The organism is Enterococcus sp. AZ188, assembly GCF_050544075.1.
Classification (GTDB): domain Bacteria; phylum Bacillota; class Bacilli; order Lactobacillales; family Enterococcaceae; genus Enterococcus_D; species Enterococcus_D entomosocium.
The window spans coordinates 903,187-1,072,500 of sequence record NZ_CP172943.1 but is presented as its reverse complement, the minus strand read 5'-3'; the positions used below and the strand labels follow the sequence as shown (position 1 = coordinate 1,072,500).

The window sequence follows — 169,314 nt, the reverse complement described above, 5'->3', positions numbered from 1 at the left end:
CCGAGGCTAGCCCTAAAGCTATTTCGGAGAGAACCAGCTATCTCCAAGTTCGTTTGGAATTTCTCCGCTACCCACACCTCATCCCCGCACTTTTCAACGTACGTGGGTTCGGTCCTCCAGTGCGTTTTACCGCACCTTCAACCTGGACATGGGTAGATCACATGGTTTCGGGTCTACGACAACATACTCATTCGCCCTATTCAGACTCGCTTTCGCTGCGGCTCCGTCTCTTCAACTTAACCTCGCATGCTATCGTAACTCGCCGGTTCATTCTACAAAAGGCACGCTATCACCCATTAACGGGCTCTAACTTGTTGTAGGCACACGGTTTCAGGATCTATTTCACTCCCCTTCCGGGGTGCTTTTCACCTTTCCCTCACGGTACTGGTTCACTATCGGTCACTAGGGAGTATTTAGCCTTGGGAGATGGTCCTCCCGGATTCCGACGGAATTCCTCGTGTTCCGCCGTACTCAGGATCCTCCTAGGTGTTATCCAAATTTCGCCTACGGGGTTTTTACCCTCTTTGACATACTTTTCCAAGTATTTCGACTATCTGAATAGACTACCATATCGGAGTCCTACAACCCCAACAAGCAAGCTTGTTGGTTTGGGCTTTTCCCGTTTCGCTCGCCGCTACTCAGGGAATCGAATTTTCTTTCTCTTCCTGCAGGTACTTAGATGTTTCAGTTCTCTGCGTCTACCTCGACTGCGCTATGTATTCACGCAGACGTAACATCCTATAAAAGATGCTGGGTTTCCCCATTCGGAAATCTCTGGATCATAGCTTACTTACAGCTCCCCAAAGCATATCGGTGTTAGTCCCGTCCTTCATCGGCTCCTAGTGCCAAGGCATCCACCGTGCGCCCTTATTCACTTAACCTTTGACCTTACGGTCGGTTTTGAGTACTTCTTCTAGCGATAGAAGGTTGCTCAAGAAAATAAGCGTTGAACTTATTAAAAAACTCTTTTAACATTTCAACTCGGTGTGTGTTACTTGTTTTGATTTTTTCTTCGATATCCAGTTTTCAATGAACAAAGCATAACGACCATTGTCGTTAATGGAGCCTAGCGGGATCGAACCGCTGACCTCCTGCGTGCAAAGCAGGCGCTCTCCCAGCTGAGCTAAGGCCCCGGGTATTTACTTGAGAGTAGACCTCTCAAAACTGAACAAAGGCAAACGATGTGTAGTCTTCCGAAATATTCCTTAGAAAGGAGGTGATCCAGCCGCACCTTCCGATACGGCTACCTTGTTACGACTTCACCCCAATCATCTATCCCACCTTAGGCGGCTGGCTCCAAAAAGGTTACCTCACCGACTTCGGGTGTTACAAACTCTCGTGGTGTGACGGGCGGTGTGTACAAGGCCCGGGAACGTATTCACCGCGGCGTGCTGATCCGCGATTACTAGCGATTCCGGCTTCATGTAGGCGAGTTGCAGCCTACAATCCGAACTGAGAGAAGCTTTAAGAGATTAGCTTAGCCTCGCGACTTCGCAACTCGTTGTACTTCCCATTGTAGCACGTGTGTAGCCCAGGTCATAAGGGGCATGATGATTTGACGTCATCCCCACCTTCCTCCGGTTTGTCACCGGCAGTCTCGCTAGAGTGCCCAACTAAATGATGGCAACTAACAATAAGGGTTGCGCTCGTTGCGGGACTTAACCCAACATCTCACGACACGAGCTGACGACAACCATGCACCACCTGTCACTTTGCCCCCGAAGGGGAAGCTCTATCTCTAGAGTGGTCAAAGGATGTCAAGACCTGGTAAGGTTCTTCGCGTTGCTTCGAATTAAACCACATGCTCCACCGCTTGTGCGGGCCCCCGTCAATTCCTTTGAGTTTCAACCTTGCGGTCGTACTCCCCAGGCGGAGTGCTTAATGCGTTTGCTGCAGCACTGAAGGGCGGAAACCCTCCAACACTTAGCACTCATCGTTTACGGCGTGGACTACCAGGGTATCTAATCCTGTTCGCTCCCCACGCTTTCGAGCCTCAGCGTCAGTTACAGACCAGAGAGCCGCCTTCGCCACTGGTGTTCCTCCATATATCTACGCATTTCACCGCTACACATGGAATTCCACTCTCCTCTTCTGCACTCAAGTCTCCCAGTTTCCAATGACCCTCCCCGGTTGAGCCGGGGGCTTTCACATCAGACTTAAGAAACCGCCTGCGCTCGCTTTACGCCCAATAAATCCGGACAACGCTTGCCACCTACGTATTACCGCGGCTGCTGGCACGTAGTTAGCCGTGGCTTTCTGGTTAGATACCGTCAAGGGATGAACGTTCTACTCTCATCCTTGTTCTTCTCTAACAACAGAGTTTTACGATCCGAAAACCTTCTTCACTCACGCGGCGTTGCTCGGTCAGACTTTCGTCCATTGCCGAAGATTCCCTACTGCTGCCTCCCGTAGGAGTCTGGGCCGTGTCTCAGTCCCAGTGTGGCCGATCACCCTCTCAGGTCGGCTATGCATCGTTGCCTTGGTGAGCCGTTACCTCACCAACTAGCTAATGCACCGCGGGTCCATCCATCAGTGACGCAAAAGCGCCTTTCAACTTTCTTCCATGCGGAAAATAGTGTTATACGGTATTAGCACCTGTTTCCAAGTGTTATCCCCTTCTGATGGGCAGGTTACCCACGTGTTACTCACCCGTTCGCCACTCTTTTTCTTTCGGTGGAGCAAGCTCCGGTGAAAGAAAAAGCGTTCGACTTGCATGTATTAGGCACGCCGCCAGCGTTCGTCCTGAGCCAGGATCAAACTCTCATAATGATTTGTTTGAATGACCATACGGTCATTAAGCTCATAAAAATTAACTTTGCTAGCTATTGCTTGCATGTATTTGTTTCAATAAATTGAAACGTCCTACACATTGGTTCGTTTGCTTGCTTTGTTCAGTTTTCAAAGGTCTACAGTGCTGTGTTAGCAACTTTTATATCATATCAGAGCGACAGTTGATTGTCAACTCTTTTTTAAAAGTTTTTTTCAAGAAGTTGTTATTTAACTTCTTTCTTAACCTCAGCGACTTTTTCATCTTACCATCTCAACCGTTATATGTCAAACACTTTTTTGAAAAGTTTTTTTGATTTATTAGGTTTTTCAGAGATGATATTTTTTCGACTTTGTTATAATAACACTTGTAAAATGTTTCGTCAACAACTAATTTCAAAAAAGTTCAATCAGTGTTTGTTACAAATGTCTTAACAAGGACAAGTAATAATATAGCAATTCTTAAAGGAAAAATCAACTAAAAAAATAGGCTTTTTGGCAACTATTTTTATAAGCGAATTATTCATTGTCAAACGATTCGAACGTTCGCTTATAAGAAGTATTTCACGGCTAAATCTATCAATAATGGATAAAAAAAGAGAACTTAAGCTTTTCGCCTAACGTTCTCTTTTCGTCCGATCTTCCGTTTGAAGAATCGGTATATAAATTCGAAAGATTGTTCCTTGGCCAATGACACTCTCCGCCGTGATTTTTCCTTTATAGCTTTCCAATAGTTGTTTTGCTATAGATAACCCCAAACCATTGCCACCTTTGGTTCTAGCACGAGCTTTATCTACCCGATAGAAACGATTGAAGATCTTATCGAGGTCTTCTTTGGAGATGCCTTCCCCGAAATCTTGGATGGCAATTTCAAAAGATTGACGATCCAATGAAATGGATAGATGAACTTCTTTTCGATCAGTGGAATACTTTACTGCGTTATCCAAGACAATAATAATGATCTGTTCAAAATGATTGCGATAGATTTTCAGCTTCAACTCATGATACAAATCATCATCCAATGTAAAGACAAAATCCGGATACAGTATTTTAAAGTTATTGAACACTTGATAGACAACTTCTTTTGCATTAGTTGTTTCATTTGCATAATGAACATCCACTTGTTCCGCTCTTGAGAGATCCAACATTTCCTGTACTAGCGTCTTCATTCGACTGATCTCTTGCATACTGGCTGCGAGGGACTCATCCAAGATCTCTGGATCATCTTTCCCCCAACGTTGCAAAAGATTCATGTGTCCTTCAATGATTGCTACGGGTGTCCGTAACTCATGAGAAACATCTTCAACGAATCGCTCTTGCTGCTCAATGTACAGGCGCATGCGATCCAACATCTCATTAAATATATCTGCTAAATCAGACAGTTCATCATTCGTATTTAATTCTGGCATATGCACGGTTGACTGCGGGTTTTTCCGAACAGTTTCCATCGTATCCCGTAGTACCTTTAACGGCTGAAGGAAATATGCTGATAAAAAGAACCCGAGTACACTGCTGAGAATCAGAGAGACGACTTCTAAGATAATCAAAGTCAGCAGCAGTTTGCTGCGTATTTCATAAAAAGAAGTCAACTCATAAAAGGTTTGTGCATAGCCAATCCGCTCTCTGGTGCCTTTTGAATAAATGGGTTGGATCGAGAGAAAGCCTGTGATACCATCCAGCGTTACGATAGTTGGCGCTTTGCGCTGCGTGTCGATCAGTGCTAAATCATTTTCATGGGTTTTAAAAACAAGGTCCTCATTCAAATTATAAACAAACAGGCTCAATGGTGCTTGGCCTAATTCCGAAATAAAGGAGTCGATTTTCATTAAGTTGCCATCGATTGTTGAAGTGCGATCATAAATGCTCGTCGTTCCCGCATCATTTTTGGTTAAATTACGATACGTTCGGACCAATGTTAGTTCTTGATCCGAATTGGCTAAACGAGAAGCAACCTCTGACATCGTCCGCTCCACATTGTTTTCTTCTTTAGCGACGATCAAATTCACCGATGTTTTATAGGTGATCACGGCAAAGATCGTAAATACGACGAATATAAAGAAAGAACTTGCGAAGGCCCACTTTACAGTTAAAGAAGGCCCCTTCAGTTCTTTTAATTTTTTCATTCTTTTTTTAAGGTTCACGACCGCATCACATAACCTGTACCACGAACGGTTTGGATATAGCTTTCCTCCCCTGGTACATCAATTTTATTCCGTAAGTAGCGGATGTAAACATCGACAACGTTGGTTTCAACTTCTGTCTCATAGCCCCAGACTTTGTTTAATAAAACATCTCTGGCCAAAACGACATTAACGTTTTCCATTAAAGTCAACAATAGCTCATATTCGCGTTTCGTTAGTTCAATGACATCTGTTCCGCGACGAACGACACGATTTTCTTTTTCAATCGTTAGGTCTCGGTATGTGATCGTGGTTTGTTTTGCAACGTTTTTGTCCCCTTCGATATCGATACGGCGAAGCAACGCACGTAAGCGTGCCAGCAATTCTTCAATTGCAAAAGGCTTCACAATATAATCATCGGCACCATGATCTAAACCTGATACTCGATCAATCACGGAATCTCGTGCGGTCATCATGATGATCGGGGTGTTCTTCGATTGACGCACGCGGCGGCAAACTTCTAACCCATTTAACTCAGGAAGCATCAGATCCAATAAGATCGCATCCCATTCATTATTCAGCGCCGCATCCAGTCCCGTCCGTCCGTTGTAATGAACTTCAGTATTATACCCTTCATGCTTCAATTCTAATTCCACAAATCGAGCTAAGTTCTTTTCATCTTCAATGATTAGAATATTACTCATTATTGATAGCCCCTTTATTGATTATTCTGCCTTTAAATTAGACATTATCTGTCTTATTTTATCATGTATCTAAAAAATAAAAAAGAGATTGACCGAAAGTTCTCACTTTCGGCCTTTCTCTTTTGGATTCTCTTAAAGCTTACGCTTCGTCATACCATGAATAATGGAAAATTCCCTCTTTATCTGTCCGTTCATACGTATGCGCTCCGAAGTAATCCCGTTGTGCTTGGATCAAGTTCGCTGGCAAACGATCAGAACGATAAGAATCGAAGTACGCGATCGCAGATGAGAACGTCGGCACAGGTACTCCTGCTTGGACAGCTAGTGCAACTACTTCACGTACAGAAGATTGATAACGTTTCGTAATATCTTTGAAGTAGTCATCTAATAGTAAGTTTTCAATGTCGGCATTCTTGTCATAAGCATCCGTGATTTTTTGTAAAAATTGAGCCCGGATGATACAGCCTGCACGCCAAATTTTGGCAATTTCACCAAAAGGAAGATCCCAATCATACTCTTTTGATGCTGTACGTAATTGCGCGAATCCTTGTGCATAGCTCATGATCTTACTGAAGTATAATGCTTCGCGGATCTTATTGATAAACTCTTCTTTGTTTCCTTCAAAAGCAACTGCTTCTGGTTTTGGTAAGACTTTGCTGGCATTGACCCGTTCTTCTTTGTAAGCCGAGATATAACGGGCAAAAACAGATTCAGTGATCAATGGTAGTGGTACGCCTAGGTCTAAGGCACTTTGGCTTGTCCATTTCCCAGTTCCTTTATTACCAGCAGCATCTAAAATCACATCAACGATTGGTTTGCCTGTACCTTGATCGTCTTTGCGAGTCAAAATATCCGCTGTGATCTCAATTAAGTAGCTATCCAATTCGCCTTTGTTCCATTCAGCAAAAATATCAGCCATTTCATCAACAGATAGACCTAATATGTTTTGCATCAAGTCATAAGACTCAGCAATCAGCTGCATGTCCCCATATTCGATCCCGTTATGAACCATTTTTACGTAATGGCCTGCACCGTTTGGTCCAATATAAGTCACACAAGGTGTTCCATCTTCGGCTTTTGCAGAAATTTGTTCCAAGATTGGCGCAACCAATTCATACGCTTCTTTTTGTCCTCCTGGCATGATCGAAGGACCTTTCAAGGCGCCCTCTTCCCCACCAGATACACCTGTACCGATAAAGTTGATTCCTGAGTTTGCCAACTCTTCGTTACGACGAACCGTATCTTTAAAGAAGGTATTTCCGCCATCGATCAAAATATCGCCTTTGTCTAGATGAGGCAATAATTCTTGGATCGTTGCATCTGTCGCAAATCCTGCTTTTACCATTAATAAAATACGACGTGGTTTTTCAATAGATTGAACAAATTCTTCTATCGTATAGGTTGCTTTAAAATTTTTATCTGGATGTTCTTTTACTACTTCTTCTGTCTTTGAACCAGTACGGTTAAATAAGGCAACTGAATAACCGCGGCTTTCGATGTTCAACGCTAAGTTTTTGCCCATAACAGCCATACCGACAACGCCGATTTGTTGTTTTGTCATCTTTCATCCTCCTAAGATTCAATTATCTTTTTCATTATAGCGCAAATGTACCTGCTTTTGAACTATTCTCTTTCGCTGGACAAAAATATTTCTGAAAAGTTCCATATTAGTCAAAAAAACAAAAAAACCTCAGGCTCCATGGTTAGCCTAAGGTTTTAGAATCCTCTTTCTGAAAAAAAGGAATTATGCTTCTTTTGTTGCTACGTCTTTGCCATCGTAATGACCACAGTTTGAGCAGACATGGTGGCTTTTTTTCATTTCACCACAGTTTGCACATTCGTTCAAACCGTTGATTGTCAATTTGTAATGTGTACGACGTTTTGCTTTCTTCGCTTTCGAAGTTTTTCTAGCTGGTACTGCCATTTTGCTACACCTCCTTGTTAATGAACGCAACCTTGAGGCTGCAATTTATTCCAATCCTACGCGTTATCGTCATCTGATTCAGTGAATAATTCGGATAATTTTGCAAGACGAGGATCAACTTGTTGAGCTTGCGCTTCTTTTTGATTTGCAAAGTCTTCTTCTGACAAAACAGCCCAATCGTTGCCAGATGGCATTGCTGAACCTTGTTTTTCTTCTTCTGTCAGGACTTGCAAAGGAATCGCAAGTAATAGGTTATCAGCGACTGATTCATCTAAACTGATGGTTTGACCTTCAATGATCAAAACTTCTTCTTCGACGATCGTTTCATCGCGACGCTGAAATTGCTCTGGTGTCATGAATTGTTCATCCACTGAAAAATCAAAAGGAATCGCTACAGGTGTCAAAGAACGAGTAGATGGCAATGTCATCGTCGTTTCCACTTGATAGTGCAGCAAGTATCCTTGCTTATCAACACTCATCAGCCCTTTTACTTTTACAGGAGACAAATCAATGATCTGTCCATCGCGTTTTATCAGTTGACTTTTTAGGTCAAGTGTTTCTTCAAACATCAGCGGTGTCTCTTGGTATTTTTTTAATTCCAATAAAGACCATTTCATTTTTATCACCCCTAAGCAACAAAAGCAATTATACAGGGCTTCTGAGGCTTTGTCAATGAAATTTTCTTGACACCTTTTTCATTTTTGATCGTGTCATTTTAATGCCTTTTCTCAAGGGATTTCGACACTCTCAAAAAAACAACAGGAAGCGCACAACGTGCACTTGCCTGTTGCTTGATCAATCGTTAAAAATCATTAGATCGCTGTTGTTTCTCCACGATAAACGATACCGCGACGAGAATCAAGAGTAACCAATTCGCCATCTTTGATGGTTGTTGTTGCGTCTTTGGCACCAACGATGACTGGTAGATCTTTCGCGATTCCGACAACTGCTGCATGAGAAGTCAAGCCGCCATCTTCAACAACTAAAGCTGCTGCTTTTTCGATTGCTGGCATATATTCTTTATCTGTTGTTGGTACAACTAAAATCATGCCATCTTTTGCTTTCGCAATTGCTTCTTCGGCACTGTGAGCGATCACGGCATTGGCAACAACTGATTTTTCACCAATCCCTTGTGCTTCAAGCAATTTTGAACCGATCAATTGGATCTTCATGACGTTGGTTGTTCCGCGTTCACCAACAGGAACACCGGCTGTGATCAAGATTAGATCGCCTTCTTTAGCAAAACCTAAATCAACTGCTTGTTTTGCTGCTAATTCAAACATTTCATCAGTTGTTGATGGTTTTTCAGCAACGGTTGGGTAGACACCCCAGTTAAGCATCAAGCCACGTTTTGTCCGTTCGTCAAATGTAACAGCTAAAATGTCAGCATCTGGACGATATTTAGAGATCATTTTTGCAGTGTAGCCAGATTCAGTCGCTGCAACGATTGTTTTTACCCCTAGGTTTTTCGCCGCACGAGCAACAGATAAACCGATTGTTTCTGTTACATCTGTTTTATCGAATTGGTTGATTTGGAATGTGCTGTTTTCTGATAAAGCTTTTTCAGCTTCAATGTCGATCCGTGCCATTGTTGCTACTGCCTCAACAGGGTAGTCACCGTTTGCTGATTCACCAGAAAGCATTGTTGCATCGGTACCATCAAAGACAGCATTGGCAACGTCAGAAGCTTCTGCACGGGTTGGACGTGGGTTTTGTTGCATTGACTCTAACATTTGTGTTGCTGTGATAACTGATTTACCAGCAGCGTTACATTTTTTAATGATGCTCTTTTGAACCATTGGTACTTCTTCAGCAGGGATCTCAACACCCATGTCACCACGGGCAACCATGATACCATCAGAAACTTTGATGATTTCATCGATATTATCGATACCTTCTTGTGATTCGATTTTAGAGAAGATTTGCACATGAGTCATGTCTTTTTCTTCTAAAATTTCACGAATCTCTAAAACGTCTTGCGCTTTACGTACAAATGAAGCGGCAATGAAGTCGATATCGTTATCAAGACCAAAACGGATATCTTCTGCATCTTTTTCAGTAATACCAGGTAAGCTGATTGATACACCAGGAGCGTTGACCCCTTTACGTGATCCTAACATTCCAGCATTTTTAACAACAACCACTAATTCGCGGGTTGCTTCGTCTTTTTCTTTGATTTCCATGTCGATCAAACCATCATCAAACAAGATGTGTCCGCCCACATGAACATCTTCAAATAAACCAGGATAAGTTACAGCAATTTTTTCTTTTGTCCCTTTGTGTTCTGGATCCATTGAAATGCGTGTTTCATCGCCAACGTTAAATTGGATGTATCCAGCACGACCAAAGTCAGCTTCTGTCGTATTTTGTACAGTTGTACGGATTTCAGCACCTTTTGTATCTAAAAGGATACCGACATCTTTACCAGTTTTCTTCACGGCTTCACGAACCATTGTCATACGCGCTAATTGTTCTTCATGATCTCCATGAGAGAAGTTAAAGCGGAAGACATTCGCACCGGCTTCAATCAGTTGAGAAATAATTTCCACACTGTTACTTGCTGGTCCTAATGTACTTACGATCTTTGTTTTTTTCATTACTAAACGCTCCTATTCATTTATTTAAAATAGCTAATAAGCTTTTTTTACAAAATTACTGTTGCGTTGCTCTAAGAAATCTCTTTAGAATGAGATTTCTTTGTTCAAGTTATACAAGCTAAGATCTGGTTTGTGACGATTGTTTTCAAGGGTTTCGATAATATCAGAAGCAATCATTTCATTGTTTTCGATACCGATACATAGACCGCCTTTGCCTTGTTGCAATAATTCAACGGCATATGAACCAAATTTACTTGCTAACACACGGTCACGAGCGCTTGGTGAACCACCACGGACAACGTGTCCTAGAATTGATACACGGGTATGGAAATCGCCGTATTCAGAAAGTTTGTCAGCAAAATCATTTCCGCCCATCACGCCTTCGGCTAAAACGATCAAGCAATGTTTTTTCCCGCGGTCGCGTCCTTCACGGATACGATCAGCAACAACTTGCATGTCAAAATCATGTTCTGGGATGATGATTTCATCCGCACCACCGGCCACACCTGACCATAAAGCGATATCGCCAGCACCACGTCCCATTACTTCGATCACAAATGTGCGGACATGTGATGTCGCTGTATCACGGATACGGTCAATCGATTCTAAGACAGTATTGATCGCTGTATCAAAACCAATCGTGAAATCTGTTCCTGGAATGTCGTTATCGATCGTTCCTGGAATCCCGATTGCTGGGAAACCGTGGCGAGTAAGTGCCATCGCACCATGGTAAGATCCATCTCCACCAATCACGACTAGCCCTTCGATGCCAAATTTCTTTAATTGCTCGATTCCTTTTAATTGCCCTTCTTGTGTCGCAAATTCTGGATAACGTGCTGAATATAAGAATGTTCCACCACGTTGAATTTTGTCACCAACATCAGCAACATCTAAGCGACGAATGTCGCCTGCGACTAGTCCGGCATAGCCATAGTTGATTCCGTATACTTCAAGTCCGTCAAAAATACCCTTTCTGACAACTGCGCGAATCGCTGCGTTCATTCCTGGTGCATCGCCGCCACTGGTTAGAATTCCAATGCGTTTCATTATTCTTTCACCTCATCAAAAGATTTTGTTTAGGGAAGCCCCTGTTTGCTAGTTTTCAAGTAATAACCACGAGACATATTCTACCATTATTCCATGAAAATGTCTTGAAATAGTGGGAAAAAGTTGAAAAAAGTGTAAGTCGAATTATCGTTTTCGGAAAATTACTTGAAAATTACATTTCCATTTCCTAATAATGCCTTCAATTGTGTGACAAAGTTCGGCTCATCCGTTACCCAGTTTTCTTCTGCTAATAACACTTTTTTGCCACTACTTTCATAAAACATCACCACTGGAATATTTCCTTGATGCTGCTTCATTTCCTTCGACAATGCTTGCAGGTGCGACGTTTCGGCTTCAGCAGAAATCTTTAAGTAGCAAGTTTGTGACGCAATTTTATTTTGAACGTTTTCTGCTAAGTCTATTTTATCAGCAATGAGTTGGATTTCACCATTGTAACGACTTACCTCGACCTTTCCTTCAATATAGAGAACAGCATTTTCTTCGATCAAGGAACGCACTTGTCGATAAACGATGGGAAAAATCGTTACTGAAACTTCTTTGCTGGCATCTGTTCCTTCGACAAACGCCATTTGTTCGCCCTTTTTCGTTCGAATCTCTCGAATCTTGCGCACATATAAAAGGATACGCACCCGTTCATTCGGAACCAGATCGGCAATATCAGTGATTTGTTTTAATTGGTGCAATTTTTGAAACTGTTCTACGGGATGGCCAGACAAATAAACACCTAAGTATTCTTCTTCCAAAGCCAGTTTCTCTTCCAGTTTGTAATCGGCAACGGCTTCTTCTTTTAAAGCCATGGTTTCTAAGAGATCCAAACTGCCGCCACTATAAGTAATATTTTGGATTTTCCCTTCTAGTTGGATCAATGCTTGTTTTCGATTAGGCGCAATCACATCGAATACACCGATGCTCAAAAGCGGCAATAAATAGTCCAACTTTAACCACTTGCTGTTCCGCTGATTCAAGCGAAGTAAAAATTGATCCATGGACGTGAAATTGCCATGCTCTTTTCGTTCTGTCAAAATGTCTTGGATCATGTCGCGCCGAATCCCTTTGATACTGCTGAACCCAAAGCGGATTTGTTTCTCATTTTGCAGTTGAAAACTAAACCCACTGGTATTGATCGATGGTGGCAATACTTCTACGCCATAACGTGCGGCTTCATTTAAGTATTCTTTCATTTTGCTTGCAGTATTGCGTACCGAGTGCAAGATCGAAGCAAAAAAAGGTGCCGGATAGTGCACTTTCAAGTACGCCATTTGAAAGCCGATAAAGGAATAGGCAAACGCATGGGAACGGTTAAACCCATAGTTGGCGAAGCGCTCAATATAGTCATAGACCAAATTGGCGGTCTTCTCGTCATAATGATTGGCCAACGCACCTTGCACAAAATGGCGACGTTCTTCATCCAACACGTCTTTTTTCTTTTTACTGATTGCTCGCCGCAAAATATCTGCCTGTCCTAGGCTAAAACCAGCCATTTTGGAAGCTACTTGCATGATCTGTTCTTGATAAACAATGATTCCGTAAGTGTTTTGCAAGATTGGAATCAAGCTGTCATCCGGATAAGAGACCCGCTCTTGTCCTTTTTTCCGCTTGATAAAAGTATCAATATTTTGCATCGGTCCCGGGCGATACAAGGCATTGACTGCAGCAATGTCTTCGATACTTTCTGGCCCTAGCTTGCGCAAGACATTGCGTATTCCCGCTGATTCAAATTGGAAGATCCCTGCCGTCTCCCCTTTTTGAAACAAACGCAATGTTGCTGGATCATCAAGAGGAATCTCTTTTTGGGTTACGATTTGTTGGCTGATTCGTTTGATACCTTTCAAGGTATTATCAATGATCGACAAGTTTCTCAAACCTAAAAAATCCATCTTCAATAGGCCAATGGCTTCCACGTCATTCATGGTAAACTGGGTCAGCCAAATCCCATCGCTGCCTTCTTGCAAAGGCACCAAATCAAGCAGATTCTTGTCACTGATCACCACACCGGCGGCATGGGTCGATACGTGACGGGGCAGTCCTTCTAAGATTTTGGCGACTTGAAACATTACTTGATTCCGCTCATTGAACGAAACCAGCTCTCGCAGCTGATTGGATTGTTCATAAGCAAGATCTAAGGTCATTTTCAAGGCATTGGGGATGGCTTTTGACCAGCGATTAGCTTCACTTTGCGAGAGACCAAAGACCCGAGAAACATCTCGCAAAACCATTTTGGCCGCCATGGTACCAAACGTGGCAATCTGTGCCATATATTCTTGCCCATATTTTTGGCGCACATACTGTAAAATCTCGTCTCTGCGATTGTCAGGAATATCTAAATCAATATCAGGCATCGTGTAACGTTCTGGATTCAAGAATCGTTCAAACAAAAGATCGTATTTGATTGGATCCACGTCGGTGATAGATAAAACATACGCCACCAGTGCTCCGGCAGCGGATCCCCGTCCAGCTCCGGTAACGATTTCTTGTTGGTGGGCAAAGTCCATGACGTCCCAAATAATCAAGAAGTAATCATCAAAGCCCATCTTATGGATGACAGACAACTCATAATCCAAACGCTGTTCGTACGCCGATGTAACGTGAGCAACACGCTGAGGCAGACGTTCAAAACAAATTTTGCGCAAATAGTCCGCAGCATTTTCTTCTGCTGGTAACGGGTAATGAGGCAATAGCCGCTGATGCAGTGGCAGCTCGACGGCGCATTCAGCTGCAATCCGCTGATTATTCATCAATGCCTGCGACGCTTCGCCAAATGACGCAGTCAATTGGTCTGCCGATTGTAAAAAAAGCTGTGTAGTCGCTTGCTCTTTTGCCTGACGAAAGTCTTCAATTTGCGAACCATCTTTGATATGGGTCATCACTTTGACTGCAAAGGCTTCTTCTTGTGCTAAAGCCGCGATGGGTTGATACGCACATGGTGCAATGTTTTGCTCGTTAAACCAAGCGATCGTTTCTGGATCTAGCCCTTTGCTAGTAATCCCTAAAAACAAGCTCTCAGAATCAAATTTATGGCTGATTGCTCGCAGTGCTTCTTGATTGGCTTCTAGATCATCGTGCTGAGAAGGCAGAAACCCCTCGCCTTCAGGCAGCAAACCAAAGAGGTCCTGCAAAGAATCACAAGCAGATAAATTCAACTGCTCGGAGATCATTTTTTCACTTGATAAACGCATCAAGGTTTGATAGCCCTTGAGGTTTTTGGCAAATACGTACAATGGAAAGGACATTGATCCCTCCCCGAAGGTACAGTCGAACAAAGCACCAAAAATCGGCTTGATGCCCTGCGCAAGGCATTCCTGATAAAATTCGACTGCGCCATAGAGAACATTATGATCGGTTAGGCCTAGGGTCTGATAGCCCATCTTTTTGGCTTGCTCTATATAGTGAGGAATTTTGATCGTACTTTGCAGCAACGAATAGGCGCTTAAGGTGGTGAGCTGTGAATACATTGAAATCCCTCCAAAAATGAAAATTCTCTTTCTTTCTGCTAGTAAATAGATTTGAAAAACAAAATGAAAAAGTGAAAATCTTTACAATAAATATTTTTGTGATAAACTAAAGTCGAAATGGAAGATACGCAGAAAAGAGGTGTCGTCATGCGTTACCTAGTCACTTTATTTTGGACTTTTGTATTAGGTCAAGTCGTTGGCTATCTAGGCAGCTCACTTGCTGGAGCAACTTATGATTTTCAATTAACTTCAATCATCTCTTTGGTCACAGGTGTGGTGATCATTCTTGTTGGTATTATCGCACCAGCGCCTGAAAAGACAAGCCATTAAAAAAAAACCAGTTACCTTTATTGTAACTGGTTTTTTTTTCTTTTCAACTATTCACTGATGTCCGTTTTACGTAAGCTTTTACGGAAATTAAATCCTGAGATAAAAATATTGATCAGTACAAACCCGCTCGTCACCCAAAAGACGGCTGGATAGCCAAAACCGGCTGCCACCGTTGAGCCGACCATTGGACCTAACACTTGCCCAAAGTTGGAGAACATTTGGTTGTAGCTATAGATACGGCTGACCCCTTCCATTGGAGTGATCTTGCTGATCAGTGTATTGATGGACGGCATCAAGGCACCGGTAGAAAAACCAAGCAAGAAGCGCAACACGCCTAGTTGAAACGGAGTAGAGACAAAGCCCATCGGAATGAAACAGAAAAATGACAGTACTAAGCCCCCCAACAGCACTTTGTGATTGCCATAACGATCACCGATTTTGCCTAAAAACGGCGAGGAGATAATCGCTGAAACACCGGCAACAGAGACGATCAATCCGCTGACGAACAAAATATTGCCCGTATCCCCGCTTAAATCACGAATATACAATGTGAGGATCGGACTGATGCTCGTTACACCTAGCTGTAAAATCAGGGAAGTAATAAACAAGCCAACAAGCAACTGCATATTTTTGATTTGACCAAAAATTTCTTTAATGGAAAGCAGATCGCCCTTTTCAACTGGCTCAAAATCTTCTTGAACGAGAAAAATCGTAAGCAACAGCGTGATTAGTAGAACAACGCCTGTGATAATAAAGACATTTTTCATGCCAAACCATTGCGCCAACGCCCCACCCATCGAAGGACCAATCAAATTCCCTGCGATGGCTCCTGTAGCCAATGTCCCAAGCGCCCAACCGCTTTTTTCTCGAGGCGCCTGCGAAGCGATCAACGCAGTCGCATTTGGAATATACCCCGATAAAATTCCGGTAAAGAAACGCATGATCAATAACCAATAGACATTCGGTACAAAAGCCAAAGAACCCATCGTCACTGTCATCCCCGCAGCCGCGCGAATCATCATTAAACGACGACCTTTTTGGTCTGCTAGATTTCCCCAAACTGGAGCAATGATAGCCGCCGCAAACGCCGTTACTGAGATTGCTAATCCAGAAAACAACTCAATTTGACTCTCTGGAGCGCCTAACTCTTCTATATATAAGGGAATGAATGGCATGACAAGACTAAAACTGGCACCCGTAAAAAAACAACCTACCCATGAAATCAGTAGATTTCGTTTCCAATCAATCTTCATTTACAAACCTTCTTTCACAAATACTATACCGTATCGTGAGTAATAATCAAATAAAAAATCTTTCTGCATTTAAAATACAGAAAGATTTTCATCATTAAACTTAACTGATCAAAGCCAAAATGACAAAGTTCAGGATAAACAACGCATTGACGACCCAGATGATCGGAGACACTTCGTTGGCTTTTCCTTTCACTACTTTCACTAATGCATAGAAAATGAAACCAACAGCGATCCCATTTGAAATACTGTAAGACAAGCCCATAAAAATGGACGCGAAGAAGGCTGGAACTGCTTCTTCTAGATCAGTCCACTTGATGTCCGCAAAAGAAGCCATCATCATTACCCCAACCAAGATCAATGCCGGTGCTGTCGCTTGTGCGGGAACGATTGAGATCAGTGGAGAAAAGATACTGCTGATCGCAAAGAGTGCTGCCACCACAACGGAAGTCAAGCCCGTGCGTCCACCAGCACCGATGCCAGCTGCTGATTCCACATAAGTCGTTGTATTTGAGGTCCCTACGATGGCCCCTACAGAAGTGGCTACGGCATCTGCAAAAAGAGCCTTATCCATCTTCGTATTCAACCCATTACTGTTTTCAACCGCTTCTTCATCTTTTTTCGAAAAGATCCCTGTACGACGTCCGGTTCCGATAAATGTACCGATCGTATCGAAGACATCTGATAAACTAAACGCTAAAATCGTCATGATTACTTGAGGGATTTTGGCAGAATCACTGAATAGTGAGCCCATTCCTTCAGAGCCAAACGCAGCGCCAAATGTGATTCCTAGTTCGCTGATGGAACTTCCTAATGAATTCCCGTGCCAATCAATGGCACTTAAATCCACCACACCCATCAAAATACCAATGATCGTCGTTCCTAAAATACCAAAAATAATTGCCCCACGAACATTTTTCACCACTAATAAAGTAGTCAATACTAAACCAATCACTGCTAACAAAACAGGTGCATTATTGAAATTCGCCAAAGCTGGGACGATCCCCCCATTAAAATTGGCACTCACAATCGTCTCACCGTCGACAACTGAACCCGTCACTGCGGCAGTGTCTGCACTGAAGTTTAGCAAGTTGGCATTTTTGATCCCTACATAAGCCACAAAGATCCCGATCCCGCCGCCGATTGCATGCTGCATGCTTTCTGGAATCGCATGAATGATCATTTTTCTGATTCGAGTCACCGTGATAAAAATGTTGATCAGGCCGCAGATGAAAACCATCGCTAATGCTTGCTGCCACGTATACCCCAAACCAAAAACAACGGTAAAGGTGAAGAATGCATTAAGTCCCATTCCAGGTGCTTGCGCGTAAGGCACATTTGCAAATAAGCCCATGATCAGGGTACCAATCACTGAAGCGATGATCGTTGCTAAGAAAACAGCTTGAAACGGCATGCCTGCAGCAGATAAAATCGTCGGATTCACAAACAAAATATAACTCATCGCGAAGAAGGTGGTGACCCCAGCCATCACTTCTGTGGAAACCGTCGTTTTATTCTCCTTTAATTTGAAAAACTTTTCCATGTTATGTTTCACTCCTGAACTTTAATCGTTTCTATGAAAAGAAAAAATGAATAATTGCGCTTTTCATCGAACAATTACAAATTATAAGGGAATAATTTTCGCTTTTCAAACCTTTTTCCGAATAAAACGAATCAAAAACGTTTAATGTTCGTGTTTTACTTTGTAACTATTATGAAAACTTATCGAAAACTTACTTGTATTGTGAAATGACAGAAATATGTTACACTTAAGCCACTACCATAAGAGAATGGAGCGAGTCTTTTGAAACCAAAAATCATCGCCATTGATTTAGATGGCACAACCTTAAATACTGAATCCCAACTTTCCCCTCGCACACGTGAGGTACTGGTTCGCGCCACCAAAGCGGGACACTTTGTTACCATCGCTACAGGAAGACCTTTTCGTATGAGTGATCAATTCTATAAAGAATTGGCGCTCACAACACCAATGGTCAATTTTAACGGTGGGTTGGTCCATAAACCTCGACAAGTATGGGCAAATGAAATGGAGCACTCGATCTCTCGAGAAATTGCGTTTGAGCTCATGGCACAAAAAGAGCAATTGGGGCTGACATTTGTCGCAGCAGAAAATCGCGAAACCTTTTTCATTGATGATTTAAGCGGATTTGATCAACACTTTTTCTTTTCGGGTAATGCTTCCGAAAAAAATCTATTAGCAAATTTAAAAACGGATCCCACTTCATTACTGGTGAAAACCGAAAATGAATTAGCAGAATCTGTTTCTTTACGTATCAAGGATCAATTTGACGATGCAGTCGATGTTCGCACGTGGGGCGGGCCTCAAGCCATCTTAGAGATCGTACCAAAAGGGGTCCATAAAGCACTTGGTCTTTCGGTGATCGCGGATTCTTTGTCTTTGGATCGGCAAGATATCATCGCTTTTGGTGATGAACACAATGATTTGGAGATGCTGGATTATGCGGGTTGGGGCGTTGCTATGGCAAATGGCACGCAACAATTAAAATCAATCGCCAATGATGTTACTGACAAAACCAATGCGGAAGATGGCATGGTCGATTACTTGGAAAAATATTTAGGTCTATAAAAAAAGCCGATGCGGGATTGTCCGCATCAGCTTTTTTTTGCTTCCATATTCAAATTAAAGTGTTTCATAAACGATTTCTTTGGCTTCGGGAATCGATTCATCAATAAAGAATACTTTGTACCAGGTCAAGAATGTAAAGATCGTCCAGATTTTTCGCTGAAGATTCGGTTTTCCTTGGCGATGGTCTTCTAGCATTTGCAAAATCGCTGTTTGATCAAAGAAGGTTGCTGCAAAGTCTGACTCAAAAAGGGCTTTAACTGCTTCATACCCTGTTCCTTCTTTCAGCCATGCCTTGATTGGTACAGGAAAGCCTAGCTTTTCACGGTTTGCCCATTCTTTTGGCAAATGACGGTTTGACGCTTGTCGAAACACATCTTTCGTATTGTTTTGATTGATCAAATATTTCGTCGGGATCGTTTGCGCCAGTTTTTGCATCTCGATATCCAGTAACGGAACCCGTAATTCTAAAGAACTCGCCATGGACATTTTGTCTGCTTTTAACAAAATATCCTTCGGCATCCATTGATGAAGATCCAAATATTGCATCTTGTTGACCTCGTCTTTGAGACCATTGACTTTCTCATAATGAGGCGCAACGATTTCAGCAACAGATGGTCCTTTTTGATACGTTGGTTTTAAAAGCTGTAGTGCTTCCTCTTCTTCAAAGACCAGGGCTTGCCCGATAAAGAAGTCTTGGGCAGGTGCCGTTGCTTCATAAAGATGAATTCGACCATGGAAGTTTTTCATTTTGCCGATTTGACGCCCTAAACGAAAGCGGATGTTTTGCGGCAGTTTTTTCAAGCCTTGGGCAAAAACGCGAACCGCTTTAGAGTTTGTGTGGAAGCCATAGGCAGCATAACCGGCAAATAATTCATCTGCCCCTTCCCCAGATTGAACGACCCGTACTTGCTGTGCTGCTAGGTTGGCTAAAAAGTACAAAGGGACACAGCTTGGGTTAGAATCCGGTTCGTCCAAGTGATACTGAATCAGCGGAAATGCCTCAAAGGACATTTCACCATCGATGACCGCTGCTGTGTTGTTCAAGCCGAGCTTTTCCGTCAATTTGCGGGCTTCGATCGCTTCGTTGTAGGTTTTGTCATCAAACCCAATTGAAAATGAGTGATCTGGGCGCAAGACCGAGGCCACGTAACTTGAATCGACACCACTGGATAAAAATGAGCCGACTTCAACATCACTGATTTGATGAGCGGCAATTGATTCTTGGACTGCTTGATCGATTTTATCGACCCATTCTTCTCTTGAATGATTTTCTTTCACTGAAAAATCTGCATCCCAGTACTGCTTGATCGTCAATCCCTGTTCATTAAACAGATAATAATGCCCTTCTTGCAAACGATGAACGCCTTTAAAGAAGGTTTCTCCGTTCAAAGGCGAGTATTGGAACGTCAAATAAGGTTTCAACGCCTCCTGGTTTAATTCTTTCTTAAAATCTGGATGAGGCAAAAAGCTTTTGATTTCAGAGCCAAACATGAAACTGCCGTTCATTTGCGCATAGTAATACGGTTTGATGCCAAAGTGATCCCGCGCGCCGAAAAGCTCTTGTTTTTGAGTATCCCAGATGGCAAAAGCAAACATTCCCCGCAGGCGCTGCAACACATCAATCCCCCACTCTTCATAGCCATGTAAGACTACTTCGGTATCCGCATGGGTAGAAAAGACATGACCTGCTTGGATCAATTCCTCACGCAATACTTGAAAGTTGTAAATTTCACCATTAAAAATGATTACTTTTGTTCGATCCTCATTAAAAATTGGTTGTGAGCCACCTTCTAAGTCGATGATCGATAAACGACGAAACCCTAATGCCACTCGGTCGTCGGTAAATTTCCCTGAACTGTTTGGTCCGCGATGAACGATCCGGTCCATCATGCGTTCAATAATGATTTCTTTTTGGTCTTTTGAATTGACAAAGCCGACAATTCCGCACATATTTTCACATCCGTTTTCATAATCCATTTTCATTTTTCTAAAGTAAATCATACCATAGAATTCAAGAGATACGATCTCTTTTTCAAAAAAATACAATCAATATATTTTTGCACAAAACACAATCTGAAGATAAACCTTATGATATCAAGGTTTCCAATCATCTCATACTCTCAATCTTACAAATTTGTTATCTAAGAAAATAGCTATCCTCAAAATTCTTAAGAAATTTTTTATGAATTCTATTTTTCTGAAAATATACAAAGATACTTTTCCCGAATTTACTGACTCCAGCAAACTTCTTTTGCTTCCATTCTCAGCATTGATTTCCTGAAAATAATCAGTCAGATTTGTTCGTTTGATAGTTTTATTGGACTATTGTGAAAAAAAGTGTTATTCTAACTATGGAATTTCGTTATCAACTAACCGTTGCCTTTCAATGACAAGTTTTAAGAAAGGAGAATGACTATGACATTCTATAACACAGATCTACAATATCGTGTAACTCTGGATACCAAATTGAATTTATTTATCGTTTTCGATAAAAAAGATGCGAATCATTTTGCGACTGGAATTACGATCGAGCAAGCTGTACAAGAATTGAAAAAAACTGCATAAGGAGTTTATCCAAATGAAGGATACCGATTCGTACTGAAAGCACCTCGCTAAGGAAATAATTAGCTAGGTGCTTTCTTGTTTTTTGGCTCGCTTTTGTCTTTTGCAGCATCCACTTCTTGCTTCTGTCCACTTTGCTGTTCATCTAGCTGTAAGATTTCATCAACAGATCCTTGCGTAATAAACTTACTCAATCCCTGTGCCGCAACTTTTGTATAACGCATAAAATAATCTTTTTCTTCAAAATCCATCTTCTTGCCTCCTACTGATAAAACTGTGCTTTTATTAAGTTTACCATCTATTTCACTAGTCATTCTTGAGCGTCATTCCTTTAATACTTATGAATGATCCATTAATAGCATACACGTTACATTTGTCAAATCATCCTTTTCCTCTATTCATGAAAAGACAAATCTGTTTTCTGGTACAGAACATAGTACTATTGTCTTTTCAGGAGACTTTTATTTAGGAGGAATTTTTATGGCTACGTTTTTCGCCATTTTGTTTTTCATTGGATTGTTCTGTTTCGTTTTTGGCATTGTCTTATTTTATATTGGGCTAGTAAAACAAAATGCAAAACGAGATCGAAACGTTTTGATCATTGTCGCTTCCGCTTTTATTGCCTTGTTTTCTTATGGTGGCTTGTCCTTCTACCAAGATGTGACATCTTTCGATAGCATCACTGCGCAATTAAGCCTTTCTTTACGTAACGAATCAAGGCAAAGCGAATCCTTTGGCGATGCCGCTGCTTCCATGGAACAACCACAAGGAGAACAAAAAGCTGGCAACAACGAAGCAAGTAGCGCACAACAAGAAGAACCCGCGAACAACGAGCAACATACACCTGAACTTTCTCGTGAAGAAAGAAATGCACTGAATCGTGCAGAAAGATACTTATCCAGCAATGCGTTTTCTCAGTCGAGCTTAAAACGCCAACTACTCTATGAAGATTTTTCTGAGAGCGCAGCAGACTTTGCCGTAGCCACCGTGGATGCCGATTGGAACGAGCAAGCATTGAAAAAAGCGATTCGCTACTCGCAAAATTTATCCTTATCGGATGAGCGTGTGGCGAGCCAACTTTCCTTTGAAGGCTTTACTTCTGAACAAATTGAATACGCCTTAGCACGTTTGCCCGATTGATTCTTTTCGTTTGTTGCAGGACCACAAGCAAAAAAGATATCGGCAAGTTGACGGAACAATTATGCTGTTTTCTAGACCGAGTGTAGGTTAATCGCTTTTCAGATGGTTATCGATCAACCTCGGCAGTCATTTATATTCTTCTGCCCACAACAAACAAAAAAGCCTATCTCGAAAGATAGGCTAAACGCTCCAAAGCGTTGGTATAAGGAGAGTACAGGATTTGAACCTGCGCGCCGGGATGAACCGGGTCGGCGGATTTCGAGTCCGCTGCATTACCACTCTGCCAACTCTCCATAACAGTTATTTTCGCTAGTTTTACAAAAAATGTCAAGAAAAATCTGCATCCAAAATGGAAATGGATACAGATTTTTTGTTCTTTAATCGAAAATATAGTTTTCTTTCTTTTCGATTACGCCTTCGATCGTCTCGTTGATGATTTTGATGATCTGATCATCGGTGGGTGTGATGATACCCGCCGACATTAAGGAAGCCAAACCAGTCACAACGATCCATGCGCCATTATGTAGTGCATTTATCGCATCTTCGGATAGATCTGCATATTTTTCTTCTGATTTGATCAAGGATTTGAAATAGGTGGATGAAAAATCATGCATCAATTTCCCACCGCCGTAGTCGTCGATAAAAAGGGCGATGTAGAGATTGTGCTGCTCTTGCGCGAAGCGTATATAATTCAGGCCTAAATCAACAAGTTTGTCTCCTGTTCGAACGACTGGAAAAACATTTTCCGATAAATCTTTGAAAACAGCCTCCACCAAGGTATTTTTTAAGTCCTGCATATTTTCGAACTCAAGATAAATTGGTTGAGTAGAAATTCCCATGTGCTTAGCGATATTCCGGGCCGTAAAGTTGCCAAAACCTTCTCTATTGATCAGTTCATAAGCGGCCTTCAAAATGTGTTCTCTTGTATAGACCTTCCTTCGCATCAATAAATCCCCCTTTTTATATTTATTTAATTGTAACCGAGATATTCATTTTTTAAAAATAAAACACTCCTTCCGTTATCTTATTTCTATTCACTTTGTTCACTAAAAACGAATGTTTAGTAATAGGAAATGTTCTGCTTTTTTCATTTATCACAAAAAATCCAACGGATGGCGTTCTAGTTATTTTTCAAATCTACTTTTCTTTCTTGTTGAAAACTCGCTGAAATTGTACACTAGGAGTGTAGCACGCAAATTCGATTGAAAAAGGGGTTTGGAAATGGCTGAATCAAAAGAGCTATTATTGGAGACCTGCTTATTAGCAGGGAAAATCATGATGGAAAACGGCTCGGAAGTGTATCGCGTGGAAGATACGATGAATCGAATTGCGGCAAACGCTGGAGAGCAAGGGAGTATTAGTTATGTAACAGCAACTGGACTTTTTATGGGCTTACGCAGTAGCCACTATGCACAAGTAGAAAATGTTCATGATCGAGTCATCAATCTCGAAAAAATTGTTGCCGTCAATGGGCTCTCTCGCGCCTATGCGGAAAAGAAACTTTCCTTAGCGGAACTGCATGAGGCATTAAAAAAGGTCAATCAGACAACACCAAGTTTTCCTTACTGGCTACAGGTTCTTAGTGCTGGCGTGGTCAGCAGTACCTTAATGATTATTTTTGGCGGTGCTTGGTTTGACTTTCTAGCGACCTTCGTCATTGGCTGCCTTGGCTTTTTGTGTGCGTATTGGGTCAAGAAACTGATCGACATTCGCTTTTTGGATATGTTTTGTGCCTCCTTACTGATCGGTGCTTTGTCTGTCTTAGCGGTCTCTCTTCATATCGCACAAAACGTCGATAATTTGATTATCGGTGCCGTCATGCCCTTAGTCCCTGGTGTAGCAATCACCAATTCCTTTCGAGATATCTTGGCAGGCCATCTCATTAGTGGCACAGCTCGGGGAACAGAGGCCATCTTTACTGCTGCCGCGATCGGTGTCGGCATTGCCACGGTCTTCACCTTATTTGGAGGGATCTCATGACGATTTTTATTCACCTTTCCTTCAGCTTCTTAAGCACTGTAACCTTCGGCATCTTGACCAATATTCCTAAAAAAGCCTTAGTTGCCACAGGCATTGCTGGAACGGTTGGCTGGATGATCTATTGGTCATTGCAAACGATTGGCTACGGTCTAGGCAGTGCCAACTTCTTAGCCGCATTTGCCGTCGGTTGCGTCAGCATCTTTTTTTCCCGCAGAAAAAAAATGCCCATGATCATTTTTAACATTCCCAGCCTCGTTCCCCTCGTACCGGGTGGGCCTGCCTACAAAGCCGTTCGAGAATTCGCTTTGGGCGACAACTTTGTCGGTTTTGAAAATCTGATGATCGTTGTCATCACCGCTGGGGCGATTGCCGGCGGGTTCATGATGACGAGTGTGGTTGAAAAGATCGTCAATCGCTGGCAAGTGAAACGCACAAAAAAACGTCATCCAGATAAAAAAATCTCCTGAAACTATTGGCGCGCAGAAACTATAAATTTTTCTTATTTCAGACTTTAGTACAATGTTTTCTTTTCGGACTTCTTTTATAATAAGAGCATACCTTACAAAACTGTTTGACGTTTGTCATTTGTTTTACTGGATTTTTCTGGTCTCACCCCGTATAGTGAGATTATGAAACATAAAGGAGATGAAGTCCTGTGAGCATAGCAACTTCTCGTCGTATCATTAATACGATTTCTATTATTGGCTTAGGTTTATCGATCGCGTTAACCATCTATTTTATCAATCTAGGTGTTTTCAAAGACATTAATGCACTGCGAGGACTAGTTGGAAATTCCGTTATCTTAGGACCAATCGTCTTTATCCTATTGCAGATCTTGCAAGTAGTAATCCCGATTATTCCCGGTGGTGTCTCCAGCGCTGCAGGTGTCTTGATTTTCGGTCCTTATCTAGGATTCGTTTATAACTATGTAGGAATCAGTATTGGTTCTGTCATTATTTTCCTGCTTGGCCGACGATATGGTAAACCATTCATTTTAAGTATGATCAGTGACAAAACTTACGATAAATATATCGGCTGGTTAGACAACCAAAGCCGATTTGAAAAACTTTTCGCCCTTGCAATCTTTCTACCGGTTGCCCCAGATGATGCCCTTTGTCTAATGGCTGGCTTGACCAACATGACAGTGAAGAAATTTACGTTGATTATTTTGTTGGCAAAACCTGCTTCAATTTTCTTGTACAGTATGGCATTGATTTACGGTGGAACATTCTTAACTGGTTTGTTAGGCGGATAAGAATCATATGTAAGAAAAACGATCAATTCAGCGAGCCGAACGTAAAGAAGCTGCTTTTCAAACAGGGAACTATGCCTGTGGCAAATGTGCTTCTAAAACTGTTCGGCTCTTTTTTACCGCCTTTCTAGAATAAATTGAACCACAATACTTACTTTGTTAGGATGACGACCATGAATTATTTAAAAAACAGCTTAGTCAACACGTGGGATTTTTTGAAAGACAGCAATGCCTACTTCCGTGATGTTTTATTGATGCACGGTGCCTTGTTGTTCTTAGTGATCCCGATATTATCAGCTTCCACCAAGTTCGTCTTAAAGCGCGGCGGCTTGCCTTATCTTTCTTTCGATAATATCGGTAGTATCTTTACAGATCACCCTGTTGTGTTGCTCTCATTAACCCTGATTTTGCTTTTGATCTTATTAGCCGTCTTTTTTGAATTTACTTTCTTACTGCTGAGTGTCTATTTTATCAAAAAGAAGCAGCCCATCAGCTTGCGGCAATTGTTACGAATGACTATTTTGCAATTGCGCAAATTACGGCCGATGACCTTTTTATTTTTCCTTTTTTACTTCTTACTGATTTTACCCATCGGTGGATTGAGTTTTAATTCGGATTTACTCGCAAAAATCAAAATCCCTGCTTTTATCATGGACTTTATTTTTGCCAATCGTGTCTTGATCATTGGGGCAGTGCTTTTGGTTTATGTTTTGTTGATTTACTTGGGGATTCGCGTGATCTTTGCCTTACCGGAAATGATTTTACGTGATCTGCCCTTTCGAAAAGCGATCAAAGAAAGCCTCCAAGTAACAAAACGCCGTTTTTTTGCCATCGTTGGTCAATTTGTCTTTATCGGTGGTAGTATCTTATTGATCACGACTCTGGGCTTCACGCTGCTGATTACCCTTCAAGCGGTGATTGAAGTTGTTACACCGGACTATGCGTTGTATAGTGCTGTTTTTATTATGACTTTCTTGCAGTTTATTTTGTTACTGAATGTCATTTTATCGACCGTGGCTATTTTTTACATCATCGTTGATTTCATGGAGGATGAAGGCTTTTTACCAGAGATCCCTTCGTGGTTCCACCAAGAACCATTGAACCAGCGACATTTTCTAGGACTGAAAAGTTCCTTGTTTACCTTGGTCACGGTACTTTTTGGTGTTGGGGTTAGTCTGTATAATATGAACTATCTGACCTCAGCTGCTTCGATCCATCCGGTAACGATCTCCCATCGAGGGGTAAGCGACGGACAAGGGGTCCAAAATTCCCTTGAAGCGTTACGTTTTACTAGTGAGAAATATCAGCCGGACTACGTGGAAATGGACGTCCAGCAAACAAGTGATGGTCATTTTATTGTCTACCATGATTTTTCTTACCGGCCTTTGACAGGCGGCAAAGGAAAACCCGAGCAATTGCCCTTGAGTTACGCCGAATCACTGACGGTTTCAGAAAACAACCAGACAGCCCGTATTCCAACTTTTGACGAGTACTTGGCGCTTGCCAATCAGTTGGACCAAAAATTACTGGTGGAGATCAAAACCCAACAAAAAGATACTGCGGCACTCGTAGATGCCTTCTTAGAACGATACCAAGAGGATTTAGTTGCAAATGGGCATATTATGCAAAGTCTCTCCTATACAGTTGTTGAAGAATTAAAAGATAAGGCGCCTGAATTGACGTCGGGATACATCATGCCTTTCAATGTCGTAGGGCCGCCACTGACCAGTGCCGACTTTCTGACAATGGAATACAGTACGATCAACCGCAACTTCATCGCTTCTGCCCGGACCGATGGCAAGGAAGTGTTCGTTTGGACCCCCAATGATGCGGATACTATCAGCCGAATGCGTTTTTACGGTGTAGACGGGATCATTACTGACCAAATGGGGATTTTAAATGAAGAGTTGAGTTTGTCGGAAGAAGACATGACTTATTCAGACAAACTATTGAATTTCGTGATTGGCGTTGGCTGATCTCACACAAAGAAAAAGGCTCTTTGTCAATAAGGACTGATGAGTTGTGCAAAATCAAATCTGGGTCAGAATGAACCACATTCTGGCTCAGATTTTTTGTTATCTTACATTGATTAATTGATTGATCAAAAAGATTCTAATTCTCATGTTCTCGAATGATTTAAATCCGTAGGATACTCGTTTCATTGTCTTTATGTGGGTATTCTTCGCTTCTATTTTTCCATTGGAATAAGGATAGATCATTGCGTTGGTGATGCCTTCTTCATAAGTCAGAAGGTTTTGAAGCTTCTCCCGAAAGCCGTCATCTAACGTTTCGGGAAGTTCTGCCAATATGCAGAAAAATAAGTCAGGGTCTTTGTCTCGAAAGGCTTCAACTAATTCATGAAAAAAGGGGTACGCCTCCTTCAGGGGCGTAGAAAACTCAAGCAATCGATCAATCATCATTGCTTCAGTAAGAAATGGGTATTTTGGTGCTCGGAAACTTTTCCATGTTTTGTATTCATAATGGTTGATGTTTGCACGATTTTTTAGCAAAAAGCGCCAGTTCTTTTTCAGTTTTTCTGCCTGGCTTTTCTGTCCCGCTTTACGAAGTTCATTCATTTCACGGATACGCAACTCATTGAACGCTTGATTCATGTGTTTGACAATATGAAACCGATCAATCACTACTTTCGCATTTGGCAGAACACGTTTGGTGAGCTGGAAGTAGGCGGCGTTCATGTCTGTCACCAAGAATTCTACTTCTTCTGGATTGGTACAACCTAAGAAATAGCTTGTTAATCGAGGTAATTTACGCGTAGGCAAAACATCTATTAATTTTCCTGTTTCGCCATCTGCGCAAATAAAGCTCATTTTATCTTCTATGGAAGCATGCGAACGAAATTCATCAACCATCAATACTCTGGGGAGAATCTTCTTAGATTGCTTTGGTAAATAGCTTTTAAACTCTTTCAATGTACGAATAACGGTGGTCAAAGATACCTGACAGCTTTTCGCAATAAAAGATAAAGATACTTTTTCAGTCAGTAAAGAAGCAATTTTATATCTAACATGATTTGCGATTGAATGTCTGGGTTGGACAAAATAACTTTGAGCAGTCCAATGGGTTCGGCAGTTTTTACAGGTATAGCGCTGCTTTTTTAGGCGCATAACCAAAGGCATATGATTGTATTGTTCAAAACGGACAATCGTTTCCTTCTTCCCATTTTTCACTATAATTGCTTTCCCGTTTCCATCTACCACAGTAGAACCACAACTTCTACAAGCACGAGGAGTAGGCGAGAGAACAGCATCGACGACCAACGTCTTTTTCTTCTGAAGGGTCTCGTAAGAGACCTCTATAATCATCAAATCTTTCTCTATTATTCTCAGCATTTTTTTGATAGAATCATTCATATAGCATATCGTCCTCTCAGTTGTTTATTTTGTGGTGATTTAATCATACTAGAGAACGATATGTTTTTTAATACCTAAAATGAAAATGGGACTGAAGAATCAATTCTGATTCATCAGTCCCATAAATTATAGAGCCAAGAAAAATGCTGCTCACGGTGATCCGTTGAGCAGCATTTTTTGCTAGTTGGTTAGGCAACGTTCGTCTGCGTACAAATTTTGTTGAAACTGACGATCATCCGACGATTACAAGCTTCTACTTGTGCTTGATCTTCTTCTTCATAACTTGAAACGACGATCAACGCCGTATGTACGTATAGTTTTTCCACCACACCGATCACAGGCTTGCTCGCCCCGACAGGTTGGCAGACATATTTTTCACCGATCGTAATATTCTCCATATCCTCACCTCAACCGTTTTCTTTCATAAAGATATAATAACAAAAAAGCATCAAATTGAAAACGTTTTATTTCAATTTATCACGCATTTGTCACCAAGAAATGACAGTTTCGTTCGTTCAAACGCACTGGTTTGTTCGTGCCACTTCTTAAAAAGCATTTTATACTAAAGGAAATCAAAAGGAGATGAGTCAAATGCCAATTATTCAAACCTGTATCTTTGGACTATTGTCTGCTGCGTTGCTTTGGGGATTAAAAGAAGACCGCTGATTTTTTGGATCAACTATCGAGTAACACAACAAACGCGAAAATAAAACAACGCCTTGTGCCAATCAGAACTGGCACAAGGCGTTTCTTTGTCGAATTATAGACGTTCGTTCAATTCTTTTGCAAGATCTTCGAAACCTGGTTTGCCAAGTAAGGCGAACATGTTTTTCTTGTACGCTTCAACCCCTGGTTGGTCAAATGGGTTCACACCGTTTAAGTAACCAGAGATACCTACAGCGATCTCAAAGAAGTACATCGTGTAACCTAACGTGTACGCATCCATTGTAGGAATTTTTACTAACAGATTAGGTACATCCCCATCTGTATGGGCAAGTAACGTTCCTTCAAAAGCTTTCGTATTAACAAAATCAACTTCTTTTCCTTCTAAGTAGCCAAGACCATCAAGATCTGCTTCTTGTGTAGGGATCGCAATTGATTTGCGTGGTTTTTCAACTTTTACGACAGTTTCAAAGATATTGCGACGGCCTTCTTGGATGTATTGACCAAGAGAATGCAAATCTGTTGAGAAGTTTGCACTTGAAGGATAGATCCCTTTTTGGTCTTTTCCTTCAGACTCGCCGAATAATTGTTTCCACCATTCTGAGAAGTATTGCATGCCTGGTTCGTAGTTGATCAGCAATTCGGTTACTTTGCCTTTGCGATAAAGGATGTTACGCATTGCTGCATATTGATACGCTTCATTTTTTTCAAGGTCGTCACTTGCGTAAGCATCGCTAGCATCTGCTGCCCCTTGCATCAAGGCATCGATATCTGCTCCGCTGGCAGCGATTGGTAATAAACCAACAGCAGTCAATACAGAGAAACGGCCGCCGACGTCATCTGGAATCACAAAGGTTTCCCAGTTTTCAGCATCTGCTTCAACTTTTACTGCACCTTTCGCTTTATCCGTTGTTGCGTAGATCCGTTTGTTGGCTTCTTCTTTGCCGTATTTTTCAATCAAACGTTCTTTGAAAACACGGAAAGCGATCGCTGGCTCAGTAGTTGTTCCTGATTTTGAGATCACATTCACAGAGAAGTCACGGTCACCGATGATTTCGATCAAATCTGCTAAGTATGTTGAAGAAATCGAATTACCGGCAAAAAAGATTTGAGGTGCTTTGCGTTCTTCATTTGGTAGCAAGTTAAAGAAAGAATGATTTAAGAAATCAATCGCTGCTTTCGCTCCTAAATAAGATCCGCCGATCCCGATCACGACTAGTACTTCAGAATCAGATTGAATTTTTTCAGCCGCTTTTTTGATACGCGCAAATTCATCTTTGTCATAATTTTTAGGAAGGTCGATCCAACCTAAAAAGTCGCTACCAGCACCTGTTCCTTCGCGTAATTGTTTGTCTGCTGCTGTAACTTGACTTTGCATGTAGCTTAATTCGTATTCGTTTACGAATGGTGCTACTTTCGAATAGTCAAACTTGATGTGTGACATGATTTGTCCTCCTTGAAAAAATAGTTTTTCATACACTACCTACTTTACGTTTTTTTCCAACTTTTTTCAAGTAATTCCTGATAGGTAGCCTGTTGGGTGATTTTAGACAAGTCCTTGAGCAAACATTGCTTTAGCAACTTTTTCAAAGCCTGCGACGTTCGCACCTAACATAAAATTATTTTTTTGATCGAAGGTTTCAGCTGTATCACGGCATGCTTCATAGATCGACTTCATAATATCATCCAATTTGGCATCGACTTCGGCTTTTTCCCATTGCAATCGTTGGGAGTTTTGACTCATTTCTAAAGCAGAAACGGCTACGCCGCCGGCATTGGCTGCTTTTCCTGGGCAGTAGAAAATTCCTTCTTCAATAAAATATTCTGCTGCTTCTAATGAGCTAGGCATATTCGCGCCTTCAGAAACGACCCGGACGCCATTGGCTTTTGCACGTTTGGCTTGCGAGAGATCAATCTCGTTTTGGGTCGCACAAGGAAAGGCTAATTCCGCTGGAGTATCAAAATCCCAGACAGTTGCCCCTTCATGATATTCCGCTGTTGGCCGTTCCTTGGCGTAAGCCGTCAAACGTTCGCGTTTCACTTCTTTGATCTCTTTTAATAAGGCCAGATCAATGCCGTCTTTGTCATAAATAAAACCAGAGGAATCAGAACATGTGACAGGGATCGCACCTAATTCTTGCAATTTCTCAATTGCATAGATCGCAACATTGCCGCTTCCAGAAACGATCGCTTTTTTGCCTTCAAATGTTTCATCTAAGTCTGTCAATAAATGCTTAACGAAATAAACAGCGCCATAACCCGTTGCTTCTGTGCGGTTTTTACTGCCCCAGAAGTCTAGTGGCTTACCGGTTAAAATCCCGGCATCGTATTGTTTCAATCGTTTGTAGGCACCAAACAAATAGCCGATTTCCCGACCTCCGACACCAATGTCGCCAGCAGGAACATCTAGGTCAGGTCCGATATGTTTTGACAGCTCCGTCATAAAGCTTTGGCAAAAACGCATCACTTCGGCATCTGATTTGCCTTTTGGATCAAAGTCACTTCCGCCTTTGCCGCCGCCGATCGGCAGACCCGTCAAGCTGTTTTTGAAGATTTGCTCAAACGCCAAAAACTTCAAAATACTCAAGTTTACACTTGGGTGAAAACGCAAGCCGCCTTTGTAAGGCCCCATTGCAGAGTTGAATTGAATCCGATAGCCACGGTTTACTTGCCAGTTGCCTTGATCGTCTTGCCACGGGACTCTGAATTGGATAAAACGTTCTGGTTCAGTTAAGAGTGCAAGGATATTTGATTCAATATATTCTGGATGCTCCTCTAAAAAGGGAACGATCGTAGGCAAAAATTCGTCAATTGCTTGAAGAAATTCCGGTTGGTGTTGGTCTTTCTCGTGAATCTTCGCTTGAATTTCTTTCACGTAAGCTGAAGCTTTGGTCATAGTGCATTACCTCCTTTAAGATATTTTCTATTTTAAAGAAATTTTCTGAAATTGCACGCTTTTTTTTAGAATTGTCAGAATTTTTTATCATTCGAAAAAAATCGCCCTCTCCTTTCAGCAGTCATAGGCGATGTGTTACAATCCCAAAGAGGTGAGAAGAATGGAAAAAACCTATGATGTCATCGTTGTTGGTGCAGGTACGAGCGGTATGATGGCTGCGATCACCGCTGCCAAACAAGGTGCTAGGGTCTTATTAATCGAAAAAAACAAAAAAATCGGCAAGAAACTATTGATGACTGGCGGCGGACGCTGCAATGTAACCAATAATCGGCCGGTAGATGATTTAGTTGCTCATATTCCAGGAAACGGCAAGTTTTTGTATAGTACGTTTTCCCAATTCAATAACTATGATGTAATGGCGTTTTTCGCAGACTTAGGTGTCGTCTTAAAAGAAGAAGACCACGGACGGATGTTCCCTGTGACGAACAAATCAAAAACCATCGTCGAAGCGCTGCTTCAAGCAATCAACGATCATCACGTCACCCTGTTGACGAATACGGTCGTAACCAAGCTGATCCATGATGGCAGCCAAATACGCGGCGTACGAACCGAAACCGATGAGTTCTCTGCCCCAAGCGTGATTTTGACGACGGGTGGCCGCACCTATCCTTCCACGGGCGCGACGGGGGACGGCTATAAGATGGCGAAAAAAGTCGGGCATACCATTACGCCGCTTTATCCAACCGAATCGCCGCTTGTTTCAGAAGAATCTTTTATTCAAGAACGGACCTTGCAGGGCATTTCCTTACAAGACATCACCTTGAGCGTCTTGGATCAAAAAGGAAAGCCCATCGTCGCCCATACCATGGATCTTTTGTTTACCCACTTTGGGTTATCTGGTCCAGCTGCTTTGCGCTGTTCCTCTTTTGTGAACCAAGAATTGAAAAAGCAGCAACCAGTGACGGTTGTTCTGGATTGTCTGCCGACGAAAGCCCAGGAAGCCTTGACCCAAGAATTAATTCAGTCTGCGGCTTCGAAGAAACAATTGCCGAATGCTTTAGCTGGCTTTTTGCCTGAGCGCTTGATGACCTTCTTTTTGCAGCAGCTAGACTTGCATGAGCTGGTTGCTGAAAAAGCCTCACCGGAACAGTTGACGGCGCTCGCTTCCTTGATCAAAGGCTTTTCAATCACCATTGTCCGCACGTTCCCATTAGAAAAGTCCTTCGTGACGGGCGGCGGGGTCCATCTGAAAGAAATCAACCCTAAGACCATGGAAAGTAAGAAAATCAATGGCTTGTATTTTGCCGGTGAATTGCTGGATATCAATGGTTATACAGGTGGTTTCAACATCACCGCTGCGTTTTGCACGGGTCATGTTTCTGGAAAAAACGCAGCAGAAACAGCTAGTTATTTCAATTATTGATCGACGACCCGGGTGTTCGCAGCAATATCCTGGCCTGTAGCTGCGAACACCTGGTTCTCCCCCTCTTTTTGCTTATTAGTTGGGTTTTTCTCAAAGTAGGCGTAGACTAAAGATAGCAAGATCGAGGGAGGTTTTTTTTATGAAACGAATTTCAAGAGGTAAATTTGAACGAATGCAAAAACTTTCAAATGAGGACGGTGTGATTGCCGCACTAGCGATCGACCAACGTGGTTCCATGAAAAAAATGATGAAGGCGGCAACTGGACCGGATGACTTTACGATGGAACACATTTATGAATTCAAACAGTTGGTTTCCCAAGAACTGACCAAATATGTCAGCAGTATTCTGTTAGATGAGGAATATGGCTTCTTAGGGATCGAAGCAAAGAATCCCAATGCTGGCTTGATCCTTTCCTATGAAAAAACAGGCTATGATGTCAACACGCCGGGTCGTTTGCCAGAGATTTTACCCAATGAATCGTTGCAGCGCTTGGTGAAAAAAGGTGCGGATGCTGCAAAAGTCTTGGTTTATTATAATCCAGATGAACCCCAAGAGATTTTAGATACCAAACATGCGTTTTTGGAGCGTTTAGGTACGGAGGCACAGGCGGCCGATATTCCCTTATTTGTGGAACCGATCGTCTATGATGATGAGATCACAGATGACAAATCACCTGCTTTTGCCAAGATCAAACCGAGCAAGGTCATCCGAACCATTCAGGAATTGACGAAAGATCACTACCATATCGATATTTTGAAAGTCGAAGTACCGGTTCAGTTCGACTTAGTGGAAGGCTTCCAAAAAGAAGGCTTAGAGGCCGTCTATACGCAAGAAGAAGCAGCCAATTACTTCAAAGAAGCCAGTGACGCCGCGACTCGGCCATTTATCTATTTGAGTGCGGGAGTTCCAGCGAATGTCTTTCGCGATGAATTGACCTTTGCTGGTCAACACGGTGCTAAATTCTCAGGAATCTTAGGTGGGCGAGCAACTTGGCGCGATAGTGTGGAAATTTATGGGAAACAAGGTGCCAAAGCGTTGTTGGAATGGCTGGACACCCAAGGGAAAGAAAATGTTGAAGAATTAAACGCCATTCTAAAACAATATGCCACTCCATGGTTTGACTTTTATGGTGGTTTAGAAAATATTGAGGTTTTCGATATTGAAGTAATGGAATAAAATAGTACAAAATAATCCCCGTGAACGGCATTTCAAGATGGTTCACGGGGATTTTTTATTCGTGTTCAGGTGCCAACAAATCGGCAAAGATCGCCCTAGTCAATTGTTGTAACGCTTGTGGGGCAAGCCCCATCTGCAACCCGCGCTTTCCTGCAGAAACCACGATTTCTTCCAGTGTCTGCGCCCCACGATCAATATAAGTAGGAAAGAGCTTTTTCATCCCGATCGGCGAACAGCCGCCGCGAATATAGCCAGTCGTTTCTTCTAAATCTCTCAGATGCAGCATCTCTACTTTTTTGTTTCCACTGACTTTGGCTAACTTTTTCAGATCCACTTCTCTGTTTCCAGGAATCACAGCCACTAGCGGACCTGTTTTGTTGCCCACTGCCACCAGCGTTTTGTAGATGGCTTGCGGGCGTGCTAGTTGCACAGCGACGGATTGCGCATCGAGATGGTCTTCCGACCACTCATAGGTGTATTCGTTATAAGCGATTTTCTGTTGTTCTACTTGACGGATCGCATTGGTTTTTTGTTTCTTCTTCGCCATTTTATCCCTCTTTTGTTTTGGTTTCTTTTAAGAGAAGGCCTTGGCTGGTCTTACTCATTGAGTGAAAATTCTTGTAAGTAGTTGGTCATTCGTTCGATCGGTATTTGTCCAGGTGCTGAAGCACCTTGCAACGAAGCAAAAGTAAAGACCGAACCAGTCAATGCCCCACTAACCCGGCTGATTTTCCCCAGCTCCCCCATCGACATGATCGCCAACGGCAGTTGGTTGAAGCCACGCGCTTTAGTAATGATCCCCATCAAACGTAAAACATCTTGGACTTGCTTGGGCATCATCGCTAACTTGCCAACATCGGCACCAAATTGATTCATTACGCCGATCTTTAAAATCAACACAGCATCTTCTGGCGTTTTCTCAAAATCATGATTGCTCAATATCAGCTTTACCTGTGCCTTTTTGATTTCTTGAATAAAGGCTCGACCTAAAAATTCAGCTTTCTCTAATTCGACATCGATCCAATCGATCAAGCCTGAATCAGCAGCAGCTAAACACAATTCTTTGTACTGGGTCAATGTGAACGCCCGCTCGCCCCCTTCTTCCAAGGTTCGAAAAGTGAAGAGCAGCTCTTTGTGCTTTAATGTCGTGCGAATATGTGATAACGCATCTAAGACCGCTTGCTGGTCTTCGACATGTTTGTAATGATCAACACGCCATTCGACGATCTGTGCCTCTGATTCCTCAGCAGCAATGGCTTGTTTCAAGATCTCTTCATTGGTTTTCCCAATCAATGGCACACAAATCAACGGTGTTTTCCCGTCTAACGTTACTGGTTTTGATCGGCTCATCTACTTCACTCCTTTTTCATTTGATAAAAGAATACTTTCAGATAGTTCCCTTCGGAAAAATGCTTATCTACCGCAAAATCAGCTGGTAGACGATAACTTTGAATACATTCATAAGCAACGTGTGCTTTCTCTAAGGATGCTTCGATCATTTCTTGAAACTTCCTCGGTGAAAGATTGGCCGCATTCGTTGAGGCGATCAACAAGCCATCAGGCGCTAAAATCGCCAAACTATCAGTGACTAAGTCGCCATAATTTTTCGCAACCGAGAAGACCTTTTTCTTGTTGCGGGCAAAACTCGGCGGATCTAAAACGATCACATCAAAGCGCAAGTCTTTTTTGCTGGCATAATTGAAGTAATTGAAAACATCCATGACATGGATACGCTGGGTATCTGGATCAATGCCGTTGACTGCAAATTGTTCGCGGGTCTTTTCTAGACTGCGTTTTGCCAAATCGACGCTCGTTGTTTGAGCAGCGCCACCGACAGCAGCAGCGACAGAAAACGCCCCCGTATAACTGAACATATTTAAAACCGTCTTGCCAGCTGCCAAGCCATCAACAAGTTGCCCACGAACTTCTTTTTGATCCAAAAAGATGCCCGTCATTAGTCCTTCGTTCAAATACGTCGCATACGTGACGCCATTTTCCTTCACCAGTAAGGGTTCAGGTGCCGTTTTTCCATAGACCCATGCTGATTCAGGCAGCTCAGACGTAAAGCGGATTTTTTCATAAGCCCCTTTGATCTCGGGAAATATTTGACGAAAAGCCGCCACGATCGCTTTTTTATGTTGATAAAGGGTGGCATTGTACCAAGAAAAAACGACATACTCGCCATACAAATCTACGGTAAGTCCCCCCAATTGATCCCCCTCGCCATTAAACAGACGAAAGGCATCTGTCAGGTCATCTTGATAGTAAGCAATGCGTTTGCCTTTTGCTTTCGCAAAGCGTTGCGCAAAGAATGCTTGGTCGATCACTGTTTCTTCAAAGGATACGACCCATCCGATCCCTTTATTTTGTTCCCCAAGATAGCCGACACCTAAGAAATGGTTGGCCTGATCAATAAAGGTGACCCACTCCTTCGTCTCGATTGCTTGTTGAAGATCTTCTCGTTGGATCAACGGATTCTTTTTGCGAAGCTTCGCTGATCCTTGCTTCGTTAGTTTTATTTTCATGTTCATCTGCTCCATTCATTCTCCTTTTTAGTATAGCAAAAAGCGACAGTATTGTCTGTATCCTTGAAAGTAAAGAAATACTTAATTCCGCGTCATGACAAGGAATTCATTTGACACGTCTTTCACAGCCTAGTAAAATGTACTGTGATGTAAAATCGTAATTTACCGGTTATACTGGAAAAAGAGAGGACGATTCCTTTGAAAAAAAATAAAGTATCCACCTTTGTGAATACAAGAATGGGCTTTTTTTTCCTATTAGCCCTATTATTTTGGCTAAAAAATATCTTTGCCTATATGGTGGACTTCCACCTAGGTATTGAAAGCAGCATTCAGTACTTCATCTTATTCATCAATCCGATCGCAACGACTTTGTTGTTGCTGTCGATCGCATTGTACGTAAGAAGAACCAAAGCAGCTTATATCACGATGCTTGTGATCTATTTCTTGATGACTCTGCTGTTGTTCTCTAATGTTTCGTACTATCGAGAATTCACTGACTTTATCACCATCAACACGATGCTCGGTGTAGGAAAAGTAGCAAGTGGTCTAGGAGAAAGCGCAATTCGCTTGTTCCGTCCCTACGATGTGTTGTACTTCATTGACTTTATCGTGCTGATTGCAGCCTTTTCAATGAAAAAAATCAAAATGGACACTCGTCCTGTGCGGGCACGGATGGCTTTTGCGATCTCAACCTTAGCTGTCATGGTCTTTTCTGCCAATCTTTTCTTAGCAGAAGCGGATCGTCCTGAACTGCTTACTCGAACGTTTTCTCGTGACTATTTAGTGAAATACCTTGGGATCAACGCCTTTACGGTTTATGATGGGGTACAAACTTATCAAGCTTCGCAAGTACGTGCCGAAGCGAGTCCCAACGACATGAACGAAGTAGAGAGCTATGTTAAAGAACATTACGCAGAACCAAATGATGATCTGTTCGGTATCGCAAAAGGCAAGAATGTCATTTATATTCACTTAGAAAGTGTTCAGCAATTCTTGATCGATTATAAATTGAAAGATGAAGATGGCGTGGAACATGAAGTCATGCCGTTTATCAATAGTTTATACCATAGCGATAGTACCTTTAGTTTTGATAATTTCTTCCACCAAGTAAAAGCTGGGAAGACCAGTGATGCCGAAACATTATTCGAAAATTCCCTGTTTGGATTGAATCAAGGAGCGTTATTCACTCAACTGGGTGGGAAAAATACCTTTGAGGCAGCTCCAGATATTTTAGGTCAAACGCAAGGCTATACCAGTGCTGTTTTCCACGGAAATACCGGTACCTTCTGGAACCGAAATGAAACCTACAAACGGTTTGGCTATGATTATTTCTTCGACGCATCTTATTATGATGTCAATGATGAAAATTCATTCCAATACGGTCTACATGACAAACCGTTCTTTGAACAATCCGTACAATACTTAGAACGTCTGCAACAACCGTTCTATTCAAAATTCATTGCGGTTTCTAACCACTACCCATATTCTGAATTTACCAATGAAGAAGGCGGCTTCCCGCTAGCGAACACTTCTGATCAAACGATCAATGGCTATTTCGCAACCGCGAATTATTTGGATAAAGCCGTGGAAGAGTTCTTCAATTACTTGAAAGAAAGTGGCTTATACGAAAACTCAGTCATCGTTTTATATGGTGACCATTACGGAATTTCCAATTCTCGTAACCGTAACTTAGCAGAATTGCTTGGAAAAACAAGTTCTACATGGACAAACTTTGACAATGCCTCGTTACAACGTGTGCCTTATATGATTCATATTCCAGGACAATCAAACGGCGGCATCAATCATACGTATGGTGGCCAAGTCGATGCCTTGCCAACCCTATTGCACTTACTGGGTGTGGATACATCAAACTATATCCAATTAGGACAAGATTTATTCTCTGATCAAAACGAACAACTGGTTGCTTTCCGCGATGGCGACTTTGTGACACCAGACTACACCTACTACAGCAGTACATTGTATGACAATCGTACCGGCATGCCGATCAACGATCCATCCGATGAATTGCAAGCCAAAGTCGATGAATGGAAAGCCAAAGTCGACAAGCAACTTTCGGTTTCTGATCAGATCAATAATGGTGACCTTTTACGATTCTACGCGAAAAGCGGTCTAGAAGAAGTTGATCCTTCGACCTATAACTACAAAGACGCCCTTCAGCAAATGATGGACATTGAAAAGAATCTAGGCAGTGATTCAACTAGTGCCTTTTCTCAAAATGGCAATCAATCGACCGTCGATCTGTATCAAACAAAAACCTTCCAAGAATACCAGCAGATGACGGAACAAGATAGCGGCGAGTAAAGTAAGAACAACCAATAATCAATCCAGTAAGGCACCTGCCTTGCTGGATTTTTTTGCACTATTTGATAGGAAAAAGTCGAACTTTCTTGCCACTTTTTTAGCTTCGATATTTTACTACAAGAACTTCATACTTTATTCAAACTCCCCTTTTATACTATGTACTAGGATGAGGTGACTTAGATGAAAACTATACATTTTGCGATTGCCAGCATTTTTTATCATAAAAAAGCCATGGTGCTTTATACGCTTGTATCCTTCTTTGCCGTGATTGGCTTGATCGTGACGTTTGCCTTGATCTATTCGATGGATCAAGTGATCGCTCAAACAAGAGATCTCTTGGCGACAGAAGATCTGCAAACGAAAGTAGCCGAAGAGATCCAACCAGTCACGACAATCTATCATCAACTGTTCTATTTGATTTTTAGTGCCTTTACACTGGTCTTTATTGGCTTTCAAGTTTACTATCAATTATATAAACGCTCGGAATACACAGCTTGGTTAGCAAGTGGCGCCACCACCAGACAATGGGTAGCGATGCAGATCATTGAAATGCTCTTGCCGCTCTTAGCAGCCGCTGTGATCGCCTTTGTCTTATTGCTACTCTTCCAGCCTTATTTCCAGCGGGAATTACTCAGTGGGCATATCATTGCCCTTGATCGAGAGCGTGCTTCTGATAACTTTTGGGAGGCTGTACAAAGTCTTCCTGGACAAGAATTCGCCATTACGATTCCGCAGAATAGTCAAATTCTGGTCCAAAATGTCGATTTGAACAGCACCACTTGGCTTGCTATTTTATTTGAAAGCACACGCCACACACTTGTCGTCTTACTTGCCGCTGTTACCAGTTTTACTGGTTTGATTGCCAGCGGACATAGTCTGTATTGGAGGAAAAAACAATGGAAAAACCAACTCAGCTAACGAAACCAATTGGTTTCTATTATGTTTCGAAAGACAATGAAACAAAAACTTCTGAATTAAGTTTGCTGCTTTCACAAAAAAAAGCCATCTTGATTCGTGCTCAATGGCCTTCCGTTCCCTTTTTATCCGTCATGGACAATGTATCTCTTGCAAATAAAAAAGGGGGCGATTTAGAGGGTGTTCTGCCTTATGTTCAGCTTCCCTTATCGGCTTTGAAAAAAGAGCGGACAGAATTAGGCCCCTTTGAGGAGATCAAAATTCAGCTGCTCTTAGCGTTACTTTCAGAAAGAGAAACCCTTTTAATCGAAAATGTCTTGAGCACGTTAACAACAGAAGAGGTCCAAATCCTGCTACCTTTGTGCCAAGAAATCGCCGAACAATTTGCTGTTGCCATCTATTTGATCCATGAAGACGAATGCTTTGCCCATACGCCCTATACCACTTATCTATAGTTTACATAGCCCTCATACAAAAAGGCTTGCTTGCAAAAGCAAGTCTTTTTGTATGAGGGCTGCTGCCAATGAACCGCAAAAAAATCGACCGGCTAAGCGAATTGCTGCCGGTCGATTCCTTATTCTTCATTTAAGTCGATATCTGGAAAAGAGATTTTAAAGGTCGTGCCTTTGCCAAGTTCACTTTCTACACTGATCTTTCCTTTGTGCAGGCGTACGAGCTGTTCAACGATTGATAAGCCTAGACCTGATTCGCCAAATTGACGGTTTTTACGGGACGGATCGACTTTGTAGTAACGATCCCAAATATTTTTGACTTGTTCTTCAGACATACCGATCCCCGTATCACTGATTTCGATAATCGTTTCTAAATAGCCTTTTTCTATTCGGACCCGAATTTCTCCATCTTCCGTAAACTGGATCGCATTTTGTAAAATATTGACCATGATCTGGACGAAACGATCATAATCCGCGTAGACATCGATTGGCTCGGTTGTTTCTAAAATCAGCACATCTTTGGCAATTTCTGCCTTGCTCTCCAGTTGCGTCAACAGATTTTTGATGGTTTGCGTCGCATCAAATTTTTTGATGACCATCGAGATTTGATTGGTCCTGATTTTTTCGTAGTCAAGGTTTTCGTTGACTAATCGAATCAAGCGATTGGTTTCATTTTTCATCAAGCGGATCGCATTGTCTTTTTGATTCTCAGGAATTGCGTTGTACTCTAAGCCCTCCAATAAGCCATTGATGGTCGTCAACGGGGTACGCATCTCATGAGAAGCATCCGCCATAAATTGCCGACGACGTTCTTCTTGCCGTTCAATTTCTTCTTGGGATTCTTTTAAGGATTTCGTCATTAAATTAAAATCTTCGGCTAATTCATCAAATTCATCCCGATTATGCACCGGCAAGAAAATATCAAAATTGCCATTAGTAATTTCTTTGGTTGCTCGTTTCATTCGATTGATCCGTCTTACTTGGAACGTAGCGAAAAGGTAACTGATCAATAATGAGACAACGATCGAGATCAAACAAACTTTAAACAAGTTTTGATTAAAAGCACTGACAAGATTCAAAATACTGCTTGCCGATTGCGAAACCACCATTACACCGTAAAAATCCGTGCGATTGACAGAAAAAGGTATCAACACATAGGAAGTCAGTTCTTTTTCCCCGTATAAATTTGTGGCGGAAGTCAGTTGTAGACGCGCCCCATTTTCTAAGGATTGCCAGTCTTTTTCAGAGATCGGAAAATCAACAGCATGAGCGGTATCTAGTGGATAAATAATGTCATCAGGACTTTTAAAGAAAGCAAAGGAGATATCTTGGTTGCTCAAAATATTCTCAGCCAAACGCAAGGAATACTGTAGATAGCCATCCCGGGTCATATTTTGCTGTAAATATTCTGAATCACTGATTTGCGAAATCGTCGCGACCGACGAAGCATACCCCATTAACTGCTCATAATTCCGTTCTTGTAACGTTTGGCGTGTCATTTGAGTAAACGCAATACCAATCGTCATCAAGATCACGAAGATCACCACGAAAAATGCAATCAGCTGTTGATACAGGTAGCGCATTAAGCAGCACCCGCATCATCAAATTTGTACCCAACGCCCCAGACGGTTTGAATGATCTGTGGCCCCACTTTTTCAATTTTTTGTCTTAGTTTTTTGATGTGTGCATCAACGGTCCGTTCATCGCCAAAGTATTGGTAATCCCAAACCAGTTCTAACAGCTGTTCTCTCGAAAACACTTGTCGCGGTTTTTTCGCTAACGTATAAAGCAAATCAAATTCTTTCGGCGTCAACCCATCGATGGGTTTGCCATTTAAATAGGCTTCCCTTGTTTTTGTGTTCATTTTGAAATGATCGGTGACGATATCAAAGGTGGCATCGGAAGCTTCAGGTGTTGTTTTTTCAACCAATTCACTGCGGCGGTGTAATGCCTTGATCCGTGCAATCAAGGTCAATGGACTAAAGGGTTTCGTCACATAGTCGTCCGCCCCCATCTCTAACCCGATGACTTGGTCGCTTTCTGAATCACGGGCCGTCAACATAATAATAGGAACTGTACTAGAGATTTTACGAATTTCGCGCGCCACCATCATGCCGTCCATGGAAGGAAGATTCAAGTCAAGGGTGATCATATCCCACTTGTCTGGTTCAGCAGCAAAGGCCTCTAGTCCTTCTTTGCCATCGTATTTAAATACTGCTTCCCATCCTTCATTCAAGAAAAACATTTGCATCATTTCAGAAACAGATTCATTGTCTTCAATCATTAATATATTCATTTTCTTCACCTCTATGTTCTTTATCAAATCGTTGCAGATTTTCTTCGATCAGGCCAAAGATCGGCACGATGAACCAAGGGATCACGATCATTTCAACTAGAAAAAAATTGGTCCATTCTTGCCATTTCAAGACAAACCCAATGAGCGCCATGATTCCGCCAAAAAGCAGAAAGAATCGGGCAGATAGTTTTTGGGCCTGTCGCCAATTGCGTTCATTTTGTTTTGCTAGATAGGAACGGTATCCATAAATAAGGTTCATTTTTTTTGATGGAAAAAGAAAAAAAGTGAGACCAATCAAGAAAAAAATGCTGCCAATTACTAAAAAAATCATCGTTTCACTCCATTCTTCCTATAGTATACTCGAATTTCTTTCTTCTACCAACAACTTCACCGATTATTCATAAAGGTTTGCCTTTTTTTCAATCTTTGATAAGATTGTGAGTGGACTATGACTATAAACCTTAGGAGTAAGATACATGACCTATAAAGCATTAACTTTTTTTGATCTTGACGGTACACTTTTAGATGCGCACTCGCAAATCACTTCGGAAATTGCTGAGGCGATGGCGAGGTTACGAAAAAACCAAGTACTGCCGATCATTGCAACAGGCAGAACCGAACCTGAAGTTACCGCTATTCGTGAAGCAGCTGGTATTACCTCGAACATCGTCATGAACGGTGCTTTTATCCGCATTGATGGCAAAGAAGTTTTTTCCGATACCCTTGAGCCTGAGCTTTGCGCAAGGATGTACCAAGCCGTCAAAGACAATGGCGATGAGCTGTGTTATTACAATGAGAAAGGCTATTGGGCGACTGGTCACACCGAGGAAATGGTTGGTGCATATAACTACGTCCGTAGCCCTCTACCAGAAATCGATCCTCTGCATTATGAAACTGATCGGACCAATATGTTGTTGGTTTTAGGTGTCGGCAACGATGCTTATTATCATGAGCGTTTTCCCGAACTAACTTTTTATCGTAATACGCCCTTTTCAATCGATGTCGTAAAATCCGGGACTTCTAAAGGGACTGGCGTAAAAACCTTGGTAGAATTATTGGGTCTAGAAGATGTACCTACCTTTGGCTTTGGTGACGGCAGCAACGATTTCGCCCTTTTAGAAGCTTGTGACCACAAGATTGCAATGGGAAATGGGATTCAAGAGTTAAAAGAGCTGGCAGACTTCGTGACCTTGAAAAATACCGAAGGCGGGATCGTACACGCCCTGAAACATTTTGACTTAATCTGATTCTTTGCACATGCACGAAAATATGGTATACTAGTGAATGGTAGCGATACCCCTTTTATCAAGGGGATGTTACGGATTCGACAGGCATAGTTGAGCCTGAATTGCGCTTCGTAGGTTACGTCTACGTTAAAACGTTACAGTTAAATATAACTGCTAAAAACGAAAACTCTTACGCTTTAGCTGCCTAAAAACAGTTAGCGTAGATCCTCTCGGCATCGCCCATGTGCTCGAGTAAGGGTCCTATTCTAAGTGGGATACGTTTTATCTTTCCGTCTGTAAGATAAAAAAGAGATCATCAGACTAGCGATACAGACTGCCTGTCACTCGGCAAGCTGTAAAGCGAATCTACAAATGAGTTGACTATGAGCGTAGATTTTTAGGTAGCAATATGTTTGGACGCGGGTTCGACTCCCGCCATCTCCATTTTAAACTGTCAGTAAGTGACACTAAGAGCCAAAACCTTGATTTTACAGGGTTTTGGCTTTTTACTTGTGCCAGTATGTGACACTATTTGACTACCAATCTAAATAGTTTTTTCAAAAGCACGCAAAAAAAATCCCGCCACTCCGAAAAGTGGTGGGCTAGAAGTGATGCCGTCCGCTGGCGTGCTTCCTAAATCCTTCTGTGTCGCCTTCTCTGATTTCTATAGGATATAAAAACAAAGAGAACCTTAGAATAGTCACGTCGCTACAGTGTGATTACGATATTCTAAGTGTTCTCTTTTTTGCCTTAGCCTACTTTTCAAAAAGTTATTTTTTCGTGAGTCTGATAATTTCTGAAATATCGTCAATTTCTAATGCATTAGCGATTCTTTCAATATGTTGAAGGTAAACTTTCTCTCGTTTTCCATTTGCCAGCTTATTAATAATCGAAGGTTCAATATCCGATAAGCGTGCTAACTCTCTTAGAGAAATTCCTCGGCTTTTTACAAGCTCTTTTAAGCCTATTTCTATTCTTCTGTTCATGTGTTCCCCACCTTTTCTGCAAACAGATGTTGTTCCTAGAGACATCATATAGTAAAATAGGATTAAAAGTGGTGTCTATACAAACATCAATAAAATCAGAATGGAGGCGTTACGTTGAAAGAAATAGAAAAGATGGGTATTAAGACGAGTAATAAGCAGCCGGTAAAAGAAATTAGCTACCAGGACATATATGGTTTAGGAGATACTTTGGAGCAATTGAAATCTTGGCAAGAACCACTCGGTGTATTAGAAAAATTTTTCAGTGACAAAAAAAGACCCGTGAATAAGCAGAAAATCATCCGAGATTATCATGCCTGCTCCTTATTATTCCATGTTTTTCTCACAGACTTAGGTAGCTCCCTCGAAAAACTGGAACTCCAGATTGGTGATTTAAAGACTCGAAGAAAAGTTTAATACCAGAACGATAGGTTGAGCTCCTATCAAGGTATAGACTATCGTTCTCTTTGCTAATTGGTTTGATAATTGAAAATGTTTAACAGCTTATTCCCTTAGTTCTTCCCATTTGATATGATGAAAGCATCAAACGAAGGACGTGATTAGATGAAACTAACCTTACTGGCTCCCTCTTTTTCTGTCATCCAAGTAAAGAGTATTGATCCTTCGATACTGAAGATTGTTCCTCTTTTTTTTGCCCATACGTCAGAAGAACTTTCTTTGGTGTTACCAACTGCAAACGTTCCAGCTGAAACGCTAAACAGAGAAGATGGATGGAAAGCGATGAAAATAATTGGTGTGCTGGATTTTAGCTTGATTGGCATTATTGCAAAAATCTCTTCCCTTCTAGCCGAGGAGTCAATCAGTATTTTTGCTGTTTCTACCTTCAATACTGATTATATTTTAATCAAGGAGCATCAGGTAGAACAAGCTCGTACTGTTTTAACCGCCAATGATTATTCTTTTGTCAATTGAGAAAAAACTTTTTCTTCCTTACTACAAGTTACTCTCGATCGCTTTATGAAATACAAAAGAACGACTGAACCAAAGAAGTTCAGTCGTTCTTTTGTATTTCACTTGTCGTTGAAGAAAGATAAGAGTACTGGGTATCCCAAATAAAAGACTTCCCCAAGCTTTCATTTTCCCCAGTACTCTTCATTGCTCGTTGTTAAGATAATCATAATACAAAAATGATTTTTATTCAATAACTATGCTTTAAAAATAAACAAAATGCTATTTTGTGACAATTTATAGGGGTTTCACTTCATTTCTAGCTAATATTCCCTATATCTGTTTATATTCTAAATCGTTACGTGAAGCATCAGTTGATGAGATGCGATCCCTTCGATAGCGATCCTCCTTCTTTTAAAGTTTTGAATTTGAGGAAATTCAGCCTTGTCAATCTCGCATTCCCATGCTAACATGAATATGCAAACGTTAACATTAAAATGCACACGTGAACATTAGTTTGAGGAGGATTTTTAATGGCAAAAATTACAGATGTACAAACAGCGTATTATCGGATACCTCTTCCGGAAATCATGGAAGATGCGAAGCACGGCTTACACACCCACTTTGAAGTGCCTATCGTCAAGATCGTTACTGATGAGGGACGTGAAGGTGTGGGCTATACGTATACTGGTGGCTTCGGTGGCGAATCGATTGCCAAACTGATCGACAAAGAACTAAAAGCAATCCTCTTAGGGAAAGATCCAGCATGTGTGGAGGCCTTGTGGGATCAGATGAACTGGGGCATTCACTATGTTGCCAGAGGCGGTTTAGCGAGTTTCGCCATTGCGGCTTGTGATATTGCCTTATGGGACTTACGCGCGAAAAAAGCACAAGAACCCCTCTACAAACTTTTAGGCGGCGCAAGTAACAAAGTCAAATGCTATGGTGGTGCGATCGATCTAAACTTTTCTCTTGAAAAACTCTTAGCCAATAATCAAAAATATTTAGACATGGGATTAAAAGCGGTCAAAATCAAATTGGGCCAAAAAACACTTGCCGAAGATATTGCTCGAATAAAAGCGGTCAGAGAATTGATTGGTCCCGATGTTGTCTTTATGGTGGATGCCAACATGAGCTGGTCTGTTGAAAAAGCGATCAAAGCCGCCAAACTGATGGCGCCTTATGACATTTTGTTCCTTGAAGAACCAACAATCCCCGAAGATTACGAAGGCTACGCTCGTATCGCTAAAGAAGGGCAAATTGCAGTCGCAGGCGGGGAAAACTTGCGCACCCCTATTGAGTTTGCTCATATGATCAAATATGGCAATGTCGATTTTCCACAACCCGACGCTTCCAATTGCGGTGGGATCACCGGCTGGTTGAAAATTGCTGCCTTAACACAAACAAGTAACTTATCTGTTTCTACACATGGCATGCAGGAATTACACGTCAGTCTACTGGCGGCGATGCCTAATGCTGGGTATCTTGAAATGCACAGTTTTCCAATCGATCAATACACCACGAGACCATTAGTGATCGATCCATCCGATGGCCGTGCGATTGCACCAGAAGAACCAGGGATTGGTGTCATATTTGACTGGGAGAAACTTGCTCCTCATAAACAACCCTTTTAACTGAAAACCCACGATTATTTCCTTTAGGATTAGGAAATAATCGTGGGTTTTTATTACAGAATCAATGGCTTTTCTTCAAATGGAAGCCACCGTTCATCAATAAGGGAACGATACCAAGCGGCTGATTTTTTTAATGACCGGGTCCGTTCTTCATTTAACTCAATTCGGACGAGACCATAGCGGTTCTTAAATGCATTCATAGGTGAAACACAATCGGTAAATGCCCAAAGCATATAGCCTTCGCAGTTGGCGCCTTCCTCGACGGCTTTTAGCAGCCAGTAAAGATGTTCGGTAATAAACTGAATCCGATAATCATCTTGGACTTGACCTGTGGCATCCATATACTGTTCTTCATTTTCCCGCCCCATACCATTTTCAGTGATCAGCCATGGAATATTGCCATAATTTTCTTTAAGATAATTAGCCATATCGTACATGACCTTCGGATAGATTTCCCAGCCACGGGAGTTATTCATTTGTTTTCCTGGCAAATCAAATGTCTCATAAAACATTTCTGGATGAAATGGTGTATCCGAATGCCATTGATATCGTGGTGCCCGCACGCGTTTCGGGTAGTACTGATTGACACCTAAGAAATCCACCGTATGGGTGCGGATCGTTTCCAAATCTTCTTCTGTCGGATCAAAGTAGATGTCATAGGTTTGGCAAAGTGTGATAAGTTCCTCTGGATAATGACCTTTGACCATTGGATCAAAAAAGATCCGGTTGAAAAAGAGATCATACATTTTTTGCGCTTTTTGATCCTCCGGTGAGGAAGAGCGTGCGTAAACCATTTCTGGATTTAGCACACAACCGATGCGCCCCTCGTAGCCCTTTTCATGATAGACAGCCACCGCTTGGGCGGACGCCAATACTTTGTGATAGTTCCAAAGCATCCATTTTTTTGTGTTTTGCTCATGGGGCCAGCGGATCGCATCGAGATAGCAACGAGTCTGAATAACGATCGGCTCATTGAAGGTAAACCACTGTTTGACTCGATCACCGTAACGCTCGAAGGCGATTTCGGCATAACGGGTATATAGATCGACCACTTTCCGCGAGCTCCAGCCATCATAGGCATCCATCAAACTAGCTGGCAGTTCATAATGTTCCAAACAAAGCATCGGTTCGACGCCAGCCGCAAGCAATTGGTCGATAAGCTGATCGATATGAGCAGCATAGTCTTCGTCAACGATCAGCTGTTCATGGTCGGTAAAGAAGCGCGCCCAGTTGATCGATGTTCGGTAATGGGTCAAATGAACCTCCTGCATCAGTTCAACATCCTCTGAAAACTTTTCCATAAAATTCGTCGCAACAGCCGGCCCGTAGCCATTATGCCAGACAAAGCGTTCTTCTTTGTACCAGCGGTCGAGATACGAATCTTGCCCTTCTTTCTTTCCTTGCCAGCCTTCTGTCTGCCAAGCAGACGAAGCAGCCCCTAAAATAAATGTTTCAGGTATTTTTACCATTTTTTTAAAACTCCTTTATGCAACTTCATTGGTCGTACGATTCATTACCAAAACAAAAGGTAGATAGATCAAAATCGCCACGACAATACAGATCACTTGCGTGATCACAGCCCCGATATCCCCAGCAGTAGCTAGATAAGCATTGACGATCGGTGGCATCGGCCATGGGACCATTACCACCGCTTTAGCGGCAAAGCCTAGACTTGTCGCCACGTACCCAATCGTTCCTGTTACTAACGGTGTCAGGATAAAGGGAATCGCCAAAATGGGATTCAGCATAATTGGCATTCCGAAGATCACTGGCTCATTGATATTGAAAATCCCAGGTGCTAATGACAATTTAGTGATTTGGCGCATGTCCTCCCGTTTACCGACGATCAAAATTGCAATCAGCAAACCAATCGTCACGCCAGAGCCGCCCATACTCATATACATATCCCAAAACGGCATCGTAATGATATTGGGTACTTCTTTCCCAGCTTCAAAAGCTTCCGTGTTGACGGCGATCGCTGCCAGCAACAATGGTTCTCGAATGGGTTTGACCATCTGGTTCCCATGAATCCCGATGACCCAAAAGACTTGTGCGATAAACATCAACAACAAGATGCCTGGTAAGCCTTGGACGATTCCTTCCAGTGGTCGTTGGACGACATTGTAGATGATATCGTAGGCATACATCCCTGTGAGTGCTTTGATAGCAAAACCAGCGGTGGCGATGATGGTCACGGTGAAAATCGTTGGAAACAATGCCGAAAAACTTGCCGAAACATTCCCTGGAACACTATCAGGCATCGTGATCTGCAGCCGTTTTTGTCTTCCTAGCCACGCATAAAGCTCGATGGAAACGATTGCAACGAACATGCCTAAAAATAGACCTTTCGTGTCCGTGTATTGCTTAGCCAGCACGTTTTCGGCAACCACCGTCGCATCTTCGTGCAAAAATTCAAAGATCATTGGATTAACAGAAAGATAAGACATCACGGCGATGATTCCTGGAAAGACCCCAGAAATCTTATTTAGTTTTGCTAGCTCAATCCCAATCAAAAACACTGCATAGATCGTTAAGAAACTCAATGTCACATAACTGACCGCAGATGAGATTGGTTTTAAACTTTCTAAAAAGCGCAGTACCTCGATTTGTGCCAATCCATTTTCAGCATCAAAAACCATTGCTGAAAACAATGTACCAAATGCCCCTGTAATGATTACTGGAATCAAAGCAGCAAAGGCATTTTTAATGACCATGATGTAGCGTAAATTGTTGATCCTGTTGGCAAATTTTCCCAAAACGTCAGCGAGTCGATCCATAAATCCTTGCATAAAACTCCCTCCTATACCTTATTCTTCAATTGATGGAAAACGATTACATTACAAATGTAATTCATTTATTGAAGAATGTAAACGCAGGAAAAGCCTTTAAAACAGGGTATGTAAAGCTCCACGTTTACATACTTCGTTTTATCACTTATTATTATTTTGAGGTGAAGCAAATGGCGAACTACCATGACATCGCTGCCGATTTACGGAGCAAAATCAATCACGGGTTTTACGAAGAAGAGAAAAAATTGCCGAAGCAATCCGAACTGGCTGCGGATTATCAAACGAGCCGCGTGACGATTCAAAAAGCATTGAATATTTTACAAATGGAAGGCATTATTTACGGTAAAAAAGGCACGGGTACGTTTATCAGGGATTCCTATTCAACCTTCGATTACAACGCCAAGATCAATCGCGGGCTGACCAAGCGCCTTGGAGAAACAGGAAAGATCACCAGCAAGATCATTTCTTTTGCCATTCTTTTTCCCGATGAGAAAGAACAAGAAAAACTAAACATTCGCAGTGACCAGCAAATTTATGATATCGTTCGTTTGCGTCTATTTGACGATATACCCGTTGTTTTAGAATATACCATCATGCCGCTTCATGTCATTCCTGGCATTACCGAAGAAGTCTTAGCCTCTTCCGTCTATAGCTACATCACGAACCAACTCCACTCCTCGATTGGAACATCTGTCCGTCGTATCAAAGCGGATCGTGCAGACACCTACGACCAGCAATACTTAGCTTGTGCTGCCACCGATCCCATTTTAGAAGTGGAACAAACGGTTTACCTCGGCGATGGGACGCCTTTTGAATTTTCCCAATCACGGCACCGCTATGATATGGGGGATTTTATTGTTGTAAATAATTAATACGCTGCGTATCGATCCTCACTCAGAGGCACTCGATACGCAGCGTATTTTACTTAAAATACTGCTGATAGACTGTTTGACCAATTTCTCTTAGCCAACTGATCCCTCGGCCACTACCGGCTTTATCATAGGAAAATGCCGCAATGATGATCGTCGTTTCATTGGCTTGTAAATATGCTACATCGTGTTCGATGCGGTCAAGACGACCTGTCTTATTAAAAATGCGGCAAGAAGGCTGCGCAGTTTCAGCAAAATTCCCCGCTAATCCATCTTGAAATTGCTGCTGATTTAAAGGTGAAAATCCTAGTGCAGCTTCTTCTCGTTCCACACACCTTAGTAGCAGTTTGGCAGCCACCGAGGGTGTCAAGCGGTTCTCTTTGTCTTTGATCGGTCGCATCATATACCGTTCAAATTGGATCTCCGGCTCCTGAATCCATGCCTGAAGCGTGGGCAACCCTACTAAGTCCAATAGTACATTGGTCGCAGTATTATCAGATACGGCGATCATTGCCGTGAGAAGTTCACTGATGGTCCAACCTTTCTTCTGAGGAAAAAGACGGATCACCCCAGCACCCCCTGTCAGATCAACAGGGCTCACACAAATTACCTGTTGGGGATCGATCTTTTTTTCGATGATTTGTTCAAGATAATACGCGTACAAAACAAGCTTACTAATACTCGCTGCCGAAAACGACTTTTGACCCTGATAGTCAACAAGACATTCCGTTGGCGTACCGATCCATACCCCCATTTCCAACGTTTCCTGGTAGTTTTTTAGAATAGGATCAATTGCTACACGCAAGTCATCTTTTCCCATCAAATGCCCCTTTCCTTATGATCATGAAAAAAATGTTCATGAGCATTCCTGTGATTCATTCGGTTGGTTCTACCAATAGCGCGCCACAACTGCGAGCTCTGGTTCATAATTAGAGCCAGTAATTTTGGTTTTCATGACCCGTGATCCGGGTGTTCTTGAATGAATCATTTCGTCATCCCCCAAATATAGACCGACATGATGGACTTCGCCTTTTCCTTCTTCATAAGCAAACAGCAGCAGATCCCCCGGTTGTGCCTGACTGTAAGGCACAGTCTTTGCTTGTTGTGCTTGCTCGATCGTATCTCGGGGGATCAAAATACCATGAAGTCGATGCAGCGAATACATGAATCCAGAACAGTCAAAGCCACTGCCGCTAATGCCTGCCCAGACATAGGGCTGGTTTATAAATTGTTCTGCCAAGGCTATTATTTTTTCTGGGAGCTTTGCCCATGTGTCCGATAGGACGTGAGCAAAAGCTTTAGCGATCGTTGCTGGTCCATTAGGCGTAGCCACTTGATAGGAAACTGCGGTTTCCCCAACAAGTGGTAAAACTGTTCCAAAAGAAACAAGTCGTATGGTCGAGTCAAAAACAAGCACGGCTTCTTTTGCAATCACACCAATCCTTCTTTTGGCTGTTGCATAGTCTGGTGACAATGGCTTCAATACCTCGTTCGGCAGATAACCCGGATACCCGAGTGGGTGTTTATTGCTTATTTGATCCAAGACGATCACATGGGACCAACCATCCGTTTGGGCGATGACTTCTACAATCGTCCCATATAATACTTCGGAGTCCACTAAGCTTTCCTGATAAAGCCGCATCGTATCTTCATCAGTCAAAAAAGTGTGCAGTGCTTCTAAAGGAAATGCTTTGATTTTTGCTAGTACTTTGTTTTCTTTGGGTTCCTTCCATAAGAAGGAAGAGCCAGCCTGAACAATTTGTTTCATCTTTGCTCCTCTCATAACTGTTTATTCGTTGATTCCTAGTCCGATGCGTTCGGTGACGCTCAAGCTTCCTGGACGCTGAAGAATCCCTTGCATTTCAGGGGAAGTCGTTTGGGTCTCCCACATAAAAGGAACATCCAGATCATAAAATTGGACATCCGCCATCCCCAAGGCAAAATGGGCGGCTGCAGCCATTCCCCCATACCCTTCAATCATCGAACCGACCATCACCGGCATTTGATGCTCTTTTGCCAATTGATAAATTTTTTGTCCCTCTTTGATCCCGCCGCTTTTCATCAATTTAATGTTCATATAATCGCAGCAGTTTTCAGCAATCAAACGTTTGGCATCCTCATAGGAAAAAAGACTTTCGTCTGCCATGATCGGAATCGTCGTCCGAGCAGTCACATAGCTAAGTCCAGCAAAATCATTGGCTTTGACGGGTTGCTCAACAAACTCGATCGGAATGTCTTGCCATTGGTCTAAAATCTGCACCGCTTCTTCTTTGGTCCAGCCTTGATTGGCATCAATTCGAAAGGGGATCTTTCCTGCCAAACGTTCATTGATGCGGCGAATTTTCGCAACCTCCTCTTCGATCGCGTCTACTCCCAGTTTGATTTTCAAGGAGCGAAATCCCGCCTGGATTTTCGCTTGGGCATCATGCAGCATCTGCTCCTGTGAACCAACACTGATCGTATAGTCGGTTGTCAGTGTATTGGCAGAACCACCTAAATAGCGGTAAAGAGGCAAGTTTGCCGCTTTTGCCAGTGCATCATGCAACGCGATATCAATCGCCGCTTTAGGGCTCGTATGATGCTGGATCAACGCATGAAGCTCATCCATTACCAGCAATTGGGCATCTACCTTTCTTCCTAACAGGAACGGGGTAAAGACAGTTTCGATATCTGTTAAAATACTTTCTTTTGTATCACCGGTGATCACTTCGGTAGGTGCTGCTTCTCCGATGCCAACGATCCCATTGTCAAAAGAAAGCAGCACTCGAATCACTTCGACGGCGTGCACTTCTCTGAGCGCCGTTTTAAACGGTGCATTCAGCTGGATCGGAATTAGCTTCGTTTCAACTGCTGTGATTTTCATTCGTGTTCCTCCCAAAAGGAAAAGCCGTTCTTATCTAGCTGGAATGAATGATTCCTCTTCACTGCTAGATAAAGAACGGCTTTATTCCTTGCTCTAGTTGCTGAACGCTTGGCGTTCCTCTTTTCTGCAGTACTGTTTGACTACGTCAGTCGGTAGATGTATGAAAGAATTGTTTTTTTTTACTTATTCTTCGACAAACACATTTTTATAATCATAGGCAGCACCGACACTATGAACGATGAGGCCTTTGATCTTAGGCGACCGCAGATGTGCTTCTGCACTTTGGAAAAGCGGTATAACGCCCAAATCTTCATTTAAGATTTTTTCTGCTTCCACCATATTTTCCCAACGGGCTTCTGGGTCGTTGGCATTTTCATTGGAGGCTTGTTCGATCAATTGGTCGTAGTCATCATTTAGCCATTTCCCACGATTGTAGGAACTGTCTTTTTTGAACAATTCCAAAAAGTTGATTGGATCTGCATAGTCCCCGATCCAATTGTTCATGACCATCTCAAAATCGCCGCTATTGGAACGATCCAAACGAACAGAAAAAGGAACGTTTGTGACTTCGACAGTCAATCCATCCAGTGTTTGCTGCAAGGTTCCTTGAATGTATTCCGCCATTTTTTTCGATTGGTCGGTATCTGAGGTCAGCAGTTCAAAAGACAATGTATCGATACCCAGTTCTGCCTTGGCCTTTTCCCAATACTCTTGGGCTTTTTCTTCGTCAAAGGCTAACTTGGTTGCCGCATCCTCAACAAAGTCAGCTTTTGTCTCTGGATTGAAGGCTAGGTCAGAAGGAACAAAACCGACAGCCGGTAAGGAGCCGTTGCCTAAAATATTCTCAACGATTTGTTGCCGATTCATGCTATAAGAAATGGCTTGCCGCAAATTTGCATTTCGAAAAGGCGAATCTTCTGGTGCTTGATTCATTTCTAAATACTGAGTGGTTGCACTAGGCTGAACAATGTAATCAGGATGATTCACATTCTGCATCGCCAATTCACCGCTTAAAATAATGTCATCGGCTTGTCCGCTTTCGTACAAGTTATAAGCAGTCGATGAGTCTTTCACGACATCGAAATTAACTGTTTCAAGTTTGACTGAATCGGCATCCCAATAATCCGGATTTTTTTCCAATGACCACTGGATATCGGTGCCTGGGCCAGCATAATTGGTCAATAGGAATGGTCCATTGTACGCCGCGTTTTCACTTGTTAAGGCGTATTGATCACCAAATTCCTCCACGACACGTTCGTTTTGTGGGAAGAAGGTTGGAAAAGCCAGTAAAGATAAAAAGTAAGGTGTTGGTTTTTCTAACGTGATTTTCAACTCATGATCATTGACTGCTTCGATCCCTAACTCGCTTTTATCTAGCGTCCCATCTGAAATAGCGGCAGCGTTTTTAACGGGTGCCAGCATATAGGCATAATTGGAAGCAGTGGCTGGATCAACTGTTCGCTGCCAACTAAAAACATAATCAGCCGCAGTAACTGAATCGCCATTGGACCATTTTGCCTCTTCCCGCAGTGAAATGGTGTAGGTCAGCCCATCTTCACTGACTTCAGCTTCTTCACTTGCCCCGGCAATCACTGGAACATTGTTTTCATCTAAGCGATAAAGACCTTCATAGGCGTTGTTTAACGTGATAAAGCTGTAAGAGTCGGTTGCTAAAGAAATATCTGCACTGCCCATCTCTGCCGAAAATTGCACATTGATCACTTGCTCTGCAGAAGAAGCTGCTGATGAATCCGTCTCGTTTTCTTGATTGCCATTTTGACAAGCTGCTAAAAATAAGCTGCCTAGTAACACAAGCGATACTGCATATTTGCTACGTTTCCCCATTTCTACTCATCCCCTTCTAACATTCAGATAATTCAAAAAATTCTGTTTGTTGTACCGAGTTTACCGCATGTTTATGCAGCCTGTCAATTTAACTCGACCAAAAAATGTAAGAGGTTACATAGTTGTGTCAGAAGCGCTCTTCTGAATGTAAAAATTAGAAAAGAGCGATTTTATGCTAAATATCGTTGAAAGGAGTAGTTCCAAGAAAGCATACAAAAAAGTTCTGATCTCCTAGCGATCAGAACTTTGGCTGCTCTCTTATACATCATTTCGAAGAAAAATGGATAAAAAAACTCACACTATTTTCCTAACATTTCGCAAAAAAAAAGAAGACACAAATTTTGTCTTCATAGTGCTTTCTCAGAACCTTCCCACTTTTTCGGCTTTCACCTCAAGGAACAAAAGAAATCTCCTCAGAAAGTAAAATAAACGTATCTATTTTAAAAAGAGAGTGGTACACTAAACAAACGAAGAGTACTGCACGTGAGAAAAGAAAGACTTCCCCAAGTATCCATTTTCTCCAATACTCTTCGGACTCTTCAGTACGTATATTAATTATACGTACTTTTTTCATTTGTTCAAGGCTTTTGAGGAATTTGATCAAAAAATAACTATCGATAAAAAGATTACAAGATTCCATAGCTAATTGACAACCATTCTCAATTAGCGCTATACTAAACCAAATCGTCCCGAGTCAAAGGAGGAATTTCATGTATATCCGTACCGTTGCGTTTGAAGTCATTCCAGAAGGAAAAGAACTCTTTCTTGCTAAAATGAAAAAAGATACCGCCTCAATGAAAACATTTGCTGGCTGTCACTCTGCTGAAGCATGGTTTTCAGAATCAAAAGACAGCCTCGTTTTCCAGTTGGTGTCAAAATGGACTGAGAAAAAAGCCTTTCAAGCTTGGTTAAAACGTCCCGAACATTTGCAAAAGCACCGAGAGGCGTATCGAGCAGAAAAAGAAGGAACTGCAAAACCGAAACTTGTTTTGTCCAAGACCGGTCAAGAATTTGTCTTGATCGATGAAGAGGCTACTCCTAGTTAAACTATAAGAGCGATCCACCAAAGCAGATTGATTTAGCTATGGTGGATCGCTTTCTTGTTCAGTGCCTCTCTTTTCTACTCCACCGTTCGCTCGTTCAAGGTTCTTCCTTGCTGATCTTTTAATTGTAGCCAACCATTGGTGCCCCCATAGTAAAGAAACATTCCTACCTCGTTGACACTTTTTAATACAACGTCTTCAATCGTGTGTCCCTCTTTGATCGCCGCTTGGTTTTCTTGCCGAATTTTTTCCGCTAAACGAGCAGAAAAACCAACCGAGCCGTCTTTATTCAAAGGAATCTCTTGACTCAAAATTGCGCCTTTTTCAATTCGAACCTCGTTGCGTTTTTGCCAATAGACCCTTGCTTTACTTCCTTGATAGTCAACCATGAAGGGTTCATCTTGTAACTCTTTTGACCATTTGTGTCTCGGTTTGCCCCCTTTTTTTGCCTCTTTTGTCGTCTTTTTGCTCGTAGATCCATAGCCAAGAAAATCGATAAAACGATCAAATGGTTTTGCGCTAGCAGCAATGGTTTGCTGCAACTCTTGTGGGATGCCAATGGATGCTTTGGACCCATTGGTTAACTGATATTGTTCTTGATAATAGGCTACTAAGTAAGGAGCCATGATCTCCCAAGGTGGTGTGAGGATCATCAAGCGGTCGTATTCTAACTGGTCGTCAAAGGTTTTATCGTCTGCTACTGAGAAAATTTGGCCGTCTTTGATAAAAAATAGCACAGTATTTTCTTTGACTTGCGCTAAACTTCCCTTAACAATTTGCAGTTGGCCTGCTTCATTCGGCCATTCAAAAAGCAACTGCTGTTCCTCAACCATCGTCTTTTTTAGTTCCATCCTATTCCCTGCTTTCTGTTGTTTTCTCGCCTATTATAGCACTTCTTTTGCTAGGTACCTGAGTCTAAGAATCAAAAAAGAGACTGCTTCTGAGAAACAGTCTTTTTTTAAGGGAATTGGTTTACATGCATGGTTTCATTTTATTTTGATTGGGTGATTACCAATGGATCAGCTAAAAAAGCATTCAACTAGCGCTGGTTGATAGATCTCATTGTATTTTGCAACTACTCGTCCGCAACGTTCTTCGATATCTTCATGATCGATCCCATCGTAGCGGATCACATTTACTACGACACACCGTTCCATTTTTCTGACCACTTCACCGATCACGCGGCTTTGTAAGCCGACTGGTTTACATTCATATGCTTTACCTAATACAATAGTTTCTGCTTCCATAATTCTCTCCTTAAAAACTCATTTTTCTAATTGTATTATCATTTTATCATCTAATTTTAATTAAATAAAGTAATATGCCCGACATTTTTAAATAATAACTAAAAAAAGCGTTCATTATTCAATGAACGCCCCACTTAAAAACATTATGTTGTTTTATAGTTAAAATTAAAAAACAAGTACTTTATTGACGGCTTGCTACCAATAAAGCAGCAAATTCTTCCAGATATTTCTGATCGATCGCATCATAGCTGTTCGTTTTTCCACTATCGATATCCAGCACTCCAAGCAACTGATCATCAACCACCATGGGAACTACGATTTCAGACATCGCTGCTGAGTCACAAGAAATATAATTTTCATGTTCTTTGACATTGGGTACGATCAATGTGGTTTTTTTCTCTGCTGATTCCCCACAAACCCCTTTGCCTAATGTGATTCTGGTGCAAGAGACTCTTCCTTGGAATGGACCTAAAATCAGTTCGCCTTCTTCAAACAAATAATAGCCGGCAAACACTGTATCTTCCAATGTTTCATTCAGTAAAGCAGAAGAGTTGGCTAGGTTGGCGATCCAATTACTCTCCGCTTCTAGCAACCCTTTTAATTGCAGAAGCATCAATTCATACGCTTCGATTTTTTTATTCATTTTATCACCTCTGTCCTTGATTATAAGCAAAGACAGAGGATTTGTCTTGTCTAAATTATTGGGTATTGGAAACAAAAATTGTGAAAAAAGAAGTTGCCTGAAACAGTCTACTTGCCAACCTATGCAGCTATCGATTCTGATCGATTGGGTCAATCATTTGTTGAACCTACTCTGCATCAATCACAGTAAAACGAGTATTTTCATGTTGCACTGTTTCAATTTCATCAAGAATTGCTTTGGCTAACGTACCGCTGGAAGTTACTGATTTCTTTTGGTCGTTGAAAAGCAAGTGATCTTTGCCTAAAATCGCTGGTTTAGCTGGTCCCTCTTGAAATAGATTCCCTGGAGAAATCCCGACCCAATGAACATTTTTGACGGTTTCTAAAAAGAGATATTCATCTAACTGATTTTCTGGGATCGCGATCCAGCTTTCACTTCCTGGGGCTTTTTTCAATTCGGTAAGATTGCGTTCACCCGCTTCGTTGAACAGGCTGCCAGCTCCTAAAATGAAGAACAAGCGTGTGTTCTTTTCTCGAAACAAATGAACCAATTTTGCTGCCAGATCCACATGCAAGTACGCTTGGTCAGGACTTGTCGCAAACGCATCGACCAACACATCAAATCCGTCGAGGTCTTCTTCTGTTAACGAAAAAGCATCTTTTGTAAGTGTTTTGACTGTATCACCAAATTGTTCTTTGGCTTTAACTTCATTTCTAACAATAGCAGTCACTTCATGTCCTCGCTGTACTGCTTCTTGATAAATAGCTGAACCTGCATTTCCTGTTGCGCCAATAACACCGATTTTCATTATAATCATCCTTCCTCATTTTTTGTTTGACTAAAACAGTTGTTACTAATCAAGTTACAACTAGAGTATAAAAGAAACTTTCTTTCCTGTCAAGAAATTGCTTAGCAGGTGAAAGTTCTTTTTACTGTGTTGTGTCCGTTCAATCTACTTGATCGGCCTCCCCTTGAATGCCTTCAATGATTGATTGCAGCGAGATGGCGCTCATCTCTTGCTCGATTTTCTTTTGCAGCACATCATAGGTTTCTTCTAATACCGCTTGGATATTCCCCCCAATCAAGCAGTTGGGATTGGTTTTTTTGTCTGCATGTAAAAGATGGTGGTCTTTTTCAACACTCGCATAAATGTCCAACAAAGAAATCTCGTTTGGTTCCTTCGTTAGTTTAGGGTTTGGTTTTCCTCTTTGGCTTTCGATCAACCCAGCAACCCGTAGATCACTCATAATCCGACGAACATAAGCCGGATTCGTTTCAACACTCTGGGCGATCCGATCACTTGATAAATCAGTTCCTTTAAAGAGGTGGATATAAGCGAGGATGTGAATGGCGTCGCTGTATTTGGTTGAGTATTTCACTTCGTCTCCACTCCTTTTTCTTGTATCATACCTCTTTTTTAGCATTAAGACAAAGGGGACTGACCAATCTTACAAAACTCGAGGATCCCGTCAAGAAAAAGCAGCCCTCAAAAAGTTAGTACAAAAGCCTAACTTCTTGAGGGAACTGCATCCTGAACCACTTTTTTACTTTTTATTTAAACAATCACTTTGCTAATAGCCATTCATCCATGCAGATTCAAGCTGATTGCCGTCGGGATCAACGATTTCATAGCCGACCATCATATCCTCTGGAATCCCCATATCAACTTGGAACGATTGGCCACCATTTGCTTCTGCAAGCTTTGCAAAATTCTTCGCTTCTTCTGGCGTATCAAAGCTAAACGCGATCAATGCACTACTCGTGTTCTTCGTATCCCCAATACGTCTGCCATTCAGAAACTGTTGATAAAACTCATGTTCTAACAACATTATCCAAATCGATTCACTCCAAACCATTCCGCTGCTAGTCTCGTTTGAGAACTCTTCATTTTTGACAAATCCCAACGCTTCATAAAAGGAGGTTGCACGTTTGATATCAGTGACAGGCAAATTTATAAACACCATTTTATTCGCCATTTTCTTGCCTCTTTTCTTTGATAAGTTGTATTGATGAATCCGCTCTCATTATAGCATCTATCGTTGGATTCACAAAAACATCAGACCTTATCCTACGCCGTTGGTTTCTATCAGCTCATTCAAAACTCGTTTTTCCAAGCAAAAAAACCTTTGCATGAAAGGCCTTTTGCTTTTATCACCTATGGAAAAGTAACCAGATACGCATCGCATAGAAGCCATTTTTTCGCTAATCAATTCAACTGCAAGCTGATCTGTTTTTTTCAATACTTAAAGCTCAAGTCTTGAATCGATCACGGTAGCTTTCCCACGATAAATTTTTCGATACTCTTTTGGCGTATAAGTAGTTGCTTTTTTAAATTTCTTACTAAAATAATTTGGATCATTGAATCCTGCTCTGACAGAGATTTCACTGATTGATCGATCACTTGTTGATAGTTCTTTTTTGGCAACTTCAATACGATAAATCATCAAGTACAATGAAAAGGTCATTCCTAATGTATTCTTGATCAAACGACTGGTGTGATACCGGCTTAAATGCAGGTGATCTGCTAAAGTATCTAACGTAATATGTTCTCTATAATTTTCATGAATATAGCGCAATATCTTATGTCTTAAAGAAAGCGAAGGAGAAGCCTCATTATTTTTCTCGATGTGTAGCAAGGAAATCTGATTGATGGATTGAATTCCCCGATCCAATGCATAAACAAAATCATTTGTGATCGGTTCGACCAAGTAATCAATCAAGCCGTAACGCAACGCTTTTTGAGCGGTAGCAAAACTTTCTACAGCAGAATACAAAATTGCTTTTGCATTAGGGCAAAATGAAAGCAATACTTTATATAATTCAAAAGAGTCCTCTTCGCCATCCGCATTAATCACTGCAATTTCAACCGGCTGCTCAAGACAGGTACGCTGAAGCGCTTTTTTTGAACAAACCGTCGGAAGCAAGATGACATTTGGAAAATGACGATCGATCAAACGAATCATATCGTTAACTGCTCCATGCTCTTTGCTATCAATGATCAATAAGTTACACACGAAATCTTCTCCTTCGTTTAAAATTCACCCGTTGGTTTTTCTATTTATTTCTCTTGAAAATCAATGACCATTCGCCCTTTGATTTTTCCTGAAAGCATTTCATCAAAAATATCATTGATCTCTTCTAACTGACGCATGACAACTTTTGGAACGACTTTTCCTTCGGCTGCGAATTGGAAAGCTTCTGCTAAATCAGTCCGTGTTCCAACAAGGGAACCGACGATTTTAATACCGTCCAATACAAGTCGAGGAATGTTCAAGTCCATGCTTTCTGGTGGAAGACCAACCGCTACAATCGTACCACCCGCACGAACGGCATCGACAGCAGAATTGAAGGCTGCTTTTGAAACAGCTGTTACTACAGCTGCATGTGCGCCGCCGGTTGCTTCTTGAATGATTTTTGCCGCATCTTCTTTCGCAGGATTGATCACAAGGTCAGCGCCATGATCTTTTGCAAAGTCCAATTGTTTGTCGTTGATATCAATCCCAATCACTTTTGCATTAAAGACATTTTTTGCATATTGTAAGGCTAGGTTTCCTAATCCTCCTAAACCATAGATCGCGATCCATTGACCTGGTTTAATGTCAGAAACTTTTACCGCTTTATATGTGGTTACACCTGCACAAGTAATGCTGCTGGCTTCAGCAGAACCTAAGCCCTCTGGTACCTTCACTGCATAGTCAGCTACAACGATACACTCTTCAGCCATACCGCCATCTACAGAATATCCGGCGTTTCTAACGGAACGGCATAATGATTCATTCCCGTTCACACAGTATTCGCATGATCCACAGCTTTCATATAACCAAGCGACACTTGCACGGTCACCGATTGCTAGAGAAGTAACATCATCACCGATCGCGACCACTCTACCGATTCCCTCGTGTCCAAGTACGATTCCAGATGCATCTCCGAAGTCACCATCTTTTACATGCAAGTCCGTATGGCAGACACCACAACACTCCATTTTCAATAATGCTTCATTCGGACGAAGCGCTCTCAATTCTTTTTCCTCAATTTTTACAACCTTATCGTTTGATACTACAGCTGCTTTCATAAAGACACCTCTTTCAATTCATTTAAATAAAGAACTTTCTTTTATTTGTGAAGTAATTAACTAACACGAAGAGGTCAGCAATAGCTAGATAAAAGAAAGTTCCCTATCGAGAAGGTTACCATAGAAACCATCAAAAAAAGGGGAATATATTGCTTTTTTTCTGTAATCATTTATGAGAAAAAAATAATGAAATAATTCAAGTTTTTTTCTTAGATTTCAAATTCCATAAACTACAAGGACTAAAAAAACGAAAAAAAATCATCATATAAATAACAAAAGTTTTAATAAAACCTATCAAGAGGAAATTACATAAACATGTAATCTTGGTCTTCCCCATTATTCTCTAATCCTTTTTTTATCAATTCGGTGATTTACGATTTATTTTCTTTCAGGCACTGAATGTCATATTGGTATTTAACGTGATGTCCCTCATCAGTGTTTTCCTAACAATTTTCACTCCCTTTTTCTCCTTCTCTGCACATAAAAGCAAATAATGCTGAAAGGTGATCGATCAAACAATCGACAACCTGCAATCTGTCACTATCGGATAGCCGATAAATGTCCACAAAAAGTTTCAGTCGATGGCATTGTGTTTCACTCAGACGACTGTTCCCATCAAAATACAAGGGTACCCAGCGGTATGCAGCAATGATCCCCTCCTGTTCTTATAGTCGTTTCATGATTTTATCACAACGAATAGAAAGTTTTTTTCACCTCAGACAAAAGAAAAAAGCCCTTGAAATCAAGGGCTTTTGCTTCATCTGATAATAAATGATTAACGACGAATTTCTTTGATACGAGCTGCTTTTCCGTGTAATGCACGTAAGTAGTACAATTTTGCACGACGTACTTTACCGTAACGAACAACTTCGATTTGTGCAACACGTGGTGTGTGCAATGGGAAGGTACGTTCAACACCTACACCGTTTGATACTTTACGAACTGTATAAGTTTCGCTGATACCAGCACCGCGGCGTTTGATGACAACACCTTCAAATAACTGGATACGTTCGCGAGTTCCTTCGACAACTTTCGCGTGAACGCGAACAGTGTCCCCAGGACGGAAAGCTGGGATGTCAGTACGTAATTGTTCTTGAGTTAGTTCTTGAATCAATGGATTCATGTTTATCATTCTCCTTATTCCCAAACATTCTTAAAGCATGAAAGCTCCAGCGGAACATCGTAATAGTTGAGTTTACACTCACTGAAACATCTTACCACAGTCGACCACAGGCTGTAAAGAGAATTTTCTTGTCATCGCGCAGAATATCAAAAAAACTGGCACTATTTTAGTTGCCAGCTTTCGCTTCTTCTTCAATTTCTTTTAAAAGCTTCTGCATTTCTTCCGTCAACGGATAATTTTCTAGCATATCAGGTCGGCGCTGAAAGGTGCGGCGCAATGATTCTTTTAATTGCCACTGCTCGATCAATTTATGATTGCCATTCATCAAAACTTCTGGTACTTTCATGCCTTTAAACTCTGCTGGGCGTGTATATTGCGGATGTTCTAATAAACCAGTGGAATGAGAATCGGTTTGTGCGGAGGTTTGATTGCCTAAAACTTCTGGTAATAGTCTGACCGTCGCATCGATCATGACCATTGCACCCAATTCGCCGCCAGTCAAGACGTAATCTCCCAGTGACACTTCATCAGTGACCAATGAACGGATTCGTTCATCATATCCTTCATAATGACCACAAATGAAGACGAGGTGCTCTTCGGTAGAAAATTCTTCTGCCATCTTTTGATCAAAAGGTTTCCCCGCTGGGTCTAAAAGGATCACGCGTTTCTTCGTTTCTGGTGCTGCTTCTTCGATCGCTTTGATATTGTCATAGACAGGTTGGACTTTTAATAACATTCCTGCTCCGCCACCATAAGGATAGTCATCCACTGTTTGATGTTTGTTGTCGGAATAGTCACGGAAATTTGAGACGTTGATTTCTAACAGTCCCTTTTCCCTTGCTTTGCCAATGATCGATTCTCCTAGAGGACCTTCGAACATTCGCGGAAATAGTGTCAATACATCAATTCTCATCGTCTAACAACCCCTCTGGGATTTCCACAGTGACCTGACCATTTTCAAGATCGATTGTGTGGACAACCGACTCGATATAAGGAATCAAGGCATCCTTCTTCCCTTTTCGTTGAACGACCCAAACGTCATTGGCACCTGGTGAAAGGATCTCTTTGACTTTACCAATGATTGTGCCATCTTCTTCGACGACTTCCAGACCAATAATTTCATGGTAGTAAAACTCATTTTCTGCTAAATCCACCAAATCATCCTTGGTAACTTTTAAAATGCCGTTACGAAACGGTTCAACATCGTTAATATTGGGATAGCCCTCAAACGTCACTAAATCAAAGTTTTTGTGTTTGCGATGACCTGAAACAATCAATGTTATTGGCTCTTTATTTTCACGAAAAAGTGTCAATTCGGCCCCTTTACGGTAGCGTTCTTCTGGAAAATCCGTTTGTGATATCACACGTACTTCTCCACGGATTCCATGTGTATTGACGATTTTTCCTACGTTTAAATATTCTGTCACGTTCGTTCCCCATTTCTTCTAACTTCTGTTCTATTTTAGCATAGCAAAGTAGCGAATTCTAGCCGTTTCCTAGCGCCCCATGTTTTCCTCAAAATCATCGCGCGAAAAATGCCCCTTCTACGCTTGATCAAAGGGGCATTGTCCTAATATGAACCTTATTGATTCATAGAAACGGCCATTTTCAATGCTGAACGTGCATCTTGATGTTGCACCGTTCGAAGGGTCTTTTCTTGTTGCCAAACCACGGTAGTTGCTGTATGGTCATTTTTTCCCATATCGATAGTGATTTGACCGACCTCAGGCGCTGGGAGCATAGCTTCTTCCAGATACGCTACCACTTCTTTGGCAACCGGAACTGGATCTTGTTCCTCTTGATTGACTGCTCGAACAGTCAATGACCAATTTCCTTCTTGCCAGCTCAAATAACTGGAGCCAGCAGCTCCTTGCATATGCCCAGTAATGCCATATCCGAGATCAACGGCTTGTCCGCCATCATCAGCTGTTACATTGACCGCTGCAGCAGCTTCATCCGCTGATTGATAGTCTTTTGATTGAAAAGCAGCAATCGGTGTTTCCTCGTTCAAAGCCTTGTCATTGAGAGGCAACTGCTGATCAAGTCCATAATAAAGAATCGAAGCATCGGACTGACTGCCAGCTGTGGCCGCATTCAACACTTTACCTGAAGCAAGTGGAATGTCCTTGGGCAAGACAAGATCAGGGAATGCCGCTTGTATTTGAGCGTAGATATCTGCAGTACTATTCGTGTTTGAAGAATCCCTAGAAGCCGCCTGACTAGAAGACGTACTTGATTGACTGGTTTCTGATTGACTACTTGCTTGCGTTTGGGTACTTTCCACCATACTCGTCGCTGTTGTTTCGGCACTACTGGCTTGACTGGTTTCTGGTTCCTGTTGATTATTGCAGCCAGCTAAGGCGCCCATCGTCAGCAGCGTAACGAATAATCCTAGTTCTTTTTTCATGATGTTCCCCTCCTTATACAAAGAATACCCCTCAATAAAAAAAATGACAAACAAGTCAGATTGTCTGTCATTTTTTTGTTGATTTTTTAAAGATTTGTCACCCAATTTTGCAGTGATTGAAAGCCATCCTTGATCCATTGCCAAACTTGATTGGCGATCGTCGATAGGTCGCCCCAACGAAAGTTTTGTGTCCATTGGTTCAATTGCGTCATGATCTCCTCACGATAGACCCAAATTAAAAAGAGCAACAACAAGATCCCTAGCGTTCGCCAAAGAAAAGAACCAATTTTATAAATAAAGACGAGGATCAAAAGAACGACAATCCATGCGATTAGTTGAGACATACAAGCACCTCCTCCTTTTGATTATCTCAAAACCACCTTTTTTTGTCCTCCATCTTAAGCATGAATTTTACAAAAAAAGCATTCCTCAAAGAGAAATGCTTTTCATTCTTGCTTATTTACCATCAATGATATTCAAACGAACTTTTTTTGGTCCATTTGTCCGTACACTGTAAACGATTGTTCGAATTGCTTTGGCAACCCGACCTTGTTTACCGATGATACGACCAATATCCTCTGGTGCCACAGTAAGATTATATTCCAAGAAATCATCTGACTCTACCAGCTCAAGCTTGATATCCTCAGGTTTGGTAACAAGTGGTGAAACGATCGTTAAGACTAATTCTTGCAAATCTTTCATCCAAAGTCACCTTATTTCTTAGTGAATTTTGCTTCGTGGTGTTTTTTCATAACGCCTTCTTTAGAAAGGATGTTACGAACTGTATCTGAAGGTTGCGCACCTTTAGATAACCAATCAAGAACTAAATCTTCTTTGATTGTCACTTCAGCTGGGTCTAGTAAAGGATTGTAAGTACCAACTGTTTCGATGAAACGTCCGTCACGAGGAGAACGTGAATCTGCTACGACGATACGGTAAAAAGGTTTCTTTTTAGAACCCATGCGTTTTAAACGAATTTTTACTGCCATTATTTACACCTCCATTGATTTAATCACAAGAGCTAGTTTAACAGGTTTTTTCGATGGTGTAAAGAGTTTTTTCTTTACAGCTAAAAAAAGTTTCTTCTTTCTTATTTTCTAAGCATGGTTATCTTTTGCCAGAATGAATCAGGACGCGTATCATTAGTAATAGAGAAACTTTTTAAAGTCAAATCGTTTTATTTGCACCATCCACTTACTTTTGGTAAGCTTAATGAGTAGAAAACAACAAGGAGGAAATTTACATGACAAAAAAAATTGGTTTTATCGTCGGCAGTTTACGGGAAGGATCATTTAATAAACTCGTAGCGAAAAAATTCGCATCATTATTACCAGAAGGTTTTGAAGCATCTTTCATCGAAATCGGCAACTTGCCTTTTTACAATGAAGATTTGGAAGTTGAAGGAAAAGTTCCTGCTGAATGGACAGCATTTCGGGAAGCATTAAGCGCCGTTGACGGGGTCTTCTTCTTTACACCAGAATACAATCGTTCTGTTCCTGCAGCATTGAAAAATGCATTAGATGTTGGTTCTCGTCCTTACGGTGCTAGCAGTTGGGGTGGCAAACCAGCTTTGGTTGTCAGCGTTTCTCCAGGAGCGATCGCTGGGTTTGGTGCAAACCATCACCTACGTCAATCATTAGTCTTTTTGGATATGCCTACTCTACAACAACCAGAAGCCTATATCGGTGGAATCACCAACTTGATTGATGAAAACAACGAAATCAACCCAGATACAGTAAGCTTCTTTGAAACGATCATTGCAAAATATATTGAACTCTTTCAACGATTCAACTAATTAAGAATCCAAACAAAAAGACCAAGAAACTCGGCACTGAGTTTCTTGGTCTTTTTACTGTGAAGAATAATCGTTTGCGCTTTTTACTCGCTGCCTGACACAGACTTTCGGACAAAATGAAGTTCTGTCAGTTCCCCCATCTGTTTTGTTTCAACAAACGTCAAGCGTCTCGCATAATCCCCCGGTTCAAACAGTCGCTTGCCCTCTCCTAAAAACACCGGCGCGATTTGAATAAACCATTCATCGATCAAATCAGCTTCCAGCAATGGTTTTAATAAGGAACCCCCACCTACTACCCATACGTTTTCCTCTTGTTTTAATGCTGAAACAAATGCAACTGGATCCGTTGACACTAGGGTTGCATCCGGCAGCGGCTCTTTTCGGGTACGAGAAAAAACATAGTTGGTCTTTTCAGGATATAGCAGTCCATCATCCATCAGTTTTTTTGCTTCTTGATAGGTCTTTCTTCCCATCACGGTCGCGTCGATGGTTGCAAAAAATGCTTCATAGGTCGTTGCAACACCGGTATCAGTTTGAAACAGCCAGTCCAGTTGATCCTCCATACCTGCTAAATAGCCATCGAGGCTGATTGCACCATAAAATACCACTTTTCCCAATTAGGCTCACTCCTTTATTTTTACGATTGCTTCTGACCTTCGACAAACACAAGTGACTAAGTGATCATTAACCATGCCGACCGCTTCCATAAACGCGTAAATAGTTGTCGTTCCGACAAATTTAAAGCCTCGCTTTTTCAAGTCTTTTGCTAGCTGATCGGAGATTTCCGAATGGGTCGGTACATCGGATTGCTGCTGAAATTCATTGATGACTGGCTCATGATTGACATATCGCCACAAGAATGCGGAGAAACTGCCGTATTCTTGCTGGATTTTTAAAACTTCTTGGGCATTGATGATCGCTGCTTCAATCTTTCGTCGATTGCGAATGATTCCTGGATTCATCATCAGTTCTTCCACTTTTTCTTCCGTATAGTTCGCTACTTTTATGATATTAAACTGATCGTATGCTGCATCGAAATTCGCCATCTTGTTTAAAATCGTTTGCCAGCTCAATCCTGCTTGATTCATATCTAACACCAGTTTTCGAAACAACTGCTGATCCTCATACTCAGGTTTTCCCCATACCGTATCATGATACTCCTGCATTGCTGGTGTACTGTTGGCCCATTCACATCGCTCCATTGTCCTCATCAGCTCCTTTTTGTTTATTTTATCATAAATGACTTTACTTCCACCAGTGTACTACGTATACTAGTACACATAAATGAAAGGAGCTGATTTTGTGGTTCGCATTAACAAAGCCAGCAGCAAACCTTACTATGAGCAATTGGTTTTAAGTATCAAAGAAGATATTCTGAACGGTGTTCTAATCGCCGGAGACCAAGTACCTTCGGTTCGTGAAATGGCCAAGCGCCTGTTGATGAATCCAAATACCGTCAGCAAAGCCTACAAAGTATTGGAAAATGAGCAAGTACTTGTCACCATCAAAGGAAAAGGCACCTTTGTGAAAGTTACTGAGGATCTGCCACGCGATGAGATTCGGATCTTACAAGTGAAAGAACGTTTGAAAGAATTGGTGATCGAAGCACGCCATTTACAGATCAGCATGCGTGAGCTGAGCGATTGGATGAATGGCTTTGAACAAGAGTTAGGAGGCGATCCACAGTGAAGATCGAGCATGTGACCAAGAAAATGGAACAAACAATTGTCTTAGAAAACGTGAACTTCTCTTTGGAAAAAGGAGAGCTCGTAGGATTAATCGGCCGCAATGGTTCTGGGAAAACCACGTTGTTTCGGACGATTGCTGGGCATTATTTACTAGATGATGGGGAGATTTCCATCGATAACCAACGCCTGGATCAGCATCCGCAATTAAAAGAACAACTTTTTTATATTGATGAAAAAGAAAACTTTCTTTCGGCCTACTCTTTGAAAAAGCTCAATCAATTTTATCGGCTTGCTTATCCAAATTTCGATCAGAATCTTTACTTAGAATTGATGCAAAGTCACGGTCTTCCTCTGACGCTTTCCTACCGACGGATGTCAAAAGGTATGCAAGGTCTTTATAAAATGATTCTTGCGATCGCCTCAAATGCGACGTTCTTACTGTTAGACGAACCTTTTGATGGGCTTGATGTGATCGTCCGTAAAAAAGTGATTGGATTATTGCTGGAAAGCCTCAGCGAGTCGAATCGTACCGCCTTAATCGCTTCTCATAATCTAAATGAATTAGAACATATTATTGATCGTGCCTTGTTGATCAAAGGGAAAACGATTGAAGGAGACTACCGTTTGGAAACGATTCGCGAACAATCTCGCAAACTCCAACTCGTCTTTCGCAGCAAACAGATTCCTCCCCTTATCAAGCAGCACTCCAAGCTGATTCAAAAACAAGGTCGAGTCTTGACTGCTTTGTTTGACAATTACACAGAGGAGCTGGCGGCTGAGATCCAGCAACTTGATCCTTTGGTTTTCGAAGAATTACCTTTGACTTTGGAAGATCTGTTTGAAGCAAATTTACGACAAGAAGCATTGGTGGAAGGATAGAGGTGGAAAACGATGTTAAGCAATATATTTAAAGAACGCTACGGTAAGCTGTTGATCGGTTTTTGTTTTGTCGTGCTCTTCATGTATCTTAGTGCTGGCTGGCAATCACAAAATTCTTGGCACCAGCAAGAACGTTATTTGGCATCTGAGGAATTTATCAAAGATTTTAACGAAAATCGAGAATACTATGTCAAAAGCTACAACGGTGAAACCCCGGTTTACTTTGATTCGGCAGCAGAGTACCGCGATGCGGTATTGACAATCAACAAAGAGTACTCAGATGATTTTTATTACAATCGCCCGTATATGACCACCATGAATCAATTTGTGATTGTCTTCCTGTTTATTTGGGGCTTTTTGTCCTTTTTTGTCGATGGCCGCACCAATTTCAATCGCTTTTTATTTGCTTTACCCTTTAGCAGAAAGCACGTCTTTCGCAAGAAACTGCTTTTTATCGGCTTACCCTTGACCGCTTGTTTAGTGTTGGGCCTGTTAGGTCATATCCTGATCGAATACACAATGATCCCGGCTCGCTATCTCGCTGTGCCGCTTCAAGACGTGCTGCTTTCCGCCCTTAGTACTTTGGCAACGAATCTACTCGTATTTGCTGTCGGCATCTTGTTGGGCGTTTTACTGGGGAATCTGTTTACTGGCGTGCTGTCGGTGTTCTTCACTCTTTCTCTAGGAACAATGGGGTATAGCTTTTTCCAATGTACCCGCGAGTTTTTTAGTTTTGTATTTCTTGGTCATGGGGATTTTCTGCTTCCTTTTCAAACGTGGATCGATTGGCCGCAAGGATATGTCTATCCTTGGTGGCTACTGCTCCTTTACCTCGGTTTGAGCGGCTTGCTGATTCTTGCTGCCGAAAAAGTGTTCTCGAAAATTTCTTTAGAAAATGACGGTGATTATTTAACGATCCCTAAATTGCGCGCCCCGGTTTATTGGCTGCTTTCTTTGGGAACCTGGTTCTATCTATCCATGATTTCTTATTACCCGCTAGAAATTTTTTACCGTGATCTCTATGAGGGGTATGATGTCAGTCTTTGGAACATCATCCTTCGGCTTGGCTTGTTGCTGGTTGCTTGCTTATTCATCAGTTTATTGCTTGTCTATCCTAAAGCACTGATGAATTGGTGGTACAAACGAAAAAACAAACAGGTCAGCAATATTTAAAAAAGCGTCCCTACAACAAGAAATTGTTGCCGGGACGCTTTTATGTTTAATGTTTAGGTTTGTCGTCGTCTTTTTTGTCAAAGAAGTCATTTACTTTGCGAGAAACATCATCCGCAAAATCTTCAACCTTATCTTTGACTTTCCCATATTTATTTTGGGTTTTCCCTTTTAACTCCTCGGAGTCATCTCCTGTAAGTTTCCCTTTTGTTTCGGTTACTTTTCCTTCAATGCGATCCTTGTTTGTCATCGTAAAAACTCCTTTCATACTTGCTATAAATTAATAGTAGCATCATTTGCCAGAAAGCACGAATGTTCTGCTTCTATCTTATCCTTTGAGTTGTCCGCAACGATAGTTCTTCGCTATTTTTGACTCTTGGACGATTTAGGATATTCAGTAGAAAGCTGGCTTTCTCTATAAAAAGGGATGTTCTTTAGATGTTCTATTTGATGTACTTTGAAGGAGTTCATTTAAAGAGGACACTGTGAACATAAAAAAACCATGACCTGAAAGAAGGCAATCTGAGGAGCTGCAGCTGCTAGAATCAGGAGGTACAGATTCTCGATTTGGTGTCTTTTCAGGTCATGTTTTTTTTAATTGTACCCTAAGAGAAGGTTCGGTTCTTAGTTCCTATCAGTGTTAAACGATTATTTGCGTTTTTTCTTTTTCTTCTTTTGTTTTTTGACCATACGATTCATGGCCATTTTTCCAAGTTTCCCTTTGACACCGCCGCCAAACATTTGATCCATGCCAGGAATGTTCATATTCCCTTTGCTCATTTGCTGCATCATTTTGCGGGATTCTTTAAATTGTTTGATCATGCGGTTGACTTCGACGACACTGTTGCCAGAACCGGCGGCAATCCGGCGACGACGGCTTGGATTTAACAAATCAGGATTTTCACGTTCTGCTGGTGTCATGGAATAAACCATGGCTTTTTGACGGGCAATTTGTTTTGGATCAACTTTGACGTTCTCGATGCCAGGCATTTGGCTCATTCCCGGAATCATTTTCAAAAGATCTTCAATGGGGCCCATGCCCATGACTTGATCGATCTGTTCAACAAAGTCATTGAAGTCGAAGGAGTTTTCCTTCATTTTTTGAGCAAGTTCTTCTGCTTTTTTCTCGTCGTAATCTTGCTGTGCTTTTTCGATCAAAGTCAGCATATCACCCATACCGAGAATCCGACTAGACATCCGATCTGGATGGAATACTTCAAGGTCGGTCAATTTTTCACCGGTACCAGTGAACTTGATTGGAGCGCCTGTAACTTGACGAATTGACAATGCCGCACCGCCACGTGTATCGCCATCTAGTTTGGTGATGACTACCCCTGTGATCCCCAATTGTTGATTGAAGCTTTCCGCCACGTTGACAGCATCTTGTCCTGTCATCGCATCCACTACCAGTAAAATTTCATTTGGCTGTGCCAAGTCCTTGATTTGTTTTAGCTCTTCCATCAAGTTTTCGTCGATATGCAAACGACCCGCCGTATCGATCAAAACGTAGTCATTTTTCTTTTCCCGAGCCAAAGTCAATCCTTGGCGGACGATTTCAACTGGACTGACATCAGTTCCCATATCAAAAACAGGTACATCCAATTGCTGCCCTAATACTTTCAACTGGTCGATCGCAGCTGGTCGGTACACATCACCAGCGATCATTAATGGACGTGCGTTTTCGGTTTTGATCAAATGGTTGGCTAATTTCCCAGCAAAGGTGGTTTTCCCTGCCCCTTGCAAACCAGCCATCATGATGATCGTTGGGATCTTCGGTGATTTTTCGATCCCAACTGTTTCTGATCCTAATGTTTTGGTTAATTCTTCATCAACGATCTTAACGATTTGTTGCGCTGGAGATAGGCTTTCTAATACTTCTACCCCCACTGCCCGTTCACGGACATTTTTGGTAAACTCTTTTACAACTTGCAGATTGACGTCGGCTTCTAATAAAGCTAGACGAATCTCACGCATCATTTCTTTTACATCTGCTTCAGATACTTTTCCTTTTCTGCGCAGTTTGCTCATTGCCTGTTGGAGGCGTTCAGTTAAACTTTCAAATGCCATTTTTTTTCATTCCTTTATTCTTCAATTTCTTGGAGCTGTTGAATAAACCCCTGTAAGGTTTCGTCTTTTGGATAGTGGGTTTTCGTATACTCGCTTAGCTGATCCAGCAAGTCTTCCCGCATGATATAATCCGAAAACATATGTAGTTTTTTTTCATAGTCTTCTAAAATACGTTCGGTGCGTTTGATGTTGTCATAGACTGCTTGACGGCTAACTTGATACTCTTCAGCGATTTCTCCTAGAGAAAAATCATCTGCGTAATACAATTCCATGTAATTCATCTGTTTTTCCGTCAATAACGTGGAATAAAACTCAAACAACGCATTCATGCGATTGGTCTTTTCAATTTCCATTTGCTTCCTCCTGTTTTGCAAGCCATTCGACATCGGACAAAACAGTCATGCCTTGTTGTCGAAAATACGCACAAGCGACACCGATCCCTCTTCTTTTGATTCCAGAAAAATTGCCATCATAAATCATCTGACTGCCACAAGAGGGACTTTTCTCTTTTAGGATCAGTTGGGTGATGCCTTGCTCTTGTAATTTTTGATAAGCAATTTTCGCGCCGGTAGTAAACTGTTCGGTCACGTCTTCCCCTGAGATGGTGACGACCTTCGCTCGTTGCGCCCAAACGTCCACCCCATCGCCACCAACGATTTCGGCCGGTTCCCGTGGGATCGGCAAGCCGCCAAGAACTTCTGGACAAACCATCATTGCTTGACCTGCTCTTACCAGTTCGATCAATGGTGGCACTGCTTGGTGTTTTCCATCATAACGGCAAAGTACACCGCCTAGACACGCACTGATTCCGATCATATAGCACCCTCAGCTTTCCTATGAAATCGTCCTTTATTATAGCATTTATTTAGTGGTTGCAATAGTACCAATTGTCTATTCATGCTAAAATAGGACTTGTTCGTTGAAATTTAATCGTTTCTTGAAAAAAAGAAGCTAAAGGAGTTTGCCATGAAAAAAATACTCGTTGTCGATGATGAACCTTCCATCGTCACACTTTTAACCTTTAATCTAGAAAAAGAGGGCTATCAAGTCGTTTCCGCCTCAGATGGTCAAAAAGCCTACGAATTAGCCTTGTCTAAGCCTTTTGACTTTATCATCTTAGATGTCATGCTGCCGAATATGGACGGCATCGAGATCACGAAGAAATTGCGTCAAGAAAAAATCGAGACCCCGATCCTCGTCTTGACCGCAAAAGATGATCCAATCGATCGGATCTTAGGCTTAGAGATCGGCGCCGATGACTATTTGACGAAGCCTTTCAGTCCTAGAGAGGTATTAGCTAGAATGAAAGCCATCTTCCGTCGTTTAGAACCCCGTCAACAAACACGAGAAGAAGATCAACCTGCAGAGATTCTGCAAGTCGGTGGGATCCAAGCAGACCTGACGAATTTCCAAGTCAGTGTGGATGGTGAGAAAATCTTCCTAACGCCAAAAGAATTCGAGCTGCTAGTTTACTTTATGAAACGAAAAGGCCGCGTAATCGATCGCGATACCTTGCTCAATCGCATTTGGAACTTCGACTTTGATGGACAAAGTCGAATCGTGGATGTTCACATCAGTCATTTAAGAGAAAAATTGGAAGCTGATCCAAAACGGCCGGAATACTTAGTAACGGTTCGGGGATTCGGGTATAAATTTCAGGAGCCAGTCTAATGAAAAAACGCTATGGCTATGGTTTATGGTCGATCGGTCTATTGCTGATTTTTTTCCTGTGCTGGCAAGTTCTAAGCAGTTTTTACCGTCAGCAAGTCATTGCCCAGCAAGTGGCTTTTCTCCAAGAGAAAGCCACCGTATTTTTGAATCTATCAGATAATCAAACCGCCGCCTTAGAACAGTTTGCGGATACCTATGTTGAAGATAGCAATAGTCGCATCACTTTGTTAGATGACCAAGGTCAGATCATTTTCGATACCTATGATCATACACTGCATGAAAACCGCTCCAATCGTCCAGAAGTCCAAGCCGTTTTGCGCGGAAGCTCCGTCGGTCAATCGCTGCGGGAAAGCGACACCTTGCATGAAGAATTGCTTTACGTGGCGATTCCTGTCAAAGAGGATGGAAACTTGACTCAAATCTTGCGAATCGCCGAACCGACCGCGGCTTTTTTTGCAAAAAATGAAGGAATCAAGCAGTCGATCTTGATTGTCTATCTTGTTTTTTGCTTTTTGATCAGCCTATTGATTTTCCATACCTTGCGCCAGCGAAATCGGCCGATCCAAACGATTCTGCCCGTCGTAAAAAAAATGATCACCTCGCCCGATCAACAAGCAATCATTATGCAAGAAACCCCTGAACATGATGAGTTGTATCAACTGATCAATCAGCTGAGCGAGCAAATGAGCCAGACCTATCGTGCCTATGCGGCTTCTGAACAGCAACTGTACGGCTTGCTCAGTGAACTGATGATCGGTGTCTTTATCATCAATGAAGAAAATCAACTGCTGCTGTTGAATCCGACGATGCAAGAACAGCTAGGGATGGAAACCGCACCGATCTTACCGCAACCTTTTACTGAAGTGATCCATGACACACAATTGATCCAGTTGATCTATCAATTTAATGACGAGACCCCTATTTTCCATGCGGAAACCACCCTTAGCGGGGAACGTTCAAAAGTCTTAGATGTTACCTTGCGAAGCTTCCAAGAAAACCAGTTGATTGGTATTTCTTATGACTTGACACGCATCCGACAATTAGAAAAGATGCAAAAAGATTTTGTCGGCAATGTTTCCCATGAATTAAAAACGCCGGTAACTTCCTTGATTGGGTTTACTGAAACACTGCTGGATGGCGCCAAAGAAGACCCTGAAACGTTGCAGACCTTCTTAGAGATCATTCAAAAAGATGCTTATCGCTTGAAAAATCTAATACAAGATATCATCCAATTGTCTCAAGACAGTGATTCTTTCCAGTATGTCGACCAACCGATCAACTTTTCTGAGCTGCTGCAACAAGTCGTTCAAACCTATGGTCCCGCAGCTGTTAAGAAGCAATTGACCTTTCAATTTGAAGGACCCGAACAATTCATTTTATCTACCAAAAAAGAGCTGCTGCAGCCCATCGTAAAAAATCTAGTTGAAAATGCGGTCACCTATTCAAAACCTGGAGGTGTCATCACATTATCCTATTCCGAGCAAGATGACCAGCTGCTTTTTCAAGTGCAGGATCAAGGCATCGGCATCGATGAAGAAGATCAAGAACGGATTTTTGAGCGGTTTTATCGGGTGGACAAAGCCCGTGCTCGCAATTCTGGCGGCACTGGACTTGGGCTGGCTATCGTCAAAGACTATACCAAATTATTAGGCGGCAGCATCAAGGTTGACAGTTTCCCTAAAATTGGTTCTACCTTTACGGTGACTTTGCCGCTTCATGAAAAAAGATGATTATTGATAAAAAACAGCCGATAACAGGTGAATAAAGGTTATCGGCTGTTTTTGTAATCATTTTTAGTTGGTATTCCCCACTAGATGAAGTGCCATCCGATAGTATCTTCTTGATTGTTTAAACAAAAAAAGAAGGAGATTCCTCCTTCTTCGTCCATTCATTTCACTATTCAACATTCGTTACTTCGCCGTCTACACTGCGTTCTACTTTCATATCAGTGATTGGCAAGTATCCTAATTCGATAACGATTCCTTGTTGGACATCGTCTGTCATGATGTAATCAAGAAAGGCTTTGACGTTAGCATCTGGTTCACCATTCGTGTACATATGCTCGTAAGACCAGATTGGCCATTTGTTATCTGCAATATTTTCAGGGGTCGCTTCTACCCCATCAAGAGATAGCGCTTGGATTGAATCATCTAAATAAGATAAAGCAAGGTAGCTGATTGCTCCTGGTGTTTCAGCAACGATTTTACGGACTGTTCCAGAAGAATCTTGCTCTTGTGTTTGGATCGTCTCTGCACCATCTAAGCCCCATTTTTCAAAGGTCGCTCTCGTACCGCTGCCTGACGCACGGTTGATTACAGAGATTTCTTGATCTGCTCCACCGAGTTCAGACCAATTCTTCACTTTGCCTGTAAAGATATCGATTAAATCTTGTTGGCTAAGATCCGTAACGCCTGCGTCTTTATTCACTACTGGTGCCATACCAACTACGGCTACTTTATGGTCAACTAATTTGCTGGCGTCCACACCATCTTTTTCATCCGCAAAAACATCGGAATTGCCGATCGTCACAGCGCCTGTTTCTACTTGACTTAAGCCAGTTCCGCTACCGCCACCTTGAACAGTAATTGTATAATTGGGATTGTCCGCTGAGAAGCTTTCACCTGCTGCTTCAACCAAGGGTTGCAAAGCAGTTGAGCCTACCGCTAAAATTTCTACATTTTCATTTGATGCGGCACCTGATGAAGATCCGCCTGATGCTTGACTGCTATCAGTGCTTGTACCACCGCTCCCACAGCCAGCTAATAATAATCCAGTTGCAAAAAATAAAAGTCCCAATTTTTTCATTTAGTAAATCTCCTTTCGTTATATGCTTAGTTTAGCAAGGCGGTGTAAACCCTTGATGGATTTCATGTAAAGAATCGATAAAGCGATGTAAATCTTTTGTAAAGTTTGTCGATTGCCCAAAAAGCCCCCGCTGAATCCATCAGAGGGGGCTTGCTTTATCTAAAAACGAAAGAAATGTCTGTAGAATCAATTGCTTTGCATATAGCGTGTCAAGCGATCCATCGCTTCCACCAAGTTTTCCATACTTGCCGCATAGCTTAAACGAACATAGCCTTCTGCTTCGGGACCAAAGGCGATACCCGGGATGATTGCTAATTGATTCTTTTCCGCTAAGTCGACACAAAAAGCCATGGAATCTTGGTTGAAACCTGCTGGTATTTTGGCAAAAATGTAGAATGCACCAGAGGGCTTCGCCATGTCAAAACCAAGGGCAGTCATCTTTTCAAACAAGTAATCTCGACGTTCACGGTAATCGGCTTTCATGACTTCTGCATCATTGATGCCTTCGATCAATGCCCGCACAGCTGCTTTTTGAGAAATCGTTGATGCCGCAGTCACTAAGTATTGGTGGACCTTAATGATCTGAGCAGTCAACGCTTTTGGTGCAAAAATGAAGCCGACGCGCCACCCAGTCATCGCGTGAGATTTCGACAAGCCATTGATCACGATCGTTTGATCCCGCAAGTATTCGGCAATGGACACATGGGTTTCATCATAAGTCAACTCACTATAAATTTCATCGCTAATAACAAAAACGGGGTATTTTTCTAAAACCTCCGCCAATGCTTTGACTTGTTCTCGGGTATAAACGACCCCTGTTGGATTGCTAGGATAATTCAAAATGACTGCCTTGACTTGCTCCCCATGCTCTTTTAAGGCTGCTTCCAAAACTTCTGGCGCTAAAACAAAGTCATTGTCCGTCGTATCAAGATAGATCGGTTGGGCATGGGCTAAATGGATGACTGGTTTATAGCCTGGATAAATTGGTGCCGGTAGGAGAACTTTATCGCCAGGTTCCAACGTGGCTAATAAAGAAGCTGAGATTGCTTCCGTTGCACCGATCGTCACTAATACTTCTGATTGAAAGTCGTAATCAAGCTGATATTTATTTTTCAAAAAGAGGCTGGCTGCTTGCCGAACATCTGCTAAGCCGGCCATTCCAGAATAGTGGCTAAAATTTTGTTCGATTGCTTGGACACCCGATTTTTTCACGTGCTCTGGTGTGTTAAAATCCGGCTCGCCTAACGTTAACTTTAAAATATCAGGAATTGAAGAAACCCGTTCATCAAATTTACGAATCAATGAAACAGCTATATTGTACACTTCGTGATTGAAGCGTTGGCTTACGTCTGCCATAGTATCACTCCTTTGAATTAAGCAAATTCATTCGCTATTGTTGTTAATCCTAACACAAAAAGGCGACAATTTTAAGCAACGGATGAAATTAATCTAATAACCACAATTCCGTTTGCTTATTTACAAACAAAAACATTTTATGTTAGTATATAATCAAACAAAAAAGGAGAACCCAAAATGAAACCTTATCAAGAGTTTACCATTTCTGATTATCAGCAAGGATATGTCGAAACAACAACGGATTATTGTTGCGTATTTTGTCAGGAGACCTTCGACAAAGAAGAAATCTATCCCGTTGATGGCGCCTTTTTTACGGCAAAAAAACGAATGATACAACATATCACTGAGCATCACGGAACCGTTTTATCCGCATTATTGGCTTTACCCAAAGAACAAACAGGCTTATCAGAAAGCCAGCAGGAGATTTTACAACTGTTTGCCCAAGATGTTAGCGATACTGTGATTGCCCAGCGCTTAGGTATCTCTTCTTCGACTGTCAGGAATCATCGCTTTAAGCTAAAAGAAAAGCAGCGACAAGCGACTGTTTTTATAAGTATCATGTCCTTGTTGCAAGAAACCCCGTTGCTGCCGCCTCACAAAGGGGCGACGATGCTTGATGATCGCTATGCCATTACGGCTAGTGAAAGAGAAAAGATCATTGCTACTTATTTTGATGAAGCGGGGTTTATCAAACAGTTTCCGAGCAAAGAAAAGCGCAAGATCGTTGTCTTAAGTGTGCTGGCACAAAAATTTGATCCGAAGAAAAATTATTCAGAAGCTGCCGTAAACGATGTATTAAAACAAGCGATCACCGATTATGTCACTGTCCGACGATATTTGATCGAGTATGGATTTATGCAACGGACGAAAGACGGAAAAACTTACTGGCTGACTTAAAACCCAGTCTGTAGTTGGATGGAATTTTTGTTGGTTGGATGGACAGTATCTTTCACAGTTTTGAAAAGTTAACAAGCTCCAGTTTTTTACAAAAAAAGACAAAGTACGAAAACACCCGTACTTTGTCTACTGTCTGAAACGCTGGGACAAGTTCCAGCGTTTATTTTTCTTTTAGAAAGATTTTTTTGATGATTAATTTATCAAATAATTGCGTTTGATTGTCTTGTTCCCCAATGACTTCAGCAGTCACTGATTTGCCGTCTTGTTTTTTGCGCAACTGATAAACAATCTTACCTGTTTCTTTCAATTCGTTCACCATGTCGACGACACCGCCAAAACCTGTTTTACGAGTGATGAAGCCTAACGCCACCATCCGCTCATCTAAATTTTTTGCCGAGATGCTGGCACCGGTGATCAGTGCTTGCCGCATGATTTGTAAGAATTCTTCTAGCCCTGCCACTGGCGGCTGTTCAGGCTCTTCTTCCATCAGCGGTCGCTGACGCAAATAATCTAATTCCTGCAATAACGTTTCGTACTGCTCTTGTGTCAACATGACCCCCGCCACTTTTTCACGATTGAATACATATACTGCTGTTCCTGCTTCTCGCGCTTGATTAAATACATCCATCGGAGATTTTTTTACTTCAGTAATTGAAGTAGTGGGAACATCCAACTTCTTCAGTTCCATAATCAACGTCCTCCTTGTCTCAACGAACACATTATAGCATAAATCCAGAAGCAGATTATAGAGGTATTTCACTGCTCCTAGGAAAAGAAACAAAAAAGCGGCTAATCGCCGCTTTTTTCGATTGATAAGGTCATTGCATTGATGGCAACGATGATCGTACTCATAGACATCAAGACAGCTCCGACTGCTGGGTTCAAAATGATCCCGATTGGTGCGAGCACGCCAGCTGCCAAAGGAATAGCAAAAATATTGTATCCTGCGCCCCACCAGAGATTTTGAATCATCTTGCGCCTTGTTTTTTTCGCCAAAGTCAAGAAGTGCAAGATGTCTTGAGGTTCGCTATTCGTCAAAACGACATCGGCTGAATCGATCGCTACATCGGTTCCAGCTCCGATCGCAATCCCGATCGTCGCTCTTGCAAGACTTGGGGCGTCATTGATCCCATCGCCTACCATTACGACGCGCTTGCCCTCTTTGACATAGTCACTGACTAGACGTTCTTTATCGTCTGGTAACATTGCCGCATGGAAGGCTTCGATTCCTAGGTAATCGGCTACGGTTTGCGCCGCTTCTTGGTTGTCCCCAGTAGCCATAACTGGCGTGATGCCTAAGTCTTTCACTTTTTGAATAAATTGACTCGCTTCTGGTTTCACCTTATCCCCTAATGCGACGATTCCTTCCACTTTGCCGTCATGAACCAAATAACTAATGGTATTGCCCTGCTCTTGATAATTTTTCAAGGATTTCCCTTGATACTGGATGGTAAATTGCTCCAATCCTTTTTGATTGACGATCAACCACTTCTGTCCATCGATTACGCCTTCCAGACCAATACCCGTCCTTGTTTGAACATCAGTCGCCTTTTTGGCTGTGATGTTTTCCTTTTCTGCTTGGGCCAAAATGCCTTCTGCGATCGGATGATTGGCGGTTTTCTCAAGACCTGCTAGGTAAGCTAGTACTTCTGATGCAGAAAGGCTGCCTGTCGCCTCGATGCCAGTTACGGTAAACGTTCCTTCTGTTAACGTACCGGTCTTATCGAGGATCAGATAATCAACATGATGCGCATTCTCCAGTGCGTTGCGATTTTTTAAGAGCAAGCCGTTTTTGGCAGCGATCGATGTTGAACGAGCCACGACGAGGGGAATCGCTAGGCCTAACGCATGGGGACAGGCAATGACGAATACCGTGACCATTCGATCAAGAGCAGTCGGTAGGTCAGCAACAAACAGCCATACAGCAAAGGCCAAAACACCAGCAACTAAGGCGATATAGAACAACCATTTCGCCACTTTGTCCGAAAGTGCTTCTAAGCGGGATTTATCAGCTTGGGCTTTTCGTACCATTTCCATGACTTTTGCCAAATAGCTGTCTTCGCCAGTCCCTGTGACTTCCATCGTAATAGTACCATTGCCGTTGACAGATCCTCCAATGACAGTACTGCCGATGGTTTTAGGTACCCGTCTGGATTCACCGGTAACTGCCGACTCATCGATCGTTGTTTCCCCTTCAAGAATCGTTCCGTCTGTAGGAATCTTATCTCCTGAGCGAACGATCAGCTGTGTTTTGTTGGTCACTTCTTCTAATGGAATCTGTTCTTCTGATCCATCTGCATTTTTCCGAATCACTTCTTTTGGCAACAGTTCTGCTAATTTCTGTAATGCATTGCCGGCATTAGAAACGGCATTCATCTCGATCCAATGCCCCAACAACATGATCACGATCAGAGTCGCTAGTTCCCAGAAGAAATCCATTACATGAGGAACAGCAAGAAAATGATTAGCGATAAACGCGTAAAGACTATAAAAATAAGAAACCGTAATCCCCATAGCAATCAAAGTCATCATGGCTGGGCTTTTTTGTTTCAATTCCATTTTTGCACCACTTAAAAACGGTTGCCCCCCATAGAAAAACAGGATCGTTCCTAAAATCAATACAACCCAATCTGAGCCGGGAAACGTGAACTGAAAGGGCAATTCGATACCCATCATTGGTGATAAAATGACGATTGGAATCGCCAAAACCAAGGATAGCCAAAACTTTTGCTTAAAATTTCCCATATGCATACTATGATCCATACCAGACATCTCATGATCCATATGACTGTGATCCATGCCAGACATCTCATGATCCATGTGGCTATGATCCATGCCAGACATCTCATGATCCATGTGGCTATGGTCCATACTGGAAACCTCATGATCCATGTGAGCATGGTTACTATCGGCGCTTTCATGCTCCTGCAGTTTTGATGTCGCCCCTTGATGATCCACCCCATTCATCTCATGGCTTCGGGGCTCAGGGACTTCCTCCGCCTGTGGGTGTGTGAGTCCTTCTTGCCCTTTATTATCCTGCTCATTCCTAGGTTCATGCCTATGATGGCTTGACGTCTGACGATTGTCTGCAGGTGACGTTTTTTTCTGATTCATCCTAGTAATCCCCTTCCTATTTCACTGAATATCCGTACAGTCTTGCGCCTTCATACAAAAGCTTCAAGCGGCTGGACTTTCTAGATTTTTCTCCTTATCACTTTAGCGTTTGCATCGCTTATTCAAAAACACCTTGATAACCAGCTTCAGTTATTGCACTGATTAAGGCTGTTTCTGTCACTTGCGACTCGTCAAATTTGACCGTCCCACGAGCTTTTTTCAAGTCGACTTTAGCTTTTTTCACACCCGGTACTTCATTTAAGGCTTTTTCAACTTTTGCGGCACAATGGGCGCAATTCATTCCGCTGATTTGCATATTTTTTTTCATTACTATTCCTCATTTCTTTTAACAGTTTGTTGGCTACTTATTTTGTTGCATGGGTTTTGCATTGGCACTGACCAGGAATACAATTACACGAAATCGCTGCTACTGGCACTTTTTGGTCGACTGCTGCTTGGAGCATCGCCAAATCTTCTGCCGTCAATGCTGCTTCTTGGATCATTTCTGCTAATGTTTGTCCGACTTTTTTGGCACAAATATGAGAAAAAAGATTCTCAGCTGCACTGCGAACAGTGGCTTCTTCTGAAACAAGTGGCGAGTAAACAAACTTTTTCCCTTGGCTTTCTGTTTTCAATACGCCTTTTTTAACAAGTCGTCCTAAAAGCGTTTTGACTGTCGCTGCTTTCCAATTTTTATTTTCGCTTAACAAAGCGGTGATCTCTTTCGCATCGGATTGTCCCAATGTCCAAATCACACGCATGACTTCCCATTCAGAATCGCTGATTTTGATTGGTTCGACCACTGATTGCATTTGTCCACTTCCTTTCATAACTGATTCACATTTTTAAGTTTACATCTGTAATCGTATTTTGTCAAAAAAAAGCATCGCCAAACTTTCTGCATTTTGGCAATGCTTTTTTCTATTTCGTTAAAAATGGTTTGGTTCCAACGTTTAAAAGTGGACCTGATACGTCGTCACAGAGTGGAAGGGTTCTTCTGGGCGCAGCACGATCTCACCAAAGTGGGTGAATTTCTCAGAGCCAGGAACACCTTGTGTTTCGATCGCCATCCCGCCATGTTTGGCAAAAGGACCGGTCTTCATTGGGGCCCCAGCTTCTCCCTCACCTGTTGTGTAAATAACAACAGCAGGACGGTCAGTAGTTACAGTCAGCTGCACTTTTTGATCGGGACTGGTTACTTTCAGATCCCACTCTTGCTCATGATCCAATAAGAATGGATCATCCAACATGGTCGTTCCCATTGGGCGTTCTTGTCTAAAATCAAACTTTGTGCCTGCGACAGGCGTTTTTTCACCGGTGGTCGTCACGTCATCGTTCGTTTCAGCCACATGTTCGGCATTGATTTGAACCAAGTGGTCATCGATCGGCTGTTGGGTATCACCTGTCAAATTGAAATAACCGTGGTTCGTTGGGTTAAATAAAGTCGCTTTGTCTGTGTTAGCGTCATATGCAAGCAATAGTTCATTGTCATTAGTCAACGTATAGGTGACTTGATAACGAACATTTCCTGGAAAGCCGCCGTCGCCATCTTGTCGTGAGGTAGTAAAAATCACGCCGGCTCTGTCTGCTTCCTCAAAAGTTTCAGCGATCCAGATATCCGTGTCAAGCCCCTTTGAACCACCATGAAGCGTATTGCCGCCATCATTGTCCTCCGTTTGGTATTCTTGCCCCTCAACCTCAAAGCGGGTACCTGCGATCCTTCCCGCTACTGGACCGATCGTTGCACCATAATAGCGTGCTTGGCGATGTCCTTCGATCGTATCATAACCGACCACAATGTCGCGGCCTTCTTCTACTGGAACGACCCAATCCAATAAGCGTGCGCCTTCGGGACTCAGCCTTACGATGGTACCGCTATCATTGGAAAGCTCATAAATCGTTCCCATTTTTTCTGAGGTCGTTTGTTTCACATTTGGCATTCGTTCATATCCTTCTTTCTTTGTTTAGTCTGCTACTCTTTTTAAGTATAGCCGTTAAGGGCTAGATCCGTCAATTCAAGACGGACGGATTCAGTAGGCATTCATTTTATGCCGGGCCGTTTTCACACAAATAAAAAGCGGCAAGAATGCCCAACTGGTTGATTGAATCATGGTCAGCTGATCGTGAGAGAAAGTACTAGGAGAAGCGCTGGCTGCTCCTGTCTTTTCTTCAATAATCAATCACATTCGCTTCGCCTGTTGGGCTCCTATGCCGCAATTGTATCGTTTATTTTTTGTGTTTTGCTTGGTAATGTTTTCTCTTTCGTCGCTTTTCTTTGATTTGAGAAGCACTGGAAGCCAAATCCAAATCCTCGCTTTCCTCTTCTTGCTTGTCTTGTCTTTTTTCCGCACGTGCCATGAGGACTTTTTGCCTGAATCGACGGTTTCCAAGGAATTTCAGTGCGCACATCAATGGTTGACGATTTTCTCCAACCAAACCAATCAATTCGATAAACAATTCAATGCCGAAGCCTGTACTGATGATCAGTAAAATGATTGCTGTGTTGCTGGCATAATTCATCAATAATGCAATAAATGAAAATACCATTGCCAAGGCATAGATCGTCAAAACTGTTCCTCGATGGGTAAACCCTAAGGAAAGTAAGCGGTGATGCAAGTGCATTTTATCCGCTGATGAGATCTTTTGCTTATTGAATTTTCTACGAATCATGGCATAGACGGTATCAGTGATCGGTACCCCTAAAATCAACATCGGGGTGATCACTGTAATGAAGGTCGCATTTTTTAACCCTTGCAACGATAAGACGGAGATCATAAAACCTAGAAAAAGTGCCCCAGTATCCCCTAAAAAAATCGTAGCTGGATAAAAATTGTAAGGAAAAAAACCAACGATTGCGGCAATTAATGTAAAGATCACCATTGGTACTTCAACTGAATTTGGTAAAAAGAAATAACTGATGATCCCAATGGTCGTCAGACTGATAATGGAGACCCCACTCGCTAGACCGTCCAAACCATCAATCAAGTTGACCGCATTTGTGATCGCCAAAATCCACAAGATCGTCATAGGCAATCCAAGCCAGCCCAAATCAAAAACCCCCAGATAAGGGATCGAAACCGTACTGATTTTGATGCCGGCAACAAAATAGATCTCCAAAGCCGCTAACGTCAAGCCTAGCGTTTTTTGCATAGGAGTCAACTCGAAGATATCATCCAATAATCCAGTAACTACGACGATAGCTGCCCCTAAAAGCATCGGCCAGACGTAGTCAAAGGGAATCATTGCGCGAAATTCCCAAAGCAATGCAAAAGAGAAGGAGAGGAAGATGCTTAATCCCCCTGCGGTCGGCATTGTTTTGGTATTGATTCGGCGATCTCCTGGTCGATCGACTGCGCCGATCTTAAAAGAGATCAATTTAATGATCGGTGTTAGGATTAAAGACACGATCATTGTTATAAATAAGCGCATTACAAATTTGAATGCAAAATCCATCGTTTATTCTCGCTTTCCGTTATTTCTCTTTATTGGTAAATGTATCTTCGATTTTCGAAGAAATCCGCTGAACAGGATCTGTTCGTTCTTTGATCTCTTGTCCTGATACATACTCTTCTACCACTGCGTTGATGATTCCACCCAAGATAATAATCGTCGCAGCAAGATTCAACCAGATCATTAAAACAATAAAACTTCCAATAATTTGATAGCCAATGATTTTCGCAGCAAAGTAACGGGCGTATAAGCCAAACACTTGTGACAGCAACATCCAGCCAATCGTTGCAAAGATCGCCCCCGGCAAAGTCGAACGCAACTTGACCTTTGCATTAGGCACTAACCAATAGATCAGCATCATGATAAACAGCAAAGCAACGATCGTGACTGGCCATTTGACTGTTTGGAACGTATCGATCAGATTGTCTTGAAACTTAAAAATCGGCTGCAAAAAATCAAGAATGATTTTTCCAAGCCCAAATACCATCGTAACCCCAACGATCGCAATCATAAAGAGCAGGATGATCACAAATGATACTGCGCGCACCACGATAAAATTGGAACGCTGGTCCACACCGAAGGCTTTGTTCATCGCAATTTGCAAGGCATTGATACTTTGACTCGCGGACCACAACGCCGCTAAAGCGGAGATCGACAACAATCCACCAGAGCTTGTGGTGAGGAGATTTTCGATCGCTGGGCCGATAAAATCATAGATTTGATTCGGGATCAATTCCTGTACATAAGATAAAACCGTGTTCGGATCAATTGATAAATAAGGCAAAAGATTCCCCAGCGCAATCATTAACGGGAAAAGTGAAAGCAATAAATAGTAGGCCACGACGACCGAAGTGGTCCCCATTTCTGAATCAGTTATTCTATTTTGCGTCGTTTCGATGAAACGCATCAGCTTTTGATTGCTTTTTACTTTATCAACGATTTTCATGTTTCTTCCTCCGCCAGCGAATCATCTGCCTTTTTTTTCTTTGTCATACATAACAATCAGAAGTCTCCTACCACCAAAATTTAGTAGGTTCCTTCTTCTCCTTGAGAAGTTAAAATTCTCGGACCATCTTTGGTGATCGCCAAACTATGTTCATATTGGCAGCTTAAGCCGCCATCTAATGTATAGGCGGTCCAGCCATTAGAATCCATTTTCATTTTCCACGTCCCTGTATTGATCATAGGTTCGATGGTAATAACCATTCCTTCTTTTAAACGTAACCCTTTGCCGGCTTCTCCGTAGTGAGGGATCATCGGACTTTCATGGATCGTTGGGCCAATGCCGTGTCCTACGAAATCACGCACAACCCCGTACCCTTCTTTTTCCGCATAGGTTTGAATGGCATGACCGATGTCACCGATTCGGTTGCCCACTTGCGCTTGTTCGATTCCTAGATACAACGCTTTTTTGGTTACTTCCATTAATCGATCAATCTCAGGCGTCGAGTTCCCTACGACATAACTCCAGCAAGAATCAGAAATGGCACCTTTTAAATCAATACACATATCGACTTTGATCAGATCGCCGTCTTTCAATGGTTTTTTTCGAGGAAATCCGTGACAAATCTCATCATTGATACTGCAGCAAGTGGCATATTTGTAATCTTCAAAACCAATTTGGGCAGCGATGCCGCCGTGGCTTTCAATATAATCTCTGACAAACACTTCGATATCCCAACTCGTGATACCTGGTTTGATGAAACTGCGTAATTGTTTGTGGACATCTGCTAACAGCGCGCCGGATTCGGCCATGCGGTCAATTTCTCTGGCAGATTTTAATGTAATCATGTTCTCGTCTCCCTTAATTAAATTCCTCTTATTTTACCATAGAAATCCCTTATTTTACAAAATTCACAGACATTGTAAAGAGTTTTTCAAGTTTTGTTTTCAAACTTTCGTGCATTTGCTATAATCTGTAAGAGAGTTTTCCTTGAGAATAGGAATGAGATTGGAGGAAAAAGCCCATGGCTTTAGCAAAAATCGTCTATGCAAGCATGACGGGGAATACGGAAGAAATTGCGGATATCGTTTCTGAAGCCCTTGAAAATCTTGACATGGAAGTAGAAATGAATGAGTGTACCCAAGTGGATGCAGATGACTTTGAAGATGCCGATATCTGTATCGTCGCAACGTATACATATGGAGACGGGGAGCTACCGGATGAGATCGTCGATTTTTATGAAGATTTGCAAGAACTTGATTTAAGCGGCAAAATCTTTGGAGTCTGCGGCTCCGGTGATACTTTTTATGATGACTTTTGTAAATCGGTTGACGACTTTGAAGCCGCCTTTAGCAAAACTGGTGCGACAAAAGGAGCTGACAGCGTCAAAGTTGACTTGGCTGCAGAAGAAGACGATATTCAAAACTTAGAAGCCTTTGCCAAAAAACTAGCAGAAGCATTCGCTGAATAAAACAAGAAAACCTCTGACAAAATCACTTGATTCTGCCGGAGGTTTATTGTTTGCTTAATGATAACTGATATCGATGGGTGTTTCTCTTGCTAAAATATTATCGGTGGTTTCCGTCATCAGCTTAGCAATCTGATCTTCTGTCGGATGAATGATTCCCGAAGACATCAATGCCGCTAAGCCAGTAGCGACGATCCAGACACCGGTGTGCAAAGATTGTAATTTTACATCAGATAGATCTTGATATTTTGGTTCTTTTTTCACTGATTTCACAAAAAGGTCAAATGAAAACTGTTGCATGGAATCCCCACCACCATGCTCTTCTAAGTATAGCGCTCGGTATAATCGTTTTTCTTTATTTGCAAAGCCAATATAATTTAGCGTTAAGTCAACGATGACATCTCCCCGTCTTTCAACTGGAAAAACTTCTGTCGCTAAGTAGTCGTAAATCTGATTGATCAATGCATTTTTTAAGTCATCCATATTTTTAAATTCTAAGTAGATCGGTTGCGTTGAACATTTCATCTTCGCTGCGATATTGCGTGCGGTAAAACGTGTAAATCCTTCGGTTGCGACAACTTCATAGGCAGCTTTTAAAATCTGGTCTCTAGTAATAGTTTTCTTTCTTGCCATAATTTTTTAATCTCCTTAATTCTGCTATACATCGCTTTCAGAAATACCTTTTACTTATTGTATCATGTTTTTTTAAGTTTGCAAAAAAACTTTTAAAATTATTGCCCTTAGTGTTTCCAGTTTTTCAATTTGAAGACCACTGTTTTTTTGCTCACTTTTTCGTTTGTTTTCAAAAATACTTAGTGCTATCATGAAGACAGTTATAAATTTAGAATAAATGGAGGAATTTTAATGGTTTTACCAAACTTTAATCAGAACCTTGAAAAATATGCCCAACTGATCACTGAAGTTGGCGTAAATGTCCAAAAAGGGCACACGATCGTCATCCAAATCGCCGTGGACCAAGCACCTTTAGCTCGTCTATTAACGAAAAAAGCGTATGAATTAGGTGCAGACGAAGTAATCGTCCAATGGACCGACGATGAGATCCAAAAAGAATTTCTTACTCATGCGGCCGAAGATCGTTTGTCTACGATTCCTCAGCACAAAATTGATCAAACGGAAGACTGGGTTGAAAAAGGTGCCAGCCGTATCAGTGTCGTTTCCGCGAATCCAGATGCGTTAGCGGGCGTCGACTCAGACCGAGTGGCAACCTTCCAAGCAGCTTCTGGTAAAGCGATGATGAAATTGCGTCAAGCAACACAAGCCAACAAAGTCAGCTGGACTGTGGTTGCGGCGGCTGGTCAAGATTGGGCCCAAAAAGTATTCCCTGATGCTTCCCCTGAAGAAGCACAAGACAAGCTTTGGGATCAAATTTTCAAAACGACGCGTATCTATGAAGAAGATCCTGTCGCAGCTTGGAAAAAACACGATGAAACCTTGCAAGTTAAAGCCGAAGAATTAAACAAAGAACAATTCAGTGCTCTGCACTATACGGCACCTGGTACCGATTTGATCATCGGTTTGCCTAAAAACCACTTGTGGGAAGGTGCTGGCAGTTACAATACCCGCAATGAAAAATTCATGGCGAACATGCCAACAGAAGAAGTCTTTACTGCCCCAGATAATCGTCGCATCGATGGCTATATTTCAAGTACGAAACCATTGAGCTACGCAGGCACCATCATCTCTGGGATGAAGTTCACCTTCAAAGACGGCAAAGTCGTGGACTTTTCTGCGGAACAGGGCGAAGAAGTGTTAGGCAAACTGCTAGCAATCGATGAAGGAGCAAAATCTTTAGGTGAAGTCGCATTAGTTCCTGATCCTTCCCCTATCTCACAATCCGGCATCATCTTCTTCAATACGTTGTTCGATGAAAATGCCTCAAACCACTTGGCTTTAGGATCCGCTTATGCCTTCAGCTTGCAAGGCGGCACTGAGATGAGTGAAGAAGAACTGGCAGCTGCTGGTTTGAACCGCAGCCAAACCCACGTAGATTTCATGGTTGGCTCTGACCAAATGTCCATCGATGGCATCAGAGAAGATGGCACCACGATTCCTGTCTTTCGCAATGGTGACTGGGCTTAATAAAAAAAGGCTGAGGTGGAGTTGCTCCCCTCGGCCTTCTTTTACATAGAATATTGGAAACCGGCGGGTTTTTTCGTAGTAATCAGCCGGCTTTTTTGATAAAATCTACTTTGATAGTCTTTGATAAGAGAGGATGGATCCGATGACACCAAATCGTGAAGATTATTTAAAGCTCATCTTGGAGCTTGGTGGTGACCAAAAGAAAATCAATAACAAACAAATCGTGTCAGGTCTGGACGTCTCAGCAGCTTCAGTAAGTGAAATGATTTCAAAATTATTAAAAGAAGGCTTAGTGGAACATTCACCTTATCAAGGGGTACAGTTGACTGAAACTGGTTTAGCTTCTGCAAGTGCTCTGATCCGCAAGCATCGTTTATGGGAAGTCTTTCTTGTGGAGCACCTGCATTACTCATGGAATGAAGTTCATGATGACGCAGAAGTTTTAGAACACGTCACCTCGGAAACACTGGCGAGCCGCTTAGAAGCCTACCTTGATCATCCTCGGTATTGCCCACATGGCGGCATGATCCCCGAACAAGGAGAACTCATTCACGAAGGCGAAAAAAACACCATGAGTTCCTACCCGGTAGGAACCAAGATTCGTATCGCCCGTGTCCTTGATGAACGAGAACTGCTGGATTACCTTGTTTCGATCCAATTGAATATTCATGAAGAATACGAGATCATCGATGCGGCAGCATACGAGGGTCCGATTACGATCAAAAATGACACAAAAGAAATTGCTGTCAGCTACAAAGCCGCCAGCACGATTTTTGTTGATAAACTGTAAGGAGTGAAGATGATGGAAAAAAAGGTCCTTTTTACGATTTTTGGCGGTACGGGCGACCTTGCCCAACGCAAACTATACCCTTCTTTGTTTCGGTTGTACAAAAAAGGCGATTTGAAAGAAGATTTTGCAGTCATCGGTACTGCTCGCCGTCCTTGGTCGGATGAACACTATCGTGAAGTAGTGATAGGTACGATCAAAGAATTGAGCGACTCACAAGAGCAAGCAGAGACATTCGCTTCTCATTTCTACTACCAATCACATGATGTAACAGATACGAGTCATTATGATTCATTAAAGGATTTGGCGGAAACCTTAGATCAGAAATACCATTTAGAAGGCAATCAGATTTTTTACTTAGCAATGTCCCCTAATTTCTTTGGGACGATCGTTTCTCACTTGAAATCCCAAGGAATGCTGGATACTGACGGCTACCATCGGGTGATCATCGAAAAACCATTTGGAAGCGACTACGACTCAGCAAAAGAATTGAATGAAGAGATCAATCAAGTCTTTACAGAGCAAGAAATCTACCGGATCGATCATTATTTAGGAAAAGAAATGATCCAAAACATTTCTGCGATTCGTTTTGCCAATAACATTTTTGAGTCGATGTGGAACAATCGGTACATTGACAATGTTCAGATCAATATCGCAGAAAACTTAGGTGTTGAAGAACGCGGTGGGTATTATGATAAGAGCGGTGCCTTGAAAGATATGGTCCAAAACCATATTCTGCAGATCCTTTCCTTATTAGCCATGGAACCGCCAGTGGCTTTTTCTGAAAAAGAATTACGGACGGAAAAAATCAAAGCCTTAAATGCGATCCGTATTTACTCCGAAGAAGAAGTGAAACAACACTTCGTTCGTGGTCAATACGCCAAAGGACAATTAGAAGATAAGGAATTTGCTGGCTACCGAGAAGAAGCCAATGTCGATGAAGAATCGGCAACTGAAACCTTCGTTGCTGGAAAATTCTTGATCGACAACTTCCGCTGGTCCGGCGTACCTTTCTATGTACGAACCGGGAAACGCTTGACGGAAAAAGGCACTCGCATCAACATTGTCTTTAAACAAGTCCCTGTCAATGTCTTTAAGCAAGACCTGAATGAACAAAAGCAAAACGAGAGTTTGGCACCGAATGTGCTGACAATCTACATTCAACCGACAGAAGGCTTCTCTCTTTCCTTGAATGGAAAAGAAATTGGCCAAGGGTTTGAGACATTGCCAGTGAAGCTCGATTATCGGAATAGTACTGAAATCGTCGAAAACACCCCTGAAGCCTACGAAAAATTGATTTTAGATGCTTTGAACGGGGATGGCACTAACTTTACCCATTGGGATGAAGTTGCCCAATCTTGGCGCATCGTTGATGTGATCCGTCACGCTTGGGACCAAGAAACGCCTGATTTTCCAAACTATGCCGCAGGAACGATGGGACCCCAAGCTGCCTATGATCTCTTAGCTGCCGATGGTTTTGAATGGATCTGGCGCCCCGATGAATGGTATCGTGAGCGAGATTTACTAAATGAAAAATAAGCAATTGGTCAATTGGATGAGGAAAAAACATCCAATTGGCCGTTTTTCTTTTTTACCAACTGTTTATAATAGAAAGAAATGAGAAACGAAAGGAGCAGCATAGATGAAACAAGTCTTATCGATCGCCGGTCTTGACAGTTTGGCAGGCGGCGGCATGACGGCGGATTTGAAAACATTTGAGGAATTCGGGGTGTTTGGTCATGCCTTATTGACCTGTGTTGTCGCCATTAACGATAATCTTTTGTTCCATGATCTTCCTGAGCCTGTGATCCGAGCACAATTGGATTCGCTGCGTTCGACCGTATCCCTAGATGCAATCAAAATCGGGCTGCTTCATCAAACGGCCATCATTGAATTGCTGCGGGATTTTTTACAAACATTTACCGGACCGATCGTGCTCGATCCAGTTCTTGCCTTTAAAGAAGGAGATACTGCCTTTAACCACTCCTATCAAGCAGGATTGATCTCATTGTTTCCTTACACAGCATTAGTAACACCTAATCTACTCGAAGCTCAGCACCTCTCTGGTCAAACCATTACGACGTTGGCGGAAATGAAAACCGCGGCGAAAAAAATCCATGCATTGGGTGCCCCAAATATCCTGATCAAAGGTGGCAGTCGACTAACTGGAGAAAGAGCCTACGACCTTTTATACCACTCTGGGCAATATACTGTTTTCGAAGCAGAAAAAAGTACCCGAACGACTACCAACGGTGCTGGGTGTACCCTTTCATCGGCGATTGCCGCTTTACTTGCCAAAGGCACTTCATTGGAAACAGCTGTTCAAACTGCAAAAGCATTTGTTTGGGCAGGGATCGAAGACGGTCTGCCTTTAGGAACCTCTGGCAACGTCAATCAGCTCGCCTATTTTAAAAAGGAGGAACACCTATGAAAGTAAGAAACCTAACCATGATCGCTATGCTGACGGCGCTTACCTGTGCACTTTCTTTGACCTTTATCATTCCTGTTCCACAAACGAAGGGCTTTGTGACCTTATGTGAAGCAGGGATCTATATCTCGGCCCTTTTGTTCGGACCTAGCGCCGGGGCCTTCGTCGGTGGAATGAGCGGCGGCATCATTGATTTTCTATCAGGTTACCCTGAATGGGCCTTCTTTTCCATCGTGATTCATGGTGTACAAGGCTGGATCGTAGGCAGAATGAGCCACCGGCCACTAGCAGCCGTCATTGTCGGCAGCTTGATCATGATCGCCGGCTACGCAGCAGCAACAGTTTTACTATTCGGTTTAGGCGCTGGGATCGCCTCGATTCCAAGTAATTTGATCCAAACGGTCTTTGGCAGCATCGTTGCTTTACCGCTGACCCATGCCTTGCGCCGCACGAAAAAGTTTTCTTTAAATGAAAGGTGATTCTTATGACAGATATCAATCAATTAAAAACGGATTTAACTACGATCGTTGAAGAAGTCATTACGACAGCGAACGTTGGTGAAAACGATCTTTTTGTCCTTGGCTGTTCAACAAGTGAAGTCGTGGGCGGCTTGATTGGCAAAAATTCCAGTCAAGAAGTAGGCATGATCATCGTCGAAACACTGCGAGCGATCTTGCGTCCTAAAAATATTCATTTAGCCGTTCAAGGCTGTGAACACCTCAATCGGGCTTTAGCCGTTGAGCGTGAAACGGCTCGACTATATCAATTAGAAGAAGTCGCAGTAGTGCCCCAGCTGCATGCAGGCGGGGCTTGCTCAGTTGCGGCTTTCCAGTTGTTCGATGAGCCTATCGAAGTGGAGCACATTGTGGCCAAAGCGGGTATCGATATCGGCGACACAGCGATCGGTATGCATGTCAAACATGTTCAAATCCCGATCCGTCCCTCTATCAAGACCCTTGGCGCTGCCCATGTCACAGCTCTGGGATCACGGCCCAAATATATCGGTGGTCCTCGTGCTCATTACGCATAATAAGCGAATCGTATAATAAGCGAAAAACCATCTTCAAAAGGAAAAAGCATGCTTCGGCGTGCTTTTTTTGTGTCAACGTTCCTGCTATTGCCTCTCCTTTCCTTCCTTAAAAGTGCTCTCCTTTCACTATTTTCTCCGCTCCATCTTATAGCAGCTTTTTCTACTTCAAATTCTGTTTCCTTTCTTGCGTAAAAAGAGCGGAAGCTGTCGCCTTCCTTTTGTCATAAATTCGTCACAATTTCATCACAAAAAGAAAAGAAAGATACCAGTAAGCCCGTAAATTTCTTTTTTCTTTCCTTGATAGACTGAATGTAGCAAGAATCGAAAAGTGGAAGGAAGAAAAATATGAAAAAAATCGCCATTATTTTTGGAGGCAATTCACCGGAGTACGCCGTTTCTTTAGCCTCAGCAACTAGCGCAATCGAAGCACTCCAATCATCTCCCGATGACTATGACCTCTCTTTGATCGGGATCGCCCCTGATGCTATGGATTGGTATTTGTATACAGGAGAACTGGAAAACATCCGACAAGACACGTGGCTGTTGGATACGAAACATAAACAGAAAATCCAGCCGCTTTTTGAAGGAAACGGCTTTTGGCTAAGTGAAGCGCAGCAAACGTTGGTACCTGATGTTTTATTTCCCATTATGCATGGCAAATACGGGGAAGATGGCAGTATCCAAGGATTGTTTGAATTGATGAAGCTGCCTTATGTAGGCTGCGGGGTGGCAGCCTCTGCCTTATGTATGAACAAATGGCTGCTGCATCAAGCTGCAGCAGCCATTGGCGTACAAAGTGCTCCTACGATTCTCTTGACAAATCAAGCCAACCAGCAAGATCAAATCGAAGCTTTTATCCAGACCCATGGCTTTCCGGTTTTTTTTAAGCCTAATGAAGCGGGCTCCTCAAAAGGGATCACTAAAGTCACCTGCGTTGAAGAAATCGCTTCTGCCTTAAAAGAAGCCTTTACTTATTGTTCAGCAGTGCTCCTACAAAAAAATATTGCCGGTGTTGAGATCGGTTGCGGTATTTTGGGCAACGACTCTTTGACTGTCGGTGCTTGTGACGCTATTTCATTAGTAGACGGCTTTTTCGATTTTGAAGAAAAGTACCAGCTGATCAGCGCCAAGATCACCGTTCCTGCACCATTGCCTGAAACGATTGAAACCAAGGTCAAAGAACAAGCTCAGCTGCTCTATCACAGTCTTGGTCTTAAAGGTCTTGCTCGCATCGACTTTTTTGTCACGGATCAAGGAGAACTATACTTGAATGAAATCAATACTATGCCGGGCTTTACGAGTCACTCCCGCTATCCTGCCATGATGGCAGCGATCGGCTTATCCTATCAAGAACTACTACAAAAACTGCTTGTCTTAGCAAAGGAGGAAGTCAAATGAATCCCTATCTACAGTTAGTTAGCAAAGAGTTTCCATTAGAAAAAAACCAAGAGCCGCCCCACCTCGTCCTTGCTGCTTTTAGTGAAGAAGAAGTTTACTTGCAGCCTGAAGCAGCCAAACAATGGAAACGGCTCGTCAAAGCCTTAAAGCTTGAAGACGAGATCTGCTTATTAGATGGCTACCGAACCGAAAAGCAGCAACGGTATTTATGGGAATATTCCTTGAAAGAAAATGGGCTAGCCTATACGAAACAATTTGTGGCATTGCCCGGTTGCAGTGAACATCAGTTAGGCTTAGCGATCGATGTTGGTTTAAAGGGCAGCCAGGATGATTTGATCTGCCCACGATTTCGTGACAGCGCAGCCGCTGATTTATTTACCCAGGAAATGATGAACTATGGGTTTATTTTACGCTATCCCGCAGACAAACAGGAGATTACAGGGATTGGCTATGAACCATGGCATTTTCGTTATGTCGGTCTGCCTCATAGTCAAATCATCGCCAGTCAACAGTGGACCTTGGAAGAATACTATCAATATCTTGAACAAACTGCGAGGCAGTTCGCATGAAGAAGAATCAAGGAATCGAGCAATTCCGGGTGATTTTGGCGATGATGGTGGTCGCGATCCACTGCCTGCCCCTTCATCGATTGTGGCCCGATGGTGATATCCTGATCACATTGACTCTTTTCAGAATCGCCGTCCCCTTCTTTTTTATGATCAGCGGGTATTATGTGTTCAGTGACTTAGCCACCCAAAACAGCTATCCTGCCAGACAACGTATTTGGTTATTTATCAAAAAACAGCTGCAAGTCTATCTCATTGCCACACTGCTCTTTTTGCCGCTTGCTTGGTACAGCGGCATACTAGGATTGAACATGCCACTAGACACTTTTATTCAAACTTTGCTAGTCAACGGCATTCTTTACCATCTTTGGTATTTTCCTGCGATCATTACCGGCGGTCTACTAGTGATGGGCCTCTTGACACGTCTTTCTTTCAAGCAGGTGTTTTTCATTGCTGTCGGTTTGTATGTGGTTGGTTTAGGTGGGGACAGTTGGTCTGGACTGGCTGCACAAACACCCATCACGCCACTCTATTCACTGATTTTCCAACTATTGGATGGAACTCGCAACGGCATTTTTTTTGCTCCCTTATTTTTGATCTTAGGGGTACTAGCCAGAAGATTTGCCAAAAAACCTGCTTCTCCCCATCGCTATAGTTATCTGATGATTAGTCTTATTTGCTTGCTTCTGGAAAGTTATCTCTTGCATCACTTTACTACACCTAAACATGACAGCATGTATGTCTTTTTGCCCTTCGTTCTCTTGTTTTTATTTCCGATCATTCAGCAATGGCAAGCACCCGTGATCTGGAAACAAGCGGGTCGTCTGTCCCTTTGGCTCTATTTGCTCCATCCTTATACCATTGCAGTAACCCATTTTCTTAGTCAGAAACTGCCCTTGCTTCAAAACAATCTAATCAATTACTTCGTGGTCTTAGGATTGACCATCGGGTTGATTTATGGTCTCTTTGCTTTGCAAAAGCTGTTCCCGTTTCCAAAAAAAACGCCGCTCCACTTGCAGCGGGCAGCCAAAGAATTTTCAGCCCCCGCCCTGTTGCACAACTTGCAGGAAATCAAGCGATTGATCCCCGCAAAAACAAAAGTGATGGCGGTGGTTAAAGCAGATGCCTATGGTTGCGATGCGCAATTGGTCGCTCGTACCTTGGAAAGAGTAGGCGTCGATTTTTTTGCTGTTGCCACCATAGAAGAAGCCATCGAATTACGGCGAGCTGGCATTAAAAGTCGCTTACTGATTTTAGGGTACACTTCTGCCCAACGTGCCAAAGAGCTGAACCGATATTCCTTAATTCAAACTATCGTCAGTGAAGCGCATGGACAAGCGTTAGCCCGAACAGGCCTTCAAATCGAATGCCATTTAGCGGTAGATACCGGCATGCATCGTCTAGGCGTTGCCCCTGACCTTGAAACAGTTAGAAGGCTTTATGCCTTGCCATCCCTCAAGATCACAGGCATTTTTTCCCATCTAGGCTCTTCAGATCAGCTAGATACGGCAAGTATCTTACGGACACAAGCCCAAATCATTTGTTTTGATGATCTATTGGCTGGCTTATCCGCTAGAAATATCGCCTATGGTCTGACGCATCTGCAAAGCAGTTACGGAATATTGAATTATCCAGAGAAACAGTATGATTATGTGCGCCCGGGTATTCTTTTAACTGGTTCCCTGAGTGTCCCGAATGAACCAACAAAACAGAAGATAAACGTACAGCCGATTCTGACCCTAAAAGCCTTACTAGTGGACAAAAAAACAGTCGCCGCTGGTGAAGCGATCGGCTATGGACTAGCCACTGTTTTTGATCGACCTACCACGATTGGGATCGTTAGTATCGGCTACTGTGACGGAGTCCCCCGTGCCCTATCAAATCAAGGATTCCAATTGTCTTATCAAGGGGTTTTACTCCCGCAGGTTGGGTTGATTTGTATGGATATGCTCTTGATCGATTTAACGGACTATCCAGAACTGGCGGTCGAAAGTTGGTTAGAAGCAATCAGCGATTGGACGAATACAGCTGATCAAGCACAAACCATTCCCAATGAATTGATCAGTCGACTAGGTTCCCGCGTCCCTTCAATGTCAAAGTAGAAAACGAATGCATTCGCTTACCGATTACGGTATGATGTGGGTAGAGTAAATGGTAGTTTAAATGAAAAAAGATCGTAGATAGTTGGAGTGAATCAAGGATGGCAGAAAAAATAATTGTTGTTGATGATGAAAAAGAAATCGCCGAGTTAGTCACGACGTTTCTAAGGAATGAAGGCTTTCAAGTGGAACCTTTTTATGATGGAACGAGTGCTTTGGCTTATCTCGAAAAAGAAACAGTCGATGTGGCAGTTTTAGATGTGATGCTGCCGGATATCGACGGCTTTCAGCTGTTACAGACCATTCGCAAAACCCACTTTTTTCCAGTACTGATGCTCACTGCCAAAGGAGAAGATCTGGATAAAATTACCGGTCTAAGTCTAGGTGCAGATGATTATGTGACTAAACCCTTCAATCCATTAGAAGTTGTTGCTCGGGTCAAAACGCAACTACGGCGATACCAACGATACAATCAGTCAGCTGTTCCGCAGAAGATTGAAGAATACGAAAAGAAAGGCTTACTGTTGAAAATCAACAGTCACCAATGTTATCTTTATGGCAAAGAGGTTTTCTTGACCCCCATCGAATTTAAAATCCTGCTTTACTTATTTGAACACCAAGGATCGGTCGTTGCCTCAGAAACTCTTTTTGAAGCAGTCTGGAAAGAAAAATATTTAGACAACAATAACACAGTGATGGCACATATTGCCCGTCTGCGGGAAAAGCTAAACGAACAACCCCGCAAACCGAAATTAATCAAAACTGTATGGGGGGTCGGCTATATCATTGAAAAATAGAAGTCCATTGATCCGGAAACTTTTGACTCAATACTTTATCACCACAGGTGTTTTAATGCTCCTTTTGATTCTGATCCCTTTAACTGTTCGCTTTGTAGCAGGATTGAGGGTTTGGTACGGCTATGAGCCCATTTATCAAATATTACGGCTTTTTGCTGATTATTGGCTCGTCTGTCTAGCTATCGGTGCCTTGCTGATTTGGGTGAGCACAACGATTTATTATATGAGTAAAGCCATCAGCTATTTGAATGAAACGATCCAAGCCACGAATCAATTGATTGCCGAACCCACGAAGCGAATCATTCTCTCCAGCAATCTGATCGATGTGCAAGAAGAAATGAACCAGTTACGGGAAAAAAATCTCCAAGATCAACGAGCAGCCAAAGAAGCAGAGCAGCGGAAAAATGATTTGATCGTCTATCTCGCACACGATTTACGCACGCCTTTGACCAGTGTGATCGGCTACTTGACGCTTTTAGAAGAGGAACCACAGCTTTCTACCGAACTACGGGCACGCTATACCAAGATCGCCTTGCAAAAAGCCCAGCGGCTAGAATTATTGATCAGCGAGTTTTTCGAAATCACCCGTTTTAATCTTACAACGATCGCCTTACAGACCGAAACCACGGATCTGAGCTTGATGCTGGAACAGTTGACGTTTGAATTTTTGCCGCTGTTAGAAGAAAAAAACCTTCATTGGCAACTGCAGCTGCAGAAAAAAGTCTATGCGACTGTCGATACAGAGAAGATGGAACGCGTCTTTGATAACTTGATCCGCAATGCCATCAATTATAGCTATCCTAACTCCCCTTTGCGTTTAGCCATCAGCGAATCTGATGATATCCTGATTCGTTTGACCAATCAAGGAAAAACGATCTCAGCTGAAAAGATCGGCTTGATTTTTGAGCCTTTCTACCGCATGGATGCTTCCCGAGCAACAGCGACGGGTGGGACCGGTCTGGGGCTGCCGATCGCCAAAGAAATCGTTGAAGCATTAGGTGGAAAAATCTGGGCGGAAAGCCGTGACGAAACCATCGTCTTTTCGATTCGTCTACCGAAGGTATCAATGGAAAAAAATGAACAGCGGTCAAAGCCCCATCCATCTGAACCAACTGCTTAACAGGCAAACAACCTGAGCATTTCGCTGTTCCCCTTCTAATTCAGAGGGAGGAAGAGCTGCTCAGGTTGTTTTTTATTGATTGCTTATTGATACACCAATGATCGTAACGCTTGATCGACTTTTTCTGCCGCTAAGCGTCCTTCGCGAATCCCCCAGATGACTAAACTCGGTCCTCTTTTAGCATCTCCTGCGACTAACACTCGTTCATTGTTCGTCGTGTAATCATCGTACACTTCTCGCACACCAAAGGCATCGAAGAGTTGGGTCTCTGCACCAACAAAGCCCATTGCCAACAAAACCAAATCCGCCTTGATCACTTGCTCTGTGCCAGGGATCGGCTGAAACTGTTGATCTACTGAGACCGTTTCGATGGCGATCAACTGGCCGCGTTCGGCGCCGATAAAGGCTGTTGTGGACACCCCATGATACGTCACTTGTGTTTGCAGGACTTCAGCCGCTTCTTCTTGCCCATATCCTGTGCGGGCTGTCATTGGGTATTCAGGCCAAGGATTGCTGTCGGTACGTGTCAATGGCAGTTGGGGCGTGATCTCCAATTGACGCACAGAAGCGGCTCCTTGCCGAATCGCTGAACCAATACAGTCATTTCCAGTGTCGCCGCCGCCAATCACGACGACGTGCTTGCCAGCAAGTTTTTTACTTGTTGCCTCTTTGCCATGCTTTAAGACATCTTTGGTTGCTTCCGTCAGATAATCGACTGCAAATTGCACCCCAGTCAATTCACGACCTGGAATCTTCAAGTCACGAGGAACACTAGCTCCTGTTGCCAAAATGACCCGATCATACTGAGCGGACAATTCTTCTGCTGACAAGTCACGACCGATCTCCGTATTAGCGACAAAGGTCACGCCTAGCTCTGCCATTAGATCAATACGTCGCTGCACGACATCTTTGTCTAATTTCATGTTTGGGATACCATACATTAGCAAACCGCCAAAGCGATCGCTGCGTTCATAGACCGTCACTTGATGTCCTAGTTGATTCAAGCGCCAAGCAGCGGATAAACCAGCCGGTCCACTACCAACAATGGCCACCTTGAAACCAGTCGCATCTTGAGGCAACCCGGAAGCTTTGACCCAATCGTTTTCAAAAGCAGTATCGATAATAAAACGTTCATTGTCATGGATCGTGACACCTGAGCCATTCAGTGCCTCGGTACAGCCTTTTTCACATGGAGCAGGACAGACACGCCCTGTCATTTCTGGTAGTGGATTGGTTTTGGCTAAACGCTCAAAGGCGGCTTGGAAACGCCCTTGATAAACCAGATCATTCCATTCAGGAATCAGGTTGTCATTGGGACAACCTGAAACCGCCCGTTGCCCGCCGTAAAAAGAACCAGTATGACAAAAAGGAATGCCACAATTCATACAGCGCGCCGCTTGCTCTTGACGCTCATTTTCAGGCAATGGCGTCTGTAATTCTTGCCAGTCTTGGATACGTTCTAAAACCGGTCGGGTAGGATTTTCTACTCTTGGGTACTTTAAAAAACCAAATGGATCTGCCATATTAGTCGCGCTCCTTTCCTGGAATAGTCAATTGTGGACCGACGACGGCTTCGAAAGCTTTCGTCACAAGTTCCTCCCCGATAAATCCTTGCTCAGCCAAAGTCTCCGTTGCTTGGATCATCTGATGGTACTCTGTCGGATAGACTTTGATGAAATGTTGCTGCTGATTTTCCCAATCTTCTAGGATCTCAGCCGCCTTCAATGAATCTGTATAGGCAAAATGCTGCTGGATCATCTCCTTCAGCTGATGGTCATCGCCACTTTCGCCAATCCGGTACAAATCAACCATTTCCCGATTGCATTTTTCTGCAAAAGTTTGATCAGGGTCATAGACGTATGCCACGCCACCGGACATTCCGGCACCGAAGTTGCGGCCGGTTTTTCCTAAAATCACCACGACGCCGCCAGTCATGTACTCACAGCCATGGTCCCCAACACCTTCTACAACGACTTTGGCTCCACTATTACGGACGCAAAAGCGTTCGCCAGCAATGCCGCGGAAATAGCCTTCACCACGATTCGCCCCAAAACAAGCAACGTTACCGACAATCGGTGAATGCTCTGCGTCATAAGCGGCATCATCAGGCGGCACAATGATCAAACGGGCACCACTCAGTCCTTTTGCTACATAATCGTTGGCCTCGCCAATCAGTTTCAACTGGATGCCCTGGGTGGCAAACGCCCCAAAACTTTGTCCAGCAATGCCGCGGTACGTAAACTGCAACAAACCTGGCGTTACTTCGTAATTGCCAAAGCGTTCTGCGATCCAGCCCCCTAAACGAGCGCCGACTGAACGTTGAACATTATTGATCGTATGATTCATAACGATTTCTTGATTATTGTCGATAGCTGCTTGGGCAAAAGCGTCTAACTCTGGCCACTGTCGTTTCTCAAGGAATGGGTCCGTCACTTTGCGTTCGATCGGGATCGTCGTTCCAATCATTCTGGAAAAGTCTAATGATTTTGCTTTGCCTTTGGCAACGAAGCGTGGTGTCAACAATTCCGCGTGTCCTACCATCTCATCAATCGTGCGAAACCCTAGCTCGGCCATCGTTTCCCGTAAATCTTCTGCTAAAAAGTACATCGTATTGATGATGTGCTCAGGTTTCCCTGCGAAAAATTTGCGCAACGCTGGGTTCTGTGTAGCAATGCCGACAGGACATGTATTGATACTGCAAACTCGCATCATGACACAACCAATCGCAACTAGCGCTAAAGAGGCAAAGCTATATTCTTCTGCTCCTAAAAGAGCAGCAATGGCGATGTCACGCCCCGTCATCAATTTTCCATCTGTCTCTAAGGTCATTCGCTGCCGCAAATGATTCATAGCTAACGTTTGATGGGCTTCTGCAAGCCCCATCTCCCAAGGCAAGCCAGCATCCCGAATCGAATTTCTCGGAGAAGCACCGGTCCCACCGTCATAGCCTGAGATCACGACTACGTCTGCACCGGCTTTGACGACACCGGTAGCGATCGTACCCACACCTGTACTAGAAACCAATTTGACATTGATGCGGGCATACGGGTTGATTGCTTTTAAGTCATAGATCAGCTGGGCTAGATCTTCAATCGAATAAATGTCGTGATGTGGTGGCGGCGAAATCAGTCGGACACCAGGTGTTGAGCCACGAATCTCCGCTACCCATGGGAAGACTTTGTTGCCTGGCAATTGACCACCTTCACCAGGTTTTGCCCCTTGGGCCATTTTGATTTGGAGTTCGTCCGCACTCATTAAATATTCGGCATTGACACCAAAACGGCCAGAAGCAACTTGTTTGATACGACTGTTATAGTTAATGCCCTTCACTGGTTTGAAACGATTCCGATTTTCTCCACCTTCTCCACTGTTGGATTTTGCACCGATCGCATTCATCCCTTCAGCAATACAGCGATGCGCCTCTTCACTTAGAGAGCCGTAAGACATCGCGCCGACTTTAAACCGTTTGACGATCGTTTCAACAGGTTCCACCTCAGCTAAAGGAATACTGCGTCTCGTGTTCCCAAAAGTCCACATAGAACGGAGGGTCGTTGGATTCTCTAACGCGTCTTGGTTCATCTCCGCCGCATATTCTTTATAAAGCGCATAGCTGCCGGTACGAACAGCTTTTTGAAATCCATAGATTGTTTTTGGATTGAACAGATGATGTTCCCCGTCAGCTTTGTATTGGAAACTACCACCCGAATCAAGATAATCCACGCGTTTCTCGCCATACGCCGCTTCATAACGCGTTAAGTATTCTTGCTCGATTTGCGCTAATGAAAGTCCACCGATACGAGTAACCGTGCCGGTAAAGTATTCGGAGATAACTTTCTCAGAGATACCAACAGCTTCAAACAATTGCGCCCCATGGTAACCGGCAATCGTTGAAATCCCCATCCGTGACATAATTTTGACAATACCTTTCTCACAAGCTTTGCGGTAACTTTCAATCTTTTCTAAAAGCTCAAAATGCGCCAATGTCTGGTAAGCCCCATAAGGGTGGACCCCACTTACTCCGTAGCCGACTAACATGGCATAATGATGGACCTCACAGACTTCCGCAGTATCCGCAACGATTGATGCCAAGGAACGTTTGCCTTTTCGCACCAAGTAATTGTGCAGACCTGATACCGCCAAAAGGATCGGAATCGCCACTTTTCCTTCTTGCGCTTGGATGACTTCCCGATCACTTAAAATGACGATCGTTGCCCCAGAATCGATTTTTTGCTCCGTCTCTTTAAAAAGCGCTTCTAACGCTTGTTGCAAAGCTGCCCCGTTTTCTGGTACATAATCATAAAGAATCGACTGTAAAGCCGCTTTTTGACCATTTTGATCTAACTGTTTGATTTTTTCATATTCACTCGTTTTTAACACCGGACTAGCAATCTTCAGCTTATTACAATTGATTCGAATGTCCTTTGAAACATCCCCATCTCGACCTAAAAACAGCTCGGTACCGATCACTAATTTTTCGCGAATCGCATCAATGGGTGGATTGGTCACTTGGGCGAATTGTTGCTTGAAGTACGTAAACAAGGATTGGGGACGTTCGCTCAAAATAGCTAAGGGTGAATCAAACCCCATGGAGATCACTGGTTCTTCTCCCGTTTGAGCCATTGGTAAAATCAACGTGCGAATGATCTCATCCGTGTAACCATTTCGTTTCCAAAGGATCTGGATCGCATCATCTGCTGTTTCCTCCTGCTTCTCAGTCTCAGGAAGCAGCTCTGGTGTCAATAAGTGATCCGCTAGCCACTCCTGGTAAGGATGGGCATTCGCATAATGCGCTTTGATTTCTTGATTGCGTAAGATCACCCCTTTTTTGGTATCCACCAAAAACATATTTGCTGGTCCAAGCACCCCTTTTTCAATCACTTCCGATGCTGGAAGATCCACAACGCCTGACTCAGAGGCCACGACCACAAAACCAGTTTTCGTGATCGAGTAGCGAGATGGCCGTAACCCATTTCGATCGAGTGCAGCCCCTACCAAATCCCCATCTGTAAAACATAAAGCTGCCGGTCCATCCCAAGGAGCCATAAAGCTTGCGTTGTACTCATTAAAAGCCGTCAGCTCCGGTGACAATCCAGCTTCTTTGGACCACGCTTCTGGCACCATCATCAACAGTGCTTGAGGAATATCTCGCCCTTGACGGTACAAATATTCCATACAATTTTCTAGTTTCGCCGAATCAGAATTTTCATCATCATAGACTTCGATCTGATGTCCATGCATCCAATTTTCTGCCCCGCGTAACGTGTTGATTTCGCCATTATGGGCTAAGAAACGAAAAGGTTGCGCCCGACTCCAACTTGGAAAGGTATTTGTCGAAAAACGAGAATGGGTCAAAGCAATACTCGAAGTCATTTCTGCGCTTTGAAGATCTTTGAAAAATAAGCCAACTTGATAGGCATGCAGCATTCCTTTATAAACAACTGTCTTACTGGACAAGCTGCAGATAGACAACTCATCGGTATGATACGTTTTTTCCAGTTTACGTCGTAGCCGGTAAAGCTGATCTTCAAAGAGACGTCCAGCAGCTACATCGACAGGTTTTTCAATAAAGACTTGCACAAATGAGGGCATGACTTTTTGCGCCCCCGGTCCACACTGATAATAATCATAAGGCACATCCCGTTGCCATAAAACGGTAAAACCCATTTGTTGAATATCTTTGACTACTTCTTCTTGGACCTGTGCTGCTCGGAGCTTTTCTTTCGGTAAAAAAAACATCCCAACAGCATAGGCGCCTTTTTCAGGCAATGAGATTTCGGCCTCTTTTGCTCGCTGTTGAAAAAATGGGTCAGGCATCGCCATCAAAATTCCAGCTCCGTCACCTGTGTCAGGTTCAGCGCCAGTTCCCCCTCGGTGGTTCATCCGTTCTAACATTGTTAAGGCATTTTGCACAAGTTCTCGGGAATAGCGACCATCTTTTTGTGCAATAAACCCCATCCCACAAGCATCTTTTTCAAAAGCGGCATCGTACATCGTTTGGTTCGTTTTCCTCATCATCTCTAAATCACTCATGGAATCACACTTTCTTTCAATATTCTGAATATTCCGATTTTTAACAGTTTACAACCTGTTTTTCTATCTGGCAAGTTTTTTTTACTTGATCCGAGCTCGTTGGTTTCTTCTGTTGACAGTGAAATACTCTATCTCGAACAAACAATTGACTACAGACCTTAAGGAAGAAACTTCGTCTAGTAAGGTTTTTTTATTATACAATAAACTGTCGAAAAATTATTGCAAACAAATGAGAATCGTTATCAATTGCCACCTATTTTCTCATATTCATGTCAGAAACGTGCGTTTTTCTCCCATTCTCAAGGAATAAGAATGAGCAAGCGCAAAAAAAGATGACCCGCAATGGGGTCATCTTTTTTCGTTCTTTTATTTTTCAAAGCCTTCTGCAACTGCTTCGGGATAGTTTTCTTTGACGATGGTTGCACAATGCCCACAAAGTGTTGGCAGTTGCTCTTCTACACCAACATCTACCCGGACTTGGCGACAACGTTCACATACTTCCCCTTCGGCTTTTTCAACTAAGATCGCCACATCCTCAAATTGATATGCCGCTTCAGGAGCTGCTTCACCGGCTTCTTTGATCGTTAAGAAGTCTGGTGAAATGATCAGCAGTTGTGCAATATCTGAATCGATAGCTTTTAGCAATGCCGCAACTGGCTCAGTTGGATAAACAGTGACTTTCGCTTCAAAGGACTTTCCGATCAATTTTGCATTACGCGCTTCTTCTAATGCTTTTAAGACATTGTCACGGAAATCAAGGAAGGCCCGCCAAAGATCGAGCAGTTCTTCTTGGTTAGCAAATGTATCATAGCCAGGGAACTCCGCTAACTGTACGTATTCCTCTTCTTCTTTCAAGTGTGACCAGATTTCTTCTGCGGTATGCGGAATGATCGGTGTCAATAATTTCGTCAATGCAACCGCTGTTTGATAAAAGACGGTTTGCATGGCACGGCGTTGGAAATCATTTTCAGCTTCGATATAAACGACATCTTTTGCAAAATCCAAATAGAAGGAAGACATATCGACTGTCAAGAAGTTGATGACTGTCCGGTAAATATGCAAGAAGTTATATTTTTCATAGCCATCTTCCCGAATCGTTTTGATGGTTTGATTCAAACGAACCATCATGTATTTATCGACAGAACGCAAGTTTTCAAAAGGTACGCTGTCTTTTGCTGGATCAAAATCACTCGTGTTCGCTAATAAGAAACGCATGGTATTGCGAATCTTCCGATAGACTTCTGACACTTGATTCAAGATATCCATAGACACTCGGACATCCGCTTCGTAGTCAACACTGCTGACCCAAAGACGCAAAATATCCGCACCCATTTGATTGATCACTTTTTCTGGTGCAATGGTATTACCAAGAGATTTACTCATCTTGCGACCTTCGCCATCTAAGGTGAAGCCTTGAGACAAGACGGCTTTATATGGTGCGACTTCATTGATCGCAACACTAGTCGTGATACTTGAGTTGAACCACCCACGATATTGGTCAGAACCTTCCAAGTACATGTCAGCTGGGAACGTCAATTCTGGACGTTGACGTAACACGGCTTCGTGAGAAGAACCTGAATCAAACCAAACATCCATGATGTCAGTCTCTTTCGAGAATTTGCCATTTGGTGAGCCCGGATGCGTGAAGCCAGCTGGCAGTAATTCTTCTGCTTCTTTTTCAAACCAAATCGTTGAACCATGTTCAGCAAACAAGTTTGCCACATGCTCGATCGTTTCAGGCGTAATGATGGCTTCGCCGTTTTCTGCATAAAAGATTGGCAACGGAACGCCCCACGCACGTTGACGAGAGATCACCCAGTCGCCGCGGTCGCGAATCATATTGTATAAACGAGTTTTTCCCCATGGAATGATCCAATCTACTTTTTCGATTTCATCCAAAATATTTTGACGGAACTTATCAATAGACGCAAACCATTGTGGTGTTGCCCGATAGATGACTGGTTTTTTCGTCCGCCAATCATGTGGATAGCTGTGAGTAAAGAAGTTTAGTTTTAATAGGGCTCCTTTTTCTTCTAAAAGCTCAGTGATCATTGGATTGGCTTTGTCATAAAAGACCCCTTCAAATCCTGGCGCTTCTTCTGTGAAGACCCCACGGCTATCGACTGGTGATAAGACATCTAGACCATATTTTTTGCTGACGATGTAGTCATCTTCCCCGTGTCCTGGTGCAGTGTGGACCAAACCAGTACCGGCATCCAATGTCACATGGTCCCCTAACATCAATAGAGACGTACGATCATAAAAAGGATGTTTTGCCGTCATTTTTTCCAATTGATCGCCAGCCAATTCTTGTAATACTTCGACAGATTCCCAACCGATCTCATTCGTCACGGTTTCTAATAAATCTTTTGCCACGACGAATTTGCGGCCATCGGCCAAGATTTGAACATAGGCAAAGGTTGGATTCACAGAGATTCCTAGATTCGCTGGTAAGGTCCATGGCGTCGTCGTCCAGATAACAAAAGATGTATCTGAATCAAGCAAATCTTTGCCATCTGCTACTGGGAAAGCCACATAGATCGATGGTGATTTCACATCTTTGTATTCGATCTCAGCTTCTGCTAATGATGATTCACTAGATGGTGACCAGTAAATTGGTTTCAATCCTTTGTAGATGTAGCCTTTTTCTGCCATTTTTCCGAACACGCGGATTTCTGCTGCTTCATAATCTGGTGTCAATGTGATATATGGATGATCCCAGTCACCAGAAACGCCTAAACGTTTGAAATCAGCTCTTTGTGTATCCACTTGTGTCAAAGCATATTCTTCACATTTTTTGCGATATTCTGCCAAGCTCATTTCTTTGCGCTTGATCCCTTTATTGGTCAGTACTTGTTCGATCGGTAAACCATGAGTATCCCAACCAGGTACATAAGGGGAACGGAAACCTGACATCGATTTGGAACGTACGATGATGTCTTTACTGATTTTGTTTAATGAATGTCCGATATGGATATTTCCATTTGCGTAGGGAGGGCCATCGTGTAAGACAAAGGTTGGCTTGCCTTCATTTAATTCTTGACGACGTTGATACAATTGATTTTCTTCCCATTCTTTTTGCCAATCCACTTCGCGGTTCGGCAAGTTGCCTCGCATTGGAAAAGCGGTTTTTCCAAGATGCAGTGTTTCTTTCATTTTCATTCTTGTTTCGCTCCTTTTCGTCTCTCAACGTTTTGGTATAGTTTCAAAATCCATCGACTCGATCAACCGATTGCTTCTATTGAACGTATCAAAATGGATAGGTTGCCATGACTTCCTTGTGTTTAGGTCTCACTGATTTTTAAAAATCAATCCTAGTGATTCCTCGTTTGGTTACTACGATCCCGGCAGTCGCCTAGTACTGTTCATCATCTGCTCTGTTCCGCTTTGCGGACCAATCCTAGTGATTCCTAGTAAGGTTACTACGCTCCCGGCGGTCGCCTAGTACTGTTCATCATCTGCTCTGTTCCGCTTTGCGGACCAATCGCAGTGATTCACAGCAAAAAACACGTCCGTCCCTGGTAAGGGACGAACGTGTTCGTGGTACCACCCAAATTTTATTGTCGGTTGACAATTCTTTGATGATCGGTAACGGGATCAGGCGTCGTTCTCTACTCGAGTCTTTGAAAAGTCAGCTCTTTCAAGAACGCAACTCACAGATGATCTGATTTCTTACAGGGTTTTATTTGGCTTCCACTCTCCCAAACTCGCTTGAAAAATATAAGAAATTTTTCTGTTCTGTGTCTTAGTTGTTATCTGTCTTGTTCAATTCGTCTAATAAGTTTCTCGCATCATCTAATGTTTTCACTTCAGGGCTTTCACTTACATCAACGATTTTTTCATCTGATTCAACAATGTCCACATCAAATGTTTCCACTGCTTCTGAGTTTACTCCAGAACCATTTTCACTGTCAAGTTCTTTTGACAAAACTTCTCTGATCACTTGGTGGGAATCTTGTACATAGCTTGAAAATGGCGCCAAAATTTCTTCCCACTCAGGACTCTTCACTTGTTCTAATTGCGTTTGCAACATAACTAATAAGTTGTTATGGAAGACTCTGGTTTTCTTCTTCAAGTCATTTGTTTCTGTCGCCAATTGACGGGCATTGTCGGTTGCATCCGTCAAAATCTCTTTGGCTTTTTCTTCCGCTGAGGTCATCAAGGCATGCGCATGTTTTTCTGCAGTAGCAACCATTTCATCCGCACGGTTTTGAGCAGAAGTAACGATTACTTCTGATTCTTTGCTTGCGCTTGTTTTTACTTTATCCGCCGTATCTTGAGCCACGATAATGGATTGATTCAAGGCATCTTTCAATTCATTGAAATATTCAAGTTTTTCTTCTGCGTGTTTCAACGATTTTTCTAACTCACGATTGCGTTGAACGGCTTCTTCATAATCACGAACGATCATATCCAAGAAGTCATCGACTTCGTCTTGATTGTAGCCTCTCATTTTTACTGAAAAGTTTTTATTTTGAATGTCTAATGGAGTTAATGCCATATTCTATACACCTCTTTGATTTATTTACGTAATACACCTAATAACAATCTAACTTTTTCTTTTTTCGTGGTTCCTTCTAACCCCTGTATTTGAATCCGACCAAATCCTCTTACTGAAACGATATCCAGTAAATCCAGAACAAAATCTGGTCGTAATGCTTCTGTCCAGTTTACTTTTACTTTTCCTGATTCGATCAACTGTTTCGAACGTTGGCGTGAGATGTTGTACACGGCGGAGATCACTGTATCAAGACGCAATGAACTAACCGTTTCTCTTTCCTCGGTCCAGCCATCTTTAGGCACGATCAAATCGGTATATTTCGTTTCTTCCAAACGTACCGATACGTTGCCGATTTTATCCACTTGTAGTTGAATAAAATGACTGACTTCAGTAGCAACGAATACTTGCCATATTTCACCATCGGAAAGAATGTCTCCAAAGTATTCCCTCTTGACTCCAGTCCCCATTAATGTGCCTAAAACTTTTCCATGACTCAACACCGTAAATTTTTTCGGGTATTGAATCGTAAATAAAGTCATGTCAAACTCATCGGTGGTGGGCTCATAGTAATCGGGATAAATCAAACAACGTCGTCTCTCAGCAGCTTCATATCCACCAAAAAAGCGGAAACTTAAATCCGTTGATTGACGAATCAAGCTTTCTAAGATATACGCTTGTCTCGGATCTAAAAAATCAGTCAAGTAAGGCGCATACTGCATTTGCACTTGTTCGATCCATCCTTGAGCGGAATCAATAAAAGGGCGTTCATCGTTTCGAAAATGTTGATAGACATTTGCGTTCACCGATAACCACCCCTTACGTTAAAATAAAATTGATTGTAGGATCAATATCAATGCTTGTGATGCTAGCTGTAAGACAATAATTGCAAATGCAATCGTAAAATCGATACCAGCAAAACTTAATTTCAATCGATCAAATAAACTCAAATACGGTTCACACACTTTTGCTAAGAAACGGCCAAAAGCGGACTGATACCCTCCTGGAAACCAAGACAAAAGTGCATAGATCACTAATAAAATGGTATACAGATAAACAGCATCACTCAGTAATTTAACGAATCTCAAGAATAAAATTGGCGTTCCTCCTCACTTTAGATATCAAAAAAATTGGTATCTGCTAATGTTTGGGCAGTGCCTTCAATTTCCATACCCTTAGGCGTGCAAAGAAAAATTTCATCGCCAACACGCTTGATATCACCATCTTCAGCGTACACTGTTCCTGTTAAAAAATCAACTATTCGACGAGCTTGGTACTCTTCAATTAAATGAAAATTAACAAGTACAGCATCTCCATTGATGACTTGCTTCGCAATCCCCATAGCTTCTGAATAAACGCGTGGTTCTACGATCGTTATTTTTCCAGCCATTTGTGGAGAAGTTTCTTTTGCTTTTGTGTCTTTGACTCTCGTATTAGTTCTTTGTTGCGCCATTGGAACGACTTTTTCTTCCGTCTTAGGCACCGATCTTACTCGTTCAGCCGCCGCTGAGGATTGTTGATAGGCAGCAGTTTGAGGCTGCTGTCTGTATTGATAGGCTTGATTTTGTGGTTGACTTGTTGTATAAGAAGCCGCTTGGCTAGAAGCACGCGTACTCGCTGTTGTTCTAGGGGCGGTAAAAGCTCCTCCTTGGTTCACAGCTGGTTTCGCTGCCGTGCGTGCCGGTTCTTCAGTGGCAAATGTTTCTTCATAATAATCTTCTTCGTCAGTCAATCCAAAAAAATTGGTCAGTTTCTCTTTGAGCGACATCGGTCAACCTCCTTTTTTATTGAAATAATGCTGTTCCTACACGAATAAATGTTGCGCCTTCTTGAATCGCAATGGGAAAGTCATTACTCATTCCCATACTCGTTTCTAAGCAAGGGGCATGTGTAAGATGCAGGTCAGCGATCTGTTGTTGAATCCTTTTTAATTCTTTGAAAATCTGATGCTGCTCGTCTTTGGAAGCAGTGAGCGGGGCCATCGTCATCAATCCAACAACACGAATTTTGTCGAACGAAGCGAGTGCTTCAATAAAAGCCACCACCTCTTCTACGAAAATCCCTTGTTTCGTTGCTTCCTGCGAAACATTCACTTCCACAAAGCAGTTGATCGGATGCTCTGCTCGTTTTTGAATTTCTTGTGCCAGTTTGATTGAATCCAACGCATGGAAAAAATCAATCTCATTTATAACTGATTTTACCTTTCTGCGCTGTAAATTACCAATAAAATGCCAACGGACATCTGGGTAATCAGTTAATGCTGCCTTTTTTTCAAGTAGCTTTTCTACTCGATTTTCTGCACAATCACGCACACCATTTTCTAGAAGTTCTCTTGTCGTTTCTGTATCGACGGATTTTGTCACAGCTGTCAAACAGACCTCACTGGCATTTCTAGAAACAAGAGCACAGGAGTCCTGTATCTCTTGCTGGATCTTGTGCAAGTTCTCAGAAATCATGTGCTCTGCCCCCTAGCGTTTACGACGGAAAAATGGTGGTGTGCTTAATTCGTCGTCATCATTCGAGCGTACTTCATCACGGCTGAAGGTGTCGAATTCTTTCTTTTCTACATTTTCAAATGTGTTTTCTTCTACTTTAGGTCGTACATTTTGTTCTTTACGGATATCCCAATCACCAAAACCATTGCTTTCTTCTGCTTGTGCAGGACGCGCTTGGTCCATATCTAAGGTTGGTTTTTGTGGGATAGAATGAATTTGGCTTTGACTTTGTCTGCTAGAGCGAGACCCACGTTCTTTTTTAGAAGGGTCAATGCCAGTTGCAATGACAGTCACACGGATTTCATCGCCTAAGTCTTCATTGATTGATGTACCTAAAATAATATTTACATCACCTGTTGCCGCATGAGCGACGATATCAGAAGCATCTTGTGCTTCAAATAAAGTCATGTCCAATCCGCCAGTGATGTTCAATAGCACTTGTTCAGCACCATCGATCGATGTTTCTAGCAATGGTGAAGAGATTGCTTTTTTCGTTGCTTCGATCACGCGTTCTTCGCCGCTAGCAACGCCGATTCCCATCAAAGCGGTGCCTTGATTTTCCATCACTGTTTTCACATCAGCGAAGTCTAAGTTGACATAGCCAGGTGCAGTGATCAAGTCTGAGATCCCTTGAACCCCTTGACGCAAGACATTGTCTGCTTCACGGAATGCTTCAAGCATTGGCGTTTTCTTGTCAACAACTTCTAACAAACGGTTGTTTGAGATGATCAATAAGGTATCGACATTCTCTTTTAATTTAGCGATTCCTTCAGCAGCAAAACGGCCGCGTTTTGGTCCTTCAAATGTAAACGGACGAGTAACGACGCCGACTGTCAATGCGCCGATTTCTTTGGCAATTTTAGCTACGATCGGTGCAGCACCGGTCCCGGTTCCGCCACCCATACCAGCGGTAATGAAAATCATATCCGCGCCTTCTAATGATTCACGAATAGAATCTTCACTTTCTTCTGCTGCTTTTTGACCAACTTCTGGTTGTGAACCAGCACCAAGACCACGGGTATATTTAGGGCCTAATTGAATGACTGTTTCTGCTTTTGAATTTTTTAATGCTTGAACGTCAGTGTTGGCTGCAATAAATTCTACGCCTTTGACATTTTCTTCGATCATACGATTTACTGCGTTGCCGCCACCACCGCCGACTCCGATGACTTTGATCACAGCGCCGTCATTGATGTTATTATCAATTGAAAATTCCATAGTTTATCTTCCTCCTGAGAATCGTTTTAGATTATTCAAAGATATTTGAGAAGAAATCTTTTACTCGGTTTGTGATCGACTCACCTTTTTTCTCTTCTTCTGTTTCTTCATAAGTTTCTTCTGGAGCTTCATATTGTTCGTAATGCACTTCTTGTTGTTGAATGGCAACGGGCTGTTGCGCGACTGTTTTTTCACCAGTGATCGCACTTTTGGCAAGCTGATAGACTTCGCTTAAGTTTGCTGAATAGTCAACGATACTGATTACATTGGTGAATACAGGATTTCTAAGTCCCATATGATTAGGAACGTAAAGCTTAACGTTTGTTTCGAATACTTCTTGAGCCAAATCTACGACACCCGGCAGGCTTGCAGCACCACCAGTCAAAATCACGCCACCTGGCAAATCAAGTCCATCAATTTCATCTAAGACTTCTTTTGATTTGGTAAAGATCTGTTCCATACGTGCTTCGATGATTTCTGACAAATAGCGTTCATCGATCTTCACAGGTTCTGATTTCCCAATCACATCCACTGGAAATTCTTCACTAGCGGATGTCCGTTCAGGATACGCATCCCCATAATTGATTTTTAATGCTTCTGCATTGTTGAAGGAGGTATTTAAAACTGTCGAAATGTCTTTTGTGACAAATTCGCCACCCTCTTGGTTCACATGGGTAAATTTCAATTGCTTGTCGTGCATCGCTGATGTCGTCGTTTGGCCGCCGCCGATGTCGATAACGATCGTACCAAAATCTTTTTCACCATCAGATAAAATCGATTCTGTCAGTGCTAATGGCGTAATGACTACTTCATTAACGATCAGACCAGATTTTTCCACACATTTACGAATGTTGTGAATGATGGTTTTTGGACCTGTATAAACCACACCAAACATCTCTAGGCGAACACCGATCATGCCACGAGGATCTTTGATCCCTTCAAAACCATCCACTGTAAATTCTTGCGGTAAGATAGCAATGATCTGTCTTTCAGGAGGGGTTGAACGTACAAGTGCTGCGGAAGCAACATTGCGGACGTCTTCGTCGGTGATCTCTTTTGATTCACTGTTGACAGCGATCATCCCTTGACAATTTTCCACTTCAAGAAGATTGGCTGGTACACCAACACTTACACTGCGAATTTGAATTCCTGCTTTTTCTTCTGCTTGTCTTACTGCTCTTTGAATGGCTTGTACCGTTTTATCGATATCTACAATGATGCCACGGTTGATTCCTTCTGATTTTGCATTTCCTACACCAATGATATTCATTTGGCTGTCAACGTATTCGGCTACTACAACTTTTACAGATGTCGTACCGATATCAAGGCCAACATACATTCCCGTTTTTGCCATGGATGGGGTTCCCTCCTACTTAAATTGGATATATAGCGAACCATCACAGTCCGTTTTTAGAGTTCATTCGAATAATTTGTTCACTGTTACCAATTCTACCATATAATGGCGCTTTTTAGAAACAAGTTAATGAAAAAAACTCTTGAATTTTTCCTAAGAATCACTATCAGCTGTTTGATTTTCGTCTGCATCGTCTTCTTGTGTATTTGAAATTGGGTAAGTAAAGATCCCAACTTCCATATCCACAATACTGTCCTCGGTCAAATCTTTGGCAATTTGCGGATAATACTGCATTTGACTCACCATATTTGAGATATTGACAATCACTTGATTGCCATCATTCATAAAGAGAGTTAACAGTTCATCATTGCTGTCACGGGGGGTGTATTTGATTTGAGAAATGCCATCTCGAATTTCTGAACTTAATTCTTGATAGGCACTGAGTGTCGCCTTGATTTTGTCTTCAGCCGAAAAATTTTCTAAAACCGGCAATCCTTCCTCTAGCTGCTCACTGATATCATCCAAAACAGCGCCATTTTCCAAAACTGGTGCATAGCCGCCATCTTTGGCTAATAAAGCCACTTCCTGGAATTCAGTGACAGTGATATCAAAACGATTAATACCGGATAAAGAAATAGAAGCATTTTTTATGCGCGGCAATTCTTTTTTGATTGCTGCTACACTCTGATTCCGTTCAAAAAATTGCGGCCACATCTCTTCATTGACGGCTAGGTCAGAATTTTTGAGAATCGCTTCTGCGGATACTTCTTGATTGCCTTTGACCACCACATTAGCCAAACGACTAAGCGGCGAAACAAAATACAAAACAATCAGCAAAGGAATCATCAGTAAACCGATAATCAGCGCTAAACGGCGAATCAATACTTGATTGCGGTACGCCTTTAGATTAGGTAGCCGGTCAGCAAAGGAGCGAGCCTTTTTTTCTGGCTCAGGCAGCTCTTCTTTCCCAGCGTCGGTTTCTTCTATCGCTTGTTCTGCTTCAAAAAGTGCTTCTTCTGCCAACTCCTCTTCATCTTCATGCGCTTCTTTCATGTCTTCTGTTTCTTCAGAAGCGGGTGAAGACCAAGCTGGCTGATTGCCTTTTTCTTGCAAATATTTTAGATTTTCTTTTTGCCAAGGGGTCAACTCTTCCGTTGACGAGGGGGTTTGATCATCATGAGGTGTTTTGTCTTTACTAATGATAATCGCTCCTTTCTATCCCACACATTGTACTATTTGATTACCTCTTGCACAAGTCGAAATAATCGTTCTGAGGCATCGCTGATCCCTTGTTCTTTTGAGGCTTTGGCCATCTTACTACGAAGGGCTTCATCTTGCATGATACTATCTACTGCTTCCACGAGGTTTTGGCTGTTTAGTTCATGATCGGCAATCATTTTGACTGCTCCTGCATTAGCTAAACTTTGGGCGTTCTTTGTTTGGTGGTCATTAGTCACATAAGGGCTAGGAATCAGAATTGCTGGAATCCCTAATGCCGTAAATTCGGCAATCGATGTGGCACCTGCTCGTCCAATCAACAAATCACTATTTGCCATCACTTCTGCCATTTGATCGATATAGGGACGAATACTGATATTAGGGAAAGCATCTTTTGACATCCCGATTTTTTCTTCGATCTCTTTGTAATACCTTTCGCCAGATGCATAAAGTAACTGATACTCTTTTTGAGCAAAAAGCGGCAGCGCATCAATGATCGCTTGGTTGATTTTCAGAGCTCCTTGACTCCCACCAAAAACCAAAACCGTTTTTTTCGCCGGATTTAAATCGTAAGAAGACAAAATCGTCGACTTTTGACTATTCCGTACTTCTTGCCCCCTGGGATTGCCCACAAGCACCGTTTTCTTCGCTGGAAAGTATTGAGAAGCATCGTGAAAAGCAATGGCGATTTTATCCACATACTTGGTTAGAAACTTATTGGTGATTCCAGGAACACTATTTTGTTCATGAATAATGGTAGGTATTTTCAACTTCGCTGCAGCAAAGACCACGGCGCCAGAAACATAGCCGCCGGTGCCAATCACCACATCCGGTTGAAACTCCTTGATGATTTTCTTTGCTGCATAATAGCTTTTCATGAAAAGCTGGATCGTTTTTACGTTATCAAAAGACAGCTTACGCTTAAAGCCTTGGATCTCTAACGTTTTAAAAGGAATACCTGTTGGAGGGACGATTTTATTCTCTAAGCCCCTTGTTGCACCAATGTATAAAAATTCGGCTGTCGGGTCAATCTCTTTTACGTAATCGACAAAAGACAACGCTGGATAGATGTGGCCGCCAGTACCGCCGCCAGTCACAAGTATTTTCATGTCCTTCACTCATTTCTATTTAAGTTCTGCTACTGCCGCCATAAATTTGTCGCCGCGAACTTCAAAATTAGGGTATTGATCCCAACTTGCATTCGCCGGTGACAATAGAATCGTATCTCCAGCAGCACTTAAAGAAAAGGCAACTGGGACGGCTGTTTCAACATTGTCTGTCATTTCAATCGTTTTTACGCCAGCTGCTTGAGCGGCTGCGGCTAATTTTTCTTTTGTTTCTCCAAACACTACGATAGCTTTGAGTCCTTTTAGTGCTGGAACCAACTCATCAAAACTGTTGCCACGGTCCAAGCCGCCTGCCAATAAGACCAATTTCTCATTGTCAAAACCGCCTAAGGCCATTTCTGTTGCTAAGATGTTGGTTGCTTTGGAATCATTGAAAAATTTCACCTGATTGATGGTGGTGACATACTGGGTCCGATGAGGTACCCCAGTGAAGGTTTGCAACGCTTGTTTGATTGCTTCGTTTGGCATATTGCAAAGTTTTCCAACAGCGATCGCCGCTAAGGCATTTTCAATATTGTGTGCCCCTGGTACGCCAAGTTCCTCCGCTGCCATAATTGCTTCTTCTTTATAGTAGAGCATCCCATCAAGCATATATGCTCCTGCTACTTTTTCCTTGGTGGAAAAAGGAATGATTTTCGCCTTTGATTTGGCCGACAGTGCTTCTAGTTCCGGTTGGTTCCAGTTGATCACTAAATAATCGTCAGCGGTCATTCGTTGTTGCAAGCGCCATTTTGCTAAGACATATTCCGGGCGACTACCATGGTAATCGATATGGGCTTCATATATATTCGTGATGACAGCGATTTTCGGCCGTAAGGTATCGATTCCCATCAATTGGAAACTTGAAAGCTCCATCACCAAGCGATCTTCAGGCTTAGCTGTTTGAGCAACGGAACTTGCAGGAAACCCGATATTTCCAGAAAGCAATGCCTGTCCTTTTTCCATTCCAGCATTCAAGACATTGGCGATCATAGTCGTTGTGGTGGTTTTTCCATTCGTACCAGTAATACCGATAATCGGCGCTTCAGAGATTTGATACGCTAGTTCCACTTCCGTGATCACAGGAATTTTTTTCTCTAAAGCTTTTTGAACAAGAGGTTGTGAATAGGGGATCCCTGGATTTTTAACGACTAGCGAAAATCCTTCATCCAATAATTCAATCGGGTGGCTGCCAGTGATCACTTTGACCCCTAAAGCCAAAAGATCTTGTGCTTCTGGATTTTCAGCAAATGGCTTTCCGTCATTAACGGTCACAAGTGCGCCCAAATCATGTAACAATTTGGCCGCACTGAATCCACTACGCGCTAATCCTAGCACAAGAACTTTTTTATTTTGATATGTTGTAATTTTTTTCATTTTCTTCATCTCCTACCATACAAGGGCTATTGTGAGCAACGAGCAACCTAACGCGATACACCAAAACACAGTGTCGATCTTCCACTCAGACCATCCGCTCATTTCAAAATGATGATGGATGGGTGACATCTTGAAGATTCGTTTGCCTGTTAATTTGAATGAGGCAACTTGCAGCATCACGCTTGCTGTTTCACAAACATAGACCAGTCCGACAAGCAATAGGGTCCATTCTTGGTGTAAAAGAATCGAGATAGCTGCCAGCAGACCGCCTAAAGCCAGTGAGCCGACATCCCCCATAAAGATTTTTGCCGGTTTGCGATTGTAGGGAAAGAAGCCGATCAATCCGCCGATGATCGCAAGACAAACGATTAACACATCGATTTGATCTTGTCGCCAAGCAATCAGTGCGTAAGTTGAAAAAGAAATCGTGCCCAGTCCTGCGACTAGCCCATCGATACCGTCCGTCAAGTTGACTGCATTTGAAAAACCAACAAGCCAAAAAATGACGAACAAGCCATAAAAAATCGATAGCGACACGTCTATCCCAAAGAAATTCAGTACATCCGCATTGCCTTCGGATCGGAAAACAAAGTAAAAGACGAGTCCGCCTAAAATCTGTCCAATCAGCTTTTGCAACGAGTTCAGCCCCATATTTCGTTTGCGGAAAATCTTGATGAAGTCATCAAGAAATCCTAATGCACCATAAACCAAGGTAATGAACAAAAGAATGAACAATGAAGCAGTCAATTGATTTTGCCATGCTCCTACCCAGATGGCAGTGATCATTGCAGAAATCAAAAATACAAACCCACCCATCGTTGGTGTACCGGCCTTTACATTGTGCCATTTGGGGCCGTCACCACGTATTTCCTGTCCGTATTTCTTCATTTGAAAATAGCCGATAAACAAAGGCATTGTGGCTGTTACGATCGCAAAGCCACTTGCCAAAGGTAATATCATCTCTGTCCATTCCATATTGTTCTCTCCTATTTATTCGTTTTCACTTAGTGTAAACTTGATCGATTGTCCTGATAATTCGGTGTATGGTTCCACGCTTTGTTTGGTACAATAGCCGTTTCCTTCAAAACTGACGTCTACATTCAGCAGACTACCAAATTTGATTAAGTCTGCTTTTGACCAAGAAGTCGTATCCGGCATATAGTACTTATCGCTGTCGGTAACGAGCAGTACCCGTCCGCCAGGCATGATCGAAGTCCCACTGTCAACCGATTGGGCAATGACTTTTTCACCATCCCCGATGACTACCGGGATCAATCCAGCTTTTTGAACATCCGTTGCAGCCGATTCTGTATCGAGATTGCGATAATCCCCCACAGTTGTTTCGCTACCAGATGTTGTGCTTTCTTCTAATGCAGAGTTTTTCAGATCCATGACCCGTTTCATCAATGGATTGGCAATTTCACCCAACACGGTGCTTTCGTGCTTCTCTGGTAATTTAATCGTCAAATACAAAATGTATTCTGGTTCTTCTGAAGGAAACATCAAAACAACGGAATATAGATAATTGGTGCCACCAGACAAATACTTACCGGTTGTTGGATCGGCTACTTGGGCCGTCCCTGTTTTTGCAGAAATGTTGTAGCCAGGTAATTCATAAACGCCATAGGCACTTCCATAATTTTCACTCTCGACAACATCACGCATATATTCACGGACCTCTGTTGCAGCCTCTTTTGTGATCGGATGGCCGACCTCTTCTGGTTGCGTGACCGTTTCTTCTCCAGTATTGCCATCAACGATTTTACTAATAAATTGTGGTTTCAGCATCGTTCCATTATTTGCGACCGATGTGAAAGCCTGCATCATTTGGAAATTCGTCACACCAATCGCTTGACCAAAGGAAGTCATCGCTTGGCTGACAGGATTATCTTCTGGGGTGATTCCAGTATTTTCGTTAGGCAATCCTGAATAGGTGCTACGGCCAAAGCCAAATTCTTTTAAGTATTGTTGCCAACGATCAGCCATCCGCTGCTCCAAGGTCACCATTCCGATATTACTGGACCATGAAAGAGCTTGGCGCATCGTCAGTGTTCCTTTTTGACCAAAGTCCCAGTCATTGATGGTTGCATCGTAAAGTTTTAATCCATCAGGACTTGGGGTAAAGGTTTCGTTCTCATTGAAGATGCCTTGATCGATGGCAGCTGCTGTCGTCAAAATCTTCATGGTTGATCCTGGCTCATAGTTGTCTTCAACTAACAGATTTTGCCAATCATTGATCGAATCCAAATTTTCTGGATTGTAGGTTGGTCGTTGCGCCATCGCTATGATTTCGCCGGTTTTGGCATCCATTAAGTTCGCTGTTAAGTTTTCTGGTTTGTTTTCTTTAAAGACGCTGTCCATCAGCGTTTCCAAATAGCTTTGGATTCGACTATCGATGGTGGTATAAACGTCTTTCCCGTCAACGGCTGCGACGGTCTCTGCTACTGTTCCGGGCAGCGGGTTTTGATTGTTATCTTTTTGATAAACGATCTCACCATCAGTTCCCGATAATACATCATTGTAAGCAGCTTCCAACCCAGTTTTGCCGACTAGACCAGTATCGTCATCATTGGCAACAGCATACCCGATAAAGTGAGAAGAAAAGACCCCATTCGGATAAAGGCGAGCTGGATGGCTATCAAAATGGAAGCCGGCAATATCTTCTTTTTCCATTGCATCTTCGATCGCATTTTTTTGTTCTAATGTAATATTATTTCCCTTGCTCCCAAAAGAGACCCGCCACAATTGTTGCTCAAGGCCATCCTCTAACGTATTGACTGCTGTTTCTTGATCAATGGACAATACATCTGACAAAATTTTGGCCAACTTATTGAAGTTTGCTTTTTCTGCAAAGAGATTTTTGTTGCCATCTTTGTAATTCTGATTCAAAACAGCATAAATGGAATACGAGGTCACATCTTCGGCAATCGGAATCCCATTACGGTCATAGATTGTTCCACGTTTCGCTTTGATCACTTCGCTGCCTTCATAAAGATTTTTGGTCTTTTCTGCTAATGAAGTTCCCGCGACATCCCCGACAATGACGATATAGCTCAAACGCGTGACAAACAAAAAGAACAATCCAATACTCGTAGCAAAGAGAATAATACCTACTTTTTTGCGATTGTTCGTTGTAGTTTGATTGTTCTTTTTTAAGTATTGCTTGAATTTATCTGTTAACTTCATTTAGTCCACTTTCCTTAAATTGCCATCATCAATCGACAATCCATTATCCTCAGCAATCTTTTGGATGCGCTCGGTTTTAGAAAGTTCATTTTTCTCTTGTTCCAACTGTTCTGCTTGTGTTGTTTTCTCAGTGATATCCGATTGGATCAAGGAAATATCATGCTCAACTTGGCTGATATTGGTCCGAATATTGATGGTCAAGATTGCCAACGTCAATACAGCGATAATCACAAAGGCAGCAATCAGTTTTTCTAGAGTAGAAATACTTTTTAACCGACGAGCCGGAGATGCTGGTACACGGATGACCTCAGGACGCTGGGGATCAGTAGGCAGTTTTTCAGTTGTCGGTTCAGAGTGATCCAAAGGTTGTGATTCAAGAGGTTCTCTGAATTCATAGTCATGAACTTTTAGTTCTGCCATAGTTGTTACCCTTCGCTTTCCTTGATTTTTTCCGCGATTCGTAGTTTCGCACTACGAGAACGATTATTTTCAGCTACTTCTTCCTCAGTAGGAAGCAGTGGTTTTCTTGTTATAAGTTTTAGTGTTGGTTGAAATTCTTCTGGTATCATCGGCAGACCTGGTGGCATATCCTTTGGTGTACTGTATTCCTTGAACATCGATTTCACAATGCGATCTTCTAATGAGTGGAACGTGATCACACTGACACGTCCGTTGACTGCTAAAAGATGAATGGCTTGTTCAAGTGATTCTTCAATTACACCTAGCTCATCATTGACTGCAATTCGAATGGCTTGGAAAACCCGTTTTGCTGGGTGACCGCCCTTTCTTCTTGCTGGAGCTGGAATGGCTGTTTTGATGATATCGACCAATTCCCCTGTTGTTTCGATGGGATGATCTTGTCTCACCCGCTCGATTTCCCGAGCGATTTGTTTTGAGAATTTTTCTTCTCCATAACGGAAGAAGATTTTGACTAATTGATGGTAGTCGAATTGATTGACCACTTCATAGGCAGTCAATGCTGCAGTTTGATCCATCCGCATATCCAGCGGTGCATCTTGGTGGTAGCTAAAGCCACGTTCGGCTTCATCTAATTGGGGTGAGGAAACACCTAAATCATACAAAATACCATCGACTCGGCTTACGCCGTGTTGATTCAATGCTTCCTTTAAATAGCGGAAATTACTTTTAATAAACGTGACCATCCCTTTAGCAACATAAGGTGCTAAACGTTCTTTTGCATGGTCGATGGCGGTTTGGTCTTGATCAAAAGCAAAGAGATGTCCTTCTTCAGACAGTTGTGACAATAAATATTCACTATGACCAGCTCCACCTAATGTACAATCGACATAGACGCCTTCTGGACGAATTGATAATCCATCAACGGTCTCCTGTAGCATAACGGTGTAGTGTTGAAAATCTGCCATGTGTTTTTTCCTCTTCCTATCAAGCCTATAAGCCAAAGTCGATCATTGTTTCAGCAATTTCATCAAAGTTTTCTTCTGCTTCTTCAGAGAATGCTTGCCAACGCGTTTCATCCCAAATCTCGATTCGATTTGAAACCCCGATGATCACGCAGCTTTTAGTAAGGTCTGCATGATTTCTCAATGTAACAGGGATATTGATTCGTCCTTGTTTATCGATCTCGCACTCTGTTGCAGCAGAATAAAAGAAGCGGACAAATGTCCGAGCATCCTTTTTCGCTAAAGGCATTTCGTTTAGTTTTTCTTCAAGTTTTTCCCATTCAGATAAGGGGTAGCCAAATAAACAGCCATCTAATCCACGTGTCACAACAAATTTTTCTCCGAGTTTTTCTCGTAGTTTTGAAGGGACGATTAGTCGGCCTTTTGCATCTATCGAATGTTGAAATTCTCCCATAAACATCGATAAATAACCCCCGATCTCCACCTGATATTCACAGTCTACCACAATCCCCCACTTTCTACCACAAATTATATGAAATTTGAAAGGGAAGTTGTTTGACTTTTCTTTACCAAATGAACAAAAAGAGGGAATCAGACTCCTTAAAGTCTTTAAAAAAACTTTAAGCAAAAAAATGGACGTTTATCAAGGGGCAAAACACTATAAGTAACTTACGATATTTAGAATGATCAAAACGACATGAAAGATGATCGTAAATAGAAAAATACTGCGCCAATACATCTTAAAATAGCGACCATATTGGATCTCTTCATAGTAGTACGCCTGAAAGACGGCCAGTAGAATGCCTAATAAAAAAATGGAGATCAAATAATACAATGTGATTGCTTGATCAAAAGTATATTTTGATAATTGATGAATCCCCACCATTAAAAATGGTACCGCCAAATCCGGTGCCTTCACATGGAAACGATCATTCAACGAAAGTGCAGAAACGATAAAACGACAAGCAAAATAAACGAGCACAGGAAAAATATACCAAAACAAAACGATTGGATTAAATCCAGACATACAGCAAAATCCTTTCTAACAACTAGTGTCACTATACTTTATTTTCTTTACATCCATGTTTCAGTTCTTTTAAAAATCTAAGCCGGAATAAGACAGCCATGAAATTTTTTAAGGAGGCTCTTATTTCAACAACTAACTTTTGAAAGTTTTAAAGAATGTATTTCTTTACCTATTAAAACAGAAGGGCGTAGCTTCAACAAGCCTATCTTGCCATTCTAACGAATTTTTTTATAGTGAAATTGAAATTTTCTTAATTTCTCCTTGGATCAACTTGAGTTCTTGAGAAATTGAGGGTAAACTGTCACTAGAATAACTCTAAAAGGTGGATTAGAATGAACGAGAAAAAACCAAAAAGTACCTTTGCAAAAATCACGCAAGTCGTGATCTGGACCATGCTTATTCTCACTGTCGGCTCGATTTTCTTAGCAGCGTACACAAGTATTATGGGTTAATCCTATTAAAAAATGCCCTTTTCCAAAATGATGGCTTCCATCTTTTGGAAAAGGGCATTTTTTTACAGTAACGGTGACACAAGACGTGCCAGGCCTTCCTTGATCTTGATCGTCAATTTTCTTTGTTGATACGCTTCGATCGTTAACGGTTTGGAATCGATCGAATCCGCCAGAAACGCTTCTTTTGTTTGAGTCGCAAGTTGCGCATCATAGATAATCGTATTGACTTCAAAATCTAAGCGAAAGGATCGAACATCGATATTTGCTGAACCAATCGATACAAGTCCACTATCTATAATCATCGTTTTCGCATGCATAAACCCTTTCTCATAGGTTTCAATGATTGCACCAAAATGAAGCAGCTCAGCCGCAAAGGAATAGGTCGCCCAATATACCAAGGGATGATCCGGTTTATTAGGGATTTGGATATGGACTTTCACCCCAGAAAGCAGTGCCAACTTTAAGGCATTGTGAATAGCTTCATCCGGAATATAGTAGGGCGTTTGGATTAGAATTTCTTTTTTGGCTAAATTGATCATTTTCAAATACGTCATTTTTATTTCTTCATGTTCCGTATCAGGACCACTAGTGATAACTTGGGCTGCGACTGTCCCCGCTTGTTTGATTTCAGGAAACAAAGAAGGATCATATTTGATCTCCAAGGCATGTTGTGAATTCCAATCCATCAAAAACCGATTTTGCAGCGAATAGACAGCTGAACCGGCAATTCGCAAGTGATTGTCTCGCCAATAACCAAATTTTTCCACTTGTCCTAGATATTCATCTCCCACATTAAAACCGCCTGTATAACCAATCTCACCATCAATCACCACGATTTTACGATGATTCCGATAATTGATTCGCGGATTGATATAAGGAACGAACAAAGGAAAGAAAAAGGCAATTTGCCCGCCATGCAGACGCAATTCATCAAAAAACTTCAATGATACCTGGGTACTGCCCCAAGCATCTAACAAGACTCTTACTTTTACGCCTCGCTTTGCGGCTCGTACCAATGCTTCTTTGACCTCATTTCCCAATGCATCACTGCGATAAATATAATATTCCATATGAATGTGATTTTTTGCCTGTTCGATATCCGCGATCAAGGCATCAAATTTCTGCCGCCCATCGGTATAAAGTGTCACGCTATTGGCTGTCGTATAGAGGGATTGACCAAAGACCGTCAACAGATAGACTAACTGCTGGACTTCTACTTGAGCAGTCGGCGGATGCGGAAACAAATGACGCGCGAGCGCTTGTTTTTGTTCTTCTAATTCAACGTTTAGACCAATCTTTGCTTGTGAGCGCATATCGAAAATCTTTTCCTTGGAAATTCCTCTACCAAAGAAAAAGTAAAGCACAAAACCAACGATTGGGATGAACATCAAGACCAAAAGCCAGGCCCATGTCTGAGCAGTCTGACGTCTCTCTCTGAAAATGATAATGATTGATAACAAAATATTAACTATAAATAAAATGGTTACCAAATTATCCATTACAACCATTTTTCCACCTCTTCCCCGATTTCCCGCTACTAAAGCATATCAAAAAATAGTACCTAAAGTAAAGAAACACTGTGATGAAACAAAAAAAGCCGATCTGACGATCGACTTTAATAAAACATACGTTTAGAATTTTAAAAATCGGCGCATTGATAAGACGGAACCAAGCGAACCAATCACGATACCAATCAGTGCCATCACACCGCACACTTGTATTAGAAACATATTTGGTGCAATTAAGCTGTAATTTGAACGTAGCAAGGATGGATTGACCATTGCATAAACTTGATGATACCCGAAGTACATCAACGCAATTGGGACAATTGATCCTAAGAGTCCGATCCAGCCTCCTTCAAGGAAGAATGGCCAACGAATGTAGCCGTTTTTCGCCCCAACCAGACGCATGATTTGAATTTCTCTTTGACGGGACAAAATCGTGATCCGAATCGTATTAGAGATTAGGAACATTGCCACAAAAATCAGTAAGACAGCAGCAGCTAAGCCCCAAGTCCGCACAGCCGCAGACAATTCAAAGATTCGGTCAGAAGAATCTCCACCGTAATCGGCTTTAAAGACATTCGGCAAATCCCCAGCTTGTTCTGCGATCTCTGTCGTATACTCTGGATCTGTGGCACTTACAACAAATACGTTATACAGTGGATTACTGTCGCCTTCGAACAAGTTCCATGAATCCCCCATGGCATCCTGGATCTTCTGCAATTCTTCGTCTCGACTAGAAAATGTCACTTCTGAAACGTTCGGCAGATCATTTAAGGCCTGTTCTAAAGCATCCATGTCTTCTTGTTCTGTACCAATATCAACGAAAACCGACACGTCCACATTCTCACGAATATCTTCGGCTAGTTTTGTTGCATTTAAGATTACACCTAGAAAAATACCGACTAATGTTAATGTGATCGTCACGGCACTCAATGACGCGATAGTCATCCAGCCGTTACGCTTTAAACTTTTAATACTCTCCAGGAGATGACGGAAAAATGTTCTAATCATCGTAACCATATTCTCCTTCCGCTTGGTCGCGAATAATGCGGCCATTCTCAATCGCGATCACGCGATGACGAATCGTATTTACGATCGTACTATTATGGGTCGCCATAACGACCGTTGTTCCTTGTGCATTGATTCGATCAAGCAATTTCATGATTTCCCATGAGTTTTCAGGATCTAGATTTCCGGTTGGTTCATCCGCAATCAATACCTTCGGTGTATTTACGATGGCACGAGCGATCGACACCCGTTGTTGTTCCCCACCGGAAAGTTCACTTGGAAAGACCCGAACTTTATGTTTCAGTCCGACCAAATCCAAAACTTCCATCACCCGTTTTTTGATATCACGGGGTTTGCGTCCGATAACTTGCATTGCATAAGCAACATTTTCAAAGACCGTTTTCCGCGGTAAAAGTTTGTAGTCTTGGAAGACCACGCCGATTTCCCGGCGCATCAAAGGGATCTCACGGTTTTTCATGCCGACCAAATCATATCCTGCGACATTCAAAACGCCTTTTGTTGCTCTTTCTTCTCGATACATCAATTTGATAAAGGTTGATTTTCCGGCGCCGGATGGTCCAACGACATAGACAAACTCCCCTTGATCAATTGAAATCGAAAGGTTACGGATAGCAGTCGTACCATTAGAGTACTTTTTCATTATATCTTTCATTTCTATCATACAGCTATCTCTCCATCTCAAATTTTCATTCTGGCTTATTATAGCATGAATATATTTCACCTTGCTTGCAACAGATTACAATTGTGTTTCAATCTGTTTAAGTCATACCAGGTTATTTTTGATTCAGTTTCAGCTTCAAATAGGCATCGATAAAGCCGTCCAAATCGCCATCCATGACTGCCTGTACATTCCCAGTTTCGAAATTCGTTCGGTGATCTTTGACCATTGAATAGGGATGGAAGACATAAGAACGAATTTGCGAGCCCCAGCCGATCTCTAATTGCTCGCCTCGCAAGGCTGCTGCTTCTTGTTCTTTCTTTTCGACTTCTAATTGATACAGCTTGGCTTTCAACATCCCCATCGCTTGCTCACGGTTTTTCAGCTGTGAACGCTGGGCTTGGCTAGCGACCACTGTACCTGTTGGAATGTGAGTGATCCGCACAGCAGATTCGGTTTTGTTGATGTGCTGTCCACCAGCGCCGCTTGCGCGGTACGTATCGATCTTCAAATCATCTGAGTTGATCTCCACATCGATCGCCCCATCTAATTCTGGCATCACATCCACCGAGCAAAATGACGTATGCCGTCTCTTAGCAGAATCAAAAGGTGAAATACGGACCAAGCGATGCACGCCTTTTTCCGACTTCAAATAGCCATAGGCGTTGTGGCCTTTCACAAGTAATGTGACACTTTTGATCCCCGCTTCATCACCGGCTTGATAGTCCAAAGTTTCCACCTGATACCCATGTTGTTCACAAAAACGAGTATACATCCGTAACAGCATGCTGCCCCAGTCTTGCGACTCGGTACCGCCTGCTCCCGGGTGCAGCTCGATGATGGCATTGTTTCGATCATAGGGTTCATCTAACAACATCGACAATTCATAAGAAGCCATTTTCTCATTTAACTTACCGATTCGCGCATCAAGTTCTGCTTCCATTTCCGGATCGGCTTCTTCTTGAATCATTTCCAACATCACTTCGAGTTCTTCCAATTCTTCTGCTAGCTGATTGAATTGATCGTAAGTCTCTTTGTTGGCATTGTTGGCGTTAATGACTTGTTGAGCTTTTTCTGAATCATCCCAAAAGGTAGGATCTGCCATTTGGTGTTCCGCTTCCGCAATGTCCTCTTCTAACTGATCTAAGTCAAAGAGACCCCCTAAAACTGATTATTTTTTCATTCATCTGGGTCAATTGATTCCGAATATCTGCGATTTCCATTAAAATTCCTTCTTTCTTTTTTTCTTACAAACGAAAGTAGACTGGACAAAAACGTCTGCCAGCCTACTCTCACCTTTTTCAAAACTTGTTACATATTTTTCCCGTGGCAATTCTTGAATTTTTTCCCGCTTCCGCAAGGACAAGGATCATTGCGGCCCACGTTTTTGAAACTTGGCGCTTGGGCAGCCGGTGCTTCTTCTACCCCTTGTGCTTCTCCTTGGGCTACTTGTTCCCGTTGAACGTTTTGGCGGATTTCTGCCTTCATAAACAGACGAGTTACTTCATACTCGATGGCTCCAACCATGTTTTCAAACATATTGAATCCTTCTGTTTGGTATTCAACTAACGGATTGTTTTGTCCATAAGCCCGTAACCCAACCGATTGGCGCAATTGATCCATGGCATCGATGTGGTCGGTCCACTTCGTATCAACGACTCGTAAAATCACTACTTTTTCAAATTCCAGTAATTGTTCTGGACTATTAAGTTGTGTTTTCTTTTGTTCAAAGACTTCTTCTGCCCGTTGGTTTAGATAATCTTTAATCTCTTGAGCTGATTTGCCCTTGATGTCTTCAATACTGATGGTATCTTCATGAACAAGTGCATTGGCAGCAAAATCAACGATTCCTTCATAATTCCAATTGCTTTCTTCTAATTGCGTATGACTGTCAACGACACGGCTGATGGAACGTTTCACCATATTCATTAATTGTGGTGAAAGATCCGTTTCTTCCATGATTACTTCTTGACGTTGTCCGTAAATAACTTCCCGCTGTTCTCGCATTACGTCATCGTATTGCAAGACGTTTTTCCGGGTATCGTAGTTATTCCCTTCCACTCGTCTTTGGGCAGATTCTACTTGTTTTGAAAGCATCTTGCTTTGGATCACGGCATCGCCTTCATCGATTTTCATCCGATCTAAGAACACTTTGATTCGTTCAGAACCAAAACGTTTCATTAAATCATCTTCTAGCGACAGGTAAAATTGCGACATCCCTGGATCTCCTTGACGTCCCGCACGTCCCCGCAACTGGTTGTCGATCCGTCGTGATTCGTGACGCTCGGTACCAATAACTGCCAATCCGCCTAGTTCTGCAACACCAAGACCCAACTTGATATCCGTTCCCCGACCAGCCATATTGGTCGCGATCGTTACAGCGCCTTTTTGCCCAGCATTCAAAATGATTTCCGCTTCTTTAAAGTGATTCTTGGCATTCAATACTTCATGAGGAACTTTCTCCCGATCAAGCATTGATGATAGTAATTCAGAAGTCTCAACAGCGACCGTCCCTACAAGGACTGGTTGCCCTTTGCGGTGGCGTTCTTTGATGTCTTGAACGACTGCTTGGAATTTGCTGGTAAGTGTTGGATAAAGCAAGTCCGCACGATCATCCCGTAAGATCGGTTTGTTCGTAGGAATCTGAATGACTTGCATGTTATAGATTTCTCTAAACTCTTCTTCTTCCGTTTTCGCAGTACCGGTCATCCCAGACAATTTTTTGTACATCCGGAAGTAGTTCTGGAATGTGATCGTCGCCATCGTTTTGGTTTCATCTTCGATCTCGACACTTTCTTTTGCTTCGATCGCTTGATGCAGCCCGTCAGAATAGCGGCGGCCATCCATGATCCGACCTGTAAATTGGTCAACGATCATTACTTTGCCATCTTGCACCACGTAATCAATGTCACGAATCATGATGTAATTCGCCCGCAACGCTTGGTCCAAGTGATGGGTCAATGCAGTGTTTTCGATATCATACAAGTTTTCTAAGCCGAAGGTCTCCTCCGCTTTTTCGATCCCGCGTTCTGTCAAGCCGATCGTTTTTGATTGAATATCGATTTTGTAGTCTTCTTCTTCCGTCAAGCGTTTGACGAAATTGTCGACCCGATTGTATAGCGCGGTCGATTTTTCTGCTTGTCCTGAAATGATCAATGGCGTTCTCGCTTCATCGATCAAGATCGAATCGACTTCATCGACAATGGCATAGTTTAATGGACGTTGTACCATTTGATGACGATAAACCACCATGTTGTCCCGCAAATAGTCAAACCCTAATTCATTGTTTGTACTATAAGTGATGTCACAAGCATACGCCGCACGTTTTTCTTCTGCTGATTTTGAGTTGATGTTCAAACCGACTGTCAATCCTAAAAAGTTGTACAGCTCTCCCATCTCAGTCGAGTCACGAGTTGCCAAGTATTCATTGACGGTTACGACATGGACGCCTTGACCACTCAAAGCATTCAAATAAACAGGTAATGTCGCCGTCAAGGTTTTCCCTTCACCCGTACGCATCTCTGGGATATTCCCATCATGCAAGACGATCCCACCCATTAATTGGACGTGGTAAGGATAAAGGCCCAAAACGCGTTTTGCAGCTTCACGTACTACTGCAAAGGCTTCAGGTAATAATTTATCCAAAGTCTCTCCCTCTTGGAAACGACGACGAAATTCATCGGTTTTCCCGCGTAATTGTTCATCAGATAAAGCGGCCATTTCATCCGCATGTGATTCAACTTGATTCGCAATATGGTCAAGACGTTTTAATTCTTTTTTGTCGTTTTCGATTAATTTTCTAAAAAAATTGGCCATACCTTAATAATTCTCCTTTTACTTCTGCATTATCCTAGCTGGAAACTCTCCTAACTATTTTAGCACTAGTTCACCATAAATGAAATATTTTTCGATAGAACTATCGCATCAATCTTGCGTGATAAACGGATTCTTAACCTTTTTTCACAGATTTTAAAGAAACGAAGGGAAAAAATACGCAACAAGCCATCGATCGGTGCCCAAAGTCCAGCGCACGTCCAAATGACTTGTTGCGAATATTTGCAAATTAGGCCGTTTTAAAACGGGTTTTTAAGAAAGCTAAGAAAAGCATCAGCAGCATGCCTAAAGATTGGATCCCAATCATCAAGATGATGTCCGCGCCAATAAATCCTGCCAACATCGCCACCAGAGAGCCTGCCCCCAGTGCATTTAAAATCACGTTGGTACTTTCTTTGAAACTGCTGATCGTCGACAGTCGCGACTTTTTCGTCAGCCAGAGGAAAAACGCTGCGCCCATGACGAGGATACTATTCATTGCCACCAATAAAAATGCCACCGTGATCGTCTGGCTGAAGAAAATCGCCGTCTCGTTGTTGCGATAAAAGCCGTCTTCGATCACTTTCTGAAACGAAGCCGCATCATGCACTTGATCAGGCATCATTTCCGCCGTGTAACGCATCTCATAATGATAGGTTTGTCCATCGATTTCCTCTTTGATGGTCCAGTCAGTTTCACGAAAATTGATGGCATATTTTGCTCTTGAAAGGTCCGCTTCTGAAAGCGCAACACCTATAATGCCCGCTTCTGTTTGCGAAAAGACTTGTGACTCATCCGTTAAAAGTTTGCCATCTTCCAGCTGCAGTTCACTGTATTCGGCTGCTGTTTCAGCAGTCATGAGTGTTTTTGCATGGGGAAAAAATGCTACAAAGGCTTGATCCGTTTGCTTGCTGATCATCAAGGTCAGCGGGATCATCAGCAAGGACATCAAGAAAATATAGACAAACACTTGCTGCCAGCGATTTAATTTTTTACGCCATGCATAGACTTTTGTTGGAGAAAATATGGCCCCAAAGTATGTTAAGGGAAATCGTTGTTCAGACATCCTATCATTCCTATCCTTTTGTTCCGCCCGAGGTCAAACCTGAAACAAAGTATTTTTGTAAGAAGAAAAACAGTGCAGCAATCGGTACGGCGATCAAAATCGCACCAGCCGCAAAGAGTGCGACCCGTTGATTACGGGCATCGTTGATAAAGGTCTGCAGCCCGACTGCGACGGTCAAACGCTCTTGTGAGCGAAGCAAGAACCGCGCCAGCAAGAATTCGCCGAATGGCCCCATAAAGGCCCACAATGCTTGGACGGCAACCATTGGTTTTACGAGGGGCAAAACGATTTGCCAAAAGATGCGGAAATGCCCTGCACCGTCAAGTTTTGCTGATTCATCCAAGTCGATCGGTACCGTATCAAAGTACCCTTTCATCAGCCAAGTATTCATGGGAATCCCACCACCGATATAGATCAGTGTCAAGAACCAGAAACTATCTAGGCCGTTTGCTAATAAGCCCATGACATAAAAAGCGGTCAACGCCGACATTGTTGGCACCATCTGAACGATCAAGAACACCATCAAACTGCTCTTACGACCGGCAAAGCGATAACGACTGTAAGTATACCCTGCCAGTGTTACGATCATTACTTGGATCACCATCGTGGAAACAGCCACGATCAAGGTGTTTTTATACCATGTCAAATAGGGGGTTTCATTGAACAATCGTCGAAAGTTGTTCAATGTCCAATCCGCATCAAAATCCAAGCGAAAGGCGATCATATTCCCTGCCTTGAAGGCTGAGGTGGCGGTAATCAACAAGGGATAGATGATAACGATCGATAAAGCGATCATAAACAAGTAGGTAAATAATTTGCTGAAAGAAAACTTTTTCTTTTTCATCCTCAATCCTCCATATTAAATGCATTCGTCTTTTTAAACACCAGTAATGAAATGGAAATCACCACAAAGGAAATGATCAAGGTCAATGCAGAAGCAATCGAGTATTGTGGCGAGCCGCCCGTCGTCAATTTGTAGATCCATGAAATCAAAATATCCGTCGAACCGGCATTTCCACCTAAACTTCCTGGACCACCTTCGTTAAAGAGATAGATCATGGAGAAGTTATTAAAGTTCCCTGTATATTGCGTAACGAAGGTTGGTGCTGCCACCAAAAAGATCGCCGGTAACGTAATATTGCGAAAACGCTGAATCGCATTTGCTCCATCCATTTTGGCTGCTTCATACAAATCTTCAGAAATGGATTGTAAAATCCCTGAGACCATAACATAAATATATGGAAACCCTAACCAACCCTGAATCAAAATAATCGCCGTTTTCGTCCAAAACGGATCGGTCTTCCAAGCAATGTTCCCAATATCCACAAAGGGCAGATTGTTCAATAGCGGGATCACCTGCGTATTGATCGCTCCTGCGGTATCATTAAACATATTTGAAAAACTCATGATTGTGATAAACGCTGGCACCGCCCAAGGAAGCAAGAAAATCACCCCGAAGACCCGACGGAACTTCACAAATTTTTGATTGGCAACAACAGCTGTCAGTATTCCTAAGGTAATTTGCAAAGTAGTTGCTAAAACGGTCCAAATCACCGTCCAACTAAACACTTTTACAAAGGTGTCGCGGTAAGAACTTAAGGTGAAGATATTCGTAAAATTCGAAAAACCGATCCAGTCGATTAAGTTTGCTGGCGGAATATGTCGAAAATCATAGTTGGTAAACGCCATGAAGAGTGTCACCATTACCGGAAAAATAATTGCTACGATCATCACCAGATAGGCTGGGATCGTCAATAGATAAGCGAAACCATCCTCATACAATTTATTGAAAAACTCTTTTCTCGTAACTGCCACCGGGAACCCTTTTTCAATACTTTGGCGAACTTGATAGGCATCTTTGATATTTAAAACCCAAAAGATAATGAAAATAACGGTAACGATGACCTGTAGCGTTCCTTCGATCAACAAGAACAAAGAATTGTGTTCCATCGGTACTGATCCCAGTGTGACAAAGTTATATAATGCTTGTCCACCGAACAAAAGCATTTCGCCTAGAAAAATTAGAAAGACCGCAAAAAAGAGTCCCGCTTTAAATTTCTGACCATTTTTGAATTGTCCCACCCCAGGGATGATTGAAAGAAGCGCTGTCTGCGTGGCTTTTGAATTCGTCCTCATATGTATCCTCCTTAAAATCGAAAGTCTGCCAAGCGGCCGACGATCCATAGAAATCAATCTCATCAAGCAATTTCTTGCGTGCTACGTTGCAAGGAATCCTTTTGACAAACATCCTCTATAGAATCGTCGACATGAATGACAGACCGTAATCGGCTATTTATTAATATTTCTGCTCAATCGCTTCTTCGATTGTTTTGGCAGCATTATCCGCTGCTTCTTGAGGAGTCATATTGCCTGAACCTGCATCAAACAGCATGTTTTCAGCCCCTACCCAAACCTCAGACATTTCAGGGATATTTGGCATTGGTTGTGAAACACTGTATTGCTCGATCACTGCTTTTGCTACTGGATCATCAGAAGCAGCAACTGTTTCTTGAGCCATAATGTTTGCTGGAATATCATGACGCATTTCATACAATTTCTCTTGATTAGCTTCGTTTGTTAAATATTCGACAAATTGTTGAGAAACGTCTTTGTTTTGTGAGTAGTTGGAAACAACCCATGCTTTTCCACCACCAAACGTTTCATAATCATTGCCATTGCTCAGCGTTGGGATTTTCGCTACGCCATAGTTAATCCCTGCTTCTTCAAAGCCGTTCACGCCCCATGGTCCGTAAATGATGGCTGCTGTTTTGCCTTGGTTAAAGTAATCTAACATCAAGTTTTCGTTGGCTGATACATCCAGCATTCCTTGCGGCCAGACATTTTGGAACCAATCAGTTGCGTACGTGATTGCTTCAACAGAACCTTCATTGTTAATCCCTAAATCAGATGGATCTGTCCCTTCATCCCCAAAGACATAACCACCATAACCAGCTAATAGACCATACGTATAATAAAAGTCTGTCCAACGAGCTAAGAAACCAACATTGTCATCGCCTTCTGCAAAACGATCATCTTTTGCTAGCTCTTCTAAATCAGAAAAAGTTGCTGGCGCTTCATCGATCAAATCTTTGTTATAGAACATGACAACTGCTTCAATCATTGCTGGTGCGCCATAGATTTTATCATCGATCGTTACCTGTTGCTTGTCTGTATCGCTGTACCGTCCATCATCTGGCAAAGTCATTTCTGCCAAATGCCCTTGCGAGCCTACTTGACCTACACGATCGTAAGGAGACATCGTAACATCTGGACCTTTCCCAGCGGGACCGTCTAGTTGAAGCGCATCCATTTGATCGAACATATCCATTTCTACAACGTTGATGGTCACATCATTTTCAGATTCAAAGTCAGATTTCACTTCATTGATATAATCAATATAGTCTGCGCCTACAGAGACCGTGAGCGTTTTTTCATCGCTACCTGAACCTGCATCTGCATTACTACCATCGGTACTACCACCGTTGCCGCCACACGCCGCAAGCGCTAACAACGCACTTCCTGAAACTAATCCTAGAGCTGCCTTTTTCCAATTCACTTTCATCCTGTTTACCTCCTGCAATTTGTAACTCCATTATGCAACCGGTTTCTTAAAATGGCAAACCTTTTCTAAATGTTAGCGATAACAAAAATAGAAAAAGCCTTTAAATTAAGATGTCGAGGAATCGAAAAGAAATTGCGCAACCATTTGCTTAATTTTTCATTTTGTGGATTCACGAACCACGAGTTGAGGTAAAAAGCGCTGTTGTCGCTGGCTCGTATCATTATGTTCGATTTTTTGGATCAATAATTCGCCGCAAACTTCCCCCATTTCCACAATGGCTTGCTTCATCGTTGTCAATTTTGGCGAACTTACCTGATCAAGGAATACGCCATCGTAGCCGATGATCCCAAAATCATCTGGCACCTCCACTCCGATCGACTGTAAGCCTTGATTGATGCCTAACGCTAAACGATCTGTGGCACAGATAAAACAAGTGTTTTTCATTAAATGCTCATTCTGCGATTGGATAAACTTGCGGGCGGCGGAAGATCGGTTGTCAAAACGATAGATTTTTGGTGATATTCCCGCTTTTGTGACTGTATCTATGTACCCTTTTTCTCGGCTTTTCGTAAACGCTTCTTCCAACTCTAAACCAATATAGACCAATTGTTGATAGCCGGTGTCGATAGCATGTTTGCATGCAGAAACGATTCCTTGATAGTTGTCACTGTCAACAAAACTGAACCCAGCTTCATTTTCGCCAAACAACACCACAGGCTTTCTTAAATTTCTTATCCAGTCCATGTCAGCCTGGCGAAAGCCCGTAATGATGCAGCCATCTGCTGGACCACGATCCACCCCGTCAGTCGTAACTAGCTGCAAAGAATAGTGTGCTTTACCAATAGAACGAGCGATCCCAACCAATAAGTTCATATAGTAAGGTTCCGTCGTATCCATCTCCTCTAAAATATACACTTTGATGATATGGGAACGCTTGGAAACTAATGATTTGGCAGCAATATTCGGCTGATAATCCAATTCAAGCATCGCTTGATGAACCAGCTGCTTTAACTCTTCAGTTACTTTGTCCGGATGATTGATCACTCGAGAAACGGTCATTGCGGAAACATTTGCTTTTTTAGCAACATCTGCTAGCGTAGTCATGATTCACTCTCCTTGTATTATTTCATCTATAGTATAACATAATAAACCAAAAGAAGAACCAAGGCACTCTCTATATAAAAAAGATTTCCAGCCAATTTAACGAGTATAAAAAAACAGAGTGGCTTCTCAGCTACTCTGTCAAAAAAGACTATTTTTTTGGGGTGTCGAGAAAAAGGTATCAACACTTGTTAATCGGTTTCGATCAACCCGTATTTGCCATCTTTTCGACGATACACAATGCTCGTTCCATTCGTTTCCGCATCTTCAAAGATAAAGAAGTTGTGTCCAAGCATGTTCATTTGTAAAACAGCTTCTTCACTGTCCATTGGTTTTAAAGACAAACGTTTTGTACGTACGATGTCTAATTCAGAACCATTGTTTTCTTCATCGTTTGCTTCAGTTGTGAACAAATCACCATCTGTTGGCGGAACCAATGCTGTCTCGCGAGATTTGCGGTTGATTTTTGTTTTAAATTTGCGGATTTGGCGTTCCAATTTGTCAACAACCAAATCGATACTAGCATATAGATCAGGTGAGGTTTCTTCCGCACGCAGAACTAAGAATGGTAAAGGAATCGTTACTTCTACTTTTGCTGTTTTTTCAGTATAAACTTTCAAATTAACATGTGCTGTTGCTTCCGGCACATCGTTAAAATAACGTTCTAATTTACCTACTTTTTTCTCGACGTAATCACGGATCGCTTCTGTTACCTCGATATTTTCGCCGCGCACATTATATCTAAACATAAAAATTACCCCTTTCGTCTACCAGTAAAGAAGGAAAAGGACCACTCTTTTCTTCTTCTTAACTCTATTATATCGAACTCTTGCTCATTTGCCTAGTAAATCGAACAAATTTCTTTAAGCGTTTTCAAAATAACGATTCAACGGGCAAAGGAAAAGGATCGAATCGACTGGGGGCCAAAGGTCTGCAATGCTTCAGCTGCGTGATATAACGTTCTACCGGTAGTGTAAACATCATCGATCAACAACAGTTTCTTGTTTTTTATTTCAACCGTTGCCTCTGGCTTCACCGCAAAAGGTTGCACCTCCTCTAATCGTTGCTTGCGAGAACGTTGAGCTTGTGGTGCGGTATCAACCACTTTATCCAGCCATTCTTTCGACTTAACTCCGCCTGCGTCTAGCACAGCGGTCACTTGATTAAACCCTCGCTCCTGGTAACGTTCTGCCGATAGCGGGATGGGTATCAAACAATCGTAATCAAAGTTGTTGATCTTTTGTCTGATGGCAGCAGCAAAGGTCTCTCGCAACTGATAGTTTCCCATTAATTTGTATTCGTGAATCCACTCCTTCATCCCTTGATCGTAAGCGAACAGTGCCCGATGCTGCAAATGGATCATGGGACAGGTTTTCGCCCAAAAGAGACAGTCACTGCAGGAAATGGTATCCTTTTTGCCACATGTTGGGCAGCAACTTTGCCAATCAATCACTGTAAATCGCTGAGCGCATTGTGGACATAATTCTTTTTCGGGGATGCGCCAAGGAGCCAACAGCTCAATGATCGTTACCTCTCTTGAAAAAAATATTTGGCACCAACTACACTCCATCGGTCAACCAGCTCCTTGCTAATTGGTTCATCTCATTGATTTCTTTGATTGCTTGACGGATTGCTTCTGTCATTTGGTCGTAGAAAAAAATGACTTCCCCTTCTGTAAACGCACCTTTGCGATCGACACGGCCAGCGATTTGTACTAACGCCGATTTTGTAAAGACCGGGTGATTGGCTCCCAGTACCACCACTGAGACATTTTCAAACGTTACACCTCGTTCTAAAATCATCGTTGTAAACAACACCTTGTACACTTGGCTGCGTGCCGATTGGACTTTTTCCCTCCGTTTTTCATCTTGTGAAGAAACACTAGTGAGGAGCCATGATGCTTCTTGCCTGCGGACAGCCCCTTCCATTTCCTTCATCAGCTGAATACTTGGACAAAATACCAAGACAAAGTTTTTTTTAACCAACCGCTGTAAGTGCTGTAGCAATGGTCGCAGCCAACGTTTTTTGCGATAAGCCTGCGCCCAGCGGCTATAATGAATAGGTTTCGGAACGATCAGCGGACGCTGATGAAACCGTAGAGGCATTTTTAACACTGCAAATTCCGAATGAATTTCTTGCAACAATCGTTTTGAAGGCGTCGCACTTAAATAGATCAGACACCCGTTTTCTGCCAAGGCATTGTATAATCCGTAACGCAGCTGCGCATCGCCCTCGTAGGGAAATGCATCTATCTCATCCACCACGATCAGTTGAAAGCTGCGATAAAAATGCAGTAGCTGATGAGTGGTGGCAATAAGGATCGTTGTATAACGATAAGGTTCTTCTGATTTCCCATAAAGGAGCAGGCTTTCCTCTTGTGGGAACGCTTGTTGAATCCGGGGGAACAGTTCACGGCAGACATCGATCCGTGGCGAGACGATCGCCACACGACCACCTTCTTGCCGTACGTGGCGGATCGTCTCAAAGATCATCTCGGTCTTCCCTGAACCCGTGACTGACCAAACAAGAGACGATTTCTTTTGTCGACAATTTGCCACTAGTTGCTGAGAAATTTTTTGCTGAAACGAAGTCAACACTCCTGGCCAAACGATCTTGTGATCAAAGGCTGGAAGATCCGTTTGTTGAATTACGAGTTGGCCATCTGATGTGATCCGACCATAGCGAATACAAGTTGGACAGTAATAGCAGCCTATCGGCAATAGAACCGACGTCTTGTGGTGGGAAGAACCGCAACGCTGACAAACGATTCTCTTCCCCTGCTCGAGCATTGCCGGTCGAGAATCAAAAGTTTTTCCTACACTCATTGTTTCATCTAAAACAAAAAATTGTCTTCCTTTTTGATTGGTCATAACATACACCTCAGTTTTAACTACGCAAAAAAATCGGTTCAAGTACTTTTTGAAAAGTACTTGAACCGATTACAGGTTTCTTGTTTGCTTCAACAGCAGGTCTTGCTTATTCGCCGATCAATGTCAAAGCTTGATCTAAGACTTTTTCGCCGTTCATCATGCCGTAATCTGCCATGTTGATTACTTCTAATGGAATTCCTTTTGGCGCTAGACGTTTCTCGAAATCGCCTTTCATGAAACGAACTTGTGGTCCTAATAGTAAAACGTTTACGTCTTTGCTTTCTAAATGTTGATCTGCTTCTGATGCGGAAACTGCAAAAATATCTGCTTCTAATCCTTTTGCTTCAGCTGCTTTTTGCATTTTTGTTACTAATAAGCTTGTACTCATCCCTGCAGAACAAACTAACATAATTGTTTTTTTCGCCATATCGAACACTCCTTGAATTTTAAGAATAAGATAACATTTCCTATCTCTAGTATAGAACAAGTTTGAAATTTGTCAACGCTTTCTATCCAGCAACCAGTTTGATTTTACTAAACGATTAAAAACGACGTACTCTTTTTTTAAATTGACTAGGACTACCTCGTAGCCGGCATTCAGCCACGCATAAGCCCCATTTTCTGGATGTCGGTAATCATTCGCCCACCAATCGCTACTGGTGCGGGCACTTTTGGGCAAACCGGATGCTGGGAAAAGAAATTCATCAAACTGCGTAAACGTTAAGGTGATTTGCGAACCACCGTTGTTTTTTAAATAGTGAGTGATCGTATCGTACTTTTTGCGTCTACCCAAAGCAACTGCCTCCTCTTTTTAGAGTCTATGTTCGTACCTGTTTCTTTCTTCTATTTGTAACTTTCCTTCCGATTGCCTATACTAGAAACATAAAGGAGGCGATCGTGCGCGTGACTTATCGAACGATTCGACAAGACGGAGAAACAGAAATAGAAATCAAAAAATCGCGTTTCCTCTGTTCATTAAAACGAATTCAATCAGAAGACGAAGCCAAAGCGTTTATTCAAGCCCTCAAGAAAGAGCATTGGAAGGCAAATCATCATTGCAGCGCCTATGTATTAGGTGAAAATCATGAGATCCAGCGCAGCAGTGATGATGGTGAACCGAGCGGCACCGCTGGGGTACCGATTTTAGAAGTGTTAAAGAAAAACGAACTGATCAATGTGATCGCCGTTGTTACCCGCTACTTCGGTGGAACGAAACTGGGTGCTGGTGGATTGATTCGCGCTTATTCAAGTTCGGCCTCTGCTGGAATCAAAGAGGTAGGAATCGTCGAGGGTATTTTGCATCAAGAACTTGCCTTGACCATCGAGTATCCCCTTTTAGGCAAGCTCCAAAACTACTTAGAACTGCAGAATATCTATATAAAAGATATTGCTTATACGGAGAAAATCGTTGTCACCTTAATGATTCCTGAAGCAGTACTTGCCGACCAAGAAGCCGCTCTGATCGATTTGCTACAAGGTCAAGTGCAATTGACCAGAGGGACTACCGAATATGTAGAACGCTTGATCGAGCAGTCAACAGAGTAAGCCAGCTTACTAAAGACCTTCCAGTGTGTGCTCTTTTCCTCAAGGAGGACGCTGCCAAGTTTGCTACAACCAATGCAGGAAGCCCAAATATTTGAAAAGCCGAAACGGTCATGCAACCAGCGACGCTAAGCAACAGCAGATACGCTCGTAGGGTCCTTTCGGCTTTTTTGGGCTTTTTGTTGCCAATTGAAATAGACAGGTTATTTTTCCATATAAAATTCAAAACGATTACCAACATATTGGGTGCGCACGTATTCAAATGGTTGACCATCTTCAAATGAAGTGATTTGCCGCATACGTAAAATCGCATCGCCGCGTTTGATTTGTAAGTAATCAGCAATTTGCTCGGAAGCGACCATAGCTGAGATCGTTTGCGAAGCGCCGCCAATTTTCCGCTGTCCTTTTTCTTCCAACACTTTATAGAGGGAAGAGATGATCTCCTCCTTGCTAAAGTCATGAATAAACTTTTCAGGGATACTCGCTACTTCAAAACAGATCGGCACATCATCCGCATACCGAATCCGCTCCATCCGTAAAATCGTTTCGTGACCTTCTAATTGCAGCTTTTCCATCTCACTGGAGCTAGGTGCCGTCAAGAAATAAGCGACCGCTTTGCTGGAAGGCTTACGACCAAGAGAATTCATGATTTCGGTAAAACTCGTCGTGCCCGTCATTTTCTCTTGTACTTTTTGGCGAGCCACATAAGTGCCGGAACCGATTTTACGCTCAAGAATCCCCTCATCTGCTAAGGTTTGGATCGCTTGTCGCAACGTCATGCGACTCACGCCGAATTGTTTCGACAACTCGCGCTCTGAGGGCAGACGATCGCCGATTTTGTATGTATTGTTTTCAATATTGGCTTTAATTTGATCATGAATTTGGATATAAACAGGTAATTTTTCCACCACTACACATTCCTCCGTTCCCCTCCTATTATAACTGGTATATACCTAAATAGCTAATAAAAAAAGCAAAAACTGCTCTTTTTTTCTCAATTTGTGCGAATTCTTTCCCTATTTTATAGGCAGAAGAAAGAAGTTATCACAAAATGTCCAAACAAGAGCAGTCGCTTTTCTTTTAAATTGGTTCGGTCGCTGGCTTGAGAATTTATTCAGCCAACGCTTTATTGGCAGTGGCCATCAACAATCGGATACGATTCAATTGATTGACGATTGAGACACCTGGATCATAATCAATGGCCGCAATGTTCGCCTGCGGGTATTGACGACGTAATTCTTTCATAACACCTTTTCCTACCACATGATTGGGCAGACAGCCAAATGGTTGCAGACAAATGATATTGTTGACATTATTTTCCAATAGATCAATCATCTCACCGGTCAAGAACCAGCCTTCTCCCGTATGATTACCAATGGAAACAATCTCGCTCGCTTGCTCCGCAAGCTGATGGATCGAATGGATACCATCAAAACGCGTTGACGCCCTCAGTGCTTTATCCATCGGTTTTTGGAGCCTTTCAATCGCCATGATCGCAAAATCAGCGATCATTTTACTTTTCTTCGCCATCCCCAAATGCTCGTAGCGCCAAATCTGATTGTAGAGGGAATAATTCATGAAGCCGACAATATCTGGTACGACCGCTTCCGCTCCTTCTGCTTCTAACAGGCGAACGACATCGTTATTGGCAGTCGGTGAATACTTCACTAAAATCTCTCCCACGACACCGACACGCGGCTTCTTGATATCTCTTATCGGCACTTGATCAAAGGCTTGAATGATTTTTTTCATATTTCGATTAAACAGACTGAAGGAGCCATTACGAACGTTTTTGGCAATTTTTTCCAGCCATTCTTGATGGAGCCGATCGACAGCCCCTGCTTCTTGCTCATACGGACGGGTGCGATAAACGACCCGTTCAAAGAGATCTCCGTATAAAAATGCCACCGCCAAACGCTTCATCATCGGTAAGGTAAAGCGAAAGCCCGGATTTGATTCAACCCCGGTGTTACCCATCGAAATAGATACCACCGGCACTTGTGGAAATCCTGCATCGTTCAGTGCTTTACGTAACAAAGGAATATAGTTCGTTGCACGACATCCGCCGCCCGTCTGAGTCATCAAAACACTGGTATTTTCAACATCATATTTTCCGCTTTGCAATGCTTCTACTAGCTGTCCAATGGAAATGATCGCCGGATAGCACGCATCATTATTGACAAAGCGTAAACCGACATTAACCGCCTCACGATCTTCACTAGGTAGACAGACCACTTGATACCCAGAAGCTTGCAAAGCAACATCGACTAACCCGCTTTGATGGATGGGACTCAACATCGGCAATAAGAGCGTGTGCTGCTTGCGCATCTCTTTGGTAAAAATGATCTTTGCCGGTTCCTCGTATTGCTTTTTAGGTACAAAGTGCTGTTTGTCCCGTTCGTTGACTGCTGCTTTCAAGGAACGCAACCGAATCCGAATTGCCCCAAGGTTCGCTCCCTCATCGATTTTCAACACCGTATATAACTTCCCATACTGCGCCATAATCTCTTCGACTTGATCAGTAGTGACTGCGTCGATCCCGCAACCGAATGAGTTTAATTGAACCAGTTCTAATTGTTTGTTTTTCGCGACCACTCGAGCTGCCGCATACAATCGCGAATGATAGACCCATTGATCCACAACCCTCAGATCGCCGACATTTGCTAAATGAGCAATACTGTCCTCAGTCAATACATGGAAGCCTTCTTGGGTAATGACTTCTGCAATCCCATGGTTGATTTCAGGATCCAAATGATATGGTCTTCCAGATAAAACGATCCCTTTTTGATTGGTCGTCATCAGCATACGTAGCGTTTCTTCTCCCCGTTGCGCAATATCTGTCTTGAACTGATCCAGCTCCTCGAAACCGCTGCGTAGGGCTTGGGCAATTTCTTCTTCTACAAAACCAAAATCTTGAAAAGTACTCGTTAAAGTTTTGACCATTGAGGCTTCATCCGCCAAATTCAAAAACGGACAGCGGTAGTCAACCGCCCCTTCACGAATCACATCGACGTTATTACGAATCACTTCTGGATAGCTTTGCACAATTGGACAGTTAAAATGATTCTCAGCGGCAGTGTTCTCTAGTCGCTCAAAAATAACACCTGGATAAAAAATCAACGGTACGTTTTGATCAATCAGTGCTTGGATGTGTCCATGGGCTAGTTTGGCTGGGTAACAAACCGTATCACTAGGAATCGTTTCAATCCCTTGCTCATATAGTTCTTTGTTGGAACGTGGCGACAAGGTTACTCGAAACCCTAACTTGGTGAAAAAGGTATGCCAAAGCGGATAATTTTCATAAAGATTCAATACTCTTGGCAGGCCGATTTCGCCATGGACGGCCTCTTTTTTACGTAAGGAACGGTACTTAAACAAGCGGCGATATTTTTCATCCACAAGATTGATTTTGCGGTCTTCTTTCTTGATTTTGATTCGCGCACCACGTTCGCAGCGATTCCCGGTAATAAATTTTCGACCGTCAGAAAAGAGGGTCACCGTCAACAAGCAATTGTTTTCGCATAGACCGCAATTCGTAAATTCTTTTTCTGCTTGGAAATCGGCCATTTCTGCTGGAGACAACAACGTACTAACATCGTCAAGGGCTGCTTCTTCTAAAGCGATCAAGGCGGCACCATACGCCCCCATCAAACCGGCGATCGATGGTCGAACGACTTCACGGCCGCTGATCAATTCAAAAGCGCGCAGAACCGCTTCGTTATAGAAAGTCCCTCCTTGGCAGACGATTTTCTCGCCGAGGTCTTCAGGTCGCCGAACCTTGATGACTTTATAGATAGCATTTTTTATGACCGAGTAAGACAAGCCGGCTGAAATGTCGCCAACAGAAGCCCCTTCTTTTTGGACCTGTTTCACTTTTGAGTTCATAAAGACGGTACAACGCGAACCAAGGTCAACCGGTGCTTGGGCTTTTGTAGCTGCCAACGCAAATTCTTTGACATCCTGATTCATAGATTTGGCAAAAGTCTCAATGAAGGAGCCGCATCCTGAGGAACAGGCTTCATTCAATTGAATCGAAGATAACGCGCCATCTTTAACCGTCATCGCCTTCATGTCTTGTCCACCGATATCTAGGATAAAATCAACCCCCGGCTGGAAATGTTCGGCAGCTTTGTAATGGGCCATCGTTTCCACTTCACCGATATCGACTTTCAGTGCATGTTTGATCAAATGCTCGCCGTAACCTGTGATCGTTGACTTTGCGATGTAAACGTCAGAAGGCATCTGACGATAAAGCTCTTGTAAAACCGCCATCGTTGTCGCTAACGGTTCACCTTCATTATTGCCATAGAAAGAAAACAATAATTCCCCTGCATCATTGATCAAAACCACTTTCGTTGTGGTTGATCCTGCATCGATGCCTAGATAAGCAGCGCCTGTATGCTCAGACAACGCTTTTTCTGTGGCCACCGCTTGAGCATGGCGAGCACGAAAAGCAGTCAATTCCTCCTCGTCTTTAAACAATGGGGCTAATGTATCAGTTGGCGCGAGTTTGCCATCTTCTCCGTTGGCTAAGCGGGCTAATAGCACGGAAAGCTGTTGCTCTTCTTCTGCATATAGTGCAGCCCCCATCGCCACAAACAGTTCTGGGTTCTCGGGAAAAATGATATCTGCTTCTTGCAGGTTCAACGTATCGATAAATCGTTGACGCAATTCCGACATAAACGTCAACGGTCCACCTAGAAAGGCTACCTTGCCTTTGATTTTACGACCAGCAGCCAAGCCAGCAATCGTTTGATTGACCACCGCTTGAAAGATACTCGCCGCAATGTCTGCTTTTGCTGCTCCTTCATTGATCAGCGGCTGCACATCGGTTTTGGCAAAGACCCCGCAGCGTGAGGCAATCGGATAAAGGGTTTGATAATCTTTGGCTAGTTCATTGACCCCATTGGCATCCGTTTTCAATAAAACCGCCATCTGATCAATAAACGCACCCGTTCCACCGGCACAACTGCCGTTCATTCGCTGCTCCAATGCCCCTTCAAAAAAGGTGATCTTCGCATCTTCGCCGCCTAACTCGATGGCCACATCGGTTTCGGGAATCACTGTCTCAACTGTTTTGGTACAAGCGATGACCTCTTGGACAAATGGGATCCGCAAAACTTCCGCCAGACCCATCCCACCTGATCCGGTAATCGCCAGCGCAAGCGGCTGATCTTCGATCACTTCTTGCGCTTCTCTAATGATTTTTTCCGCTGCTTTCTGGATATCTGCATAGTGCCGTTCATATCTTGAAAAACACGTTTGATTGCCTTCATCTAACAGAACCATCTTGACTGTTGTCGACCCGACATCGATGCCCGCTTTATATTTTTTCATTTGTTGCCTCCATCTAAACAACACTTTGTTGATTATCTAACAAGCCGTTTGTTATAATACTTATGTTCATTGTAATTCTTTTGATTGATAATTCAACAAACAATTCTAAGGAAGGTGTGGGATAAACAACAATTACCCGTTTTTTGTTGTTTATTTTGAAAGGAAATTCACAATATGAAAAAATTGGATTTACGTGTCAAACGAACCAATAAGTACATTATTGAAGCTTTTATCCGCTTAGTGGAAGAAAAAGGCTTCGAGCAAGTGACTGTCCAAAATATCGCCGATGAAGCCATGATCAACCGTGCAACCTTTTATGCCCATTACAAAGACAAACAAGACTTGTATGAAAAGATATTTGACTTGGCTGTCGAATCATTTACCGCGATTCTTGATTTTGAAGATTTTGTTCAAGGAAATCGCATCAAAATCCGCAAAATCGAAGCGGCCATGACCGAACTTTTTTTACACATTCAAAACAATCGTTCCTTTTATTTGACGATCATGGATGCCTCTGCCATTGAGATCATCCGTAAAAAGTTGGGCCTGATTTTGACTGAACGTTACCAAGAGATCTTTTCAACGTTAAGAATCACCGAAGGAGACATTGAAGTGCCCTTAGACTTCATCATTGACTATATGACCTCGATATTTGTTGGTACCTTGCATTGGTGGCTAACGGCAGAAACAACGATGACACCCGACCATCTAGCAAAACTTGTCATCAAACTGGTGGCAAACGGCCACCTGACTGTCTTGGGGATTGAGATTGAGGAATAGCTGCCAAACCCACTTTACTGGTTTGCCCAAAGAGAAGGGGGTCGCTCCCTTTTTGCGAAGAGCATTCATTTTAACAACGTTTAACCGTTTATTTTTTTCTAGAATCATGGAAAAACCCGTCCAGATCGCTTGATCACATGGACGGGTTTCTTACCGATTATTTACGTTCTTTTTGACAGATTTGCGTTCAATCAATTCGAAAGGAATGATTTCTGAGGTGATTTTTTTCCCGTTAAGAATACAGTCAAGCAGCTTTAAACAAGCGCGTTTCCCCATCTCATGAAAAGGCTGGGAAATGGTGGTCAGCGGTGGACTGACCATTGCGGCAATCCGAGAATTATCATAACCGACTACCGAAAGATCATCGGGGACGACGATCTTGTTTTCATAACAAATAGAGATAATCCCTAGTGCTGTTTCATCACTCGCACAAAACACAGCTGTAATCGGTTCTTTCCTCTCCAAATACCCGCTCATTGCACGTCTTCCAGATTGAAAACTAAAGTAGCCATAATCAATAAATTGTTTATTTACGGGAATCTGATTCTTCTCTAGGGCGTCGACATACCCTTTGATCCTAGGCACACTCGTATTTTCATCATCATAGCTTAATCCTGCCAAGCCAATATTGTAGTGCCCCTGTTTGATCAGATAATCAACAGCGGTAAAAGATGCCAAATAGTCATCCACTTTTATCGAAGGAATTTTTTTGTTTGTATCAGTACTAGAAACTAGAATAATCGGGATATTCAAGCTTTCGATCGGTGCTAAATCGTATTTAGACAAAAAAATGGAAAACACAATAATACCATCGACTCGACGTTCAGCCATAAGATCTAAACTTTTCTGAAACCCTTCTCCACCAACACCTGCATGAGTCACGATCACACTAAACCCTCTAGCGTGTGCTTCTTCTTCAATCCCCTCGATGATTTTTACATAAAAAGAGGTGTCGGAGTTCGGCATAATGATCCCCACCGTCTTTGTCGTTTTCGTTACAAGACTGATAGCAGTTTCATTCTTACGGTATCCTAACTTTTTGACTGCCGAAAGAACACGTTCTTCAACTTCTTTGCTATATCCGCCAATATTATTCAGCACTCTCGACACAGTGGCAATTGAAACGCCTGTTTCTCGAGCAATATCTTTGATAGTTGCCGCCATATCAAAACTCCTTTTATCTGCTTTCATTGCCTTTTCTTTCGATCGAATAGAAAAAGGCTTGTTCCTTCCATACTTGGCCGACAATTTCAGCCAAGTGTCTCTTCCATTCTAACAAATATTGAGAAAAAAACGATAGTTAGAAGAAGTAAAAACGACTTCTAGCTATCGTTAATCGGAGGAAAACGATGGAAATTGGTTCTAAGATACCTGCTTATTCACCCGTGATCCCAGACTTGTCGATACTTTCAACAAACCATTTCTGAACAAAAACATAGAAGAAGATCAATGGAAAAATACTCAGAATCGTTCCCGAATAGGCTACCGCCTCTGTATAACTAAGATTGGGATTGACTCCTGGATCACCTAGATTCGAGGTATTGTTGACGACATTGTTAAATTGACTTTCCAATGAATTGAGTAACATTGGAGTTGTTTGAATGTTTCCTTCTAAATAGAAAGAAGTCAACAAGGTTTCATTCCAGTACAACGCAAACGCATAGATCCCCACAATCACAAATGCAGGTCTCACCATCGGTAAGGCGATCTTATAAAAGGTTTTAAAGGCACCCGCTCCATCCAAAAAGGCTGCTTCTTCTAATGCAGTTGGGATCATTTTGAAAAACTGATAAAAGATCAAAATGAATAAAGCGGCTTGTTCTCCTTGACCCATAAGAGCTGGAAAAATCAGCGCCCCCATATTTCCGCTTAATCCTAACGTCGTAAAGAGTTGATAGCGAGGAATAAAAAACAACACCTTCGGCGCAAGATACGTAAAAAGCAACAATGAAAAGATCAGAAATTTTCCAGGTACTTGAAAACGGGCTAACCCGTATGCAATCAAAGCAGAAGAAAGCATCAGACAAACGGTCGATACTCCTGCAACAAGTACCGTAGTGAAATAGCTCCCTGGCAAACGTAACGCCCGCCACGTAAGCCGAAAATTTTCTAGATAAAATTCTGAAGGAATCCATTCGATCGAGTGATCAGCCAAATCTAAATTTGACATCAATCCTACAGTTATCATATTGATCAGCGGGAAGATAAAGACAAAACTAAGCACGATCAAGATTGCATAAATGACGATTTTTCCTAATAAGCCGTTTGTAAAATTGGTTCCCAGTAACAGTTTTTTCATTCTATGGGTATTTCCTCTTCGTCGTATCATCATTCTTAACCCGCCTTACTTTTCTTGCGTTCTTTTATGACCATATACAAAATACCAATCATTATGAATTGGAACAACGTATATAAAATAGCAATCGCTGACGCATAGCCTTCTCTTCTCGCTCCATCGTAGGTCGATTCCAGAATGATCGAAACAATCGGATTTGCTTCAAAATTCGCTAAAAAAACCACAATAAAGACGACCGCTACATTGATCAGTGGAAAAATGATTGGTAAGGTGATTTTCCAAAAACTGACCCAAGAAGAAGCACCATCGATTGATGCGGCCTCATAAATGCTCGGGTTGACATTTTGGAGGGATGCTAGAAAAATCAATACCGGAACTGCACAATACCACAATAGTTGCGCAATCATTTCAAATAATTCTGCAACCAGCAGGACAACGGCTTGTGAAGGAATAAATAAATCTAAGATATTGAGAATCACTAGATTCTCAACGATCCCTGTACCACCATACTCACTGATCATAGTCATCAATTTGCCACTTAAGATAATGATTGGTAGAAAAAAGACTAAGCGAAAGAACCAATTGCCGTGAATTTTTTGATTCAAAAGCATGGCAATAATCACCGATAAAGCGATAATCACAGGAACTTGAAACAAGGTAGCAACAAAAAAATCTTGTAAGGCAATCACGAAGTCAATATCCTGAAACAAAATTCGGTCATAGTTCTCCCAACCGACCCAATTATAACGCCAGCCAGAACGAATGCCATAGGAGACATTATGAAAGCTAAAGAAGATCGTTCGAGTAAGCGGATAGGCCACTAATGTCAGAAACCCAATGATCCATGGACTAACAAAAAGCAGCCCTGTTAATTTCTTTTTCTTTTGCATGGATAATTTCACCGTACAACGACCCCCTTTCCTTCTACTATGACTTCTCCTGTTTCAAAGGTTGTCTCATTATAGTTGATTGTTAGTGTCTTTTGATTTGCATAGGTTACTTGAACGACTCCGTCGGCTAAGAGTTGATGATCGACCATCTCACTCCCTCTGACAACTGACAAAGCTTCATCCATCGCTTCATAATAAAACATGATTCGCTCTGATAAATACTCATATTCCGAAACAGTGATCGCACTCGCCCCAGTATTTTTCATTTTGTATGCAGGCTCTCCCGTCAAGACAAATGTGGGATAAACACCAAATTCGATCAGCCGCAAAAGAGTATCTTGATCATGGGAAACACTATTAAGATACGTAGAATACATCTCTACTTGGCCACTTAAAATCAGCTGCAATAAAGGAATCGTTTCATCAATAAACACAAAACCGGAAGAGTAGATGGGTGTATCATAATACTCATCAAGATAAGGGAAAAGATACGCATTTGGTTGATAGATATTCGTTGCTATTTCAGCTGCTTCCAACCGCTCAAGCAGCTGTTTGACACTGGTCATCGTCACAAGACTACTATGGATCTGACGTTCTTCAAAAAAAGTAAATACATTGTGATCAAAACCAGCCAAAGCCAGACTTACTCCCGCAAGATCAGCGAGTGTCGTTAAATCATTTTCTAAAGATGAAGCATAGAAGTACGGACTGTTCATATAATTGAGGGTTGCCTTTTCAGGATCAAAAAATTGAAAGTCATTCCGATTTAATTTGTATGTTTGCTGATTGCTTGCATTGTGATACGTTTTTGTATAGTCGACGTAAAAATTGAAATCTACCTCGTGTTCATGAAAGTAAGCCAGTAACGCTTGGAAATCATCGTCATTGTTCAGATTTTTTTGTGGGCCAATGCCATACGTCCAACGGTCTTGCAGAAACGCTTTGGCAGTGACGGTTAATTGCTCGATGCCATTTTCTAGTAATTGTTCCGTGATAGCTTTTGCTTGAAGAGGATCTGTCAAGGTTATTTCCTCAATCCCCAAACTCCCCATCTTTACTTCATTCATCAAAAAATCGATTTTTAAAGGCAGCGATTGTTCGGGCGTTTCTTTCTCTTTGGTTTTTCCAAGCTGTTCAATAAAGCTGCGATAACTCTTTGCCAGCCCAACATAATTTGCCTCATCTTCTCGCAAGAAAACATAGCGTTGCACGACATCATACTCGTTGGGAAGCTCTTGAAAACCTAGGATATGCTGATCTTCATTGATCCGACTTTGAAATTGAGAATAGGCGGTTCGATACGTATAAGTAAAATAGGATTGATAGAAATGTGTATCCGTATTTTTGGGTCGATAGTTATACGTGGCATAGCTTTCTCCGTTTTCAGAAATGACTAAAACACCGGCACTATTCTCTTCTTTGATCACACCATAAAGAGGCAATGTCAAAAGTTCAATTGGTTTTGAAGGATAGGCACCGCCTCGAGGATTGTCCTCATATCCTTGATCTAAACCATAGACTGGTGCCGAATACCCCACCAATGACCGCGGTGTCTCATCAAGGCGAATGGTTGCTCCAGGACCATCGGGTATGACCAAATACCCCGTTTCTTCCCCTTCTGTACTAGCAAAAAAAGGATACATGATCAATTGGTTCAATGAAATATTATTGTTTCCCGGCTGCCAAAGGTTTTCATTGTATTCTTCAATACTCTCCTTCGGAATATGAACAAGAAGATCCCCGCCTTGAATAGTGACCCTCATTTCAAAACGAATCTTTTGTGAAGTAAAATCAATTGCAACAACAAAGCCATCCTCATGAAATTGGTATTCCCTCGTGACCCCTGAGTCCATCAGGGTACGCCGTCCCGGTGTGGCTCGGTCATAGGTAACGATCGAAACACCGGACTTGATATAATTGATGATTTCTTGACTATACTGCATCTCAACATAGTCTGCTTGGTAATCATAAGACGCCCACTGCTCACCATTCACCTTATCAAAGACAAGAATTGCTGCCGTCTCCTCCTCGACATACAACACGAGTTGTTCATTTTCAGCCGCTAATCGAAAAGTGTCTGGAATTTCTGATGGTGCCTCATACCTCCCCTCAGAAACGTTTGCTGCGGTATTGACAGTCACCGCCTGAAAATCATTCATCAGCGGCTCGATCGTAGGTCTTACCTCTTGCGAATCGAACAACCAAAATCCCAGTAAAACAATCACTGGTAAAAATAGTATATAAGTCAGCCATTTCTTATTCATCGGGCACTCACCTCAGTTATCACGTCTAGAATAAAGTTGATTAGCTGGCTGCCTAATGTATAAAGGACAAACACACACAATCCAATAATCAACATGGTAAAAATACTTTTGAAGATAATCGTAAAGGTCTCGCCAACTTCATAGTTGTGTAGATCTTTGATCACAAAAAATTTTAAAAATAAGACCCAAAGACCTGCAATCGCTTGTGGGAGATAAAAAAAGACGCTTTGTTCTAAAGTAAGACCATTACTCAGCAAAATCACCACTGGGAAAACAAACAATATTGGTGTCATCGCATAAGCTGTCCCATTGACACTTTGAAGAAACGTGCCTTCCCCATCATTGATCGAGCAAATCAAGTAATTCGATACCATCCATAACAAGACGACAAAAATGAAGGTTGCTAGCTCATACAAAAGATAAGGATTATCTGCTACAAAGATCACATTCGTCCATTGATGGTACATGAGAAACAAACCGATGTAGAGAAGAAAGAGAATCATAGAGAAGAACACGGATACCCGTTTGCGACGCTTGATCGTATAGATCCCATCAAAAATTGCTTGATGAAACTCGAAAATAAACAAAAAATTATCGACGAATTTATACTTTTTCAGCCATTGAAGCTTATGAGTGAGTGAAATAGAACGCCGACTAAATTTCTTCACCAATCGCCATAAACTCCACAATATCAATCCAACCATCATCAAGACAAACAACGTATTTAAATTGGCACTCAACCAGTCTTGTCGAATCTCCCAAAAAGCCGCTGATATTCCTGGTGTAAACTCAGCACTCATAAATTCTTGGTACGCCAACTGTGCTTCACCTTCTCGCAAGTAAGCGTTACCCAATCCGATCCGTGCATTATCAAACACTGAATTATAATTCAAGGTATATTCCCAAAGTTCTTGACTGACTCGGTACTCTCCTTGTTGATAACTACTCATGGCTTGATGGACCGCTTCGGTGAAACGAGTGCGTTCATACTTCACTAGCGAAGCGGCTCCTTGATCGACGACGATCAGCTCATTTTCGGACGTTGCTGCAATACTCGTAGGTCGGCTTAAAATCCCGAAACGACTAGAGATCACATCATTCCCTCCAAATACGAAGAGCAACTGCCCTTGAGAATCGTACTCATAGATCCAACCATCTGAAGAAACTGCATAAACACTGTCCTGCTGACCGACCCAAATACTTTCCATATTAAACTCACCTAACAAATTGTCTGGAAAATAATTGGTCCCTGCAACGTTAAACTTTTTGATCGCACCATTTGCCAACGAAGAGGTCACCGTGTAAACAAATCCTTTTTGGTCAATACTCACATCCGCGATAATGTTTGGAAAGACAGTTTCCATCGCTTGTTGCTGCGTTTCTGTTAAAAAGAAGGAACGGATTTGATCTAAGAGGGGGACATTTAAGGGATTGGCACCAAAAAAAGTCACGAACTCTCCTGCACGATTTAGCATAATCAAGCCATTACTTGATTCAGAACTTCGAACATAGATGTTCCCTCGCATATCCACCGCAAGATGCGTCGGTAAGAAAGGATAGCCTTCATTGAATACAGGTGCATCTGGCGTACCAATTTCTTGTAATAATTCATGGCTCTCTTTGTCATATGAGAAAATTTTATTTTGGCTCGTATCTACTGCATAAATAATATCTTCTGTCACGAAAGTACTATGTACTTCCACTAATTCTTCACTCTCTAGAAATCCTTGATAGGACAACGTTTTATCAAGAATGATGACTTGATTCAGCCCCGTATCAGAAATATAAACATTGTCTTCATTATCAACAAAAACATGATTTGGTTCGACAAATGAATGACCATCAAACGCTGTGATTTCTTTTGCAGGTGTATAGGCTGTTTGGGTCCGCAAAAAATAATTTTCACTATCCGTCGTAAAAGTAAAATATGGAACCTCTTGGGCAACGGCTTTATTCGGTAAAATAGTTGCGAAGACCATAACAAATAAAATAAGCATCGTCATCTTTTTCATATCACTTGATCCCCGTATGCGCCATTGAATTCATGACTTTATTTTGTAAAATGATAAACAACAATAAATTAGGGACAAACATAATCAGTCCACCAACCGCTTCGACACCCGCACTTGCGACGACATTTCCCGTTTGCGAAGATAGGGTCGACATATAAAACGGAAGCGTACGGATAGTTTCACTATCCATAAAAATCGCTGAAGCTTCTACGTTGCCCCATACGGACTGAAACGTCAACAACGAAACAGTGATCAGTGCTGGTTTGATCATCGGCATGATAATACTCCAATAAATTCGGGCGAAGCTTGCTCCATCCATTTTAGCTGCTTCGATCAAAGAATCTGGGATCTGATCGATAAATTGCTTCAATAAAAACAAGCCGACAGGCATTGCCAACATTGGGATAATATGTGCCCAAATCGAGTTGTATAAGCCCAATTGAACAATGATCAGAAATCGGGGGATCGCCACCGCAACCGGAACGAACATCAGCGCCAAAGTATTGATTTTATTGAAGGTCTCCTTACCTTTAAAATGCAGTTTAGACAATGCAAAGGCAGCAGAGGAACTGATCAACAACGTCAAGACAATCAACGTGAACGCTACGAATAAACTATTGAATAAATAGCGGCTCATTGGTATGCCTGACTGATTGGAAAAATTGGTCAGTAGTTGAAAGTTTTCTAATGTGGGTTGTCGAACAAAAAAAGTCGGCGGATAAGCAAATAACTCGGTAAAAGGTTTAAATGCATGATTCACAATAAAGATCACTGGTAACCCCATGATCAATGAGACGAAGACCAAAAGTACATGTATTTTTAGTTGATCCTTATGAAATCGCTGCGGATTCACTTTGACGGGACTGGACATCTTTTCACCACTCTCTAAATAATAATTTTAGTTTTCACTAAACAGCTTATAGCTGACACGATTAAATAGAATCACAAGAAGTAATAGCACAACTGTAACAGCTGAGGCATAGCCTAACTCATACCGGGTAAAGCCAAAATCTTGGGCATGATCGACGATCAACCAGCCGGAATATTGAGGTGGTGGATTGCCACCACTCAAAGCTGCCGCCAAGCCAGCTGTGTTAAACGTGCCAACGATGGCCATGACTGCGCCAAATAGCATTTGTGGCTTCATGGAAGGAATGGTAATAAAGAAGACTTCCTGCCATCTATTTTTCACTCCATCAATACTTCCTGCTTCATAAAGTGAGCGATCGATATTCAATAACCCGCCTAGCATAGCTAAAAAGCCGACCCCCATGCTACTCCAGATCCCGATAAAAATCATAATGACAAATAAAATCGTTGGCTGTTGTAAAAATTGAATCGGCTCTCGCACAATGCCCCACTCTAAGAGCCAATGATTCAAGTAGCCGGTCTCATCACCACTGAATAAAACCCGCCAAACTGTCCCCATCATGATGGAGCCTGTAATCGAAGGTGAGTAAATGATCACTGTATAAATGGTCCGCATTCGATGGGTAACTTGCGAAATATTCCAGGCGAGAAAAAAAGCGAGCATATAGCCGACAGGCCCAACAATCACACCATACAAAATCGTATTCATCAGCGCATTTTGTAAAAAGATCGTATCTCCCATAATCAAATCAATGTAATTTTGAAACCCGATGAATTCTGGAAATTGAACAGTATTGAAATAGGTAAAGGACAAAAGAAATGCGACGATGACTGGCAATAAAATTAACAAGCCAAATAATAGCGCATAAGGCGAAAGAAAGAGAAACGATGAATTCAGCAGACGATCTAGCCAGCGATACTCTTTTTTGGCTGTCTTTTGATTTGATTTAGTTATCCCCATCATGACTTGGTATCCACCTTTCAATTGTTTCTAGTACGGGAACATTAAAAGGCCGAACCAAGACGTCTTCTTGGATATACCCAAACTCCCTCAATTTTCTTTCCAACTCTTTGTCGATTATCCTGACCGCATGATCGATGGCGATCCGCGGATTCTCTCCATCGAGAACTACTTTGTTCCAAGCATTGCTAAGCTCTCTTTCTACAATATAATCACCGGGAACTCTCCCTGTTGTTTGAATCCATTGCCATTGCTCTAAAATCACTTGCTTTGATTCTTGCGGCCAAGCACTTGCTTTGAATCCTTCTAGGTTGGCTGGCAAATAGAGAAATTGGTGTCCCAGAGTCGCCTGCAGATCATAGGAGAACGTCGCCTGTGTTTGGCTGCTGTTCCACCATTGTAAGAAAGACCAGCTTTCTGCTTTTTTCTCACTATCGCTAAAAATAATCGACGCAGAACCATAGGTAGGATCCCATCGTTCGATCTCTCCACTGTCATTTTCGATCCCAGGAATTGGGATCATCCCCCACTGACCGGCAATTTCAGGCGCTGCATGCTTCAATTGCACATAGAGATTAGCATCGCCGATCCCAATAGGAGTTTTCCCATCACGAAAACTCTGATAGAATTGCGCAGTAGTCAAGGGCATGTTGTAGACTGTAAAAAGACTGGTCATAAAATCAAACGCTTCATAGGAACCACCTAAATGAATCTCCGTCTGACTCCCAGTGTCATCGAACAACCGCCCGCCATACTGATAAATAAACGGCGTGGTCGTGTCGAATCCTTTATGTGAACTGTCGGATCCTAAAGGGATATAAATATTCATATCGTATCTTTGTAATAATGGAATGATGCTGATCATTTCTTCCCATGTTTGCGGTGGTTCTTCTCCGATCATCTCCAACAGATCCTTACGGTAATAAAGTAACTTGACTGTCTGTGTTTCTGGAATCGCATAGACTCCTTCGTCATAGATATATTGCGTAAAGGAATTTGGGTTGTATTCAGCGGTAAGCTGCTCAAATCCTTCCAGCTCACTTAGATCTTCGATGATTCCTCGCAGTCCCAACTCAAAAGGCATCCCATGACTGACACTTAAGGCCGCATCCGGCACACTTCCTGCAGCATTGTTTAAGATGATTCGTTGTTCATCAGGCAACAAGGATAAATTCACTTGGATGCCCGTTTTAGGTGTAAATTCTTCATCAACAAGTCGCTGAATGATCTCTAAATTTAAACGCGATTGATTGACCCAAACCTCTATTGCTTCTCCCTCAGTTTCATTTATTTGACGATATCTTGGATTGATAAACGTATAAGCAAATGCCTTTACGCTTTCCAAAGCTGTGGTAAAAATCCCTACTCGCTCCCTTGGCAGTTCGACATTCGCATCATGGATAAAAATTCGATCCATTGATAAGGGACTAGCAATTAAAGTTGGTAAGACAGATTGGATCCTTCCGTAGGCCGAGGAGTAGCCTTGATTAAAACGGGTTAAATAATGAGGCAATGTATCCGGCTGTTCATAGAAACTCTCGACCATAGCGATTGCAACCGCTAATTCTGTCAAAATCGGTAATTTTTCATTGCCTAATAAATCGATCAACACTTCTCTTTGTGCGTTCAATCCATCTAGGATCTCTGCTAATGATGTTTTGAGTTCTGGGAAATAGGTTTCGATCCGCCAGTCTCTCTGACGATCAACCAATCCACCCGTCAAGCGCACCACTTCCGCACCGATGCCATCCATCTTTGCCAGTAATGCCAACAATTCATGGTATGGTGCTGCAACAAGCGTGCTGTCAATGACAAGCGATAGCGTATGTTGTCCCTCTTCTAAATAAAATAAAAAGGCGTTTCCCTCATCATCACTCAGTGTTTCATGGATCCACTTATTTGAATAATCAAAGGAATAAGTACTCAATTCTTCAAACGGAACTTCGCCATTTAACTCGATTCGTCTTCTAGCAGGCATTCCGTTATTCATGTTTTGTAAGTATTTGAAGGTGATTTGGTAAAAGCCACTCTCTTCCACAGTCAAAACATACGACACTTGGTCCCCAGGCTCAGAAAAAGAAGCACCATCTAAAACATTCAATAATCGGGTTTGATAGTCATAGGGACTTAATGCTGGGTTACGAAGATATTGACCGCGGATACTTCTTCGACTTTTAGTCACAGGATTTTCTGTCTCGATCGTCAATAATTGTTGATCATTTTGTTTTGATGCGCCTTCGTGCACGACAAGATATTCCTCATAGGAAAGGATGGATCGTTGCGTGTTCTTGATAATGATATCTCCTAGTAAAATAGCTCCTTCAATCAATTCGAAGGAAAGCGTGTTCTCACCTTCTGTTAGTTCAAACTTCAACGGATCAGCAAAGAAATGATTTGGGTCTTTCAATGGTTGTTGGTCCCATTCCCCAGCTAGCTCTGATCGCACCTGAAGCTGATCGCCATAACGATCAAATTGAATTGCAGATTCCTCGTGCGCTTGTTGCCATTGCAAGGGCAACGTTAAGGCGTTCATCTCATTAAACTGAGTCGTATCGTTGATTTCGAAGGACAGTTCTGGGTTTAAAAATGTCTGCTCTTCTACACGGTAATCCAGCCAAACCTCATACAAACCCCCAACAGGCGCATTGATGGTCAACTCGATTTTATCTCCAGCTTGAAGATTCGTGACATATCCCTCATAGTTCTTACTCTGAGAAGGAGGCACCAATTCACCACCCAGGCGCTCTTGCGCTAAGTTAACTGACTCCTCAGTAGGTATTTCAAGCCCTTCTCGTAATCGTTCCATCGTTACCGCATAGTAATGATCTGCTTCGTGGGAAAAAGCCATTAATTCTTCCGTACTCCTTAGATCACTCCGACTTACTTCCTTTTCTTGTTCGGTATCATTTCTAGAAAAAAGAACGGATGCCAATACGATCACTGTTGTGATGCCGATTGACCAGGCTATTTGAAACATACTTCTTTTTTTCTTTGTCATAGAATCCCAACCTATCACTCATTTTTTGATGTAAGGAAACCTTGTTATGGTTCAAATGACCATAACAAGGTAGGTACTGATAGAAGTGATCAACGATTGTATTGTCGTAAGTATTCTTCGATCTGTTCATTGATTCTGCGGTCCCATTCGCTAGCGATGTCACTATAGCGAACTCCTTCATCCTTGATTTGATGCATGATTTCCCAAGGATCAACATCCCCTTGGACATTAGAGAAACCAGGCATTTGTCTCGGATAAGCGACAGGGTTAGATAATTGTTGCTGGAAGGCTTCTTCTTTAAAAGCGGCGAAATTGTAGTTAGCTAATCCACTCTCTTCATCGAACCCTTTTACCAATGGATGATTCGCTAACACCGTTGGATTAGTCGTAATTGGCCATCCTTGAATGAAGTCCATCAAACGATCCTCAGCTCGTAATGGTGCATCTTCTGGAAGACCTGAGTATTCATCGATCAAGGCCCATCTTGAAAGTAAGCCTTCCTCGCCATAAGTTAGCCACTTCAACAGCTCAAACGCCGCCTGAGCCTTCACCGGATCATCTTCTAACTGACTAGAGATACTAAAAGTATCATAGTAACCAGGAATGTATGTTTCGCCACGAGGAGCAGTTGGCATTGGATAAATATCGATCTCCATGTCTCGTGTTTCAATCAATTCAGAGACATCGCCGCTTAATGCCCACAACCAACCACTTTCTAAGACTTGCAAGCCATCACCAAATGCCCAACTCAAGTTGCCGACTTTTGCAACTCGTTCTTCTTCACTGAGATCATAAAAATGCAATCCTTCGATCGCTTCACGGGCAAATCGCTCATAGTACTCGCCAAAGTTTGTCGCACTAGCTAAATCCCATCGTTCTGTTTCAATATTGAACCCTTTCCACCCATTGGGAATATCATCAAAATAATTAGGTCCTATTTCCCCAAACCCAACAACGCCGGGAAAGATCGGGCTATTGGCTGTCAAAACTGCAATTTCACTTCGAAGCTCTTCATACTCTTCATAACTCCAGTTATAATCTGGAATCGAGAGATTATTTTCTCTCAAAAGACGTGTATTCACTAATACATATTGGGAAACAGACTGCCAAGCCAAGCCATAGATTTCTTCACCATCATGGGTACGTAAAAACTCCATCGCATTATCAGAGATCCATTGCGCTTCATCATCTGCTTCTAAATAAGGTGTTAAATCAAGCGTAAACTCACGATCATAAACTTCAGCAGACATCGGCGAAAAGTAAATGTCTGGTAAGTCATTGTCTTGCGCACGAGCATTCAGCATTTCCAATTGTTCAAAGTTTCCATTCTCGCCATTGGCAAATTGCGCATCGCGAATAACGTTGATATTTGGATACTTCTCCATAAATTTCTCAATATTTAACCACATTGGATTTTCGCTATTTTCTTCCCCATAATAGCGGCTGGCAAAAACCAGATCAATCTCCTCTTCTTGCCATGCCAAATCCCCTTCTTCATCAGATGTAACATGGTTTCCAGATTCTGTGGTATCTGGATCATTGGAATTACTACAAGCTCCTAAAAGGAATAAACTTGAGAACAAACAGACCGACCTTACTATTTTGCTTTTTTTCATACAAAACACTCCTCATTTATATTTTTGTCTTTTATTTTTCTTATGGAAATGGAGGTACTTTCCTTAAGGACTTAAAAAATCACTTTTAGTTAAACGTTTACGTAAGCAATACGTAAACGTTTAACTATTATTCACTACTTGCTTCATTTGCTTCCAATCTACTTCTAGCTTTGCAATGCACGCTCTTAAACGATAGAGATTAGGACGTTATTGCCTTTTTCTCCTGATTCTTCTGTTTATCAGGATGCCGAAGTATGTGATTACCTGTCATCCTCTTTCTTTTGATAAATAATCTACCCAAGCGAGGATGAAGCAAGGACTTTTGGCTCTTCTTTTAGCCCACAACTGACGATAGAAAAGCCTCTCTAACCTATGAAAGCGCTTAAGATATAAATCAATAGTACCATATGATAACAGATACTCAATATAAAACTTATAATTTGTATAAATAACCCACCTATTTCGTTTAACATATCAGAATATTTTCGTCTAAAAGAGTCTTAAACAATTACAAAAATACTTTTTTAAGACGATTTTAATGAAATCGAAAAAAACCGATTAATAATAATATAACATAACATTCTATAGACGACCTGAACGATTAATTAATCAAACCATTTAACTCCTGCTGCTTGTTGGTTTTCTATTTCAGGCAACAAAAAAAGCATTGATGCTTGCATCATGCTTTTTTCTCATTTTCTTCTACTCATTAAAAATTTGTTATTGTTGAAAACAATATTAATGATTCTTTGAACGCCATTTGATCGTGTCTTTCGTCTTGCGCTGTTTCGTTACTTTGATTCCTTTTGGAGCCACACGAATCGCATAATCTTCCTTTTTCACCACATCATAGACATGCTCTGCAACTTCCGTTACTTTTTCTTTTAGATTCAATTTAAATTTCATGTGTTTTCATCTCCCGAATGCTTTACTAATAGCCTATCGCAAATAAAAAAAATCTTCAACTTATAGCCCTTCATAAAAAAGGATTTTTAGGGTTTTCGTTCCTCTTTATTGGACAAGCGATTTAGACGCAACCAATGCTTCGTAATGCTGAACTGTTTTTCTAGGTTTAGAAGAAAATTTGTTGAACAAACGGAACGATCCTTTCTTCTCCCCTTCACCGTTCCCCATTTCTGGCAATACAGCATTATTGACATAGCTTTGGTTTGAAGGATGTTTGCAGAAACTTATCTTTTTCATATGCTCCTCGTTTCTTATCAAATGAGACTGAGTTTGATAGACAGATTGTCTCCAGTTAGACGCACTTATTTTCTATTTTCAATAAAAAAGTGTCAGTAGAAAATCCAACGATTTCCCACCAACACAAAATAGTGTAGTTTCCAACTACCACGAAGTTCGATTAATAAATTAAATAGTCAGAAGCACCAGCTTGCTTGATCTCGATCACTAGCTTATGAGGCAGGCAAATGCTCGTCTGTCCATTGCGATAGATCCAGCTGGTTTTGACAGCAATTTGGTCCGGGCTATTGTCTTCACGCACTCGGATCGCACCATCTTTGATCTCGACGATATTGTACTGACCTTCTGCTGGATAATACGTTTTTTCCATCGCATCGATTTCTTCCAAGTTGAAACGGTCAACTTCTTCCCCATTGATTCGCACGATCGCATAACGATCCCCAGTATCACTTTGGGCTTGCGCTTCAAATAGAAAAAGCGGTAAAAAAGAGCCAACAACTAATAGAACAAACAATAGATAATCATAGGGCTTTAATAGTTTTAAAAATGGCTGGATCGTCTTTTTCATCACATGTACGCCTTTCACTGTTCATTCACTGTTCCTTTTTAGAAGGTAATCGCTCTTCGAAAAAAGCAGTTAGATCAATGATCTCTTCCTCTGTGAAGGTTTCTTGCTCCCATTGGTCAAGAATTTGTTCTTGCAAAGCCAAATCCATTTCCCAAAAATGATCGATCTTCTTGAAATGCTTTGGGTCAAAGGAACGAAACACGGGGTAGATCATCAAAAATTCTTCAAAGGTAAGATCCCAGTCCTCAGTATAATCTTTAACGACCCCTTCTGACAAGGCTTTTTCCGTTGGATCGCCATTTTCTTTGATTAAACCAGCTTCGTAAAAATGGCGATAGATGGCCTCTTTGGTGATCTCTGGATGAAATTTTTTACTGTGACGATAGGCTTCTTCAATCAATGACGGATAGATGATCTCCATTTTCCCCCTGCTTTCTGGACGGCGTCATAAGACGGCGTTAATTCTTTTCGATTGGGTGCTGTGCTTTGTATTCTGCTAAAGATACATGGTGGCTGCGCTTGAAGGTTCCTGTTGTCCCATCAAACGAAATCGCTGGGGATTTGACGCCATGGTGGGTCCGACGCTTATTCTTTTTTGCTTTTGATGTTTTTCTTGCAGGTACTGCCATGTCATTTCCAACTTTCTGTCACTTTTTCATTATGCACGCAGCTGCAATGCATTTTTTCGTTTGTTTCGTTTAAATTCATGAATGATTTTTAATGCGCGTTTCCTTGTTTTGATGTTCGGGCTCTTTAAACGTCGATACGCACTAGACAAGTCCGTTTTTTCCATGTTGACTCCTTTCTGTTACCAGCTTGCTTTTGTAACGCCGGGAATTTCTCCGAGGTGTGCATGCTTACGGAAATTGATCCGTGACATGCCGAATTTATTCATGTAGCCCCGAGGACGACCATCGATCATATCCCGTTTCTTCAAACGAGTCGGATTCGAATCCTTCGGTAGTTTGGCCAATGCTTGGGTATCTCCTTGCGCTTTTAATTCTTGACGCACTGCTCGGTATTGTTCGATCAGTTGTACTTGCTTGTTGTATTTTGCCATTTTTGATTTTTTTGCCATTCAGTTATTGTCCTTCCTATTTCTTGATTTCACGAAAAATCGCTCTGCGCCGCAACTTTGGTGAATATTTTTTTAATTCTAAACGTTCCGGCGTATTGCGCTGGTTCTTATTAGTCAAATAAAGTCTTTCCCCTGTCTCCACACATGCCAAAATAATATTGTTTCTCATAATAACCAGCTCCTTTCTCTTGCGTCACACCAAAAAAGGTTAAAGTGTAACGATTACGTTTTGTATCATATCACACTCAAACATAGGAAGCAAGCAAAACTATTTCTTCTTTTTGTTATTTAACACGTGAAGAAAACGTCATATGAATTTGTTTTCAATCGTTGCTGTCATTGGCGGCAAGGTAACAGGAACCTGTAGCTTTTGATCGCGCAAAAAAACCACCTGATCTTTAAGGAATCACTGGTCGGGCTTTTCAAGCAGCCCACGTCGTGATCCTTTATCAGGTGATTTCTTTCGATTAATTTACTGATTTGTTCTCATGTGATGCAAGCCATTCACTGATCGCTTGCAAGCGTTCTATCCGCAAGTTCGGCAAGCCATTGCGTGATAAACCATGAGAGGATTGAGGAAACAGCATCAGCTTCGTATCGACGCCTTTACGCTGCAACGCCATGTAAAACTGCTGTCCTTGTTCTTGCGGACATCGCAAATCATTTTCCCCATGGAGTACTAGCGTAGGTGTCTTGACTTGGCTGGCATAGGCCAAAGGCGACATCTTCCAAAGTCCTTCGGTCTCATCAAGTTCCCGCAACAATTGGAACTTGACAAAGGCAGGTCCAATGTCGCTCGTCCCATAAAAGCTGATCCAATTTGAGATCGAGCGTTGCGTAACTGCCGCACAAAAACGATCGGTATGACCAACGATCCA

The 169,314-nt window shown here is 42.2% G+C and carries 156 protein-coding genes, 2 tRNA genes, 2 rRNA genes, 1 other RNA gene and 2 pseudogenes (2 of these 163 cut by a window edge); 42 read left to right on the top strand and 121 right to left on the bottom strand.

The features are described 5' to 3' along the window. The 11 genes from IGI86_RS04945 to dnaE all read right to left on the bottom strand — a co-directional run. Window positions 1-881, bottom strand: a 23S ribosomal RNA gene (locus IGI86_RS04945); it reaches 2,034 nt to the left of the window's first position. Between the two features lie 179 nt (window positions 882-1,060). Next, window positions 1,061-1,133 (bottom strand) — tRNA-Ala (locus IGI86_RS04940). Window positions 1,134-1,209: 76 nt separating this feature from the next. Further along, window positions 1,210-2,769: ribosomal RNA gene (locus IGI86_RS04935) — 16S ribosomal RNA — on the bottom strand. Together the 16S and 23S rRNA genes with 1 tRNA gene alongside form the textbook arrangement of a ribosomal RNA operon. Before the next feature lie 614 nt (window positions 2,770-3,383). Continuing rightward, window positions 3,384-4,889 carry a HAMP domain-containing sensor histidine kinase gene (locus IGI86_RS04930; RefSeq protein WP_034872519.1) on the bottom strand — a complete coding sequence of 502 codons (1,506 nt, stop codon included), beginning with the start codon at window positions 4,887-4,889 and terminating at the stop codon, window positions 3,384-3,386. Between the two features lie 14 nt (window positions 4,890-4,903). After that, a complete protein-coding gene (locus IGI86_RS04925) occupies window positions 4,904-5,590 on the bottom strand; it encodes a response regulator transcription factor (protein ID WP_005229193.1) in 687 nt (228 codons plus the stop codon). Between the two features lie 139 nt (window positions 5,591-5,729). Then, window positions 5,730-7,151, bottom strand: coding sequence for an NADP-dependent phosphogluconate dehydrogenase (gene gndA, locus IGI86_RS04920; protein WP_005229192.1), 1,422 nt, complete (start codon window positions 7,149-7,151; stop codon window positions 5,730-5,732). 183 nt (window positions 7,152-7,334) lie between these two features. Beyond that, complete coding sequence (rpmF, locus tag IGI86_RS04915) at window positions 7,335-7,514, bottom strand: 50S ribosomal protein L32 (RefSeq protein ID WP_005229191.1); 180 nt, start codon at window positions 7,512-7,514, stop codon at window positions 7,335-7,337. Between the two features lie 56 nt (window positions 7,515-7,570). Beyond that, window positions 7,571-8,131 (bottom strand): YceD family protein, encoded by a 561-nt coding sequence (locus IGI86_RS04910; protein WP_008377817.1) that lies wholly within the window; start codon window positions 8,129-8,131, stop codon window positions 7,571-7,573. A gap of 195 nt (window positions 8,132-8,326) precedes the next feature. Next, on the bottom strand, window positions 8,327-10,111 hold the full coding sequence (gene pyk, locus IGI86_RS04905) for a pyruvate kinase (RefSeq protein ID WP_008377816.1): 1,785 nt from the start codon (window positions 10,109-10,111) through the stop codon (window positions 8,327-8,329). 84 nt (window positions 10,112-10,195) lie between these two features. After that, a complete protein-coding gene (gene pfkA, locus IGI86_RS04900; RefSeq protein WP_005237177.1) occupies window positions 10,196-11,158 on the bottom strand; it encodes a 6-phosphofructokinase in 963 nt (320 codons plus the stop codon). Between the two features lie 161 nt (window positions 11,159-11,319). Continuing rightward, window positions 11,320-14,631 carry a DNA polymerase III subunit alpha gene (gene dnaE / locus IGI86_RS04895; RefSeq protein WP_430617777.1) on the bottom strand — a complete coding sequence of 1,104 codons (3,312 nt, stop codon included), beginning with the start codon at window positions 14,629-14,631 and terminating at the stop codon, window positions 11,320-11,322. 147 nt (window positions 14,632-14,778) lie between these two features. Between dnaE and IGI86_RS04890 the strand changes: the two genes are divergently transcribed. Next, a complete protein-coding gene (locus IGI86_RS04890) occupies window positions 14,779-14,961 on the top strand; it encodes a YjzD family protein (protein WP_008377814.1) in 183 nt (60 codons plus the stop codon). A 47-nt stretch (window positions 14,962-15,008) separates the two neighbouring features. On the opposite strand, the gene IGI86_RS04885 is transcribed toward IGI86_RS04890, so the two are convergent. Beyond that, a complete protein-coding gene (locus IGI86_RS04885; RefSeq protein ID WP_016619879.1) occupies window positions 15,009-16,214 on the bottom strand; it encodes a multidrug efflux MFS transporter in 1,206 nt (401 codons plus the stop codon). Between the two features lie 100 nt (window positions 16,215-16,314). After that, entirely contained in the window at window positions 16,315-17,754 is a 1,440-nt protein-coding gene (locus IGI86_RS04880; RefSeq protein WP_077454199.1) for an NCS2 family permease, read from the bottom strand. Between the two features lie 261 nt (window positions 17,755-18,015). Here IGI86_RS04880 and IGI86_RS04875 point away from each other — a divergent pair, with 261 nt between their 5' ends. Further along, window positions 18,016-18,819 (top strand): Cof-type HAD-IIB family hydrolase, encoded by an 804-nt coding sequence (locus IGI86_RS04875; RefSeq protein ID WP_005229159.1) that lies wholly within the window; start codon window positions 18,016-18,018, stop codon window positions 18,817-18,819. A 54-nt stretch (window positions 18,820-18,873) separates the two neighbouring features. Here IGI86_RS04875 and asnB read toward each other — a convergent pair whose 3' ends face one another. After that, the gene (gene asnB, locus IGI86_RS04870; protein WP_061054487.1) at window positions 18,874-20,769 is read right to left on the bottom strand and encodes an asparagine synthase (glutamine-hydrolyzing); all 1,896 of its coding nucleotides are present in this window, start codon (window positions 20,767-20,769) and stop codon (window positions 18,874-18,876) included. Window positions 20,770-21,234: 465 nt separating this feature from the next. On the opposite strand from asnB, the gene IGI86_RS04865 reads away from it, so the two are divergent. Beyond that, window positions 21,235-21,384 carry a hypothetical protein gene (locus tag IGI86_RS04865; RefSeq protein WP_005229155.1) on the top strand — a complete coding sequence of 50 codons (150 nt, stop codon included), beginning with the start codon at window positions 21,235-21,237 and terminating at the stop codon, window positions 21,382-21,384. 59 nt (window positions 21,385-21,443) lie between these two features. Here IGI86_RS04865 and IGI86_RS04860 read toward each other — a convergent pair whose 3' ends face one another. Further along, complete coding sequence (locus IGI86_RS04860) at window positions 21,444-21,632, bottom strand: hypothetical protein (RefSeq protein ID WP_008377804.1); 189 nt, start codon at window positions 21,630-21,632, stop codon at window positions 21,444-21,446. A gap of 229 nt (window positions 21,633-21,861) precedes the next feature. Here IGI86_RS04860 and IGI86_RS04855 point away from each other — a divergent pair, with 229 nt between their 5' ends. Beyond that, the gene (locus IGI86_RS04855) at window positions 21,862-22,521 is read left to right on the top strand and encodes an Ltp family lipoprotein (RefSeq protein WP_008377802.1); all 660 of its coding nucleotides are present in this window, start codon (window positions 21,862-21,864) and stop codon (window positions 22,519-22,521) included. 205 nt (window positions 22,522-22,726) lie between these two features. Here the strand turns inward: IGI86_RS04855 and IGI86_RS04850 are convergent. Both IGI86_RS04850 and IGI86_RS04845 read right to left on the bottom strand, forming a co-directional pair. Beyond that, window positions 22,727-22,814: transfer RNA gene (locus IGI86_RS04850), tRNA-Ser, on the bottom strand. A gap of 84 nt (window positions 22,815-22,898) precedes the next feature. After that, the gene (locus IGI86_RS04845; RefSeq protein WP_005237185.1) at window positions 22,899-23,465 is read right to left on the bottom strand and encodes a TetR/AcrR family transcriptional regulator; all 567 of its coding nucleotides are present in this window, start codon (window positions 23,463-23,465) and stop codon (window positions 22,899-22,901) included. Window positions 23,466-23,742: 277 nt separating this feature from the next. Between IGI86_RS04845 and IGI86_RS04840 the strand changes: the two genes are divergently transcribed. From IGI86_RS04840 to IGI86_RS04825, 4 genes are all read left to right on the top strand, one after another. After that, a complete protein-coding gene (locus IGI86_RS04840; protein ID WP_194188554.1) occupies window positions 23,743-24,501 on the top strand; it encodes a threonine/serine exporter family protein in 759 nt (252 codons plus the stop codon). Continuing rightward, window positions 24,498-24,968, top strand: coding sequence for a threonine/serine exporter family protein (locus tag IGI86_RS04835; RefSeq protein WP_194188553.1), 471 nt, complete (start codon window positions 24,498-24,500; stop codon window positions 24,966-24,968). Before IGI86_RS04840 ends, IGI86_RS04835 begins: the two co-directional genes overlap by 4 nt. A 188-nt stretch (window positions 24,969-25,156) precedes the next feature. Next, window positions 25,157-25,756 carry a TVP38/TMEM64 family protein gene (locus tag IGI86_RS04830; protein ID WP_005229140.1) on the top strand — a complete coding sequence of 200 codons (600 nt, stop codon included), beginning with the start codon at window positions 25,157-25,159 and terminating at the stop codon, window positions 25,754-25,756. 170 nt (window positions 25,757-25,926) lie between these two features. Next, window positions 25,927-27,729 carry a glycerophosphoryl diester phosphodiesterase membrane domain-containing protein gene (locus tag IGI86_RS04825; protein ID WP_430617776.1) on the top strand — a complete coding sequence of 601 codons (1,803 nt, stop codon included), beginning with the start codon at window positions 25,927-25,929 and terminating at the stop codon, window positions 27,727-27,729. Between the two features lie 99 nt (window positions 27,730-27,828). Here the strand turns inward: IGI86_RS04825 and IGI86_RS04820 are convergent, their stop codons facing one another. From IGI86_RS04820 to gdhA, 4 genes are all read right to left on the bottom strand, one after another. Then, a complete protein-coding gene (locus IGI86_RS04820) occupies window positions 27,829-29,124 on the bottom strand; it encodes an ISL3-like element ISEfa11 family transposase (protein ID WP_429972316.1) in 1,296 nt (431 codons plus the stop codon). 188 nt (window positions 29,125-29,312) lie between these two features. Further along, a complete protein-coding gene (locus IGI86_RS04815) occupies window positions 29,313-29,522 on the bottom strand; it encodes a hypothetical protein (protein WP_005237189.1) in 210 nt (69 codons plus the stop codon). Between the two features lie 362 nt (window positions 29,523-29,884). Then, window positions 29,885-31,231 carry a glucose-6-phosphate isomerase gene (locus IGI86_RS04810; RefSeq protein ID WP_005229134.1) on the bottom strand — a complete coding sequence of 449 codons (1,347 nt, stop codon included), beginning with the start codon at window positions 31,229-31,231 and terminating at the stop codon, window positions 29,885-29,887. Between the two features lie 102 nt (window positions 31,232-31,333). Next, window positions 31,334-32,683: an NADP-specific glutamate dehydrogenase gene (gene gdhA, locus IGI86_RS04805; RefSeq protein ID WP_016613917.1), complete on the bottom strand. Its 1,350-nt coding sequence runs from the start codon at window positions 32,681-32,683 to the stop codon at window positions 31,334-31,336. 160 nt (window positions 32,684-32,843) lie between these two features. Here gdhA and IGI86_RS04800 point away from each other — a divergent pair, with 160 nt between their 5' ends. Together IGI86_RS04800 and IGI86_RS04795 are read left to right on the top strand one after the other, a co-directional pair. Then, window positions 32,844-34,106 (top strand): NAD(P)/FAD-dependent oxidoreductase, encoded by a 1,263-nt coding sequence (locus IGI86_RS04800; RefSeq protein WP_016613916.1) that lies wholly within the window; start codon window positions 32,844-32,846, stop codon window positions 34,104-34,106. Between the two features lie 139 nt (window positions 34,107-34,245). Continuing rightward, window positions 34,246-35,283 carry a tagatose 1,6-diphosphate aldolase gene (locus IGI86_RS04795; protein ID WP_005237193.1) on the top strand — a complete coding sequence of 346 codons (1,038 nt, stop codon included), beginning with the start codon at window positions 34,246-34,248 and terminating at the stop codon, window positions 35,281-35,283. A gap of 55 nt (window positions 35,284-35,338) precedes the next feature. On the opposite strand, the gene ybaK is transcribed toward IGI86_RS04795, so the two are convergent. Genes ybaK through IGI86_RS04780 form a run of 3 tightly spaced genes read right to left on the bottom strand, consistent with a single transcriptional unit; the run spans window position 35,339 to window position 37,808 of the window. Further along, window positions 35,339-35,830, bottom strand: coding sequence for a Cys-tRNA(Pro) deacylase (gene ybaK / locus IGI86_RS04790; protein WP_005237194.1), 492 nt, complete (start codon window positions 35,828-35,830; stop codon window positions 35,339-35,341). A 50-nt stretch (window positions 35,831-35,880) separates the two neighbouring features. Continuing rightward, window positions 35,881-36,633 carry a type I 3-dehydroquinate dehydratase gene (aroD, locus tag IGI86_RS04785; protein ID WP_005229128.1) on the bottom strand — a complete coding sequence of 251 codons (753 nt, stop codon included), beginning with the start codon at window positions 36,631-36,633 and terminating at the stop codon, window positions 35,881-35,883. A gap of 5 nt (window positions 36,634-36,638) precedes the next feature. Further along, window positions 36,639-37,808: a class I SAM-dependent rRNA methyltransferase gene (locus IGI86_RS04780; protein WP_010749701.1), complete on the bottom strand. Its 1,170-nt coding sequence runs from the start codon at window positions 37,806-37,808 to the stop codon at window positions 36,639-36,641. A 237-nt stretch (window positions 37,809-38,045) separates the two neighbouring features. Here IGI86_RS04780 and IGI86_RS04775 point away from each other — a divergent pair, with 237 nt between their 5' ends. The 3 genes from IGI86_RS04775 to IGI86_RS04765 all read left to right on the top strand — a co-directional run bounded on the left by IGI86_RS04775 (window position 38,046) and on the right by IGI86_RS04765 (window position 41,500). Beyond that, complete coding sequence (locus IGI86_RS04775) at window positions 38,046-40,130, top strand: LTA synthase family protein (RefSeq protein ID WP_016613914.1); 2,085 nt, start codon at window positions 38,046-38,048, stop codon at window positions 40,128-40,130. 180 nt (window positions 40,131-40,310) lie between these two features. Further along, window positions 40,311-41,048, top strand: coding sequence for a hypothetical protein (locus IGI86_RS04770; RefSeq protein WP_005237197.1), 738 nt, complete (start codon window positions 40,311-40,313; stop codon window positions 41,046-41,048). Continuing rightward, window positions 41,027-41,500, top strand: coding sequence for a hypothetical protein (locus tag IGI86_RS04765; protein WP_005237198.1), 474 nt, complete (start codon window positions 41,027-41,029; stop codon window positions 41,498-41,500). The genes IGI86_RS04770 and IGI86_RS04765 overlap by 22 nt, the downstream gene beginning before the upstream one ends. Window positions 41,501-41,619: 119 nt before the next feature. Here the strand turns inward: IGI86_RS04765 and IGI86_RS04760 are convergent, their stop codons facing one another. Genes IGI86_RS04760 through IGI86_RS04750 form a run of 3 tightly spaced genes read right to left on the bottom strand, consistent with a single transcriptional unit; the run spans window position 41,620 to window position 44,124 of the window. Continuing rightward, a complete protein-coding gene (locus IGI86_RS04760; RefSeq protein ID WP_005237199.1) occupies window positions 41,620-43,080 on the bottom strand; it encodes a sensor histidine kinase in 1,461 nt (486 codons plus the stop codon). After that, window positions 43,080-43,793 (bottom strand): response regulator transcription factor, encoded by a 714-nt coding sequence (locus IGI86_RS04755; protein ID WP_005237200.1) that lies wholly within the window; start codon window positions 43,791-43,793, stop codon window positions 43,080-43,082. Before IGI86_RS04755 ends, IGI86_RS04760 begins: the two co-directional genes overlap by 1 nt. Further along, on the bottom strand, window positions 43,774-44,124 hold the full coding sequence (locus IGI86_RS04750) for an SdpI family protein (RefSeq protein WP_005237201.1): 351 nt from the start codon (window positions 44,122-44,124) through the stop codon (window positions 43,774-43,776). The genes IGI86_RS04755 and IGI86_RS04750 overlap by 20 nt, the downstream gene beginning before the upstream one ends. A 145-nt stretch (window positions 44,125-44,269) precedes the next feature. Here IGI86_RS04750 and IGI86_RS04745 point away from each other — a divergent pair, with 145 nt between their 5' ends. Further along, a complete protein-coding gene (locus IGI86_RS04745; protein WP_016613911.1) occupies window positions 44,270-45,040 on the top strand; it encodes a Cof-type HAD-IIB family hydrolase in 771 nt (256 codons plus the stop codon). Between the two features lie 62 nt (window positions 45,041-45,102). Beyond that, window positions 45,103-45,466: a transfer-messenger RNA gene (gene ssrA / locus IGI86_RS04740) on the top strand. A 323-nt stretch (window positions 45,467-45,789) separates the two neighbouring features. Here ssrA and IGI86_RS04735 read toward each other — a convergent pair. Next, window positions 45,790-46,005 carry a helix-turn-helix domain-containing protein gene (locus tag IGI86_RS04735; protein WP_034872498.1) on the bottom strand — a complete coding sequence of 72 codons (216 nt, stop codon included), beginning with the start codon at window positions 46,003-46,005 and terminating at the stop codon, window positions 45,790-45,792. A gap of 114 nt (window positions 46,006-46,119) precedes the next feature. On the opposite strand from IGI86_RS04735, the gene IGI86_RS04730 reads away from it, so the two are divergent. The 3 genes from IGI86_RS04730 (at window position 46,120) to IGI86_RS04720 (ending at window position 48,545) form a co-directional block, all read left to right on the top strand. Further along, window positions 46,120-46,419 (top strand): hypothetical protein, encoded by a 300-nt coding sequence (locus IGI86_RS04730; protein WP_016613909.1) that lies wholly within the window; start codon window positions 46,120-46,122, stop codon window positions 46,417-46,419. 147 nt (window positions 46,420-46,566) lie between these two features. Continuing rightward, on the top strand, window positions 46,567-46,935 hold the full coding sequence (locus IGI86_RS04725) for an ACT domain-containing protein (RefSeq protein WP_005237205.1): 369 nt from the start codon (window positions 46,567-46,569) through the stop codon (window positions 46,933-46,935). 509 nt (window positions 46,936-47,444) lie between these two features. Next, the gene (locus IGI86_RS04720; protein ID WP_005237206.1) at window positions 47,445-48,545 is read left to right on the top strand and encodes a mandelate racemase/muconate lactonizing enzyme family protein; all 1,101 of its coding nucleotides are present in this window, start codon (window positions 47,445-47,447) and stop codon (window positions 48,543-48,545) included. 53 nt (window positions 48,546-48,598) lie between these two features. Here IGI86_RS04720 and IGI86_RS04715 read toward each other — a convergent pair whose 3' ends face one another. Both IGI86_RS04715 and IGI86_RS04710 read right to left on the bottom strand, forming a co-directional pair. Beyond that, on the bottom strand, window positions 48,599-50,014 hold the full coding sequence (locus IGI86_RS04715) for a glycoside hydrolase family 1 protein (protein WP_008377640.1): 1,416 nt from the start codon (window positions 50,012-50,014) through the stop codon (window positions 48,599-48,601). A 15-nt stretch (window positions 50,015-50,029) separates the two neighbouring features. Then, window positions 50,030-51,334, bottom strand: a complete 1,305-nt coding sequence (locus IGI86_RS04710) for a PTS sugar transporter subunit IIC (protein WP_061053887.1) — start codon at window positions 51,332-51,334, stop codon at window positions 50,030-50,032. A gap of 170 nt (window positions 51,335-51,504) precedes the next feature. On the opposite strand from IGI86_RS04710, the gene IGI86_RS04705 reads away from it, so the two are divergent. Continuing rightward, window positions 51,505-52,206, top strand: coding sequence for a GntR family transcriptional regulator (locus IGI86_RS04705; RefSeq protein ID WP_042890247.1), 702 nt, complete (start codon window positions 51,505-51,507; stop codon window positions 52,204-52,206). Window positions 52,207-52,255: 49 nt separating this feature from the next. Here IGI86_RS04705 and IGI86_RS04700 read toward each other — a convergent pair whose 3' ends face one another. From IGI86_RS04700 to IGI86_RS04685, 4 genes are all read right to left on the bottom strand, one after another. Continuing rightward, a complete protein-coding gene (locus IGI86_RS04700; RefSeq protein ID WP_144330723.1) occupies window positions 52,256-53,023 on the bottom strand; it encodes a serine hydrolase in 768 nt (255 codons plus the stop codon). Window positions 53,024-53,092: 69 nt separating this feature from the next. Further along, window positions 53,093-53,971 (bottom strand): NlpC/P60 family protein, encoded by an 879-nt coding sequence (locus tag IGI86_RS04695; protein ID WP_430617775.1) that lies wholly within the window; start codon window positions 53,969-53,971, stop codon window positions 53,093-53,095. A 21-nt stretch (window positions 53,972-53,992) separates the two neighbouring features. Then, complete coding sequence (locus IGI86_RS04690; RefSeq protein ID WP_086338006.1) at window positions 53,993-55,066, bottom strand: dipeptide epimerase; 1,074 nt, start codon at window positions 55,064-55,066, stop codon at window positions 53,993-53,995. A 183-nt stretch (window positions 55,067-55,249) separates the two neighbouring features. Then, window positions 55,250-56,911 (bottom strand): peptide ABC transporter substrate-binding protein, encoded by a 1,662-nt coding sequence (locus tag IGI86_RS04685; protein ID WP_430617774.1) that lies wholly within the window; start codon window positions 56,909-56,911, stop codon window positions 55,250-55,252. A 710-nt stretch (window positions 56,912-57,621) separates the two neighbouring features. Here IGI86_RS04685 and IGI86_RS04680 point away from each other — a divergent pair. Beyond that, complete coding sequence (locus IGI86_RS04680; protein WP_005237215.1) at window positions 57,622-57,957, top strand: antibiotic biosynthesis monooxygenase family protein; 336 nt, start codon at window positions 57,622-57,624, stop codon at window positions 57,955-57,957. Between the two features lie 74 nt (window positions 57,958-58,031). On the opposite strand, the gene IGI86_RS04675 is transcribed toward IGI86_RS04680, so the two are convergent. From IGI86_RS04675 to rpsP, 15 genes are all read right to left on the bottom strand, one after another. Beyond that, window positions 58,032-58,805: a hypothetical protein gene (locus IGI86_RS04675; protein ID WP_218193508.1), complete on the bottom strand. Its 774-nt coding sequence runs from the start codon at window positions 58,803-58,805 to the stop codon at window positions 58,032-58,034. 168 nt (window positions 58,806-58,973) lie between these two features. Beyond that, complete coding sequence (locus IGI86_RS04670) at window positions 58,974-59,201, bottom strand: hypothetical protein (RefSeq protein ID WP_430617773.1); 228 nt, start codon at window positions 59,199-59,201, stop codon at window positions 58,974-58,976. A 181-nt stretch (window positions 59,202-59,382) separates the two neighbouring features. Beyond that, on the bottom strand, window positions 59,383-59,844 hold the full coding sequence (locus IGI86_RS04665) for a GAF domain-containing protein (protein WP_008377623.1): 462 nt from the start codon (window positions 59,842-59,844) through the stop codon (window positions 59,383-59,385). Window positions 59,845-60,010: 166 nt separating this feature from the next. Beyond that, window positions 60,011-60,661 (bottom strand): NAD(P)H-binding protein, encoded by a 651-nt coding sequence (locus IGI86_RS04660; RefSeq protein ID WP_016613898.1) that lies wholly within the window; start codon window positions 60,659-60,661, stop codon window positions 60,011-60,013. A 130-nt stretch (window positions 60,662-60,791) separates the two neighbouring features. Next, complete coding sequence (locus IGI86_RS04655) at window positions 60,792-61,223, bottom strand: Rrf2 family transcriptional regulator (protein WP_008377620.1); 432 nt, start codon at window positions 61,221-61,223, stop codon at window positions 60,792-60,794. Between the two features lie 192 nt (window positions 61,224-61,415). After that, window positions 61,416-61,820: a VOC family protein gene (locus tag IGI86_RS04650; RefSeq protein ID WP_194188547.1), complete on the bottom strand. Its 405-nt coding sequence runs from the start codon at window positions 61,818-61,820 to the stop codon at window positions 61,416-61,418. Between the two features lie 267 nt (window positions 61,821-62,087). After that, complete coding sequence (locus IGI86_RS04645) at window positions 62,088-62,807, bottom strand: AraC family transcriptional regulator (protein WP_176285408.1); 720 nt, start codon at window positions 62,805-62,807, stop codon at window positions 62,088-62,090. A 95-nt stretch (window positions 62,808-62,902) separates the two neighbouring features. Then, window positions 62,903-63,916 carry an alcohol dehydrogenase AdhP gene (gene adhP / locus IGI86_RS04640; protein WP_194188546.1) on the bottom strand — a complete coding sequence of 338 codons (1,014 nt, stop codon included), beginning with the start codon at window positions 63,914-63,916 and terminating at the stop codon, window positions 62,903-62,905. A gap of 775 nt (window positions 63,917-64,691) precedes the next feature. Continuing rightward, the gene (rplS, locus tag IGI86_RS04635; RefSeq protein WP_002357176.1) at window positions 64,692-65,039 is read right to left on the bottom strand and encodes a 50S ribosomal protein L19; all 348 of its coding nucleotides are present in this window, start codon (window positions 65,037-65,039) and stop codon (window positions 64,692-64,694) included. 166 nt (window positions 65,040-65,205) lie between these two features. Then, complete coding sequence (gene trmD, locus IGI86_RS04630) at window positions 65,206-65,952, bottom strand: tRNA (guanosine(37)-N1)-methyltransferase TrmD (RefSeq protein WP_005237230.1); 747 nt, start codon at window positions 65,950-65,952, stop codon at window positions 65,206-65,208. After that, the gene (rimM, locus tag IGI86_RS04625; RefSeq protein WP_005237231.1) at window positions 65,942-66,466 is read right to left on the bottom strand and encodes a ribosome maturation factor RimM; all 525 of its coding nucleotides are present in this window, start codon (window positions 66,464-66,466) and stop codon (window positions 65,942-65,944) included. Before rimM ends, trmD begins: the two co-directional genes overlap by 11 nt. 155 nt (window positions 66,467-66,621) lie before the next feature. Continuing rightward, window positions 66,622-67,446 (bottom strand): hypothetical protein, encoded by an 825-nt coding sequence (locus IGI86_RS04620; RefSeq protein ID WP_194188545.1) that lies wholly within the window; start codon window positions 67,444-67,446, stop codon window positions 66,622-66,624. Window positions 67,447-67,532: 86 nt separating this feature from the next. Further along, the gene (locus IGI86_RS04615; RefSeq protein WP_005228919.1) at window positions 67,533-67,790 is read right to left on the bottom strand and encodes a hypothetical protein; all 258 of its coding nucleotides are present in this window, start codon (window positions 67,788-67,790) and stop codon (window positions 67,533-67,535) included. Window positions 67,791-67,902: 112 nt separating this feature from the next. Continuing rightward, window positions 67,903-68,148 carry a KH domain-containing protein gene (locus tag IGI86_RS04610; RefSeq protein WP_005228918.1) on the bottom strand — a complete coding sequence of 82 codons (246 nt, stop codon included), beginning with the start codon at window positions 68,146-68,148 and terminating at the stop codon, window positions 67,903-67,905. Between the two features lie 11 nt (window positions 68,149-68,159). After that, a complete protein-coding gene (gene rpsP, locus IGI86_RS04605; protein ID WP_005228917.1) occupies window positions 68,160-68,435 on the bottom strand; it encodes a 30S ribosomal protein S16 in 276 nt (91 codons plus the stop codon). A gap of 254 nt (window positions 68,436-68,689) precedes the next feature. On the opposite strand from rpsP, the gene IGI86_RS04600 reads away from it, so the two are divergent. Then, window positions 68,690-69,241 carry an NADPH-dependent FMN reductase gene (locus tag IGI86_RS04600; RefSeq protein WP_016613846.1) on the top strand — a complete coding sequence of 184 codons (552 nt, stop codon included), beginning with the start codon at window positions 68,690-68,692 and terminating at the stop codon, window positions 69,239-69,241. 83 nt (window positions 69,242-69,324) lie between these two features. Here IGI86_RS04600 and IGI86_RS04595 read toward each other — a convergent pair whose 3' ends face one another. Beyond that, complete coding sequence (locus tag IGI86_RS04595; protein ID WP_005237235.1) at window positions 69,325-69,858, bottom strand: dihydrofolate reductase family protein; 534 nt, start codon at window positions 69,856-69,858, stop codon at window positions 69,325-69,327. A 6-nt stretch (window positions 69,859-69,864) separates the two neighbouring features. Further along, on the bottom strand, window positions 69,865-70,443 hold the full coding sequence (locus tag IGI86_RS04590) for a DNA-3-methyladenine glycosylase I (protein ID WP_016619836.1): 579 nt from the start codon (window positions 70,441-70,443) through the stop codon (window positions 69,865-69,867). Between the two features lie 100 nt (window positions 70,444-70,543). On the opposite strand from IGI86_RS04590, the gene IGI86_RS04585 reads away from it, so the two are divergent. The 3 genes from IGI86_RS04585 to IGI86_RS04575 are packed head-to-tail and all read left to right on the top strand — an operon-like array spanning window position 70,544 to window position 72,981. Beyond that, window positions 70,544-70,930, top strand: coding sequence for a GntR family transcriptional regulator (locus IGI86_RS04585; RefSeq protein WP_034872477.1), 387 nt, complete (start codon window positions 70,544-70,546; stop codon window positions 70,928-70,930). Further along, window positions 70,927-71,808: an ABC transporter ATP-binding protein gene (locus tag IGI86_RS04580; RefSeq protein ID WP_005237238.1), complete on the top strand. Its 882-nt coding sequence runs from the start codon at window positions 70,927-70,929 to the stop codon at window positions 71,806-71,808. Before IGI86_RS04585 ends, IGI86_RS04580 begins: the two co-directional genes overlap by 4 nt. Before the next feature lie 12 nt (window positions 71,809-71,820). Next, window positions 71,821-72,981 (top strand): ABC transporter permease, encoded by a 1,161-nt coding sequence (locus IGI86_RS04575; RefSeq protein WP_005237239.1) that lies wholly within the window; start codon window positions 71,821-71,823, stop codon window positions 72,979-72,981. A gap of 46 nt (window positions 72,982-73,027) precedes the next feature. On the opposite strand, the gene IGI86_RS04570 is transcribed toward IGI86_RS04575, so the two are convergent. The 4 genes from IGI86_RS04570 to IGI86_RS04555 form a co-directional block, all read right to left on the bottom strand. Further along, complete coding sequence (locus tag IGI86_RS04570) at window positions 73,028-73,228, bottom strand: CsbD family protein (protein WP_430617772.1); 201 nt, start codon at window positions 73,226-73,228, stop codon at window positions 73,028-73,030. 398 nt (window positions 73,229-73,626) lie between these two features. Next, window positions 73,627-75,045, bottom strand: a complete 1,419-nt coding sequence (ffh, locus tag IGI86_RS04565) for a signal recognition particle protein (protein ID WP_194188543.1) — start codon at window positions 75,043-75,045, stop codon at window positions 73,627-73,629. A gap of 14 nt (window positions 75,046-75,059) precedes the next feature. Then, a complete protein-coding gene (locus IGI86_RS04560) occupies window positions 75,060-75,398 on the bottom strand; it encodes a putative DNA-binding protein (protein ID WP_005228897.1) in 339 nt (112 codons plus the stop codon). Beyond that, entirely contained in the window at window positions 75,388-75,861 is a 474-nt protein-coding gene (locus tag IGI86_RS04555; protein ID WP_005237241.1) for a DUF523 domain-containing protein, read from the bottom strand. The genes IGI86_RS04560 and IGI86_RS04555 overlap by 11 nt, the downstream gene beginning before the upstream one ends. A 150-nt stretch (window positions 75,862-76,011) precedes the next feature. Between IGI86_RS04555 and IGI86_RS04550 the strand changes: the two genes are divergently transcribed. Together IGI86_RS04550 and pnpS are read left to right on the top strand one after the other, a co-directional pair. Then, window positions 76,012-76,716, top strand: coding sequence for a response regulator transcription factor (locus IGI86_RS04550; protein WP_005237242.1), 705 nt, complete (start codon window positions 76,012-76,014; stop codon window positions 76,714-76,716). After that, window positions 76,716-78,446, top strand: coding sequence for a two-component system histidine kinase PnpS (pnpS, locus tag IGI86_RS04545; RefSeq protein ID WP_016613838.1), 1,731 nt, complete (start codon window positions 76,716-76,718; stop codon window positions 78,444-78,446). Before IGI86_RS04550 ends, pnpS begins: the two co-directional genes overlap by 1 nt. A gap of 166 nt (window positions 78,447-78,612) precedes the next feature. On the opposite strand, the gene IGI86_RS04540 is transcribed toward pnpS, so the two are convergent. Both IGI86_RS04540 and IGI86_RS04535 read right to left on the bottom strand, forming a co-directional pair. After that, entirely contained in the window at window positions 78,613-79,521 is a 909-nt protein-coding gene (locus IGI86_RS04540) for a phosphate ABC transporter substrate-binding protein PstS family protein (RefSeq protein ID WP_086332128.1), read from the bottom strand. Window positions 79,522-79,707: 186 nt separating this feature from the next. Beyond that, the gene (locus IGI86_RS04535) at window positions 79,708-80,877 is read right to left on the bottom strand and encodes a pyridoxal phosphate-dependent aminotransferase (protein ID WP_430617771.1); all 1,170 of its coding nucleotides are present in this window, start codon (window positions 80,875-80,877) and stop codon (window positions 79,708-79,710) included. A gap of 177 nt (window positions 80,878-81,054) precedes the next feature. Between IGI86_RS04535 and IGI86_RS04530 the strand changes: the two genes are divergently transcribed. Continuing rightward, the gene (locus IGI86_RS04530; protein ID WP_061053872.1) at window positions 81,055-81,774 is read left to right on the top strand and encodes a DUF2087 domain-containing protein; all 720 of its coding nucleotides are present in this window, start codon (window positions 81,055-81,057) and stop codon (window positions 81,772-81,774) included. Between the two features lie 160 nt (window positions 81,775-81,934). Here the strand turns inward: IGI86_RS04530 and IGI86_RS04525 are convergent, their stop codons facing one another. The 8 genes from IGI86_RS04525 to map form a co-directional block, all read right to left on the bottom strand. Beyond that, window positions 81,935-82,462: a type II toxin-antitoxin system Phd/YefM family antitoxin gene (locus IGI86_RS04525; RefSeq protein WP_005237249.1), complete on the bottom strand. Its 528-nt coding sequence runs from the start codon at window positions 82,460-82,462 to the stop codon at window positions 81,935-81,937. Between the two features lie 101 nt (window positions 82,463-82,563). Beyond that, window positions 82,564-84,888, bottom strand: a complete 2,325-nt coding sequence (locus tag IGI86_RS04520; protein WP_430617770.1) for a heavy metal translocating P-type ATPase — start codon at window positions 84,886-84,888, stop codon at window positions 82,564-82,566. Window positions 84,889-85,006: 118 nt separating this feature from the next. Continuing rightward, complete coding sequence (gene copZ, locus IGI86_RS04515; RefSeq protein WP_005237251.1) at window positions 85,007-85,216, bottom strand: copper chaperone CopZ; 210 nt, start codon at window positions 85,214-85,216, stop codon at window positions 85,007-85,009. A gap of 37 nt (window positions 85,217-85,253) precedes the next feature. Continuing rightward, window positions 85,254-85,700, bottom strand: coding sequence for a CopY/TcrY family copper transport repressor (locus IGI86_RS04510; protein WP_008377382.1), 447 nt, complete (start codon window positions 85,698-85,700; stop codon window positions 85,254-85,256). Between the two features lie 141 nt (window positions 85,701-85,841). Then, window positions 85,842-86,828 carry an aldose epimerase family protein gene (locus tag IGI86_RS04505; RefSeq protein WP_061053870.1) on the bottom strand — a complete coding sequence of 329 codons (987 nt, stop codon included), beginning with the start codon at window positions 86,826-86,828 and terminating at the stop codon, window positions 85,842-85,844. 286 nt (window positions 86,829-87,114) lie between these two features. Continuing rightward, the gene (locus tag IGI86_RS04500) at window positions 87,115-88,341 is read right to left on the bottom strand and encodes a glycosyltransferase family 4 protein (RefSeq protein WP_086332126.1); all 1,227 of its coding nucleotides are present in this window, start codon (window positions 88,339-88,341) and stop codon (window positions 87,115-87,117) included. Window positions 88,342-88,360: 19 nt separating this feature from the next. Beyond that, window positions 88,361-89,284: a YihY/virulence factor BrkB family protein gene (locus IGI86_RS04495; protein WP_005237256.1), complete on the bottom strand. Its 924-nt coding sequence runs from the start codon at window positions 89,282-89,284 to the stop codon at window positions 88,361-88,363. Between the two features lie 80 nt (window positions 89,285-89,364). After that, a complete protein-coding gene (map, locus tag IGI86_RS04490) occupies window positions 89,365-90,129 on the bottom strand; it encodes a type I methionyl aminopeptidase (protein WP_086332125.1) in 765 nt (254 codons plus the stop codon). 176 nt (window positions 90,130-90,305) lie between these two features. Between map and IGI86_RS04485 the strand changes: the two genes are divergently transcribed. Continuing rightward, window positions 90,306-90,752: a flavodoxin gene (locus IGI86_RS04485; protein WP_005237258.1), complete on the top strand. Its 447-nt coding sequence runs from the start codon at window positions 90,306-90,308 to the stop codon at window positions 90,750-90,752. 54 nt (window positions 90,753-90,806) lie between these two features. On the opposite strand, the gene IGI86_RS04480 is transcribed toward IGI86_RS04485, so the two are convergent. Continuing rightward, window positions 90,807-91,382: a TetR/AcrR family transcriptional regulator gene (locus tag IGI86_RS04480; protein WP_005228861.1), complete on the bottom strand. Its 576-nt coding sequence runs from the start codon at window positions 91,380-91,382 to the stop codon at window positions 90,807-90,809. Between the two features lie 231 nt (window positions 91,383-91,613). Between IGI86_RS04480 and IGI86_RS04475 the strand changes: the two genes are divergently transcribed. The 11 genes from IGI86_RS04475 (at window position 91,614) to vanS (ending at window position 103,074) form a co-directional block, all read left to right on the top strand. Beyond that, window positions 91,614-92,849, top strand: a complete 1,236-nt coding sequence (locus IGI86_RS04475; protein WP_005237260.1) for an aminopeptidase — start codon at window positions 91,614-91,616, stop codon at window positions 92,847-92,849. Between the two features lie 142 nt (window positions 92,850-92,991). Continuing rightward, entirely contained in the window at window positions 92,992-93,639 is a 648-nt protein-coding gene (locus IGI86_RS04470) for a metal-dependent transcriptional regulator (protein ID WP_008377371.1), read from the top strand. Between the two features lie 9 nt (window positions 93,640-93,648). Then, window positions 93,649-95,175: a glucose-6-phosphate dehydrogenase gene (gene zwf / locus IGI86_RS04465; RefSeq protein WP_008377369.1), complete on the top strand. Its 1,527-nt coding sequence runs from the start codon at window positions 93,649-93,651 to the stop codon at window positions 95,173-95,175. Window positions 95,176-95,278: 103 nt separating this feature from the next. After that, on the top strand, window positions 95,279-96,067 hold the full coding sequence (thiD, locus tag IGI86_RS04460) for a bifunctional hydroxymethylpyrimidine kinase/phosphomethylpyrimidine kinase (protein WP_086299203.1): 789 nt from the start codon (window positions 95,279-95,281) through the stop codon (window positions 96,065-96,067). Continuing rightward, entirely contained in the window at window positions 96,064-96,543 is a 480-nt protein-coding gene (locus IGI86_RS04455; RefSeq protein WP_086332124.1) for an ECF transporter S component, read from the top strand. The genes thiD and IGI86_RS04455 overlap by 4 nt, the downstream gene beginning before the upstream one ends. A gap of 5 nt (window positions 96,544-96,548) precedes the next feature. Continuing rightward, a complete protein-coding gene (locus tag IGI86_RS04450) occupies window positions 96,549-97,094 on the top strand; it encodes a TIGR01440 family protein (protein WP_176285398.1) in 546 nt (181 codons plus the stop codon). Window positions 97,095-97,439: 345 nt separating this feature from the next. Continuing rightward, window positions 97,440-98,492 carry a D-alanine--D-serine ligase VanC gene (gene vanC, locus IGI86_RS04445; RefSeq protein ID WP_005237266.1) on the top strand — a complete coding sequence of 351 codons (1,053 nt, stop codon included), beginning with the start codon at window positions 97,440-97,442 and terminating at the stop codon, window positions 98,490-98,492. Beyond that, window positions 98,489-99,061: a D,D-carboxypeptidase/D,D-dipeptidase VanXY gene (gene vanXY, locus IGI86_RS04440; protein WP_005237267.1), complete on the top strand. Its 573-nt coding sequence runs from the start codon at window positions 98,489-98,491 to the stop codon at window positions 99,059-99,061. Before vanC ends, vanXY begins: the two co-directional genes overlap by 4 nt. Beyond that, complete coding sequence (gene vanT / locus IGI86_RS04435; protein WP_005237268.1) at window positions 99,058-101,160, top strand: membrane-bound serine racemase VanT; 2,103 nt, start codon at window positions 99,058-99,060, stop codon at window positions 101,158-101,160. Before vanXY ends, vanT begins: the two co-directional genes overlap by 4 nt. Before the next feature lie 98 nt (window positions 101,161-101,258). Then, window positions 101,259-101,954: a vancomycin resistance response regulator transcription factor VanR-C gene (gene vanR-C, locus IGI86_RS04430; RefSeq protein WP_430617769.1), complete on the top strand. Its 696-nt coding sequence runs from the start codon at window positions 101,259-101,261 to the stop codon at window positions 101,952-101,954. After that, window positions 101,944-103,074, top strand: a complete 1,131-nt coding sequence (vanS, locus tag IGI86_RS04425) for a vancomycin resistance histidine kinase VanS (RefSeq protein ID WP_034878724.1) — start codon at window positions 101,944-101,946, stop codon at window positions 103,072-103,074. The genes vanR-C and vanS overlap by 11 nt, the downstream gene beginning before the upstream one ends. 83 nt (window positions 103,075-103,157) lie before the next feature. On the opposite strand, the gene IGI86_RS04420 is transcribed toward vanS, so the two are convergent. The 19 genes from IGI86_RS04420 to IGI86_RS04330 form a co-directional block, all read right to left on the bottom strand. Then, entirely contained in the window at window positions 103,158-104,597 is a 1,440-nt protein-coding gene (locus IGI86_RS04420; protein WP_430617768.1) for a glutamate synthase subunit beta, read from the bottom strand. A gap of 1 nt (window position 104,598) precedes the next feature. Then, entirely contained in the window at window positions 104,599-109,104 is a 4,506-nt protein-coding gene (gltB, locus tag IGI86_RS04415) for a glutamate synthase large subunit (protein ID WP_430617767.1), read from the bottom strand. Window positions 109,105-109,470: 366 nt separating this feature from the next. Further along, window positions 109,471-112,266 carry an isoleucine--tRNA ligase gene (gene ileS, locus IGI86_RS04410; RefSeq protein ID WP_005237273.1) on the bottom strand — a complete coding sequence of 932 codons (2,796 nt, stop codon included), beginning with the start codon at window positions 112,264-112,266 and terminating at the stop codon, window positions 109,471-109,473. A gap of 583 nt (window positions 112,267-112,849) precedes the next feature. After that, window positions 112,850-113,605 (bottom strand): DivIVA domain-containing protein, encoded by a 756-nt coding sequence (locus tag IGI86_RS04405; protein ID WP_005237274.1) that lies wholly within the window; start codon window positions 113,603-113,605, stop codon window positions 112,850-112,852. A gap of 20 nt (window positions 113,606-113,625) precedes the next feature. After that, window positions 113,626-114,408 (bottom strand): RNA-binding protein, encoded by a 783-nt coding sequence (locus IGI86_RS04400; protein WP_016613826.1) that lies wholly within the window; start codon window positions 114,406-114,408, stop codon window positions 113,626-113,628. A gap of 18 nt (window positions 114,409-114,426) precedes the next feature. Next, on the bottom strand, window positions 114,427-114,690 hold the full coding sequence (locus IGI86_RS04395; RefSeq protein WP_005228822.1) for a YggT family protein: 264 nt from the start codon (window positions 114,688-114,690) through the stop codon (window positions 114,427-114,429). Window positions 114,691-114,716: 26 nt separating this feature from the next. Next, window positions 114,717-115,370, bottom strand: a complete 654-nt coding sequence (locus IGI86_RS04390) for a cell division protein SepF (protein ID WP_005237276.1) — start codon at window positions 115,368-115,370, stop codon at window positions 114,717-114,719. A gap of 16 nt (window positions 115,371-115,386) precedes the next feature. After that, entirely contained in the window at window positions 115,387-116,058 is a 672-nt protein-coding gene (locus IGI86_RS04385; protein WP_008377340.1) for a YggS family pyridoxal phosphate-dependent enzyme, read from the bottom strand. Window positions 116,059-116,070: 12 nt separating this feature from the next. Next, the gene (gene ftsZ, locus IGI86_RS04380) at window positions 116,071-117,315 is read right to left on the bottom strand and encodes a cell division protein FtsZ (protein ID WP_005237278.1); all 1,245 of its coding nucleotides are present in this window, start codon (window positions 117,313-117,315) and stop codon (window positions 116,071-116,073) included. A 31-nt stretch (window positions 117,316-117,346) separates the two neighbouring features. Further along, entirely contained in the window at window positions 117,347-118,669 is a 1,323-nt protein-coding gene (gene ftsA / locus IGI86_RS04375; protein ID WP_005237279.1) for a cell division protein FtsA, read from the bottom strand. Window positions 118,670-118,822: 153 nt separating this feature from the next. Then, window positions 118,823-119,815, bottom strand: a complete 993-nt coding sequence (locus IGI86_RS04370; protein WP_430617766.1) for a cell division protein FtsQ/DivIB — start codon at window positions 119,813-119,815, stop codon at window positions 118,823-118,825. Window positions 119,816-119,901: 86 nt separating this feature from the next. After that, the gene (murG, locus tag IGI86_RS04365; RefSeq protein WP_005237281.1) at window positions 119,902-120,996 is read right to left on the bottom strand and encodes an undecaprenyldiphospho-muramoylpentapeptide beta-N-acetylglucosaminyltransferase; all 1,095 of its coding nucleotides are present in this window, start codon (window positions 120,994-120,996) and stop codon (window positions 119,902-119,904) included. A 15-nt stretch (window positions 120,997-121,011) separates the two neighbouring features. Beyond that, entirely contained in the window at window positions 121,012-122,370 is a 1,359-nt protein-coding gene (gene murD, locus IGI86_RS04360) for a UDP-N-acetylmuramoyl-L-alanine--D-glutamate ligase (RefSeq protein WP_042890037.1), read from the bottom strand. A gap of 12 nt (window positions 122,371-122,382) precedes the next feature. Next, entirely contained in the window at window positions 122,383-123,345 is a 963-nt protein-coding gene (gene mraY / locus IGI86_RS04355; RefSeq protein WP_005237283.1) for a phospho-N-acetylmuramoyl-pentapeptide-transferase, read from the bottom strand. A gap of 15 nt (window positions 123,346-123,360) precedes the next feature. Continuing rightward, window positions 123,361-125,556 (bottom strand): penicillin-binding transpeptidase domain-containing protein, encoded by a 2,196-nt coding sequence (locus IGI86_RS04350; RefSeq protein ID WP_008377336.1) that lies wholly within the window; start codon window positions 125,554-125,556, stop codon window positions 123,361-123,363. Beyond that, window positions 125,557-125,976 (bottom strand): cell division protein FtsL, encoded by a 420-nt coding sequence (gene ftsL / locus IGI86_RS04345; RefSeq protein WP_008377334.1) that lies wholly within the window; start codon window positions 125,974-125,976, stop codon window positions 125,557-125,559. 5 nt (window positions 125,977-125,981) lie between these two features. After that, complete coding sequence (gene rsmH / locus IGI86_RS04340) at window positions 125,982-126,941, bottom strand: 16S rRNA (cytosine(1402)-N(4))-methyltransferase RsmH (protein ID WP_008377332.1); 960 nt, start codon at window positions 126,939-126,941, stop codon at window positions 125,982-125,984. Between the two features lie 25 nt (window positions 126,942-126,966). Next, window positions 126,967-127,398 (bottom strand): division/cell wall cluster transcriptional repressor MraZ, encoded by a 432-nt coding sequence (mraZ, locus tag IGI86_RS04335; RefSeq protein ID WP_005228792.1) that lies wholly within the window; start codon window positions 127,396-127,398, stop codon window positions 126,967-126,969. A 198-nt stretch (window positions 127,399-127,596) separates the two neighbouring features. Beyond that, window positions 127,597-127,965 (bottom strand): DUF3397 domain-containing protein, encoded by a 369-nt coding sequence (locus tag IGI86_RS04330; RefSeq protein WP_005237289.1) that lies wholly within the window; start codon window positions 127,963-127,965, stop codon window positions 127,597-127,599. Between the two features lie 332 nt (window positions 127,966-128,297). Between IGI86_RS04330 and IGI86_RS04325 the strand changes: the two genes are divergently transcribed. Further along, the gene (locus tag IGI86_RS04325; protein ID WP_005237290.1) at window positions 128,298-128,417 is read left to right on the top strand and encodes a DUF4044 domain-containing protein; all 120 of its coding nucleotides are present in this window, start codon (window positions 128,298-128,300) and stop codon (window positions 128,415-128,417) included. A gap of 62 nt (window positions 128,418-128,479) precedes the next feature. Here IGI86_RS04325 and cls read toward each other — a convergent pair whose 3' ends face one another. The 16 genes and pseudogenes from cls to IGI86_RS04245 form a co-directional block, all read right to left on the bottom strand. After that, window positions 128,480-129,925 (bottom strand): cardiolipin synthase, encoded by a 1,446-nt coding sequence (cls, locus tag IGI86_RS04320; RefSeq protein WP_430617765.1) that lies wholly within the window; start codon window positions 129,923-129,925, stop codon window positions 128,480-128,482. Between the two features lie 123 nt (window positions 129,926-130,048). Then, window positions 130,049-130,933 carry a permease-like cell division protein FtsX gene (gene ftsX, locus IGI86_RS04315; RefSeq protein WP_005237292.1) on the bottom strand — a complete coding sequence of 295 codons (885 nt, stop codon included), beginning with the start codon at window positions 130,931-130,933 and terminating at the stop codon, window positions 130,049-130,051. Next, the gene (gene ftsE, locus IGI86_RS04310; protein ID WP_005237293.1) at window positions 130,926-131,612 is read right to left on the bottom strand and encodes a cell division ATP-binding protein FtsE; all 687 of its coding nucleotides are present in this window, start codon (window positions 131,610-131,612) and stop codon (window positions 130,926-130,928) included. The genes ftsX and ftsE overlap by 8 nt, the downstream gene beginning before the upstream one ends. Before the next feature lie 112 nt (window positions 131,613-131,724). Next, window positions 131,725-132,832, bottom strand: a protein-coding gene (gene prfB / locus IGI86_RS04305; protein ID WP_101495161.1) for a peptide chain release factor 2 whose coding sequence is annotated in 2 segments (ribosomal slippage) — window positions 131,725-132,759 and window positions 132,761-132,832 — 1,107 coding nt in all. Because the reading frame shifts where the segments join, the coding sequence is not laid out codon by codon here. 88 nt (window positions 132,833-132,920) lie between these two features. Then, window positions 132,921-132,995, bottom strand: a pseudogene (locus tag IGI86_RS04300) (SEC-C metal-binding domain-containing protein); the annotation flags it as partial. Window positions 132,996-133,040: 45 nt separating this feature from the next. Beyond that, window positions 133,041-135,425, bottom strand: a pseudogene (gene secA, locus IGI86_RS04295) (preprotein translocase subunit SecA); the annotation flags it as partial. A 247-nt stretch (window positions 135,426-135,672) separates the two neighbouring features. After that, a complete protein-coding gene (locus tag IGI86_RS04290) occupies window positions 135,673-136,488 on the bottom strand; it encodes a DUF1189 domain-containing protein (RefSeq protein ID WP_139960325.1) in 816 nt (271 codons plus the stop codon). 10 nt (window positions 136,489-136,498) lie between these two features. Next, window positions 136,499-137,332 carry a sugar ABC transporter permease gene (locus tag IGI86_RS04285; RefSeq protein WP_005237297.1) on the bottom strand — a complete coding sequence of 278 codons (834 nt, stop codon included), beginning with the start codon at window positions 137,330-137,332 and terminating at the stop codon, window positions 136,499-136,501. Window positions 137,333-137,334: 2 nt separating this feature from the next. Beyond that, window positions 137,335-138,624 carry a carbohydrate ABC transporter permease gene (locus tag IGI86_RS04280; RefSeq protein ID WP_005237298.1) on the bottom strand — a complete coding sequence of 430 codons (1,290 nt, stop codon included), beginning with the start codon at window positions 138,622-138,624 and terminating at the stop codon, window positions 137,335-137,337. A gap of 160 nt (window positions 138,625-138,784) precedes the next feature. Next, entirely contained in the window at window positions 138,785-140,050 is a 1,266-nt protein-coding gene (locus tag IGI86_RS04275) for an extracellular solute-binding protein (RefSeq protein ID WP_005237299.1), read from the bottom strand. Between the two features lie 156 nt (window positions 140,051-140,206). Next, the gene (locus tag IGI86_RS04270) at window positions 140,207-141,154 is read right to left on the bottom strand and encodes a LacI family DNA-binding transcriptional regulator (RefSeq protein ID WP_005237300.1); all 948 of its coding nucleotides are present in this window, start codon (window positions 141,152-141,154) and stop codon (window positions 140,207-140,209) included. 188 nt (window positions 141,155-141,342) lie between these two features. Continuing rightward, complete coding sequence (hpf, locus tag IGI86_RS04265) at window positions 141,343-141,900, bottom strand: ribosome hibernation-promoting factor, HPF/YfiA family (protein ID WP_005237301.1); 558 nt, start codon at window positions 141,898-141,900, stop codon at window positions 141,343-141,345. A 137-nt stretch (window positions 141,901-142,037) separates the two neighbouring features. Beyond that, window positions 142,038-142,721 carry a ComF family protein gene (locus IGI86_RS04260; protein WP_086299190.1) on the bottom strand — a complete coding sequence of 228 codons (684 nt, stop codon included), beginning with the start codon at window positions 142,719-142,721 and terminating at the stop codon, window positions 142,038-142,040. After that, complete coding sequence (locus tag IGI86_RS04255; RefSeq protein ID WP_194199599.1) at window positions 142,711-144,021, bottom strand: DEAD/DEAH box helicase; 1,311 nt, start codon at window positions 144,019-144,021, stop codon at window positions 142,711-142,713. Before IGI86_RS04255 ends, IGI86_RS04260 begins: the two co-directional genes overlap by 11 nt. A 106-nt stretch (window positions 144,022-144,127) precedes the next feature. Further along, window positions 144,128-144,448, bottom strand: a complete 321-nt coding sequence (locus IGI86_RS04250) for a PTS sugar transporter subunit IIB (RefSeq protein WP_005228768.1) — start codon at window positions 144,446-144,448, stop codon at window positions 144,128-144,130. Window positions 144,449-144,520: 72 nt separating this feature from the next. Next, window positions 144,521-144,814 carry a DUF7662 domain-containing protein gene (locus tag IGI86_RS04245; RefSeq protein WP_005237305.1) on the bottom strand — a complete coding sequence of 98 codons (294 nt, stop codon included), beginning with the start codon at window positions 144,812-144,814 and terminating at the stop codon, window positions 144,521-144,523. Window positions 144,815-144,924: 110 nt separating this feature from the next. Between IGI86_RS04245 and IGI86_RS04240 the strand changes: the two genes are divergently transcribed. Further along, entirely contained in the window at window positions 144,925-145,566 is a 642-nt protein-coding gene (locus IGI86_RS04240; protein ID WP_016613813.1) for a YigZ family protein, read from the top strand. Window positions 145,567-145,766: 200 nt separating this feature from the next. On the opposite strand, the gene IGI86_RS04235 is transcribed toward IGI86_RS04240, so the two are convergent. Next, window positions 145,767-146,474: a GntR family transcriptional regulator gene (locus tag IGI86_RS04235; RefSeq protein WP_005228765.1), complete on the bottom strand. Its 708-nt coding sequence runs from the start codon at window positions 146,472-146,474 to the stop codon at window positions 145,767-145,769. Window positions 146,475-146,673: 199 nt separating this feature from the next. Next, complete coding sequence (locus IGI86_RS04230; protein ID WP_430617764.1) at window positions 146,674-150,900, bottom strand: acyl-CoA dehydratase activase-related protein; 4,227 nt, start codon at window positions 150,898-150,900, stop codon at window positions 146,674-146,676. 174 nt (window positions 150,901-151,074) lie between these two features. Between IGI86_RS04230 and IGI86_RS04225 the strand changes: the two genes are divergently transcribed. Beyond that, window positions 151,075-151,680, top strand: coding sequence for a TetR/AcrR family transcriptional regulator (locus IGI86_RS04225; RefSeq protein ID WP_005237309.1), 606 nt, complete (start codon window positions 151,075-151,077; stop codon window positions 151,678-151,680). Between the two features lie 150 nt (window positions 151,681-151,830). Here the strand turns inward: IGI86_RS04225 and IGI86_RS04220 are convergent, their stop codons facing one another. The 18 genes from IGI86_RS04220 to IGI86_RS04135 form a co-directional block, all read right to left on the bottom strand. Continuing rightward, complete coding sequence (locus IGI86_RS04220; protein WP_244733279.1) at window positions 151,831-152,844, bottom strand: LacI family DNA-binding transcriptional regulator; 1,014 nt, start codon at window positions 152,842-152,844, stop codon at window positions 151,831-151,833. 211 nt (window positions 152,845-153,055) lie between these two features. Then, on the bottom strand, window positions 153,056-153,979 hold the full coding sequence (locus IGI86_RS04215) for a carbohydrate ABC transporter permease (protein ID WP_016613811.1): 924 nt from the start codon (window positions 153,977-153,979) through the stop codon (window positions 153,056-153,058). Window positions 153,980-154,014: 35 nt separating this feature from the next. Next, window positions 154,015-154,878 carry a carbohydrate ABC transporter permease gene (locus tag IGI86_RS04210; RefSeq protein ID WP_139843242.1) on the bottom strand — a complete coding sequence of 288 codons (864 nt, stop codon included), beginning with the start codon at window positions 154,876-154,878 and terminating at the stop codon, window positions 154,015-154,017. Continuing rightward, window positions 154,875-157,130 (bottom strand): DUF5696 domain-containing protein, encoded by a 2,256-nt coding sequence (locus IGI86_RS04205; protein WP_430617763.1) that lies wholly within the window; start codon window positions 157,128-157,130, stop codon window positions 154,875-154,877. Before IGI86_RS04205 ends, IGI86_RS04210 begins: the two co-directional genes overlap by 4 nt. Further along, window positions 157,127-159,142, bottom strand: coding sequence for a hypothetical protein (locus IGI86_RS04200; protein ID WP_429972443.1), 2,016 nt, complete (start codon window positions 159,140-159,142; stop codon window positions 157,127-157,129). The genes IGI86_RS04205 and IGI86_RS04200 overlap by 4 nt, the downstream gene beginning before the upstream one ends. A gap of 1 nt (window position 159,143) precedes the next feature. Continuing rightward, window positions 159,144-160,013, bottom strand: coding sequence for a carbohydrate ABC transporter permease (locus IGI86_RS04195; protein WP_005237316.1), 870 nt, complete (start codon window positions 160,011-160,013; stop codon window positions 159,144-159,146). A 27-nt stretch (window positions 160,014-160,040) separates the two neighbouring features. Beyond that, on the bottom strand, window positions 160,041-160,976 hold the full coding sequence (locus IGI86_RS04190) for a carbohydrate ABC transporter permease (protein WP_430617762.1): 936 nt from the start codon (window positions 160,974-160,976) through the stop codon (window positions 160,041-160,043). Then, window positions 160,960-163,971 (bottom strand): extracellular solute-binding protein, encoded by a 3,012-nt coding sequence (locus IGI86_RS04185; RefSeq protein ID WP_430617761.1) that lies wholly within the window; start codon window positions 163,969-163,971, stop codon window positions 160,960-160,962. The genes IGI86_RS04190 and IGI86_RS04185 overlap by 17 nt, the downstream gene beginning before the upstream one ends. 89 nt (window positions 163,972-164,060) lie before the next feature. Then, window positions 164,061-165,587 carry an ABC transporter substrate-binding protein gene (locus IGI86_RS04180; RefSeq protein WP_005237319.1) on the bottom strand — a complete coding sequence of 509 codons (1,527 nt, stop codon included), beginning with the start codon at window positions 165,585-165,587 and terminating at the stop codon, window positions 164,061-164,063. Between the two features lie 738 nt (window positions 165,588-166,325). After that, entirely contained in the window at window positions 166,326-166,493 is a 168-nt protein-coding gene (locus IGI86_RS04175; RefSeq protein ID WP_005237320.1) for a hypothetical protein, read from the bottom strand. Window positions 166,494-166,598: 105 nt separating this feature from the next. Then, window positions 166,599-166,790 (bottom strand): hypothetical protein, encoded by a 192-nt coding sequence (locus IGI86_RS04170; protein WP_005237321.1) that lies wholly within the window; start codon window positions 166,788-166,790, stop codon window positions 166,599-166,601. 160 nt (window positions 166,791-166,950) lie between these two features. Beyond that, window positions 166,951-167,358: a NusG domain II-containing protein gene (locus IGI86_RS04165; RefSeq protein WP_005237322.1), complete on the bottom strand. Its 408-nt coding sequence runs from the start codon at window positions 167,356-167,358 to the stop codon at window positions 166,951-166,953. A gap of 25 nt (window positions 167,359-167,383) precedes the next feature. Further along, window positions 167,384-167,779, bottom strand: a complete 396-nt coding sequence (locus tag IGI86_RS04160; RefSeq protein ID WP_086332112.1) for a hypothetical protein — start codon at window positions 167,777-167,779, stop codon at window positions 167,384-167,386. Between the two features lie 37 nt (window positions 167,780-167,816). Beyond that, on the bottom strand, window positions 167,817-167,987 hold the full coding sequence (rpmF, locus tag IGI86_RS04155) for a 50S ribosomal protein L32 (RefSeq protein ID WP_005237324.1): 171 nt from the start codon (window positions 167,985-167,987) through the stop codon (window positions 167,817-167,819). A gap of 29 nt (window positions 167,988-168,016) precedes the next feature. After that, window positions 168,017-168,151 (bottom strand): putative metal homeostasis protein, encoded by a 135-nt coding sequence (locus IGI86_RS04150; RefSeq protein WP_005237325.1) that lies wholly within the window; start codon window positions 168,149-168,151, stop codon window positions 168,017-168,019. Between the two features lie 15 nt (window positions 168,152-168,166). Then, window positions 168,167-168,436: a 30S ribosomal protein S14 gene (gene rpsN / locus IGI86_RS04145; RefSeq protein ID WP_005237326.1), complete on the bottom strand. Its 270-nt coding sequence runs from the start codon at window positions 168,434-168,436 to the stop codon at window positions 168,167-168,169. A 16-nt stretch (window positions 168,437-168,452) separates the two neighbouring features. Next, window positions 168,453-168,605, bottom strand: coding sequence for a 50S ribosomal protein L33 (rpmG, locus tag IGI86_RS04140; protein WP_005225339.1), 153 nt, complete (start codon window positions 168,603-168,605; stop codon window positions 168,453-168,455). 298 nt (window positions 168,606-168,903) lie between these two features. Further along, on the bottom strand, window positions 168,904-169,314 hold the 3' end of the coding sequence (locus IGI86_RS04135) for a prolyl oligopeptidase family serine peptidase (RefSeq protein ID WP_430617760.1). It continues 1,569 nt past the right edge of the window; the window shows 411 of its 1,980 coding nt (coding positions 1,570-1,980); its start codon lies off the right edge, out of view; it ends in the stop codon at window positions 168,904-168,906.

Coding starts and splice junctions, on each gene's coding strand:
- IGI86_RS04925 (WP_005229193.1), bottom strand. CDS start 5,590: ATGAGTAATATTCTAATCATTGAAGATGAAAAGAACTTAGCTCGATTT.
- vanC (WP_005237266.1), top strand. CDS start 97,440: ATGAAAAAAATCGCCATTATTTTTGGAGGCAATTCACCGGAGTACGCC.
- IGI86_RS04660 (WP_016613898.1), bottom strand. CDS start 60,661: ATGATTATAATGAAAATCGGTGTTATTGGCGCAACAGGAAATGCAGGT.
- ftsE (WP_005237293.1), bottom strand. CDS start 131,612: ATGATAGAAATGAAAGATATAATGAAAAAGTACTCTAATGGTACGACT.
- dnaE (WP_430617777.1), bottom strand. CDS start 14,631: ATGTATTCACAGCTCACCACCTTAAGCGCCTATTCGTTGCTGCAAAGT.
- pfkA (WP_005237177.1), bottom strand. CDS start 11,158: ATGAAACGCATTGGAATTCTAACCAGTGGCGGCGATGCACCAGGAATG.
- zwf (WP_008377369.1), top strand. CDS start 93,649: ATGATGGAAAAAAAGGTCCTTTTTACGATTTTTGGCGGTACGGGCGAC.
- IGI86_RS04705 (WP_042890247.1), top strand. CDS start 51,505: ATGGCGAACTACCATGACATCGCTGCCGATTTACGGAGCAAAATCAAT.
- IGI86_RS04420 (WP_430617768.1), bottom strand. CDS start 104,597: ATGGCAGATCCATTTGGTTTTTTAAAGTACCCAAGAGTAGAAAATCCT.
- IGI86_RS04690 (WP_086338006.1), bottom strand. CDS start 55,066: ATGAAAATCACAGCAGTTGAAACGAAGCTAATTCCGATCCAGCTGAAT.
- ftsA (WP_005237279.1), bottom strand. CDS start 118,669: ATGGCAAAAACGGGAATGTATGTTGGCCTTGATATCGGTACGACATCT.
- IGI86_RS04170 (WP_005237321.1), bottom strand. CDS start 166,790: ATGAAAAAGATAAGTTTCTGCAAACATCCTTCAAACCAAAGCTATGTC.
- mraY (WP_005237283.1), bottom strand. CDS start 123,345: ATGGAATGGACAGAGATGATATTACCTTTGGCAAGTGGCTTTGCGATC.
- IGI86_RS04455 (WP_086332124.1), top strand. CDS start 96,064: ATGAAAGTAAGAAACCTAACCATGATCGCTATGCTGACGGCGCTTACC.
- IGI86_RS04555 (WP_005237241.1), bottom strand. CDS start 75,861: ATGATCGGAATCAGTGCGTGTCTAGGCGGTGTACTTTGCCGTTATGAT.
- ybaK (WP_005237194.1), bottom strand. CDS start 35,830: ATGGCGAAGAAGAAACAAAAAACCAATGCGATCCGTCAAGTAGAACAA.
- IGI86_RS04350 (WP_008377336.1), bottom strand. CDS start 125,556: ATGAAGTTAACAGATAAATTCAAGCAATACTTAAAAAAGAACAATCAA.
- IGI86_RS04255 (WP_194199599.1), bottom strand. CDS start 144,021: ATGACCAATCAAAAAGGAAGACAATTTTTTGTTTTAGATGAAACAATG.
- IGI86_RS04890 (WP_008377814.1), top strand. CDS start 14,779: ATGCGTTACCTAGTCACTTTATTTTGGACTTTTGTATTAGGTCAAGTC.
- IGI86_RS04160 (WP_086332112.1), bottom strand. CDS start 167,779: ATGGAGATCATCTATCCGTCATTGATTGAAGAAGCCTATCGTCACAGT.
- IGI86_RS04405 (WP_005237274.1), bottom strand. CDS start 113,605: ATGGCATTAACTCCATTAGACATTCAAAATAAAAACTTTTCAGTAAAA.
- IGI86_RS04475 (WP_005237260.1), top strand. CDS start 91,614: ATGGTTTTACCAAACTTTAATCAGAACCTTGAAAAATATGCCCAACTG.
- IGI86_RS04290 (WP_139960325.1), bottom strand. CDS start 136,488: ATGTCTGAACAACGATTTCCCTTAACATACTTTGGGGCCATATTTTCT.
- rpsN (WP_005237326.1), bottom strand. CDS start 168,436: ATGGCAAAAAAATCAAAAATGGCAAAATACAACAAGCAAGTACAACTG.
- ftsL (WP_008377334.1), bottom strand. CDS start 125,976: ATGGCAGAACTAAAAGTTCATGACTATGAATTCAGAGAACCTCTTGAA.
- pyk (WP_008377816.1), bottom strand. CDS start 10,111: ATGAAAAAAACAAAGATCGTAAGTACATTAGGACCAGCAAGTAACAGT.
- IGI86_RS04590 (WP_016619836.1), bottom strand. CDS start 70,443: ATGGAGCGATGTGAATGGGCCAACAGTACACCAGCAATGCAGGAGTAT.
- rpmG (WP_005225339.1), bottom strand. CDS start 168,605: ATGAGAAACAATATTATTTTGGCATGTGTGGAGACAGGGGAAAGACTT.
- mraZ (WP_005228792.1), bottom strand. CDS start 127,398: ATGTTTATGGGAGAATTTCAACATTCGATAGATGCAAAAGGCCGACTA.
- IGI86_RS04185 (WP_430617761.1), bottom strand. CDS start 163,971: ATGACAAAGAAAAAAAGAAGTATGTTTCAAATAGCCTGGTCAATCGGC.
- IGI86_RS04650 (WP_194188547.1), bottom strand. CDS start 61,820: ATGGCGAATAAAATGGTGTTTATAAATTTGCCTGTCACTGATATCAAA.
- gndA (WP_005229192.1), bottom strand. CDS start 7,151: ATGACAAAACAACAAATCGGCGTTGTCGGTATGGCTGTTATGGGCAAA.
- rpmF (WP_005229191.1), bottom strand. CDS start 7,514: ATGGCAGTACCAGCTAGAAAAACTTCGAAAGCGAAGAAAGCAAAACGT.
- IGI86_RS04770 (WP_005237197.1), top strand. CDS start 40,311: ATGAAAACTATACATTTTGCGATTGCCAGCATTTTTTATCATAAAAAA.
- vanR-C (WP_430617769.1), top strand. CDS start 101,259: ATGGCAGAAAAAATAATTGTTGTTGATGATGAAAAAGAAATCGCCGAG.
- IGI86_RS04825 (WP_430617776.1), top strand. CDS start 25,927: ATGAATTATTTAAAAAACAGCTTAGTCAACACGTGGGATTTTTTGAAA.
- rplS (WP_002357176.1), bottom strand. CDS start 65,039: ATGAATCCATTGATTCAAGAACTAACTCAAGAACAATTACGTACTGAC.
- IGI86_RS04180 (WP_005237319.1), bottom strand. CDS start 165,587: ATGAAAAAAAGCAAAATAGTAAGGTCGGTCTGTTTGTTCTCAAGTTTA.
- pnpS (WP_016613838.1), top strand. CDS start 76,716: ATGAAAAAACGCTATGGCTATGGTTTATGGTCGATCGGTCTATTGCTG.
- IGI86_RS04195 (WP_005237316.1), bottom strand. CDS start 160,013: ATGTCCAGTCCCGTCAAAGTGAATCCGCAGCGATTTCATAAGGATCAA.
- murG (WP_005237281.1), bottom strand. CDS start 120,996: ATGAAAATACTTGTGACTGGCGGCGGTACTGGCGGCCACATCTATCCA.
- IGI86_RS04500 (WP_086332126.1), bottom strand. CDS start 88,341: ATGGATTTTGCATTCAAATTTGTAATGCGCTTATTTATAACAATGATC.
- IGI86_RS04620 (WP_194188545.1), bottom strand. CDS start 67,446: ATGAAAAAAGAACTAGGATTATTCGTTACGCTGCTGACGATGGGCGCC.
- cls (WP_430617765.1), bottom strand. CDS start 129,925: ATGGTTGTAATGGATAATTTGGTAACCATTTTATTTATAGTTAATATT.
- IGI86_RS04600 (WP_016613846.1), top strand. CDS start 68,690: ATGACAAAAAAAATTGGTTTTATCGTCGGCAGTTTACGGGAAGGATCA.
- IGI86_RS04780 (WP_010749701.1), bottom strand. CDS start 37,808: ATGAAAATAAAACTAACGAAGCAAGGATCAGCGAAGCTTCGCAAAAAG.
- IGI86_RS04250 (WP_005228768.1), bottom strand. CDS start 144,448: ATGGCGAAAAAAACAATTATGTTAGTTTGTTCTGCAGGGATGAGTACA.
- IGI86_RS04275 (WP_005237299.1), bottom strand. CDS start 140,050: ATGAAAGTGAATTGGAAAAAGGCAGCTCTAGGATTAGTTTCAGGAAGT.
- IGI86_RS04495 (WP_005237256.1), bottom strand. CDS start 89,284: ATGAAAATCGTTGATAAAGTAAAAAGCAATCAAAAGCTGATGCGTTTC.
- IGI86_RS04815 (WP_005237189.1), bottom strand. CDS start 29,522: ATGGAGAATATTACGATCGGTGAAAAATATGTCTGCCAACCTGTCGGG.
- IGI86_RS04845 (WP_005237185.1), bottom strand. CDS start 23,465: ATGCGAAGGAAGGTCTATACAAGAGAACACATTTTGAAGGCCGCTTAT.
- IGI86_RS04470 (WP_008377371.1), top strand. CDS start 92,992: ATGACACCAAATCGTGAAGATTATTTAAAGCTCATCTTGGAGCTTGGT.
- IGI86_RS04615 (WP_005228919.1), bottom strand. CDS start 67,790: ATGTCTCAACTAATCGCATGGATTGTCGTTCTTTTGATCCTCGTCTTT.
- rpsP (WP_005228917.1), bottom strand. CDS start 68,435: ATGGCAGTAAAAATTCGTTTAAAACGCATGGGTTCTAAAAAGAAACCT.
- IGI86_RS04280 (WP_005237298.1), bottom strand. CDS start 138,624: ATGAGGACGAATTCAAAAGCCACGCAGACAGCGCTTCTTTCAATCATC.
- map (WP_086332125.1), bottom strand. CDS start 90,129: ATGATTACATTAAAATCTGCCAGAGAAATTGACCGCATGGCCGAATCC.
- IGI86_RS04190 (WP_430617762.1), bottom strand. CDS start 160,976: ATGATGGGGATAACTAAATCAAATCAAAAGACAGCCAAAAAAGAGTAT.
- IGI86_RS04765 (WP_005237198.1), top strand. CDS start 41,027: ATGGAAAAACCAACTCAGCTAACGAAACCAATTGGTTTCTATTATGTT.
- thiD (WP_086299203.1), top strand. CDS start 95,279: ATGAAACAAGTCTTATCGATCGCCGGTCTTGACAGTTTGGCAGGCGGC.
- IGI86_RS04760 (WP_005237199.1), bottom strand. CDS start 43,080: ATGCGCTACCTGTATCAACAGCTGATTGCATTTTTCGTGGTGATCTTC.
- IGI86_RS04285 (WP_005237297.1), bottom strand. CDS start 137,332: ATGAAAAAGAAAAAGTTTTCTTTCAGCAAATTATTTACCTACTTGTTT.
- adhP (WP_194188546.1), bottom strand. CDS start 63,916: ATGAAAGCAGCTGTAGTATCAAACGATAAGGTTGTAAAAATTGAGGAA.
- IGI86_RS04700 (WP_144330723.1), bottom strand. CDS start 53,023: ATGGGAAAAGATGACTTGCGTGTAGCAATTGATCCTATTCTAAAAAAC.
- IGI86_RS04855 (WP_008377802.1), top strand. CDS start 21,862: ATGGCTACGTTTTTCGCCATTTTGTTTTTCATTGGATTGTTCTGTTTC.
- IGI86_RS04530 (WP_061053872.1), top strand. CDS start 81,055: ATGAAACCTTATCAAGAGTTTACCATTTCTGATTATCAGCAAGGATAT.
- IGI86_RS04865 (WP_005229155.1), top strand. CDS start 21,235: ATGACATTCTATAACACAGATCTACAATATCGTGTAACTCTGGATACC.
- IGI86_RS04795 (WP_005237193.1), top strand. CDS start 34,246: ATGAAACGAATTTCAAGAGGTAAATTTGAACGAATGCAAAAACTTTCA.
- IGI86_RS04675 (WP_218193508.1), bottom strand. CDS start 58,805: ATGGAACTAAAAAAGACGATGGTTGAGGAACAGCAGTTGCTTTTTGAA.
- IGI86_RS04205 (WP_430617763.1), bottom strand. CDS start 157,130: ATGAATAAGAAATGGCTGACTTATATACTATTTTTACCAGTGATTGTT.
- IGI86_RS04450 (WP_176285398.1), top strand. CDS start 96,549: ATGACAGATATCAATCAATTAAAAACGGATTTAACTACGATCGTTGAA.
- IGI86_RS04840 (WP_194188554.1), top strand. CDS start 23,743: ATGGCTGAATCAAAAGAGCTATTATTGGAGACCTGCTTATTAGCAGGG.
- IGI86_RS04480 (WP_005228861.1), bottom strand. CDS start 91,382: ATGGCAAGAAAGAAAACTATTACTAGAGACCAGATTTTAAAAGCTGCC.
- IGI86_RS04525 (WP_005237249.1), bottom strand. CDS start 82,462: ATGGAACTGAAGAAGTTGGATGTTCCCACTACTTCAATTACTGAAGTA.
- IGI86_RS04750 (WP_005237201.1), bottom strand. CDS start 44,124: ATGATTTTTTTAGTAATTGGCAGCATTTTTTTCTTGATTGGTCTCACT.
- IGI86_RS04550 (WP_005237242.1), top strand. CDS start 76,012: ATGAAAAAAATACTCGTTGTCGATGATGAACCTTCCATCGTCACACTT.
- gdhA (WP_016613917.1), bottom strand. CDS start 32,683: ATGACCAAAGCTTCAGCTTACGTGAAAGAAATTCAAGCGAAGATTCAC.
- IGI86_RS04670 (WP_430617773.1), bottom strand. CDS start 59,201: ATGGAAGCAGAAACTATTGTATTAGGTAAAGCATATGAATGTAAACCA.
- ftsX (WP_005237292.1), bottom strand. CDS start 130,933: ATGATTAGAACATTTTTCCGTCATCTCCTGGAGAGTATTAAAAGTTTA.
- rpmF (WP_005237324.1), bottom strand. CDS start 167,987: ATGGCAGTACCTGCAAGAAAAACATCAAAAGCAAAAAAGAATAAGCGT.
- IGI86_RS04755 (WP_005237200.1), bottom strand. CDS start 43,793: ATGAATATATTAATGATTGAAGACAATGAATCTGTTTCTGAAATGATG.
- hpf (WP_005237301.1), bottom strand. CDS start 141,900: ATGTTTAGATATAATGTGCGCGGCGAAAATATCGAGGTAACAGAAGCG.
- IGI86_RS04485 (WP_005237258.1), top strand. CDS start 90,306: ATGGCTTTAGCAAAAATCGTCTATGCAAGCATGACGGGGAATACGGAA.
- vanT (WP_005237268.1), top strand. CDS start 99,058: ATGAAGAAGAATCAAGGAATCGAGCAATTCCGGGTGATTTTGGCGATG.
- ftsZ (WP_005237278.1), bottom strand. CDS start 117,315: ATGGAATTTTCAATTGATAATAACATCAATGACGGCGCTGTGATCAAA.
- IGI86_RS04225 (WP_005237309.1), top strand. CDS start 151,075: ATGAAAAAATTGGATTTACGTGTCAAACGAACCAATAAGTACATTATT.
- IGI86_RS04220 (WP_244733279.1), bottom strand. CDS start 152,844: ATGGCGGCAACTATCAAAGATATTGCTCGAGAAACAGGCGTTTCAATT.
- IGI86_RS04745 (WP_016613911.1), top strand. CDS start 44,270: ATGACCTATAAAGCATTAACTTTTTTTGATCTTGACGGTACACTTTTA.
- IGI86_RS04260 (WP_086299190.1), bottom strand. CDS start 142,721: ATGGAGTGTAGTTGGTGCCAAATATTTTTTTCAAGAGAGGTAACGATC.
- IGI86_RS04810 (WP_005229134.1), bottom strand. CDS start 31,231: ATGTCACACATCAAGTTTGACTATTCGAAAGTAGCACCATTCGTAAAC.
- IGI86_RS04685 (WP_430617774.1), bottom strand. CDS start 56,911: ATGGGGAAACGTAGCAAATATGCAGTATCGCTTGTGTTACTAGGCAGC.
- gltB (WP_430617767.1), bottom strand. CDS start 109,104: ATGAGTGATTTAGAGATGATGAGGAAAACGAACCAAACGATGTACGAT.
- IGI86_RS04695 (WP_430617775.1), bottom strand. CDS start 53,971: ATGAAACAAATTGTTCAGGCTGGCTCTTCCTTCTTATGGAAGGAACCC.
- IGI86_RS04325 (WP_005237290.1), top strand. CDS start 128,298: ATGAACGAGAAAAAACCAAAAAGTACCTTTGCAAAAATCACGCAAGTC.
- IGI86_RS04680 (WP_005237215.1), top strand. CDS start 57,622: ATGTATATCCGTACCGTTGCGTTTGAAGTCATTCCAGAAGGAAAAGAA.
- IGI86_RS04570 (WP_430617772.1), bottom strand. CDS start 73,228: ATGACAAACAAGGATCGCATTGAAGGAAAAGTAACCGAAACAAAAGGG.
- IGI86_RS04535 (WP_430617771.1), bottom strand. CDS start 80,877: ATGGCAGACGTAAGCCAACGCTTCAATCACGAAGTGTACAATATAGCT.
- IGI86_RS04390 (WP_005237276.1), bottom strand. CDS start 115,370: ATGTCGCTCAAAGAGAAACTGACCAATTTTTTTGGATTGACTGACGAA.
- murD (WP_042890037.1), bottom strand. CDS start 122,370: ATGAAAAAAATTACAACATATCAAAATAAAAAAGTTCTTGTGCTAGGA.
- IGI86_RS04200 (WP_429972443.1), bottom strand. CDS start 159,142: ATGAAAAAGATGACGATGCTTATTTTATTTGTTATGGTCTTCGCAACT.
- IGI86_RS04885 (WP_016619879.1), bottom strand. CDS start 16,214: ATGAAGATTGATTGGAAACGAAATCTACTGATTTCATGGGTAGGTTGT.
- rsmH (WP_008377332.1), bottom strand. CDS start 126,941: ATGGCAGATTTTCAACACTACACCGTTATGCTACAGGAGACCGTTGAT.
- IGI86_RS04270 (WP_005237300.1), bottom strand. CDS start 141,154: ATGACTACGCTAGCAGATGTTGCTAAAAAAGCAAATGTTTCCGCAATG.
- IGI86_RS04540 (WP_086332128.1), bottom strand. CDS start 79,521: ATGAAAAAATTGGGACTTTTATTTTTTGCAACTGGATTATTATTAGCT.
- IGI86_RS04520 (WP_430617770.1), bottom strand. CDS start 84,888: ATGAATCAGAAAAAAACGTCACCTGCAGACAATCGTCAGACGTCAAGC.
- IGI86_RS04165 (WP_005237322.1), bottom strand. CDS start 167,358: ATGAAAAAGACGATCCAGCCATTTTTAAAACTATTAAAGCCCTATGAT.
- IGI86_RS04725 (WP_005237205.1), top strand. CDS start 46,567: ATGAAACTAACCTTACTGGCTCCCTCTTTTTCTGTCATCCAAGTAAAG.
- IGI86_RS04385 (WP_008377340.1), bottom strand. CDS start 116,058: ATGATTTCTGAGAACTTGCACAAGATCCAGCAAGAGATACAGGACTCC.
- IGI86_RS04930 (WP_034872519.1), bottom strand. CDS start 4,889: ATGAAAAAATTAAAAGAACTGAAGGGGCCTTCTTTAACTGTAAAGTGG.
- IGI86_RS04715 (WP_008377640.1), bottom strand. CDS start 50,014: ATGGTAAAAATACCTGAAACATTTATTTTAGGGGCTGCTTCGTCTGCT.
- IGI86_RS04505 (WP_061053870.1), bottom strand. CDS start 86,828: ATGCCAAATGTGAAACAAACGACCTCAGAAAAAATGGGAACGATTTAT.
- IGI86_RS04215 (WP_016613811.1), bottom strand. CDS start 153,979: ATGAAAAAACTGTTACTGGGAACCAATTTTACAAACGGCTTATTAGGA.
- IGI86_RS04880 (WP_077454199.1), bottom strand. CDS start 17,754: ATGGAAAAGTTTTTCAAATTAAAGGAGAATAAAACGACGGTTTCCACA.
- IGI86_RS04835 (WP_194188553.1), top strand. CDS start 24,498: ATGACGATTTTTATTCACCTTTCCTTCAGCTTCTTAAGCACTGTAACC.
- IGI86_RS04860 (WP_008377804.1), bottom strand. CDS start 21,632: ATGGATTTTGAAGAAAAAGATTATTTTATGCGTTATACAAAAGTTGCG.
- IGI86_RS04775 (WP_016613914.1), top strand. CDS start 38,046: ATGGGCTTTTTTTTCCTATTAGCCCTATTATTTTGGCTAAAAAATATC.
- IGI86_RS04150 (WP_005237325.1), bottom strand. CDS start 168,151: ATGGAAAAAACGGACTTGTCTAGTGCGTATCGACGTTTAAAGAGCCCG.
- IGI86_RS04575 (WP_005237239.1), top strand. CDS start 71,821: ATGTTAAGCAATATATTTAAAGAACGCTACGGTAAGCTGTTGATCGGT.
- IGI86_RS04330 (WP_005237289.1), bottom strand. CDS start 127,965: ATGTCTGGATTTAATCCAATCGTTTTGTTTTGGTATATTTTTCCTGTG.
- IGI86_RS04175 (WP_005237320.1), bottom strand. CDS start 166,493: ATGAAATTTAAATTGAATCTAAAAGAAAAAGTAACGGAAGTTGCAGAG.
- IGI86_RS04560 (WP_005228897.1), bottom strand. CDS start 75,398: ATGGAAATTGAAAAGACCAATCGCATGAATGCGTTGTTTGAGTTTTAT.
- IGI86_RS04800 (WP_016613916.1), top strand. CDS start 32,844: ATGGAAAAAACCTATGATGTCATCGTTGTTGGTGCAGGTACGAGCGGT.
- IGI86_RS04910 (WP_008377817.1), bottom strand. CDS start 8,131: ATGAAATGGTCTTTATTGGAATTAAAAAAATACCAAGAGACACCGCTG.
- vanXY (WP_005237267.1), top strand. CDS start 98,489: ATGAATCCCTATCTACAGTTAGTTAGCAAAGAGTTTCCATTAGAAAAA.
- IGI86_RS04720 (WP_005237206.1), top strand. CDS start 47,445: ATGGCAAAAATTACAGATGTACAAACAGCGTATTATCGGATACCTCTT.
- aroD (WP_005229128.1), bottom strand. CDS start 36,633: ATGAGCCGATCAAAACCAGTAACGTTAGACGGGAAAACACCGTTGATT.
- ileS (WP_005237273.1), bottom strand. CDS start 112,266: ATGAAAATGAAAGAAACACTGCATCTTGGAAAAACCGCTTTTCCAATG.
- IGI86_RS04735 (WP_034872498.1), bottom strand. CDS start 46,005: ATGAACAGAAGAATAGAAATAGGCTTAAAAGAGCTTGTAAAAAGCCGA.
- IGI86_RS04710 (WP_061053887.1), bottom strand. CDS start 51,334: ATGCAAGGATTTATGGATCGACTCGCTGACGTTTTGGGAAAATTTGCC.
- IGI86_RS04665 (WP_008377623.1), bottom strand. CDS start 59,844: ATGAATAAAAAAATCGAAGCGTATGAATTGATGCTTCTGCAATTAAAA.
- copZ (WP_005237251.1), bottom strand. CDS start 85,216: ATGAAAAAAAATATGCAAATCAGCGGAATGAATTGCGCCCATTGTGCC.
- IGI86_RS04510 (WP_008377382.1), bottom strand. CDS start 85,700: ATGCAATCAGTGGTCGAACCAATCAAAATCAGCGATTCTGAATGGGAA.
- IGI86_RS04610 (WP_005228918.1), bottom strand. CDS start 68,148: ATGAAAGATTTGCAAGAATTAGTCTTAACGATCGTTTCACCACTTGTT.
- IGI86_RS04820 (WP_429972316.1), bottom strand. CDS start 29,124: ATGAATGATTCTATCAAAAAAATGCTGAGAATAATAGAGAAAGATTTG.
- IGI86_RS04645 (WP_176285408.1), bottom strand. CDS start 62,807: ATGATTCGTTTGATCGATCGTCATTTTCCAAATGTCATCTTGCTTCCG.
- IGI86_RS04230 (WP_430617764.1), bottom strand. CDS start 150,900: ATGAAAAAATATAAAGCGGGCATCGATGTCGGGTCGACAACAGTCAAG.
- trmD (WP_005237230.1), bottom strand. CDS start 65,952: ATGAGAATTGATGTATTGACACTATTTCCGCGAATGTTCGAAGGTCCT.
- asnB (WP_061054487.1), bottom strand. CDS start 20,769: ATGTGCGGAATTGTCGGCTTTGTCAATTCAAAAGACCAAAAAGAAATC.
- ffh (WP_194188543.1), bottom strand. CDS start 75,045: ATGGCATTTGAAAGTTTAACTGAACGCCTCCAACAGGCAATGAGCAAA.